Raw genomic sequence first — 215,571 nt, 5'->3', positions numbered from 1 at the left:
CGGCTGGTCGAAGGGGTTGATGCCCAGCAGGCGGCCGGCAACGGCCGTGGCGAACTCCCACACCATCATCTGCGCGCCGAGGCTGCCGGAAATGGCAACTTCGTTCTCGGCGAGCTCGATGTCGGCGTCCTCGGAGACCAGACGGACCACCAGAACATCGGCGGCACCGGAGGTGGTCTCGGGGGAGTTGGGGGCGGCCACGACGGGCAGAACGCCCGTGCCCAGCTTGCCCGTGGACTCGGCAATGAGCTGCTCGGCCCAGTCGGCAAAGCCGACAATGCCCGAACCCTCATCGACGATGACGATCTTGTTGCGCAGCGGGTGCGTGCCACCGAGGACGGCGGCCAGGTGCAGGCCGATGTTCTCGCGGGCATCCTCGCGGAGGATCTCGCTGGCCAGATCGGCGTCGTCGAGCAGTCCGGCGACATCGGCGCCGGCCAGGCCCGAGGGCACCAGGCCAAACGCCGTCAGCGCTGAGTAGCGCCCGCCCACATTGGGATCCGCATTGAAGATCCGGCGGTAGCCGGCCTCACGCGATGCGGCATCCAGCGGGGAGCCGGGATCGGTGACGATGATGATGCGCGACGCGGCATCGATCCCCGCGGCGGTGAACTCCGCCTCGAAGATGCGGCGCTGCGAGTCCGTTTCCAGCGTCGAGCCGGACTTGGAGGACACCACGACGGCGGTGCGCTCCAGGCGGTCCGACACAGCGGCGCGGACCTGGGTGGGATCGGTGCTGTCCAGCACGGTCAGCTCCACGCCGGCGGTGGCCGTAATGACCTCCGGTGCCAGCGAGGAGCCGCCCATGCCGCACAACACAATGTGGTCGATGCCGTCGGCGGCGAGCTCTGCCTTCAGCGCTGCAATCTCCTCCGGGAGGTCCTCGGAGACCTCTGCGGCCTCCACCCAACCCAGACGAATGGCCGATTCAGCTTCAGCCTCCGGACCCCACAGGGTGGCGTCCTTGGCGAACAGGCGCGAAGCGACGGAATCCGCCACCAGCGCGTCAACGTGCTTCTCTACGGCGGCGAGGGCAGCGCCCGTCGCCACAAACGACATCGATGCCATGGACTAGGCCTTCGCAGCCACGGCGTTAAGGGCGTCCTGGACGTGGTCCAGGAGTTCCTGCCAGCTTGCCACGAACTTCTCCAGGCCCTCGGACTCGAGCTTGGCGACGACGTCGTTGTAGGAGACGCCCAGGCCTTCCAGCTCGTTCAGAACGGCGTTGGACTCGTCGTAGGTGCCGGTGATGGTGTCACCGGTGACCACGCCGTGGTCGAAGGTGGCATCCAGGGTCTTCTCCGGCATGGTGTTGACCACGTTGGCGGCAACGAGGCCCGTGACGTACAGGGTGTCCGGCAGGGCCGGGTCCTTCACGCCGGTGGAGGCCCACAGGGCACGCTGCGGCAGGGCGCCGGCCTCGGCCAGCACGGCCCAGCGCTCGTTGGAGAACTGCTCCTCGAAGACCTGGTAGGCCAGACGGGCGTTGGCCAGACCGGCCTTGCCCTTCAGGGCCAGGGCGGCATCCGTGCCCAGGGCGTTCAGGCGGGCATCGATCTCGGAATCCACGCGGGAGACGAAGAAGGAGGCCACGGAGTGGATGGTGGAGAGGTCGTGGCCGTTGGCCTTGGCCTGCTCCAGACCGGTCTGGAACGCGTTGATGACTGCGCGGTAGCGCTCCAGCGAGAAGATCAGCGTGACGTTGACGCTGATGCCGGCGGCGATGGTGGCCGTGATGGCCTCCAGGCCTTCCAGGGTGGCCGGGATCTTGATGTAGACGTTCTTGCGGTCAACCTTCGCGTAGAGGCGCTTGGCCTCGGCGATGGTGCCCTCGGTGTCCCAGGCCTTGCGGGGGTCCACCTCGATGGAGACGCGGCCGTCGACACCCTTGGAGGACTCGGAGATGGCGGCGAACAGGTCGCAGCCATCTGCCACATCGGCGGTGGTGATCTCGAAGACGGCGGTCTCGGCGTTGGCGCCGGCGGCTGCCAGTTCCGTCAGCTGACCCTTGTAGGACTCGCCCTTGGTGATGGCGGCCTCGAAGATGGACGGGTTGGTGGTGACGCCAACAACGTTCTTCGTGTCGATCAGGTTCTGCAGGCTGCCACTGGTGAGGCGGTCCCGGGAGAGATCGTCAAGCCAGATGGAAACGCCGGCGGCAGAGAGCTGCGCGGTGGGGGTTGAACTAGTCATTGCTCTTTTTTCCTTTGTGTCGAAGCTGTCGAAGGAGCCGCGGCTAGGCCGTGGCAGCGGAGAGGGAATCCTTGGCCGCGGCCGTGACGGCCTCGGTGGTGATGCCGAACTCCTGGAAGAGGCGCTTGTAGTCTGCCGAGGCGCCGAAGTGCTCCAGGGAGATGGAACGGCCGGCGTCGCCGACGAACTCGCGCCAGCCCAGGGCCAGGCCGGCCTCAACGGAGACGCGGGCCTTGACGGCGGCCGGGAGGACGGATTCCTTGTACTCGGCGGACTGGGCGTTGAACCACTCCACGCACGGCATCGAGATGACGCGGGTGGCGATGCCCTCGGCCTGCAGTGCCTCGCGGGCGTCAACGGCCAGCTGGACCTCGGAGCCGGTGGCGATCAGCAGCACCTGCGGGGCGACAACGGCGCCGTCGGCGGTGGACTCGGCTAGCACGTAGCCGCCCTTGGCCACACCGGTGGCGGAACCGAAGAGCTCCGCCGTGGCAGCACCCTCGGCACGGTCGTACGTGGGGATGTTCTGGCGGGTCAGCACGATGCCGGCCGGGTTGGAGGTGTTCTCCAGGATGGACTTCCAGGCCTGGGAAACCTCATTGGCATCGCCGGGGCGGACCACGTCCAGGCCCGGGATGGCACGCAGCGAGGAGAGCTGCTCCACCGGCTGGTGGGTGGGGCCGTCTTCGCCCAGACCGATGGAGTCGTGGGTCCACACGTAGATGGAGGGAACGCCCATCAGGGCGCCCAGGCGGATGGCCGGGCGCTGGTAGTCCGAGAAGATCAGGAACGTGCCCGAGAAGGCGCGCGTCGGGCCGGCCAGGTGGATGCCGTTCACGATGGACGCGGCAGCGTGCTCGCGGATGCCGAAGTGCAGCACACGGCCGTAGGGGCCGCCGGACCAGGAGTCGGTCTGCTTGGAGGCCGGGATGAACGACGGCGAACCCTCGATCGTGGTGTTGTTCGACTCCGCGAGGTCGCAGGAGCCGCCCCACAGTTCCGGCAGCACCGGACCGATGGCGTTGAGGACCTTGCCGGAGGCGGCACGGGTGGAGACATCCTTGCCGGCGGCGAAGGCGGGCAGTGCCTCGTCCCAACCGGCGGGCAGCTCGCGGGCCTCGATGCGCTCCAGCAGGGCAGCGGCGTCGGCGTTGGCGGACTTCCAGGCCTCGAAGCCGGTGTTCCAGTCGCTGTGGGCGGCGGCGCCGCGCTCAACTACCTCGCGGGCGTGGGCCAGCACGGCCGGGTCAACCTCGAAGGACTGCTCCGGGTCGAAGCCGAGTGCGGTCTTCAGTGCTGCCACCTCGGCACCGCCCAGGGCGGAACCGTGGATCTTGCCGGTGTTCTGCTTGGTGGGCGACGGGAAGCCGATCACGGTGCGCAGGGAGATGATGGACGGCTTGGAGGTCTCGGCCTTGGCCTTCAGCAGCGCCGTGTACAGCTCTGCAATGTCCTCGACGTACTCGCCGGTCTTGGTCCAGTCAACGCGCTGGACGTCCCAGCCGTAGGCCTCGTAGCGCTTGAGGACGTCTTCGGAGTAGGAGATGTTGGTGTCATCTTCGATGGAGATGTGGTTCTGGTCGTACAGGACCACCATGTTGCCCAGCTCCTGGTGGCCGGCCAGCGAGCAGGCCTCGGAGGTGACACCCTCCTGGAGGTCGCCGTCGGAGGCGATGACCCAGATGGTGTGGTCGAACGGGCTGGTGCCTGCGGCGGCGTCGGCGTCCAGAAGGCCGCGCAGGCGGCGCTGGGAGTAGGCGAAGCCCACGGAGGACGCCAGGCCCTGGCCGAGCGGGCCGGTGGTGATCTCGACACCCTTGGTGTGCTTGTACTCCGGGTGGCCGGGGGTCAGCGAGCCCCAGGTGCGCAGGGCCTGCAGGTCGCCCAGCTCCAGGCCGTAGCCGGAGAGGAAGAGCTGCACGTACAGCGTCAGCGAGGTGTGGCCGGGGGAAAGGATGAAACGGTCGCGGCCGATCCAGTGGGGATCGGACGGGTCATGGCGCATCAGCTTCTGGAAGAGAAGGTAGGCGGCTGGAGCCAGGGACATCGCGGTGCCGGGGTGGCCGTTGCCAACTTTTTCGACTGCATCTGCGGCCAGAACTCGTGCGGTGTCCACCGCACGCTGGTCGGCAGTAGTCCAGGACAATTCTTGTGATTCCAGATGTGACACTTACCGGGCCCTCTCAATTGGGTAAGGCGGGCGGCAAAAATGGGCGCACGTTTATAGAACGTCCAAAGGGCGTAATGTGCCCTCGGATTCTGCCGCTCACCGTTGAAACAAAACTTGCGTCCCAGCTTAGTCCCATAGGCAACCGGCTGCACCAAATCGTACGGGTGTCAATGGGGTTGCAATAGGTGTTTTTTTGTAACAACCGGCCGGTCGGAAAGCAATATGTTCAAATGCACGCCGAGGCACGGCGGCATGGTGGCCCCCGGCGGACGGGTATGATAGAAGAGCGGATTTGGTTCCGCGCGCACGTGCCACACCGGCCGCCCTTGCGGGCCGCCGCCGGGATGGGGACCGTGCCGGCAGGCAAACTTCAAGTACGGAACATGGTGACACTTACGTGAGCGCAACTCATAAGCCGGCAGCCCCGGTGGAAGCGGGAAGCCGGCTCGGCTTTTCCGGCAAGGCCAAGGCCTATGTGGCATTGACCAAACCCCGGGTCATTGAACTTCTGCTGGTCACCACGCTGCCGACCATGTTTTTTGCGGCCCGCGCCATTCCGGACATTTGGCTGATGGTGGCCACCATGGTTGGCGGTGCTTTGGCCGCCGGCAGTGCCGGAGCCTTCAACTGCTACATCGACCGCGACATCGACAAGGTGATGCACCGGACGGAAAACCGCCCGCTGGTCACCGGTGCCGTGACGCCGCGCGAGGCCCTCGTCTTTGCCTGGATCCTGGCCGTAGTCTCCGTGGCGGTGCTTTGGTTCGGCGCCAACCCGCTCTCCGGCATCCTGGGCGTCGTCGCAATCTTCCTCTATGTGGTGGTCTACTCGCTGATCCTCAAGCGCCGCACCTCGCAGAACATCGTCTGGGGCGGGGCCGCGGGCTGCATGCCCGTGCTCATCGCCTGGGCCGCCGTGACCAACACCGTCGAGTGGCCGGCCATCATCCTCTTCATGATCATCTTCCTGTGGACGCCGCCGCACTACTGGCCGCTGTCGATGCGCTACAGCGACGACTACAACGCGGCCAAGGTGCCGATGCTCGGCGCCGTCGCCGGTTCACGCATCGTTGCCGTCCAGGTGGTCCTGTACACCTGGGCCATGGTGGCCTGCTCGCTGCTGCTGATCCCGCTGGGCAACGCCGGGATCGTCTACACGGTGGTGGCCGCGGCCTCCGGCGTGTGGTTCCTCTTCGAGGCGCACAAGCTGTACAACAGCGCCAAGGAGAACGAGATCACGAAGAAGGGTGCGATGAAGGTCTTCCATGGCTCGATCAGCTACCTGACGCTGATCTTCCTGGCCCTGGCCGTGGACCCCTTCGTTGGATCCCCACTGATGGGCTGATGCCCGGCGTACTCTGGGCCTGTGCAACTCTTCCTCACGGCCCTCAGCGGCCTCGCCTGGACCATTGTGTACATCGAGGCCATCCGTCTGGGCTTCCGCCAGCGGACCTATGCCATCCCCGCCGCGGCCCTCGGGCTCAACTTTGCCTGGGAATGGATCTACTCCATTCATGACCTTGCCTCGGCAAACCCCGGCCTGCAGGGGTACATCAACCTCATCTGGGCGTTGGCCGACGTCGTCGTAATCTTTACGTTCCTGCGGTTTGGCCGGGCGGAGCTGCCCCGGTTTATTCCAGCCTGGCTTTTCGCCCTCTGGGGGATCGGACTCGTGGGCGCTTCCTTCGCCGTCCAATGGCTGTTCCTTGCCGAGTTCGGCCCAGCCGCCTCGGCGAAGTACTCGGCGTTCCTGCAGAACCTGCTGATGTCCGGGCTGTTCATTGCCATGTTCGTGGCGCGCCAGGGGCCGCGCGGCCAGTCGCTGCTCATTGCGGTGGCCAAGTGGTTGGGAACGCTGGCGCCGACGCTGCTGTTCGGCGTGTACGCGGACTCGCCGTTCATCCTGGGCATTGGATTGCTCTGCAGCCTCTTCGACCTGGCCTACATTGCCCTGCTGCTCTGGGCCAGGGCGCGGCCGGCCGCCTTTGGGTCCGCCCCCGACCCTTCACTGGCGGTGCGCTGAGCCCCACGCTTCGCACGCACGAGGGGCGCCCACCGTGTGGTGGACGCCCCTCAAAGGTGCAGCGGTGGATCAGGCCTTGCGGCGGAAGACCAGATCGGCCAGATTGGTGCCGGCGGCCAGCAGCAGGGCCGAGCCGAGCATGTGCAGGCCCACCAGCAGCGGCGGAAGCCCGGTGAAGTGCTGGGCGTAGCCAATGGCGCCCTGGAAGACGACGGCGCCAACCAACAGCATCGCTCCGGCGCGCAGCGCGTCCCCGGACCCGCGGCGCCACAGCAGGACCAGCACGATGACGGAGCTGATGACCAGCAGGTACACCGGCAGAACATGGACGCGCGTGATGAGGTCCGGATCCAACCCGTTGCGCGGGGCATCGGCGTCGCCGGCGTGGGGGCCGGAGCCGGTGACCACGGTTCCCAGAATGACGGCGAGGCCGCTGCAGGCAGCGGCGACGGCTGTCAGCTGGCGGACGGTCTTGGAGACGACCGGTCCGGTGGCCGTGGAAGCCAGGCCGGTGCGGCCGAAGGTCCTATTGACCAGCAGCATGGAGAAGACCACCAGTGCGGCGGAGACCAGGAAGTGCAGGCTGACCACCCACGGGTTCAGCCCGGTCAGCACGGACAGGCCGCCGATGACGGCCTGGACCGGGATGCTGGCCAGCAGGCCGAAGGCCAGCCAGAACAGATCCTTGCGTTCCTTGCGCAGATTCCACAGGAACACCAGCATCAGGCCGGCCACCAGGGCCAGCGCAAACGTCAGCGTGCGGTTGCCGAACTCGATGATGCCGTGGATGCCCATTTCCGGCGTGTTGACCAGCGAACCGTCGGTGCACTTGGGCCAGGTGGGGCAGCCCAGGCCCGAGGCGGTGAGCCGGACGGCGGCACCTGTGACGATCAGCACCGACTGGCCGATCAGCGACGCCACGGAGAGCTTGCGGATGGTGCCGTTCACGCTCGTGGGGAGCTTGCTCGTGAACCGCGACAGGGCGGTGGGGGAAGGATGGGTATCGCTCACGGATTTCAACTCCACTTGAACCAACGGATGGCAGCCAGGGAAGCCAGCAGCGACCAGCCCAGCAGAATGACAATTGCAAAAACATCCACCTGGCCGAAGACCAGTGCCTCGCGCATGGCACCGCCCAGGGCGCCGGAGGGCAGCCAGCCCACGGTGTCCTCCAGCCAGGCCGGAAGCCGGCTGGCCGGCAGGACGATGCCGCCCAGCGCGCCAAAGAGGATCCACACGAGGTTGGTGATGGCCAGGGTGGCCTCGGGGCGGACGGTGCCGGCGATGAGCAGGCCCAGCGCGGTAAAGGAAATGGCGCCCAGCACCAGCACGCCGGCGCCGAGGGCCAGGCCCGCCGGTTCCGGGCTCCAGCCCAGGAACAGCGCCGCCACCGACACGATGGCGGCCTGGATGACCAGTACGGCCAGCACGGCCAGCACCTTGCCGGCAATCAGCCCGGCCTTGCCCAGCGGTGTGGTGGACAGGAAGCGCAGCACCCCGTAGCGGCGGTCGAAGCCGGTGGCGATGCCCTGGCCGGTGAAGGCCGTGGACATGGCGCACAGGGCCAGCACGCCGGGGGTGGCCAGATCCACCCGGCTCGCGCCCATGTCGTCCAGCAGCGGCAGCGCAGAAAGGGCCACCAAGGCCATCAGCGGCAGCACAATCGCCAGGATCAACTGCTCGCCGTTGCGGAGCATGGTCAGGGTTTCATAGCGGCCCTGGCGCAGGATCCGCCGGCCGAGGGTGGCCGGCGTCGACGTCGGCATGGTGGGGGCGCTCATCGCAGCTCCGTTCCGGATACGGCCAGGAAGACGTCCTCCAGCGAACGCGAGGCCAGGTGGAGGGAGGTGGGCATGATGCCCTCCGCAGCCCACCACGTGCTGAGGGCAAGCAGATCCGCTGGCTCCAGGGGGCCCGTGACCGTGTAGCTGCCCGGGCGGGTTTCCACCAGAAGCAGCTCGCTGCGCAGGGCGGGCGAGGGCAGCAGCCCGGCGGGCCCTTCGAAGACGAGCGAGCGGTGGGCCTGTGTGGTGCTGGCCTCGCTCAGCAGCTCCGCGACGGTGCCCGACGCCACGGTTTCCCCGGCGTCGATGATGTAGACGTAGTCAGCCAGCTTCTGGGCATCGTCCAGCAGGTGGGTGGTCAGGATGATCGCCAGGCCCTGGCTGCGCAGTTCACGGATCAGCTCGAAGACCATCAGGCGCGATTGCGGATCCAGCCCGGCGCTGGGCTCGTCGAGGAACAGGACCTCTGGGTTGCCCACCAGCGCCGCCGCAAGTGCCACGCGCTGCTTCTGGCCGCCGGAGAGCCGGCGGATGGTGGTGTCGGCGAAGGCGGAAATGCCCAGCCGCTCCACCAGTGCATCAACCGAACGCGGGTTCTCGTACATGCTGGCCACATGGCGCAGCAGCGGGACGGGGCGGGCCGACGGCGGCAGGCCGCCGTCCTGGAGCATGACGCCGACACGGGCGCGCAGCGCGGCCCCTGCGGTCTGCGGATCCTCGCCGAGCAGGGTGATGTTCCCGCCGGTGCGGTGCTGCAGACCCTGGGCGCATTCGATGGTGGTGGTCTTGCCGGCACCGTTGGCGCCGAGGAGGGCTGTGACGTGGCCGCGGCGGGCGGTCAGGCTGACGCCGGCGACGACGCGCTTCATGCGCCCATCCAGTGCGGCGACGGGGCCAACGTCTTTGATGAGGCCGTCAATGATGAGGGCGGGGGATTCTGGCACAGTCGTATTCTACGCGAGGTAGTACACGCTGGTGCCGTGGTGCATTTCGGCCTTGGTGCCGGCGGCCAACATAATGGACCATGGGGAAAATCAAATCGCTGGCCACCGCCTTGTCCGTTGTTGTCTTTGCCGCCGCGCTGACGGGGTGCGACGACGGCGCTGCAGGTGCCAGAACCGCCGCGGACTCGCTGGCCACCGGATTGTCCACGCTCAATGTCGACTCGATCGGCTTCACCGATGGGGAGCCACAGGCCAAGACCGCCGCGCTGGCCGCCGCCACCAAGGGAGCCTCCGGGATCAAGCCGACCGTCGACGTCGAATCCGTCGCCGTGAAGGACAACGCCGGTACGGCCAATCTGGAGGTGGCCTGGCCGTTCGGCGCCGATAGCTGGAAGTACTCCACCACCGCACACCTGGAGCGCCGCGACGGTGCCTGGCACGTGGCCTGGCGGGCGGATCTGCTGCTTCCCGGCTTCGCTGACGGCGATGTCCTGTCCGTCCGGCGCAATACGCCCAAGCGCGGGGACATTCTGGGGGATGGCGGCGAGGTGCTCGTCACCAACCGCCCGGTGGTCCATGTGGGCATCGACAAGTCCCACGTGGATGCCGCCACCGCGCCAGCTTCCGCCAAGGCGCTGGCGGCCCTTCTCGAGCTGGACTCCGATGCCTACGCCGCGCAGGTCGCTGCCGCCGGGCCTGCAGCCTTTGTCGAGGCCCTGGTGATGCGCGATGATGCCTCCCGCACCGTCACCGATGGCGCCGTCAAGGCGATCCCCGGCGGGGCGGCGCTGCCGGGCACCCTGCCGCTGGCCCCCACGCGCACCTTTGCCCGGCCCATCCTGGGCACGGTGGGGGAGGCGACGGCGGAGCTTGTCGAGTCCTCCGGCGGCGCCCTCGGCGCCGGCGATGAAACCGGCCTGTCCGGCCTGCAGCGCGAATACGACAAGCAACTGCGCGGAATGGACGGCGCGGCCGTTTACAAGAAGGCCGCCGACGGCACCACCGTCCCCTTGTTCACCAGCGCGCCCGTGGGCGGAACTGCGCTGGCCACCACTCTGAACGCGAAGCTGCAGACGCTGGCCGAGGACACCCTCAAGGACGAGGCCTCGGCGGCGGCCATCGTGGCCATCCGGCCCTCCACCGGCGCCGTGGTGGCCGCTGCCAGTTCACCGGGCAGCAACGGCTACAACACGGCACTTCTGGGCCAGTACGCTCCGGGGTCCACCTTCAAGGTCGCCACGTCGCTGGCCATGCTGCGCAAGGGATCCACCCCGGACAGCATCGTCCAGTGCCCCGCGGAGCTGAACGTTGACGGAAAAATCTTCAAGAACGCCGGCACCTATCCGGCCGCCCACCTGGGTGCCATACCGCTCCGCGACGGGTTTGCGCACTCGTGCAACACGGTCTTCATCGGCGCCCGAGACACCGTGGCGCAGTCGGATCTGGCCTCGGCCGCGTCTTCGCTCGGGCTCGGTGTTGAGTCCCCGCTGGGAACTGCTGCGTTCTTCGGTGCGGTGCCCACCAGCGCCACGGGCCCGGCACACGCCGCGGCCATGATCGGCCAGGGCGAAGTCCTGGTGTCACCGCTGGCCATTGCCACAGTTGCGGCCTCCGTGGCCAAGGGATCCCTGGTCTCGCCCACTCTCGTGGCACTGGGTGCCGCCAAGCCGTCGGCCGCCGCCCCCACGGGAACGGCCGCCGCCTCCACGGCGGTTGCCGCGGGCCCGGCGCTGTCCGCGGCCGAGGCCGCACAGCTGCAGGACATGATGCGGGCCGTGGTCACCAGCGGGCACATTGGAATCCTGGCCGATCTGCCCGGCGCCCCGGTGCTGGCGAAGACGGGGACGGCGGAATACGGCAACGACACACCCTTGAAGACCCATGCCTGGATCATCGCCGCCAAGGGCGACCTCGCCGTCGCCGTCTTTGTCGAAGATGGTGGCTTTGGCTCGGTCACCGGAGGGCCGCTGATGAAGGCCTTCCTCGCGGGCGCGGGGGGCTAGCACGGTGGCGTTCCCAGTGGAAAGGCTCACCTTACTGGTTAAGGGGAGTAAATTACGTCATAATTGTGTTGTTTATTGTAATTGCACTACCACTGCGCCACCGAGGAGGTGTTCATGAGCGAAACACATGCAGCCGACGCTGCCACGATGCCGCCCGTTGACGCCGACGAACGCACCCGCGACCGCGTCCGCAGCGCCGTGCTGGAGCACGGCCCGATCAGCGCCGCGCAGCTGGGCAAGCTGCTGGGTTTGACCCCGGCCGCCGTCCGCCGCCACCTTGACACCCTGGACCGCAATGGCGTGATCGAGGTCAAGCTGGTCGGCAATGCACGTTCCGGCGCCGGCCGCCCGGCCCGCCGCTACGTCCTCTCGCGCCGCGGCCAGTCGGCCATGGGCAACGACTACCTCGACATCGCCCGCACCGCCCTCACGCAGCTGGCCGAGACCGGCGGCGAGGCGGCCATCACGGCCTTTGCCGAGCAGCGCTTCGCCAAGATGGAAGAGGACTACCGGCCCATCGTGGATGCCGCCGGCGATGACATCACGGCACGGTCCAAGGCCCTCGCCACAGCCCTGAGCGGCGATGGCTTCGTGGCCTCTTCGGCCAGCTTCAGCTTCACCGCCACCCTGGCCGCCGAACAACTGTGCCAGGCCCACTGCCCCGTGCAGGAACTGGCCACCAGCTTTCCGCAGTTCTGCGACGCCGAGACGGCCGTTTTCTCCCGGCTGCTGGGCACCGATGTGCGCCGGCTTTCCACCCTGGCCAGCGGCGGGCATGTGTGCACCACGCACATCCCCACCGGCAGGTCCGGCAGCAAGACAACAAACCCTGATACTTCGACGACTTCCAACCATTCACAAGAAAGGCCGTGATGACGGATCAACTAGCGCAGGATGTAGGCGCGGGGACGGCTGTCCAGGACACCATCAACCACGACATCCTCGAACGAAACCCTGAGCTGGAGGGCCTAGGCAACTATGCTTTCGGCTGGTCGGACAAGAACGAGGCGAGCGACAACGCCCGCCGCGGTCTGAGCGAAGAGGTCGTCCGCGACATCTCGGCCAAGAAGAACGAGCCCCAGTGGATGCTTGACCTGCGTCTGAAGGGTCTGAAGTACTTCGACCGCAAGCCCATGCCCACCTGGGGTGCAGACCTCTCCGGCATCGACTTCGACAACATCAAGTACTTTGTGCGTTCCACGGAGAAGCAGGCCGCGTCCTGGGAGGAGCTGCCCGAGGACATCCGCAACACGTACGAGAAGCTGGGCATCCCGGAAGCCGAGCGCAACCGCCTCGTCTCCGGCGTCGCCGCCCAGTACGAGTCCGAGGTTGTCTACCACCAGATCCGTGAGGATCTGGAAGCCCAGGGCGTCATCTTCCTGGACACCGACACCGCGCTGCGCGAACACCCGGAGCTCTTCCAGGAGTACTTCGGCACCATCATTCCGGTGGGCGACAACAAGTTCGCCTCGCTGAACACGGCCACCTGGTCCGGCGGATCCTTCGTCTACGTCCCCAAGGGCGTCCACGTGGACATCCCGCTGCAGGCCTACTTCCGCATCAACACGGAGAACATGGGCCAGTTTGAGCGCACGCTCATCATCGCCGACGAGGACAGCTACGTCCACTACATCGAAGGCTGCACGGCTCCGATCTACACCTCGGACTCCCTGCACTCCGCCGTCGTGGAGATCGTGGTGAAGAAGAACGCCCGCGTTCGCTACACCACCATCCAGAACTGGTCCAACAACGTGTACAACCTGGTCACCAAGCGTGCCATTGCACACGAGGGCGCCACCATGGAGTGGGTCGATGGCAACATCGGGTCCAAGGTCACCATGAAGTACCCGGCCGTCTACCTCGTGGGCGAGCACGCCAAGGGTGAGACGTTGTCCGTCGCCTTCGCTGGCGAGGGCCAGCACCAGGACACCGGTTCCAAGATGGTCCACATCGCCCCGAACACGAAGTCCTCCATCATCTCCAAGTCCGTTGCCCGTGGCGGCGGACGCGCGGCCTACCGCGGTCTGGTGCAGATCCGCGAGGGTGCCACGCACTCGGCCAACACCGTGCGCTGCGACGCCCTGCTGGTGGACAACATCTCCCGCTCCGACACGTACCCGTACGTCGACGTCCGCGAGGACGACGTCTCGATGGGCCACGAGGCCACCGTCTCGCGCGTCTCCGAGGAGCAGCTGTTCTACCTGATGTCCCGCGGCATGCCCGAGGACGAGGCCATGGCCATGATCGTGCGCGGCTTCATTGAGCCGATCGCCCGCGAGCTGCCCATGGAGTACGCCCTTGAGCTCAACCGCCTGATCGAACTCCAGATGGAAGGGGCCGTCGGTTAATGACTGAGCTCACCGAAGAAAAAGCCCGCATTGGCGCGCCCAGCGCAGCCAGTGACGTCCGCCGCATTGCCGGAATGAACGAGGAGGGCGAGCAGCTCTCCGAGATCAACCCCGCCAGCTCCCCGCTGGCAGGCGAAGCCACCAAGTCGCACAGCCACGGCGGCGGAGTCGGCATTCCGGACAGCTCGCGCGCCGGCCGCCTGACTTCGTACAACGTCGCCGACTTCCCGGCCATCACCGGCCGTGAAGAGGACTGGCGCTTCACCCCGCTGAAGCGTCTGCGCGGCCTGGACCGCGTGGCGCTCGACGGCGCTGCACCGCAGATCACCGTGGAGAAGTCCGAGGCCATCACCGTTGAGACGGTGGCCCGCACCGATGCCCGCATCGGCACCGCCGGCATCCCGGAGGACCGCGTGTCCGCTGCCGCCTGGGGCGCCTTTGCCGAGGCCACGGTTGTCACCATCCCGGCCGAACACGTTCCGGCTGACGAGAACGACGTCACCACGCTGACCATCACCGGTGTGGATTCCACTCCGGCGGCCAGCCACATCCTGGTGCACGCCAAGAAGTTCTCCACCGCCGTCGTCGTCCTCGACCACCGCGGTTCCGCAGTGGTGAGCGAGAACGTCGAAATGATCGTCGAAGACGGTGCTGCGCTGACGGTTGTCAGCATCCAGGACTGGGACGACGACGCCGTGCACGCTTCCTCGCAGCAGGTCAAGGTGGGCCGCGACGCCAAGTTCAAGCACATCGTGGTCAACCTCGGTGGCGACCTGGTCCGCATCACCCCCTCCGCCCGCTACGCAGGCACCGGCGGCGACGTGGAAATGTACGGCCTGTACTTCGCCGATGCCGGCCAGCACTTCGAGCAGCGCCTGTTCGTCGACCACTCGGCGGCCAAGTGCAAGTCCCGCGTCACCTACAAGGGTGCACTGCAGGGCGACGGCGCCCACACGGTCTGGGTTGGCGATGTGCTGATCCGCAAGGAGGCCGAGGGCACCGACACGTACGAGATGAACCGGAACCTGATCCTGACCCAGGGTGCACGCGCGGATTCCGTGCCGAACCTGGAGATCGAGACGGGTCTGATCGAGGGTGCCGGCCACGCCAGCGCCACCGGCCGGTTCGACGACGAGCAGCTCTTCTACCTGCAGTCCCGTGGCATGCAGGAGGATGTGGCCCGCCGTCTGGTGGTCCGCGGCTTCCTGAACGAGGTCATCCAGCAGATCAAGGTCCCCGCCCTGGAGGAGCGTCTGCGCGAGGCTGTGGAACGGGAATTGTCGGCAGGCGTCCTCTGATGAGCGCAGCCCCCCAGGCAACGCCGGCAGGCGAGGTGGTCTGCCAGAGTTCTGATGTGAGCGTCAAGAGCGCAATCCGCGTGGAGATCGGTGACGTTCCGGTCGCCGTGGTGCGGGATTCCGAAGGGGACCTGCACGCCATCGCGGACATCTGCTCGCACGCGGAGATTTCACTCAGCGAAGGCGATGTTGAAGGGTGCACCATCGAGTGCTGGGCACATGGCAGTTCCTTTGATCTGCGCAGCGGGGAACCGCTGACGCTGCCGGCCTACGAGCCGGTGGCCGTGTACGCGCTCACAGTCCAAGGCGAGGACGTCTTCGTGGACGTCACCAACATTCTTAACGGAGTCGGCGCCCCCTAGGGGATGCCGCCCGGAACGTATATTTCAAGGAGAAATGAAGAGTATGTCTACTCTGGAAATCAAGGATCTGTTCGTCAGCATCGACACCGAGCAGGGCAACAAGCCCATCCTCAAGGGTGTCAGCCTGACCATCAACACCGGTGAGACGCACGCCATCATGGGCCCCAACGGCTCCGGCAAGTCCACCCTGGCCTCCACCATAGCCGGCCACCCGCGCTACACCGTGGACAGCGGCTCCATCACGCTCGACGGCGAAGATGTCCTCGCGATGAGCGTGGACGAGCGCGCCCGCGCGGGCTTGTTCCTGGCCATGCAGTACCCGGTGGAAATCCCCGGCGTCACCATGACCAACTTCCTGCGCACCGCCAAGACCGCCATTGACGGCGAAGCCCCGGCACTGCGCACGTGGACCAAGGACGTCAAGGCCGCCATGGCGCAGCTGCGCATCGAGCCCGAGTTCGCCCAGCGCAACGTCAACGAAGGCTTCTCCGGTGGCGAGAAGAAGCGCCACGAGATCCTCCAGCTGGAGCTCTTCAAGCCGAAGTTCGCCGTGCTGGACGAGACCGACTCCGGCCTGGACGTTGATGCACTGAAGGTTGTCTCCGAGGGCGTCAACCGCGCCGCCGAGGAGAGCGAGCTGGGCACTCTGCTCATCACGCACTACACCCGCATCCTGCGCTACATCAAGCCGGACTTCGTCCACGTGTTCGTGGACGGCCGCATCGCCGAGGAGGGCGGCCCCGAGCTCGCCGACCGCCTCGAAGATGAGGGCTACGACCGCTACCTGGCCGCAGACGCAGCCCAGGCCTAGGAATCCGAGAAGGAATCATGACCGAGACCAGCCAGACGGAGTCCGTGGAGCCTGGCGCTGCACAGACCAACCTTGAAGACATCGAGGAAGCGCTCCGGGACGTCATCGACCCCGAGCTGGGCGTCAACGTCGTAGACCTGGGCCTGCTGTACGGCCTGCGCTACGCCGAAGACGGTGCCCTGCTGCTTGATATGACCCTGACGACGGCGGCGTGCCCGCTGCAGGATGTCATCGAAGAGCAGGTTGAGCAGGCGATTGGTTCCCTCGTGGACGAATGGCGCATCAACTGGATCTGGATGCCGCCGTGGGGGCCGGAGAAGATCACGGACGACGGCCGTGACCAGATGCGGGCCCTCGGCTTCAACATCTAGTCGACGCCCTTCGACACACTGCAAGACGCCTGTTTTTAGGGGGAGCCCGCCCGTCCCCAGCCATACCCGGATCTCGCAAGCTCGATCTGGGACCCTATGGCCGGGGGGCCCGTCGCGGAAGCCCGAAGCCGCTCCCGGCTCCCCCTAAAAACTAGGCGTCTTTGCGTTTATGCCACGAAACTACGGGGTCTTGACGGCGAAGGTGTCGCAGGATTGCAGATCGGCCGTCTGGTAGCCGGTGTAGAGCCATTTCTGCCGCTGGGCGGAGGAGCCGTGGGTCCAGGTTTCGGGGTTGGTCGATCCGGTGGCGGCCTGTTGGATCCTGTCATCGCCCACGGAGGACGCCGCGGAGAGTGCGTCGTTGAGGTCCTTTTGCGTGATCTTCTCCAGGAACGGCTGACCCGTGGCCGGGTCCGGCTGGCTTGAGGCGTAGCGGATCCAGATGCCCGCATAGCAGTCTGCCTGCAGTTCCGTGCGGACCGAGGCCGAGGCGGCACCCTGCGGGTCCTGCTGCGCGCGGCCGATGGTCCCCAGCAGGTCCTGGATGTGGTGCCCGAACTCGTGCGCCACCACGTATTCCTGGGCCAGCGGGCCGCCGGAGGAGCCGAAGCGCGTCTCCAGTTCCTGGAAAAACGCCGGATCGAAGTAGGCCTTCCCATCGCCGGGGCAGTAGAACGGGCCGACGTCGGTGGTGGCCGGTCCGCAGGCGGTGTTGGTGCCATTGGAGAAGATCACTGTGGTGGGCACCGTATAGTCCACGCCATAGGGTTTCAGATAGGCCGGCCAGAAGTCGTTCAGCGAGTTGGCCGTGCCGACGATTCGGCAGTCCAGCCGCTCGTTCGCCTGGGCGCCGGTCTTGCACGCGGCTATGCCCTGCGTTCCGGTGGCGGCCGGCTCCTGCCCCGTGCCGGCACCCGTCAGCCCCTCGAGCAGGCTGGGGTTGATGCCCAGCAGGGCCCCGATCAGCAGCACCAGCCCGCCGCCCAGACCGATGCCGACCTTCTTGCCCGTCCCCATGCCGCCACGGCGGTCCTCGGCCTGTGAGGGATCCAGCTGGGCGCCGTCGTTGAAACTCATGGCATCACAATAGTCCGCGCAGCCGTCCAACGGGTCCTCAAATGGGCAGCCAATTGCGCCGCTGCCCTAGGATGGAGCCGATGCCATACCTCAACTCCCTGCAGCGCTGGGCCCGCGACCGCGGCGCCCGGACCGCCGTCGCCGTCGGCAGCGACAGCCTTGGCTACGCCGAGCTCCTGGAGCGTGCCAGTGCACTCCTGCCGAGCACCGGCCCCGTGTCGGCCCTCTGCCAGCCCAACTCCCTGGACCTCGTGGCCCGCTTCACTGCGGGCATCGCCGGGCTGCGGGCCGCTGCCGTCCTCGACCCGGCCTGGCCGGAGCCGGTCCGCGGCGCCGTGCTGGCCCGGATCGCCGTGCTTGGCGCCGCCGACCTCCCGTCGCTGGCGCTGGAGCCGGGGGTGCAGCTGGTGGACGGCCCGCCGGAATCATCATTCCTGATTGGCCTGACCTCCGGCACCACCTCGACGCCGAAGGGGTTCCACCGCAGCCGTGCGTCCTGGCGGCTCTCCTTCGACGCGGGCATTGACTACTTTGGCCTGGCCGACGACGACGTCACACTGGCGCCGGGGCCGCTGGCCTTCAGCCTCAACCTGTATACGATGGCGGAATGCCTGTACGCGGGCAGCGAGTTCCGCACCCTGGCCGAGCCGACGGCGGCAGCGGCCGTCCAGGCGGTGGCCGACCACGGCGTCACGCGGTTGGTGCTGGTCCCCACCATGGCGGCCCTGATGGCCACCCACGCCCTCGCGGCCGGCAGCACTGCACCGGGCCTGCGCAGCATCATCTGCGCCGGCTCCGCACTGGACCCGGCGACGGTTGACCTGCTGCGGCGCTGGGCGCCTGCGGCCCAAGTGCACCAGTACTACGGGGCCTCGGAACTGGGCTTCATCGCCGCCGGCACGCCGGTTGCCGGCAATCCTCAGGACGGCGGCCCGGCTGCGTGTGCCGCGCCCGATCCGGCCCAGGGCGCCGCCGTCGGTCTGCCGTTTCCCGGCGTCGAAGTTGCCATCCGCGGCGACGACGGCGCAGTGCTGGGGCCGGGGGAGGCCGGGACCATCCACGTCCGCAGCCCACTCATCAGCAGCGGCTACCTCTGGGGCGACGACGGCCGGGCCTTCACCAGTTCCGCCGGCTGGTCCACCGTGCGGGACAAGGGGTTCCTGGACGACGCCGGCACGCTCCATGTGCTGGGCCGGGACTCGGACATGGTCATCAGCAGCGGCCACAACATCTACCCGCATGAGGTGGAGGCCGTGCTGTCCCGCTGCCCCGGGGTGGCCCGTGTGGTCGCCACCGGGGTGCGCGATGCCGTGCGTGGGCAGCGGCTGGTGGCCGCCGTCGCCGCCGAGCCCGGCACCGCAGTGGATGCCGCTGTCCTGCGTGCCGCGGCTGTGGCGGCGCTGCCGGCGCACAAGCGGCCGGGGCGATACTACAGCCTCGAGGCGCTGCCCCTGACGGCCGCCGGCAAGATCAGCCGGGCCATGCTCCAAGCCTGGATCGAGGAGGGGCACGAGGGTGCACACAGGATCTTCTAGCGGCACATTTTCCGACAACGCCGTGGTCATTGCCGCCCGGCGCACGCCGATCGGGCGGGCCGGCGGCGCCCTGAAGGGCGTCCCCGCGCAGGACCTCGCCGCACCCGTGCTGCGCACCCTGCTGGCCGACGCCGGCGGCACTGTCGGCCTCGGCGGCCTGCACCCGGCCGACGTCGTGCTGGGCAACGCCACGGGCGGCGGCGGCAACATTGCCCGGCTGGCCGCCCTCACTGCAGGGCTGGACGCGGCCATTCCGGGGTTGAGCGTGGACAGGCAGTGCGGCTCGGGGCTGGAAGCCGTCAATCTGGCGGCCCGCCTCGTCGGATCCGGTGCCGGGGAACTGTACCTGGCCGGGGGAGTCGAGAGCATCAGCACCGCTCCGGCCCGGGCGCACCGGCTCCCCGATGGCAGCCTGGACTTCTTTGACCGTGCCCGGTTCTCTCCCGATGAATTGGGTGATCCGGACATGGGCGTCGCCGCAGAGAACGTGGCGGCGCACTACGGCATCACGCGTGGGCGGCAGGACGCCTTTGCGCTGCGCAGCCACACGCTGGCCCTGCGCTCCGCGGCGGCAGGAGCCTTCGACGCCGAGCTGGTGCCGGTGGCCGGGCTGGCGGCGGACCAGGGGCCGCGGGCGAGCGTCACGGCGGCGCTGCTGGCTCGCTTCCCGGCAGCCTTTGTGCCCGGCGGCACCGTCACGGCCGGCAATTCCTGCCCGTACAGCGACGGCGCGGCCGCAGTCGTGGTGACCACCGAGGCCCGGGCCAGGGAGCTGGGGGCAACGGGCTGGCTGCGCTTCGTGGACAGCACCGTGAACGGCAACGAACCCACGTTGACCGGCGCCGGTGCGGCGCATTCGACGCGGGCACTGCTTGGGCGCCCGGCGGTGCTGGCCGCCCTCGGCGCCCAGGCTCCGGTTGGCGCGGCCTCTCTCCTGGATGGCGTGGAGTTGATGGAGTTCAACGAAGCCTTCGCCGCGCAGGTGCTGGCCGTGGCCGATGAGCTTGGCATCGACCCGGAGCGGCTGAACCGGCAGGGCGGAGCCTTGGCCCTGGGCCACCCCTACGGCGCGTCCGGCGCCGTCTCGGTGGTGCGGCTCTTTGCCCAGGCACGGGCACGGAACGTCGACGGCGACCTGGCCCTGGCGATGATCAGCATCGCCGGCGGCATGGGCATTTCCACCCTGTTCCGCTGGGAACGGGCCTAGTCCTCCGGGTCGCCCAGTCCGCGGGCGGCCAGTGCGTCGCCCGTGGCCCGGGCGTAGGCCACCGTGCCGATCACCACGGGAAGCGTCCTGGCCCGGATGTTCCGCTCCAGGCCGCGGGCCCGCGCCGCGTCGCGCACGTCGTCGAAGGCGCCGATCACAAACGGAATGCTGCGCAGCATCAGCTGCACGGTGAGCCCAAAGCGCTCAGGATCCGCACCGAAGCGGGCCAGCGGGCGGACGGCGGCGGAGAGGCCGTCCAGCAGCGCCGCCACGGTGGTGGTGGAGGTCAGGATGTTGGACGCGATGACCGTGGCAATGATCGCGGCCACCACAGTCCACGCCGTTCCGGGCCCGTTCTGCCACCACTGGAAGGCGGCAATCAGGACCAGGAACGGTGCCATCATGCGCACCGCCCGCCAGATCCGCCGGGCAGGCAGGCCGGCAGCAAAGTGGAGCCCGACGACGACGGCGAGCACCGCCGTCGTCGCTCCAACCGTCGGGAAACCGAAGCAGGCCACGGCAACGAGCGCCAGCAGGATCCCCTTCAGCCACAGGGGCGTGCGGTGCACGATGGAGCTGCCGGGATGGTAGTTGCCGATCAGGTGGGCGTGGCCGCGCATCAGGCCGCCATGGCCCGGTAGTGCGCCACGGCATCCTCGGGGGCGCCGTCGAAGACCACTGCAGCGTTGTCCACCACCAGCGCCCGATCGCAATCCAGCGCGAAGTCCAGATCGTGGGTGGAGATCACCAGCTGCTGGGGGAGTGCAGCCAGTGTGGACCGCAGCAGGCGCGTGTTGCGCAGGTCCAGCAGGGTAGAGGGCTCGTCCAGCACCAGCACATCGGGATCCACGGCGAGCACGGCGGCCAGAGCCACCAGCTGCCGCTCGCCACCGGAGAGCTCGTAGATGCTGTTCTCGGCCACCTTCGCCAGACCAAACCCCTCCAGCGCGGCGAGGGCCGCGGCACGGCGCTGGGCCGCCGGCAGTTTCAGGCGCCGCAGCGAAAGTTCGATGTCCTCCACCGGCGTGGGCATCACCAACTGCGAGAGTGGATCAGTGAACACAAAGCCCACGCTGCGGCGCACGGCACTGCCATGGGTCCGGGTGTCCAGACCATTGATCCGCACCGATCCAGAGTCGGGCAGCAGCAGGCCGTTGAGCAGGCGCAGCAGGGTGGATTTGCCCGACCCGTTGGCGCCGATCACGGCGATGCGCTGCTCGGACAATGCCAGGGTGGTGGAGGACAGAATGGTGCGGTGGCCGCCGTCGGCCAGCTCCACGCTGGCCCCGGCGGCCTCAAGTTCAATCAGGCTCACTTGCGGCGGCGCACCAGAATATCGGGGAACGCGCGGTGCAGGCTCAGGGCGATGGACACTGCCACCACGTTCTTGAGGATGTCGCCCGGGAGGAAGACGACATCTGCCGCCAGGGCCGCGGTGAGCCCCATGCCCTTCAGGGCCAGTCCGGCGATGCCGAAGGCGTGGATGACCACCATGCCCGCGATCGCGGCACCGAAGAGGCCCAGCCACTTGCGGCGGGTCCGCACTGCGATGGCGGCCAGGGCGCCCGTGACGGCCACGCCGCCCAGGAAACCGATGATGTAGCCGGCGGAGGGGCTGGCCAGCACGGCAACGCCGGAGCGGAAGCCGCTGAAGATCGGCAGGCCAACGAGGCCCAGCAGGATGTAGAGTCCGACGGCGGCCAGGCCCCGGCCAAAGCCCAGCACCAGGCCGCACAGGGCGACGACGAGCGTCTGCAGCGTGATGGGGACGCCCAGGCCGCCCACGGGGATGCCCGGAATGCTGATCGAGGCGGCCAACAGGGCCGCGAAGACGGCAATCAGGGCCAGGTCGCCGGAGCGCCAGCGGCGCCTGCCGGCAATGGACGGCGCGGAGGAGGCCGTCGTCCCAGCGGCCGGTTCACCCTGCGGCAGGGAATCGGAGGAGGGCTTGAGTGCCGGATCAGTCATGGTTCTGCTTTCTTTTGGCCCGCAGCGCATGGTTTTAACCACAACGGACGCATATCAAGAGGAGACGGAGCATCTTTGCTCCGCGGCTCGGTAGAATGGAAAGGCTGTGCTTTGCAAGGATGGAACCCTCGGGTTCCGCCAGGCGGCCGCTGCACCTCTTATTCGTTCTGTGAAAGGTTACTACCTTGATTATCGTCCAAGACCTTGAGTTACGCGCCGGTGCGCGTTTGCTCATGGACGAAGTGTCCTTCCGGATCGACAAGGGCGACAAGGTGGGGCTGGTGGGCCGCAACGGCGCCGGCAAGACCACGCTGACCAAGGTTTTGGCCGGCGAGACCCTGCCCGCCGGCGGCAAGGTCAGCCGCAGTGGCGAAATCGGCTACCTGCCGCAGGACCCCCGCACGCCCGACATGGAGCAGCTGGCCCGCGACCGCATCCTCTCCGCCCGCGACCTGGACGTGGTCATCACGAAGCTGCGCGCCACCGAGATGGACATGGCCAGCGAGGACGCATCCGTCCGCGACAAGGCGATGCGCCGCTACGACCGCCTGGAGCACGAGTTCCTGAGCAACGGTGGCTACGCCGCCGAGGCCGAGGCGGCGGCGATCTCCTCCAACCTGGCCCTGCCCGAGCGCATTCTGAACCAGCCGCTGAAGACCCTCTCCGGTGGCCAGCGCCGCCGTGTGGAGCTGGCCCGCATCCTGTTCTCCGGTGCCGAGACGATGCTGCTCGATGAGCCCACCAACCACCTTGACGCGGATTCCGTGGCCTGGCTGCGCGACTTCCTCAAGAGCCACCAGGGCGGGCTGATCGTGATCAGCCACGACACCGAGCTGCTCGAGGCCACGATCAACAAGGTCTACCACCTGGATGCCAACCGGGCCACAATCGACCAGTACAACCTGGGCTGGAAGAAGTACCTGGAGCAGCGCGAGACGGACGAGCGTGCCCGCAAGCGCGAGCGTGCCAACGCCGAGAAGAAGGCCGGCGTCCTGATGGACCAGGCCAACAAGATGCGCGCCAAGGCCTCCAAGGCCGTCGCCGCGCAGAACATGGCCAAGCGCGCCGAGCGCCTGATGGCGGGCCTGGCGGAGGTGCGGGCCAGCGACAAGGTGGCAGCCCTGCGCTTCCCGGAGCCGTCCCCCTGTGGCAAGACGCCGCTCATGGCCGAGGGCCTGAGCAAGTCCTATGGCTCGCTGGAAATCTTCACCGACGTTGATCTAGCCATCGACCGCGGCTCCAAGGTGGTCATCCTGGGCCTCAACGGTGCCGGAAAGACCACGCTGCTGCGCATGCTGGCGGGCGTGGACAAGCCGGACACCGGCGAGGTCATCCCGGGCCACGGCCTGAAGATCGGCTACTACGCCCAGGAGCACGACACGCTGGACACCAGCCGTTCGGTGCTGGAGAACATGCGCAGCGCTGCCGGTGACATGAACGACGCCGAGGTGCGCAACATCCTGGGCTCGTTCCTGTTCTCGGGCGACGACGTCAACAAGCCCGCGGGCGTGCTCTCCGGTGGTGAGAAGACCCGTCTGGCCCTGGCCACGATCGTAGCCTCCTCCGCCAACGTGCTGCTGCTCGATGAGCCCACCAACAACCTGGACCCGGCCAGCCGCGCCGAGATCCTGCAGGCGCTGAAGAACTACAGCGGCGCCGTCGTGCTGGTCAGCCACGATGAGGGTGCCGTCGAGGCGCTGGACCCGGAGCGCGTTGTGCTGCTCCCGGACGGCGTCGAGGACATCTGGAACCAGGACTACCTGGACCTGATCACCCTGGCCTAGCACTTCCGGCTGCTGCCCCGCAGTTGCTGCCCCCCTTGAATGCTCCCGAGCTTTCAAGCCGGCAGCAACTGCGGGGCAGTTTGCGTTGGGGGGAGGATGGTCGTGGGGGACAAGTGTTCTAATGGGATCGTCTGTGGAGGGATAGGCGGGCCGGGCGTGGCCCTACATTGGCCGGCCTTGAGGCAACTTTATAGAAGGTATATTCGAGTACAGTCTAGCATACTAGAATCTGGAAGTGTACAATAGCGACTAGACGTTCACACCCGTGGACGGAGCATTCAGTCAGTTCAGCGTCAATTGAGACGGGGACCATGGTGGACGGTTATGCGGGAGCTGTTGCCAGCCGCTTTGCCCTGCACGCCGATGGCTCGGAATCGACAGGCCCTCGTACGACGGCGGGCCCGGTGCCGGAGGCCTTGGACGTCGCCGCATGGGTGGCCGCCCTGGCCGCACCGATGGCGCCTGCCACCAAGAGTTCTTCGCAGTTGGCGGACCCTGCCGGTTGCCCTGGAACCAATGACGCGCCCTTGGCCTTGGCCGGAGGAATCGACGGACTGTCTTCGCCAGCGCGGTCCGCCGCACGCATTCCGCAGGCAAGTTCAGTGCTGATCGACCAGATCCGCGCGCTGGAGGAGCTCAAGGGCGCCGCGGCCGGGCGGCAGGCGGTCCTCGCTGCAGCCTTTGATGCCCTGCAGCGCCGAGACCAGGAATCCCGCGGAGTGCCCGTGAAGGATATGGGCAAGGGGGTGGGCGCACAGATAGCTCTGGCCCGGCGGGACCCACCTGCCAAGGGCGCACGGCACCTCGGATTGGCCAAGGCACTCGTCCGGGAAATGCCGCACACTCTCCGCGCGCTTCAGCGGGGCAGAATTTCCGAATGGCGGGCCACCTTGCTGGTGCGCGAGACGGCGTGCCTGTCGTTGGAAGACAGGATGGCTGTCGACGAGGACCTTGCCGGCAACCTGGAATCCCTCGAAGCCTTGAACGACAAGGCCATCGTGGCCCGTGCAAAGCAGGCCGCCTACAGATTGGACGCCGCCGCCTTCGTAAAGCTCCGCGAACGCTCCGAGACGGAACGCAACGTCACCTGCCGACCGGCACCCGGCGGCATGGTCTTCCTCTCGGGGCTGCTGACACTGAAGGGCGGGGTTTCTGCGCTGGCGGCGCTTGACAGCGAGGCCACGCTGCTGCGAGCCCGGGGGGATTCCAGAAGCCGGGGCCAAATCATGGCAGATGCCATGATTGAACGACTCACCGGAGCGGTGGATGCACGCAATGCATCTGTCGAGATCCAACTGGTTATGACGGATCGTGCGCTCTTCGACAATGGCGCGGAGCCCGCCTACCTTCCGGGCTACGGGGTGATCCCAGCCCCCGATGCCCGCGCCCTCGCAACGTCCGACCAACACGGGCTGGAAGCAAAGGACCGCGTTCGGATCCGGCGGCTCTTTACGTACCCCGGCACGGGTGAACTCGTTGGCATGGAGGCGCGTTCACGGTTGTTCCCCGAGTCCCTGCAGCGGCTCGTCCGCGCCCGGGACCAGGTCTGCCGAACACCGTGGTGCGGCGCGCCCATCAGGCACGCCGACCATGTGAAATCGTGGGCCTCAGGTGGGCCAACGAGTGCCGCCAATGCGCAGGGCCTGTGCGAACGCTGCAACCAGACCAAGGAACTTGCCGGTTGGTCGTCCGAGACCGTGTCCGGTCTGCGGCACACGGTTGAGACAACCACGCCGACGGGCCACGTCTACCTGGGCATGGCACCGCCACTGCCCGGCACCTCGGATGGAGATGCCGCATTAGACGGAGGCCTGCGCGCGGAAACGGATGTGGCATATCCGATGCCGCGGGAGCACGCACGGGCTCTGACAGTCCGTTTGCCGGCCGAAGCCGCCATTGCGGAGGAATCACCAAAGGGCCCAACAGCAACCACCGATGCTGTCGACGCCATATCAGCGGGATCATGGCTTCTGGCCACGACGGGGCGTGCGGCAGGCCGGCCACTTCGACGGCACTACGTCAATGATTGGGCTGCCCGCCATGGGCCTGGCCTGCAGAGCCGGCCACCCGGCGCCATGATGAGTGCTGGGTCCACAAGAAGGCCTGGTCCCAGTGCGCGTGCCAGCCCGGCGTCCGGCAGTGAAGACAGCGCCAGACAGTGATGGCAGCGTCAGCGCACCTGCGTCGGGGTGGCTCCGGAAATGCGGGCCAGTTCGCCATAGTTGATGGAGAACATGGCGCTGTGGTGCCCGGCGCCCGCCCACAGGATCGGATATTCCGCGAGGCTCTGATCCAGCAGTGTCTTGATGGGCTGCGGATGCCCCACCGGAGCCACTCCGCCCACCTCCTGGCCGGTGTGTTCCAGAACGAAGTCCGGCGAGGCGCGCTTGATGGGCGGCAGCCCGTTCAACCGTGCGGTAAGCCGTACATCCACCCGGGCGGCACCGCTGGCCAGAATCAACAAGGGCTCTCCACCACAGACAAAGACGAGGCTGTTCGCAATGGCACCCACCTCACAGCCCAGGGCGGCAGCCGCGGCCTCTGCCGTTGGCACGCTGTCGTCGAAGATGGCAACAGTGTCCGCTGCGCCGGCGGCCAGCAGTGCTTGGCGGACGGCGTTTACGGCTGCAGGGTCAAGGGTGGCGGAGGGCTCGTGGGTCATGGAGCCATTTTAGCCGCCGGGCGCCTGCCCCCATCGGTCCCCTTGTCGCAGCCACGTCGTAGGCTACCGCCATGGATATTATTCTGGTTCCCGGTTTTTGGTTGGATGCGTCCTCGTGGTCGGAGGTGGCACCGCCGCTGGCTGCCGCCGGCCACCGGCTCCACCCTCTCACGCTGCCGGGCCTTGAGTCCGTCGATGCTCCGAGGGCCGGCATTGGGCTGAAGGACCACATCGATGCCGTCACGGCCGTCGTCGACTCCCTTGAGGGGAAGGTGGTTCTCGTGGGGCATTCCGGCGGTGGCGCCATCATCCACGGTGTTGTTGACGCACGCCCGGACCGGGTGCTCCGCGCCGTCTACGTGGACAGCGGGCCCCTCGGCGAAGGCGGCGTGATCAACGATGAGCTGCCGGTGGAGGGCGACGAGATCCCCCTCCCGGCATGGGAAGTCTTCGACGATGAGGACCTGGTGGATCTCGACGACGACCTCAAGGCGGTGTTCCGGGCCCGGGCCATTCCGCAGCCGCGCGCCGTGGCCCAGGACCAGCAGCACCTGCACGATGAACGGCGCTACGACGTTCCGGCCACCGTGATTGCCTGCGAATTCCCCTCCGCCATGCTCACCAAGATGATCGCCGACGGCCACCCCTATGTGGCGGAACTGGGACGGATCAAGGACGTGGAGTACATCGACCTGCCCACCGGGCACTGGCCGCAGTTTACCCGCGCGGCGGAGCTGGGAGAGGCCATTCTGGCCGCCGTGGACCGCTAGAAGCCCTGGGCGTCCAGGAGTGCGTCCTCTTCTTCCTCGGCGGTCGGTTTTGCACCGGCCTTGCGGGTCTTGGGCCGCTTGGCCACGAACGCCGAGCCGCGGCCCAGCAATTCCTCGGGATCGATGCCGTTGGCAGCCTCCTCGGCGGCGAACGCATCGTTGAGGGCCTGCTGGCGGGCTGCGTAGCCAAAGCCGACAAAGATCAGCAGCCCAAAGCAGAACCACTGCATCGAGTAGCTTAGGTGCGAGCCCTCATCCACGGAAGGCATGGGGAATGCGACGGGCGTTGTGGCCGCCGAGGGGGACTCCGAGGCCAGCTGTCCATAGGCGCCCGTCAGCACCGGGTAGGGGAGAGTCTGCGCATAGCTGGCCAGGTCAATCGAGGCCAACTGCCCCTCGGGGGCGCCGCGCTGCAGCTTCGGCTCGGCGGGCTTGAGCCGGACGACGGCGGTGACGGGGCCCGGGACGGGCTCCGGGATGGAATCCGGGTAGCCGGCCTCTTTGTTGCCGATGGGCAGCCAGCCGCGGTCCACGATGACGGTTTCGCCGCTGTCCAGGCGGAAAGGAACCACCACCTCATAGCCGGGTTGGCCATTGAGCGGGCGGTTGCGGACAATGCGCTGGCCGGCGAGGTCGTAGCTGCCGTGCAGCGTCACCTGGCTCCACTCGCGTGAAGAATCCAGGGACTCAAACTGATCCTTGGCCACGGCAAAGTCCACGGGCGCGGCGGAGTAGTTGGTGGTGATGGTGTTGATGTTGGCCACGACGGCCGTGCGGCGGTCCATCTGCCACAGGCCCAGCGAGGCGCACACGGCGGCGAAGAAGCAAGCGAGCACAAAGTAGCCCAGCCATTTGCTGGTCAATAGGAACTTGTAGCGGGCCATCAGAGGGCGTCCCGCACATTGCCGGCAACGGCGCCGTCGTCAGCGCTGGCAGCCTCGGACAGCGGCCGGGTTTCACGCCACAGGTCGCGGCTGCGCAGGTAGTCCTCGAGCCACTGAGCATGTTCATCACAGGCGAGCCAGGTCTTGCGGCGCTCCGGCGTGTGGATCTTGGGGTTGTTCCACAGCAATGCCGTGGTGGCCGCCGTGCGGCAGCCTTTGCGCGAGCACACCGTCTCGACCGGGACGTCCTGCCCGGAGAGCATGTCGATCAGATTCACTTACGCTTCCTCGTCATCAATGATTTCGCCCTGCAGCACCACGGGGCCCTCGTCGTCCCCGGCAGCGCCGTCGTCCGATCCCTCCAACTCCGCCAGCGGAGCCTCATCCAGCAGCGCCGTCGAGTGCATCTGTACTGTGTCGCTGCCACCATTGGCGATGACCACGGCTATCCATGGCAGCAGCACGGCCCCGACCACGGGGATCAGTTTGAACCAGCCGTCAAAGACGAAGATCAGCACCAGGCAGACCATGCGGATGCCCATGGCCGTGGCGTATTTGATCATCCGCGAACGCATCTCGTCACTGTGCCCGGTGCGGGCATCGGTGATGTTGTGGACATCCGCCACGGGCGCGTGAGAGGACCCAGCATCGTGCGGCGCATCGCCGGCCGGGCCGGTTGGCTGCGGTGCAATATTGTGTTTCATCACGCTCCAAAGGACCCTCCCATTCTCCCACTGGAGGAGGGAAGCTCCAAAAGCAAACTGTGTGCCGCGCGCCGCTACACCGTAGGATTCAAACCGAGATATCTCCCTTGAGCCGTGATATCCCCCGCTTTAAGCAGCGGTGTCACGGACAGAAAGCAATTGAGGAACTTATGAGTGAAGCAACACCTGCGCCGTCCACCGGACGCAGCGTCCTGATCACGGGCGGAAACCGCGGGATCGGTTTGGCCATTGCAAAGGCCTTCCTAGCCAACGGCGACAAGGTTGCTGTCACCTACCGCAGCGAGTCGGAACTGCCCGACGGCGTTCTGGGCGTCCAGGCCGACGTCACCGACCAGGCATCTGTCGACGCCGCGTTCACCGCGGTTGAAGCCGCACACGGTCCCGTGGAGGTTCTGGTGGCCAACGCCGGCATCACCAAGGACACGCTGCTGATGCGCATGAGCGAAGACGATTTCACCTCGGTGATCGACACCAACCTCACCGGCGCGTTCCGCGTCATCAAACGCGCGTCCAAGGGCATGATCCGCCTGCGCAAGGGCCGCGTCGTCTTGATCTCCTCGGTCTCGGGCCTTTACGGCGCCCCCGGGCAGGTCAACTACTCCGCCTCCAAGGCCGGCATGGTGGGCATCGCCCGCTCGCTGACCCGTGAGCTGGGCTCCCGCGGCATCACCGCCAATGTGGTGGCCCCGGGGTTCATCACCACCGACATGACTGCCGAGCTCCCCGCGGAGACGCAGAAGCAGTACCTGGCTTCCGTGCCTGCCGCCCGCTTTGGCTCGGCCGATGAAGTGGCCAAGGTGGTCCGCTGGATCTCCAGCGACGAGGCCGGCTACATCTCCGGCGCCGTCATCCCCGTGGATGGCGGATTGGGCATGGGCCACTAGTTCCCAGCAGCATCCGGGCCGCCCGCTGGGCGGCCCGTCCTTGAACCGTAAGTAGAACCGACACCATGGAGGTATGTAATGGGTCAGCTTGAAGGCAAGACAGCAATTGTGACGGGGTCCTCCCGCGGCATCGGCGCGGAGGTGGCCAAGAACCTGGCCGCCGAGGGCGCTGCCATCGTCGTCAACTACCGCCAGAAGGCGCCGCGCGCCAACAAGGTGGTGGCCGAGATCGAGGCCGCCGGCGGCCGCGCCGTGGCCGTGGGCGCCGATCTGACCACCCAGGAGGGTGTGCAGTCGCTGGTCAGCGCCGCGATGGAGAATTTCGGTTCCCTCGACGTGCTGGTGCTCAACGCTTCCGGCGGCATGGAGTCCGGCATGGAGGAGGACTACGCGCTCAAGCTCAACCGCGACGCGCAGGTCAACATGCTCAACTCCGCACTGCCGCTGATGCCCGAGGGCTCGCGCGTGGTGTTCGTCACCAGCCACCAGGCCCACTTCGTCGACACGGCGGAGACCATGGCGGAGTACCTGCCCGTGGCCAAGAGCAAGCGTGCCGGCGAGGACGCGCTGCGTGCGCTCATCCCGAACCTGGCCGACCACGGCATCAAGCTGGTTGTCGTCTCCGGTGACATGATCGAGGGCACCGTTACGGCGACCCTGCTGGACCGCGCCAACCCGGGCGCCATCGAGGCCCGCCGCGCCGAGGCCGGCAAGCTGTACTCCGTGGTGGAGTTCGGCGCCGAGGTGGCCGCCATGGCCACCGCCGACGTCGAGAGCGGCCACACCGAGTACGTGGGCGGCGCAGAGACGTTCAAGAGCTAGCCACCTGCGCAGCAGTATTCCTGCAATGAACAGGAAGGGCCCGTCCGGTGGACGGGCCCTTCCTGTCTTTTGTTCGATGCAGGTTAGATGCCGGCCAGGGCCAGCGCCACATCGAGCTGCGGCAGGTTGATCTGCGCATCGGCGGCGGCGCGCACGGCGGGCTTGGCGTTGAACGCCACGCCCAGGGCGGCCACGGCCATCATGTCCAGATCGTTGGCGCCGTCGCCGATGGCGATCGTGTGGGCCAGATCGATGCCGGACTCGCCGGCCCAGCGGCGCAGCGCCGTGGCCTTGGCGGCGCGGTCGACGACGTCGCCGACCACCTTGCCGGTGAGCACGCCGTCGACGATCTCCAGATCGTTGGCCAGCGCAAAATCCAGCTGCAGCTCGGCGGCGAGAGGTGCCAGGATCTGGCTGAACCCGCCCGAGACGGCGGCGACGACGTGGCCCGCGGCCTTGGCTTCGCGCACGAGGCGCTCGGCCCCGAGGGAGAGCTTCACCTTGGCACCGACCTCGGCCAGTACGCTTTCGGGCAGGCCGGCCAGCGTGGCCACGCGGGAGTGCAGGCTCTGGGCGAAGTCCAGTTCACCCCGCATGGCCGCGGCGGTCACCTCGGCCACCAGGGCCTCGGTGCCGGCATGGGCTGCCAGCAGCTCGATGACCTCCTGCTGGATCAGTGTGGAGTCAACATCCATGATGATGAGCTTCCGCTCGGCGCCGCGCAGGGGGGCCGGCACCACTGCCGTGTCCACGCCGTCGACGGCGGCGGCGGCCAGGGCGGCCCGCACCCGGCCCAGCGCAGTGTCGTCGCCGGCACCAGTTGAGGCGGCATCGCCGTCGAGCTCCACGTCCATCACGTAGGCCTCAAAGGCAGGATCCTGCCGCCGGTGTTCGGAGAGCACGCGGGCTCCGCCGTCGGCGAGCACGGTGCGCAGCTGCTCAAGGATTTCCGGGGACAGGGAGCGGCCATAGCTGACCGCGGCAAAGGTGGAAGGCATGGCCCCATTCTAGCCAAACGGCACCGTGTCCAGGCCCACAGGCGCCGCCCGCCGCCACAGTTCGCATTAGCCCGCCCGCGTGCCCTAGTGTCTTTGTCTATGAGTGAAGTTCTTGGCTTGGCCGGCGTCAGCGTAGTCCGCGGCACAAAGACCCTGTTGGATTCCGTCGACTGGGAAGTCAAGGAAGGCGAGCGTTGGGTGGTTCTTGGCCCCAACGGTGCCGGAAAGACCACTCTGCTGCAGATTGCCGGCGCCCGGATGCACCCCACACGCGGCGTGGCAGGCATCCTGGACGAGGTCATGGGCGCCGTTGACGTCTTTGAACTGCGCCCCCGCATCGGCCTGGCCTCCGCATCCCTGGCCAACCAGATCCCCGAGCACGAGAAAGTGCTCAACGTGGTGGTCACCGCCGCCTATGGCTTCACCGGCCGCTGGCGCGAGGCCTACGACCGCGCCGACGAGCGCCGTGCCTTCAATCTGCTTGAGGACTGGGGCATGTCCACTTTCATGAACCGTTCCTTTGCCTCGCTCAGCGAGGGGGAGCGCAAGCGCGTCCAGATTGCCCGCGCCCTGATGAGCGACCCGGAGCTGCTGCTGCTCGATGAGCCCGGCGCCGGCCTGGATCTGGGCGGCCGCGAGGACCTGGTCCGCCGCCTGAGCGAGCTGGCCCAGGACGAGGACGCCCCCGCCATGGTGCTCGTCACCCACCACCTCGAAGAGGTCCCTCCGGGATTCACCCACGCCCTCCTGCTGCGCGACGGTGCCGTCGTCGCCAAGGGCCCGGTGGAGGAGGTCCTCACCGAGGAACACCTCAGCGCCACCTTCGGCCTGCCGCTGTCCGTGAGCACCAACGCGGGCCGCTTCACCGCCACAGCCCGGCACTAGTCCGGAGCGCCGACGCCATGGAGCCGTTGCACGCCGTTTTCATTCTCCTGGGCGGGCTCTGGGCCGGCACCATCAACTCTGTGGTGGGGTCGGGGACGCTTGTCACCTTCCCCATCCTGATCGCGCTGGGCTACGCCCCAGTGATGGCCACCATCTCCAATGCCATGGGTCTGATCGCCGGCGGCGTGTCGGGCGTCTGGGGCTACCGGCGCGAGCTGGTGGGCATGCGTGCCAATCTGGTGCGTCTGCTGCCGGCGTCCGTGCTTGGCGGCATCACCGGCGCCTGGCTGCTGCTCCACCTGCCCGAGAAGGTCTTCGGCCAGGTGGCGCCGGTGCTGATTGTGCTGGCCCTGCTGATGGTCGTCCTGCAGCCGCGGCTGCAGCGGGCCCTCAAGGCCCGGGCCGCGGCGAACGACGGCGTCCCGCACCCCTCGCACAACATCGTGATGGTGCTGCTGGTGTTCCTGGCCGGCGTCTACGGCGGCTACTTTGTGGCAGCCCAGGGCATCCTGCTGGTGGGCATCCTGGGCATCTTCATGTCCGGAACTCTGCAGAACGCCAATGCCGTCAAGAACGTGCTCTCGCTGGCCGTCAACTGTGTGGCGGCGGTGTCCTATCTGCTCTTCGCCGGCGACAAGATCATCTGGGCCGTGGTGGGCCTCATCGCCGTCAGTTCACTGGTGGGCGGAGTGGTTGGCTCGAAGATCGGCCGGCGCCTCTCTCCGGTGGTGCTGCGTACGGTGATCGTCCTCCTCGGCTTGGTGGCCCTGTACTTCATGGTGGCGAAATTGGTGGCCGCAGCGTGATCATCGAACTGACGGATGCCGCCGACCCCCGGGTGGCCGACTACACCCAGCTGACAGACGTCCAGCTCCGCCGGGTCCGTGAGCCCGCCGAGGGCCTCTACATCGCCGAAAGCTCGCGGGTGCTCCGCCGGGCTCTGGAGGCCGGCCACCGGCCGCGCTCCTTCTTCCTGGCCGCCAAATGGCTGGACGATCTGGCAGATGTGCTGGCAGATTACCCCGACGTGCCCGCCTTTGTGGGCAGTCCCGGCATCCTGGAAGAGATCACCGGCTTCCACCTGCACCGCGGCGCCATGGCCGCCATGCACCGCCCGGAGCCCGTCCCCGTGGCGGAGCTGCTGGCCGGCGCCCGGCGTATCGCCGTGCTGGAGGACATTGTCGACCACACCAATCTGGGTGCCATCTTCCGCTCTGCCGCCGCATTGGACGTCGACGCCGTGCTGGTCACCCCGCGCTGCGGGGACCCGCTGTACCGCCGCAGCATCCGCGTCAGCATGGGCACCGTGTTCCAGATCCCCTGGGCGCGGCTGGAGGACTGGCCGGCGGACATGGAGCTGCTCCACGCGGCCGGCTTCACCACGGCGGCACTGGCCCTGACGGATGACTCGCTCACCATCGATGGGCTGGCCGCCCGCAAGGATGACAAGCTGGCGCTGATCCTGGGCACCGAGGGGGAGGGGCTGAGCGATGCGACGCTTCAGGCCGCCCGCTGCACGGTGAAGATCCCCATGCGCCGCGGCGTCGACTCGCTCAATGTGGCGGCCGCCAGCGCCGTCGCGTTCTGGGCCTGCCGCGCCCCGGAGTAGGCTCCAGTCATGGACATTGGCGATCAGGTGAAGGACTTCGAGCTGCCGGACCAGCACGGCGTGCGGCGTTCGCTCGTTGCTGCGCTGGCCTCCGGTCCGGTGGTGCTGTTCTTCTACCCCGTGGCAGGCACCCCCGGCTGCACACAGCAGGCCTGCCGTTTCCGCGACCTTGGCGCAGAGTTCGCCGCCGCCGGCGCCACGATTCTGGGCATCAGCGCGGACACCGTGGACCGCCAGCTGGCCTTCGCCCAGGCCAACCGGCTGGGCTACCCGCTGCTCAGCGACCTCGACGGCGCCGTCGCCGATGCCTTTGGCGTGCGCCGGCGGCTCCTGGCCAAGAAACTGCCGCCTCGCCGGGCCACCTTTGTCATCGGCACGGACGGCATCGTGCGGGAGATCATCGCCAACGAACTGGACATGGCGGCCCACGCCGACGGCGCCCTGGCGGCCCTCCGCACGATGTAGGTTCCGTCCGAACCATGCTCCGCGCATCATGTCAAGAGGTCTGTGTGGATTCCCGTTGACAGTGTCAGGAAGCGGGAATACCCTCGGTTTAACGGGGCCTTCGTGTGGTTCCCAACGAATCTCCCCGCGCGCCGAAGGCGCAAGGCGCCTCGGCGAGGCCGCCAGCTAGGAGAATCTCATGTCGTGGGAAATGTCTGGTACGTATGTAGCAAATTGCAGCTGTGCACTGCTCTGCCCGTGTCCGGTTGATGGTCCGCCCAACGGACCCGATGGCGAGTGCCGCGGCGTCGCCGTCTTCCACATCGAGAACGGCCGGCTCGACGGCACGGATCTGTCGGGCGTCGATTTCGCCTTCTGCAATGTGTTCCCCGCCAACCTGACTGCGGGCAATTGGAAGGTCGGTGCCGTCGTCGACGATGGAGCCTCGGACGGCCAGGCGGACGCCGTGGGGCGCATCCTCCATGGCGATGAAGGCGGCCCGTTCGCCGATTTTGCAGCGCTGTACGGCGAATGGCTCGGTGTCGAGCGCGCCCGTGTTGCCATCACGAATGGCGGGAATCCCACCGCCGTGGCCGGTGACGGCGTCAACTACACCTTTGAGCCCGCCCTGGGCGCCGACGGCGGACCCACCACCGTCAAGAACGCCATGTTCGCCTTTGGCCCCGAATACATGGTGGGGAGGGCATCCGGCCACCAGATGCTGATGGGCATCGAGTTCGACGGCATCTACGCCGAAAGCGCGGACTTCTCCTATGCGAGCGAAATGGCCGAGACCGCCCCCAAGGGGCGCGCATGACCGGCGGCGGATCGTGGCCCGGCCGCGGCTGACTACCAGTGGAGGCCCGCGGCCGCGGGCCACACTGGCTGGGGTTGATCTGCGCGAGGCCACCCTGGTGGTGGTCCTGCTGGTCCTTGCCGCCATCAGTTGGTTGTTCACGGCGGCGCGGATGGACGGCATGGACATGGGGAGCTGGACGGATCCGGGGTCGTTGGGGTTCTTCACGACAACGTGGGTGGTGATGCTGGCGGCCATGATGTTTCCCTCTGTTGCCCCCATGGTCATTGCCTACGCACGGATCCACCGGCACCGCCGGGAAACTGGACGTGAGGCGAGGCCGGGAAGCACGGCCGTTTTTGTGGCCGGCTATCTGGCCACATGGACTGCCTTCGGGCTGTTGTCCTACGGCCTGTACGTGGCGGCGGCAGGACTCTTTCCCACGGCACTGTCCCCGGGCGAGGGCGGCCGCTACGTGGCAGCCGGCGTGATCCTGGCTGCTGCCCTGTACCAGCTCACCTCAGCCAAGGACGTCTGCCTGTCGAAGTGCCGGACGCCGATGGACTTCATCCTGCACCGCCTGCGCAGCGGCTACGGCGGGGCGCTGCGCATGGGGGTGGAGCACGGTGCGTGGTGTGTCGGATGCTGCTGGGCGCTCATGGCGGCGCTGTTCGCCCTTGGGGTGATGAGTGTGGGGTGGATGGCCGTCGTCGGCGCATTCATTGCCGTTGAAAAGATGCTCCCGTGGAAGCGGCTGGCGAACCGCTCGGTTGCGGTGGCACTGGCCGTCATAGCGGTGGTTGTTGCCCTCTCGCCCGCGGTGATGCCGGCCATGGCCCTCTGACCCGGCTGGGGAGGCTCGTGGACGGGGCGCCGTCTGCGGCCACATCCAGTGGCCGATGCGGGATCGATGAGGCGAGGGCAAGGACAACCACGAACGACGAGACCAGAAGTGCCACCCAGGCGCCGCGCGGTTCCGTCAGGGCGAGCATTGGGCCGCCGATGGCGGGGCCGGTCAAGGCAAGTGCCGTGAGGAGGGCTGCACTGGTGATGCCACAGGCCAGCCTGCTCCAGAGCGGGCCCCGGTGCGACAGGGCGTAGCCGCCGCCCATCGCCATCAGGGGGACGGCGATGGCTCCTCCGCCGAGGCCCGTGGTGAGCAGAGCGGGGACCGCCCCGGGCAGGAACATCGGAGCGGCGGCGAAGGCCAGGGGCGCCAGTGCAAGCAAGCGCCAGTGCCGGCGGCCGCCGCTGCGCCGCAGAGCTTCCGCCCACCCCAGGAGTCCGCCCGCAACGGCGCCAGGCAGGATGAGCCCGGCAAACGTCCTCCACCAATCGACAGTGGATGACGGGCCGGCGAGCTCCACCATGTAGCCGCGGAAGCCTGCGGCCCAAGCAATCCCGCACGTCGCGCCCACCGCTGCCAGAGTGGCACTTCGAGTGCCAAAGAAGTGCGCGTTCACGATACGCTCCTAGCTCATGAATTTCACTAGAGCTACACTCTAGTGTCATACTCTAAATATGAACCCGGAGACACCACCCGTCAAGGGCATCCGCAGGAAGAAGGCGGACGCCACCAGGCGCAGGATCATTCAAGCTGCACACGAGGAATTCATCGCCCGGGGATTCCACGGGGCCACCATGGCGGGCATTGGGGTCCGTGCGGGAGTGGCTTCGCAGACGGTGTATTTCGTGTTCCACACCAAACCAGAGCTCATCAGTGCCGTGATTGATGTGGCAGTCCTGGGCGAAGAGCATCCCCGTCCGCCGCAGGCCCAGCCGTGGTGGACAGTCATGATGGCAGAGCCCGATGCTGCAGAGGCCTTGCGAATCTTCATCCGCGGCGCGGGCGGCGTCTTTGCGCGCGCGGCGGCCATCTCCGAAGTTCTCCGAGCAGCTGCCCTGACTGATGACGAAGTACGCCGGACGCACCGGTACCACGAGAATCTTCGCCGGGACGGGTTCGGCCAGGTCCTGAAGATGCTGGCGGAGAAGGGGCCGCTCCGGGCTGGCCAGACAGTCGATGAGCTCACCGATGCTTTCATGACTGTCTACGGTGACAGCACCTACAACCTCCTCGCTGTTGAGCGGGGCTGGAGCCATGACCGCATCATGGAATGGCTCTGCGGCATCCTTCCCGAAATGCTGCTGGCCCGCCCGCGAGCCGATGGACGTTGAGGCCCACTGTCCGAATCCCGCCTGTGTTGGGAGAATGGCACAATCCACGCTAGGATTGACAGCTGGCCCACGTGGCCATTTGAACCCGTCCGTCTGGCAAAATCCAGGCGATTACAAAAGAGGTATTACCGTGAAGAGCAACACCCACCCGAAGTACGAAGCCGTTGTCTTCAACGACCTGGCCTCCGACACGAAGTTCCTGACCCGTTCCACGGCGACCTCGAACAAGACCATCGAGTGGGAAGACGGCAACACCTACCCGGTCATCGATGTCGAAATCTCCTCCGAGTCGCACCCGTTCTACACGGGCAAGCAGCGCATCATGGACTCCGCCGGCCGCGTCGAGCGCTTCAACGCCCGCTTCGCTGGCTTCGGCAAGAAGTAATACACTTCTTTCCTTTGCTTTTGCAGGAATGCCCGCACCGATTGGTGCGGGCATTCCGCGTTTAAGACCACCTTAGGATGGAATCATGGCAGAAAATGATTTCCCGGCGGCGCTTCACGGCGAGTACAAGGTCCACGGCGGCAAGCTGGTGGTGGCCGATCTGAGTGTGGTGGAGGGCCGGCTGGCGCAGGTCTCCATCAGCGGCGATTTCTTCCTTGAACCCGATGAGGCTCTGGCGGACATCAACGCGGCCCTTGAGGGGCAGCCAGCCGAGGCTCCGGCCGCAGAGCTCGCCGCGGCCATCGACGCCGCCCTGCCGGCCGGCGTAGTCCTCTTTGGCTTCTCGGCCCAGGCTGTGGCCGTCGCTGTCCGGCGGGCGCTGGCCAAGGCAACGAGCTGGAGCGACCACCAGTGGGACATCATCGGCCCCACAGTGCTGCCGACCCACATGAACGTCGCCCTGGACGAGGTGCTGACCGAGGAGGTGGGGGCCGGCCGGCGGAATCCGACACTGCGCTTCTGGGACTGGCAGGAGCCCTCCGTAGTGATCGGCAGCTTCCAATCGGTTCGCAATGAGCTGGACCCCGAGGGTGTGGCACGGCACGGCATCACCGTGGTGCGGCGGATCAGCGGGGGAGGTGCGATGTTCATGGAGGCGGGCAACTGCATCACTTACTCGCTCTACCTGCCCCAGTCGCTGGTGGACGGGCTGAGCTTTGCCGATTCCTATTCCTTCCTTGACGGGTGGGTGATGGCGGCGCTGGAATCCATCGGCGTGTCGGCCTTCTATGTGCCGCTGAACGACATTGCCACCGACCAGGGCAAGATCGGCGGCGCCGCCCAGAAGCGACTGGGCAATGGCGGCATGCTCCACCACGTCACCATGTCCTACGACATTGACGCCGAGAAGATGGTCCAGGTGCTGCGCATCGGCAAGGAGAAGCTTTCCGACAAGGGCACCACCTCCGCCAAGAAGCGGGTGGACCCGCTGCGCCGGCAGACCGGGCTGTCCCGGGCGGAGATTCTGGCGGTCATGGCCACGACGTTCAAGGACCGCTACGGGGCCACCGAGTCGGTGCTTACCGAGGATGAACTGGCCGAGGCCGCCCGCCGTGTGGAGGGGAAGTTCGCCACCGGGGAGTGGCTGGACCGCATCCCCTGATGCGGTCCAGCCACCTGGCCGGAGGTGGTTAGGGAAGAACCTTGTAGAGGTCGACGACGGTCTCCGCCGGCGGTGCCGTGAACCCGCCGTCAATGCCCGCCTGCATCCGGGGCATCAGGATCTCGTCCCGGAACTTCTCCCAGCTCTCCTTCGACTCGTGGACGGCCATGATGGTCCAGCCGCCCTCCGAGGCGCCTCCGGCGTGGAAGATCTGGCCCTCGGGCAACAGGCCGTCGCCCGGGTGGACGGCGGCAATGGATGCATCGTATTGCTCCTGGGTCCCCCCGGCAAAGAAGTGCACAACTCCGTATGGCTTCGCGCCCATGACTGCTCCTTGGATGGCAGGAAAGTGCCTGACAGCTCCAGTAGAGGCCCGGCCGGAAGGCAAGTCAAGACATGGGGCGCGGGTCAGGCGGGCTGCGCCATTTCCTCCGGAAAAGCGACCACATCCACCGCTGCTCCGGACCGCAGTACGGTGATCGGCAGCGGCGCTCCGATGGCGCCGTCGACCAGGAGTTTTTGCAGGCTTTGGGCGCTGGCAACGGGCTGGCGTCCGGCGGTGAGCACCACGTCCCCGGCCTTCAACCCGGCCCGGTCCGCGGGGGAGCCGGCAATCACATCCACCACGCGCAGTGCCTGCCGCTGGCCGGTGCTGCGGGCCAGGACCGGGTTCAGCACCATGGGTGTGCTGACCACGCCCAGATAGGCACGCCTGAAGCGGCCATCGTTCAGCAGCGCGGCGATGATGCGGCGCGAGGTGGCATTGATCGGCACCGCCAGACCCAGACCCACGCCGGCGACGGCGGTGCTGATGCCCACCACCTGTGCCCGGCTGTCGGCGAGGGCGCCGCCGGAGCTGCCCGGGTTCAGGGCGGCGTCGGTTTGGATGACGTCGTCAATGACGCGCCCCGCGTGCCCGGCCCGGGTGGGGATGGACCGCCCCAGACCGCTGACGACGCCGGCGGAGACTGAGCCGGCCAGCCCGAGGGGGTTGCCCACGGCGATGACCAGCTGGCCCACGCGCAGCGACCCGGCGTCGCCGAGGACGGCCGGGGCCGGGGCCGCCGTGCGGGCGCGGACCACTGCCAGATCCGAAAGGACGTCGGAGCCGATGATGTCGATCTCTGTGGCCGTGCCGTCGGCAAAGATGGCACGGCCGGCATAGGCGCCGGCCACCACATGCGCGTTGGTGAGCATGTAGCCGTCCTCGGTGAAGACGACGGCGGAGCCGCTGCCCGCGATGCGCCGGCCATCGGGGCTGGTGCCCGAGGTTTCAATGGCCGCCACATGCGGGATGACGGCCTCGGCCACGCGGATGACCGTCTGTGAATAGGAGTCCAGTGGATCCCGGGCACTGTCCTGCCCGGCCAGGTCGTGTTCTGCTGCGCTGTCCATGGCGCACCTCCCCGGGCCGGCGTCGCCCTCTAAAGCACCTGTCTATGAAACGACGCCGGCCTCCGGGCTAATCCACGTCCCGGTACGCCCTCAGTGAACCGCCACAGTGCCTTCGTTTGCGGTCTGCTGGGCCATGCCAAATTCCTGGGCCAGCAGCGCACGCAGCAGGTGTTCGCGCTGCTCCAGGACGATGCGGCGCAGCCCGGCGGGGGCCTGGGCATGGCCAGCCAGCCACTCGTCGGTGCGGACCACCACGGGGTGTCCGGCGGGGTCCTGCCCAGGTGCCAAGTCTGCCGTGGCCGGGTAGAGGCCGCGCACCAGGCGGCTGGCAATCTCGATGCTCCGCCCGGCCCAGATGCCGTCCAGGGCGTCGAAGTACGAGCCAACGTAGGGGGCCAGCAGATCGCTGCCGCCCAGCATGAATCCCTCGATGGTGGCGCCCAGCAACTCGTTGGACAACGCGGTGCCCACCACTGCCATCTCCCACGCGCGTTCCTTCACCTGGGCCAGCGGCCGTGCCGTGGACGCGACGGTGTGCCCGGCACGGGCCGAGGCCGTGTTGTCCGCGGCCAACGCCGCGTCGAGCTCGGCAAGTTCTGCCTGTCCCCGGCTGGCCAGCGCCTGCAGGAGCTGCCAGCGCAGGGCGGAATCCACCACCAGCCCGGCCGGCACCGCCGTGGCATCGACCAGCGCGCGGATCCGTGCCAAGGAGGCATCGGTGCGCCGGCCCAGCTGGGCCAGGGCGCGTGCCCAGACCAGCTGCGTGTCCGAGCCGGCCTCGGCCGCGTCCACAAATCCGGCGAAGGCTTCGGCGGCGGCGGCGGCCAGAGCTTCACGCTGTGTGGCCGGGCAGAAGTGCTCGACGGCGTACAGGGCGTTGTCCACCAGCGTTTGCAGCAGCACCAGATCGGTCTCCGCCGGCGCCAGCCGCAGCACGGCCTCAACGTAGTCCGAGGCAGGCAGCAGCGCGTCCCGGACGGCACCCCACAGCGCGGAGAACACCAGGCCACGGGCCAGCGGATCGGCGAGCTTGTCCAGGCCGGCCAGGGCTGTGGCCTGGCTGCGTCCATCGAGGCGGATCTTGGCGTAGGTCAGATCCTCATCGTTGACCAGCAGCAGATCCGGCACCGGCTGTCCGGCCAGGCCATCGATCTCCGTGAGGACGCCTGTGACATCCGTCGTGGCCTGCCCGGTGCGCACCAGGGCGCCGTCGTCGTCGAAAGAATACAGGCCCACCTTCAACCGGTGCGGGCGCAGCGCGGACAGTCCGGTGACAGGGTCCACGGCGTCCTGGCGGAGAAGAACAGTGGTGATCACGCCGTCGGCCTCCTGGACCTCGGGCGTCAGCGTCGACGGGCCGGAGGTCTGCAGCCAGGCCTGCGCCCAGGCGCCCAGATCGCGGCCCGAGGCGGCGCCCAGTGGCGCGAGCAGATCGGCCAGGGAGGTGTTGGAGTACTCGTGCGTGCGGAAGTACTCGCGGGTGCCGGCCGTGAACGCCTCAAAGCCCACATAGGCCACCAGCTGCTTGAGCACGGAGGCGCCCTTGGCATAGGTGATGCCGTCGAAGTTGCCCTTCGCGGCCTCGAGGTCCTTGATGTCCGCCACGATCGGGTGCGTGGTGGGCAGCTGGTCCTGGACGTAGGCCCAGCTCTTGCGGCGCGCGGCAAACAGCGTCCAAGACTTCGCGCCCCATTCGGTGGCCTCGGCAACGCCCAGGTGGCCCATGTAGTCCGCGAAGGATTCCTTCAGCCACAGATCGTCCCACCAGGTCATGGTGACCAGATCGCCAAACCACATGTGGGCCATTTCGTGCAGGATGGTGTTGGCCCGGCCCTGGAACTGGCTGTCCGTGGCGCGGGAGGTGAACACATAGTTCTCGGTGAACGTCACCAGTCCGGGGTTTTCCATGGCGCCCAGGTTGTACTCCGGCACGAACGCCTGGTCGTACTTGCCCCAGGGGTAGGGGTAGTCGAAGAGCTCATTGAAGTAGTCCAGCCCGTCCTTGGTGACGGTGAAGATGGCGTCCGCGTCGAAGTGGCCGGCGATGGAGGCGCGGCAGTAGGCGGCCAGCGGCACATCCAGATCGTAGCCGTCGTGGTGGTAGTGGTCCGTGGCCTTGAAGTACGGGCCGGCCAGGATGGTGGTGATGTAGGTGGACATCGGCAAGGTGGCGGCGAAGTCCCAGCGTGTGCCGCCCGGTGCGGGCGTGCTGGACGCGGTGACGGCGTTGGAAGCCACCTCCCAGCCGGAGGGTGCCGTGACGTGGAAGGTGAAGGGGGCCTTCAGATCCGGCTGTTCAAAGTTGGCAAAGACGCGGCGGGAATCGGCGGGTTCATACTGCGTGTAGAGGTAGGTCTTGCCGTCGGCGGGGTCTACAAAACGGTGCAGGCCTTCTCCGCTGCGCGAATAGGCTGCGGCCGCTGCGACCACCACCGTGTTCTCGAGCTGGAGCCCGGACAGCTGGATCCGGGCACCGTCAACGACGTCGGTGGGATCCAGGGCGCGGCCGTTGAGCTCGACGCCGAGCACGGCGGGGCCGATGAAGTCCAGGAAGGTGCTGCTGCCCGCCTCGGCGGCGGCGAAGCGGATCTCGCTGCGGCTGGCGAAGGTGGCGGCCTGCGGATCTTGTGCGTTGGTGACATCAACGCTGACGTCGTAGCTGTGGACGGTGACCAGGGCGGCGCGGGCGGCGGCTTCGCCGCGGCGCAGATTCTCATTTGACACCACAACATTCAATCATGTGTGCGGGGCCACGTTGGCCTGCCGCCAGCGGATCTGGATCAACGCACCCGGTCCCGTGGGACCAGGGCGCGCAGCCGGTGCCGGGCCGGTTCTTCGACATATCTGTACAGCAGATGCGTGGCCACGGCAATGCCGGCCAGACACGCCGCCGCCAGCAGATTCGCGGCCAGCGGACCGGCGCCCTGCAGCCAATCCCTGTCCAGCCAGTAGAAGAGGTAGATGAAAAACATGTGGACCAAGTACAGGCTGTAGGAGCTGCGCCCGCCGTACTGCAGCCAGCGTGCGCCCAGTGCCGCGCGGACCCGTCCGCGGGCCAGGCTGAGCAGGACGATCAGCAGCGGGAAGGCCAGCACGGCCAGCCGTCCCGGGCCCGGTTTCCCGGCCGCGGCCAGGAAGGCCGCGACGGCGGCTCCGGCCAGCACAGCACCCGGCCCGGCCAGGGCTGTGTTGATGTTCATGCGGTCCGCGTTCTGCGCCGCGATGCATGCGAAAGCGCCGGCCGTGAAGCAGCAGGCGATCCGCAGCAGCCACTCATACGGCTGGGGCCCGCCGGTGGCGATGGGCAGGTCCAGACCCCAGGCTGCCGTCGGCAGCAGGACCAGCACCGAGGCGGCCAGCGCCGCCAGCGGATGCAGCCGGCGCAGCCGGAACAGGACCAGCGCCAGGAGTGGAAATGCCAGGTAGGCCAGCCATTCGGCGCTGACCGTCCAGCCAGGGCCGAACCAGCTGGCGCCGTCGGTGCCGGGCTGGAACCAGAGATGGACCATCAGCAGCTGTTTGGCCAGCCCCCACGGCGATAGGTCCGGCGCCTGGGTCTGCAGCGACCAGGCTTGGACAGATTCCTGTCCAGCCCCGTAGGCGAACCACAGGCCCAGCACCCCCACCACCAGCGCGAACGCGGGCCACATCCGGGCGAACCGGGCCCAGACAAAGTCCCCGGCGGCACGCCAGCGGAACCGGGGGCCCAACCGGTCCAAATAGGTGTAGGTGATGATGAAGCCGCTGAGCACAAAGAACACGTCCACGCCCAGGTCACCGTTGGCAATGACCGGCCGGAACAGCCCATAGAGCGGGGCCAGGAAGGTGTGCTGCATGGCCTGGAGGTGGAAGAGCACCACCCACAGGGCCGCAACGAACCGCAGTGCGGTGAGCGTCCCAATGTCGGGCCGGGACCGCTGCAGCTCCGTCGCGGCACTTCCTGCGATCGAATTCCCGGAGGCCGCTCGACGCGGAGGCGAGATGATGGAAACCATTCGATCCACCGTACCCACGGTTTCTGACCGAAGTCCGGGAGAAGGCTGGGCGGCCGGTGGGTGGATGGGGACGTGCCGAGGGCGCTGCCGGAGCGTCAGGCCATCAGGTGCACGGCGGCCAGACCCAGCGCCGCAATAAGCGCCCACGCGCACAGGGCCATGACGCTGGCCCGGGCGCCGGTGTGCAGCAGCACCCGGATGTGCACCGAGGAACCCAGCCCGAAGAGCGCGGCGCCCAGGGCAACATCCTGCAGGGTGTTGCCCACCTCGAGGATCTCCGGCGTCGTCCAGCCCAGGGTGCGCACGCCGATCATGGCCAGGAAGCCCAGCACAAAGAGCGGCACAATCGGCGGGAACCTGGCCGCGGCCTCGGTGGCCCCGGGCCCACCGGCGGCCGCGGCCGCGCGGCGGCGGTGCCGCCGTCGTTCCTGCACGCCCACGGCGGCAACCATCGGTGCCAGCAGCACCACACGGGTCAGCTTGATGACGATGGCGGCGGCCAGCGCCGTGGCCCCGGCGGTCTGGGCCGTTGCCACCACCTGCCCCACGTCGTGCACGGAGGCGCCCACCCATTGGCCGAACATCAGCGGGGACAGGCCCAGCGGATGCATCAGCAGCGGGAGCACGCCAATGGCCAGCGTTCCGCACAGCGTCACCAGGGCCACCGGCAGCACCGTCTCCTGGTGCTTGGTCCCCTTCACGGCGGCCATCGCCCCGATCGCCGAGGCGCCGCAGATGGAGAAGCCGGTGGCGATCAGCAGCGGCGCATCCCCGGGCAGTTTGAACAGGCGCCCAAGCAGATACGTCCCGGCAAAGGACAGCAGGACGACGCTCACGACCAGGGCGGCCGCGCGCCAGCCGAGGGCGGCAATGTCGCCCAGGCTGAGCTTGAGCCCGAGCAGCACAATGCCAACGCGCATCAAATGCTTGCCAGCAAAATTCAGCCCCGGCCGCCAGCTGCCTACCGACAGCCGCGAGGCCACCGGCAGGTTGGCCGCCAGGATCCCGAGCACGACGGCGGCCGTCATGGCCGGCAGGGCCGGCACCAGGGCATGGACCGCCAGCGCCAGGGCCACAGCCACGGCACAGGCGGCAAGGCCGGGGGACAGGATGCGCAGCCGCGCCAGAAAGGGAGGCACGGGTCTACCAGGGGCTGGGCTTGTAGTCCTTCAGGAACACGCCGAACTGGTCCTCGCCGGACTCGCCCATCACGATGGGGTCGTACACGCGGGCCGCACCGTCCACCAGGTCCAGCGGGGCGTGGAAGCCCTCCTCGGCCAGGCGGATCTTGGTGTAGTGCGGGCGCTCATCGGTGATCCAGCCGGTGTCCACGGCCGTCATCAGGATGCCATCGGCGTCGAGCATTTCCTTGGCGCTGGTGCGGGTCATCATGTTCAGCGCGGCCTTGGCCATATTGGTGTGCGGGTGTCCCGGGCCCTTGTAGGCGCGGCTGAACTGGCCCTCCATCGCGGAGACATTGACGATGTACTTGCGCCGGGCGTCGGAGCGGCGCATGGCCTCGCGCAGCCGGGAGACCAGCAGGAAGGGGGCCGTGACGTTGCACAGCTGCACCTCCAGCATTTCCAGCGGATCCACCTGGTCCACCACCTGGGTCCAGCTGTTCACGGAGGCCACATCTGGCACCAGGCCGCCGGCGTCGATGGCGGTGCCCGCCTCGATGCGCTCCAGCGAGGCGGAACCCATGGACAAGGCCAGGGCGGCGATCTCGTCGCCGGCCATCCGCGGGTGCTCCATCATCTGGCTGGCCAGGGCCAGGGGGTGCTTGTCGTGGGCGTGGCCGAAGGTGACGAGCTCGGGCATGGGCACATCGCTGGGCAGCGGCTCCAGCTCGGCGTCGACCAGCGGCTTGTAGGCGTTGCCGGAGCGGCGCACGGTCTGCGCGGCGTTGTTGATGATGATGTCCAGCGGGCCGGCCTCGTCCAGGGAGTCCGTCAGGGCCATCACCTGCGCCGGATCGCGCAGGTCGATGCCCACAATCCGCAGCCGGTGCAGCCATTCGGCGCTGTCCTCCATCGCGGCGTAGCGCCGTGCCGCATCCTTGGGGAAGCGGGTGGTGATGGTGGTGTGGGCACCGTCGCGCAGCAGGCGCAGCGCGATGTACATGCCGATCTTGGCACGCCCGCCCGTCAGGAGCGCGCGCCGACCGGTGAGGTCGGTGCGCGCATCCCGCTTGCTGTGGTTGAATGCTGCGCATTCCGGGCAGAGCTGGTGGTAGAAGGCATCCACCTGCGTGTAGTGCTGCTTGCAGATGTAGCAGGGGCGCGAACGGATCAACGTACCGGCAATCTCACCGGTGCTGGAGGAGGCAAGCTTGTTGCCCCGCGTCTCGTCGTCGATCCGGTCCGGCGCCGCCGTCGCGGTCTGGGCCAGCACGGCCTTGTCGGCCTCGTTGATGGCGTCCCGCTTGGACGTGCGCCGGAAGCGCTTGACTGCCTTGAACATCTTCCCCGTGGCGCGCCGGACGGCAACGTAGTCCGGATCTTCTTCGTCGTAGACGTGGATGGTGTCCAGAACCTTCAGGCAGGTCTGGATTTCCTCGGGGGTCAGTTCTTGGTCAGTCACCCGGCAATTTTACGGCACTACGGCACGGCGCCGCGCGTCGGTGGCGTCCACCGTCTTCGCGGCCAGCTTCGCCATGATGTCCCGGCTTTCCTCGCAATCGCCGACGGCGGCCTGGACGGCCTCCGGCAGGACTCCGACGATGGACTGGGACAGCTCCAGCTCCGCCGCATCCGGCTCCGGGACGACCTGTCCCTTGCTGAGCACGGTGATGCCCGATTCGGTGACGGTGTAGCCGCGGCTGCGGTCCAGGTCAAGGTCGACGCCGATGGTGGCGCCGGCGGGGACGCGGACATTCTTGTCCAGGATGGCCCGGCGCACCACGGCCCCGCTGCCGATGGTCACATAGTCCATGATGACCGAATCCATGACGCGGGCGCCGGTGCCAACGAACACATCGTGGGAAATGATCGAGTTCTCCACCACGCCGCCGGAGACCACGACACCGCTGGAGACGATGGAGTCCAGGGCCGTGCCCACGGTGTTCATCTCGCCGCGCACAAACTTGGCCGGCGGGGCCGTGTTGTGGCGGGTGAACATGGGCCATGCCGAGTTGTACAGGTTGAACACCGGCATCGGGGAGATGAGGTCCATCTGCGCCTCGTAGTAGGAATCGATGGTCCCTACATCGCGCCAGTAGTTGCGGTCGCGGTCCGTGGCGCCGGGGATGTCGTTGGTGGTGAAGTCGTAGACGTACGCCTCATCGCGTCCCACGAAGTAGGGGATGATGTCCCCGCCCATGTCGTGCTGGGTGTCCAGCCGCTCGGCGTCGTTCTTCAGTGCCTCCACCAGCGCATCGGTGTCAAACACGTAGTTGCCCATCGACGCCAGGAAGGAGCCAGGGTCCTCGGCCAGGCCGGGGGTGGATGCCGGCTTCTCCACGAAGGCGGCAATCTTGTGCGCGCCCACGGCCGGGGACTCGACGTTGGTGTCCACCTCGATGACACCGAACTGGTCGGCCAGGGACAGTGGCTGCCGGACCGCCGCGACGGTGGCCTTGGCGCCGGAGGCGATGTGGCTCTCGACCATCTGTGCGAAGTCCATGCGGTAGACGTGGTCCGCGCCGACCACGACGACAATGTCGGGCTGGGCATCGTTGATCAAGTTCAGGGACTGGTATATCGCGTTGGCGCTGCCCAGGAACCAGCTCTTGCCCATGCGCTGCTGCGCGGGCACCGAGGCAACGTAGTTGCCCAGCTGGGTGGACATCCGCCAGGTCTCCGATATATGTCGGTCAAGGCTGTGGGACTTGTACTGGGTCAGCACGACCATTTTCAAGTAGCCGGAATTGGCCAGATTCGACAGCGCAAAGTCCACCAGACGGTATCCGCCGGCGAACGGCACTGCAGGTTTGGCCCGGTCCGCCGTGAGGGGCATCAGACGCTTGCCCTCTCCGCCCGCCAACACAATTGCCAGAACCTTCTTGAATGCCATCTCCACGTACCCCTTGCTTATATTGATGCAGGCTGGCCACTCCGGGTGGCCCCGTCTGCTTCACACTAGATCAGATACGCCGCCACCAGCTACCTTGAGATCGTGCGTATTGACATTGTGACTAAAGAATTCCCGCCGGAGATCTATGGAGGGGCCGGCGTGCATGTCGCCGAGCTCAGCCGCGTCCTGGCCCACCAGGTTGATTTGAGGGTTCGCGCCTTCGGAGAACCGCGACCGGAGGACTTCCACGGGGCCACCGTGTCCTCGTACAAAACCCTAGATGCGCTGGCCTCGGCCAACCCGGCGCTGCAGACGCTGGGTGTGGATTTGTCCATCGTGCCGGACATCGCCGGAGCCGACCTGGTGCACTCCCACACCTGGTACGCGAACATGGCCGGACACCTCGCCTCGATGCTGCACGGGATCCCCCATGTGCTCAGCGCCCACTCCCTGGAGCCGCTGCGTCCGTGGAAGGCGGAGCAGCTCGGCGGCGGCTACGCGCTGTCCTCCTGGGCCGAGAAGACCTCCTACGAGGCGGCCGCGGCAATCATCGCCGTCTCGGACGGCATGCGCCAGGACATCCTGCGCAGCTACCCCAACGTGGATCCGGCGAAGGTCAAGGTGGTCCACAACGGCATCGATGCCGCCATGTGGCAGCAGGACTCCAACGACGACGTCGTCCGCAGCCTGGGCATCGACCCCACCCGCCCCAGCGTGGTCTGGGTGGGCCGGGTGACCCGGCAGAAGGGTGTGCCCTATCTGCTCAAGGCAGCGGCACTGCTTCCCCCGGAGGTCCAGCTGGTGCTCTGCGCCGGTGCGGCGGACACCCCGGAGCTGGGTGCCGAGGTCAACGCGCTCATTGACGGGCTCAAGGCCCAGCGCAGCGGCGTCGTCGTCATCGAACGGATGCTCCCGCGTGCCGAGCTCATCCAGGTGCTCAGCCATGCCACCGTCTTCGCCTGCCCCTCCATCTACGAGCCACTGGGCATCGTGAACCTGGAGGCCATGGCCTGCGGGGCGGCCGTTGTCGCCAGCGCCACCGGCGGCATCCCCGAGGTGGTCGAGGACGGCGTGACGGGCCTGCTGGTTCCGCTGGCCCAGGTTTCGGACGGCACCGGGACGCCGCTGGATCCGGACAAGTTCGTCCACGACTTCGCCCACGCGCTCACCGCCGTCGTCAGCGACCCGGCCCGAGCCAAGGCCATGGGCGAGGCCGGCCGTGTCCGCGCCACCGAGCACTTCTCCTGGGAGTCCATCGCCGCCCAGACACTGGACGTATACCGCTCGGTGCTGTAGCCGGTCCGCTGGTCGAGCCCTTTGCGGCTCGACCAGCGGCCGCTAGTCCTTCTTTGCTGCGGCCTTGGCCCGGTGCAGCAGCACCTTCTCATCGATCGGACCGTGGGCGCTGGCACGCAGGATGCGGAAGTACTCCGCGGCCTCGTCCTGGCGCTCCCGCTCAATGCCGCTGGCGATGGTGGCGCGCAGGTGCTCGGGGCCGTAGCCGAAGGCGTCCACCAGGTCCAGTGCGTGTGGGCGCAGCTTGGCCAGCAGGCGGTTGATGTATCCGCCCACCGTCCGGGCGCGCTGCATGGAGATGCGGCCGTTCATCAGATACCAGGACAGGTGCTTCTCGATCAGGCCCAGGCCGAAGAGGTCGCGCAGCCACGTCAGGACCTTCTTTGTTCCGGCATCCTCCACCGTGGCCAGAGCCTCGGTGAATGCCTCCCACTGCAGCAGCTCGGCGTGGGCCGTGGCGGCCTCGATGAGCTCGTTCTGGTGCGAGTTGAACAGCGCGGCGGCCTGGTGCTTGGGCAGCCGGCCCGCCTCCTTCAGCGCCCCGCCCACCTCTGCCACCATGGCTTGGACGCGCTCGGTGAGCAGGGCCCGCTGGCCGTCCTCGCCGCGCACGGCCAGCACCGATTTCTGCACCGATCCCGTGTCGGCCACAAACTGGGCCACCTGGCGCAGCCCGGTCTTGTGCAGGGTCAGGTCCGCGGCCTGGTTGACGGCGAAGCGGGCCAGCACGCCAAAGCCCATGGTGCGGAACTCCTTGGCGTAGTCCGCCAGCAGGCGCTTGGCCACCAGCTGCAGGAGCACCGTGTTGTCACCCTCGAAGGTGGCGTAGACGTCCAAATCCGCCCGCAGCGAGGTGAAGCGGTTCTCTGCCATAAAGCCGGAGCCGCCGCAGGCTTCGCGGCACTCCTGCAGGGTGTCCAGCGCGTGCCAGGTGGAGAGCGACTTCAGCGCCGCAGCCAGCGTCTCCAGGTCCTCGCGGTCCGCATCGCTGTCCAGCTCGCCGGAGAACACGCCGTCGAACTTCTTCAACAGCTGCTCATGGGCAAAGGAGGCGGCGTAGGTGGTGGCCAGGCGCGGCAGCAGCCGGCGCTGGTGGCGCTGGTAGTCCAGCAGCACCATTTCCTCGGTGTCCGAGGGGCCGTTGAACTGGCGGCGCTCGGTGGCGTACTGGATGGCGATCTTCAACGCCACCTTGGAGGCGGCGACGGCGGCGCCGTCGAGCGAGACGCGGCCCTGCACCAGCGTGCCCAGCATGGTGAAGAAGCGCCGGCCGGGGCTGGCGATGGGGGAGGAGTAGCTGCCGTCGACGGCGACATCGCCATAGCGGTTGAGCAGGTTCGTCCGGGGGATCCGCACCTGGGTGAAGTGCAGGCGTCCGTTGTCGATGCCGTTCAGGCCACCCTTGACGCCGTCGTCCAGGCCGCCGATGCCGGGCAGGAACTCCTTGGTGGCCGGGTCGCGCAGCTCCACGTAGAAGGCGTGCACGCCGTGGTTGACGCCCTTGGTGATGAGCTGCGCGAAGACGACGGCGGCCAGCCCGTCGACCGCCGCGTTGCCGATGAACTCCTTCCAGGCCGCACGGAACGGCGTGTGGATGGTGAACTCTTCGGTGGCCGGATCGTAGGTGGCGGTGGTGGCAATCGAGGCCACATCGGAGCCATGGCCGACCTCCGTCATGGCAAAGCAGCCGGGGATCGCCAGGCTCATGATGCCCGGCAGCCACTTGTCCTGGTGCTCTTCGTTGCCCAGATGCATCACCGCGGAGCCGAAGAGGCCCCACTGCACGCCGGCCTTGATCTGCACCGACGGGTCCGCCGTGACGAGTTCCTCGAAGCCGGCCACATTGCCGCCATGGTCGTCCGAGCCGCCCAACCGTGCCGGGAAGGCGCGGTGCACACCGTTGTTCTCCACCAGCAGGCCGAGCTGGCCGAAGGCGCGCTTGCGGTGCTCGGTGTGGGTCAGCCCCTCGATCTTGTGCATTTCGGGCAGGGCGGCCAGGGCACGGGCGTGGCGGCGGGCCTGGGCCCATCGGCCGAGCAGGAGCTCGCCGAGCGCGGCGACGTCAACCTGCACGGCATCATTGCCGGTGGCCGCTGTGGGTGCAAGTACATCAGTCATGTGGTTCCTTCGGGTCGGTGGTGGATAGAGCCAGGGTCAGGTGGCCTGCGGGCCGACGTCGGCGGCGATGCCGCTGAAGAGCCAGGTGGTGAGCTGCTCCGCCAACTCGCCGTGGTCGGGTTTGCCGGGGCTGGCCGGAGCCATGAGCCAGAGCTCCCCGGCGTTGCGCACCAGGCCCAGTGCCGCCGTCGGCCAATAGGCCAGCAGCGGGGAGCCGGCGCCGCGGGCATGGGTGCGGATGGTGTCGGCCATCATGGCCACCACCTCGTCGAAGAAGTGGCCCAGCGGTCCGGCGGCGGAGGGGTGGCCGGTGGTGGCGAAGGCGTACACATTGGGGGAGGTCTGGGCCATCTGCAGATAGGCGGAGACCATGTTGCAGAGCCCCTGCCGGGGTGTGGCGGCGGCCTGCGCGGCCGCCAGGACCTTTTGCTGCATGAGCGTGATGGCCAGTTCGCCCACGGCCTGCTGCAGACCGGCCTTGTCGCCAAAGTACCTGTAGAACACGGACTTCGAGGTCCCCGCGGCGGTGGCGATGTCCTCCATCGACGCGTCCGGCCCCAGCTCGTGGACGGCACGCCGCGCCGCGCGGATGAGTTCCCTGCGGCGCTCCCCGCGGTGGGCCTCCCAGCGTGCGGAGCGGCCATCGACGGCGGCCGGCGCGGCGCTGTCTGCCGAGGGGGCCGTGCCGGCGTCGGCGGGGGCTGTGCCGGAGGCCGTGGCGGCGGGCCGGGGGAGGGGGTCGAGCGTGTTCACGATACCCAGCGTATCAGGTACGCTAGGTATCAGTAACGTCTGTCACATCCTAGGAGCCCCAGCATGACTGCCAGCAACGAGCAGAGCCCCGCCCTGACACCGCGCACCATCCGACCCGCCGTCGTCGTCGGCGGCAACAGGATTCCGTTCTCCCGTGCGGGCGGCGCCTACGCGAAGGCCTCCAACCAGGACATGCTCACGGCGGCCCTGGACGGGCTGGTGGCCCGCTTCGGCCTGGCCGACGAACTCATCGGCGAGGTGGCAGCCGGCGCGGTGCTCAAGCACTCGCGGGACTTCAATCTCACCCGCGAGGCGGTGCTGGGCTCCGCCCTGGCCCCCCAGACGCCTGCCTACGACCTCCAGCAGGCCTGCGCCACAGGACTGGAAACGGTCATCGGACTGGCCAACAAGATCAAGCTGGGGCAGATCGACTCCGCCATCGCCGGCGGCGTGGATTCCGCCTCCGATGCGCCGATCGCCGTCAGCGAGGGCCTGCGGGAGATCCTGCTGGACCTCAACCGGGCCAAGACGATCGGCCAAAAGCTCTCCATTCTGGCGCGCATCCGCCCCAAGGATCTGGCCCCCGATGCGCCCTCCACCGGCGAGCCCCGCACCGGGCTCTCCATGGGCGAGCACCAGGCGCTGACGACCGCGCAGTGGAAGATCAGCCGCGAGGCCCAGGACAAGCTGGCCCTGGCCAGCCACCAGAACCTTGCCGCTGCCTACGGCCGGGGCTTCTTCGACGACCTTATGACGCCGTACCGCGGCCTGGCCAAGGACTCCAACCTGCGGGCCGACACCTCGCTGGAGAAGCTGGCCTCGCTGGCTCCGGTCTTCGGCAAGCGCCTCGGTGCCGAGGCCACCATGACGGCGGGCAACTCCACGCCGCTGACCGACGGCGCCTCCACGGTGCTGCTGGCCTCCGAGGAATGGGCCGCGGCCCACGACCTGCCCATGCTGGCCAACGTCATCGACGGTGAGGCCGCCGCTGTGGACTTCGTCCATGGCAAGGACGGGCTGCTGATGGCCCCCGTGTTCGCCGTCCCGCGCCTGCTGGCCCGCAACGGGCTCACCCTTGGGGACTTCGACTTCTTCGAGATCCACGAGGCCTTCGCCGGCACCGTGCTCTCCACTCTCGCCGCCTGGGAGGACGAGGAGTTTGGCCGCGCCCGCCTGGGCCTGGACGGCGCCTTCGGCAGCATTGACCGCAGCAAGCTGAACGTCAACGGTTCCTCGCTGGCCGCCGGGCACCCCTTCGCCGCCACCGGCGGACGTTTGGTGGCCACGCTGGCCAAGATGCTGCATGAGAAGGGGAGCACCAACGACCGTCCGGCCCGCGGCCTGATCTCCGTCTGCGCCGCCGGCGGCCAGGGCGTCGTCGCGATCCTGGAAGGACGCTAGCCCCATGGGAGCATCTGCACACGCCTCCACCGACAAGTACACGCAGTTTGTCAGCCGCGGCCTCGGCAAGGACCTGGCCAAGAAGCTGGGGCTGCCGCAGCCGGCCATCCTGCGCCGCTACGAACCCACGGCTGCGCTGCTGACCGGGCCCGTCCTCGTGGAGGGCTCCAGCCACGGGGCCGAGGAGCTGGCCGCGAAGCTGCTGGGCTGGGGGCTGGATGTCCGCCGCCATGCCACGCCCAAGGAAAAGCTCGGCGCCATCATCATCGTGCTGGACGAACTGGCCCACCCGGACGAGCTCTCCGCCCCCGTCCGCTCCGTGGGCGCATCGCTGCGGGATCTGCTGCCCAGCGGACGCATCGTCACCATCTCGCGCCCCGCCGTCGACGGGCTGGAGCCTGCCGTGGCCGCGGCCCGGCACGGTGTGGACGGCATCGTCCGCTCCGTGGCCAAGGAACTGCGCGCCGGCGCCACCGCCAACGGCATCCTGCTGGGCGGGGGCGTCGAGCCCGCCTCGGCCAGTGCCATGGCGGCCCTGCGGTTCTTCCTCTCCGGCCGCTCGGCCTTTGTGGACGGCCAGTTCCTGACGGCCGGCACGCCGGGCACCTTGGATGCGGTTGACTGGGAGCGCCCCCTGGCCGGAACGGTGGCGGTGGTGACGGGTGCGGCCCGCGGCATCGGCGCCGCCATTGCCCGCACCCTGGCCCGCGATGGCGCCCAGGTGGTCGCCGTTGACGTGCCCGCCGCCGGCGACCATCTGGCCGCCGTCGCCAACGAGATCCACGGCACAGCCCTGCAGCTGGACATCACCGCCGTGGACGCCGGCCAGCGGATCCTGGACCTCGGCTTCTCCCGGTACGGCCGGCTGGACATCGTGGTGCACAACGCCGGAATCACCCGCGACAAATTGCTGGCCAACATGGACGCCGCCCGCTGGGACTCCGTCATCGCCGTCAACATCGCCTCGCAGCTGCGCATGAACGCAGCGTTCCTGGCCGATGGGCGCTTTGCCAAGGGGCCCCGGATCGTTTCGGTGGCCTCCACCAGCGGCATCGCCGGCAACCGCGGCCAGAGCAACTACGCCGCCTCCAAGGCCGGGGTGATCGGCATGGTCCATGCCACGGCGCCGCTGCTGGCACCGTCCGGCGGCGCCATCAACGCCGTCGCGCCCGGCTTCATTGAGACCGAGATGACGGCCAAGATCCCCTTCGCCACCCGCGAGGTGGCGCGCCGGCTCAACAGCCTCTCCCAGGGCGGGCGCCCGGAGGACGTCGCCGAGGCGATCGCCTTCTTCGCCTCCGAGGCGGCCGCCGGGATCAACGGCAATGTGCTGCGCGTCTGTGGACAGAATCTGGTGGGCCAGTGACCCGGGACGACTACCAACTGGCGGAGATGCCCTCCCTGGCCAAGCTGTACCTGAACGCTGCGGCCACCGCCGCCCGCACCCGCGTGCTGGGCAGCACGCCGTCGGTGGACCTGCCGCCGCGGGCCACGGAGGTCCACGGCGTCCTGGCGGACATCGCGAAGATGACCGAATACCAGCACCTGGTGGGCAAGGCCGCCCGGGACATCATTCCCTCCGGGTACCTGCATTCCATGGCGTTTCCGGTGGCCATGAGCGTCATGGTGCGCGAGGACTTCCCGCTGCCGCTGCTGGGCATGATCCACCTGCGCAACCAGGTGGAGCACCTTGCACCGGTGCAGTTCAGCATGCCGCTGTCCATCAGGTCGTGGGCGCGCAACCTGGCCGGCCACCGCGCGGGCACGCAGGTGGAGCTGGTGGTGGAAATCCGGGGCGACGGCGGCACCGACGTGCTGTGGCGCGGCGTCTCCACCTACCTGGCCAAGGGCGTCTACCTGCCCGGCCTGGACAAGCCGGCGTCGGCCCCGGACATCCGGGAGGACTTCCAGGCCCCCAACCCCACCGGCATCTGGTCCCTGGGCGTCGATGCCGGCCGGGCCTACGCCGCCGTCTCCGGCGACTTCAACCCCATCCACCTGAGCGTCTTCACCGCCAAGGCGCTGGGCATGCGGCGCTCGATCGCGCACGGCATGTACCTGGCCGCGCGCGTGCTGGCCGATGTGGGCTCGCCCAAGCCGGAGGGGTTCAGCTGGGACATCAGCTTTGCCGCCCCGGTGTTTCTGCCGGGGACGGTGGCGGTGCGGATTGCGGACACCACCGCTGCGGACGGGTCCTGGGCGTCGTCGACCTTTGCCGGGTGGAATGCCCGCACGGGCCGCAAGCACTTTTCGGGGAGTGTGGCCACGCTGGTTTCCTAGCGTTTTCTGGTGGGCCGCGGCGCGTAGGATGTGCTCATGACGGCCCACCATGAAAACCCTTCAACACCGCTCACCCTTGATTTCGCCCGGGAATTGGACCTGGCCGATCCACTGGCGGCCCACCGCAGCGCCTTCATCGGCAGTGACGATCCGGGTGTCCGCGCATACCTGGACGGCAACTCCCTGGGCCGGCCGCTGGCCGCCAGCGCCGCGCGGATCGCGGAGTTCATCACGGAGCAGTGGGGCGGCCGGCTGATCCGCGGCTGGGACGAGGGCTGGCTGGAGATGCCCGCGGCCATTGGGGACGAGCTGGGCCGGGTGGCCGTGGGCGCGGCCCCGGGGCAGACGACCATTGGCGACTCAACCACCGTGCTGCTCTACAAACTCTGCCGCGCCGCCGTGGCAGGTGCCGTGTCTGCGGATGCTGCCCGCACCGAGATCGTGGTGGACACCGAGAACTTCCCGACGGACCGCTTCGTCCTGGAGGGCATCGCGGACGAGTGCGGCATGACCCTGCGCTGGATCACGCCGGACCCGGCGGCCGGCGTCACCGTGGATGATCTGGCCGCCGTGCTGGGCCCCAAGACTGCGCTGGTGGTGCTCTCGCATGTGGCCTACCGCTCCGGCTACCTGGCCGACATGCCCGCCCTGACCGCCGCCGCGCACGACGCCGGCGCGCTGATTCTGTGGGACCTGTGCCATTCCGCGGGCTCGGTGCCGGTGGAACTGGACGCCAGCGGGGCGGACCTGGCCGTGGGCTGCACCTACAAGTACCTCAATGGCGGCCCTGGATCGCCGGCCTTCGCCTACGTCCGTGCCGAGCACCAGCCGCACCTGCGCCAGCCCATCCAGGGTTGGCTGGGCACCGCCGATCCCTTCGGCATGGGTGAGGGCTACCAGCCGGCCGCCGGCATCCGCTCCTTCACCAGCGGCACGCCGCCGATCCTGGGCATGCTGGCCCTGCAGGACATGATCGCCCTCATCGGCGAGGCCTCGATCGAGGCCGTCCGGGCCAAGTCGGTGGCCCTGACCGACTACGCCGTGGCCCTGTACGACGGCGTGCTGGCCCCGCTCGGCGTCGAACTTTCCTCACCCCGCGACGCGGCCTGGCGCGGCGGGCACATCACCATCGACCACCCCTCCTTCCGCGAGGCCACGGCCAAGCTGTGGGGCGAGGGCGTCATCCCGGACTTCCGCAATCCCAACGGGATCCGGCTGGGCCTCTCGCCGCTGTCCACCTCCTTCTCCGAAGTGTGGCTGGGCATCGACGCCATCCGCGCGGAGCTGCCCAACTGAGTGACACTTATCGCACATTTTCGGCCGGATTCTGTGAGATAACTGTCACCTAGTTGGGGTGGGGGAGGAAGTACTGGACGGGCGGCGGCGGGAGGTCCATACTGTCGCTTGAGGCATGCCCAGGGCTGGGGGAGGGGTCCGTGGCGTGCGGCAGCAGCGCCGGGGTCTGGGCAATGCGGCGCGGGGCGGTGCGCCCCCGAACGGAAGCCTAGTGCCATGCCACGAATCCTGCGGTCCCTCCTCGCAACAGCCGTCGCCGTCGTCTTTGCCGCGGCCGGTTCATCGGCCGCCACGGCGGCCGTTCCCCTTCCGCCGCCCGGCGATTCCACCTACGTTATTGGCGGGGAGCGGGCGGACCGCACCAGTTGGGCCGTGCAGCTGATCTTCGCCCAGCACGGGGCGCTCTACGCCTGCACGGGCGTGGCCATCGACGATGCGTGGATTCTGACGGCCCAGCACTGCGTTGCCGAAATCACCGCCATGGATGTCTACTACAGCAACAGCACGCTGGAGCGGGGCACGGCCGAGCCGGCGGACCATGTCTATGGATCGCCTGCCGGGGATGTGGGGCTGGTACACCTTGCGGCCCCCCACGGTCTGCGGTCCTATCCGGATCTGGCCGAGGGCTATGAGCCAAGCCGCCACGACAACGGCACCATCATGGGCTACGGGCTGCGGGCCGACCAACGCGGCGCGAAGGGCCTGTACCAGGCCGACGTCGCCGTCGTCGGTTCCTCCATCGACGCCTACGGCGGCGCTGCCGTCCACATCCGCGGCATCAACGGTGCCGCAAACCACGGCGATTCGGGCGGGCCCCTGATCATCGACGATGAAATCGTCGCTGTCTGCTCCACGGGCGACGACTCCGACCCTGGAGCCAACATCAACGCCGGCTCCAACTACGCCAACCTCACCGCGAGCCGGGAGTGGATCCGCGCCACCACGGGCATCTGAGCTCTTCCTTCCAAGAACAAGCATGTGGGGACGGCGTCCGACGAGGGGACTGCCCCCACATGCTCGTTCGCGGAGTGCTTGGCGGGCGGAGGGTGACACGCGACACTGGCTTATTTAGTTGTCCTAACCAACCATTTGATTTATAGTTGTTTGAGGCAACCAAAGAAAGGCCGTCATGTCCGTCGCCCCCAACACTGCGTCAGAGCTGGTGCACAGTATCTTCGACCTCAACCGCGCCATCCGCGTGGTCGTCGCCAACGCTGACTCCACCGCCGACCTCGGCATCGCCGTCGAAGGCGTGCTGCGCCTGGTGGGGGAGAAGAGCGAATGCCGGGCCACAGACATCGCCTGCTCGCTGGGCATTGGCGCCTCCGCCCTGAGCCGCCACGTGGCGGATCTGGCGGAGCTGGGCATGATCGAGCGCCGGCCCGACCCGGCGGACGGGCGCGCCCAGCTGCTGGCCCTCAGCCAGGCGGGGCAGGACTATCTCGCCGCCACCGGCCGGCGCCGTGCTGCGACGCTTGAGCGCATGCTCGCCGGTTGGAGCGAGGCGGAGGCCGCCGCTGCAACGGCCATCATCGCCAAGCTCTCCACAGTTTTCCGCACCACCCCGGCAGCACAGCCGGGCACCACCATCACCACCACCCTGGACACCGCAGTGTCCGCAGGAGCCGCCTCGTGACATCCACCAAAACAACGCCGGCAGCAGCGCCGCCCCACGCTGCACCGTCGGTGATGACCCACCGCCAGATCCTGGAGGCCCTCACCGGCCTGCTGGCGGCCTTCTTCACCGCCATCCTTTCCAGCACCATTGTGGCCAACGCACTGCCGACCATCATGAGTGATCTGCACGGTTCCCAGACGGACTTTGCCTGGGTCATCACTGCCGCCCTGCTGGCCAATGCCGCCACCACCCCCATCTGGGGAAAGCTCGCGGACCTTTTTGACAAGAAGCTGCTGGTCCAACTGAGCATCGTGATCTTCGTGGCCGGCTCGGTGCTGGCCGGTCTGTCCGAGAACATGCCCACCCTGTTGACCGCACGCGTCATCCAGGGCATCGCGATGGGTGGCCTCACCGCCCTGGCCCAGGCCATCATCGGCACCATCATCCCGCCCCGCGACCGCGGCAAGTACTCCGGCTACATGGGCGCCGTCATGGCCGTCGGCACCGCCGGCGGGCCGCTGCTGGGCGGCTTCATCGTGGACAGCCCGCTGGGCTGGCGCTGGACCTTCTACATCTGCGTGCCGCTGGCCATTGTGTCCCTGATCCTGCTCCAGATCACCCTGAAGCTGCCGCATGTCCGCCGCCCCGCCAAGGTGGACTGGGCCGGCTCCGTACTGCTCACCGCCGGCGTCTCCCTGCTGCTGATCTGGGTCTCCTTTGCCGGCAAGGCCGGCTACTACGACTGGATCTCCGGCGTTTCGGCCCTGATGGTCGGCGGCTCGGTACTGCTTCTGGCCGCCCTGATCTGGGTGGAGACCAAGGTGTCCGACCCGATCATCCCGCTGAAGATCATCAGCCAGCGCACCACGGCACTGGCCATCGTGGCTTCGGTCGCCGTCGGCATCGCCATGTTTGCCTCCTCCACCTTCCTGGGCCAGTACTACCAGGTGGCCCGTGGGGCCACGCCCACCGAGGCCGGTCTGCTGACCCTGCCCATGATCGTCGGAAACCTGCTCGGTTCTGTGGTCTCCGGCCTGCTCGTCAGCCGCTACGGCAAGTGGAAGCGGTTCCTGGTGGGCGGCGCCATCTTGCTGATTGCCGGCCTCGGGTTTGCCGGCACCATGGACCACCAGACCTCCTTCGTCCTGGTGGGCATCTACACCTTCGTCTTTGGCCTGGGTCTGGGCATGATGATGCAGAACCTGGTGCTGGCCGTCCAGAACACCGTGGCCGCCAAGGACATCGGCTCCGCCAGCGGTTCCGTCGCCTTCTTCCGCACCGTCGGCGGCGCGGCCGGTGTGTCAGTGCTGGGCGCCATCATGGGCTCGCATGTCACGCAGCTGATCACCGACGGCCTGGCCGCCGCCGGGGTCCCCGTGGCCGGTGGCAACAGCGCCGGCACGCTGGACATCGCCTCGATGCCCGCACCGATCGCGATGATCGTCCGGGCTGCCTACGGCGACGGCGCGGCCATGATCTTCATGGTCTCTGCCGTCATCTCGGTGGTGGCGTTGATCGCAGTGCTCTTCATCAAGGAGATCCCGCTGCGCCGCACCATCGACGTCGTGCAGACGGCCCCGGTGCCGGCCAAGGCGTAGCGGAATCAGCGGCCGGTCGCCCCGTAGCGGTGCTCGGGGCGGCCGGTGCTGCCGTAGCGCAGATTGATTTCGACGGCGCCGTCGTCGGCCAGCGCCGACAGGTACCGCTGCGCAGTCGCACGCGACACGCCCACCACCTGGGCTACATCGGCCGCCGACTGCGGCCCGGCTCCGGCCAGGGCGGCCAGCACCGCCGCCTCGGTGGCGCTGCGGGTCCGCCCCGCCGAGGCGCCCTCCACCGGATGCAGGGCTGCGAGCGCGCGCTCGACCACCTCCTGGGTCACGGTGGTGGTGCCGGTGAGCAGCCTTCGGTAGCGTGCATAGGCCTTGAGGCGGGCGGCGAGCGCCTCGGGTCCGAAGGGTTTGATCAGATAGCCGATGGCGCCGCGGCGCACGGCACGCCGGATGGAGGCCGCATCGGCGGCGGCCGTCAGCATCATGACGTCCACATCCAGGCTGCGCAGCAGGTCAAGCCCCAGTGCATCGGGGAGGAACACGTCCAGCAGCACCAGGTCCGGGGACTGGCTGTGCACCGCCCGCATGGCCAGGGCGGCCGACCCCACCGGCGGCAGCGCCTTGAAGCCGGGCACTTGGTCCACATAGCTGGCGTGCAATCGCCCCACGTGGAAGTCGTCGTCAACGATGAGCACCGTGAGGTCATTGGCCACGGTTGTCCTCCTGGGGGTTCGCGTCTTCTGTGGTCCGGTCGTCGGTGGTCCGGGCCTCGCCGCTGAGGGGTTCGACGACGCCGGGGAGCCTGGCGCAGACGACGGCGCCGGGGCCGCCGCGGGTGCCGGTCTCGGCAATCCATACGTCTCCGCCGCGGCGCCGGGCCACCGAGCGCACCAGGGGCAGGCCGAATCCGCCGCCGTGGACCGGACCCGCCGGACCGCCGTCGCCGTCAACGGGGCCATCATCGTTGGCGGCGGTCTCCACAGCACCGGCATCCATGCCGTCGCCGGAGTCCGCCACCACCACGTGCAGGGTCCCCACGCCGTCGGCGTAGTCATCCAACAATTCGATCTCCACCCAGCGCGGCTCGGCGCTGCCCTGCACGGCCGCGCGGACGGCGTTGTCCAGCAGGTTGCCGATCACGGTGGTGGCGTCCTGCGGGTCGGTGATGCGCCCGCGCAGCAGGGTTTCGGGGCCGATCCGCACGCTGACGCCCCGCTCCTGGGCCTGGACGCTCTTGGCCCCCACGAACGCCTGCAGGTAGGGATCCTGAAGCAGCGTGGCACCTTCGGCCGGATAGCGCAGCGGCCCCTGGTCGATGAGTGTGTGCACATAGCCGGTGGCCTCGCTGTAGTCGCCCAGAGCCAGCAGCCCCGAGACGGTGTGCAGGCGGTTGGCGAACTCGTGCCGCTGGGCCCGCAGGGCCGTGGAGAGGGCGCCGACGGCGTCCAGCTGGCGGGTCAGGGAGGCCAGCTCGGTGCGGTCGCGCAGCATCACGACCCAGCCGAGCTTGCGGTTCAGGTCCGTGCCCGGGCGCCGGCTGGGCTGTACAGCCCGGGCGGAGACGATCAGCATCCTCGAGCCCACCAGCGTTTCCACCGGGCCGGATGCGGGCGTGGCCTCGGCCAGCAGCGACGGCAGCAGGGCGGCCAAGGAATCCGACAGGGGTGCCGACTCCAGTTCGGTGCCCACCATTTCCGTGGCGGCATCGAGCCCCAGCAGCCGCTTGGCCTCGCGGTTGAACACGGTGATCCGCTGCCCGGCGGAGACGCCGATGACGCCCTCGTCCACACCGCGGAGCACCGCCTCCTGGTCCTGGGCCAGCGCCGCCATCTCCTCGGGCTCCAGCCCCAGGGTGAGCGACTTCAGCCGCCGCCCCAGCAGGTAGGAGGCCAGGGCGCCCAGGCCCAGGGCCAGTGCGGCCGCGCCCACGATCGGCAGCACGCTCCCGGCCAGGCTGTCGAGCACATCCTCGCTCGAGATGCCCACGCTGACCTCGCCCACCACCGTGGCCGTTCCGGGGGCGAAGACGGGCACCTTGGCCCGCGCCGAGTGGCCCAGGGTGCCCTGCTCCTGGGCAGTGGTTTCGCGCCCGGCCAGAGCCTCGCTGGGATCGGTGCTGACCATTTTGCCCAGCAGGGCGGGATTGGGGTGGGCCAGGCGCAGGCCCTGCTCGTCGGTGACGACCACAAAGAGGGCGTCGGTGCGCACCCGGACCTCTTCGGCCGTGCGTTGGAGGGGCCCTGCGGCAAGGTTTGCTTCGGTGAGCTGCTCCAGCGGGGCGGCGGCCAGCTGCGCAGCCTCCGCGCGCACATCGTCCAAGGCTGCCACGGTCCGTGCAACGGCGAGCGCCTTTTGCTCGGCCTCCACACCGAGGCGCTGGTAGGCGAGGTTGGTGAAGACCGCGGCGCAGAGGACCACCACCACGGTCAGGACGGCCAGCTGGGCCAGCAGAATGCGGGCGCTGAAGCTGATCCGGGGCGTTGCACGCCGTGGGGCCACCGTCGCCCTCCAGAGCTGTGAGTTTTATGCGCAAAAGCTGCGCAATAAGCAGTATGCACCTCAAGCGCCCCAAAGTGCCAGCAGTGATCCGGGCCACTATAGGTTCTGTTGTGTCGGTCACAATGACGGGCCGTCACAGAAGAAGGAGAAACTCGTGCTGGTAGTCCTCGGATTTGCCATGATCGCGGTGTTCATGGCCCTGATCATGACCAAGAAGCTCACCCCGGTCCTGGCCTTGATCATCGTCCCCACAGTCTTCGGACTCTTTGCCGGCGCGGGCCTCGGACTGGGCGACATGGTCATGGATTCCATGAAGTCGCTCACCTCCACGGCGGCCCTGCTGATGTTCGCCATCATTTTCTTTGGGTTGATGATCGACGTCGGCCTGTTCGACCCGCTGGTGAAGTTCATCCTGCGCACCCTGGGCAACGACCCCGCCAAGGTGGTGCTGGGCACCGCCGTGCTGGCCGCCGTCGTCTCCCTGGACGGGGACGGCTCCACCACCTTCATCCTGACCACGGCCGCCATGCTGCCCATCTACCTGCGCCTGGGCCTGAGTCCGGTGGTGCTGACCTGTGTGGCCGGGCTGGCCAATGGCACCATGAACATCGTGCCCTGGGGCGGCCCCACTGCCCGTGCCGCGGCCGCGCTGAAGGTGTCGCCCACCGAGGTCTTTGTCCCGATGATCCCCTCGCTGCTGGCCGGCATGGCCACCGTGCTGGTGTTCGCCTGGTTCCTGGGCCTGCGTGAGCGCCGCCGCCTCTCCGGTGGACTGGACGCCAAGTTCTGGGGAAGCGCCGACGGCGGTGCGCCGGCGGGGCGCAAGGGTTCCGGCCCCCGCGGCGGCAAGGGTTCCGCCGTGCAGGGTTCCGCGCCGAAGGGTGGCGGAGGCGTGGCCCTGCTGGAGGCGCCGGTTCTGGTCCATGAGACCGCGGACGATAAGGACGGCCTGATGGCCGGGGCCCTGGATCCGAACCGCTCCACCCTGCGCCCGAAGCTGTTCTGGTTCAACCTGGTCCTGACCGTTGCCGTGATGGTGGTCCTGGTGCTGGACATCCTGCCCCTGGCCTATGTCTTCATGGTCGGCTCAGCCATCGCACTGGTGGCCAACTTCCCCCGTTTGAAGGACCAGGCCAAGGCCCTCACGGCGCACGCGCCCTCGATTGTCGCTGTGGTCTCCATGGTGATGGCGGCCGGCGTGTTGACCGGCGTGCTCAGCGGCACCGGCATGGTCGATGCCATGTCCGCCTGGCTGGTCAGCATCATCCCCGCCAGCATGGGCCCGTTCATGGCCGTCATCACTGGACTGCTCAGCATCCCCATGACCTTCTTCATGAGCAACGATGCGTTCTACTTCGGTGTCTTGCCCGTGCTCAGCGAAACTGCGGGCCACTACGGCATCAGCGCCGCCGAGATGGCCCGCGCCTCGATCGCCGGCCAGCCGGTGCACATGCAAAGCCCGCTGGTGCCGGCCATCCTGCTGCTGGTCTCCCTCGCCAAGGTGGAGCTGGGCGACCACCACAAGAAGGTGCTGTGGCGGGCCCTGGTGGTCTCGCTGGTGATGCTGGCCGTAGGCATCATTCTGGGCGCCATTCCCTGGGCCTAGACTCCGCAAAAGACCAATATTCGAATATATGTTCGAAAACTGAAAAACAGCATCTGACAGCGGTGCCCAGGGCACCCTCCGGGTTAGGATCGGCACACACGCCGGACCAACCTCCTGGGGGACCCATGGGCACCGCTGATCTGTTTGCACCCGCCATCCACCACAGAACCACGGGGACGAAGCTGGGCATTGTGGGGGCCGGCAGCGTCGGCACCTCGCTGGCCTATGCCGCCCTCGTCCGCGGCTCCGCGGACCATATCGCCATCTACGACCTCAATGCGGCCAAGGCCGGGGCCGAGGTGCTGGATCTGGCGCATGGCACCCAGTTCACCGCATCGTCGGCCATCACCGGCGGCGGGGACATCGAGGCTTTGGCCGGTTCCGACGTCGTCGTCATCACCGCCGGGGCCAAGCAGGATCCCGGGCAGACCCGGCTGGACCTCGCCGGCACCAACATCCGCATCCTGGAGAATCTGATGCCGGCGCTGCTCAAGGTGGCTCCGGATGCCGTGTTCGTTCTGGTGACCAACCCCTGTGATGTGCTGACCGTGGCCGCCCAGCAGATCACCGGACTGCCCACTGGGCGCATCCTCTCCTCCGGCACCGTGCTGGACACCTCGAGGCTGCGCTGGCTGCTGGCCCGTGAGGCGGGGGTGTCCACCGACAGTGTGCACGCCGCCATGATCGGCGAGCACGGGGACACGGAGTTTCCCGTGTGGTCCCAGGCCTCCATCGGCCCGGTGCCCATCCGAGAGTGGACGGTGCAGGGGCGGCGCATCTTCACCGGCGAACATCTGGCCCAGCTGGCGCACAGCGTGGTGACGGCCGCCTACACGGTGATCGAGGGCAAGGGCGCCACCAACTACGCCATCGGACTGGCCGGCGCCCGCATCGTGGAGGCCCTGCTGCACCACGAACACGCCGTGCTGCCGGTGTCCACGGTGCTCAACGGCCAGCACGGACTCACGGGCGTGGCCCTGTCCCTGCCCAGTGTCATCGGGGCAGGGGGTGTCGGCCGGGTGCTTGAGCAGCCCCTGGACGACGGCGAGCGCGCGCTGCTGGACCACTCGGCCCAGACCCTGTTGGCCGCCCAAACCCAGCTGGGCCTCTGAGATGGACGCTTCCAGTGGGGGATTTGCCGGACGTTTCGCCGGAACAACTGTGGTGGTGACGGGCTCGGGCAGCGGCATCGGCGCACAGACGGTGCGCCGGTTCGCCGCCGAGGGCGCCGTCGTCGTCGTCGCAGACATCAACCTCGCCGCGGCACAGCACGTCGCCGCCGGGATCCCCGGCGCACTGGCCCGCCATGTGGACGTGACCCGGCGGGCGAGCCTGCGCGCGCTCGCCGACGCGGTGGCGGCGGAGCATGGCGGCATTGACGTGCTGGTCAACAACGCGCTCTCCTGCAGTCTGCCGCCCTTCCTGGAGCTGAGCGACGCCCAGATCCAGGCGGACTTCGCGGTGAATGCCATCGGCCCGTTCATGGCCTGCCAGGAGGTCATCCCGTCCATGCTGGCCCGCGGCGGCGGAGTCATCCTGAACGTGGCCTCGGTCAACGCGCTGTCCACCTACGGCAATCCGGCGTATTCGGCGGCCAAGGCGGCGCTCATCAGCCTCACGCGCTCGCTGGCATTCGAGTTCGGCGGCCGGGGCATCAGATGCAACGCCGTCGCCCCCGGAACGATCGACACCGAACATTGGGCACCCCGCCTGGCCCTGGAGCCGGATCTCTTCGAACGCGCCGCCCGCTGGTATCCCACCGGCCGGGTGGGCAGCACCGACGACGTCGCCAGCGCCCTGCTGTTCCTGGCCTCCCATGAGGCGGCGTGGATCAATGGCATCACCCTGCCTGTGGAGGGCGGACTGCTCAGCGGGGACCTGGGCCTGACCCGCGAGCTGGCGCCGGATCCGGATGGGAAATCCACAAAGGGGTGAACCAGGGCCAGTCCTGTCTCGTCTTGGAAGTGTGGACTGCTTCCGCAGCCCCGCTGCTTTGGACAGTTGAAAAAGACAGTCGAACCAGATGCAAAGGACACGCTCATGTACAAGCACAGCTGGCCCACCCTCGCGGTGGTCGTCCTCGCCGCGGCAGCCCTCGGCGGCTGCTCCTCGACAACGCCGGGCACTGGGGGCACCAGTTCCGCAGCACCCAGCACCTCGCAGGCCACCACTGCCGCACCCGCCACCACCAGCCCGGGCGGATCAACCACCGAACCCATGGCCGGGTCCGCGGTGCTGAAGACCGCCACCTCCTCGCTGGGCAGCATCGTGGTGGACGCCGCCGGCAAGACCGTCTACTACTTCGACAAGGACACTGCCGGCTCAGGGGCCAGCGCCTGCAACGGCGCCTGCCTGGCCGCCTGGCCCGCCGTCGTGGCACCCTCCGATGCCCCGGCCGTGGACGGAGTCACCGCCACGGTGGGCACCATCACCCGCAACGACGGCACCAAGCAGGTGACACTGAACGGACTGCCCATCTACACCTACACCCCCGATGCCAACGCCGGTGACGTGAAGGGCCAGGGCTTCGGCGGCATCTGGTGGGTCATCGCCCCCGACGGCGACAAGGTCACAGGCACCTCCTCCGGGTACTAGCAGCCTCCCCCTGGGGAACACCCGCTGGGCGGTTCCCTAGGGTGTGGCACGCAGGAGCGTGGGTGAATCCAGGCTCCTGCGGATGTCCACAGAGGCAATGGCACCCAAGGCCAGGGACGTGGTGGCGCCGGGGGACACCACGCTCCCGGCAGAGGCGCTCCAACTCGCCACCTGGATCTGCTCGCCCTCATGGGAGACCACCACCAGCACATAGCCCCAGGATGCACCCGGCACCACATAGTCGCCGGGACCGGCGGCATAGCTGCACTCCCACGAAATGTCAGTGCCCCACGCCCTGGGCACCAAAGCGCCTGTGGCAACAATGCCCGCCGGCCCCTGGGCGGCAAAGGACAGGGGGACGGCACCGGGGAGGTCCGTGGCAGCCTGGACCGCCGACGGCGGGGAGGAACCAACCACGGAGGCCGTCACTGCCGCCGTACCACCGGCCAGAACCACAGCGGCCGCAGCCGCCGCAGCAACCCACGCCACCCGCCGCCGTCGAACCCGCCCCACCAGGGAGGCAACGGCGGTCTCAGAGTCACCAGGCACAGGGGAAGACACAGACCCGTCCTCCCCGGCAGGGACCAGCGACAACAACGGTCCAATGCCGGCCAGCTCAGCCACCTGGGCGCTGCAGCGCTCGCAGCCGGACAGATGCGCCTCATACTCGCGCCGCTCCGCCGGCACCAGGGACCCCAGCACATAGGAGGCATCCCACAAGGCATAGGGACATGGGGTAGGAGACATCACCGCACCACACCCCTCTCCTGCAAGGCCAACCGTAGGGCACGAAGCCCATAATGCAGCCGAGACTTCACAGTCCCCGGCGGAATCCCCAACGCCGCAGCCATCGACGCGGTATCGGCACCCGAGTAGTACGCCAAACGGATCACCTCACGATGCTCCACCGAGAGGGTCTCCAAGGCATCCGCCACCAACCAGCCATCCAACAACCTGTCAGTTGCATCCACACCCCCCGACTGGGACAACACGTCGGGCACCACCTCGGCGCCCACCTCAAACCGATGCCTGGCACTGCGCCAATCATCAATCACCAAATTCCGGGCCACGGTGAACAACCACGCCCGCACGGCAGGCTCCCCACGCTCCAACACCTCAGGGTGGCGCCACGCCCGCAACAACGTCTCCTGCACCACATCCTCGGCAAACGCACTATCACTGGTCAACCGGGTGGCAAAACGCCACAACGCCGCAGCATGCTCAGCATGCAGAGCACGCAACGCCTCCTGCTCCAAGGGCCGCATCACCACCTCCTAGGCCTTAGACGACACACAAGCCGGTATGGTTCACCAAGAATGAACCCAACGCGGCCCGGCTCCGTCATACAACCAACAGCACCATCGTGGCACCACCACCCGGAGGACAACATGGACTACGCCATCAACGGACTACCACTGCACATACTGCTCGTCCACGCAGTAGTGGTCTTCGTACCCATCACAGCCCTCTGCACAGCGCTCGCAGTCCTCTGGCCCGCCGCACGACGCCGCCTGGGCCTGCTCACACCCATCCTGGGACTGTTCTCCCTCATCGTGGTCTACATCGCCCAACTGGCCGGCGAATGGCTCCTCCTGCGGGTAGGCCAGACACCAGCCATCGCCCACCACGCCGCCCTCGGCCTCGGACTGCTCCCCTGGGCCTGGGCGCTCGCCGCCGCAGCCATCGCACCCTGGCTCTGGCACCGGTTCTCCATCGGCACAGCGCTCGCCGCACGCATCGGCACCACCGGCACCAAAGTGGCCACAGCGCTCGCGGTCCTTGCTGTGCTGTTCGTCTGCGGAGCAGCCGTGGTGGAGGTGGTCCTGATCGGCGACGCCGGCTCCCGGGCCGTGTGGGAGGGCGTCTTCAGCCCGACGCCGGTGGCCCGCTGACGTTTTGCGGTTTCTAGCCTTGATGGGCCTCCTGGTCGATGGCTGACATGTCGCCGGTCGCGGGGGTGCCCTCTGCAAGCTCGTAGCGTTGAAACACTGCACCGCTCGGTGAGGCGACGACCGGCTCGATGAGCCGCAGGTTGGCCGGGACCACGCCGTCGGCGAAGACCTTCTTTCCACTGCCCAAGAGGATCGGGTACACCCAGAGTGTGAGCTGGTCAAAGAGCCGCTGGGCGAACAGGGTCTGCACGAAGTCCAGGCTGCCGATCACGTGGGTGTGCTCGTGCCGCTCGCGCAGCCTCTGTACAGCGTCGGCAATGTCGGGGCCCAGCAGTGTGGAATTGGCCCACTCGAGGGCGGGCGTTTGGTGCGAGGCCACGTACTTCGGGACGCGGTTGAACAGCTCCGCGATGTCTCCCTTCGCGGTTGGCCAGTACGAGGCAAAAATATCGTAGGTCCGCCTCCCCAGCAGCAGCGCGTCCAGATCCGCCATCCCGGACTCGATCTGCGCGTCGACAACCTCGTCCCAGAGCGGCGCCTGCCAGCCGCCGAAGGCGAAACCATCCGAGGAGTCCTCCTCTGGCCCGCCGGGCGCCTGGGCGACGCCGTCGAGGGTGGTGAACAGGTCGATGTGGATCAGTCCCATGCCGTGCTCCTTGTGTCAGCGCCCACCGCCGCCCCGGCGGCAGGACTACTTCGAGGCTGGCACCAATTCCGCGGCGGGGCAACAGTTTTCAATGGCCCGGTGGGGGCACCAGGCATCGACGCGGGCCATGCCCTAGTTTGACGTCGACGCCTCACCGGCATGGCCGTCAACCACCGCACGCACGCGGGCCAGCGCCGCCTCGTCCAGCGTTGAGGGGGAGACGCCGTTGAACGCATCCACTGCCACATTGCCGTAGTTGTGGCCATGGCCGGCCGGCACTGCCTCACCCATCACCATGTCCACGGCCACCTGCAGATAGGTCACCAGGGGGAGCCACACCATGGCATCGCTGACACCAGGGGAGCGGCCGCCCGTCGAGGACGGCCCGGAGAGCCATTCGGGCCGCTGCAGTATCAAGTCGGTGCTCAGCCAGGTGACGGGATCGGTGGCATGCTGCAGATAGGCCACCCGGGTGGCCTCCCACGGCGCCTTCGGCTCGGCCAGGCCGCCCGGATTGGATATCCAGCGGATGTGGCGGCCGCCGTTGAGCACGGGCAGCCACACCGGTGTCCCGGGGGGGCGCTCCGCCACCAGGGAGTGCCAGGGCTGGGAGGCGTTGGGCGGGCCCGCAAAGACGGCGCCTTCGGTGCCGGACAGCAGGTCTGCAGCCGTGGGGAAGGCAGACTGCATGCCCAGTGCACCCAGGCTAAGGCCGTAGGCCAGCAGAGTGGGTCTGGAATCGGCCGGCAGCGCCAGCCAATGTGAGCGCACGGCCGCGTACAGGGCGCGCCCCGCCTCCCGGGGCAGCTCCTGGTCGAAGACGAAGGACACCCAGCTGGGTTGGTAGGAGTACTGCAGGGAGGCAATGGCGGTGTCTCCGCAATGCAGGTACTCGACGGCGTCCATGGCCTGCGGTTCCAGCCATCCGGATCCGGTGGGCGTGGCCACCACCAGGGTGCCACGGGAGAAACCCCCGGTGCGTTCCAACTCGCCAACGGCCAATTCGGCGCGCTCGGCCAGGGTCGCGCCCTGGCCCAGACCCACATACACGTGCACCGGCTCCATGGCGGGGGAGCCGGTCACTGCCGAAATCTGGGCGGAGCTGGGGCCGCCGCCCACAAAGGCCCTGCCCTGCATGCCCAGGGCCTCCCACTCCACGGCCGACCCCACTCCTGCGGAACGGTGGGTGGACACCGGCTCGGTGGCTCCCTCCGGGGTCTCGGCATTGAGGGGGGCATAGACCCTGTCCACGCCCACCACGCCGGCGCCGACGACGAGCGCCAGGCCCACCAGCAGGGCCGTGAAACCGGCGGCGGCCCCAACGGCGCGGCTTTCCACCCTGCCCAGGCCGCGCCGTCGGGCCAGCATCCCAGCGCGCCGGCCCACAATCCTCAGGCCCCATGCGGCCACCAGGACGACGGCGGCCATTGCCGCGGCCGTGGCGAGGAAAACGCCGCCCTTGGCGCCGTCGATCGGAGGCATGTCCACCAGGGCCCGCACCTCATTCTGCCACCGTGTGGCCAGCGCGCCCATAGTGCAGCCTTCAGCCCAGCGTCAGCTGTTCAGGCCACTATGCTCCGGTTGGCCTCCTCGCGGTCCACCCCTGGCGCCGCGCGCGCCGCTAGCCTAGGGGGATGGAGATACTTCGATACACAGCGTTCACCTCGGACCCGGCCGGCGGCAACCCGGCCGGCGTCGTGCTCCCCGCCGATGGCCTCAGTGACACCCGGATGCAGGAGATCGCCGCAGAGCTCGGATTCTCGGAGACGGCCTTCGTCTCGGAGCTCACGGATCGGCGGGCCTCGGTGCGCTACTTTGCCCCCGCCGCCGAGGTGCCGTTCTGCGGCCACGCCACCATCGCCACGGGTGTTGCCCTGGCCGAACGCCATGGGGCCGGTGCCTATGTCTTCGCCACGCCCGTGGGGGACATCGCCGTGGACACCGAGGCCACGTCCCAGGGGTTTAGGGCGACGCTGACCTCCGTGGAGCCCCAGATCCGCGGCCTGGAGGCCGCCGTGCGCACCGAATTGCTGGCTATTCTGAACCTGGCCGAGGCTGACCTTGATCCGGAGCTGCCCACGCTGCTGGCCTTCGCCGGCAACTGGCACCCCATCATCCCGGTGGCCACGGTCGATGTCCTCGATGGCTTCGACTACGACTACGAGGCGCTGCGCACCCTCATGGCCGAGCAGGGCTGGCAGGCGACGGTGGACGTGGTGCTCCGCACCGGCGCGGCCAGCTTTGAGGCCCGCAATCCGTTCCCGCCCGGTGGCATGCGGGAGGATTCGGCCACCGGCTCCGCCGCCGCGTCGCTGGGGGCCTATCTGCGCCACCTGCGCATCGTCGAGGTCCCGGCCACCGTGATGGTGGCCCAGGGCCGGCATATGGGCCGCCCATCGACCATCGAGGTGCACATCCCCGAACACGGCGGAATCCTCGTCACGGGCTCAGCCGTGGAGCTGGGCGCATGAGCGGCGCGCTCTTCCCCTCGCGGGATGACATCGAAGCGGCCGCGGCGCTGATCGGCGGCCGGGTGCGGCAGACGCCCGTCATCGACGTCGAGTACGCCCCCGGGCGCACCGTCACCCTCAAACTTGAGCAGCTCCAGCACACCGGCTCCTTCAAGCCGCGGGGTGCGTTCAATTCCGTGCTCTCGGCCGCCCAGCGTCCGGAGCTGCTGATCGCCGCCTCCGGTGGCAACCACGGTCTCGCCGTCGCCCACGTCGGAGCGGCCCTGGGCATTCCCACAGAGATCTTTGTCCCGGAAACCGCGCCACAGGTGAAGGTCGACGGCATCCGCAGCCGGGGCGCCACCGTCACCCTGGTGGGCGCCACCTTTGCCGAGGCGCACCAGGCCAGCATGGCCCGCGCCGCAGAGACCGGGGGCTTCCAGATCCACGCCTATGACGGTCTGCCCACGCTGACGGGCCAGGGCACCCTGGGCCGGGAGATTGAGCAGCAGGTCCCGGATGCGGACGCCATCGTAGTGGCCGTCGGCGGCGGCGGACTCATGGGCGGCATCGCGTCCTGGTGGGCCGGCCGGGCTGACATCATCGCCGTCGAGCCCGTGGGCTGCCCCACGCTGCACTCCGCCCTGGCGGCGGGGGAGCCGGTGGACATTGCCGTGTCCGGCCTGGCCGCGGACTCGCTTGGCGCCAAGCGGATTGGCACCGGCGGTTTCGCCGCGGCCGTCAACGCTGCGGCCACCTCCGTGCTGGTCACCCCGGAGGACATCCTTGCCGCGCGGAAGTTCCTCTGGGACCAGCTGCGCATTGTGGCCGAACCGGGCGGTGCGGCGGCCTTGGCGGCCGTGCTCAGCGGCGTCTACGTGCCGCAGCCGGGCTCAAAGACGGTTGTCGTGGTGTGCGGGGCCAACACGGATCCCTCGGATCTGGTGCGGTAGGCGGCACTCTCAACAACACGCAGAGAAAATACTGTGGCCCGGTCCAACTTGGACCGGGCCACATTAGGTTCTTTTCGGAATTCTTGGGGGGCTACCGCTCGGCGGGCTTGCTCAGTGCCGCGATGCCCTTCTCGATCTGCCGCAGCGCCCGGGCCTTGGCCAGCGTGGACACGGTGACGGTGACACCCTTGGATGGCAGCGCAACCTCGTAGCTGCGATCGTGGTCCGTTCCATTGGCACTAGCCGGCTTGGGCTTCGTCTTCAGATGGTTCGCCATCATCGCCACCTCCTTCTTCTCCAGTTTCCCCGTTGGCATCTTCGGTGTCCAGTACAGCGTCCCGCGCTGACACGAGAACCTGCAGCAGCAGCGCCCTGTCGTCGGCCATGCAGAGATCGCTTTCGGCCAGATGCACCAGAATGGCCGCTCCCACCACCTGGCGCTCATTGTCCTCGGCGTCCATGGAGGCGTCGATGGCCCACTGGGCCCGCTTCCACCATTGGTCGCGCCTATCCGCCGTCCTGCGCTGGCTGTACGTTGCCCACGCCAGCGAACCGGCCACGAGGGCGGCCATGGACGCGGCAGCCGGCGCCAGGGCTTGGATCCACAGGACCCATTCGGGGAGGAAATTCACGTTGCCACTCTAAGGGAGGCCACCGACAAGGCGAGCGGCCATGCCGCCAGCGGGCCACGTGCCCATTGCCGGCCGGGATCAGATGGCTAGGAAATCCCCAACCTCAGGACGGGATCAGGAATCGGGCTGCGAGGTAGAACGCAAGATCGGCGGCACCAATGATGATGCCCGCAATGGCGAGACCACGGCCGCGCAATCCTTGCTCCTTGATCCTCCGGAGACCGATGCCCGAGATGGCGGCCCCGAGTGGGCCTAGCATCGCAAAGACAAAAAGTCCGATGCAGCTGATGGTGAACCCTGCGATGGCGGCCTTGCTGAATGCCGGGCGCGCTTTGACGGATGCCTCCAGATCAAACATCTGCGGTGTGTCGGAGGTCCAGGGGTTCTCGGGCCGAGGGGGAACACTTGTCATGTCGTCTGCTCCTTCTCCTGTGAGGGGTACTGGGGCGAGCCTACGACACGCTGCCTCAGATTGTCTGCCGGCAGGGGGAAGGCAAAGAGGGCGCAAAAAAGCCCTCCGGACGTTTTTCAACATCCGAAGGGCCTCATTTGTGCGCGGAGGGGGACTTGAACCCCCACCCCGTTTCCAGGACTAGCACCTCAAGCTAGCGCGTCTGCCATTCCGCCACCCGCGCAGAGTGGGCATTCGAACACCGAGGAACTCGCCTTTCGGTTTGTTTCTCTAGCGGCCGAAGCAGCGAGAAAGACTCTAGCACGACTTTTGCGGCAAACACCAATCGGCGGAATCACGGGCCCAAATGGCTGCGATGTAGGCTGAAGAAACACCGCAGCATTGATGAAGGAGCACCCGTGGAATCCCTCCGGCCGGAAGATGAAGTTGTCCGCATTTGCCAGGACCTCATCCGCATCGACACCACCAATTTTGGCGACAACGAGGGGCCGGGGGAGCGCAAGGCCGCGGAGTACACGGCGGCGCTGATCGAAGACGTCGGCCTGGAGGCAACCTTGTTCGAATCGGCTCCGGGCCGGGCGAACGTCGTCGCCCGCATGGAGGGTGAGGATTCCTCCCTCGGCGCGCTGGTGGTGCACGGCCACCTCGACGTCGTTCCCGCCCTCAAGCACGAGTGGAGCGTCGACCCGTTCGGTGCCGAGGAGAAGGACGGCCTGATCTGGGGCCGCGGCGCCGTGGACATGAAGGATATGGACGCCATGATCCTTTCCGTGCTGCGTGGCATGGCCCGAGAGGGCCGCAAGCCCAAGCGCGACATCATCTTTGCCATGTTTGCCGATGAGGAGGCCGGCGGCACCTATGGCGCCTCCTGGGCCGTGGACAACAGGCCCGAGCTCTTTGCCGGTGCCACCGAGTCCATCTCGGAGGTGGGCGGCTTCTCCGCAGAGATCGGCGGCAAGCGTGCCTACCTGCTGCAGACGGCCGAGAAGGGCATTGCCTGGCTGCGGCTGACGGCCCACGGCCGGGCCGGCCACGGTTCGCAGATCAACACGGACAACGCCGTCACCCGGCTGGCCCGCGCCGTCACCCGCATCGGCGAGTACCAGTGGCCCATCGAGTACACGGCCACCACCCGCCAGTTCCTGGAGGGCGTCTCCGAGCTCACCGGCGTCGAATTTGACGAGTCGAACCCGCAGACCCTGCTGGACCAGCTGGGCACCGTGGCCCGCTTTGTCGGCGCCACGCTGCAGAACACCTCCAACCCCACCTTCGTCAAGGGTGGGTACAAGGCCAATGTGATCCCGGCCGAGGCCGAGGCCTACGTGGACGTCCGCACGCTGCCGGGCCAGCACGAGCAGGTGCTGGAGATCATCCGCGACCTGGCCGGTGCCGGCGTGGACGTCAGCACCATCCACAACGATGTATCGCTGGAGACGCCGTTCTCCGGCAATCTGGTGGATTCCATGATCGATGCCCTGCATGCGGAGGATCCCGGCGCCGCGGTGCTGCCGTACACGCTCTCCGGCGGCACGGACAACAAGTCGCTCAGCCGCCTGGGCATCACCGGCTACGGCTTCGCCCCGCTGCAACTGCCGCCGGAGCTGGACTTCACCGGCATGTTCCACGGCGTCGACGAGCGCGTCCCCACGGAATCGTTGAAGTTCGGTGCGCGAGTGCTGGACCGCCTGCTCAGCAGTTACTAGGAGCCGGCCGTGAGTGCACGCACCATTGAGGACATCCTGCCGGACGAGCTGCTGGAGCGCTTCCGCTCCCGCGCCGGAGGCTACGACGAGCGCAATGGGTTCTTTTTCGAGGATCTGGCCGAGCTGAAGGCGCAGGGCTACCTGGGCCTGTTCGCGTCCATCGACGACGGCGGGGCCGGCTTTGGGCTGGAACAGGTTGCCGCCGCGCAGCGCCGGCTGGCCACGGCCGCCCCGGCCACCGCGCTGGCGATCAATATGCACCTGGTCTGGACCGGCGTCGCGCATGTCCTGTCGGAGCGTGGCGACGATTCCCTGCACTACGTCTTGACCGAGGCCGTGGCGGGGGAGGTTTTTGCCTTTGGAAATTCCGAGGCCGGCAACGACCAGGTGCTCTTCGATTCCTTCACCGAGGCCGCACCGCAGGGCGACGGCTCCTACGCGTTCACCGGCACCAAGATCTTCACCAGCCTGAGCCCGGCGTGGACACGGCTGGGGATCTTCGGCAAGGACGGCACAGGGGAGGAGCCGCGGCTCATCCACGGGTTCATCACCCGCGACACCCCTGGCTACCGGATCAAGGATGATTGGAACACCGTGGGCATGCGGGCCAGCCAGTCCTGCACCACCGTGCTGGAGGGCGCGATTGCCCCGGCCGAGCGCATCTTCCGCAACCTTCCGGTGGGGCCGAATGCGGACCCGTTGATCTTCGCGATCTTTGCCTGCTTTGAAACGCTGCTGGCGGCCGTCTACACCGGCATCGGCGAACGCGCCGTCCAGCTGGCCGTGGAGAATGCCAAGCGCCGCACGTCCAAGAAGTTCGAGGGCAGGACCTACGCGCAGGATCCGGACATCCGCTGGAAGGTGGCCGACGCCGCCATGGCCATGGACGGGCTGTACCCGCAGCTGGATGCCGTGGCCCGGGACGTCGACGCCCTGGTCAACCACGGGCCGATGTGGTTCCCGAAGCTGGTGGGGCTGAAGATCCGAGCCACCGAAACCGCCCGCGAGGTGGTGGACCTGGCCATCCGCTGCTCCGGCGGCGGCAGCTACTTTGCCGGCAATGAACTCGGGCGCCTCTACCGCGATGTCCTGGCGGGCATCTTCCACCCCTCCGACGGCGAATCGGCGCACAGCACCATCGCCAACGCCTGGCTGGGGCCGATCGAGTAGGCCCCACGTGCAGTAGGGTGAATTCGATCTCTTGCCGAGGCCTTTCCCGAGCAGGGCCAGCTGGCATGCTTTGGCTTCGATTGGTTGGGGCGCCAGCTTGCGCTCAGCCCCCGCCACGGGCCGCTGGAGGATCCCCAAGTCCTGATGTTGAACCCCGGAACCGGAGAGGTTACCCTCTTCCGCGTGTCCTTCTCGGATTTCCATGACCTGGGTCTGCCCGACAATGCCGACCTTTGTCTGGACTTGCCCCGCTTCTCCGAGTGGATTTCCGCTGCCGGCACTGGGCCGGCGTTCCGCGAGTGTGTGGGGTTCAAGATCCTACTGTTCCAGGGTGGCGAGGACAGCGTGGCAAACCTTGAGCTGAGCGACCTGGAAGTCTATTGGCCCCTGATGGGGCAGCTGAGGATGGCCACGAAGGACCTGCACGTTGGCACACCGATTTCAGGTGTTTCGATCCAAGAGGAGTGCGTGGGTGTTCGGCGTTTCCTGGCCAAGTTCAAACGCGGGAGCCACGCCGGCAGGCAGGCCTAACAGAAGCGGCAGGCCTGCGCTGGGCGCGTCTGCCGCCCTAAACGGTGCGCTCCACGCGGAACACCCGCCGGCGGAGCCAATACTGCCGTCCGCCGCCCATGTAGAGGCGGCTGCGCTCCAATTCCCACTTGCCGTACTCGGCGTGCTCACGCAGCCGCTGGTGGGCCAGGGGCAGTGATTCCGTGGGGCTGACCGTCAGGACGAGGTACTCGTACTGACGGGCAAAGTCGCGTTGCCGGAAGCCGGGCGCTGATGTCATTGATTCCTTCATTGCCCTCCATTGTGCACCGTTTCCGCCGTCGGGCAACCACCCCGGCGCCTTCTCTTCATCCGCTCCCGAGTGGCCAACGAGTGGTGAAACAGTCGGGAAAGAGGTGGGGTTACGCATTGCCCGGCACGCTGGTAGCTTCTAAACATGAGCATTGATCCGCGTGCCGCATTGCAGTCCCTTACATCCGCTCTCGAGGAACATCTGGCAGCGGCCGCAAGCCGCCGTGGGGACGATGATCCGGCCGTGGAGAACGCCTACCTGGCGGTCGTGGACGCCTTTGAGGTCTACGAAGAGGCCCTCTTTGACAGTTTCAACGAGGTGACGCCCCTTGTCATCTACGAGAGCGATGAAGACGAAGAGGATGAGGACCTGGACGAGCTCGACGACGCCGAGGATGACCTGGAGCCGATCGACGACTAACGCCTGGTGGCCGAAACTTCCTCAAGCACTTCGGCAATCTGCTCAGGCAATGGTTCCAGTGACGAGGCGAGGATCTGTTCCAGCTGCTCGATGGTGCGCGGCCCGACGATGGCGCCTGCGACGTTGTTCTGGGCCAACAGCCAGCTCAAGGCGACATCCAGCGGCTGCCGGTCCAGGCCCTTGGCTGCCGTTGCCAGCGCCTCGGTGATGCTGGCTGCGGAGGCGCCCAGATAAGGCTCTACGTAGCCCGCCATGGTCTTGCTGGCGCCGCGGGAATCGGTTGGCACCGAACGGCGGTACTTTCCGGTCAGCACGCCGCGGCCCAGCGGTGCCCAGGCCAGCAGGCCGGAGCCCATGTGCTCTGCCGCGGGGACCACTTCATGTTCGACGCCGCGCTGCAGCAGGGAGTATTCCACCTGGTTTGCGACGAGGGCGGCGTCGCACAGTGTCGCGGCCCGTGCCAGCTGCCAGCCGTTGTAGTTGGACACACCGGCGTAGCGCACACGCCCGGTGGTGACGGCCAATTCGAGGGCGCTGAGGGTTTCATCCAGCGGCACGTTGTCGTCCCAGACGTGGGTCAGCCACAGGTCAAGATGGTCGGTCCGCAGCCTGGCCAGCGTCGCGTCCAACCCCGCCAGCATCGCGCGCCGGGATGTATCCACCATGCGCCGTCCGCGCCGGTGGCTGATGCCGGCCTTGGAGACCAGCACCACTTCGCTGCGCGCCACGACGTCTCCGATCATGGAACCCAGGATCGCCTCGCTGCGGCCCTCGCCGTAGCTGACGGCGGTGTCCACGGTGGTGCCGCCGGCATCCAGGAAGGCACCGAGCTGGGCGCGGGCGGTGTCTGCATCCGTCTCCACCCCCCATCCCATGGTGCCCAAAGCCAGCGCTGAGACGCGCAATCCACTGGTTCCGACGAATCGTTGCTGCATTGTGCCAGTTTACGTGCCACGTGGCACACCACTGGAACGGACCGGTTCCTGCGATGCCATAGGCTCAATGGGTGAACTGGTTTGAAGCTGCCCTGCTTGGTCTGATCCAAGGATTGACCGAATTCCTGCCCATCTCCTCTAGCGCCCACCTCTTTGTGGTGGGCAAGTTTCTGCCCAGTGGTGCGGACCCCGGTGCCGCCTTTACCGCTGTGACGCAGCTTGGCACGGAGACCGCCGTCATCGTCTATTTCTGGCGGGACATCGTGCGGATCATCACGGCCTGGTTTGGCTCGCTGCGCGGCCGCCTGCCCAAGAATGACCCCGACGTCCGGATGGGCTGGCTGGTGATTCTGGGCAGCCTGCCCATTGTGGCCCTGGGAGTGCTGTTCCAGCATGCCATTGAGAACACATTGCGTAACTTGTGGATCGTTGCGACAACGCTGATTGTCTTCGGCCTGATCCTGGCCGTGGCCGACGCCGTCGGCAAGCACCAGCGCGAACTCAAGGACCTGAGCTACAAGCACGGCATTCTCTATGGCTTCGCCCAGGCCCTGGCGCTCATCCCCGGCGTGTCCCGCTCCGGGGGCACCATCACCGCGGGTCTACTGATGGGCTACACCCGCCAGGCCGCGGCCCGGTATTCATTCCTGCTGGCCATCCCCGCCGTCTTCGGTGCCGGCCTTTATGAGCTGTACAAGATCTTTGCCCAGCACGAGGGGGCGCAGGGTCCCTTCGGCATCCCGGAGACCATCCTGGCCACGGTGGTGGCGTTCGTGGTCGGCTACCTGATCATCGGCTGGTTCTTGAAGTACATCTCGTCCAAGAGCTACAGCATCTTTGTCTGGTACCGGATTGCCTTGGGTCTGCTGCTGTTCCTGCTGCTTGGATTCAACGTCATTACCCCCGGACAGTAGGCTAGAGACGTGAAAAGTTGGAAGTCCCGTCCCGTGCCCGAGCTCCCCGGCACCATGCCTGCCCTGCAATTGTTTGAGACCGGAGCGGGCAAAGTGGTTCCGCTTCCCGTCCAGGATGCCGCGAGCCTCTACGTCTGCGGCATTACCCCGTATGACGCCACCCACATGGGCCACGCTGCCACCTATGTTGGCTTCGACCTGCTCAACCGCGCCTGGCGCGACGCAGGGGCCACGGTGTCCTATGTGCAGAACGTCACCGACGTCGACGATCCGCTGCTGGAGCGGGCCATCCGCGACGGCGTGGACTGGCGCGAGCTGGCCCTGGAGCAGACGGCCCTCTTCCGCTCCGACATGGAGGCGTTGAACGTCGTCGGGCCCGAGCGCTACATCGGCGCCGTCGAGGCCATCGAGTGGATTGTGCCGGAGATTGAAAAGCTCATGGCCAAGGGCCTTGCCTATGCAGTTGCCGGCGCCGCCGGCGATGCTGGCAAATCCGGAGAGCCCGACGGCGACATCTACTTCAGCGTCGAGGCCGCCTCGGCCTCGGCCCACGGCGAAGGCTACGAGGGTCCGTGGTGGCTGGGGCAGATCTCCGGACTGACCGAAGAGGAAATGCTCCCGGTGTTCGCCGAGCGCGGCGGAGACCCGCAGCGCCCCGGCAAGCGGCACCCGCTGGACGCCCTGCTGTGGCGTGTGGCCCGCGAGGGCGAGCCCAGCTGGGAGGGCGGCAGCCTTGGCGCCGGCCGGCCCGGCTGGCACATCGAATGCACGGTGATCGCCCAGCGCTTCCTGCCGGAGCCCTTCACCGTCCAGGGCGGGGGATCGGACCTGGTCTTCCCGCACCACGAGATGGGTGCCGGCCACGCCTTTGCCCTCGCCGAGGTGCAGATGGCCCAGCACTACACGCACACCGGCATGGTGGGCCTGGACGGCGAGAAGATGAGCAAGTCCAAGGGAAACCTGGTGCTCGTCTCCAAGCTGCGCGCCGACGGCGTCGACCCGGCGGCCATCCGTCTGGCCATCCTCGCCAACCACTACCGCAGTGATTGGTTCTGGACGGGCGAACTGCTGGAGCAGGCCCAGACCCGTCTGGCCCGCTGGCGTGAGCGCATGCCCACGCTGCCGGGTGGTTCGGCGATGCTGGTGCTTGGCGACATCCGTGCGGCGATCGCCGCGGACTTGGACGCGCCGCGCGCCCTCGCCGCCATCGATGCCTGGCTGGACGCGACGGCACCGGCCGACACGCCGTCGGAGCTCGATGCGGCCATCTTCGCCGACACCGTGGAATCCCTCCTCGGCGTCGTTCTCTAGCAAAACGCAAAACTGGGGCGCAGCAACTGCACGAAAACACGATGTTTTCGACAGTTGCTGCGCCCCAGTTGCTCCCGCGGCTCGCAGGCTCGCCGTGGGGGCCTCGCAACCGTGGGCCCACCCAGTTGCTTAATGCCTACGGCAGGTCGCGGCCGCGGCGCTTGAGGTAGCGCTCGAATTCCTTGGCGATGGACTCGCCGCTGGCCTCCGGCAGGTCGGCCGTGTCCTTGGCTTCCTCGAGCTGGTGCACATAGGCGGCAATCTCGGCGTCCTCGGTGGCGAGTTCATCCACGCCGCGTTCCCAGGCCTGGGCGTCCTCGGCAAGGTCGTCGACGTCCAGCGGCACCTGGAGCAGATCCTCGATCTGGTGCAGCAGCGCCAGCTGGGCCTTCGGCGAGGGGGCCTGGGCCACATAGTGCGGCACCGCCGCCCACAGGGATACGGTGGGCAGGCCGGCCAGCAGGGCCAGTTCGCCCAGCACGCCGACAATGCCGATGGGGCCCTCGTATTGGGAGGCCTCCAGGTTCAGCCGCTCACGCAGTTCGTCGTCATCGCTCGTGGTGGTCACCGGGATGGGGCGGCTGTGCGGAACATCCGCCAGCAGGGCACCCACCAGCACCACATAGTTCACGTTCAGTGCGGCGGCGTGGGCCAGCAGCTCGGCGGTGTAGGTCCGCCACTTGTAGGACGGCTCGATGCCGTGGACAAAGATGACGTCGATCGAGGTGCCGGGGATGGAGGCCTTGGCAATCTTCGTGGCGGGCCATTTGATCCGGCGTCCACCGTCGGCCGTCCGGCGCACCGTGGGACGCGTGAACTGGAAGTCGTAGTACTCATCGGGGTCGATGGTGGCCAGCTTCTTGGCATCCCAGAGCCTGTGCAGATACTTCAGGGCGTCGCTGGCCGCCTCGCCGGCGTCGTTCCAGCCCTCAAAGGCCGCCAACATCACAGTGGCGCGCCGGTTTGGCTCCACCGGCTCAATCAGCCGTGGCTGCGGGGTCTGCTCACCTTCGTTGAAGCTCATCACCTCTCCACCCTACGACGCCGAGCCCGGTGCCGATATCCTCTTCGCCCACGGCGTGGCTCCGGCGGCGCGCCGGGCGGCACCAACCCGCCCCAGGACGCCCGCTGGGGCCCCGGACCCGCGGGGGAGGCGTGAAAGGGCTGTCCGCTTGGCCACGTAGACTGGCCGTATGCATTCCACCGCCGCGCCCGATCATCCGTCCGCCCTGCCCGTGGCCGCCTCCGCCGCCGGCACCGCATCCGGTGCCATCCCCGCGAAGGGGCAGCTCAAGGCCGCCCTGTGGGACATGGACGGCACCCTGGTGGATACGGAACCGTATTGGATCCAAGCCGAAAAGGACCTGGTCAAGGCCCACGGCGGCACGTGGACGGACGAGCACGCCATGACCTTGGTCGGTCAGGCCCTGGGGACCTCCGCCGGAATCCTCCAAGAGGCCGGCGTCGACCTCTCCGTCCGCGAGATCATCGATTTCCTCTCCGGCCAGGTCATGGACCGCGTCCGGCAGGACGTGCCCTGGCGCCCGGGCGCGCGGGAGCTGCTGCACGATCTGTGGCAGAACGATGTCCGCTGCGCCCTGGTGACGATGAGCGAGGGCCCGATGGCCCGCGAAATCGTCGACGCACTGGACCACCCCTACTTTGAATTCCTGATCACCGGCGACATGGTGGCCAACGGCAAACCCCATCCGGAGCCGTACCTGGCCGCCGTCGAACGGCTCCAGGCGACGGACCCGGACCTTGGCATCTCCAACTGTGTGGCCCTTGAGGATTCCGTCCCCGGCGTCGCCAGCGCCATGGCCTCCGGGGTGGCGACGATTGCCATCCCGCACGCTGTTCCGATGGCTCCCGCCGCAGGCCGCGCCACGTGGACCACGCTGGCCGGACGCGGCGCGTTGGATCTGCGGCTGGTGGTGGCACAGCACGCCGACGGCGGTCTCGCGTGAGCTCGGCCCCCAACGGCACCAAGACGCGCCGGGAAGGCATACCCCTGGGCCGCATTGCCGGCATCCCGATCATCCTGGCCTACTCGTGGTTCATCATTGCCGCCTTCACCGTGCTGGTCTTCGGCCCACAACTGGGCAGCGTGTACCGCGGGCTGGGCAATTGGTCCTATGTTGTGGCGTTCGTCTACGCCCTGCTGCTGCTCTTCTCCGTGCTGGTGCACGAGCTGGCGCATGCGCTGGCCGCCAAGGTCTACAAGTGGCCCACCGAAAAGATCGTGCTCAACCTCTGGGGCGGGCACACCCAATTTGAAAACTTCACGGCGACGCCGGGCCGCTCCCTCGTGGTGGCCTTCGCCGGGCCGGTGGCCAACTTTGTGCTGGCCGGTGCCGCCTGGGTCCTGCTGCTCGCCGCCCCTGAGCCCAGCACGATGGAAGCGGCGGTGCTGACCACGCTGGCCAACATCTTTGTCTGGGCCAATTTCCTCATCGGGGCCTTCAACATCCTGCCGGGCCTGCCGCTGGACGGCGGACGCCTGGTGGAGACCATCGTCTGGAAGGTCACGGGCAGCCAGGAGAAGGGCACCGTTGCCGCAGGCTGGGCCGGGCGCGTCGTCGTCGTTCTGCTGGTGGTCGCCGGCATCGGGCTGCCGCTGGTGCAGGGCAGCGAGCCCAGCACCACCACCATTCTGCTGACCCTGTTCATCGCCGGCTTCCTGTGGCTGGGGGCCAGCGCCGCCATCACCAACGCCAGGATGCGCCTGCGCCTGCCGGCCATCAGCGCCGGAGCCCTGGCCTCGCCGGCCATCGGTGTGCCGGCCGCCTCCACCGTCGCCAGCCTGTGGACCCTGCGTGCCAGCCACCCGGTGGAGGTTCTGGTGTTGTGCAGCCCCGAGGGCCGGCCGGTGGCAGTGGTGGATGAGCAAGTGCTCGCCAGCGTGCCTCCCGCCGCAGCCACGACGACGCCGGCAACGGCCGTGGCGCGCAATCTGGCGCCCGGAGCCTATGTGCCCCAAAGCGCCGCCGGAACGGAACTGGTACAGTATCTTGCCCAGCTCGGCGGCGGCGAATATGTGGTGATCGACCTCCGCGGCCAGGTGACGGGCATCCTCAGCCAGGAAGTGGTGGTCGCTGCCATCACCGGAAGGCCGGACCCGAGAAAACCGCGCTGAGCGCACCCCGCACGGGCCCGGCCCGCGCACCCCACGCTTGAATCACCGGCCCCCACGGCCGCTACGCAATGACCCAACGCCAGGAACGGATCCAACAGTTATGAGCCAGAACACCCCCACGACCCCTCCCGTGCAGGGGCCGGAACCTCATGGCGCCGCAGTGAGGCGGGGTCCCTTCCGGGCGGGCGAACGCGTGCAGTTGACCGACGAGCGCGGCCGCATGAACACCATCACCCTGACCCCGGGTACGGCGTACCACACGCACAAGGGCTTCCTGAACCACGATGAGCTGATCGGCAAGCCCGAGGGCTCCATGGTGGAGAGCAACGTTGGCCAGATCTACCAGGCCCTGCGCCCGCTGCTGAGCGACTTCGTCCTCTCCATGCCCCGCGGTGCCGCCGTCGTCTACCCCAAGGATGCCGGCCAGATTGTCACCATGGCGGACATCTACCCCGGCGCCCGCGTGGTTGAGGCCGGCGTGGGCTCCGGCGCCCTGTCCATCTCGCTGCTGCGTGCAGTGGGCGACGGCGGCTACCTGCACTCCTTCGAACGCCGTGAGGAGTTCGCCGACATCGCCCGCGGCAACGTGGAAACCATCTTCGGCGGTCCGCACCCGGCGTGGAAGATCTCCCTGGGCGACTTCCAGGACGAAGTGGTGGCCCAGGAGGCCCCCGGCAGCGTGGACCGCGTGGTCCTGGACATGCTGGCACCCTGGGAGTGCATCGACGCTGTAGCCACCGTGCTTGCCCCCGGCGGCGTGTGGATCAACTACGTTGCCACCGTCACCCAGCTGTCCCGCACCGCCGAGGCCATCCGCGCCGACGGCCGCTTCACCGAGCCCGACGCCTGGGAATCCATGGTCCGCGGCTGGCACCTGGAGGGCCTGGCCGTGCGCCCGGACCACCGCATGGTGGCCCACACCGGCTTCCTGATGGTCACCCGCCGCCTCGCCGACGGCGTCACCGGCCTGAACCTGAAGAAGAAGGTCAAGGCCGAGTTCAGCGAAGAGGATCTGAACGCCTGGACCCCCGAGGCCGTGGGGGAGCGTGCCGTCTCGGACCGCAAGCTCCGCCGCGCCGCCCGCGACGCCGCCTCCACGGTGCAGACCAAGCGGACGCAGCGAAACACTCGCGGCGAAGAAAGCGTTGAAGCTGTAAAAGAGGACTAATGCGGGCCAAGAGGACTATGGTCTAGAGCAACGGCGGCGGTCTTCTTGACCGCCGGCCGTTGTGCCGCAGGGCGCTAAGCGGGAAGGACACCAGGATCATGAGCGAACCGACAACCGGACACTCCCCAGAGGATGCCATGGGCATCGAGGAGACCACACCGCAGGCGCCTGTGCCCTTGGGGCCAGCACCATCGGGTCCCGTCTATCCGACGGGCCCGGCCCAACAGGCCGCGGCGGAGCGGGCGCTGAATGTGCTCCGCGACAAGCTGCGCAATCTGGACCGCCAATTGGCCGCCGCCACCGGGAACAACACCCGGCTGGTCAGCATGCTCGAGACGGCCAAATCAGAGATCCTCAAGCTCCGCACGGCACTGGAGAACGACGGCCAGGCGCCGTACAGCTTCGGCACCCTGATGCAGATCAATCCCCGCCGCCACCCCTCGGCGGGTGCATCGGGGATGGCCGCCACCGAGGAAAGCGTTGACGTCTTCACCTCCGGCCGCAAGATGCGCGTGGGGCTCAGCCCGCTGGTGAACATCCGCCAGGTCAGCGTGGGCCAGGAGGTGCTGCTGAACGAATCCTTCACGGTGGTGGCCGCCCTGGGCTTCGACCGGGTGGGTGAACTTGTCACGGTCAAGGAGCTGCTGGGCTCGGACCGTGCGCTGGTCACCGGCCGTGCCGATGAGGAGAAGGTCATCCGCCTCTCCGGTGCGCTGCAGGCCATCAAGCTGCGCGTGGGCGATGCCCTCAGCGTCGACACGCGCACCGGCTACGGGCTGGAGAAGATTCCGCGCTCCGAGGTGGAGAATCTGATCCTGGAGGAAGTGCCCGACATTTCCTACGCCGACATCGGTGGACTGGGCCCGCAGATCGAACAGATCCGCGACGCCGTCGAACTTCCCTTCCTGCACCCGGACCTCTACCGCGAGCACGGGCTCAAGCCGCCCAAGGGCATCCTGCTCTACGGCCCGCCCGGCTGTGGCAAGACCCTTATCGCCAAGGCCGTGGCCAACTCCCTCGCGGCCCGGGCCGCCGAGCGCTCCGGCGTGCGCGACCAGAAGAGCTACTTCCTGAACATCAAGGGCCCGGAGCTGCTGGACAAGTACGTGGGCGAGACGGAGCGCCAGATCCGGCTGATCTTCTCCCGCGCCCGGGAGAAGGCCGCGGACGGCAGCGCCGTCGTCGTCTTCTTCGACGAGATGGACTCGCTGTTCCGCACCCGCGGCACAGGCATCTCCTCGGATGTGGAAACCACCATCGTGCCCCAGCTGCTGAGCGAGATCGACGGCGTGGAGCGGCTGGACAACGTGATTGTCATCGGTGCCTCCAACCGCGAGGACATGATCGACCCGGCCATCCTGCGCCCGGGCCGGTTGGATGTGAAGGTCAAGATCCAGCGCCCCGACGCCGAGGCCGCAGCTGACATTTTCGCCAAGTACATCAGCACGGATCTGCCCTTCCACGCCGACGACATTGCCGCCAACGGCGGGGATGCGATGGCGACCGTGGCTGCGATGATCCAGCGCACGGTGGAGGCCATGTACTCCACGGAGAAGTCCAATGAGTACCTGGAGGTCACCTACGCCAACGGCGACACGGAGATGCTCTACTTCAAGGACTTCAACTCCGGTGCCGTGATCCAGAATGTGGTCGACAGGGCCAAGAAGTATGCCATCAAGGATCTGCTGACGCTGGGGGAGAAGGGCATCCGGATCGACCACCTGCTCCGCGCAGTGGTGGATGAATTCCGCGAACACGAGGACATGCCCAACACCACCAATCCCGACGATTGGGCGCGCATCTCCGGCAAGAAGGGCGAGCGGATCACCTACATCCGCACCATCGTGCAGGGCAAGGCCGGACAGGAGCCGGGCAAGACGCTGGAGACCATGTCCAACACGGGGCAGTACCTGTGACCGCCGTGCGCGTGATGGGCTCGGAGACCGAGTACGGGATCCATGCCCCCTCGGCCCCGGGCAGCAACGCCACCTGGCTGTCCACCCAGGTGGTGCACGCCTATGCTCTGGTCAGCGGCGACCGTGCCGCCGGGGGCAGCGAGGCGCGCTGGGACTACACGGACGAGGATCCCCTCGCAGATGCCCGCGGCTGGACGGTGCCGCGCCACACGGCCCACCCGTCCCAGCTCACCGACGTTCCGCCGGAGCTGACGGCCGCCCAGATCGCCCTGGAGGGCGGCGAACTGGACGACGACGGCAGCACCGGTCCGCTGATGATGAACATGGTGCTTGGCAATGGTGCGCGGCTCTATGTGGACCACGCCCATCCGGAGTATTCCTCCCCGGAGGTCACCAACCCGTACGACGCCGTCCGTTGGGACGCCGCCGGGGACCAGGTGGCGCTGGCGGCCGTGCGCCAGATCGCGGCCAATCCGGCGCTGCCGGAGGTGAACCTCTACAAGAACAACACGGACAACAAGGCCGTGTCCTATGGCAGCCACGAGAACTACCTGATGCCGCGCTCGGTGCCGTTCTCGCACATTGTGCGCGGGCTGACGCCGTTCTTCACCACCCGTGCCCTGATCTGCGGGGCGGGACGCGTGGGCAAGGGGCAGGACGGCTCCGTGCCGGGCTTCCAACTCAGCCAGCGGGCGGACTTCTTCGAGGCCGAGGTGGGGCTGGAAACCACCATCCGCCGGCCCATCATCAACACCCGCGACGAGCCCCACGCGACGGCGGAGAAGTACCGCCGGCTGCACGTGATCATCGGCGACGCGAATTTCAGCCACGTCTCCAACTACCTCAAATTCGGCACCACCTCCCTGGTGCTGGATCTCATCGAGAACGGCGAAGCACCCCAGGTGGAGGTCCAGGGCCCCGTGGAGGCGCTGCGGGCCGTCAGCCACGACACGACGCTGCGCGGGCTGCACCGGCTGGCCGACGGCCGCCGGGCGACGGCGCTGGACATCCAGTGGATGTACCTGGAGGCCGCAGCCAAACGGGCCGCCGCCACAGGGGCCTCGGATTCGGTGACCGGCGACGGACACACCTCCCAGGTGCTGGCCCGCTGGGAGCAGGTCCTGACCGGCTTGGCCGGCGGACCCGAGGCAGTGGCCGGCCAGGTGGAATGGGCCGCCAAGCTGGGTCTGCTGGAGCAGTACCGCCAGCGGGATTCGCTCGGCTGGGACAACCCGCGGCTTGGCCTGATCGATCTGCAGTGGAGCGACGTGCGCCCGGAAAAGGGACTCTACCACCGCCTGCTGGCCCACGGCCGGATGGAGCGACTCGTCAGCGATGCTGACATCGCCGCGGCGGTGCGGCAGCCGCCGTCCGACACGCGGGCGTACTTCCGCGGCCAGTGCATCCAGCGCTACGGTGCCAGCATCGTGGGGGCCAGCTGGGACTCGGTGATCTTCGAACTGCCCGGCCAGCGCAGGCTGCGGCGGGTGCCCACACGGGAACCGCTGCGGGGCACCCAGGCTCTCACGGGGCGGCTTTTCGCCGCCCATCCGGACGCAGAATCATTCCTGGCGGAGCTGTTGGATTTGCCAGCACTCAAAGGCCAGTGATCCTGCCCGCTCGTGGCAGGATGGGACCAGAAGCCGAATATCAGGCTTGTCGGAAGGGAAGTATCATGGCCGCTCAAGAGCAACACAACGCACCCCAACGGGCCGAGGAAACGGAAGCCCCCGACGCTGCGGCGCCGGCACCCGCCGCCCCCAGCGGCCAGTCCCAGGCGGCCACCGCCGGGCTGGATGATCTGCTGGATGAGATCGACGGCGTGCTGGAGTCCAACGCGGAGGAGTTTGTCCGCGGCTTCATCCAAAAGGGCGGACAGTAGGTCCAGCCATGGGGGAGCACAGGCATGTGGACACGCCGGCGGCCGTAGCCGCCGCCGCAACGGCTTCCTTCAGCGAGCATCTGGCCCAGCAGCGGCCGGATCTGCTGCCCTACGGACGCGCTCTCCCTGTCGGGGGCGCCATGCCGGAGGTTCCCCATGCCACCACCATCGTGGCGGTGACCTTTGCCGGCGGCGTGCTGATGGCCGGCGACAGGCGCGCCACGATGGGCACCATGATTGCCAGCCGGCACATCGAAAAGGTGTTCCCGGCGGACCAGTACTCGGTGCTGGGCATTGCCGGCACGGCCGGCATCGCCCTGGACATCACCAAACTGTTCCAGGTCGAGCTGGAGCACTACGAGAAGATCGAGGGCACCCTCCTCAGCCTTGACGGCAAGGCCAACCGGCTCGGCGCCATGGTGCGCGGCAATCTGCCCATGGCCCTGCAGGGCCTGGCGGTGGTGCCGCTCTTCGCCGGCTTCGACACTGTTCGGTCGGTGGGCCGGGTGTTTTCCTACGACGTCACCGGCGGGCGATACGAGGAGCTGGAGCACCACACCGTGGGGTCCGGTTCCGTCTTCGCCCGCGGGGCGCTGAAAAAGCTGTGGAAGCCAAACCTCACGGAGGATGCGGCACTGGCCGTGGCCGTGGAATCACTCTTCGACGCCTCCGACGACGACTCCGCGACGGGTGGGCCGGACATGGTCCGCCGCCTGTGGCCGGTGGTCTACTCGGTGACACGCGTTGGAGCCCGGAAGGTCAGCGAACGCGAGCTGGCCGCCGTCGTCGAAGCAGTGGTGGCCCAACGCGCCATCCTGGCACGGGAGGCCTGAGATGACCCAGCAGTTCTACGTCTCGCCCGAACAGGTCATGAAGGACCGCGCGGACTTTGCGCGCAAGGGCATTGCCCGCGGCCGTTCGGTGGTGGTCATCAGTGCCGCCGACGGCATCGCCCTGGTGGCCGAGAACCCCTCCCCATCGCTGCACAAGATCGGTGAGATCTACGACAAGATCGCCTTCGCCGCGGTGGGCAAGTACAACGAATTCGAGAGCCTGCGCCAGGCCGGCGTGCGCTACGCCGACGTCCGCGGCTACTCCTACGACCGTGAGGACGTCACGGCCCGCGGTCTGGCCAGCGTCTACGCCCAGAGCCTGGGCGCCGTCTTCACGGCCGAGCAGAAGCCCTTCGAGGTGGAGCTGGCCGTCGCCGAGGTGGCTCCGCACCAGGACGGCGACCACATCTACCGCCTCACCTTTGATGGCTCCATTGCCGACGAACCCGGATTCATCGCCATGGGCGGCCAGGCCGAAGCCGTCCAGGACACCGTGGCGGCCGGCTGGGCGGCCGGTGCCACCTTCGCCCAGAGCGTCCGTCTCGCCGTCGCGGCCCTGGCCGCAGGACGGGCTGTGGCCCCCCGCGGAGGAGACGGCGTCTTGGCCGCTGCCAACCTCGAGGTGGCCCTGCTGGAGCGCAATTCGGAGACCAACAGGGGCATCGCACGGGCCTTCCGCCGGCTCAGCGATCCGGAAGTCGACGAGATCCTCACAACCCGGGAAGGGGATTGAGCATGGACCGCAGAATCTTTGGCATCGAAACCGAATTCGGCATCGCGTACTCCAGCCCGGCGTCGCGCCCGTTGTCGCCGGAGGAGGTGGCCCGCTACCTGTTCCGCAAGGTGGTCAGCTGGGGCCGTTCCTCCAATGTGTTCCTCACCAACGGTTCCCGGCTGTATCTGGACGTGGGCTCGCACCCGGAGTATGCCACGGCCGAGTGCGACGGCATCGCCCAGCTCATCGCGCACGACCGGGCCGGCGAGCTGATCCTCAATGACCTGGTCCAGGAGGCCGAGACGCGCCTGCACCAGGAGGGTTTCGACGGCCGGGTCTACCTGTTCAAAAACAACACGGACTCCGCCGGCAACTCCTACGGCAGCCACGAGAACTACCTGATCCCGCGGAGGGGCGAGTTCACCCGGCTGGCCGAGATCCTCATCCCATTCCTGGTGACCCGGCAGATGATTGCCGGCGCCGGCAAGGTGCAGCCGGCGGCCCAGGGCGCCGGCTACTCGTTTTCCCAGCGGGCCGACCACATCTGGGAGGGCGTGTCCTCGGCGACGACCCGGTCGCGGCCGATCATCAACACCCGCGACGAGCCGCACGCCGACGCCGAGTACTTCCGCCGCCTGCATGTGATTGTGGGCGATTCCAACATGTCCGAGACCACCACCATGCTCAAGGTCGGCACCGTGGACCTCATCCTGCGGATGGTGGAGTCCGGGGCCATCATGCGCGACATGCGCATGGAGAACCCCATCCGGACCATCCGCGAGGTCTCCCACGACCTCACCGGCCGGTGCCTGGTGAAAATGGCCAACGGGCGCACCATGACGGCGTTGGAGATCCAGCGCGAGTACCTGGAGAAGGCCACGGCCTTCGTGGCGCGCGAGGGTGCACACAACGATCTGGTCCCCAGGATCCTGGATCTGTGGGCGCGGACGCTGGATGCGATCGAGAGCCAGGACATCTCCGGCATCGACACGGAGATCGACTGGGCCATCAAGAAGAAGCTGCTGGACGGCTATGCCGCCCGGAACGGGCTGGACTACGGCAGCGCCAGGATCGCCCAGCTGGATTTGACCTACCACGACATCTCCCCGGCGCGGGGCCTGTTCAACCTGCTGGAGATGCGCGGCTCGACGGCGCGGGTCAGCACCGACGTCGACATCAAGGCCGCCGTGGATATGCCGCCGCAGAGCACCCGGGCCAAGCTGCGCGGCGACTTTGTGCGCCGCGCCCAGGAGGCCGGCCGGGACTACACCGTGGACTGGGTGCACCTGAAGCTCAACGACAGATCGCACCAGACCATTCTGTGCAAGGATCCCTTCGCCAACGAGGATGAGCGCGTGGATGCCCTCATCCGCTCAATCGAGTAGCGATTCGACCTGGCTAGCAATTCGGCCTGAATATTGGTCACGGTCACTCACAAACAGGCAACTTTCAGGTTCCATGGCTAAGCTGGACGCGGCCCTGCGCACTTCGCTGCCGGCACGGCCACTCCATCTTCGCCAACGAAAGTGTCACTGTGCGCCGCATTCTTGCCATCGTTCTTCCCGCGCTGCTGTTGCTCACCGCCTGCAGCGGCTCTCCGGACGCCGCGTCGTCCTCGTCCACCGCCAGCCTGCCGTCCGCCCACGCCGAGGTCTTCGACTCGGTCAAGGCCACCCCCGGCGAGGCCGGCAAGGCTCCGGCAGTTGACTTCGACAAGCCGCTGGCCATCGAGGCGGAGTCGATCAAGGTCCTCACCAGCGGCGACGGCGACGTCGTCAAGGACGGGCAGTCCGTCGTGCTGCGCCAGATCGCGGTGCAGGCCGACGACGGCACCGCCCTGGGTGAGAACTTCACTGCCGCGGCCGGCCAGACCCTGATTTTCAACGCCGACTTCAAGAGCCAGTACCCGCTGGTCTACGGCACGTTCGTGGGTGCCAAGGTTGGCTCCTACGTTGGCTACGCCACCCCCGGCAGCCCCGCCGTCGAGGGCAGCACCGCCGCTCCGAGCCAGGCCGCCCAGCCCGGCACCCTGAGCGTCTTCTACATCGAGTCCGCCAAGGACATCGCCGCCCCGCTGACCAAGCCCGAGGGCGACGTCGTCACCCCGCCGGCCGGCCTGCCGACCGTCAAGGAAGATGACAAGGGCGTTCCGGTCATCACCATTGGCGACGCAGCAGCCCCCACCGCCCTGGTGTCCCAGGACCTGATCAAGGGCAAGGGCGAAGCGCTGAAGACCAGCGATTCCATCGTCGCCAACTACGTGGGCGTGAACTTCGTGGGCGGGGAGATCTTCGACTCCAGCTTTGCTTCCGGCAAGCCGGCCACCTTCCCGCTGACGGGTGTCATCAAGGGCTGGACCCAGGGCCTGGAGGGCAAGACCGTCGGTTCCCGCGTCCTGCTGGTCATCCCCAAGGACCTGGCCTACGGCGACGCCGGCAGCGGCAAGGCCTCCGGCGACCTGGTCTTCGTGGTTGATATCCTCGGTATCCAGTAGCACCCGCTTTTTCAACAGCATCTGCACGACCAGCACAATCCAGCACTAAGGAGCAACATGTCTTTCGGAGCACGTGAATACGACCGCCAGAAGCCGGAGATCGAATTCCCCAGCCACGGCGTCCCGACCGAACTGGTCATCGAGGACCTCATCGAGGGCACCGGCGCCGAGGCCCAGCCCGGCAACACCGTGTCCACCCACTACGTGGGCGTTGCCTTCTCCACCGGTGAAGAATTCGACTCCTCCTGGGGCCGCGGCGCGCCGCTGGACTTCCGCGTGGGCGTCGGCCAGGTCATCCAAGGCTGGGACCAGGGCCTGCTGGGCATGAAGGTTGGCGGCCGCCGCCGCCTGGAGATCCCCTCCGAGCTGGCCTACGGCCCGCGCGGTGCCGGTGGAGCCATCGGCCCCAACGAGGCACTGATCTTCGTCGTTGACCTGGTGGGCGTGCGCGCCTAGCGCCATTGAACCACCAGCAAGGGCGCCCCGGACCATGGTCCGGGGCGCCCTTGCGTCTTAATGCACCGCCTCTAGTACGCTGGCCAAGTGTCTGCCAATACGACTACCGAGCGGTATTTGAATCTGGTCCTTGCCCTGCTGGGCACCCGCCGCGGCCGGGACAGGGACTACCTGCGTGAAAACATCCGCGGCTACGATGCCAACGCCTCCAACGAGGCCTTCGGCCGCATGTTTGAGCGCGACAAGGTCTACCTGAAGAAGCTTGGCATCCCCATCAGCTCGGCCCCGGATCCGCTGGCCGATGATGTGAATTCCTGGCTCTACCGCATCGACCCCAAGGAATACCGGCTGCCGGAGATCCGGTTGGATGCCGCCGGGCTCGCCGTCGTCCAGCTGGCCGCCCAGGTCTGGGAGCAGGCCTCCCTGGGCTCTGCCGCCGTCCGCGCGCTGCGCAAGCTGGAGACCGTCAGCGGCGGCCTCCCGGCCGGCGACGGCGGGGCCGTCCAATCCCGCATCCGCACCGAGGAGCCGGCCTTTGACGGCTTGTGGGAGGCCCTGCGCGGCCAGCATCCGGTCCGCTTCAACTACCGCGGCCCGCACCGCAGCGAGGACTCGGCCCGCCACGTCCAGCCGTGGGGCCTGGGCAACAAGTACGGCCAGTGGTACCTGAGCGGCCGCGACATCCCCACGGGCGGCCAGCGCCTCTTCCGCCTCTCGCGGATCACCAGCGACGTCGAGGTCGACGCCAAGACCACCTTTGCCCGCCCCGAGGACTTTGACATTGCCACGGTCCTTGACGCGCTGGGCACCGGCACCGAATCCACGGCCATCGTGGACGTTGCCGAGGGCACCGCCGCACGGCTTCGTGAAGACGCCGTTGTGGCGCCCGCCCCGGCGCCGGGCTGGGACCGGTTGACACTGCACTACCGCGAGCCGGAGCTGATGGCAGCGACCCTCGCCGCGTTGGGGCCGGCCGCCGTCGTCGTCGCGCCGGAACAGCTCCGCAGCGATGTTCTGGACCGGCTCACGGGCGCGGCCGAGGCCGCAGCAGGTGCGCTGGTGGACTTCGCGTTTCCCGGCAAGCCGGCGCCGGCCAGATCCCGGGCGAGCACCGAGGACCGCCTGCGCAGACTGCTGGACATGGTCCCGTACTTGCTGCAGAACCCGGGCATCGAGGCCGCTTCCGTGGCCACCGAATTCGGCATCACCGCCGCGGAGCTGGAGGCGGACCTCGGCCTGCTCTCGGTCTGCGGGCTGCCCGGCGGCTACCACGGCGATCTGATCGACGTCGGCTGGGAGGACGGGGTGGTCTTCATCCTCGACCCCCAGGAACTGACGCGGCCGCTGCGGCTCACCCAGGAGGAAGCGTGCGCGGTGCTGGTGGGGCTGGCGGCCCTGCGGTCCCTGCCCAGCGCCGACGGCGGCGCCGTGCTGGACAAGGTGCAGGCGGACGTCCTGGCGATAGCCGGCGACCAGGCCTGGCTGGCCAACGCCGTTGAGGCCCGGATCACCGCGGATGCGCCGCTGGAGACCATCACCACGCTGCAGGAGCTGGTGCGCACGCACGGCTGCGCCCACATCACCTACGTGAAGGACGACGGCGCGGCGCCCACCGAGCGCACCATCGAGCCGCTGCGGGTGTTCTCCGTGGACTCGCGCTGGTACGTCCAGGCCTGGTGCCGCCTGGCCGAGGGCCAGCGGACCTTCCGGCTCAGCGGCATCACGGCGCTGGCGGCCACGGGGGAGCAGGCACCGGACCGCGGTGTGGCCCTGGACGGCCCGGTGCCCTCGCGGCTGTTCACGCCCTCCAGCGACGATGTCGAGGTGGTGTTGGTCCTGGCCCGGCGCGCAGCCTGGGTGGCCGACGCCTATTCGGCGGACGCCGTCGCGCCGTTGGCCGGCGGCGGCACGGCCGTGCGCATCCGCACCTCGCGTCCGCCCGTGATAGCCGCCCTCGTGGCCCAGCTCGGCGGCGGCGGCCGTGTGGCCTCTCCGCCGGCCGTCGTGGATGCGGTGGACGCGTGGCTTGGGGAAGCGCTTGCCGGCTACGCCGCGCGGCCACTGGATGCCGGCACAGAGGGCACGGCGGGCCAGGACGCCGCACCAGGAACCGGCAGTTAGACTGTCACAATGCCTTGGTGGTCGTGGATAGTCATTTGGATAGCACTCACAGCGCTGTCCCTGGTCTACATCGCCCTGCTGGGGCTCTGGCTGTGGCGGCGCATGATGCGCACACTCTCGGCGTTCGAGGACGCTGGTGCGCAATTGGGCGCCTATCAACGGGCCAGGGCAGGGGAACTTGAAGCCCTGCGGCGTGCGGCGGAGAAAACCGCTGCCGAACATGGCGGGACACCGTCACCTGGCTCGGCGGTTTTTGCGTCGCCTGAGCAAATGAAGGATGATTACGTTGCTGCCAAGGACGCCCGGATCTCCGCGCGACGGCTTCGGCGCGTCGCCCGCAGGAGTGAGCGTGGACAGCTCCAATCCTTGCGCGACATCAATGCTTTAAAAGACGTAGGATGAACCAAAAGGAAAGGACTTATCGTGGGTCGTGTATTTGAGAACCCCTGGGTGCTCTTGATCATTATCATTGTGGTCGTTTTGCTGTTCGCAGCCCCCAAACTCCCCGGAATGGCGCGCAGCCTGGGCCAGTCCATGCGCATCATCAAGTCCGAGGTGAAGGAAATGAAGAACGACGGCAAGACGCCGGACGCTCCGACCGCCTCCACCGAGGCCCCCGTAGAGGGCAAGATCGTCAACAACCCGCCGCAGGCCGGTACCAGCAACCCCGGTGAAGGTACCACCAACGGCACGAACAACCCCGCCTAGGCACAGTGAGCACTTCGAAGGGCCGCAAAGCCAACCCTGAGGGTCGGATGGCCCTCAAGGACCACCTGATTGAGCTGCGCAACAGGCTCTTCAAATGTGCCATCGCCTTGGTGCTCGGCGCCGTCGCAGGCTGGATCATGTATGACCGCCTGTTCACCGACGTCGCCGAGCCCATCATGGCCATCAGCAGGGACCGCGGCGTTGTCGCCTCCCTGAACTTTGATGGCGTCTCCACCTCGTTCGATCTGAAGATCCAGGCCTCCATCTTCCTGGGTGCCATCTTCTCCTCGCCCGTGTGGATCTACCAGCTGTGGGCGTTCATCACCCCCGGTCTGACCAAGAAGGAACGCGGCTACACGCTGGCGTACATGTTCGCCGCCATCCCGCTCTTTGCCGCAGGCATCTGGACCGGTTGGCTGATCATGCCCAACATCGTGCATGCCCTGACCTCCTTCACCCCCACCGGCGGCTCCAACATCATCCACGCCACGGACTACATGCAGTTCGTGATGCAGCTGATGCTGTTCATGGGCATCTCGTTCCTGGTGCCCGTGGTGCTGGTTGGCGTCAACGCCATGGGGCTGGTCCGCGGACGGACCATGCTCAAGGCCTGGCGCATCACCATCCTGGCCGTCACCCTTGTCTCGGCCATGGCCGCACCGGGCGCCGATGCCTTCTCGATGTTCTTCCTGGCGGCACCGCTGCTGGCACTGTATTTCGGCGCCATTGGGCTGTGCATGCTCAATGACAAGCGCCGCGATCGGAAGATCGCCAAGACGGCCGAGGAGACGGGCGCCACAGCCGACCACGCAACACCGTTGACGGAACTTGGGCAGCTCTAGCTAACGTAGGCTTGGAGCATGTCTGAGCCCGCACAGCCCTCACCATCTGACCGCTACCGTGCGGCAAAGACCCGCAGCGCCGAGGCCCGGACGCGCTATGGCGCGTTCAAGGAAACCTTCGGTTTCGAGTTGGATGATTTCCAGGCCCGCGCCTGTGCCTCGCTGGAGGCCGGGCGCGGAGTTCTGGTGGCCGCTCCCACGGGGGCAGGGAAAACCATCGTTGGCGAGTTTGCCGTCTATCTGGCCCTTGCCAAGGGACGCAAGGCGTTCTACACCACCCCCATCAAGGCCCTGAGCAATCAGAAGTATGCCGAATTGGCGGACAAGTACGGCCACGAGAATGTCGGCCTGCTGACCGGCGACACCAACATCAACGGCGATGCCTCCATCGTGGTCATGACCACCGAGGTCCTGCGGAACATGCTCTACGCGGACTCTGAGGCCCTGGACGACCTCGCCTTCGTAGTGATGGACGAGGTCCACTACCTTGCGGACAGGTTCCGCGGCGCCGTCTGGGAAGAGGTCATCATCCACCTGCCCAGCGAGGTGCAGCTGGCCTCCCTGAGCGCCACAGTCTCCAACGCCGAGGAATTTGGTGCGTGGCTGGACACCGTCCGCGGCGACACGGATGTGATCGTCTCGGAGCACCGCCCTGTGCCGCTGTGGCAGCATGTGATGGTTTCGCGCGACATCGTGGACCTCTTCGCCTCGGACACGTCCTTCGACCAGCTCCCGCTGGCGCAGGACCGCGCAGCCACGGATGCCGCGGGGGAGCCTGCACAGGATGCCGCGCCGTTTGAAGCCGTGCCGTCAGGGCGCGAATGGGACGTCAACCCCGAGCTGCTGCGCCTGGCCCGCTCCGAGTCCACCTCCAACTACCGCGGCCGCTACGGCCACGGTGGACGCCAGGTGCGCCGGGACAAGGCCTCCCGCAACTCCCGCAACGACGCGCCCGCGCAGAACCGCAGCGTGGTCCGCAAGGCCACCCGCGCCCAGGTCATCACCGCCCTGGAACGGGCGGATCTGCTGCCGGCCATCACCTTCATCTTTTCCCGCGCCGGCTGCGATGCCGCCGTGAAGCAGTGCGCCGACGCCGGCCTGTGGCTGACCACCGACGATGAGCAGCACGAGATTGCGCGCCGGGTGGACGAGGCCTGCGCCGATCTGCCCGTGGACGACCGCGAGGTGCTGGGCTATTGGGGCTGGCGCGACGGACTGCTGCGCGGCCTGGCCGCCCACCACGCCGGCATGCTGCCCACGTTCAAGGAAGTGGTGGAGAAGCTCTTTGCCGACGGTCTGGTCCGTGCCGTCTTCGCCACCGAAACCCTGGCCCTGGGCGTCAACATGCCGGCCCGCTCGGTGGTGCTGGAAAAGCTGGAGAAGTACAATGGCGAGGCCCACGTGGACATCACGGCGGGGGAGTACACCCAGTTGACGGGACGTGCGGGACGGCGCGGCATCGACGTCGAGGGCCACGCCGTCGTCCTGTGGCAGCCCGGCACGGATCCGGCCGCCGTCGCCGGCCTGGCCTCGCGCCGGACCTACCCGCTGAATTCCAGCTTCCGGCCCACCTACAACATGAGCATCAACCTCATGGCGCAGTTCGGCCGCGCCCGCTCCCGCGACATCCTTGAATCCTCCTTTGCCCAGTTCCAGGCGGACCGCTCCGTGGTGGGGCTGGCCAGGCAGGTGCGCTCCCGTGAGGAATCCCTGGCCGGCTACGAGAAGTCGATGACCTGCCACCTGGGGGACTTCACCGAATACGCCAATCTGCGGCGCAGCATCAGCGACCTGGAGGACGCCGCCTCGCGGCAGAAGTCCCGCCAGCTCCGCTCCGCCGTGGAGGACTCGCTGGCCAGCCTGCGCCCCGGCGACGTCGTCGACGTCCCCGCCGGGCGTGCGCCAGGCCACGCCGTGGTGCTGGCCGCGGATGAGTACGCCCACGAGCCGCGGCCCACCATCCTGACCATGGACAAGCAGGTCCGCCGGCTGAGCATCCACGACCTCGACGGCCCGGTGTCGACGCTGGTCAAGGTCCGGGTCCCCAAGGCCTTCAACGCCAAGGTTGCCAAGGACCGCCGGGATCTGCTGGCTGCGGTGGTGCATGCGCTGCGCGCCGAGCCTGGCGAGCGGGCCGGCGCCAAGCGGACCGGCGGCTTCGTGCTGCGCACGTCCACGGCCGAGCAGGAAGAGGCCATCGCCGCTCTCCGGCGCGAGCTGCGGTCCCACCCCTGCCACGGCTGCAGCGACAGGGAGAACCACGCCCGTTGGTCGGAGCGCTGGTGGAAGCTGCGCCGGGAGACGGACGCCCTGGTGCGGCAGATCCAGGGCCGCACCAACACCATTGCCAAGACGTTCGACCGCGTGTGCGAGGTGCTCTCCTCCTTCGGGTTTGCCGAAATGGACGACGCCGGGTCGCTGCGGCCCAGCGCCGACGGCCAGCGGCTGCGGCGCGTGTACGGCGAGAAGGATCTGCTGGTGGCCCTGTGCCTGCGCGAGGGCGCCTTTGACGACCTCGACGCCGTTGAACTTGCCTGCGCCGCCGCCACCCTGGTCTACCAGGCCAAGCGCGAGGAACGCGGTCTGCGCCCCCGGATGCCCAGTGTCTCACTGGAGACCGCCGTGGACACGGTGGTCCGCCAATGGTCGGTGCTGCAGGACGTCGAGGAGGCGCACAAGCTGCCCCTGACAGGCGAGCCGGAGCTGGGCCTGGTCTGGCCGATGTACAAGTGGGCCCGCGGCAAGCACCTCCAGCAGGTTCTGGAGGGCACCGATCTGGCCGCGGGCGACTTTGTGCGCTGGGCCAAGCAGGTGATCGACCTGCTGGACCAGCTGGCGAAGGTCCCCGGCATGGCCCCGGGCTTCGGCCGGCTCTGCGTGCAGGCCATCGACACAGTGCGCCGCGGCGTGGTGGCCTACTCCTCCGTGGGCGAATAGCCAGGCCTTCAGGCCAGCCCCAGATTTTCAGCATGTGAAAGGACAGCACCACCATGTCATTGACCCTTTACCGCAACGGTTCCGTCTACAGCGCGGCCGACCCCCTCGCCACCGCCATGCTGGTGGATGGGGACACTGTGGCGTGGGTGGGCGGCGAGCACGCCGCCACCTCGCTGGCAGATTCGCGCATGCAGATCATCGATCTCGCCGGCGCCCTGATCACGCCCGGTTTCGTTGACTCCCACGTCCATGTCACCGAAACCGGGCTGGCCCTGGAATCGCTTGACCTCTCCGTCACCAGCACCCTCGCCCAGGCGTTGGACCTGGTGGCCGCGGCTGCCGACGTCGATGCCGGCATCATCCTTGGCCACGGCTGGGACGAGTCGACCTGGCCCGAGGGCCGCCCGCCGACGTCCGCGGAGCTGGAGCGTGCCGCACCCGGACGCGCCGTCTACCTGGCCCGGGTGGATGTGCACTCCGCCGTCGTCTCGGGAACCCTCGCCGAGCAGGGCGGCCTGGCGGCCCTGGACGGCTGGCTGGGGGACGGGCTGGTGGTCCGGGAGGCCCACCACGCCGCCCGCGCCCAGGCCCGCCGCCTCGACCCGGCAGAGCGCAGCCGCGTGCAGCGCCGCGCCCTCGATGCCGCGGCCGCAGCAGGCTACGTGGCGCTGGCCGAGATGGCCGCCCCGCATGTGGGTTCCGCAGCGGATCTGGCATCGCTGGCCGCCATTTCCTCCTCAACGGAGCATGCGAGCGTTGAGGTGCTGCCCTATTGGGGGCAGGCCGTCCGCAGCACCGACGAGGCCCGCACGCTGCTGGCCGAGCTCGGCACGCCCGTTCTTGGGCTGGCCGGCGATCTGAACATTGACGGCTCCATCGGCTCCCGTTCGGCCCTGCTGCGCAGCCCGTACGCCGACGCGCCCGGTGTGCACGGCACCGCCTACCTGGACCTGGACGCCGTCGCCGACCACTTGGCGGCCACCTCCGAGCTGGGTCTGCAGGCAGGCTTCCACGTCATCGGCGACGCCGCCATGGACGTCGTTGTCCGCGGCCTGGAGTTGGCGGCGGCCCGGGTTGGCCTGGACAAGGTGCGGGCTGCCGGCCACCGGATCGAACACGCCGAGATGGCCGATGCCGGCGCCATTGCGGCCCTCGCGGCGCACTCCGTCACCGTCTCCGTCCAGCCCATGTTCGACGCGCTTTGGGGCGGCCCCGGTGCCCTCTACGAGCGCCGTCTGGGTGCCGAACGCGCCCAGGCCCTGAACCCCATCGCGTCCTACTTCGCGGCCGGCGTCCCCATCTGCTTCGGCTCCGATGCCCCGGTGACGCCGCTGAACCCTTGGGCCAGCGTGCGTGCGGCCCTGATGCACCACAACGGTGCCCAGCGCATCTCGGCCCGTGCCGCCTTCATCGGACACACCAGAGCAGGGTGGCGGGCCGCGCGTGAACGCAACCCCATGATGGGCCAGCTGGCCCCGGGGGCGCCGGCGAGCTTCGCCGTGTGGGAGGTGGAGGAGCTCATGGTGCAGGTTGCCGATGAGCGCGTGCAGTCCTGGAGCACCGATCCGCGCGCCCGGACGCCGCTGCTGCCTGCCCTGGACACGGAGAACGACCCGCGGGCACTGGCCACCGTGCACCGGGGCCGGAGCCTCTTCGCCACCGAGGGCTACACTGTGCGCGACGCCGTGGGCGGGGCCGCAGCGGAGACCGGCAGCAAATAGTTACGCAAAATTCTGCCGGCACCACCTGGCCGCTGACCTGCGCCAATGCACATCGCCGCAGGTCAGGGGCTCGTTGACAGCACCACGCCGGAGCGGCAGGATCGTACTTCAACGGGCTCGGATGGATGAACCAATCCCCGGACCCGGCCAGAGCAGGCACCGCCTTCCCCGCCCGCCCGCACCAGTGCGGCCAGCGGACCACCATGGACGTGGGGGAGTTGTGCTGGGCCCAGCCTGGCACCTGGATTGGTTCACGCGTCAGTAGAAAACAGCCGCGGCCGCCCACTGGGCGTCCGCGGGTGGCCCGAAGGCGCGTGAACCCGTCCCCCCATTCCCCGTATAATGGTTCCTTGGCCCGTGCCGCACTCCAGCGATGCGCCGTAGACCGTGCAACAGTCCTCACGTGGCTGGCCAAGCCGCCACGTCACCAGCAATGAAAGGCACCCATACGTGCGTGTCCTCACCATCATCCCCACCTACAACGAGCTCGAGTCGCTGCCCAAGACCTTGGCCCGGCTGCGTGCAGCAGTCCCCGATTCGGACGTCTTGATCGCAGATGACAACAGCCCGGACGGCACCGGGGCCCTGGCCGACGAGTTTGCCGCCTCGGACCCCAACGTCCACGTCCTGCACCGCAAGGGCAAGGAAGGCCTCGGCGCCGCCTATCTGGCCGGCTTCGCGTGGGGTCTGGACGCGGGCTACGACGTACTCGTTGAGATGGATGCCGACGGCTCACACAAGCCCGAGCAGCTGCCCCTTCTGCTGGACGCCATCGAGCAGGGCGCCGATTTGGTGCTCGGCTCCCGCTGGGTTCCGGGCGGCAAGGTGGTCAACTGGCCGCTGCACCGCAAGGTGCTCTCCCGCGGCGGCAGCCTGTACTCCCGCATTCTGCTGGGCGTCAGCGTCCGCGACATCACCGGTGGCTACCGAGCCTTCCGCCGCAGCACCCTTGAGGCTCTGGACCTGGCCAAGGTGGACTCCGTTGGCTACGGCTTCCAGGTGGACATGCTCTGGCGCGTCGCCCAGCTGGGCCTGCGCATCGTGGAGGTGCCGATCACCTTTGTGGAGCGCGAGTTCGGTGCGTCGAAGATGAGCGGCAACATCGTCCAGGAAGCCATCGTCAACGTCACCAAGTGGGGTCTGACGGCGCGCTGGAACAAGCTCTTCGGCAAGAAGTCCGCGTAGCACTCCGGCAGGATAAGGCCTTGAACGAAGGAAGGGCCCGGGAACCATGTGGTTCCCGGGCCCTTCCTTCGTTCAATGACCTAGGCCTTGGCGGCCTGGCCGCGGCGTTCGCGCAGAATCGTCAGCCGATCCGCGAGGATCTGCTCCAGCTCGGGCACGCTGCGGCGTTCCAGCAGCATGTCCCAGTGCGTACGCACCGGCTTCTCGTTGGAGTCCACCGGCTTTTCGCCGTTGACCAGGAGGGCTTCCTTGCCGGTCTTGGATACCCAGACCGGGGGGATCTCGGCCTCGGACGAGAACGTGACAAAGACCTGCTCGCCGTCGGCGCAGCGGTACTCGACCCGCTGGCGGGGCGCCGGCTCAACGCCGGATTCGGTCTCCATGCTCTGGGCGCCCAAACGCATACCCCGAAGGCTGCGATCGCTCATGACTTCTCCCTCTTTCATTCGCAGCGTCCGCGGATGCGGCCGCTGCAGTGACGGCCCCGGGGCGGCGGTTGTCCGCCCCTGGAGCCACTAACGTCAATTGGTTCAACGCATGTCTGCGTCGCCTTGTTCCTGAACTCTTTGCGCGGCCAGCCGGGCCGGCCTCTGGGGCCGGCAACCGTTCAATGGGCGCGGTTATCCATTATACGACGCCCGGCCCGCAGGACAGCCCAGCGGACGGCCTTGGTGGCCGTCCGCTGGGCTGTTCGGGGCTGCTACTGTCCGGGTTCGACCGGGGGAGCCTGCGGGTAGTCCGGCGCTGCAGCCGGCTTGCCCAGAGTGGGTTCCGACGACGGTTCCGCCGGCGCCGCGGCGTCTTCCCCCGGGGTGAACGGAGCGTCCGCGGTCGCCGTGCCCAGCACGGAGCCGATGCCCTTCAAGGCTTCGCCAACCTCGGAGGGGATGATCCAGAGCTTGTTGGCCGTTCCATTGGCGATCTTCGGCAGCGTCTGCAGATACTGGTAGGCCAGCAGCTTCTGCGTCGGATTGCCCTTGTGGATGGCACCGAAGACCTTTTGGATGGCCTGGGATTCGCCGTCGGCCCGCAGGATCGCAGCCTTGGCATCACCCTCGGCCTTGAGGATCGCGGACTGGCGCTCACCCTCGGCGGTCAGAATGGCGGACTGCTTGGTGCCTTCGGCCGTGAGGATCGCGGCGCGGCGGTCGCGCTCGGCACGCATCTGCTTCTCCATGGAATCCTGGATGGACAGGGGCGGGTCAATGGCCTTCAGCTCCACGCGGCTGACACGGATGCCCCAGCGGCCCGTGGCCTCGTCAAGCACGCCGCGCAGCTGGCCGTTGATCTGGTCGCGGGAGGTCAGTGCCTCTTCGAGGTTCAGGCCACCGACCACGTTGCGCAGGGTGGTGGTGGTGAGCTGCTCGACGGCCTGGATGTAGTTGGCGATTTCATAGGTGGCCGCCCGCGGATCCGTGACCTGGAAGTACACCACCGTATCGATGGAGACCACCAGGTTGTCCTCAGTGATCACCGGCTGCGGCGGAAAGGACACCACCTGTTCGCGCAGATCCAACAGCGGCAGCAGCCGGTCCACGAAGGGGATCAGCACCGTCAACCCGGGGCTGAGCGTGCGCTGGTACTTGCCCAGCCGCTCCACCACGCCGGCCCGCGCCTGCGGAATGATCCGCACGGATCTGACAAGAACGATCACCACAAAGATGACCAGGACCAGCAGCACTATGGTCAGTGCCACGCCCCCTGCGTTGGGGTCCATATTTCGCCTCGTTTCCTAGAGTTGGAGCTACGCGCGGGCGGGTTCCGCCGGCACAAGTCGTAAAGGGTGGTGCCCCGATGGCCACTGCCGCCGGATGGTCCGCGGCGGCGGAGGCTAGTGGCCGGCGGCTGTTGCGGAGGAGTCCGGCGATGCGGAGGTGCCGCGCAGCACAACGATCGCCGTCGCGCCCTCGATGGCAGCCACCTCCACGTCCTGGCCCACGGGCAGGAGTTCGCCGGTGCGGATCCGTGCCGTCCAGGTGTCGCCGCCGATCTTGACCAGACCGCCGTCGGCGCTCACGGGGGAGACGACGACGGCGCTGTGCCCGATCAGCCTGTCGATGTTGGTGCGCTGCTCACGCGGGCCCTTGCGCAGGTGGGCTATCGCAACCGGGCGCACGAAGATGGTCATCGCGATGGCCACGACGGAGAAGACGACGATCTGCAACCAGAAAGGGGCGCCAAGCAGGAAGGCGATGGCAGCGGCAAGTGCGCCGGCGGACATCAGAATGAAGTACAGATCCAACGTCAGCATCTCGATCACTGCCAGCAGCAGGAAGAGCGAGAGCCAGAGGATCCACGCGTTCTGAACCAACCATTCGTACATTGTTCCCCCTAGAAACTGAATGTGCTTTCAGCCTACTACGCATCCCCGCCGGTGCCTCAGATAACGGCCTGGAGAGGCATCCGCAGGGGACTGGAGCCCACTCTGGTGGCCACGTCGGCCAGGATCTGGACACCCTCGGCCAACTGGTCGCTCTGATAGGCAAAGGGCAGCCGCAGGTAGCGTTCAAAGGCGCCGTCCAGGCCAAACCGGGGGCCGGGGACGATTGCCAGGCCCTCCGCCCGCGCCGCCAGGGCAAGGGCCGACGTCGAGACGGTGCCGGTGTTGATCCACAGCGACAGCCCGCCATCGGGCACGTGCACCTCCCACTGCGGGATGTGTTCGGCCAACAGGCCCACCAGCGTGTCCCGGCCCCGGCGCAGGCCCAGGGCGCGGTTGGCCATCATGGCAGGCAGGTCCCGCATCAGGATGGTCGCCACCAGCTGCTCGAACAAGGGTGTGCCCAGATCCATGGACGGGCGGTTGCGCAGCACGCGGGCCAGGAGCTCCCGCGGGGCCCGGATCCAGCCGATGCGCAGTCCTCCCCAGGCCAGCTTGCCCAAGGAGCCGAGGGTGACCACCTGTCCCGAGAATGAAGCCAACGGCGGGAGCGGGCCGCGGTCGATGTCCAGCCACGCGGTGGTCTCATCGGCCACCAGCACCGTCCCCTCGCGCTGGGCGGCGGCGGTGAGCCGGGCCCTGTCCTCGACGTCCAGCGACAAACCCGTGGGGTTGTGGAAGTCCGGCATCAGAAACGCCATGCTCGGGGCGGAGCGGCGGATCTGCAATTGCGCAGCCGCCATGTCCCAGCCGGATTCGGCGCTGACCGGCAGCGCCAGCAGCCGGGCCCCGGCGGCCGAGAAGGTGTCGAGGGCGTGCGGGTAGGTGGGCTGCTCCACCAGAATCCGCTCACCGGGGGAGTACAGCGTGGCCGTCAACAGCGACAGTGCATGCTGGGCGCCAATGGTGACCATGATCTGGTCCGGGGAGGTCCGCAGTCCGCGGGCGTCATAGCTGGCAGCGATGGCCTCGCGCAGCTCCGGCAGCCCCGTCATGTCGAAGCCGTCGTGGCCCAGATAGCGCGGCAGCTGCTCGGCGGCCTGTTGGTAGGCGGCGGCCAGCCCCGGGTAGGCGGGGGCCGTGGCCTTGGTGAAATCCAGCGCCAGCCCGGTCTCCAGCGGTTGGCTGCCGCGTTGGCCGCCGGGCAGGGCCAGCGTGCTGCCGGAACCGCGCACACTGAGCAGATAGCCATCGTCGCGGAGTTTGGCATAGGCCGCGGCCACAGTGGTGCGGCTGACGCCCAGCGCCTGGCTCAGCTCCCGTTCAGCCGGGAGGCGGTGCCCACTGGAGAGCCGGCCGTCCATCAACAGCACGCGGACCCTGTCTGCGAGGGTGCGGTAGGCGGGCCCCGCGGTGCGCCACTCGCCGAGGTCGCGGGCCAATCGTCGGGCAGTCACCAAGGAACTCATAAGGCCACATTAGGCGAATTGGCACTATCAGGGAAGGCCAGTTTGGGTAAAACTGGAATCATGCCAAACCTCCTGACCTCCAGAAACCTCGCACTGCGCACCACTCGGCTTCTCGTCGGCCTCTTTGCCTACGGCATCGCCATCGCCCTGATGATCCGCGCCAACATTGGCGCCTCGCCGTGGGATGTCTTCAGCCAGGGACTGGCCCACACCACCGGTCTGAGCTTCGGGATCTGCACCACCATCATCAGTGTGGGCGTCCTGCTGCTGTGGATTCCACTGCGCCAGCGCCCCGGCATGGGCACCGTGGCCAACACGCTGCTGATTGGCGTGTTCGCCGACATCGGATTGGCCCTGCTGCCCGAGGCCACTTTCTGGGTGGGCCAGGGGGCCATGTTTGCCGCAGGTCTGGTGCTGCTGGCCTTTGCGACGGCGCTGTACATCGGTGCCGGCATGGGCCCCGGCCCCCGCGATGGGCTCATGACGGGCCTGGTCCGGGCCACGGGACGGCCGGTCTGGATGATCCGCACCGGCATCGAACTGACGGTGGTGATTGCCGGATTCCTGCTCGGCGGCGTGGTGGGGATCGGCACCGCAGTCTTCGCCGCCGGCGTCGGCCCCCTGACCCAGCTGACACTGCGCTGGCTGCACGTGGACCTGCACGGCAAGCAGGCCCAGGCCGTGGAGCCTAGCCCTTCACCCATTCCTGCGGCGGGAGCAGTTCAAACTCGCTGATCCTGAAGGCGGCCTCCACCTCGGAGGCCGCCGGCAGTTCCGCCACCTTGTGGGCCACGGCATCGGCGTCGAGGTGGTGTCCGGCCGGCCCCATCAGGGCCACCCGCGCCACATCGGCGCGGTCCAATTCCACTTGGTACTCCAGGGTGTGGACCGGCCCGGGCCGGAACCAGCCGGACATGGCCGCCACCAGCGCCTCCTCCTTGTCCGGCTGCACACCCAGCATGCCCGTGGCGGAGGCCACCGCAGCGAGGTGTCCCGGCAGCGGCGTCACCACCACCACCGTGCCGCCCGGGCGGAGGATCCGGGCAAATTCCGCTGCATTGCGCGGGGCGAACACCACCATGACGGCGTCGGCGCAGCCGGCAGCGAGGGGCAGCGGCTTCCAGAGGTCCCAAACGACATTTGCCGCCGCAGGATTGGCGCGGGCAGCGCGGCGCAGGGCGAACTTGGAGATGTCCATGGCCACGGCGCGCAGATCCAGGCCCCTGGCCGCGGACTGCGCTGCCAGCTCGTGCAGGTAGTAGCCCGTGCCGGTGCCGGCATCCACCACCAGGGGATCGTGGCCGGGCCCGGTCTTCTCCAGCCGCGCCACAACGACGTCGGACAGCTTGGCCGCGAGGGGCGCATAGTGGCCCGCCGCCAGGAACTCGTCCCGCGCTGCGACCATGGCCGCCGTGTCCGGAAGGAAGTGTGTGCCAGCCCCGCTGAGCAGATTGACATAGCCCTGGCGGGCCACGTCAAAGGAGTGGCCGTCCCCACAAACCAGGGCCGAGCCACCAACGGCGGGCGGGGCAAATTCCTCCGCGCAGACGGGGCAAATGAGGGCGGCAACGGCGGCTGGTTCCATCCATCCATCCTAGGCTCCACTTCCGCACTCCACTTCCGCACTCCTCTTCCGGTGCCGCAGCGTCCACCTGCGCGGCGCGTTGTGACAGCGGCCACGCCGCACTAGGCTCGCGGGGTGAAGATTGAACACCTACCCCTGCTTCCATCCGTATCCAAACCCACCGTCCATCCCTCGGCCCACCGTGCCGTGGTGGCGGTGTCCCGCGCCGACTTCGACGCCGATGGCTATGTCGGCCAATTGTGGAACATTCCCCTGAAGGGCGGCGGTGCCGGTTCGCCCAGGCGCATCACCCGCGGCTTCCGCGACGCGGCGCCGAGTTTTTCCCCCGACGGCACCGTGCTGGCCTTCCTGCGCTCGGAGCCCGCCGGTCGTCCGCAGTTGTGCATCGTCGACGCCGGCGGCGGCGAGCCCACCGTTCTCACCAACCAGCCCCTGGGCGTGGCCTCCTTTGCCTGGTCGCCGGATTCCGCCAGCATCGCCTTCGCGGCCCGCGTGCCGCAGCCGGGGCGCTACGGGACAGTGGACGGCGTCGGGCCCGGTGCCGAAGATGCCCGCCTCATCGACTCCTACCAGTACCGCGGCAACGGCCTGGGCTACACCGAGGACAAGCCCAAGCAGCTCTTCCTGCTCACGGTGCCCGCCGTGGATGCCGAGCCCGCCGTTGAACCCGTGGGCAGGGCCAAGGCCGCCGCTGCGCAGCAGCAGCCCGGTGGAGCGGCCGCATCGCCGGCCGGCATGCCCGTGGCCACCCAGCTGACCGAGGCGCCGGTGGACCATGGCTCGCCGGTGTTCAGCCCGGACGGCTCCCGCATCCTCTTCAGTGCAGCCCTGCACGAGGGCGCCGACGCGGACCTGTGCCAGGACATCTACGCCATCGGCACCGATGGCAGCGGCCTGAAAAGGGTTGGCCAGCCTGGCGGCGGCGAACGGCTGTCCGCCCATTCACCCGTGGTGTCCAACGACGGCTGCTGGCTGTACTTCCTTGCCTCGGACATGGGTTCCACAGGCACCGACTTCGTCGCCGCCCACGAGGGTGTCTATGTGGCACCGTTCGACGCCGCTTCGGGGGCGGGGGAGGCACTGCGCCTCACCGACGCCGCCACCGTGGACTTCGGCGACGCCGGCGCGGACCTCGTGGCGTTCGGCGCTGACTCGGTGCTGGGCCTGGTGCGCAGCCGCGGCGCCTCCCACGTCCACAAGGTCGGTCCCGACGGCAGCATCGAGGCACTGTCCACCGGCCACCACGTGGTGGCGGGCATCGGCACCGCCGGCACCACCGCCGTCGTCAGCTACACCGATCCAACCACCGCCGGCGATGTGGCAGTACTGGGCGGCGATGGGACTCTGGCCGCGCTGACCGATTTCTCCGCCGGCTTCCGGGCGGCGGCCGGCGTGGTGCCGCTGCACGAGGTGGAGTACGACGGCGCCGACGGCTATCCCGTGCACGGCTGGCTGCTGCTCCCCGAGGGTGAGGGACCCCATCCGGTGCTGTTGAACATCCACGGCGGGCCCTTCAGCCAGTACGGCTGGGGGCTCTTCGATGAGGCCCAGGTCTACGCGGCGGCCGGCTACGCCGTCCTGATGTGCAACCCGCGGGGCTCGGCGAGCTATGGCTTCGAGCACGGCCGCGCGATCAAGGATGCCATGGGCACCGTGGACATGTCCGATGTACTGGCGTTCCTCGACGGCGTCCTGGCTGCCAACCCGGCATTGGATGCGGAGCGCGTGGGCATCATGGGCGGCTCCTACGGCGGCTACCTCACTGCGTGGACCATCGCCCAGGACCACCGGTTCGCGGCGGCCATCGTGGAGCGCGGCTTCCTGGATCCGGCCAGCTTTGCCGGCTCCAGCGACATCGGCTGGTTCTTTGGCGGGGAATACACCGGAACGGATCCGGACGCCGTGGCGGCGCAGAGCCCCATGGCGCAGATCGGCTCCGTCCGGACGCCCACGCTGGTGGTCCACTCCGAGGAGGATCTGCGCTGCCCGGTGGAACAGGCGCAGCGCTACTACACGGCTCTGAAGATGCAGGGCGTCCCCACGCAGCTGCTGCTGTTCCCCGGGGAGAACCACGAGTTGTCCCGCAGCGGCAGGCCGCACCACCGGCGGCAGCGCTTTGAACACATCCTGGCGTGGTGGGCCCAGCACCTGCCCACCGCGGCGAACGCGCCGCGCTAGAAGCGCAGACCCTGCTGGGCCAGCTCGATTCCGGGCTGCGCCCAGCGGGCGGCGTATTCGGCGCCGTCAGCCAGCGAGCGGGTGTGGGCCTTGTCGATGTACAGGATGCCGCCCAAATGGTCGGTTTCATGCTGGACGATCCGTGCCTGCCAGCCCGCGTACTGGGCGGCGCGGGCCGAACCGGCGGCGTCGGTGTAGTCCAGCTGCACCCGTGCCGGGCGTTCCACCACTGCCTGCCATCCCGTCATCGACAGGCAGCCCTCATAGAAAGCGGCGGTCTCCGAGCCCAGGGCTGTGTAGCGCGGGTTGATGATGGCCAGGAACTCCAGCGGCTCCCGGCTTCTGATGTCGGCGACGGTTTCGGCCACCGGGTAGAGGTCCTCCAGAACCGCCAGCTGCAGGCCGATCCCGAGCTGCGGTGCAGCCAGTCCCACCCCGGGCGCCGCATGCATCACTTTCTGCATCACTTCGATCAGCACGGCCAGCTCCGCGTCTGCCAGCTGGCCGGTGAACTCCGCAGCCTCGGCGCGGAGCACCGGGTGGCCGGCCTGGACGATGGGCGGCAGAACACCCGTGCCGACGATGGCCATCACGGCGTCAACCTGGTCCTGGATCTGTGCACTGCTGAAAGTCATGGGCCAAGTTTATGGCCTGGCTAGTCTTCGCCGTCGTACTCCATGGCATGCGGAAGATCGCGCATCGGGCGCAGGGGTGAGGTGAGCGAGATGATGGCGGCGGTAGCGGCCAGAGCGGCCGAAAGCCACAGGCCCGGCACATTGCCCAGCCAGCCGGCGACGGCGCCGCCCAACAGCGCGCCGAGCGGAATGGCGCCCAGACTGACAAAGCGGCTGGCCGAGGCCACCCGGCCCATCATCCGGGCCGGTGTGATCTTGGCCCGGATGCCCGAGGAGCTCACGGTGCCCACCACAATGATGACGCCGAAGAGGAACTCGCTGCCCGCGATCGCGACCACTGGAGGGATCGGCACCACCGTCACCAGCGGCAGCAGTGCAAAGGCCGCCGGCAGAGTGACGTTGGCTGTGACAACGGTGCGCACCTCTCCCAGCACGTCTTTGATCTTCAGGCCCACCAGCGATCCGACAATGCCTCCCACGGCGCCGATCGCGATGAGCAGGCCGTAGGTTTCCGGCGCTACGCCCAATTGCCGCAGCACGAAGATCGGGACGATTGCCGTGAGCACGCCGGCGCCCAGATTGTTTGCCGCTGCCGTCAGCATGAAGGTGCGCAGCACGGGGTGCTCCAGCACAAACCGCCAACCCGTGGCGAGCGAGGTGCCAAAGGGTTCCCTGTCGGACTTTGGGACCGGCACCTCCCGTACGGGCATCAGCGCCAGCAGGGCGGCGGAGAGCAGATGGGCGGCGGCGGTGAACAGGAACAGCACCGGGCCGGCCATGACCCGGAGCAGTTGGCCGGCCAGCCCGGGCCCGACAATCGACAAGGTGGTGGTGGAGGTTTGCAGCCTGGCATTGGCTTCCGACACCCTGTCCCTGCCCACCAGCACAGGGAGGACGCTGGTGTGGGCGGTGTCAAAGAACACGCCGGCTGTGCCCGTAATGGCCGCAACCACCATGATCTGCCAAATGCTGAGGGCACCCAGCAGCCACGTGGCGGGAATGCTGGCCACCGCCACGAAGCGGACGAGTTCGGCGGACACCAGTACTGACTTCTTCTGCCAGCGGTCCACCCAGACGCCGACGGGGATGCCGAGGATGAGGTTGCCGGCATTTCCCAGGGCGGTGATGACGCCAATTTGGAACGGTGTGGCGTGCAGCAGCAGCACGGCTGTGACACTTAGCGCCAGGGCGGAGAATTGCTGACCCAGACCGCTGCCGACATTGGCCAGCCACAAGCTCAGATAGCCGCGGTCGCGGAAGATGCTGGGCGCTCGTTCCGGCTTGTCTGCGGCTGCTGTGGCCTCAGTCGTCATGGCCGTCCCCAGTGGCGGCACGACTAGTGGAGCCATTTCCCATAGTTTTCCAGTCCCCACCCTCTACGCCAGCTTCTACCACCCCGCCAGCATGACTGTGCCGTGGATCACTCTCGATACTTTACCCTTCAATTCATCCACTGGGTGGCTGTTTGACAGAATCGTCGATCTGGAATGGCGGAAAAGTCGTGAATGTCAGCATCTAGTCACAAACTCCGCCCGGTTGCCTCGGCCCCGGGGATGGCACTTGTCCGGGATCACAGGCCGGTACGCCGCAGCCGCGGCCCTTGGCCGTGGTGGAGGCGATAAATTGGATGGGTGCCAAATGCCCAGCCTGTGACAGTTTCCATCGCTCGAACCGTTCTGCCGGGCTACCACCGCCAATTTGCGGCATGGGCGCACGCCGGACAGGAACTTGCCCGCGAATGGCCCGGCTACCTCGGTTCCGGCTGGGTGCGGACCGGGCCGGATTCCCCCGAATGGCACATGCTCTACCGTTTCGCCGACGCCGAGTCCTTGCATGCGTGGGATGAATCGCCCGAGCGCCGCTGGTGGATTGAAAGCGCCGCGGAGCTGATGGAAATCACCCGCGTGGAGCACCGGACCGGCATTGAGGGCTGGTTTGAACAACCGGGGGATGTGAACGTCAGCGTCCCGGAGACAGTGGTGCCGCCTCGGTGGAAGCAGGCCGTGAGCATCTTCCTGCCGTTCTTCCCGCTGAGCCTGCTGGCCAACTTCCTGCTGCACCCGCTCACCAGCAACTGGCCGCTGCCGCTGGCCGTGCTCCTCAACGTCTGCCTGCTGACACCCCTGATGACGTACATCTTCCTTCCGGCCAGCACCCGGCTACTGCGGCCCTGGCTGCAGGCATCGCGGAAGCCCCGGCGCCGCTAGATTTCCGCCACTGGCGGCAGGTCAACCGAGTCCCTACCACACCGGGATCCCTCATGCTCGGCTTCTTGTTAAATTTACAAAGGTCCTTTGCAAAATTAAATTCAGCCCCATAGTCTGTTCGCGAGCCGGGTCCAAAGTTTGTGCTCCGGCTCACAGCGAGGAGGCTGTATGAACCACCCACGAGCGATTCCGATCGCCACAACCATTCTTTTGACCGCCGGACTGCTGGGCAGTGCCGTCACACCTGCAACGGCCGCGCCAACGGCGGCAATGGCCCAGCAAGGCACCTTTGGAGCCCAGCTGAAAGCCAACACCGGTGCCACGGCGGTTTCCGAGAGCACCTTCACCAACGGAGGCTTTGAGTCGGCAGGAGCGGGCTGGACCTTTGCAGGCAATGGCGGCATAGCATCGAATTCTCCCCACTCCGGGGCAAAGCTGGCCTACCTTGACGGCGGCGCGTCCAACTCGCTCACGCAGCGGTACACCGTCAATGCCGCGGGGAACTTTGCCGCCGCAGCGTGGATCGCCAGTGAACGTGCCGGAGGCACCTTTGGAATCCGCACCAGCGGGGGAGAGATGCTCGCCCAGGTCGACATTCCGGCCAACGGCTCGTACAAGCGCTACTCCCTTGCACCCGTCCGCATCGACGCCAACACCCAGCTCGAAGTGTTCTTCACCGGCGGCGCCGGATGGCTCAACATCGACGACGTCGAGATGGCGCGCGCCCGCACGGTGGCGGACTTCGCCATCGCTGGCCAGCAGGGTGATGCCGTCCTGGACGAAAACGACCACACCATTGCGCTGCAAATGCCCTACGAGACCGACCTCTCCGCCCTGTCGGCCGCGGCAACACTGCCCCCAGGGAGCAGCATCAGCCCCGATCCCGCGCAGCCGCGCGACTACAGGGCCCCCGTCTCCTTCACCGTCACGGACGCCGCCGGATCCGCCGTCGTCTGGACCGCCGCGGTAGCCACCGAACCCAAATCCATCACCATCGACAGCTCCTACGCACCGCTGGTCGAAGCCTTCAACTGGTCAAAGGCCAAGGCTCGCAGCTACGTCCAGACGGGCAAGAACGGTCCCATCAACGTCAACGGCGGCACAGCCGGCCCCGAACGGGTTGACTACGTTCCCTCCTACTGGGCCGGCTATGCGCACCGCACCGCGTTCTATTCACGGGACTTCGTCCACCAGGCCAATGGTGCCCACCTCGCGGGGCTCGACGCCGAGAACAAGTCCATGATCAAACTGTTTGCCGGCACGGCCAACGAGTCGCGCAAGTGGTATCCCCTCTGGGCGCTGAACTTCGACGGCAGCACCTACACCATCGACTACAAGAGCGACACGAACTTCGTCCGCGAGGTCCCCGCCGTGTTCGAACTGGTGTCGAAGGCCAACGAACAGTACCGCTGGACCGGCGACGCCGACTATCTGAACGACCCGGTCCTGTGGCAGTACTACACCAAGGCCGTGACGGACTTCATCGCCCTTCACGACTCGGTCATCCCCAACGGGGTTGCCGAGGGAACCGGAAAGGGCATCTTCCAGGGATCCGCAAGCTACGACGAGCGCGGCGGCGAGGTGGTGGTCGAATCCGGCGACAGCATCGGCTCCCAGTACCAAGCGTTCCTTGCGTACGCTGACATGGCCCAGGCCAAGGGCGACACGGCAATAGCCCAGCAATTCGCCCAGAAGGCGAAGGATCTCCAGAAACTCTTCTCCACCAGCTGGGGAGTGGAGCATGGGGTGTCGGAGTACATCCGCGGCCGCAACCCAGACAACAAGGCGTTCACCGGTTTCGGCCGCGAACCCTCGGTGTTCCTGGCACTGAAGGAACTGCCGGACCCCAATTCCAAGAAGACCTACGACTTCCTCGACTACCTCAACGAGATGTACAAGGTGGACGGTCCTCCCAACGTTGAGTCTCTGTCCTACGTCCCCGATGCTCTGTTCAACTACGGTGAAAACGAGGAGGCATGGGGCTGGATGAAGCAGATCATCGAGACGCGCAACGAACCGCACGAAGTGCGCGCCCAAGGCCTCAACGGGGACTACCCGGAGGTCAGCTATACCTTGCTGTCCCAGACCGTCGAGGGGTTGGCTGGAGTCAGCCCCAACGCGGCCAAGCACGAGGTGTCCACACTGTCCCACCTTCCCCGTGAGATTGGCTCGCTGTCCCTTAACCACATCCAGATGGGCCAGCACGAGCTGGGCGTATCGCACGAGGGAACCACCCGCACCGTGGTGCGCCATGAAACCGGCCCGCAGCCGCTGACGTGGAAGGTGCAGTTCGACGGCGGATTCCCGATGGTCAAGGTCGACAACAAGCCCGTCAAGCCAACTTATGAATACGTCAATGGCCGCGCCGTCACCCAGGTCGAGATCACTGTGCCCGTGGGCGCCGCCATGACCGTGGAGACCCTGGGGAAGGACAATCCCAACATCCACGGTGACACCATCCTCACCCACCCGGAGGACTTCACGTTGAAGAGCCCGGCTGAGGCGGCCGTGGGAGTCGACACCCAGCAGGCGAAGTTCACCTGGTCCAAGTCGACCAACGCCTCGGAGTATGAACTGGTGGTGGCGAAGAGCCCCGCCATGGTTGATGTTGTGTCTCGGACAACCGTCAGTGGCTTGAAGGCCACCGTTTCCGGCCTGGATCCGGCACGTGACTACTACTGGGAAGTCACGGCCGTCAACACGTCCACCGGGCAGCGCCTCGTGGTTCCCGGCGGGACGCAGCGCTTCCACACCAGCTCTACAGCCGTTCCCACCGCACCGCAGAATGTGCACGCCTACCGCAACGGGGCGCAGGTGGGGCTGTCGTGGAAAACGTCGTCGGAGACCATCACCTCCACCGTCTACCGGGCGCCGGCCGGCACCCAGGACTTCACGCTGCTCGCGGGCGGACTCACCTCCGGCATGTACCTGGACAAGACGGCCGCTGGGGGACCGTTCACCTACCGCGTGACATCGAGCAACGAACGAGGCGAAAGTTCAGCCACCACCGTCACCGAGGAAGCAATCCCCGACGGCGGCGAGGAAGTGTTCCTCAGCGATCGGGACTGGGTCAGCGCAGTCTCCGGCTGGCAGTCCGTGGTGAAGGACCGTGCCGTCTCCGGTGGCGCGCTGAGGATCAACGGCACCACCTACGCCAAGGGACTGGGCGCGCACGCCAATTCCGAGATCGTCTATGCGCTCAAGCCCACGGACCGCACTTTCAAGGCAACAGTTGGCATCGATGACGCGCAGCGCACCTCACAGTACTCTTCGATCACCTTCCAGGTGATCGGCGACGGCCAGGTGCTCTTTGACAGTGGCGTGATGCGGGCGGCGCCCTATTCCACACCCCAGGACGTGTCCGTGGACGTCTTCGGAGTTGAAAAGCTCGTTCTCCGGGTGACCGACGCCGGCGACGGAAACAACAGCGACCACGCTGACTGGGCCAACGCACGGATCCTGCAGCTGCCCCAAGGCTAGCCCGGGACACCCAATGGGAGGGTTGAGGGGTGGAGGCGCAGGCTTCCACCCCTCAACTGTGGGGTTCAGTGGATTCCCGTGGCACGGGACCATCGCGCCAGCTGCCGTTCGCGGATTTGATGCGCCGTTTGCAGCACTTGGAGGCGCTCCGCGAGGTCTTCGACGTCGAACAGCTGCGGATAGTCTGCTTCCAGCCGACGGCGCAGCCGCATATGGAAACCGGCCGGCTGTCCCGCGGCCCCTTCTTCCGCAGCGGCTTCGTCGATGCGGTCGAGTTCAACGCAGGCCGGCGCGAATCTGCACCATTCAAAATCCAACAGTCCAACAACTCTGCCGCCGTCAAACCATAGGTTTGACGCAGTGAAATCGCCGTGCACAACAGGGGAGCCGGGGGAGTCAAAGCCGGAGACCAGACCGGCGCGCCCGCTGAGAAACAGCCGTTCCCTCGCAAAGCCGGCGGCATTGGACGGATCCGCTTCCGCCGCGGCCGCCAGGAGCGCCAGCGCCCGGTCCAGTGGCAGCGGCAGGATCGAGGCTCCGGCGATGCCGGCGTCGTTCTCCCGGGGCCGTGCAATGGAGGCGATCATTGCGGAAGCGGCATCCGACGGCCGCCAAGCATGGAGCGACTTGAGCAGGGCGACGGCATCCTCCAGGCACGTCTGTTGTACGGCCTCGGGCAGCCCTGGCCATGCCATCCCAAGCGATTGTCCGGGCAGCCGGTGGCAGACCATCTAGGTCAGACCCGCAGGGGCGGGAACGGCGCCGGCGGCCAGCACCTCAGGGTAGCCAACCACCCTGGACAGCTCACGACCAACGGCGGCTTCGCGAAGCATCCGCTGCCTGTCGCCCCGCCAGCAGATCCGGAGAACGACGGTGCCGCGGTCGGGGTCCGTGATGGCCCAAACGTCATTGGAGTTGCTCTCAAGTAGTACAGAATCGTCTGCAAGGGACAAACCCGCCGCGGGCAGCACGTCTTCCAGGCGTTGGCGGGCTGTGGACATGGAACGAGGCTGCCAACCTCGGCGCGGCTCCACATTCAATGGCTATTGAATTGTCTCTGAATTGTCGGAATTGGATTTCAATTCATGAATACCGGGGGAGTGGCGGCCCTTTCGGCCCCCCTGCAGAGTCTCTTCTGGAGTGGCGGCCCGCACTTCAGATTGGAATCGTCGACGCCGGCTGCTCCGACGGTTGTCCGGGCTGGTCCACCGGCATCCTGGCCGTTGTCGTTGTTACAAGTGATACAGCGGCAACTGGCCAACACGGCTTTACGGCTTGTCAAAGACTGTAATTGTCCGCACCGATAAACTTCCATAAACTTTGGTCAAAGTTTATGGTTTCGGCGAGTTTATGTGACCAGATGGAGAGTTTATACGCAGGCATAAACTTCGGCAAAAACGAGACATATGTCTGAGATTTTGGCCGGATTTTCGGTTTGAAGGCAGTTTGGCCCCAGTCGGTCGGCCGGGCGCGAACTTGGGAACGGGGTGGCCGAGCCAGGAATTGAGGTCCAGAACCGCCAAATCGACGTACAGATGACAGGCTGGAAATCAGCATTATTCCAGACCCTGATATCGCGCCGATAATCTACATTATGTCAAGTAAAGCCCGGAAGGGGCTCCTCAACGGCTGATCTGGCAGGTTTGGGTACTTGCGGCCCGCAGCCCCGTTTGAGAACCCTCTGCGGCTCCGGCGCCCGGCAGCCCCCAAAGGGCAACGCAATTTTGCCTGCCTCCGGTGGTGCGCCACGAACCAGCGCCACGCCGGCTTCGAATCCTGGTGCGAACGCGACAATTTGATGCAGCTGGACTGCGTCCCAGCGACACCGGGACCGCGTCCCACGCCTTCCCGGTCGCATTGTCCGCCTCACTCCCCCAGCGTTCACATGTGCTGGACATCTTCCTTGAGTGGATCAGTGATGACGTCACCGAAGGATGGCAGCCCAACGGAGGCTTCGACCCATTCCGAAAGCACCAGCACCCGGGACTCGGATCCCTGTTCCACATACAGTCCTGCACCGGACATTTTCGCAGGCGGGTTTTAGGGGAATCATGTGGCCGTGGCAACGTGCTGATTTCCAAATCCGGGAATTCCAGTGGGGCTCGCGCTGCGTAGAACCGGTTATTGGGCCGTGTTTCCGGCCGCTCGGCTCTTCGCGAGGATCTCGTCGACGACATGTGTGAGTGGGGCGGTGGCATCGATGATGATGCCATGGGGTGGAACGTCCTCTTTGGTGCGATGGAGCTGGAGTATGAGGTCTCGTTCTGCCTGTCGCCCACCCCACTCGTCCTCCGGACGCTCGTGAAGCCGCCGGGCCAGGGTCTCGAGGTCGACCTGGAGCACGAAGACGCCGTCGAACAGGTCCACGAACTTTCCGAAATTGCGGGAGCCTCCGCAGAAGAAGGTCACCTCCTCGCGCTGATCCTCGATGAGCGTCCTGACCTCGTCAATGCGCCAAATGTGATGGTCGTGGACCGCGAGCCCCGTGACGTTGACGGGCTCACCCGTGTTCGGGTCGCCCTGGTAGGCCAGTTCCCGGTCGCCGTGGATGGCGTGGTAGCCGCGCCGCGCCAACTCCTCGCACACCGACGTCTTCCCGGTTCCGGAACCGCCCTCGATGAGGAAGTTTCTGCTGCCCATGCTGAATTATAGGCAGGGGGTGCACGAAGTGAGCTGTCGCGGATCGGCTTGTGAACGAACCTGCAGGACTACTTCGACCGTTTTGCGCCAGCCCGTTGCCGTGATTGGATAGCTCAAACTGACAGGAGTCCCCATGAATTGGTACGAAACCAACAGCGGCTTCGCTCCCAGCCGGGACGACTTGGGCTGGCTCATTTCCCGGAACGGAGACGACCTCCGCGGCTTCACAGGGATAGACGCCTCAGGGTGGGAGGACAGTACCTGGATCCTCAACGCCTTCTACGAACTCCCGTCGAAAGGACCAGTTCCGACGCACGATGAGTTGCATAAGTCCCGCATCGGATCCGGAGATGAAGAACCCCTGATCATCAACGGGGTCAACCTTGATGAGATGACAACTGCTACAGGCGGCGGGCTTGGCTACGAAAAAAGGCCACCAGTGGATTGGCAGCGACGCACCTGGGCGGAGATGCTGGTCCGGTTCCCTCACCCCCGCCCAGCGGACGGACCCCCGCCCTGCTACCGCTGGTTCCCCGCAACAGACTTCCCCGCGAACATCGAACTGCCCACTGAAGGTTCCATGTCTGAAGAAGACTTCACCGAACTTATCAACGTCCTCTCCCGCCGCACACCCGCAGCTGCCTGCTCCATGTACTTCGCTGGCCTGACCAGCACTTTCCCTGACTCACCCGAAAATCCGGTATACGACGCGAGCCTGCTGAATCTCCCGCCGCTTCTGAGAGAGGCCAGCGAAGATGGCCAAGTCTTCACGCCCTCGAACATTTGGCCATCCGATAGATCATGGCTCGTCTATACCGACTACGACCTCTGGGCGACAAAAGTCAGCGGCAGCACCGAGCTCATCAACGAACTTCGGATGAACCCACTCCTTGAAACTTTCGACTGGGCACCCGCTGGATCCGCAAACCGCACCACCTAGATGTGGGCTGAAGCATGTCCATCGGGTTTCGGATTCACCCGCAGCGAGGGAACCAGGCTCGCCCGGGATCTAGACAGAGAAGACCATGCCGGCGTCCGGTAAAGGATCCCTCACCGGAACCCCCAACTTTCTCGGCTCTATTCGAAAGGCACCGTCGGCGAGCCGTCCGGGAATAGGAGGACCCCAACCTTCCGGCCAAGCGAGCAGGTTCGTTGCGATCCCCGGGAGTCCTCCTTGCAAATCCACGCAGCGGCATTCTCCGAGTGACAGCAGCTCGCGCACGTGAAAATATCGAGCATAAAGCACCTCTCATATTCAGGAGGAACCATGTCAACGCTGGCCCCCATCGAGGGATCCCCCACGCTTCGCCGCTACTACGGCATCCTCACTGCAGGTGCCCAGTCGTACGAGGACGGCCGCGGCCTTCTCCCCCTGCTGACAGACGACTTCGTGTTCGACGGTCCGATCGCCGGCCGGATTGCGGGCGGGACCCGGTTCACCCACGGCGTACGAGGTTTCATCGAAACGGTTCGCGACATCACGATCCTTCAGGCCGTTGTCACATCAGCCGGAGCGGCAGTGCTGTACGACGCAGAGCTCCCCCATGGAACAGTCCGATTCTCCGAATTCTTCCAGCTTGACGGCGACAAAATTCGAGAACTCCGCATCCACTACGCCCCGGCCGACTACCTGGCAAGCGGTGGACGCTAGGCAGGTCCGTTCGGGTGCCCGTGCAGCTTGCCCACGCGCTTCTTCCCTCGCTGCTTGCGACGCGCGGCGGCTTCCTCAACAACCTGGCCCGCATGTCCGCCTATCAACCCACACCACGCACGGCCGTCGATGGTGCCTCAACACTGGAGATAGTCGGTCCGCCTTGGTAGCTTCAACGCATGGCCATCAAACTTGAGAATGTCGGCATCGCCGTCCGCGACCTCGAAGCAGCAATCGCCTTTTTCACTGACCTAGGTCTGACGGTCATGGGTCGTGACACGGTCAGTGGCGAGTGGACCGACACCGCCGTCGGACTCGATGGAAACCACGCCAACATCGCGATGCTCCAAACCCCAGACGGTCAGGGCCGGCTTGAGCTATTCGAGTACATCCATCCCACAGCGATCGAGACGAACCCAACCCAACCGAACGACATCGGTATGCACCGCGTGGCTTTCTCCGTGGACGACATCGACAAGGCCCTTGAGATAGCCGCAAAGCACGGGTGCCATCCACTACGCGGCGTGGCGACCTACTCCGACGTCTACAAACTCACCTACCTCCGCGGCCCCAGCGGAATCCTCGTGATGCTCGCCCAGGAACTGAAGAAGGGCTGACGCCCGAATCATCCCCATATGGCCTGCAATGCCAACCCACAGGGTCCACGGCTGCACCGCAAGGCGTGCTTGCGGGGCAGCCGATGGCAGTCAGCCAGGTCATGACACCTACGGCGTAGCAACCACGTCCCATGGAGGAATCGGGCGCCGGGACCGGTGGCACTGGCTATGGCCCGAAGCTTTCTGTGTCGCTGATTTACGAGGCCATCGACACGAGAAGTGCGAACCCCAGTCCCGCGAACGCGAATCCGACTACGAGTGCGACAACTGCCCTGAACGCGTGGTTGGGTGCCCAAGGCACGAGGAAGACGGGTAGTCCAATCAGAAAAGGTATTGGCGCAAGGTTGCCGATTGTGCCGCCGAGATTCCGGCTGATTCCGTATCCGGCACCTGTGCTCCCGTTGATTCCGCAGAATTCCCAGAGCGCGCTGACCAGCAGCACCAAACCCACAATCACTGGAATCGGAAGTGCCCAGAGCAGGTGGAGCCAGGGGCGCTGCATCGGAACAATTCCGGGCACGTAGGACACGCCCCTTTCCATCGGCGAATCCGTGGCGCGGCCAGCAGTCGCAGCCTGTACACGATCGCGCACGCAACTCGACCCGTCCTAGAGCAACGCTGCTGCCTCGATTATCCACCGACGTTGGCGGTGGGTCTCGACGGCGCGTGGGTGGTAGTTCCTGCGCACCCACGCTGCGGCGTCGGAGGCTGGAATTCCTGACATGACCGCCATCAGGGCAAGAGCGGTGCCCGTCCGCCCAACGCCGCCATTGCAGGAGATCTCAACCCGCTCCGCCGTCGATCTCTCGAACGCCTCCCGCAGCACCCCAACTGCTTCAGGGGTGGAAGCCGGCAGGCCGAAATCCCGCCACTTGACCCAGCGGTGCTCCCACGGCTGGTCCCCCGGGGCGCGGCCAAGGAGGTAGACGGCGAAATCGGGCGGCTCGGCAGTTCCACGGGAACGACGGCGTCCGGTCCCCCGGACCCGCCGCCCATCGGGGAACATCACGACCCCTGTTTGGTTGCCCCACTCCTCCATTCATCCAAGGTAGTTCGGTTCGCTGAATCCGTCCCGCCAATTGCCCACAAACACCCATCGATAGTCACTGGCAGTGAATGCCGAGCCGAGGATGGGTAGTCTGGACGAATGCTGCTGCTCGTGGATTTGGACAACACGTTGGTTGATAGAGCATCGGCATTCAACCTATGGGCCACCACTTTTGTGCGGTCACTCGGGGGTTCCGATCTGGACGACGAGTGGCTCATTGCTGCCGACCGCGATGGCTACGAACCGCGGGAATCTCTGGCGCGTGCCATCAAGGATCGATTCGACACCGGTCTGGGCATTGAGGATCTCGCTCATGCACTTCTCTTGGAGCACGTGGACTTGCTGACCATAGACCCTGGGACAATCTCTGCTCTCCGCCGTGCCCGCAGCAGCGGTTGGAAAATTGGCGTCGTGACCAATGGATCGACGGCGCAACAAACGCTGAAGATCCAGGTGGCCGGCCTGGAGCCGTATGTGGATGCCGTTGTCATTTCCGAGGCCGAGCAGGTAAAGAAGCCCGACCCCGGGATCTTCGCAATTGCCGCGAAGCGCCTCCTTGCCGATCCTGCCGACGGTTGGATGGTCGGTGACCACCCAACCGCAGACATCGCCGGCGGCCGTGCGGCAGGTCTGAGGACAGGCTGGGTATCGCGCGGCAAGGAATGGCCCAGCGGGATGGCTGCCCCAGACCTCTCGGCGCCTACAGCGGCCGAGGTGATCAACGCCGTCGTTCGGTCCGACGCCCAGAGTCGCTGACCTTCGGGTCGATTGGGAGCGCGTCAGTCCATGGGGGAAACGCGGATGAGGTTTCCGTCGGGATCGGCGACCACGAAGGTGCGTCCGAAGACCTCCTCGTACGGTTCTTCGATCACGGTGACTCCCTTGGCCACCCAGATGGTGAAGCAGTCGTCCACGGCCGCCGTCGAGCCCGGGAGCATGAGCCCGACCTCGCTGGTTCGGTGTGTGGCCGCCGTGGCCGCGTCGGCGCGACCGGACCACAGGGCGAACAGCACACCCGGGGCGACCTCGAACGGGACGTAGCGGGGTGTGGTGACGACGGGTTCCATCCCAAACAAATCGCTGTAGAAAGCAGTGGCGCGCTCGACGTCTGTGACGTAGATGAGAAAGAGGTTCGGTGTAGTCATTTCAAAGCTCCTGCGTAGTGGTTTTCTGGCCACAGCCAGCCTGACAGCAATACATGACAGTTCTTGTCTGGTATGGATCGATAATGGGGAAATGAAGTCCCAACGCCTGCTCTCGATGATGTTGCTGCTCCAGACGCGGCACCGCATGACCGCCCCTGAATTGGCTGAAGAGTTGCAGGTATCGGTCCGGACGGTTCTGCGGGACGTGGCGACCCTGACCGACGCCGACGTGCCGGTTTTTGCTGAACGAGGCCGCTACGGAGGCGTCGTTCTGCTGCCAGGCTCGCAACTTGATGTATCCCGACTCAGCCCCGCCGAGATCGATGCCCTGCAGCTTCTGGGTCTGGACCCTGGGCAAGCGCGGCAGCTCGGCGTTGAAGCACCAACGCGCACAGCCCACCGGAAGCTGGCTTCGCGCCATCCCGTGCCCGGCCACTCCCTGCTGCCGTTGTCCGGGCTGGTCGTCATCGACAATATGCCCTGGTTCAGCCCCGGGACACCCGGGGCCGACGTCGCTGATCTCGCCAAAGACCTCCAAACGGGCCGGCGATTGCGGATCCACTACCGCAGCAGTGCCGAGAAGGATGCGTCTTGGCGCACCGTTGACCCGTATGGACTCCTCGCGAAGGCAGGCCGTTGGTACCTGGTGGCAGACATCAACACCACGCCGCGGCTGTATTCGCTGGAAAGGCTCCTGCGCTGGGAGACCCTGCCAACTGCCCGATCCCTGCGCCGGGGTGAGTCGCTGGCCAGCGTGAGCCGGCAACTCAGCACATCTGTCGGGAGCCGCAATGGAATCACTGTCACTGCAACGCTTGCGGCGGACAGGCTTGACCTCGCACGACGAATCCTGGGATCACGGCTCACCAGCAGCAATCCTCTTGACCCCGACCGTGCAGAGATCACCATCGTCTATGACCGGGCGGAGGCCGCGCGTCAGCTCCTACAATTCGGCACCCACCTCCGCGTCACTGGGCCACCCGAGGTGCAAGCCGTGATGCGCGAAGTTGCCACCGCCACGGCTGCACTGTACGAACGCTAGGCAGGGAGACTATCGGTCCGTCCGCGACCGCGATGCGGAACCTCGCCGCTTATTTCACGATGGCGTAGCGCAGAAGCACCACACCGTTGTCGAATGGGGTGGCCTCAAGCAGCTGCAGGTCCTGCTGGCCCTCGAAGATGCGCGTTCCCCTGCCGCGCGACGCCGGGCAGACGAGCAGCCGGATCTCGTCGACGAGACCGGGTCTGGGGAAGAAGCGCCCGGAAATTCACGCTAAGGAGTCAGAGGCCTGTTGAATGGGTTCCGTGGCGGTCGATTTTCTAAGTGATGAGCAGGCCGCAGGGTTCGGCGGATTCCCCGACGAGGTATCGACGGAGGACCTGGAACGTTTCTGTTGGTTGGACGATGCAGACCTGTCGGTAGTTGGTCGCCGTCGGGGAATGCACAACCGCCTGGGATTCGCTGTCCAACTGATCACGGTGCGGGTGGCAGGGCGGTTCCTGACGGATCCATTGGCTGTTCCGTGGCCGTTGGTGGAATCCCTGGCCGGGCAGTTGGGTATTGCGGATGCTTCCGTGCTCAAGCTGTACGCGCAGCGGGGACAGACCGGTTATGAGCACGCCGCGGAAATCTCCACCGTTTACGGGTATGCGGATTTCTCTGATCCGGCCCGGTACGAAGAGCTGAGGCTGTTTCTGGAGGCCCGGGCCTGGACGTCGTCGGAGGGACCGGTGCGTCTGTTTGAACGGGCGGTGCTCTGGCTGCGTGAGCGCAAGGTCCTTCTCCCCGGCGTCTCTACGTTGACACGACTGGTTATAGAGGTCTGTGCCGGAGCAAATGACCGCCTCCATTCCATGCTGGTTGACGCTGCCGGCCCCGCCTTGATTCTGGAATTGGAAGGTCTGCTTCGCGTTGGGGAGGGGTCACGGCTGACCGCGTGGGAAAGACTGCGGACCGGGCCCTCGCGGGTGTCGGTGCCGGAGTAGTTGCGGCAGTTGGAGCGGCTGGGCCGCTTGCGGGCGCTGGGTGCCGAGTCCATCGACGTGGAGATGATCCCCGAGGGCCGGATGAATGCCTTGGCCCGCTACGGGTTGGCGGGCAAGGCCTCATCGCTTCGAGGACTATCGGGCCGGCGCCGGGGTGCGACATTGCTTTGTGCCGTGCGCGCCTTGACGTCGGAGATTGCCGATGATTTGTGTGATGCTCTGGATGCCATTGTCACCGAACGCGTTCTGCGCAAGGCGGCCAGGGAATCCAGTGCGGCCCGGTTGAAGTCCCTGCCCCGCTTGTCCAAGGCCTCACTGCAATTGGCGAAGGCCGCGAAAACACTGGTCGAGGTCCTGTGCAATACGGAATATTCCGGCGCAGGGGCCGCCTCGGTGCTGGCCGATCAGGTGTCCTTGCCCGAGCTGCGCGCCGCGCTGGAGGTGGTGAACGAAGTGGTGAATCCCGACGGAGCCGAGGCTGACACCGCAGCCGAGATGATGCGGCGGTTCGCCACCGTGCGCTCGTTCCTGCCGGCGTTGGCCGCGGCGGCACCCTTCGGGGCCACCGCGTGCGGAGCACCAACGTTGGCGGCGCTGACGGCGCTGCCGGAGGTTCTGGACGGCCTTAAGAAGGACCCGGCCGAGGTTGATCTGTCCGTGCTCTCGCCGGCTTGGCAGCGCCTGGTCACGGTTGCGGAGGAGATCGATCGCAAGGCCTACACGGTGGCCGTGATGGAGGCCGTCCATAAGGCGCTGCGGCGTAGGGACATTTTCGTGGTGGGTGGGCGTCGCTGGGGAGATCCCCGGGCGCGGTTGCTCACCGATCCGGCGTGGCAGAAAACCAAGACTGAGACCTTGAGGGCGCTCCAGCTGCCGGAAGAGCCAGCGGACCACCTGGCCGATGTTCGCCACCGCCTTGATGCCCGTTATCTTGCGGCGGCCGAGCAACTGGCCGACAATCCCGCGGTACGCATTGATGATTCCGGCAAGGTCCACCTTTCACCCTTGGAGGCCAAGACGGTCCCTGAGTCCTTGACGCAGTTGCGGGGGTTGGTCTCCGGGATGCTGCCGCGGGTGGATCTGCCCGATGTGCTGCTGGAAGTGCATTCCTGGACGGGGTTCCTCTCGGAATTTAGCCACGTCTCGGAGGCCTCCGCAAGGATGGGCCAGCTCGGTGTTTCGGTCGCCGCTATCCTGGTTGCCGAGGCATGCAACGTCGGCCTGACACCGGTGGTCAAGGACGGCCACCCCGCCCTGACGCGTGGACGCCTGACGCACGTCGACCAGAACTATGTACGCGCCGATACGCTTCGAGCGGCCAACGCCCGTCTAATCCAGGCCCAGTCCGGTCTTGGACTCGCGCAACGCTGGGGCACAGGCTTGTTGGCGTCCGTCGATGGAATGCGGTTCGTGGTGCCGGTGGCCACCGTCAATTCCGGGGCAAATCCCCGGTACTTTGGCCACGGTCGTGGATTGACCTGGCTGAACTATCTCAACGACCAAGACTCCGGGCTGGGTGCCGTCGTGGTTCCGGGGACGGTCCGCGATTCCCTGCATATTTTGGATGGGCTGTTCGATCTTGATGGCGGCCAACGCCCCGAAATGGTCGCCAGCGATACGGCCTCCTACTCGGACCAGGTCTTCGGGCTTTTCACCCTGCTCGGATACCGGTTCTCGCCCCGTCTGGCCGGGTTGCCGGACCAACGGTTCTGGCGCATCGACGCCACGGCGGACTATGGGAAGCTGAACGCGGTGGCCGGCCGCAACCGAATCAATATGGAGCTCATTACGGCGAGCTGGCCGGACATGCTTCGCTTTGCTGGGTCCTTGATTGCCGGGACCGTGCGCGCCTCGGAAATCCTGCGGGTTACCCAGGGCGGTGGGACACCAAGCCTGCTCGGAAAGGCGTTGGCGGAGTACGGCAGAATAGCCAAGACCGAGCATCTGCTGGATTTCATCGATGTTGACGAGGGATACCGCCGGCAGATTCATACCCAGCTGACTGTGCAGGAATCCAGACATGCGCTGGCCAGACTCGTCTTTCATGGCAGGAGAGGCCAGATACGCCAGTCCTACCGGGAGGGCCAGGAAGACCAGCTCGGAGCCCTTGGCCTGGTCCTGAACGCGGTCATCCTGTGGAACACCCGCTACCTGGACGACCCGCTGACTGGGCTGCGGGACCGGGGTGTCAACATTGCCGACGAGGACATGCAACGCCTGTCTCCGCTGGTTTCGGAACACATCAACATGCTGGGCCGCTACTCTTTCACGACCGGTGCCACAGGCACGGAACTTCGGCCATTGAGGAACCCCGACGAGGACCTGGAGACCTAAATGTGGCAACGTTGCCCTGAGCATATCCCCGCCCGCAAGCGGAACCTCCTGCGGGACGGCCCCACATTGCAGTGCCGACAAGCCAGTTAAATTCGGGGCCGTCCGCAGCTGGCCGAACAGAACGGTCTAGGTAGCCGGTGGTCAGTCTGGATACTGCTTCCTGTCCGGGATCGGACACAGTCTGCCTCTCATCGAGATCACCGTGGCAAGCTTGGGAATACAAACGAGAATTTGTATCGAAACGTGGGGATCAGACGAACGGCATATCCAACCAGCAGCTCGATGTTTGTCTACGTTTCGGAGCTGAACCCTTGGCTAGTCCTGCGGACATGAAAGTCGGGATTTCCCGGAATGTTCAAGACGGCGTAGTGCCGATCAACGGCCTGCGACATGCTCCGGTGGGAGATACGACGAGTTGGTACATCTGGGCAGGGGAGGAACTATCAGAAGACAGCGACTTCTTTGTTCCCTTGCACGTCTCCCACTTGGTGAATTGGTGTCCGCAAGTGATTGACTACCTGGCCCTGCCTCCGGGTTCACGGTTTCTGCTTGCACCTGACTATGAAGACATTTGGTTCGATGCAGCGATCGTCCACGATTGACCCAGCGATCCGTCGGCGATCGGCAGAACACCTAATACTCCGAGACGTTAAAGATGTGCGGCCGAGCGTCAGACAGGGAACCTTCAGTGGGACGGCTCATGTCCCTACCTGGCTAGCTAGAAAGACGTGGATACCTGCAAGCACTGGTTGATTCTTCAGAGCTGCGAACCGTGGCCAGCAGTCAGTGTGCTGGCAGGCGTCAATTCATACTCACGTCGGGAATCGTTAGTAACTCCTGCCGACAATCGCCATGAGGTCGGAGTCGAGGTCACCGCTGCTTGGCACTGTTCCTTCGCGGGTTTGCAGGCAGCGGACGCTAACAGCCTCGCGGTTGAGTGCTTCCTCGCCTTCCTCGCCGAGTTGATCCCATGGGATTCGGGCAAATCCTGTCTTGGCCGCTTCGAGGGCCTCAACCACGGACGCAGCCTCCACCGTGCGGTCCGTCAGTCGCTGGCGGGCGGCTGCGATCATCTCGGTGTGCATACCCTCCAGGAGAGCGACAATGGTTGTGCTGATCGTGTCGAGCGTGATCGATTCCTTAGTGCCCGTGTCGCGTCTCACGATCGTTGCTTGGCGCGACTCGAGATCTCGGGGACCAACCTCCAGGCGGACCGGGACGCCCTTAAGCTCCCACTCTGTGGCACGCCGGCCGAAGCTCTGTGTTGTCCGATTGTCGAGCCGGGCACGCACTCCTGCCGCGATCAGTTCGTCGACGAGCGAAGAGGCAGTCGTCATGGTCCGTTCATCGTCTTTCACCGCGAGGACCACGACCTGCACTGGCGCGATGCGGGGCGGTATGCGGATTCCTTGGTTATCACCGTGCGCCATGATCAGCCCACCGACCATCCGCGTGCTTGAGCCCCATGACGTGGTCCAGCACGTTTCGACCTGTCCTGAGCTGCTGGCAAAGGTGATGTCGAATGCCTTCGCGAAGTTCTGCCCCAACTCATGACTGGTAGCCATCTGGAGTGCCTTGCCATCGCCCATCATGGCCTCGCAGGTCATCGTGTTGATTGCACCCGCGAATCGCTCGCGCCGGGATTTGACGCCTACAAGTACAGGAATTGCGAGAACGTTTTGCAAGAAATCGCGATACACGTCCAGGTGGATTCGCAGCGCGTAAGCGTTCGCATCTTCACGGGTGGCATGCGCGGTATGGCCTTCCTGCCAGAGGAACTCCGACGTACGCAGGAACAGGCGAGGCCGCATTTCCCACCGCACAACATTGGCCCATTGGTTCAGCAGCATGGGCAGGTCTCGATGCGACTGGATCCACTTGGACATCAATTCGCCGAACAAGGTTTCGCTCGTTGGCCTAACAATGACAGGCTCCGGCAACTCTTTGCCACCCGCGTGCGTGACTACGGCAAGCTCGGGGCTGAAACCTTCGACATGCTCGGCTTCTCGTTCGAGGTATGACTGTGGAATGAACATGGGCAGATAGACGTTTTCAGCGCCGGTCGCCTTAATGCGCCCGTCGACCTCTGCCTGCATCCGCTCCCAGAGACTGTAAGCATACGGTCGGATCACCATCGTGCCGCGCACCGGACCATTCTCGGCCAGCTCGGCCTTCTCCAAGACGTCCTGATACCAGCGGGGAAAATCATCCTGCTGGGAAGTGAGAACACTCATCCGGCTGCTCTTTACCATTGGGCCACGATACCAGCAGCGCAAAATTCAGAGCTGGATCGCAGCTGGTGAGCTGGCTCTTTGGCTCGACAGGGCCTGAGAGCGATAGCCGCATTCACTGATGCCGCCATTTAGCGCCCAAAGAGAGCCGCCGCGGATCGTCAAAAGTCACAGCCTCCTAAATACCTCGCCAGACTTGATGCCCGATGAAGGGTCCACCACCGGAGCGAGTGCAGACGACTTGGTCACGTCCCGCGGAGTGGTGGAGTTTCTCGACACCGTGCAGGTCAGTTGTTCTAGTTTAGGCGGCGGTGAGTTCCGGAAGGGGCACGATCTCTTCGATGGCCTCGACGGGGTTGTTCATCGTGGTCAGCTCGAGCATGGAGGCCTCGGATGAGTAGCGTCGGTCCGCCGCCTCCCATTCGTCGTGCTGTTCGATCAGGACGGCCCCGGCCAGGCGCAGGAGCGCCGCAGCGTTGGGGAACACGCCGACGACGTCTGTTCGGCGTTTGATTTCCTGGTTGAGGCGCTCCAGCGGGTTCGTGGACTAACTCTGGTGCCAGTGGCGCTGTGGGAAATCGGCAAAGGCGAGCAGGTCAGATTGGGCGTTGGTGAGCATTTCGGCGACCCATGGATGCGACCGGCCAAGCATGGTGGTGACTTCACCGAATTGCTTCACGATGTGGTCACTGTCGGGGTGGGCGAAGATTGTGCGGATGATCGAGGCCACCATTTCCTGCGATCCTTTGGGCACGGTGGAGAGCACGTTGCGCATGAAATGCACCCGGCATCTTTGCCAGCCGGCACCCTGGAAAACGGTGCCGATCGCCTTCTTCAGCCCGGTGTGGGCGTTGGACATCACGAGGTTTACCCCGTCCAGGCCGCGGGTTTTCAGCGGCCTGGGGAACGAGGTCCAGAACCCCTCGTTCTCGCTGTCTCCGACGTCGAACCCGAGGACCTCCCGGCGCCCGTCCGCAGCCACCCCGACGGCGACGACCATGGCCTGGGAGACGATGCGGTGCCCGACACGGGCCTTGCAGTAGGTCGCGTCGAGGAACACATAGGGGTAATGCTGGCTGTCCAGGGTGCGGTCGCGGAACTGGGCGACTTCGGCATCCAGACCGGTGCAGATGCGGGACACTTCGGACTTTGATTTCCCGGTGTCGGCGCCGAGCGCTTTGACGAGATCGTCGACTTTCCGGGTCGAGACGCCGTGCACGTACGCTTCCATCACGACCGCGAACAACGCCTGGTCCACGCGGCGCCGCGGCTCCAGCAACGCCGGGAAGAAGGACCCCTGACGCAGCTTTGGGATCCTCAGATGATGGTCACCGGCCGTCGTGGTCAGGGTTCGGGGCCTCGTCCCGTTGCGGTCGCCGGTGCGGTCGAACGGAGCGGCGCCGATCAACGCGGTCGCTTCCGCATCGATCAGTTCCTGCTACAGCGACTCGGTCGCGGACCGGACGCGGTCGGTGACATCGGTCAGCTTCAGTTGAGCGATGAGGTCGAGCAGGGCAGACTGGTCAAGAGCCATCGTGTGGTGTCCTTTGTGAGTTCTTTAGTCGGTACTCACTGACCATCGCACGGTGGCTCACTACGTTGCCCGGGGCAACGCGCAGCCAGGGAGGAACTACACCACTCCACGGGACGTAACCCTCCGAGGTCACCGCGAAGTCTCGCGACGGCAGGTTGGGGACGGCTCGATCGACTATGGACCAACGTTAGCGGCGCAGTGGTGGCGAAGCATATGCCCACTGTTCCCAGCAAAGCTCGTCGGGGGCTCCCGAGCTGGCGCAACACACCTCGGTCGAGCGTCGTTTCCGCTGGACCTGCCATCTAGGCTGGCTTGGAGCGGAGGGCCAGGGTCAATGGGCTGGGTCTGACAAGCGAATCCCAGCACCAGCGCCGACCTTTCAACCTACAGAATTGGACCATTTGCTTGGCAGCCTACGACCCTGACCGCCACCTCATTGCAGGTCCCACCGCCTTTACCCTCCGGCTGTGGCGTATCAGATGCACAACCGTCGCTGTAGTGATTTGCTTCGGTACCTTTGTGCTTAGCGTTTCGGGTGTGCCACAGTCGTGGCTGACAAATTCCATGGTGATTGCAATGTTCATTAGTGTGATGTTCGTATCAACGCTTATCGGCCGGGTTGCATCGAAAGAGTGGGCGGAAACCAGGACTGGCTACACCACCTTGCTGCACGGAGACCGGACATTGGAGCAGCGGGATCCCTACCTTGGAAAGGCAATCCGCCGCCCCGGCGAGAACTACCTCTCACGGGAAGAGTTTCTGGAAGTCCTCCGAGCCGCCAAGAACGACGCCGATAAGCGCGCACACGAACGGGCCGACATAAGAAAAAGGAAGGAGGATGTTTCATGGAATCGGTGAGGATTGGCAACTCAGGCTCGCTCATCTTTGAACACCCCGAACGAAGTCCAGCCGGGATGGTCGAGAGCATATTGGTGACTGTAGATCTCCTGGGGTTGCGTGCAAGCCGGCGTGTAGTAACTATCAATGGATTCGACGATCTGCTGCGATTCTTCAATGATCTGTCCCTCAATTGGCGCGGCTGGTCAAATACCAAAACATACGAATCCCTTGAAGACGATCTGCGGTTAACTGCAAAGCATGACGGCCATGTCAGGTTCTCAATCGAGCTTCTGCAAGCATCGGAGCGGCAAGGATGGAGCCTAACCGGCGAACTTGTCATTGACCCCGGCGAAGAGCTAACTAATGCCGCACAGGCTATTGAATCAATGCTGACCGCCCGAGACTAAGCATCTGCGTTTTAGGAATGCCGCAATCGTGGCTTACGAATCCAGCGGTGGCCGCCGTGGTCCTTAGCGCAATGGTCGTTGTCGTGTTGATGGGACGGTCAGATTTTCGAGAGCGGGCGGAAAGTAAGGCCGGCTACACCACCTTGCTGCGTGGTGACAGGGAGCTGGAGCAACGGGATCCCTACCTTGGCAGGGTCATCCGCCGATGGGGAGCGCACTACCTCGAACGAGGACAGTTCAGAGCCATCCTTCCGTCCAGCCCACGCTTGCCCCGGGCCCCAAACACAGGAAGACCCCCGGCAATCCCGGGGATCTTCCTGTCCCAGCCGACGCGGCTTCCCAGCCAGGTGCTGCCGTCAGACAGTGGGGGCGATGTTCTGGTTCAACCGGAACAGATTGGTTGGATCATATTCGTTCTTCAGTTCCACGAGCCTCCGGTAGGTGTCGTCCGGGTACGACGCCCGGACCAGCGCCGCGTCCGATTCGCCGGTGAAATTCACGTAGACCCCGGCGTCCGGACCGAGCGCGGACGTCACACCGCGGGCCCATTCGACGGCATCCGCGAAGCCTTCCGCCGCTGGCGTGCGCGCAATGACGTTGACGATGAAGTCCCGGTCGCGGACCGCGAAGGCCGTTGCGTCGGCCGGAACCCGGGCCACGGCACCGCCAAGGTGGTGCACGTGGATCTCCGACATGGCATTGGGGAATGCGGCAAACGAGTCCAGCAGTACGCGCACGGATGCGTCGTCAGCGGTGCGCAGAAAGGCCGAGCGGAAGTAGTTGTGCATGCCCCTTGGGTACAGCGGATCGAGTGCCTGCTGCCACCCTGCATACGGGTTGGCACCGAACACATCGGCGATGACCGTCCCCAATGACCGGAACGGCGCCGTGGCGGCCTCGCCGGCATCGGAATCTCCGGACCAGCACCCTCCCACGGCGATGACAGGCTTGCCGTGCACGGATTCCGGCAGGAACGGGACGGGCGGGGCTGTGGTCATGTTGACCAGCGTCGTCAGCTCATCGGGTGCCTCAGCGCAGGCCGCACGGAATCCGCGCAACACCTGCTCGGCCTCTTCTGCGGGGTAGAACACCAGACCGGAGAAAACGGTGGGCCCCACCTCGTGCAGTTGGTACTCGAAGGACGTCACCACACCGAAATTGCCGCCGCCGCCGCGCAGCCCCCAGAACAGATCAGCGTGCTCCTCGGCGCTGGCGTGGACAAACTGCCCGTCGGCGGTGACGACGTCGGCTCCGATCAGGTTGTCGCTGGCCAGCCCGTGCTTGCGGACGAGCCAGCCGATGCCACCGCCGGTGGTGAAGCCGGCAAGGCCGGTTGACGACACCAGGCCGCCGGTCACGGCAAGCCCAAATTGCTGGGTCTCCGCATCCACGTCCTTCCAGGTGCATCCGGCCTGCGCCAACACGCGGCGGCGGGCAGGGTCCACCTGGACGCCCTTCATCAGCGAAAGGTCCAGCACAATGCCGTCGTCGACGGTGGAAAACCCGGGGATCGAGTGGCCACCGCCGCGGACGGCCAACGGCAGCCCCTCGCTGCGTGCGAGATCGACAGTGCGGACCACATCGGCCACGCCCGCACAGCGTGCGATGAGCAGCGGGCGGCGGTCGTGGGCCCCATTCCAGATGCTGCGTTCCTGATCGTAGTCAGCGTCGCCCGGCCGGACGACCGTGCCGCGCAGGCCAGCGGCGAACTCGGCGATGGTGGGCTCCCCAATGCGGGTCTGCCCTGTCTGCGTAGTTGTCATGATGCGATGCTCCTGATTGCTGTTTGTCTTGTCTGATCCATTTGTCGGATCCAAAAGCAACGCTAATGACCGGTCCTCAACGAGAACTCAACAGGATTCCGCCATCTCCGCCTGGGTACTGACTGCGCAGCACGGCCAACCGCTGGGAGGCGATGACGCACCTGGTTTGGTCGAAAATCGCCGCGGCCTTCTCCATCTCGCGCCCTGCCCGCTGCCGGTCTCCGAGGTCGTTGGACAGCTCCGCCACCATCAACCGTTGCCAGCCGGCATGCCGGCGCCACGGGTCGACCCTTTCCGCTGCCCGCCTGTACATTTCCCGGGCAGCGCGGACCTCCCCGGACATCAGCTCGATGGCCCCCAGAATGGTCAAGGTGGCACCCACCCCCACCTGGTCCCCCGCGGAGTCGAACCCGGAAAGGCAGCGCCGCGCGTCGGCCAGGCCGCTGTAGATCTCACCATCCATGGCGTGAAGCAGGGCGGTGTTGATCTCCGTCAGCAGCTCCCCCCGACGATCCCCCAAACCGTGCCGGAGCTCCCAGGCCTGGGACAGGGCCTGCGCGGCCGCGCTGTTCTCGCCGGTGTCGCGCAGGATGCAGCCAAGCTGGTGGAGAGTCTGCGCCCTGGCCAGATCGTCCCCCAACTCCGCGAAGAGTTCGGCCGCATCCTCAATGAGCGCAAGTGCAGACGTCGGGTCTGCCGACAAGCGGGCCGCATAACCGAGCGCGGACAGTACATAGCCTGTGGCTTGGATGGCACCGACCCGCCGGCCCAACAACAAGGTCTCCTCGAGGCAGGGGACCAAACGTCCCACGATCGGAACCAGTTGCAGGCTCGGTGTGATCACCGGGAGGAATGGCGGAGCGCTGGTGTCTGACTGGCCGAGTTCGCGCAGGCAGGTCTCGAGGTGGCCGGCGGCACGGGGTCCGTCCTCCCGGGACAGCGCGCACTGCCCGAGCAGCCAGCTGCTGGCAGCGGCATATTCGGCCCTGCCCGCATCGACGGCTTCGGTGTGCACATCGACCGCCAGCTGTTCGGCCTCGTCCAGGTCGAAAGTGCTCCAGGCGAGCGAGGTCTCAACGAGGCGGGCCATCACCACCTCATGGGGTTCGCCGATCTGCCGCACGATCTCCAAGGCCTCAGCACCCAGCGCCCGGTGCCGATCACTGCGACCTTGCCTGCTGTACAGCCCGGTCAGACCAATGAGGGCAGCCGCGCGCGGCCGGGTCGGGCCAGATGCCACGGCCAAGGCCCGCTCGACCCAGCGTGCGCCTTCGACAGCATGGCCGCGGACGAACCAGTAGCGCCACAGGCTGGCGGCGAGCCGCAGTGCGGTATCGGGCTCGTGGGCACACGACCAGCGCAGTGCCGCCCGCAGATTGTCGTGCTCACGGTCAAGCAGCGTCGGCTGCTCTATGACAATTCCGATGGCCCGCTCGGGGTTGTGGGCGACGGCGAAGGCAAGGAAATGGGCACAATGCGCCTGAGCCAACTGTGATGTTTCGCCTGCACGGTCGAGATTCTCCTGGCAAAACAGGCGGACCGTTTCCAATTGCCGGTATCTCGTCCCGGCCGCCGTTCTTTCGGTGACCACCAAGGACTTGTCCACCAGCTTGGCCAACAGGTCGAAAAGCTCAGTTTCGTTCAGGGTTGCGGCAGGACAGACGGCCTCGACGGCGTCGAGGGTGAAGCCACCCGCGAACACCGACAATCGGCGCAGCAAAACCTGCTCGTGTTCGGCGAGCAGGTCGTGGCTCCATTCCAGAGTGCCCCGCAGGGTCTGTCGCCGCGTGGCAACGTTGCTTCCACCACTGAGCATGGACAAGGCATCGTCCAACCGCTGGACGATCTCACCGGGCTCAAGAACGGCGGTTCTGGCCGCTGCCAATTCCAGAGCCAGAGGCATCCCGTCGAGGCGGCGGCACAACTCGACCACCTCCTGCGCATTGCCGGCGTCGAGGGTGAAGCCCGGACGAACCTGGGCCGACCGCTCCACGAAAAGCCGGACGGATGGCAAGAGGCCAATCTCGGCCAGATCGGGGGCATCGGCGCCAACGGGCGATGGCAGGGGCAGTGACGGCACCCGGAAGGTGTACTCCCCGTCGACATGGAGCGGCTCCCGGCTGGTGGCCAGGACTTTGACATCCGGGGCTCCGGCCAGCAGCGCGACGACGAGCTGCGCGCAGGCCGACAGGAGGTGTTCGCAGTTGTCCAGCACCAGGAGCAGCGAGTGCCGCCGCAGTTGGTCCACCAGTGCGCGCATGCGGTTTGGCGCCGCCCCGGAATCCAAGTCCAGGGCCTCGGCTACAGCGTCAGCGACCAGCAGCGGCTCCCCCACGCCCGCGAGGTCGACGAACCAGACTCCGTCCACGTATCCGGGGCGGGCTCGCTTCGCGGCTTCCAGCGCGAGCCTGGTCTTGCCGCTGCCGCCGGCACCGGTAAGGGTGAGCAGGCGGGCACGGCTGATCAACCGTTCGACGTCAACGAGCTCACGCTCGCGCCCGATGAAGCTCGTCAATGGGGATGGGAGATGGCCGACGACGTCGTCGATGCCGGCCACGCCGTCGGGCCGGCGGCGGCGTTCTTCGGGCGGCGATCCCGTCAACAACTCCCGGAAGAGTCCGGCAGTCCGGGGGTCCGGGTCGGTCCCGAACGTATCGAGGAGGTCATCAACCAGGCGCTCATAGCGGGCCAGGGCCTCCGAACGCCGGCCCAGTGCGGCCAGCGCCGTCATCTGGGCCCGCACGGCGCCCTCATGGACGGGGTCGGATTCGAGGGCACGGGTGAGGATGGCCAAGGCTTCCTCCGGTGCGCGCTGCGCCACCACGGACGCCAGTTTCACCAGGACCTCGCGATGGGTCTCCCGGAGTTCGCCGCGGCGCATCGTGAGCCACTCCGCATCCGGCAGATCTGGCAGAAGATCGCCGCTGTACAAGCCTGCCGCTTCGCGCAGGCTTGCCTCGGCACCGGCAGCCAACGCTGCCGCGGCCGAGCGCTCAAACTGCAGCACATCAACTGCGACAGGTCCCGTGTCATCGAGGACGACGACATCACCGCGGATGGCAAGCAGCCCGGTGCTCCCGGTTCCAGAACCGGCGAGAGTGCGGCGGGCGACGTACAGGGTCTGATGCAGATTCCGTGCGGCGGCCACTGGCTCCAAGTCGGGCCACAGGCGGTCCAGCACCTGGTCGCGGCGGCCGCGCTGTCCAGACGCCAAGGCCAGCATCGCGACCACGGCCCTTGCCTTTTGCAGCCGCCAGTGGCTGTTCTCGACAGCGGTGCCGTTGACGTACACGACAAACGAGCCGAGGAGCTGAATGCGCAGCCCACTGTGGGAAGGCTTCATGATTCTTCAGTATCCGCCCGCCATCCAACGTTGTCGAACAAAGCAGATCGCCACACCGTGCCTACCTCTGCCTAAGGGCTGGCCGGCACCGGGCAATAGCCAATATGGTGGCGAGTAGGATCGACCAGCCAGTGGAAGGTAAGGCGCAATGAGCCTGCGAGGATTCAGCACCATCAGCTTCTGGGCCACGGATGTTCAGGCTGCCGCCGATTGGTATGCGAAGTTCCTGGGCTTTGAACCCTATTTCATTCGGTCCGGGCCGGACGGGAAGCTGGCCTATGCCGAGTTTCGCATCGGTGACCACCAGCACGAGCTGGGCATCATCGACGGCCGGTACAGTCCGTCTCAGACCGCTGCCGACCCGGCTGGACTGGCAGCGATCAAGCCCGCCGGCGCGGTGATGTACTGGCATGTTGATGATCTGGCCGAAACCGTGGAGCGGCTGTTGTCGATGGGCGCAACGGAGTACCAGCCCATCACGGCGCGCGGCGACTCCGGTTTCGTCACCGCCTCGGTGGTCGATCCCTTCGGCAACGTGCTGGGGGTCATGACGAACCCGCACTATCTGGATGTGCTCGGATCAGCAAAGGACGCTTAGGCGTGGAGGCCATGGATTTCATCGAGGCGGCCGCCTGGGAGGCCTGGCTGGCCGACCACCACGAGACCCAGTCCGAAGCCTGGCTGAGGATCGGGAAGCGGAACTCCAATGCCGCCCTGATCACGATTGCCGAGGCGGGAGATGTGGCCCTGTGCTTCGGGTGGATCGACGGTCTGCGCAAGGCCTGCGATGCGGAGTCCTTCCTTCAGCGGTACTCCCGCCGCAGGCCAAGGAGCCCGTGGTCGAAGATCAATGTGGCACGGGCAGAATCACTGATCGCGGCCGGACGCATGCGGCCGGCCGCGATCAAGGAGGTCGACGACGCCAAGGCGGACGGGCGGTGGTCGGCTGCGTACGAATCCCAACGCACAGCGGACGTCCCCTCCGAGCTGGCGGCGGCGCTGGCGGACCACCCGCCCGCCCGTACTGCCTTCGAGCGTCTCGGTCGAACCGAACGGTACGCGCTCATCCTGCCTCTGCTCAAGGCCCACACCCCAGTGACGCATGCCAAAGCTCTTGCCGGCATTCTCACGCAGCTGGATAAACAGGCGTAGACGCCTCCTGATTGACGTCAGCCGGCCCTGGTGATGCGGTAGAGAACCACCTGGTCGGGGTGGATTCTGGGGGAAGCGACACCGACAGTTGCCAGCACACCGCCGGGAAAGTTGGCGCCCGGAAAGACCACGCCGTCCTGTGCCGTGCCGCGCAGGGACGTGCTTTCGACGGTCTGGCCCGCGGCTGTCGGTTGGCCCCACCATGCGGGTGGCAGCAGCCCGGAGGGTGTGGCCCCGGGGAAGACGGGTTCCACCCGGTACGTTGCCTCCGGATCGAGTCCGCGGAGCTTCAGGCGGCCGGCAGGATCGGGGTAGAGACTGTCCAGCGCCGCGGCGGCGAAAATCGCCCCCGAACGGTCCCCGCTGACGACGCCGTGGACCAAGACGTTGGAATCGTGCCCGTCCATTCGGACGACGTCGCCGGTGAGCAGCAGGCATCGTTCCTGCTTGTAGAACGCGATCCACCGGTGCAGGGCCGAGATGTCCTCGGCGGGGGCCTTGGCCAGGTCCCACTCGACGCCGAGATGCCCGAAGACGGCGGTGCCGGCCCGGAATGCCAGGCCGTGCTGGCGGCCGGTGGTGTGGGAGCGTCCAGAGGCGATGTGGGAGCCCAGGTATTCGGGCGGCAGCAGCTGCGTGGTCCAGCGCAGCATGTTCTGCCGGTCATGCGGGTCGATGTTGTCCGATACCCAGACCCGGTCGGTGTGTTCCAGGACGCCCAGATCAATGCGGGCGCCGCCTGAAGAGCACGATTCAACTTCCAGTCCCGGGTGCAGCGACCGGATCTCCCCCAGCATGGCGTAGAACGCGAGGGTCTGTTCGTGGACGCCGGGGCGTCCGCCGTCGAGCTGGTTCCCGGCCTCGATGAGGTCGCGGTTGTGGTCCCATTTGATGTAGTCGATCCGGTACTCCGCCAGAAGTGCGAGGATCTGCTCTTTCACGTGTTCGTAGGCCTCGGGGATGCCCAGGTTGAGAACCTGCTGGTGGCGCGACTCCACGGGCAAATCGGTGCGGGCGGCCATGATCCATTCGGGGTGCGCACGGGCGACGTCGCTGTCGGGGTTGACCATCTCGGGTTCGAACCAAAGGCCGAATTGCATGCCGAGAGCGTGGACACGGTCCACCAGGGGGTGGAGCCCTGTCGGCCACACGTCCGCAGAGACCACCCAATCGCCCAGCCCGGAGGTGTCGTCGCGGCGCGAACCGAACCACCCGTCGTCGAGCACGTACCGCTCAACACCGACGGCGGCAGCCCGCTCGGCCAGATCGATGAGTTTGTCCGCGTCGTGCTCGAAATAGACGGCTTCCCAGACATTGAGGGTCACCGGCCGGTCTGCGGAGAGCCGTGGGCTGCGGCTGCGCACATGGGCATGGAAGCGGTGTGCAACCTCATCCAGCCCGGCCCCGAAGGAGGCGTAGATCCAGGGGCTTGAATAGCTGTCATGGCGTCCCAGGAGGACTTCACCGGGCAGGAGCAGCTCACCACCGCCGAGGAGCTGCTCGCCGGTGAAGACATGCTCGGCGTAGTGCTGGTGGTTTCCGCTCCAGGCGGTGTGGACGGCCCAGACGTCGCCATGGCCGAATCCGAATCCGGGGGTTCCTGCGTGCAGGATGTATGCGCTGTCGGCACCGGTCCGGCCCTTGCGGTTCTCACGCAGATGCGTGCCGGTCCGCAGCGTGCCGCGCTGGGGAACCCGTTCGTAGTTGTGGTTGCCGGCGAAGTCGAGCAATTCCGAAGCCTCAGCAGGAATCGGGAAGGACAAGGCCAGATCTTCGACGGCGTACGCCATGTCGCACAGGTTGGTCAACCGTGCCCGGCTCCGCAGAAGGCCGCCCGGGAGCAGCTCCAGAACCAAGTCCAGCCGCAACCGTTCAGCGTCGTCGACGGCGCTGAACTCAAGAACACCGGCGCCGGAAGAGATGAATCCCGTGGCGGGGGTGCCGTTGAGGGCCAGGGTGCGGGTGCGGAACTTAGGCGACCATCCGATGCCGTTGAAGGAACCGCGCAATCCTGGCCGGCCTGTCCAGCCACTGTGCTGCCCGGGAAGCAGGCTGGGCCGGGGTGGCAGGTCGACGGTGTTGGAACCGGCCACCGGGACGCTGGCCTGGACCATCGTCTGGGCTTGGTCGGCGGTCAAAGCCGGAATTTCGGGCCCCCAGTGGATGATCGCGGGCAGCTGGCCATCCGTGGCGTCTATGAGCACGGTGACTCCGGCTGCGGTCAGCTGCAGGACTGCGCCCTGGTTGTCGGTTGGCATGGGACTCCTCATGCGTTGGTGGGTGGTGCCACGGTGGCCAGGCTGCGGCGCTCTGGGTCCCAGTGGACGGGCAATGGATCCGATATGATGCCGTCGAACGAACCGTCGCTGTTGGCGTCATGGCAGGCCATCAACATCCATTGACCGGCCCGGTCCTGGATGAGGCGCCCGCTGTAGAGGGGCGACGTGGTGACGACCGCCGCTGATGAGACATTGTAGGGTCCGTTGGTTTGGCCGGTTTCCAGGCTCCAGATCCCGCCGCCGCCGAATCCTGCTGCCTTCTGGGCTGAGAGCGTGTCCACCCCGCAGGAGAACAACAGGACGGTGCTGTCCCCCATGACCGCGGTTTGGGGAACTTCGAGGTGCCCGAAGCCGGATCCGGGCTGGCTCAGGGGCGGCCCTACCTCCCAGGTTTCCAGGTCCGGCGACACCGCGTGGCCGATGACGCCGCGGTTGTCGGTGTCTCCGGTGTTGGCTCTGGCGGTGATCAGCATGTGCCACCCGTCACCGGCCGGGTCGGCAAACACCCAGGGGTCCCGCCAGGCCTCTTCGGGCCAGGTCGAATCGCCGTATTTTTCATACCAGCGACCGTCGGCTTCAATCACGAGGGCCGGGTGCTTGGTCCACGTGTGGAGGTCCGGGGACGTTGCGAGGCCGATGGCTTCAATGTTGTGTGATTCGTAGAATCGGGCCCCCGTGTAGAACATCCGCCAGATTCCGTCCGGGCCTTGGAGGACGCTGCCGGTCCAGGTCGAGGTTGCGTCAAAAGCGTCCGGGTCATCGGGCTGAAGGACGACGCCGTGGGCGACCCAGCTGCTCAGGTCCTGCGAGGTGGCATGCCCGATCCGGGCATTGCGGTGCCGGAGCGCAGGGTCACCCAGGCTTTTTGGTGCGTGGAGAAAATACATGTGGAACGTGGAGCCGTCGTCGGCAAGCCAGAAGTCCCACACCCAGGAGTCCTTGAGACTGAAAACCAATTGAAAACACCCATCTTCTAGTACGGGCCGTCCGCTCGCGCGGGGCCGGATCGGTAAGTGCTAGCCCTTTACCGCGGAGCTGCTGATGCTGGCGACAAACCAGCGCTGGAAAACCAGGAAGACGGCCAGGACCGGGACGATGAACATCGTGCCGAAGGCCAACACCTGGCCCCACTCCGGTGGCTGCTGGTTCTGGAAGATGCTAATAGCCAACGGGAGCGGCCGGACGGTGGGGTCCGAGACCATGAGGACCGGCCATAGGTACGATCCCCACTGGGCCAGGAAGGTCAGGATGGCGACGGTGGCGAACGCCGGCTTGGTGATGGGCACAACGATCTGGAAGAAGGTCCGGAATGGCCCGGCACCGTCCAGCCGCGCTGCCTCTTCGATCTCGCCCGGAACGTCGAGAAAGAAGGTGTAGAACAGGAAGATCGAGAACGCATTGGCGATGAACGGAATTGCCTGGATGTAGATGGTGTCCCGCTGGCCGGAGAACATGTAGTACAACGGCAGGGCAACGGCTTCAAACGGGATGATGGTCAGGACAATGACCAGCAGGAAGAGGACCTTCTTCCCGCGCCATTGCATTCTGGCGAAGGAGTAGGCCGCCATTGAGTTCACCACCAGGCTGCCCGCGACGACCACCGTGGTGACCAGGATTGAGACGGCCGCGAACTGTCCGAAGTATCCGGTGGCGTCAGAACTGAGGTGGTCGAAGACGCCGGTGTAGTTGTCGAAGGAAAGGTTCGTGGGGACGAAGCCGCTGATGCCACTGAGAACCTCGTCGGTGGGGCGGAAGCTGCCGACGATGAGGTAGTAGACGGGCAGGAAGAAGAACAGTGAGACCACGCCCAGCAGCAGGTAGTGGGCGCCGGATTGCCAGCGTCGGGTGCGTTTCATGCTTCCACCCCTCCGGTGTGGGGTCACGGTCTTTGACATCAACATCAGATGCCTCCTCGCTGGCGCGCCGCGGCGCGTTGAATGATTGCGATCACTGTGATGATCAGCATGAAAATGACTGTCATGGCGGCGGCCTGGCCCACGTTGTTGTTGTCGAACCCGATGTTGATGATTTGGGTCATCACGGTCTCTGTCGACTCCCTGTCGACGCTGCCGGAACGGCTCAGCAGATACACCTGGTCGAAGAGCCTGAAGGAGAAGATGGTGGTGATGAGGGCGACGAAGATCAGCGTGTTTCTGATGCCGGGCACCGTGACGTGGATGAACTGGGCCCACTTGCTGGCACGGTCCAGTGATGCCGCCTCATAGAGTTCGGTCGGTACGCTTTGCAGCGCCGCGAGAACGATGATCATCTGGAAGCTCACGCTCTGCCAGATCGACATGACAATGATTGATCCGAGGGCCGTGGAGGGGGCGCCGAGCCAGTCGTGGCTGGTGAACGCGCCGCCACTGAAGAACCCGAGAATCGCGTTGAGGAGTCCTTGGTCGCCCCTGGAGTAGATGAGCCGCCAGATGACAGCCGTCAGGGCAAGCGGGAAGACCAGAGGCATGAAGATGAAGGTCCGGAAGATAACCATGCCGCGCAGTTTGCGATTGACGAGTGTGGCCAAGGCAAGGGCGAGCACCGTCTGCACGGGAACGACGATGAGGGCGAAGGTGAAGTTGTTCAGCAGTGCATGGCCAAAGGCGGCGGAGAGATCGGGATCGGTGAACAATCGGGTGTACTGCTCGAAGCCGACGAACCGCGCCGGACGCGGGCTATTGAGTTGCACGCGGTAGAAGGACAGCACGAGGGCGAGCACGAATGGTGCGACAAGGAAGATGGCGAGTCCGAGCAGGGCCGGGCTGGCAAAGAGCGGGCCCGCGAAACGATGTCCGGAAAGGCCGGCGGTCGACCGGCGCCTTGAGGGCACCTTGGTGGTCTTGGTCTGTTGCATGTGGGTGGTCATGATGGACAAGCTCTACTTCTTGTATCCGTCGTTGTCGGCGAAGTTCTGGTCGATGGCGCGGGCAGCGGCGCTGAGGGCTTCCTTGGCGTCCTTGCCTGCGTAGATGGCTGCCTCGGCTTTGCCGACCTGGTCCGTGACGATGGGGTAGCCCGCCGTCACCGGCCTGGTGACGCTGACGCAACTGTCGGTGATCTTGTCCTCGGTGCCGCAGGCCTTGCCCAGCTGATCTCCGAGAAGTGCCAACTGCTTCCCCGGCCCGTAAAGGCTGGATGAGGCCAGTGCCGTCTTGGTGGCGGGCGGGGCGCCGTTGGCGTCGGTGTACGTGTGAACGCTTTGGTCAGTCATCAGGAAGTCCAGGAACTTCCCGGCGGCCGAGCCGTTCTTCGACTTGGCGCCCATGCCCCAGGCAAAGGTGCCGGAGGCAGTCTTGGTTCCCTTGCCGAAGTTCGGCAGCGGGATCGATACCAGATCAGCACCCAGGGCCTTGTATGTCGGGTAGGTCCAGTGCCCCACCCAGCTCAGCGCGACGCGTCCGTTCGTGAATGCCAGCCCATCTGCGTTTGGATCGGCGTATTTCTTCCAACTGGCAAACGTCGTCAGAGCCTTCACGTTGGCCTCGGAGTCCAATGCCCCGGAGGCCTTGTTGTCCTTGAGCATGGTGCCGCCGCCGGACCAGATGACCGGACCTGCCGAGCAGCAGGTCCCCCATTCGCCGGCAAAGCCGTACTGTTCGGACAGATCCAGCGGCTTGCCGCCCGGGACCACGGCGGCAAGCTTGTCCAGGACGCCTGTGAACTCATCTGCCGTCCAGGCCTTCTCCGGCGTGGTCGGGTAGGCGACGCCTGCGGCATCAAGGAGGTGCTTGTTGCCCCAGAGCGCAAGTCCGGCATTCATCATGCCCACGCCATAGACGGCATTATCAACTGTGTTCTGCGCCTTGATGGAGTCCGTCTGGTTCGACAGCGTCTCCTCGGACACGAAGCCTTCCAATGGGGCCATCTTGCCGTTGTAGACAAAGCTGGCCAAGGTCGGCCCGTCAAAATCAAGAACGTCGGGCAAGTCACCCGGCGCGGCTGAGTTCACGGCCTTGGTGTACTGATCGGAGGGAAAGAGTTTGAGATCCACTTTGATCTTGCTCTGCGAACTCTCGAAGTTCGAGATGATCTTCTGCAGCGCGTCGTTCTCGGCCGCCTGGCCGTCAACGGCCCAGACATTAATGGTGCCCTCGCCGGACCCCGCTTCAACGGCGGTGTCGGTGCCGCCCGTTCCCGAGCCCCCGCAGCCGGTGAGTGCCAGGGCTGCGACGGAAAGGGCGGCAGCCGCGGTGAGGATCCGCGCCGTGCCACGGGTCTTTGGAATGGTCATCATCATTGATCCCTTCGGAGAATCTGAAGTGTTCTGGAAAGTGTTCAGGTTGCCTGGATATCAGCAGGAGAAGAACGTGAGGAGGGTCACTGCTCGGCGGTTCTGGAAAGAGTCTACGCGGGTAGACTCGTTCCCGCAAGCAGTTGATCGGTACAAGAAATTGCTCCACGAGTTCCCGTTTCACGCGTTCCACCCGGGTAGAGTGGTGTGAACCAGTGAATGGAAGGTTGGTCGTCATGGCAAGTCTGCAGATACAGTCCGGATCCGGAAAGGTCACGCGGACCGATGTTGCCCGCTACGCCGGGGTCAGCACGGCAGTCGTCAGCTACGTCATCAACGGCGGCCCCAAGCCGGTCGCCGCAGCGACTGCGGCGCGGGTGCGTGACGCCATCAAGGCGCTGCAGTACCAGCCCAATGCCACGGCCCGGGCGTTGACGATGGGATCTGCGCGGCTGTTGGGCATGATCGTCCCCGACAGCACCAATCCCTACTTCGCCGAACTCACGGACTCCATGGCTCTGGCCGCCGCCGCCCGGGGGTATGCCCTCCTCGCCGCCAACTCCCGCACGGATGCAGACACCGAGCGGAAGAACACCCTCAATCTCGTGTCACGACAGGTTGACGCGATTATCCTCGCTACAGTGCTCAGTCCAAGCGAGGTGGCCGCCATGCCGGTCCAGGGGATTCCCCGCGTGCTCATCGACCAGTCCGGTAGCGTGCACGGCGTTCCTACGGTCAGCACCGACTATGAACAGGGTGCCGTCACGGGGGTGGAGCACCTTATCGGCCACGGCCACCGCGATATTGCCCTGCTGGTCGGCAAAGACATTGACCCCTCCCGCGTGGATCCCCGGCACAATGGCTGGAGGAAGGCACTCCACGAGGCGGGCCTGGCCGAGGGGCCCGTGGAATACACCGACTTCAGCAGACAGGGCGGGTATGAAGCGGCCCTTCGCCTGCTGCAACGGCCAAAGCCCCCGACGGCCCTCTTTGCCAGCTCCGACCTGCTGGCCGTGGGCGCCCTCCGCGCCATCCACGAAGCCAAGCTATCCATCCCCGACGACATTGCTGTCGTCTCCTTCGACGGAACCTCCGAATCGGAATTCAGCTGGCCGCAGCTCACCACCGTGCGGCAGCCCATCAGCCAGATCGCCGAAGCAGCGGTTGAGGCAGCCCTCTCCCCCGCCGAGCCGGACGGCAGGGTCCAACTCCTGGCAACAGAACTCATCATCCGCCGGTCCTGCGGCTGCTGAAGAGGCCGCCGGGAACCGCCCCCTCGGCAACCAGCGCTGGACAGTCCACCTTCGGCCCGTCCAGCGATCTGCACCACCGCCGGAACAAATATGCGGGAACGTATTGCCTCAGGTCTGCCGATCACCCACACTGAGTATGGATCCGCGAGACGTACAACACTCCCCGATCCAATGCGCCGGACACAACCGCCGGCCCGCCCCATCACAGCATGCCGGGCACACCAATGAGCCACAGACTCCCCCATAGACACTGCGCGCCCCAACAGGGCACCCGTCACCCAACCCCATTTCGACGCCGGCACATCCGGCAGCACGCCACCAATGGAGACCCCGATGATCAAACACCATTCCGACCTGGTTCTGGAAATCACCGCCCACGATCCGGACACCCTCGAAAATGACCTCAACGCGGCCGAGGCAATCGCCCGCACGCGTGCCATGCAGGACCGCCAATACGGCATCCTAGTCACCCGGCACGGCACCACCACGTACACCGTCACCGTCAGCCGCGACGTCCCCTATGGCGAGACCCACGAGCGGCGCGACACCGCACCCGCCGCATAGCCGGACGCACCAATTGCCGGCTTCGCTTGGCCGACACCCGGCATGCGACCGCCATTCACGAGTCCTCCGTTGACATTCAATTATGAGCGCACTCATAATTGAATGTACTCAAAGATGCGCAAGTGCCATCTCACCGAGCAGGAGGCTCCCATGAAGGCGTTCGTGATCAACCGGTACAAGGGACCGCTGGAGCAAGTGGACGTACCCGAGCCCGTCGTTGGAGAGCGCGACGTGCTCGTGCAGGTACGGGCCGCTGGACTCAATCAACTAGACGAGAAGATCAGGGCCGGCGAGTTCAGGCAGATACTGCCCTACAAACTGCCGTTGATCCTCGGCAACGATTTTGCCGGCGTCGTGGTCCGCGTCGGCGCAAGAGTGCAGGCGTTCAAGCCTGGCGACGAGGTATACGGCCGGCCGGACAAGGACCGCATCGGGACGTTTGCAGAGCGTATCGCGGTCGCCGAGGCCGATCTGGCACTCAAGCCGGCATCAATCAGCTTCGAGGAAGCGGGCTCGCTGCCGCTGGTGGCCTTGACCGCATGGCAGGCGCTCGTCGAACGGGGCAATTTGCGGCCGGGGCGCAAGGTCCTCATCCACGCCGGCGCCGGCGGGGTGGGGTCGATAGCGATCCAGCTGGCCAAGCACCTCGGGGCGCGCGTTGCCACCACGGCCAGCGCATCCAACGCAGACTTCGTGCGCGAGCTCGGCGCCGACACCATCATCGACTACCGCAGCCAGGACTTCGAGCAGGTGCTCTCCGGTTACGACCTGGTGCTTGACAGCCTCGGGGGCGAGAACCTCCAGAAGTCCCTGCGTGTACTCAAGCCTGGCGGCAAGGCCATCGGGATCGCCGGGCCACCGGACCCGGCCTTCGCCCGCGAGATTGGCCTGAATCCGGTGCTGCGTCTGGGGATCACCGCGCTCAGTGCCGGCATCCGACGTCGGGCCAAGAAGCTTGGCGTCAGCTATGAGTTCCTGTTCATGCGCGCCAACGGCGACCAGCTGCGCCAGATCACCTCCCTCATCGACGGCGGTGCGCTGCGTCCGATCGTTGGACGAATCCTCCCCTTCGATCAGACCGTCCAGGCTCTCCAGGAACTGGAGAAGGGTGGCCTTCGCGGCAAGGCGGTCATCAGCAACGCCTGACCACGGGTCCGTCGTCCCAGGCGGGGCACCGCTGGTGTGCAGTTGATTGACCAGCGGTGCCCCAGATTCGCCGCTAGACGGTGACACCGCCCAGTTGCGGGTAGACCGCTTCCAGGGGTGCGCTGAGCCCGGCCTTGAGCTGCACCGATGTCGCATCGGCCAGGACCTCGTACTGGCCGGTCTGGACGGCATCGAACACGGCGCTCACGAGGTCCGCGGGGTCCGTCTTCGGGCCGGTGGCGTGCTCAGCCATGGGTGTGTCGACGTACCCTACATGCACACCAACGACATGGACGCCGTCGGGGGCAAGCTCAAGGCGCAGCGAGTTTGTGGCCGACCACAGCGCTGCCTTGGTGGCACTGTAGATTCCGGCGACCGCGTACCAGCTCAGTGCTGAGTGGATGTCAATGAGCACCGACTCGTCCTTCGCGGACAGGATTGGTGCGAACGCACGGGCCAGGAAGAGCGGGCCCAGGAAATTGGTTTCCACATTGGTCCGGATTTCCTCGTCCGTGTGGCTGAGGATGCCGGCGCTGGGCACGGAGGCGCCGGCGTTGTTGATCAACACCGTCACATCCGAGGCGGCTTCCACCGCCTTTTGGATCGCAGCGGGATCGGTGACGTCGAGGGCCAGGGGCACGATGCGATCGTCGTCCCAGGTGCGGGGGGTGCGTGCGCTTGCATAGACCTTGCTCGCACCACGGGCCAGAGCCTCGTGGACGAAATGGGTTCCGATGCCACCGTTTGCTCCGGTGACGAGGACAACTGCTCCATTGAGTGTGGGCATTTCCATGATCCTTCTTGTGTTGACTGGCTGCACCATTCGGTGCGTTCGGGAGGGGTGGCCCAGGGGCGCACGATCAGGCGCGTGCCAGGACGGGGTAGTCGATGTACCCTGCGTTGCCGCCGCCGTAGATGGTCGCCGGGTCCATCTCATTCAGCGGGGCCTCGGTGCGCAGGCGTTCGACGACGTCTGGATTGGCCAGTGCGAACCGGCCCAGCGGCGCGATGTCGGCAAGGCCCGCGTCGATGTCGTCGGCGATCTGCTCGCGGGTCCGGCCGTCGCGGACCACCAACACCGCGGTCGGCCACAACTGGCGGAGGGTGCGCAGCAATTCGTCGTTGCCGACGTGGTGCAGGTGCAGGTAGGCGAGGTTGAGGCTCGCAAGCTCACCCACCAGATGCAGGTACTGCTCGCGCACGCTCACGGCGCCACCCTCGTCGATTCCGCCCAACGGCATGGCGGGCGAGAGGCGAATGCCAACCCGGTCCGCTCCAATCTCGTCGGCGACGGCCCGCGCCACCTCGAAAACGAACCGTGACCGATTTTCCACCGACCCGCCGTAGGAGTCGGTGCGGTGGTTGGAGTTGGGGGAAAGGAACTGGTGCAGCAGGTACCCGTTCGCACCATGGATCTCGACTCCGTCTGCGCCTGCGGCGATCGCCGATGCTGCGGCATGGCGAAAGTCGGCGATCGTGGTCTCGATGTCCTCTGGGCTGAGTTCGCGCGGCACCGGCGTCTTTTGGGGGCCGGCCGCGGTGGCTATGTCCTGAATGGCGGAGACCGCCGACGGCGCCACCGGCTGGCGCTGGTGTGGCGTGTTGTCCGGGTGTGACATCCGGCCGGCATGCATCAACTGGATGAAGAGCAGCCCGCCGCCGGCATGCACCGCGTCGGCGACTTTCCGCCAACCTTCGACGTGCTCGGGTGCATAGATCCCGGGGGTGTTGGGGTACCCCTGCCCGTCCGCCGAAGGCTGGGTGCCTTCGGTGATGATCAAGCCGAGGGATGCCCGCTGCCCGTAGTACGTCGCGGCACGGTCGCCAGGGGTGCCATCCGGATTGGCGCGGTTGCGGGTCATCGGGGCCAATGCGAGCCGGTGCGGAAGTTCCACGCCGCCAAGGGTGAACGGCTGCCAAAGAGAAGACAAAGTCATGGGGAGATTGGTCCTTCATGTCGGTCGGTCATGAACGCCGGGACTGCGGGGGGCGGAGCTGGACGCTCCGGACCTTCGTGGGAGAATGAACACACACATATCCGAGCCCACACAGTACCGACTATCGTCATAACTGAGTGCAGTCAGACATTATTCCCGGAGGGAACGTTATGCCAGCAGCTCCTCAACCGGCCGGACGGCGTGAGCGGAACAAGCAGGCCAAACTCGACCGCATCATGGCGGCCGCACACGAGCTCTTTGCGGAGCATGGTGTCGACGACGTCACCACCCAGCAAATCGCCGACAAGGCCGACATTGGCACCGGCACCCTGTTCCTCTACGCCAAGACCAAGGGCGAGCTGCTCCTGCTGGTGCAGAACTCCAGCTATGCCGATGCACTCGCCAGGGGCAGGGCTGCCGCTGAGGCAATTCCCGACGTGCTCGACGCTGTGATGGCACTTGTCCGTCAAGTGGTGGAGTGCAACCGAACCCAGATCGACAATGGCAGGACCTACCTGCGTGAAATGGTCTTCGGCGACCCCGGGGAACCCCACCACCGCGATGCGCTCGGCCTCGCCTTTCAGACGGAGGAGGCCATCGCCGTCGTGCTGCGGCGGGACCAGCGCATCGAGTCAGGCGGTGCCGCCACGCTCGCGCACATCGTCTCCGCGATCATGTTCCTGAGCATGGCTGCCACGATCAACATCGCCAGCACCGTCGATGAAGTAACGCAGGACATCAGGAACCAGGTCCGCGTCCTGCTGCCGGAGTGAACACACCGGCGGGCTGGCAGCCGCGGCGGCAGGCCAGATTGCCACCGCGTTGTCGTCGTGACTTCCTGGTCCCGTTCCTCCATCGCCGCCCGTTCCCCGGCGCTGTCTGATGGTGACCATCCAAATGTTGGGAAGTGGCTGTGGCATCGGCTTCCCAAGGACTGCTCCATCCGCCCAGACGCTGGCACGAGCAGGAGTGGCAATCGATCAAGAAACTTTAGGCAGCTAAACAATTATTAGCGGTCTATGACTGGGTGAGCTGCTCTCCCCCGTGCATATCGTGCATGTGGGCCCGTTCGCCGTCGTGGTCGAAGATGGTGAGGATTTCCACCGGCCCGTTGTGGGCTCCGATCACGTGCGGAACCATGGTGGAGAATTCCGCAGCGTCCCCCGCCTGGACGAGGATGGTCCGCTCCCCCAACTGGAGGCGGGCGGTGCCGGATAGGACGGCGAACCACTCGCGGCCGGGGTGCACGCGCCGATGCTCCGGGCCGGCCGGCCACTCGGCGGTGATCCGCATCTTTGCCACCGTCGCACCATGGAGGGTCTCCTCACGGGACAACAGCCAGGTTGTCTGCCCCGGCGCATGCTGCGCCTGTGGGCGGATGACGACGTCCTGGTCCTCGGCGGCTTCGACGAGCTGGTCCAGCGTGGTGCCCAGGGCTCGCGCTATGGGCACCAGCTGGTCGAGGGCGATGCGGCGGTGGCCCGTTTCAATGCGGCTCATGGTGGAGGGACTGATGGAGCAGCGGGCGGCCAGCGAATCCAGTGACCAGCCGCGGGCCAGCCGCAGGGCGCGGATGCGTCCACGGATGAGGGCATCCAATTCGAGTTCTTGCGTCATGCGCAAGACTCTATGCCATTGGCGCAGAATGTGGTTAGCCTTGAAGACATGACACATGAATCCCACACCGGCCACCACCACGGCCAAGGACAACGCCACGGACACGACCACGCCTCGGGTCTGCCCGAGCAGCTGGACTTGGATGCCGCCGTCTTCGGCTCCTATCTGGCGGACGTCACAGCATGGGCGCGGCGGCTTGTGCCGGCGTCGCCGCGAACCATCGTGGATCTCGGCGCCGGCACCGGCACCGGGTCCTTGGCGCTGGCCGAAGCGTTCCCGACGGCCCATGTGGTGGCCGTCGACAAATCCACCGTGATGCTCGAGCGCGTCAGAGCCGCTGCCGGCGCGGCGGGGCTGGGCGACCGCGTCGCCACGGTGCAGGCAGACGTCGACGAGGCCTGGCCCGCCCTTGGCGCCGTCGACGTCATCTGGGCATCGTCCTCCCTGCACGAAGTCGCCGACCCCCAGCGGGTGTTGCGCGATGCCTGCTCCGCCCTGGTGCCGGGCGGACTGATGCTGGCCGTGGAGATGGATGCGCTGCCGCGCTTTCTTCCCGACGACGTCGGGCTGGGCCGGCCCGGGCTTGAGGCGCGCTGCCACGAGGCCCTGGCGCAGGCCGGCTGGAACGGCTATGAGGACTGGAGCCTCCCGATGGAACGGGCCGGGTTCGACGGTGTCGAACGCCGCAGCTTTCCCATCCGGGTGAATCCGGAGCCGACGATTGCAGTGCGGTACGCCCAGGGCTTCCTGGGCCGCATTCGCTCAGCCCTTGATGGGCGGCTTTCCGCTGAAGACGCCGGCGCCCTCGACAGCCTCCTCGCGGGCAAGGATCCCCGCCAACTGCTGGTCCGCGGGGACCTTCACGTGGTCGGCAGCCGGACAGCCTGGGCCGCCCGCCGCCGCTAGCGGAATCGTGCGGCGGGTCGGCGGGCCGTACCCACCTTGCATCCCTAGAATCATGGCGTCAATACACGTTGGGGGTTGTGTTGGTCCCATGCCGCGCCCCGAGGCTTCGAACATAAAGGGGAACCCTTGGCATCCACAGCACCCGCCCATGACCTGCTGCCACCTGTCACTGTATTCGCGGCACTGAATCCTGAGGCAAGGATCGCAGACACCATGGTGGCAGAGCACCTGAACATCGGATTGACGGCAGCCGAGGCTGCTGGTTCCGACGTCGCGGTCCGGGACGACGGCGGCTGGAACTGGGGCACCACGACCGCCGTTGGCCTGTTCATTCTCATTCCCGTGGGCAATTTCGCGGCGTCGAAAGTCTCGCCCGGACTGGTGGACAAGATCCCCCTTTGGGTTGGATTCGCCTACATCTTCGGGCTTGTCCCCGCGTTCGGCATCTCCGGCATGGTCCTGGCTCGAATCCGAGGCGGGCGCTATCGCCGCGCGCTGGAGCGGGCCCGGAAGCTGGCTTCGACCCATCCCGGGAAGTTGCTCTATTGCGGGAACATGGGGGCCGAGGACGCGGAATTGGCCGCTGGACTGGTGGGCCGGATTGAACGGGCCCGCGAGGTCTTGATGACGCAGCACCGGCCCAGCGACGCCCGGGCTGCGGGAAACCTCATGCTGGCCGCCTTGTCGGTCCTCGGCAGCTTCCTCGCACATGCGGTCCCTGCATCTCTGCCGGCCACCCTTGGAATGCTCGACAGCGAGGTTGAGAGGCTGGCCGACGAGCACCATAAGGCGTTGGACTCTCTGCAGAATTCTTACGCTATGGCCCTGAGTGCTATCCAGGAGCTTGAAGCTGCCGCGGGAATTGGCGCGGAGGCCAGCCGTTCTGCGGCTGCGCGGTAGCGCTTTCATGCAGGCGTGACGCCTGTGGGGACTATTGGTCCCGGGACATCCATGGTGGCTTGCCGTGGCCGAATGCTAATCTGGAGGCACTAAAATATAGGCACACCTAAAAGTAAGGGAATGGCATGCCGAAAATACTGCCTGAGAAGCTTCCGAGCAGGCGGTCCATGCTGTCCGGGGCGGCTGTCCTCGCCGCCGTCCCGTTCGCTTCGGTGCTGGCGCCGCAGCCCTTGGACGGCAGCGGCCACCACGGGGGCACCGGCTCATCGGACGGCGGGCTGCCGTCCGCACCCCTGGCGACCTCCAACAACGCCGGCGCGGCAGGCATGGACGCCGCCGGCCACGATGCCATGGGCAGCCACGCCGGGCACGCGGGATTTGCCGGTGGCTCCGTCCCGCCGGAGCGCGCGGGCATCGACCCCACGGCCATCCTGCGCGATTTCGACCGCGGTCGCACCAGTACCTTGCCGGATGGACGGACGCTGCGCGAGTGGGACATCGTCGCGGTCGACAAGGATTTCGAGATCGCTCCGGGCGTCATCTTCAAAGGATGGAGCTACAACGGGCGGATCCCCGGTCCCACGATCTGGGCGCAGGAGGGCGACGCGCTGCGCATCCACTTCACCAACGCCGGCTCGCACCCGCACACCATCCACTTCCACGGCATCCACCGGGCCACCATGGACGGCACCGCCGGCATCGGCCCCGGGTCGATTGGCCCCGGCCAGAGCTTCACCTACGAATTCGATGCGGCACCATTTGGCACGCATCTGTACCACTGCCACCAGTCGCCGCTGGCACCGCACATCGCCAAGGGCCTCTACGGAGCCTTCATCATCGAGCCCAGGGAGGGCCGGCCCAAGGCCGACGACGAAATGGTGATGGTGATGAACGGTTACAACACCGACGGCGGGGACGACAACGAGTTCTACTCGGTCAATGGACTGCCGTTCCACTACATGGATTTCCCCGTCCAGGTGAAGCAGAACGCGCTGGTGCGGATCCACCTGATCAACATCCTTGAGTATGATCCGATCAACTCCTTCCATGTGCATGGAAACTTCTTCCACTACTACCCCACCGGCACCATGCTGACCCCCAGCGAGTACACCGACACCATCTCCCAGGTCCAGGGGCAGCGGGGCATCGTGGAGCTGCGCTTCCCCTATCCGGGCAAGTACATGTTCCATGCCCACAAGACCGAGTTCGCCGAGCTGGGCTGGATGGGATTCTTCGAGGTGAGCGCAGCATGAGCATCCATGAAGACACGCACGCGGACACCTCCGCGGCGCCGCGTCCGCACCGGCCGCTGGCGCCGCGGTGGCTGCTGGGCCTGGGTCCCCTGGTGCTCATCGCCGTCGTGCTGGGCCTGTTTTGGCTGGTCAACGCCCCGGGTCTGGCCACGCTCTCCGAAGGCGTCCCGCCCAAGGAAGAGGTGGCCATTGAGAACATCCGCCTCACGCCCGGCCAGATCGACATCACCGTCCGCAACGAGGGGCCGGACCCGGTGTCGATCGCCCAGGTGAACGTCTCGGACTACTACGCCACGTTCACCCAGACGCGGGCCACAATGGGACCGCTGGAATCCTCCACGCTGAGCATCTACTACATGTGGGTGGACGGGGACCCCTACGAGGTGGCACTCGTGACCTCTGCGGGGGCCAAGATCCCCGCCGACATTGAGGCGGCGGCGCTGAGTCCGGAGCGCGGGCACCAGTTCTTTGGGCTGATGACATTGATGGGCATCTACGTGGGCGTCATTCCGGTGGCGCTGGGCATGCTGTGGATGCCGTTCATCCGCCGTTCCTCGGCGGCATGGATCCGCGTGCTGCTCGGCGTCACCGTGGGCCTGCTCGCGTTCCTGGCGATGGACGCGATCATGGAAGCTGTCGACGTCCTGGGCGGCAGCGGGGCCTTCGGCGGTCCGCTGGTGGTCTTCCTGGGCGCGGGTGCCGCGTACCTCATTTTGGAGGGAACGGATGCATGGATGCGCCGCAACGACGACGGCGGCGGCCTGGGGCGTGCCCCTGTGCTCCCGCCGCGGCGGCTGGCGCTGCTGATTGCCATCGGCATCGGGCTCCACAACCTCGGCGAGGGGCTGGCCATCGGCTCCGCCTATGCCGTGGGCTCGCTGGCGCTGGGCGCGTCGCTGATTGTCGGCTTTGCCATCCACAACACCACCGAGGGGCTGGCGATTGTCACGCCGCTGGCCAAGGAACCGCCCAGGCTGGGCTGGCTGGCCGCGCTCGGTCTCATCGCCGGTGCGCCGGCGGTGCTCGGCGCCCTGGTGGGTGCCACCGTCTACCAGCCGGCGCTCTCGGCCTTCCTGCTGGGGGTCGGGGCCGGGGCCGTGGCCCAGGTCGCCGTCAAACTCGTCCCCATGCTCAAGGATTCCTCGGGCAGGACGTTGACGCCGTTGACCATCGCCGGCATCATCGCCGGGCTTGCCGTGATGTTTGGGACCGGCCTGCTGGTGCAGGCCTAGGCAAGCGCCTGGGTCTGTACTGCTAGGCGAACCCGAACAGGGGCGGGAAGAGCAGAACGACGGCGGCGGCCCAGACGCCGTAGACCGGAAGGTACCGTGTCTGCCAGCGTTCGACGGCGGTGAACGGGCGCCGGCCGCGCAGGAACCCTATGGCGAGCCAGGCGGCCCCGAGCAGGTGGACCAGAAGGACCACGTTGAGGCCAAGTGCGGCGATCTTGTTGGGGCTGGAGCCGAACTCGGCGATGCGCGTCAGCATCGCCGTCAACATCAGGGCATCGACGGCAAGGGCCGCGGCCACCAGGACCAGCTGCAGGGCATCAAACAGCCCGGGAGGCGCGAGTGCATCGCGGGCTGAAATCGAGTACAGCAGCAGGCACAGCACGAGGATGAGGATTGCGTCCATGAGGATGAGCAGGTTCCTGTCGATGCCGGCGAGGCCGCCCGCGGTGGCCAGCACGGGCAAAAGCACGAGCAGCATGGCAATCGTCAGAGGCGTGAACACGCGTGTAAGGACCGGAGCGATGTTTTCGACGACCTGCTGCTTGGCTTCGACGAGCCAGGCCGCGACAACAAGGGCTCCGGGCACGGCGAACGGCAGGATCCACTCCTCCAGGACCGGCTCGAAGTCGATGCCAATGGTCCGGAGGGTGGCGGCTGTGAGCGCGATCAGGACGGCTCCCCCGAGCGCCAGCAGGGTGAAGTAGATTGCGAGCTCACCGGTAAAGCGGACGAAGTCCATGCGCCGCCTGTCGGAGCGCCACCGCCCTCCGGCGTAGGCCACTCCCACCAGCAGCCAGAGGACCACCAGGGCGTGGAGGGCGGCGAGCATCCCCGTGGAACCGCCTGCCATGAACGGGTACAGGTTTAGGGTGGCCGCCAGAACGGCGAAGGGGACGATGAGCCCCACCGCCACCGGCACGGAAACCCGGCGCTTGAACGCGAAGTACCCGGCCAGGAAGGGGAAGACAAGCAGGCCGGCGTTGCGCACCAGCGCGTCGCCGTCGTTGATCCAGGCAAGGCCAGCCTTGACCGCCACACCCGCTCCGACAGCCAGGGCAAGGACGACCGCCAGTTCGCGCCAGGGCGGCGCGCCGGCGTCGTCGGAACCTTCCGGAACCAGGACGAGCTGCTTCCACAGTCGGTCGGAGTGTTCGCGGGCAAACTCGTGGGAGACGGCATCCAGGTTGCCGAGGCGCTTGATGGCGACGAGGAAGGCCTCTTCATCATCCAGGCCCGTCGCCTGCCGGTCGGAAATCTGCCCGCGCAGGTGGTCCTCCAGCTCGTCAACGTCCGCAGCGGAGATCGCCTGGTGACGCTGCACATATCCGCGCCACCTCTCGATCTGGGCCTCCAGTCCAGCGTGCGGTTCCATTACGCCAACCCCTGAATGGCATCAGGGAACCGCGGCGCACTCTGCCACACCTGGCGCAGCGCGTCGGCGACGACCGTCCACTGCTCCTGCCTCTCGGCCAGTGCCTCCCGGCCCGCCGGCGTGATGGCGTAGTGCTTGCGCTTGCGCCCGGCGTCTGAGGTGCCCCACGACGACGATACGTAGCCGAGCCGCTCGAGCCGGTGCAGCAGCGGGTAGAGCATCCCGTCGGTCCACTGCATGCCACCGCCGGAAAGCTCACCAACCCGTTTGAGGATGGCATAGCCGTACAACTCCCCCTCCGTCAGGATGCCCAGCACCAGCGGGGTGGCCGAGGCGGCCACCAGGTCCTTGTCAATGCGCATTGCGCCTCCCATACCTAGAGCTGAAGGGTATTAAACATAGCAGATCTAGGTATGGGAGGCGCAGGAGCTAGGCGATGGCCACCTCGCCGGCGGACTGGACATCCTCCGCGCTGGTGCCGACCAGCACCTGGAAGCGGCCCGGCTCAACCTGCCAGCCGCCGTCGTAGTGGGCGAAGGAGCGGGCCGGAATCCGCGCCTCGAGCGTGGTGGCGCCGCCCTCGGCCAGATGGGCCGTGGCGTAGCCGGCCAGCCAGCGCACGGGGCGTTCGACGGCGGACTCGGCGCGGGCCAGATAGACCTGCACCACCTGGCGCCCGGCCCGGGACCCGGTGTTGGCCACGGGGACATGGACGACGACGTCGCTGCCAGAGCGGACGGAGACCGGCAGGTGGGCCGTGCCGAGGCTGAATGTGGTGTAGCCCAGCCCGTGGCCAAAGGGATAGGCCGGGGCCGCGCCACCGGTGGCGGACTGCTTCAGCCAGGCGCGGTAGCCGATGTTGATTCCCTCGGCGTAGACCAGCTTCCCGTCCACCGGCGTCGTGTTGAGCACCGGAACGTCGGCCAGCACGGACGGCCAGGAGGTGGGCAGGCGCCCGCCCGGCTCCTGGACGCCCAGGAGGATGTCCGCCAGCGCGGCGCCAAATTCCTGACCGCCAAACCACCCCACCAGAATCGCATCCACGGAATTCCGCCACGGCATCACCACGGGCGAGCCCGAGTTGACCACCACGATGGTGCGCGGATTGGCCGCGGCCACGGCGGCGACCAGGGCATCCTGGTGGCCGGGCAGGTCCAGATCCGTCCTGTCGAAGCCCTCCGACTCGATGGCCGAGCTGGTGCCCACCACGACGACGGCGACGTCGGCGGCGCGGGCTGCCTCGACGGCTGCGGCGATCTCCGCCTCGGCGTCGTCCACCACCACCTCTTCGCCCAGCAGGATGGCCGTCAGCGGGATGGCCAGGGACTGCGGCATGGTGTACTCGGCCTCGATCCGAAAGACCTGGCCCGCGGTGGCCGTGATCGGGTGGATGGTCTGCGGCGGCGAGAAGAGCGCCGCACCCAGCACGTCCGTGTCATCGACCAGTTCATCGTTGAAGACTTCGACGCCGTCGATGGACAGGGAGGCCCGGCCCACGGTGCCAATGCCCACGTGGTGCACGCCGGCCGTGCGGGCCGTCCAGTCGGCGGTGGTGCGGATGGATGCCGTGCCCTCCGGGATGCCGGCACCGAACCAGATCAGGTGGGAGGACCAGCGGTCCTCGGCGGAGATCTGTGCACCGGCGGCGTCGAAGAAGGCCACGTTCATGCCGGGCACGCCGGAGACGGGGTTGGCGAGGTCGGAGCGGCGGAATTCCTGCAGCCCCTCGGCCACCTTGGCGCCGCGGGCGTAGTCCACGGCCACCGATGCCGGCAGTGCCGAGCGCAGCCCGTCCAGCGGCGAGACGGTGTACTTCGGCATCACCGTGGCACTGCCGCCGCCCTGGATGCGGGCCTCGGCGGCGTTGTGGCCGATCACCGCCACGCGCTTCAGCGCGGCGGCCTGCAGTGGGAGCAGCTTGTTCTCATTGCGCAGCAGCACGGCACTGCGCACGGCCACCTCGCGGGCCACGGCAGCACCGTCGAGCTCCACCGGAAGCTCGGCCACGGCGGGCTCGAAACCATCCAGCACGCCCACGCGGGCGGCCAGGCGCAGAATGCGGATGACCTTCTCCAGGATGGCCGCCCGGGAGACCCGGCCGCCCTCGACGGCGGCCAGCAGGGCAGCGCCCCAGTGGCCCACCGGGCCGGGCATTTCCAGGTCCTGGTGTGCGTTGGCGGCCTCCACCGAGCGGACGCCTGTCCAGTCGGAGACGACGACGCCGTCGAAGCCCCATTCGGTGGACAGCGGGGTCTCCAGCAGCGGGTTCTCACTGGCCGTGGTGCCATTGATCGAGTTGTAGGCGCTCATCACCAGCCAGGCCTTGGCCTCGGTGACGGCGTCCTCGAAGGCCGCCAGGTACAGCTCGCGCAGCGGGCGCTCGGCCACCACGGAATCGGCGGTGAACCGGTCCGTCTCGGCGTCGTTGGCCACAAAGTGCTTCGGGGTGGCACCGACGCCCATGGACTGGACGCCGTCTACATAGGCTGCCGCGAGGGTGGCGGTCAGCCGGGGGTCCTCGCTCATGCACTCGAAGTGGCGCCCGCCCAGCGGTGAACGGTGCAGGTTGATGGTGGGTCCGAGCACCACGTGGACACCCTTGCGGCGTGCCTCCTGGCCCAGCACCATGCCATAGCGCCGGGCAAGTTCCGGGCTCCAGGTGGCGGCCAGGGCCGAGCCCGAGGGCAGGGAGATGGAGTCGTGGCGCTCGTCGAAGTCCTCACCGCGGACGCCTGCCGGACCGTCGGAGAGCACGATGCGGCCCAGGCCGATCTCCTCGATGGCGTGCGTGGACCAGACGTCCGCGCCGGTGAGGAGCTGCACCTGCTGTTCGAGGGGAAGCTGCTGGGCCAGGTCGCGGATCCGGGCGTCGACATCGATATCGGCAACGCTAGCTGTGGTTTGACTGGTAGTGGTCATCTACTTAACTCCTTTGATGCGGGTGACAAGTGCGGCACCGATGAGGCCGATGACGGCCCCGCCGATGAAGAGTGCGGGGTAGCCGCCGAGGGCAATCACCGGGAAGGCCAGGGCGGGCACCAGGGACTGCGGCAGCGCCTGGGCGATGTTGAAGACGCCGAAGGTCTTGGCGTTCTCGCCCGCGCCGGCGGGCAGCAGGTCGGTGATCAGGGCGACGTCGACGGCGGTGAAGCAGCCCAGCCCGATGCCCACGATGGCCTGGCCCAGCAGCACCTGGCCGGTGTCGGCGCTGGTGGCGATCACGATCAGGCCGGCCATCATGATCATGGCGGAGGCGATGACCAGCGCCTTGCGGCGGCCGATCCGATCGCTGATCCAGCCACCCAGCAGGCTGGAGGCCACGGTGCCAAAGGCGCTGATGAGCGTGGCGCGGAAGACCAGATTGGGTACATCCGCGGTGGGGACCTGGAGGTGGTCGGTGAAGAAATAGGGCAGGTACAGCAGGGCGGCGCAGTAGCCGATGTAGACCATGAACTTGGTCAGCCAGGCCCAGCCCAGCCCGGGAAGCTCGCGGGGGTTGAAGTAGAAGGACCCCAGGATCTCCTTCAGGTCCAGCGGTGCGGGCTTGGCGTCCAGCACGCGGTCCTTGAAGGTGAAGACGAAGCCCAGAGCCACCGCTACGCCGACGACGCCGGGCACCACGGCCATCATCATCGCGCTGTCAAAGAGCTGGGCGAAGAAGGTGGCGGCGACCAGGCCGACGGGAAGGGTCATGCCGATCAGCCCCGACAGGCGGCCGCGTTCCTGCGGTCCGGCCTGGTCGGGAAGCGTGGCCACCAGGGCCGAGAGGGCGGCGTTGAAGCCGAGCTGGGCGAGGATCCACCCCACCAGGACGCCGGGGACGCCTGTCGCCGAGCCAAGGATGAACAGGGCACCGAGGCCGACCAGCGATCCGCCGACGATCCACGGCTTGCGCATGCCCAGGCGGGAGGTGGTGCGGTCGCTCAACCGGCCGAACAGCGGGTTGGCGAGCAGTGCGATGACGGCGCCGACGCCGGCCACGAGGCTGAGCGCCCCGGCACGCGTTTCCGGCGTCGTGATCTCCGAGACCTTGATGGCCAAAACCACGATGGCCGGCGCCAGCACCGCCATCCAGAGTCCGGCACTGGCGATGGGCATGCCGATGACATAGCTGCGCGGTGCCCGCTGCGGGGCGTCCATGCCGGGGTGGGACAGTGCCGTCCCGGTGAATTCCTTGGTACTGCTCATTGAAGTGGCCACATTGCCTCCTGGGAAAGGGACCCTCCTTTGGGCCTCGGAGAAGATCCTATAGTCAAAAACCAAGTCTGACTAGGTTTTTGTGTGAAGATGACGGAACCCGGCCTCGTCAAGCTGGCCTAGACTGTTCCCCATGCCACCTGCCAAGACCCGCGGCCCCTACACCAAGGGCACCGAACGCCGTGAACAAATCATCAAGACGGCCACCGATGTCTTCGCCACCGAAGGCTTCGAGGGCACGGCGCTCAAGCGTGTGGCGGAACTGGTTGGTGTCAAGGAAGCGACGCTGTTCCACTACTTCCGCGGCAAGCAGGAACTCCTCACCGCTGTACTGGCCGAACGCGACAAGCGTGGCTTGGAAATGGCGAGTGAGGACCAGCCGAAACTGGAACACCTGCACCAGGTGGCCGATCAAAACCGGACCCAGCCCGGCCTGACCACGCTGTACGCCGTCGCGTCTGCCACGGCCAACTCCCCCGGCCACGACTCCCATGAGTATTTCCGCGACCGCTACGCCTGGCTGGTGGAGGTCCTTGGTGTGGACATCGCCGCCCACCAGGCGGCGGGCACTGTGCGGACGGATCTCTCGGCCGAAGCGTTGGCGCGCCTCGTCATCGCCACCTTTGACGGGATCCAGATGCAGTGGCTCTACGACAAGACTGTGGACATGGCGCAGTCGCTGCGCGACCTTGTCGACGTGCTGCTCGCGCCGCGCTGACGGCGCATGGGTCCGGCCCGGGCGTAAGCTCATCGCATGGCACGATACTTTGACGTACACCCGCAGGATCCCCAGCCGCGCGCGATAGGCCAGGCCGTGGCGATCATCCGCGACGGCGGCCTGATCGCCTACCCGACCGACTCCTGCTACGCGCTGGGCGCCCAGCTCGGCAACAAGGATGCTCTGGACCGGATCCGCACCATCCGCAAACTGGACGACAAGCACCACTTCACGCTGGTCTGCAAGGACTTCGCCCAGCTGGGGCAGTTCGTGAACATTGGCAACGATGTGTTCCGCAGCCTCAAGGCAGTCACGCCCGGCCCGTACACCTTCATCCTGCCCGCCACCAAGGAGGTGCCGCGCCGGCTGCTGCACCCCAAGAAGAAGACGGTGGGTGTTCGCATCCCGGACAACGCGGTGGTGCAGGCACTGCTGGCGGAGCTGGGCGAGCCGCTGCTCTCCAGCACGCTGCTGCTGCCCGACCAGGAGGATCCGCTGACCCAGGGCTGGGAAATCAAGGAACGCCTGGAGCACGAGGTGGACGCCGTGATCGACTCCGGCGACTGCGGCGCCGAGCCCACCACGGTTGTTGACTTCTCCTCCGGCGCGGCCGAGGTGGTCCGCCGCGGCATGGGCGATCCGTCCCGCTTCGAATAGGTCCGCACACAACGCAGGGGGACGCGATGAGCGAGAACACCACCACCGTGTCAGTCCGGGCCACAGTGTCCGGCGGGGTCCTGGAGGGGGTGGCGGAGGACGGCGTGCAGCGCTTCCTCGGCGTCCCCTACGCGGCCGCACCTTTCGGCGCGCACCGCTTCGCCCGGCCGGCGCCGGCGCCGTCGTGGGAGGGCCCCAGGGACGCGACGCGCCATGGGCCCACCTCCCCGCAAAGCCCCTATCCGGGCCGGTTGGGCGAGTTGATGCCCTCGATCAGCATCCCCGGGGAGGAGATCCTCAATGTGGCCATCTGGGCGCCCGTCAAAGCGGCCGCACCGCTTCCGGTGATGGTTTGGTTCCACGGCGGGTCGCTGTCCCGCGGCGCCAACGCCCTGCCCGTCTACGATGGCACGGCCTTTGCCCGCGACGGCGTGGTACTGGTCGCCGTGAACTACCGGCTGGGGGCCGAGGGGTTCTCCGTGCTCGACGGCGCCCCGCTGAACCTGGGTTTATTGGACCAGATCGCCGCTCTGGAATGGGTCCAGCGCGAAATTGCCGCCTTTGGCGGCGACCCGGCACAGGTGGTGATCTTCGGCGAGTCCGCTGGCGGCAACACCGTCGCCGCCCTGCTGGGTGCACCGGCCGCCCAAGGGCTGTTTGCCCGGGCCATTATCCAGAGCGGTCCGCTGGTGGCCGCACCCCCGGCCGCCGCGGCCCGGATCACGGCGTCCATCGCCAAACACCTGGGCATTCCCGCCACCCGCGAGGCCTTCGCCGCCGTCGAGCCGGCGGCCCTGGTGGCGGCGCAGGACACTGTCACGGCCGGCACCACCCCCATCACCGGGGGGCTGGGCTACTCCCTGGCCATAGACGGCGGCACTATTCCCCAGGCACCGCTGGACGCGCTCACCCAGGGGGCGGCGGCCGGCGTCCCGCTGCTGATCGGCACCACCACCGAGGAGTACCGGCTTTGGTTCCTGCCTTCGGGCCTGGTCAACAAGCTGGGCAGGCTGCATCTGGCCATCGGCCGCCGCAAGGCGGGGGTGTCCGGGGCCGCCGTGCGGGTTTTCAAACGAAACCGGCCGGGAGCCTCCCCCGGCATCCTGCTGGGGGCCATCGCCACCGACCTGCTGCTGCGCGAGCCGGCCAACCGGGTGGCGGACGCCCGCCTGGGGCAGGCTGCACCCACCTACCTCTACGAGTTTGGCTGGCGCAGCCCGGTGGACGATCTCGGCGCGGCCCACGCCCTGGAGCTTGGCTTCGTCTTCGACACCGTGGACACCCCGGATGCCCGTTCGCTGGCCGGCCCCAACACGGGGTCTTGGTAGTAATGGGGACGGATTGAGCGCTAAGCCGATTGGGTCGTACGTGGGGTGGGGCGTCGTCCGATGCTTGCTTTGTTGAGGTGGCCGTAGATCGTGGAGCGCTGGACCTGGAGCAGGTCGGCGATGCGTTGGACTGTGTGGTTCCCTGCGTCGTAGAGCTCTTGGGCATGGCGCGCCTGGTCCGGGGTGAGTTTCGGGCGTCTTCCTCCGGTTCGACCGCGGGCGCGGGCAGCCGCGAGGCCGTCACGGGTGTTGGCGATGATGAGTTCGCGTTGGAATTCAGCGAGGACGGAGAGCATTCCGAACATTGCCCGTCCTTCCGCGGTTGTGGTGTCGATGCCTTGCTCCAGGACGCGCAGTCCCACACCACGTTCCCGGAGGTCTGCGCCGAGGATGACGAGGTGCAGGACTGAGCGCCCGAGTCTGTCGAGGCGGGTGATGACGAGCTGGTCACCGGCCCGATTGGCGGAGGCGAGAGCCTTGTCGAGCTCGGGCCTGCTGGCCTTGGCGCCGCTGGCGTGGTCGAGGTAGATGTTGGCCGGGTCGACGCCAGCGCGGACGAGGGCATCCATCTGGTGGTCGGGGTTCTGGTCGGCGGTGGAGACTCGCGCATATCCGATCAACATATGTCGACAATACCTTGAAGCCAAGGTTTGCCGACATTGATTTCCGGCACGGGTTTTCGACAAGGTTTTCGCGGCGTGTCGCGGCCGGGTTCGAGGTGTCGGCAAATGATCGTTTGACGACATGTCGAATGTCCGGCTTCAGTCGGTTACCTACACGTGTGGTCACGTCCCCTGTGGCGTAACCACTAACTTCGTTTGGCGGCTTTTTCGAAGGTTCGGTTGGCGGTTCCGCCGGTCATCAACGTGCCCGACGGCACGCTCCCGCACTACAGGCGTTGTTCCATCAGGATCGTGTCCCGCCAGGTTCCGGCGTGGGGGCCGTAGCCCATGTGGGCGATGCGTTCGCGGCGGCCGATCCGCCGGAATCCGGCCTTCGCATGCAGGGCCAGGCTGGGGAGGTTCTCGGGGAAGATCGATGACTGGATGGTCCAATAGCCGAGGTCCCGCGCCCGCCCGGCCAGGCCGTGCAGCAGTAGGAGGCCGAGGCCTTGGCCAGCGGCGGCGGGGTCGACGTAGACGGAATGCTCGATGACGCCCCGGTACACCTCGCGGGAGGAGGTGGGCGTTGCTGCCGCCCAGCCCTGTACCGCACCGCCATCATCGGTGGCGACGAGGCTCAGCCCCGGAATCCGGGAGACGAAGAACTCCTCCATTGTGGGCGGTGCGTCGGCGAAGGTGGCGTTGCCGCCGGCAATCCCGGCGGCGTAGATCCGCTCCACGGCTGCCCAGTCGGCGGGCACCATGTCCCGGAGGCCGGCGTTCACAGGGCCAGGATGCTCTCGGAGGCGGCCTCCAACGCGCCGGGCACCAGGGAGTAGTACGCCCAGGTGCCGCGCTTCTCCCGCGACAGCAGCCCGGCGTCCACGAGGATCTTCAGGTGGTGGGAGACGGTGGGCTGGCCCAGGTCCAGGGGCTCGGTGAGGTCGCAGACGCAGGCCTCGCCGCCGTCACCGGACTTGACGATGGAGAGCAGCCGCAGCCGGTTCGGGTCCGAGAGCGCCTTGAGGATCCGCGCCCTGTCCTGGGCATCCTCGGCGCCAAGCAGAGGGCGGGCCGCCGGTGCGCAGCAGGCATCGGCGGTGGCTGTTTCGAGGGCTTGCACGGCGTTCATCTACCCATTATGCCCGAATATTGACCATCATCAATGAATCCCCAAGGCCGAGCCTGGACGGCCCCTGGTGCGGGCACAGGCTAGGGGTTGGTGGCCTCGATGCTGTGCGGGAGGACGACATCGTCCGCGGCACGCGCCGCGGACGGGAACAGCAGGACAAGGAGGCCCAGCCCCACCGCCGCGCCGACCACCTGCGCGAGCACGTAGGGAGGGACGGAGGTCGGCGCGATGCCGGCGAACGTGTCGCTGAAGATGCGGCCGACCGTCACGGCGGGGTTCGCGAACGATGTCGAGGACGTGAACCAGTACGCGGCTCCGATGTAGGCACCCACGGCCGGGGCCGCGAGGACGCCCCGCTTGGTGGCGGCCAGGGCGAAGATCAGCACGATGAGCCCCGCGGTGGCGACGACCTCGCCCAGCAGGTGCCCACCGCTGGCGCGGTCCTTGCCCGAGATGGAGGTGCCCACCTCGAACATGGCATTCGCGAGCACGCTGCCGCCGACCGCGCCCACGGTCTGTGCCGCCACATAGGTGCCCAGCTCGGGCAGGCTCAGCCCGGATCCGGTGCGCCGGCCCAGGATCCAGTCCACGGCCGAGACCACCGGGTTGAAGTGCGCGCCGCTCACGGGTCCGAAGACGAGGATCAGCACCGCCAGGCCAAGCACCGTTGCGGTGCTGTTCTCCAGCAGCGCCAGGCCGACGTCGTGGGGGGAGAGCTGCTGTGCGGCGATTCCTGAGCCGACGACGATGGAAACAAGCAGGGCGGTGCCGATCAGTTCTGCGACGGCGCGGCGCCACAACGGCGGCTGGTGTGAAGTCATGGGAACCAGCTTGACGGATGAAATTGCTTCAGTCAAAATTGAACCAATGAATATTGAGCAAACTGACGACTTTCAGGCGCGGGTCGCCAAGCATGCCGCCCTCGCTGATCCTGCACGGCTGCGCATCGTGGACCTGCTGACCCTCGGGGATCTGTCCCCGACGGAGCTGCAGTCCGAACTCGGCATGCCCTCCAACCTGCTCTCCCACCATCTGCGCACGCTCGAAGATGCCGGGCTGGCGACCCGGCACCGCTCGGAAGCCGACAGGCGCCGAAGCTACTTCCGGCTCGCCCCCGGCGCACTGGACGGATTGGTGCCCGGGCACGAGCACGGGGCGCGCCGCATCCTGTTCGTCTGCACGCGCAACAGCGCCCGGTCGCAACTGGCCGCGGCACTCTGGCAGCGGGCCAGCGACATCCCGGCATCGTCGGCGGGGACGCACCCCGCGCCGCGCATCGCCCAAGGCGCCATCGACGTCGCCCGCCGCCACGGACTCGAACTGGCCGAACTGGCACCCCGCCAGCTGGACCGGGAGGCCGCGGGCGAAGACCTCGTCGTCACCGTGTGCGACAACGCCCACGAGGAACTCCCGGGCCTCCGAGGCATCCACTGGTCCATCCCGGACCCCCTCCGCCTGAACACCCAGGAGGCCTTCGAGGACGCCTTCATCGACATCTCCCACCGCATCAACGACCTCGCGCCCCGCCTCCACGCCGCCTGACGCCGCCCGCACCGGCAGGTGCTCCACCGGGCCGCGGACCCGCCCGCGTAAATATTGACAACCATCAATGAATTGATCGATACTCCATATATCGACAACCATCAATATCAAGGCTGTGCGGCAAGGGCGCGGACACGATCACCCCAACCAGACCGAATCCCACCACTTAACCGATTCCAGGAGAACCCCGTGAGTACCGAAACCGCCAAGAAGCCCTCCGTCCTGTTCGTCTGCGTCCACAACGCCGGCCGCTCCCAGATGGCCGCCGCCTACCTCACCGCCCTCTCCGGCGGCGCGATCGAGGTCCGCTCCGCCGGCTCCGCCCCGGCCGATTCGGTCAACCCCGCCGCCGTGGCTGCCATGGCGGAAGAGGGCATCGACATGTCCGCCGAGATCCCCAAGGTCCTCACCGTTGAGGCTGTCAAGGAGTCCGACGTCGTCATCACCATGGGCTGCGGAGACACCTGCCCGATCTTCCCGGGCAAGCGGTACGAGGACTGGGAACTCGAAGACCCCGCCGGGCAGGGCGTGGACTCCGTGCGTCCGATCCGCGACGAGATCAAGGCCCGCATCCAGGCCCTGATCGCCGGCCTGGTCCCGGCCACCAACTAGCCCCACCGGCGAAGGAAAACCACCATGACTGAACAGCTCATCATCATCGGTTCCGGCCCCGCCGGCTACACCGCCGCGATCTACGCCGCCCGTGCCGGCCTGGCCCCGCTCGTCATCGCCGGAGCCGTCACCGCCGGGGGTGCGCTGATGAACACCACCGAGGTGGAGAACTTCCCCGGCTTCCCCGCCGGCATCCAGGGCCCGGACCTGATGGAAGGGCTGCAGGAGCAGGCCGAGAAGTTCGGCGCCACGGTCATCTTCGACGACGTCGTATCGGCCCAACTGACGGGGCACATCAAGTCCGTGGTGACAGGGGCCGGGGACCGGCACGAAGCCCCCGCCGTCATTCTGGCCACCGGCTCCGCCTATAAGGAACTGGGCTTGGCCGAGGAGAAGAAGTTCAGCGGCCACGGGGTCTCCTGGTGCGCGACCTGTGACGGGTTCTTCTTCCGCGAGCAGGACATCATCGTCGTCGGCGGCGGGGACTCGGCCATGGAGGAAGCCACCTTCCTGACCCGATTCGCCAAGTCCGTCACCGTGATCGTGCGCCGTGGCGAGCTGCGCGCCTCCAAGATCATGGCCCAGCGGGCCAAGGACAACCCCAAGATCCGCTTTGCCTGGAATTCGGCGATCAGCGCCATCCACGGCGACACCAAAGTCACCGGCGTCACGCTGACCGACACCGCCACCGGTGCCACCAGGGAGCTGGAGGCCACCGGGATCTTCGTCGCCATCGGACATGTGCCCCGCACCGATCTCGTCGCCGGCCAGGTCGACCTCGACGGGGAAGGCTACATCCGGGTCGAGGCCCCGACCACGGTGACCAACCTGACCGGGGTCTTTGCCTGTGGGGATGCGGTGGACCACCGCTACCGGCAGGCGATCACCGCCGCCGGCACCGGCTGCGCCGCGGCCCTGGACGCCGAACGGTACCTTGCCGCCCTTGAAGATGCGGACAGCATTGCCACCGCTTTACTGGAAGAACCCAGCCACGCCTGACCCACCACGGTGGAGGGAGGTGAATGCCATGGAGGAGAACTGCTGCACCGGACACACCGGCGACGGACAGGACTGCGGATGCGGCTGCTGCTAACCCCACGATTGCCCTGCCGGGCCACCACCCGGCAGGGCACCCAAGCACCCGACACCCACCAGGTGTTGAACGACCCGAAGGAGAACCCCAGGACATGACGGACACAGCCATGACGGACCGAAACATGACCGAAGAGCGCAACGATCTCCCGGTCGCCATCATCGGGGCCGGCCCCGTCGGTCTGGCCACTGCCGCGCACCTGATCGAACGCGGCATCACACCTCTCATCTTCGAGCAGGGCCAAGAAGTGGGTGCGGCCATCCGAAAGTGGGGGCACATCCGCCTGTTCTCCCCGTGGCGGCACAACATCGACCCCGCCGCCCGCCGCCTGCTCGAACCCACCGGTTGGGCCGAGCCGCGCCTGACCTCCCTGCCCTACGGGTCCGAGCTCGTGGAGGCGTACCTGGAACCCCTGGCCGCCGTCCCGGCCATCGCGGCGGCCCTGCACACCTCCACCACCGTGACCGCGGTCAGCCGGGCCGGGATGGACAAGACCCACTCCAGAGGAAGGGACGAGCGCCCCTTCCTGGTCCGCGTCGAAATCACCGGCGGCACCACCACTAACCACCACGTGCGGGCCGTCATCGATGCCTCCGGCACCTGGGCCCAGCCCAACCCGCTCGGCCAGGCCGGCCTCCCCGCCCCCGGCGAAGCCGACGCCATCGCCGCCGGGTTCATCACCGAACCGCTGCCCGATGTCACCGGGGCGGACCGGGACCGGTTCGCCGGCAAGCACGTCCTGGTCATCGGCGCCGGGCACTCCGCCGCCAACACGCTGCTCTCCTTGGGACAGCTGGCCAAGAACGAGCCCGGAACCCGGATCAGCTGGGCCGTCAGGGGCGCCGACACCACCCGCCTCTACGGCGGCGGCGACCTTGACGGCCTGCCGGCCCGCGGCCAGCTCGGCACCCGGCTGCGCCGGCTCGTCGAGGACGGGCACATCGAGCTGCACACCTCCTTCACCACCACCTCCTTCACCACCGCTGCGTCCACTACCGGCGGGGCACTGCTGGTTACCGGCTCCACCCCGGACGGGCCCGTGACCCTGGAGGTGGATCTGCTGATCCCGGCCACCGGGTTCCGCCCCGACCTGGACATCCTGCGCGAACTCCGCCTCGACCTCGACCCGGCCGTGGAGGCGCCACGGGAGCTGGGGCCCCTGATCGATCCGGAGTTCCACTCCTGCGGCACCGTCCCGCCCCACGGAGCCAAGCTGCTCGCCCACCCGGAGAAGGACTTCTACATCGCCGGAATGAAGTCCTACGGCCGCGCCCCAACCTTCCTGCTGGCCACCGGCTACGAGCAGGTCCGCTCCATCGCCGCCGCCCTGGCCGGAGACCACGAGGCGGCCAACACCGTCCACCTCGAATTGCCCGAAACCGGTGTCTGCTCCACGGACCTGGGCGGAAGCTGCGACACCCCGGCAACCCAGGCAGCAGAGTCCGATGAAACCGCCGAATCCTGCTGCGCCGCCCCGGCAGCAGTGGAGGAAACATCCTGCTGCGCGGCACCGGAACCGGTGCTGATCGGCTTCCCCACCGGCCTGGCCCACGGCCGTACCGCCACCCTCACCGACTAAACCTCCACGACCACCGAGCACGAGGAGAACCCGCCATGACCGAGCACCGCGACACCGTGCTGACCGGGCTGGACGACGACACCGCCGTCCTGCACCGCATCAGCGAAGACCTCACCACCAAGTTCACCGGCATCTTCGCCGCCGAAACCGTCGAACGCTACGTCTTCGAGTCCTACACCGCCCTGGCCCGCACCTCCCGGATCCACACCTACCTGGCCGCCACCACGGCCCGGTTCGCCGCCGACCGGCTCAAGGCCCTGGCCCAGGCCAAGGGCGCCATCGCCCACGACGTGCCCGAAGTCCTCTTCGTCTGCGTCCACAACGCCGGCCGCTCCCAACTGGCCGCGGCCCTGCTGGCCAAACATGCCCGCGGTGCCGTGAATGTCCGTTCCGCCGGCTCCCAACCCGCCTCCGAACTGGAACCCTCCATCGTGGCGGCACTGGCCGAGGCCGGCGTGGACCTCTCCTTGGAGTTCCCCAAGCCCCTCACCGATGACGTCGTCCGCGCCGCGGACGTGGTGGTCACGATGGGATGCGGGGATTCCTGCCCGATCTACCCCGGCAAGCAGTATCTTGACTGGACGATCCAGGACCCGGCAGGAGCGGACCTGGCCGGGGCCCGGAAGATCCGCGACGACATCGACCTGCTCGTCCGCGAACTCCTCACCGAACTCACCGCCACCCAGCCGGAAAACCAGTAGGGGCCACCATGGACGGTTCCGAAGCCAGCACACCCTTCACCGGTGCCCCGATCATTGCCGGGGTCATCCCGGGACAGGACCCGGCCGTGTGGGAACGGGCGTTGGAACTGGCGGCCGGGTTGTCGGTGCCGCTGATCGCAGCGTTCGTGGACCCGGCCAGCTACCTGATCGAATGGACCCCCGGCCATGACGTCCTGCCCGCCTCGCTGGCCCCAGACCTTGACCCGGACGATGAAACCGTCGACGCCGCGGCCGAGCTGAAAGTCGACCTCGCAGAGGCCGCCGCCGGATACGCCACCTCCTGGTCGTTCCGGGTGGTCGGCGGCGACCCGGCCCTGGCCCTGGGCCGCCTCGCCACTGCCGTCGGCGCCTCCATGATCGTTGTCGGGACCCGCCACCACGGGTTTCTGGCCAAGGTCGACGAACTCGTCTCCGGCTCCCTGGTCCACCGCCTCCTCACCACACAGCACACCCCCGTGCTCGGGGTCCCCTCTCGGGACACCCACCCCCGTTTCCACTCCCACGGCTGAAAGAGAAACCACAGAGATGACCACCACACCAGGTGTCCTGTTCGTCTGCGTCAAGAACGGCGGCAAATCCCAGATGGCCGGCGGCCTCATGCGCCACCGCGCCGGAGATGCCGTCACCGTCCACACGGCCGGCACCCAACCCGGCAAGGACCTCAACGCCCAATCCGTCGAGTCGTTGGCTGAGCTGGGCATCGACATCAGCACCGAACACACCAAACCCATCACCGCGGCCCTGCTCGCCGACGTCTCCCTGATCATCACCCTGGGCAAGGAGGCCGTCGTCGACCCGGTCCCGGGGGTCGAGATCCGCAACTGGGACACCGATGAACCCTCCGAACGCGGGATCAACGGGATGGAGCGGATGCGCCTGGTCCGCGACGACATCCAGAACCGGGTCCAGGCCCTGGCGGCCGAACTCGGGGCACCCAAAATCTAGAGGCACGGATTCCGGGCGCCGGGGGCAGAATGGGGGCATGGACCTCGAGCTGCGCACCATTCCCGACTGCCCCCACGCAACCTCCGCCGGTGAGCTGTTCACCCGCGCCCTCGACCTGGAAGGCCTCGACCCTGCAGCGCTGGCCGTCAGGGAAATCAGCACCGACGCCGACGCCGAGGCCCTGGGCTTCCACGGCTCACCCACGTTCACCATCGATGGGGCGGACCTGTTCCCTGCGGACACCGACCCTGCCCTGACGTGGCGTGTGTACCCGACACCGCAGGGCCTGGCCGGGCAGCCGGCCCGGGAATCCCTGCGCGCCGCCGTCCGGGCCGCGCTGGCACGCAGCGGCCGCACGGCCTGAACCGGCAGGAAGGCATCTGGTGGATGCACAGCGGGAGGGGATCATCGCCGGCTACGGGCGCGCCTGCAGTCAGCTGGACGGCTATTTGGCCAATGCCACGACCGCCCAGCTGCGGGGCCGCAGCGCCGGCACGAAATGGACCAACGAGGAACTGCTCTTCCACATGGTCTTCGGCTACATGGTCGTCCGGGCGCTGCTGCCCCTGGTCCGAATCATGAGCCGGCTCCCACGGTCCTGGGGCCGAGCCTTTGCGCGTGGGCTGGACGCTGCGACGGGGCCGTTCGATGTCGTGAACTATTGGGGCTCCCGGGCCGCCGCCCTGGTCTTCAACCGGCACAGGATGGACCGAAAACTCGAGAAGACAACCCATGCCCTGGCCAGACGCCTGGCCCGGGAGACGCCGGCGTCGTTGGAACGGGCGATGGACTTCCCCACCCGCTGGGACCCCTTCTTTGCCCAGCGCATGTCCCTGGCGGACGTCTACGCCTACCCCACGCGCCACTTCGACTTCCACACCCGCCAACTCACCCTCGACCGCCCCTGACACCCTCCCTCCCCTGATCCGTTTCCACCAGCCCAACAAGAGGATCAGCGTCAGTGATCATCGCGAACTGCACGCAGGGGGCGGAGCCCGGTCGGGGTGGTTGTGGTGAAGGCGTAGCGGCCGAGCATGTTAATGTGTTGGTCACCGAGCGGGGACAGCCGGGCGATATCGGTGTCGCGAACCTGGTGGCCGGCCTCCCGCAGAGCGGTGACGGCGGCGTCGGTGTAGCGGGTGTTCCAGAGCACGACGGCGTTCAGGACAAGGCCGAGTGCACCGAGCTGGTCTTCCTGGCCTTCGCGGTAGCGCTGGTGGATTTGTCCGCGCCGGCCGTGGAAGATCGTGCGGGCCAGCCGGTGGCGGGATTCCTGGACGGTCAGCTGCGTGTTGGTCGTTCGACGGTAGGTCTCGTCGGCAGGGTTGATGAGAGCGAGCAGGTGGATGGTCTTGTCGATGCGCCCGTATTCGGTGATCGCCGCACCGAGCGGGGAAGGGTTGCCGTCACGGGAAAGCATGCGCAGCAGGTCGTAGGCGCGCACGGTCCCGGTCGCCAGGGACGCGGCGACGCGGGTCATGTCCTCCCAGTGCGTGGTGATCCTGGACGGGTTGATCCGGTTACGGGCAACCTCGTTCAGCGGCCCGTAGTCGTTCTCCGCGGCGCCGGGCAGCGCTGCACGCCAGAGGCGTTGGTCGGACAGGGCCGCGATCCGTGGTGAGAACCGGTAGCCGAGCAGGGCGAAGATCCCGAAGACCATGTCGGAGTAGGAAGCCGTGTCCGAGGTGATCATTTCCGGTCTGGGACCGCCGTCGAGGTTCAGTATCGTATCCAGCACATAGAGCGAGTCCCGCACGGTGCCGGGCACGACGGTCGCACCGATGCCGGCGACCTGGTCGTTGACCGCGTTGAACCATGTCAGCCCATGCTTTTGGCCGAAGTATTTCGGGTTCGGGGCCGCGTTGATCGTGCGCACGGGAACAACGAAACGCAGCCCGTCAACAGATGCCAGCAGCCCGCCGCCCCACACCTGGGCGACCGGGATCCCGCCTTGGGCCTGGATCAGGGTCGCATTCGCAGCCGCGTGGGTCTCGGTGCGCAGGTAGTTGGCGTCCACATGCCCGAGCCTGTCCCGGGTCAGCGCCGGGTGCCCCTCGGCAATCACCGGTGTCAGGCCGACATTGCAGGCCTCAGCGACCAGCAACGCCGCAACCGAGCGCGGCAGGTCTTCCATGCGGGCCTTTGACTGCCCGATATGGGTATAGGCATCCAGGAACCCGGTCCAGGAATGGACCTCCAACAGCAGCTCGGGCAGGTCCACCCTCGGCAGCATCCCGGCAACCTGCTCACGCAGTTCCCGCAGCGAATCCGGAATATCCAAAGCGTCCAAACGGTCAACGGCCAGACGTATGCGCCCGTCCTTGCCGGACGGTTCCAGCCGCACAGGCCCTTCAGACCCGGATTCCTCGAGCTCCACGGCCAAGGCCCGCCAGGCCGTGTCCAGCATCTCAAGACGACTAGACAGGTGTTCAGCAACCGGCCCTTCCAGGCCAAGGCCGGTCAAGGCCCGATCACGTACCTGTTGCCATTGCTCGCCGTCCAGGAGCTGGGCCCGTGGGTCGCACCACCGGGACGAGGGCGAGGCGAACACGTCCCGGCGGCGCAGGTAAATGCGCAGCTGCTCCAGCACGCATAAAACCCAGGCCTCCCGGTCAACCTCCACCCCGTCACGGCCAAACACCGCGGCCTGCCACGCGGCGGAGACCAGAGCCTCGTTCACGTCCTCGCGCCGAAGTTGCCGTCGACCGCGTAGGTCCGCGAGCCCGGCCAGGGCATCAAGCACAGGCTGTCCTGCCGTCGTTGCCCGCAGCGGCAAGGCAGTAGCCAGGAGTCCAAGGAACGGGGCAACCGTCCGGTAGCGGCGGGCTACCTGCACGCGCATGGCACCTTCCAGCCCCGAAGCGTCCGGGACAAGCTCTCCGACCTTCTCGGCGTACCGGGTGATCTGCTCGCGTGCGGCGATTCTCTCCAACCGGGCCCACACCGTCTCCACATCGACCTGGGTGCCGGATTCTTCCAGCAGGCACACCAGTTCGTGCCCGACACGGGCAAGAACGGTCGAGGCCTTCTCCAACTCCGGCAGGGTCTCCAACCGGGCCATGGCAGCTGCCCGCTTCGAAGGCCCCAACACCCGCGAAGCCATCAGCGCGTCGAACAAGTCCAAAGCGTCATCGACCGCGGCCGCAGACAACTCGTCCACCGTTGCGATCAAGGTGGCTGTGCGGCGAGGCTCCGCCAACCGGCGCAGCGATTGCGCCTTGGCCTCCAACCCATACCGGGCCAGCGCCCGCAACCGGGCCGCCGGAACGCCCGACGTGTCAACCGCGCCAACACCCAGAGCGTGAACCTGCCCGACACGGGCCAGGGCCTTGTTCATTGCCGGACCAGAGAGCCGCACCGGCCCGGCACGCAGCAACTCCAGCCTGGACTCGCGGGCTCCCTCATCAACCGACAGCAACCCACGCAAACGGCCCGGCAACAGTGGATCGGTGGCCTTTGCTGCCCCCGTCAGCCGCTCGTGCAAATCCGACGCTGCACGTTCACGGGCACCCTGAACAGTCTTCGACAGCCGCGTCACGCCAGGTAGCAGGATCCGTCTCCGACGTAACCAGGCCACGGCATGCTCGAACAACGCGGTCGGTCCCTCACCATGTGTCCAGGCCCGCGAGTAGATGAACACATCCAAATCATCGACCGCACCACCGGTAAAGTCCCGGTAGCCGTAGAACCGGCGGATCTCGCGCGCGTGAGTGTTCGACGTCGCGACGCGCTCCGCGTACTGCTTGATGACTGTCGGATCAGCGACGCCGAGCTGCGCGGCCAAATAGTCCACAACAACCCACGGCACGTCAAGCGGATCCGACAGGAACGCCCCCAAAAACCGCGCTGTCCCTAACTGGAGCGCAAACCCGAGCCGATTGTGCTCACCACGATGCTCAGCAATCCTCTCCAGATCAGCTGCATCAAGGTAGAAGAACTGGTCCAGCTCCGCACGCGATGGATCGCCCACGAACCGCCCGAACGCCCCCGCTTGGTCCTCAGTCAAAAAGTGATCGGCCGGCACGCCACCACACTACCCTGCAGCTTCGTAGGGCTTAGCGCTCAATCCGTCCCCATTACTACCAAGACCCCAACACCCCGCAGCCGCTGGCGGATGCCATGCATGCCGCCTGGGTGGCCTTCGCCAGGACAGGGGATCCCGGCTGGGAGGCCTGGACGCCGCAGCGGCCGGTGAGGCTGTTCGACGGCGCGGCCAACGCCGTCGTCCATGCACCCCGCGAGGACGAACGGGCGGCGCTGGCCCCGCGCCCCTGATGCCGCCGGCTACCGCGGCAGGTAGCTGCGAAGCGTTTGGCCCTGCGCCAGCAGGGCGCGCATGCCGGACCGGGTGGCCGGGGCCGAACCCGCCGCCCGCGCCTGGATGAGGACGTTCCCCAGCGCGGTCGCCTCCACCGGGCCGGCGAGGACCTCCAGACCGGTGGCATCTGCCGTCAACTGGCACAGCAGCGCATTCTGCGAACCGCCGCCGACAATGTGCACCCGCTCCACCGCCGCCCCGGACAGCCGAACGGCATCGCCAAGGGTGCGTGCGTAGGCCGCCGCCAGACTGTCCAGAATGCAGCGGACGACGGCGGACGGCTCCGGCGGGAGGTGGCCGCCCGCGGCCGCCACGGCGGCCCGGATCCGCTCCGGCATGCCGCCGGGCGCGATGAAGTCCGGCGAATCCGGATCGATGACAGGGCCGCCGGCGGGCAGCTCCGCGGCGCCGGCCAGCAGCTCCTCCAACACCCGTTCCAGACCGGCGTCGGCCCAGCTGCGCAGAGACTCGCTGAGCAGCCAGAGCCCGCCCACATTGCGCAGGTACCTGATGCTGGAGTCCACACCGCGTTCATTGGTGAAGTTCGCCGCACGGCTGGCTTCGGTGAGCACGGGGTGCTCCAGTTCCAACCCCACCAGCGACCAGGTGCCCGAGGAGATGTAGGCGAAATCCGCCGAGGTGGCGGGGACGGCCAGCACCGCCGAAGCGGTGTCGTGCGAGCCCACCGCCACCACTGTCGTGTCCGCCGGCAGGCCGGTGCGGTCCGCCACGGCGGGCAGCAGTGTGCCCACCGCGGCGCCGGGTTCCACCAGCGGCGGGAACAGCCCCGCCGGCAGGCCCAGGGACGTGAAGAATTCGGTGGCCCACTCCCCCGCCACGGCGTCGTAGAGGCCGGTGGTGGAGGCGTTGGTGGACTCGGTCCGCTGCACGCCCGTCAGCCAGTAGGCCAGCAGATCCGGAATCAGCAGGGCGGTTCTGCCCGCCAGGTCCGGCTCGGTGGCGAGCTGGTAGATGGTGTTGAACGGCAGGAACTGCAGCCCGGTGGTGCCGTAGAGCTCGGCCTCGCCCACGGCCGCGTGGACCTGGGGAACGGCCGTGGCACCGCGCGGATCCCGGTAGCTGTGTGGCAGCGCGACCAGCTCTCCGGCGGCATCGAGCAATCCGTAGTCCACGGCCCAGGTGTCGATCCCAATGCTCGTGATCCGTTCGCCGGTCCCGCCGGCCAGGGCGGCCGCCTGCGCCAGGCCGCCGAGCACCTCCTCGAAGAGGGCCGGGACGTCCCAGCGCAGCGCGCCGTCGATCTCCCGGACGCCGTTGGGGAAGCGGTGGACCACCTCAAGGTCCGCGCCATCGGCGCCCACCCGGCCCAGGATCACCCGGCCGGAGGAGGCGCCAATGTCCACGGCAATGAACGCCTCCCCACCGCGGGCAGCTGCGGGGAGGCGTTCGGTCTGTTGGGCGGTGGTCATCGCAGGAATGCCGCCGCCACACCCGCATCCACCGGCACGTGCAGTCCGGTGGTGTGGGAGAGCTCCGCACTGGTCAGCACGGCCGCGGCGTTGGCCACGTTTTCCGGCAGGACCTCGCGCTTGAGCAGGGTGCGCTGGGCGTAGTACTCGCCCAGCTTCTCCTCATCCACCCCGTATACGGCGGCGCGCTTGGCACCCCAGCCGCCAGCGAAGATGCCGGAGCCGCGGACCACGCCGTCGGGGTTGATGCCGTTGACCCGCACGCCGTACTCCCCCAGCTCGGCGGCCAGCAGGCGCACCTGGTGCGCCTGGTCGGCCTTCGTGGCGGAGTAGGCGATGTTGTTGGGGCCGGCAAAGACGGAGTTCTTGGAGGAGATGTACAGGATGTCCCCACCCATGCCCTGGGCGATCAGCACGCGGGCCGCGGCCTGGGACACCAGGAAGGAGCCCTTGGCCATCACATCGTGCTGCAGGTCCCAATCCTTCTCGGTGGTCTCCAGCAGCGGCTTGGAGATGGACAGCCCGGCGTTGTTGACCACCAGGTCCAGCCCGCCAAAGGCCAGCACTGCCGCGTCGACGGCTGCTGCCACGGCCGCGGCGTCGGTCACGTCCGCCTGGACGCCGACGGCGACGTCGCCACCGCCCAGTTCCGCGGCCACGGCCTGGGCGTTGGCCAGGTCCAGATCCGCGATGACTACGCAGGCGCCCTCGGCGGCCAGCTTGGTGGCGATCGCCTTGCCGATGCCCGACGCCGCACCCGTCACCAGGGCGATGCGGGTGGCATGGGACTTGGGCTTGGGCAGGCGGGCCAGTTTGGCCTCCTCCAGCGCCCAGTACTCGATCCGGAACTTCTCGCTCTCCTCGATGGGGGCATAGGTGGAGAGCGCCTCGGCACCGCGCATGACGTTGATGGCATTCAGGTAGAACTCCCCGGCCACGCGGGCGGTGGCCTTGGTGGCGCCGTAGGAGAACATGCCCACGCCCGGCACCAGCACGATGGCCGGATCCGCGCCGCGCATCGCCGGCGACTCCGAGACCGCGTGGCGGTTGTAGTAGGCCGCGTAGTCCTCGCGGTAGCCGGCGTGCAGTTCCTTCAACCGGTCGATGGACTCCCCGATGGAGGCGCCGGCCGGCAGGTCCAGGACGAGCGGTTTCACCTTGGTGCGCAGGAAGTGGTCCGGGCAGCTGGTGCCCAGCGCGCCCAGGCGGGGGTGTTCGGCGGAGGCCAGGAACTCCAGCACGGCGGCGTCGTCGCTGAAGTGGCCCACCATCGGCTTGTCCGTGGAGGCCAGGCCGCGGAGAACGGGGGCCAGCGCGGCGGCCTTGGCCCGGCGCTCGGCCCCGGGCAGGGCGGCGTAGCCATCCAGTGCGGGTCCGAAGGGTTCCGGGCGGCCGTTCTCGGCGATGAACTGCTCGGCGGTGTCGATGATCCAGCGTGAGTTGGCCTCGGCCTCCTCGCTGGTGGCGCCCCAGGCGGTGATGCCGTGGCCGCCCAGGATGGTGCCGACGGCCTCGGGGTTGGCGTCCTTGATGGCGGCGATGTCCAGGCCGAGCTGGAAGCCGGGGCGCCGCCACGGCACCCAGGCCACCTTGGAGCCGAAGATCTTCGCGGTCAGGGCCTCGCCGTCCGCGGCAGTGGCGATGGCGATGCCGGAGTCCGGGTGCAGGTGGTCCACGTGGGCAGCGTCCACGAGTCCGTGCATGGCGGTGTCGATCGACGGGGCGGCGCCGCCGCGCCCGTGCAGGCAGTAATCGAACGCTGCCACCATCTCGTCCTCGCGCTCCACTCCGGGGTAGACGTTCTTCAGGGCGCGCAACCTGTCCAGGCGGAGCACGGCCAGGCCGTCCTCGGACAGAGTGCCCAGGTCGCCGCCGGAGCCCTTGACCCAGAGCAGCTCCACGTCCTCCCCGGTGGCCGGGTCCGTGGCGGTGCCCTTGGCGGAGGTGTTGCCGCCGGCGTAGTTGGTGTTGCGCTTGTCCGCGCCGAGGCGGTTGGAGCGGGAAACCAGGTCCGCCACGGCTGTGGTGCCGGTGGTGGTTGTCGTGTCGATGCTCATGGCGGTTATGCTCCCCATCCGGACTGGGTACCGCCGGCGCGGTCCTCGTTGATCTTCTTCTGGTAGCCGCTGGCCTTGTAGGCGGCCATCGGGTCCCCGGGCAGCCCGCGGGATTCGCGCCACGCGGCCAGGGCAGGGCGGACGTCGGTGTAGAAGGCATCGTTGAAGATGCCGTTGGCGCCTAGCACATCGCCGGCGCGCTGGGCCTCGGCCAGTGCCGCGGTGTCCAGCAGCAAGGCTCGCGCCGTCATCTCCTGCACGTTCAGCACGGAGCGGATCTGGCCCGGAATCTTCTCCTCCAGGTTGTGGCACTGGTCCAGCATCAGCGCGACGCCGGACTCCTTGCCATAGCCGCCGCCGCGGATCACTTCGTGCATGATGCGGAACAGCTGGAACGGGTCCGCCGCGCCCACGATCAGATCGTCGTCGGCGTAGAAGCGGGAATTGAAGTCGAAGGACCCCAGCTTGCCCAGGCGCAGCAGCTGGGCCACGATGAACTCGATGTTGGTGCCCGGGGCGTGGTGGCCGGTGTCCAGGCAGACCATCGCCTTCTCCCCCAGGGCCAGCGTCTGGGCGTAGGCGGTGCCCCAGTCCGGCACATCGGTGTGGTAGAAGGCCGGCTCGAAGAACTTGTACTCCAGCACCAGCCGGTGCTCCGCACCCAGGCCGGCGTAGATCTCCTGCAGGGATTCGGCGAGCCGGTCCTGCCGTCCCCGGATGTCGTCCTGGCCCGGGTAGTTGGTGCCGTCGGCCAGCCAGATCTTCAGATCCTTGGAGCCGGTGGCATCCATGATCTCGATGCATTCGAGGTGGTGGTTGATGGCACGGCGGCGGACGGCCTCGTTGGAGGAGGTCAGCGAGCCGAACTTGTACTCATCGTCCTGGAAGGTGTTGGAGTTGATGGTGCCCAGGCCCACGCCCAGATCGGCAGCGTGGCTGCGCAGCGCGGCGTAGTCATCGACCTTGTCCCACGGGATGTGCAGGGCCACCGTCGGGGCCAGCCCCGTCAGCTCGTTCACCTTGGCGGCGTCGGCCAGCTTCTCCTGGATGGTCCGCGGTGTGCCCGGGGTGCCAAACACCTTGAAGCGCGTACCGGAATTCCCATAGGCCCACGAGGGAACCTCAATGGCCAGCTCATCGAGCCGGTCCAGCGCCATAGCCATGTCAGTCATGTTCGGATCCTTCTAGTTGCTGCCGGCCGCGCGGGCCAGCTGGTCTTCGAGGGTGGAAACTTCTTCGAGTACGACAAACCCCTCGTCGGGGTATTGTTCCGAGGTGGGGAACAGGATGGCCGTTTCCGCCGGCCAAGGTGCGGCGTGGCGCCGCCGGTGCCCATCAACCAGCCCGGGCCGGACCGATGACCGAAAACACAGTTTCATCCTGCGCCACTCTCGAGTTGAATCGTTTCATTGTGTCGATTCAAAGTACCCTTGGGAGCGAAGCAGTGTCAAGATCAAACTGAAATCCCCCGGTCCTCCTGCCGGGGAGACGGGAGCCTGCGGTGGTCCGCGCGGCAAGCATTAAGGATGTGGCCAACCAGGCCGGGGTGGCCGTCGGCACGGTGTCGAATGTGCTGAACTATCCCGACCGGGTTTCCTCGACAACGCGGGACCGCGTTCTGGCAGCCATCGCCGAGCTGGGGTTTGTCCGCAATGACGCGGCCCGCCAGCTGCGCGCCGGACGCAGCAGAACCATGGGCATGATTGTGCTGGATGCCGGCAACCCCTTCTTCAGCTCGGTGGCACGCGCCGCCGAGGAGGCCGCAGCCCGGGCCGGCAGCGCCGTCCTGCTGGGCAACAGCAGCCACGATCCCAGACGCGAACGGCACTACATCGAGCTGTTCGAGGAGCAGCGGATGCAGGGCATCCTCATCTCCCCCACGGGTGACGTCTCCGCCAGGCTGGCGGCAGCCGAGGCCGCGGGGTTGAAGATTGTCCTGGTCGACGCCCCATCCGACGGGCAGCGGTTCAGCTCAGTGGCCGTGGACAATGCCGCCGGAGGCTACGTGGCGGTGCGCCATCTGCTCGACGCCGGCCGACGCCGGATAGCATTCGTGGGCGGCAATGCCACACTCCGCCAGGTCCAGGACAGGTTGGCGGGTGCCCGCCGGGCTGTGGCGGAGGTGCCCGGTGCCACTCTGGAGGTTCTGACCGCCGCCGACCTGACCGTGCTGGGCGGCCGCGGGGTCGGTGACGACCTGCGCAGGCGGACACCCGGCACCGCTCCGGACGCCCTGTTCTGCGCCAATGACCTGCTGGCGCTGGGCGTCATCCAGTCACTGGCCATGCTCGGCGGCCTGCGGATTCCAGAGGACATCGCCCTGATTGGCTACGACGACATCGACTTCGCCGCCTCCGCGGTGGTCCCGCTGTCCTCCATCCGCCAGCCCGCCGAGCTGATCGGCCGCACCGCCGTCGAACTTCTCCTCGAACAGACGGCGGACGAGCCGCCAGCGCCCCGCTCGGTGGTCTTCACCCCCGAACTGGTGGCCAGGGCCAGCACGGGACATTAATCGCACAGGTGCCGATTCGCCCTAGCTGGCCAGCCCCATCCGCGGGGCCAGCCAGTCCAGGGCGGGCCCCATCGCCGCAATGGGCACGGCCCATGCATGCCCGGCGCCGGCCACGAGCTGGGTGCGCACCTTCATGCCGGCGGTGGATGCCGCGGCTGAAACTATGGCCATATTCGCGCCGAATTCGGAGTCTTGGGCTCCGGCGGCGAAGTAGGCCCAGCTGTCGCTGTACTGCCCTTTCGCGAGGACATTCAACGGGGTGAGGGCATCGAAGGCCGCCGTGTCGCCGCCAAAGGCTGTCTTGACTGTCGTGGCGCGGTCAGCGCTCAGGGCCGGCTCCTTCTCGCCACTGAAGTCCAAGGCATTGGGGTAGATGTCCGGGTGCAGCGCTGCCATTTGGATGGAACAGGTGCCGCCAAAGGAGAACCCGCCCATGGCCCAGCGCTGCGGATTGGCATCCACCATCAGGGACGCCTTGATCCACGCGGGGACGTCCTGGGTCAGGTAGGTGTCCGCCTTGGCCAGGTTTGAGTCCATGCACATGGTGTTGCCGTCGGTTGATCCGTTGGCATCGACCACAACCACCACAGGGGCCAGCCCCCGGTGGGCACCTGCGTAGGAGTCCATCAACGTTGACAGTTGTCCGCCGCCGAGCCAGTCCTGCGGGGAGCCGGGCTGCCCGGCGATGAGCACCAGCACCGGCAGCCGTGGACCGTTGGCGGCGTTGTAGGCCGGCGGCAGGTAGACGTACCCCGTGCGGGGGCTGAAGCCCGACACCGTCCCCGGAATGTCCACCGAGTACACGCTGCCGCGCCCCGGCATCTGCGCCGGCGGCTCCCAGCCGGATGCCGCCCCACCGCCGGCGCTGGTTCCAACGTCGGGCGACGCGGGTTTGGCCGACGTCGGCAGGGGCGCGATGCCCGAGGCGGCGGCGCCGGTGATGTCGTCAATCGTGCGGTATTGGCCGAAGTAGGCGTTGATCTGCAGCGCCGCGCAGAGGATCACCACCAGCATGGCCACCGGGGCCAGCAGCCGCCGGCGCCACGTGGCACCCACCAGATTGAGCACCGCCAGCACCAGGCCAAGGACGGCGACGGCGCACCAGCCCTGCACGGCCAGCGGCAGATCGTAGGCACTGAGCTGCGCAGCGTGCACGGCCCACCAATTGATGCCGACGGCAGCAATGGCCGATGCGAGCACGGCGCCCGCCACCCACAGCAGCCACCGGCGGCGGTTGCGGGCCAGCAGGTAGATGCCCGCCAAACAGGCCAGCGCGCCCACGACCAGTGGCACCGGCCCCGCCAGCAGGTCAAGGGAGGTGATGCCCGCCAGCACGGACCACCACCTCTCGCCCCAGACTTCCGACCATGGACCACGCATCCCTTCACAGCTTGCCAAAGACCATTCTGGGCCCATAAGGCTGGGAAGTTCCTGAAAGGTGCCTCGGTGCCGCGTGCCGGGGCGAATCAAAGGTCTTTCACAGCAAGACGTTGCACACTGGACTCTGGCATGCCGCCGCGGCCGGCCGGAAGGGAGTGTGTCATGAAGTCCACCGTGCTGGTCCTGGCTGCGGCGGGGGCTCTGGTGCTGGCCGGATGCAGCAGCTCCGCTTCGACGGTTTCGCCTGGTGGGCTGCCCGTCGGGCCGTCGCCGGGCCCGGCCGCCGCCCCCTCCGCCGATTCCTTGCTGAGCACAGTTGTCGTGCTGGGCGATTCGCTGTCCACCGGGTACGGCACCAGCCCCGAGTTGGCGTGGCCGGCGCTGCTGCAGGATGATTTCGACACCCGCGGTGCAGCGGTGCAGATCATCAACGCCGCACGGAACGGCAGCGGCTACGTCAGCATCGGCGACGATGATGAGACGTTCGTGGACGAGGCGGCGGAGATCCCCTCCGACACGTCATTGGTGGTGGTGTTCGGATCGGAAAACGACATGGGGTACGACGACGGTGAGCTGCGGGAAGCTGCCGCCCAAACCTATGCCGGCATCAAGGCCGCGGCGCCAACGGCCGCCGTCGTCGTCGTTGGCCCGCCCTCCTACACCGACGATCCCGAGCCTGAGCGACTGCAGGTCCGGGACGCGGTGGCATCCGAGGCCCAGGCTGCCGGAGTGGCCTTTGTCGATCCCATTGCCGAGCACTGGATCATGGGACGCGCCGATGAGCTGATCGGGCCCGACGGGGACCATCCCAGCGAGGCCGGGCAGTACTACCTCGCGGGTCTTTTCGACTCGATGGTCTCGGCCAGGCTGCCGGCTCCAGTGGCAGGCTAGGCCGGCCGCTTGGCCTCGGCAACCTCGATGAGCCGGTTGGTTCCGTTGTTCCAATTGGCGCTCAGCGCTGCCACAGCGGCCGGGACATCGCCGGCCAGCAGGGCCGTGGCGATCGCCTCATGTTCGGAGGCGGAGCGCTCAATCAGATCCGTGCTGGAGACCAGCAGCCGCTCATAGCGGCGCAGGGCCAGCTTCATGGACGCGATGCTTTCCGCCAGGCGCCGGTTGGGATTGCCGGAGAGCAGCAGCTCATGGAACTGGTCGTCGTGGAGGTCCAGCTCCGCCGAGGAGCCGATCGAATCCGTGAATCCGCGGGCCTGGGCCAGCAGCTCGGGCGCGATCTTGGCCAATGCCTCCGGCGCGGTGAGGGAGACGGCCAGGGATTCCAGGGCCGCGATGATCTGCACCATCTCCGCGAAATCCGCCGCGCTGACAGGTGCCCAACGGAACCCCTTGCCGGATTCTCGGTCTATGACACCCTGCTGCGTGAGGGATATCAGGGCCTCGCGCAGCGGCGTGCGGCTGACGCCCAGCTCCACGGACAGGGCCACCTCATTGATGGCCGATCCCATGTCGAAATCACCCGCGCCCACACGTTCCATGATTTCGGTTTCGATCTGCTCGCGCAGGGTTTGACGCTGTATTGACATGCCGTTCTCCTCACTCTGCGGTCCAGTCCCCCACCGCAGACTGTTCATCGCATCCTAGCTGAAGCAATCTCTTGCCCGCGTTCTACATGCAGTATACTGTATACAGGAGAAAGGGGTCCCATGCCACAGCCATTTGTTGTAGGACTGATCGTCAATCCCGTTGCCGGCCTCGGCGGCCCGTGCGCCCACAAGGGCAGCGACGCTCCCGACATCCGCGAGCTCGCCCGGGCAGCAGGAGTGGAACCCCAATCGGCGCTGCGGACCCGGCGCGCCCTCCGGCAGCTGGTCGACAGGCTGGCCCACCAGGGCCGCGACGTCGTTGTGCTCACCGGGCCCGGCGAACTCGGCGAAGACGCCGCGGCAGGCCTGTGCAGCGTGCGGCTGGCCTCCCCCTGGGCCGAGCCAGATGGCGCGCAGTCCGCGTCACATGGGGCAACAACGGCCGCCAGCACGCGCACCCTTGCGCTGGCCCTCCGGGACTCCGGTGTGGACCTGCTGCTCTTTGCCGGCGGCGACGGCACCGCCCGCGACATTCTCGACGCCGTCGACGGCGCCCTGCCCGTGCTGGGCATTCCGGCCGGCGTCAAGATCTATTCCGCGGCCTTTGCGCTGACGCCCGTTGCGGCCGGGTCCGCGGCGGCGGCATGGCTGCTCTCCCCCGCCCGCGCCACCACCGAACGCGATGTGGTGGACATTGACGAGGACGCGCTGCGGGCCGGTGCGGCCTCCCCCGCGTACTACGGGTCCCTTCGGGTGCCCGTCGACCCCACCCGGCTCCAGGACCGCAAGACCCCCACCCCCGCCTCCGACGCCACGGCCGTCGGCGCATTGGCCGATGCCTTTGCCGCGTCAATGCGGGCAGGCCACGCCTATGTGCTCGGCCCCGGCGGCACCACCCTCGCCGTCGGCTGCTCCCTCGGCCTGAAGCTGACCAGGCTGGGTGTGGATGTGGTGCGCGACGGCGTGCTGCTGGCCAAGGATGCCACGGCCGCAGAGCTGGAAGAATTGTTGTCCGGCGTCACGGCTACCATCGTGGTCACGCCCCTGGGCGGCCAGGGCTTCATTGTGGGCCGTGGAAACCAGCAGCTCACCGCAGAACTCGTTAGGGGCACTGAACTGCTGGTGATCGCGACGCCGGCGAAGCTGGCCTCGCTGGGAACCCGCGCCCTGCGCGTGGACACCGGCAGTGCAGAGGCCGACGCCGCCCTGAGCGGCTACACCAAGGTTTTCACCGGCCCCGGCACTGAAACCGTCTACCCCGTCGGCACTTTGGACTAGGCGCCCCTAACAACTTTCCACCAGCATTTCCCCCCGACCCATCGATCATCACCCACTCAAGGAAGCGACACCCGATATGGAGAACACCATGCGTTTGCAGGATAAGAAGGCCCTTGTCACCGGCGGCGGTTCCGGCATCGGCCGGGCCACGGCCTTGGCCATGGCTGCGGCAGGCGCCGACGTCGCCGTCGTCGACATCAACCACGCAGCGGCCGAGGCCGTGGCGGCGGAGATCCAGGCACTGGGCGTCAACGCCGTCGCCATTGCCGCCGACGTCGCCGACGAGACCTCCGTGAAAGCGGCGGTGGAGCAGGCTGTGGCCGCCCTGGGCACCATCAACGTCCTCTTCAACAACGCCGGCATCATCCGCCGCGCCAACGTCATCGACACCACCACCGCCGAGTGGGACCAGGTCATGGCCGTCAACGTCCGCGGCGTGTTCCTGATGTGCAAGTTTGTGGTGCCGCTGATGATCGCCAATGGCGGCGGCGCGATCGTGAACACCGGCTCCGGCTGGGGACTGAAGGGCGGCGGCACCGCGCTGTCCTACTGCGCCTCCAAGGCGGCGGTGGTCAACATGACCCGCGCCCTGGCGATCGACCACGGCCCGGACAACATCCGCGTCAACTCCGTCAACCCGGGCGACACGAACACACCGATGCTGCGCGAGGAGGCCCGCCAGCTCTCCCAGGAAGAGCAGAGCTTCCTGGACGAGTCCAACGACCGCCCGCTCAAGCGCATGGGCACCCCTGACGAAATCGCCGAGGCAGTGGTGTGGCTGGCCAGCGACGCCAGCTCCTACGTCACCGGCGCTGCGCTGGTGGTCGACGGCGGCGGCATCGCCTAAGCGCCTAATGGCATGAGGCCCGTCCCGGATTCCGGGGCGGGCCTCTGCCGTGCCGCACCCTTGACTCGCCTTCAAAAGGTGTCCAAACTCGCGGTAGGTGCAAACAGTTTTCGCTGGACCACCGCGGACGTGGCCTGCGTCGCCAGGGAAAGGTCAGGGAGAATAGCCCATGGACGCCGACCACGCAGAAGGGCCAAAGGAAGAGCCACCGGAGGAACGCATCGCCGTTTTGTTCATCCAAGGGATGGGCGAACAGCTCCCCATGGATACTCTCAGGGACTTCGTGGCTGCGGTCACCATGCCAGCGGATGACGAGACTCCGCCACCCAGTCTGTTTAACAAACCGGACAGGCTCTCGGATGGAACAGATCTGCGCAGGCTGACACTCCCCGGGAAACGCCCTAGGCCTACCGCCGATTTCCTTGACTTCTACTGGACACCGGAGTTCACGCCAGGCCGCACCCTTGGCGTCGTGCGGTGGACGGTCAAGTATGCCGCGAGGCCCTTCTTCCTGTACAAGAACCACACCACACGGACCATGATCATGTGGTTTCAAATACTGACGGTACTAGCTGCAGCGATTCTCTATTTTCTTGGTTGGTTATTTCACCAATGGAATCTGGACACCATGCCGATCGTCTGGATTCCCCTTCTGGCGGTGGCTCTGTCCGCCGCCGTGTGGGCGTGGTACTTCATGGGACATTTCCTATCGGATGTTTTACGCTATTTCTCGCCTTTGCCACGCGATATTCCCGCCCGCGATCGAATTCGCCGGCGTGGGGTGGAGCTCATAAAGAAGCTTCACAGTGGGGACGAGTACACGCGGATCATTGTCGTGGGCCACAGCCTGGGGTCCGCCATTGGCTACGATATTCTGCGGATTGCGTGGGACGCGCTGCGGCTGCCTGATGATGATTCTGGATCTCCCATTAAGCAGTCCAGTGCAGAACAGCTGGAGTCCACCGGAACGACCAGTGTCCACCTGTTTCAACAACAGCAATACCGGCTGCACAGGGAGAACGCCACTGCAGGGATTCCATGGAAAGTCAGTGACTTTGTAACCTTGGGGTCGCCGCTCACTCATGCCGAAACCATTCTGTCCAACAAACGGCATGTCCTTGCAAAAAAGTTCGCAGAGCTGGAACTGCCAACGTGTCCACCATCGTTCGCACCTGGGGACAAAGGCGCTTTCTACGAATACAAACGGCCGGAGAACCCCCGTCGCTCCTATCTCGTGGGAAATTCCTCGGCCGTATTTGGACCTACGCGGTGGACAAATCTCTATTTCCCCAGCCGAAGGCTCCTGGAGGGCGACCCTGCAGGAGGGCCGCTTGCTCCCGTGTTCGGATCAGGCGTCAGGGACGTGCCTGTGCGGCTGAGCTACCGGCCAGGCCGGGCCAGGGTCATGAAACGCGTTCCCTTCTGGTCGCATTCCTGCTATTGGTCTAGGCAGGCCGACACTCGCGACGGGAAGTCAAAGGACCGGGAGCCGATGGATGACTTTACCTCGACAAAGGATGCAGTTCCCGCGTTGAAGTCGGTAATCCAGTTGTGATGCCAACTTCCCAGCAAAAGTAGACCGCCCCGGCATCCGGGACGGGCAACTTCTGGTGGAACCAGGAATCGACCTTGCAGTTGTGGCGGCTTCCGCGGCACGGACCCCGCCACAACTGCAACCTCGATTCAGGCGGGTGCCGGAACTGGGTCAGCGTCCGGCGTCGGAGGCGGCGAGCCAGACGGCCAGGTCCAGAAAAAGCGCCGCGGACCAGCCAAAGCCGGTGGTAGCGCCGACCGCACGGGTGCCCGTGAGCGGGTTCCAGTACTCGTGCAGCCCCCCGCTGGCGACGACCATCGCCACGGTCTGCTCGGCCAGGGCGGCAGCGTCGGCCTCCAGCCCGCTGCGGAGCAGGCCCTGGACGATCAGCCAGTTGACGTTCAGCCACACCGGGCCGCGCCACATGCGGTCCTGGTTGAACTCGGGCTCGGACAGGCCCACCGTGGGCAGACCGTACGGTGCCCCCAATAGTGTGGGGTCCGCCAGCTGGGCCGTCAGCGCGGCCTTCACGGGAGCCGGGAGCCGGCCGGTCAGCAGCGGCATCAGGCCAAAGGGCGTCACAGTCCCCCGCCGTCCTGCCGGGGTCAGTGCCACAAATCGCCCCACCTCGGAATCGAAGCGACGCTCCACCAAGGCTGCAGCCGTCGACTCCGCGAGGGCACGGTGCCGTGCGGCGGTCTCGGGGTCGCCGGATTCCTCGGCCAGATCCGCCATGGCATCCAACGCGACCACCAGGTAGCTGGGCAGGTCCGGCGCGAACACCGGGCCACCGTCGTCGAACAGCGGCGAATCATCCAGTCCGGAGGAGTAGACGTGTTCGTAGCCCGGCAGGCCGTCCGGCGTGGGCCGGGCAAACCACCAGGCGTGCAGCCGGTCCAGCCCGTCCCGCAGCTCGCTTTGGAGTTGGGTTCCGGCCACGGCGTCGACGGCGCGCGCCGCCCAGGCGGCCAGCGGCGGTTTGGTGATGGGCATGTCGCCCTGGGTGACCATCGGAGAATCCGCCCCGTGGATCCGGGCCAGGGTGGCCAGATCCCCGGGCGGCATGTCCCCGACGCAGGCCAGCGTGCCGTGGTCGTGGACGACGTCCGGAAGGCCGCCGTCGGGCGCCTGCTCGGCGAAGAACAGCCGCAGCTGGTCCCCCGCCAGCTCGGCGTCGCCGTGGCGCAGACCTATGCTGATGAAGTAGGAATCCCACTGCCAGGCCGCAACGTAGCCCTGCTTTGAGGGCACGACGGCGTCAATGCCGGGGTGTGTGTCCAGCTGGACGATGTTGCTCGCCAGGATCCACCAGGCGTAGCGCACGAGCTCCAGATTGGTGGCGCGGACGGCGGGAAGCCGGGCGAACCACTCGCTCCACCGCGCCGAGGCCGACGCCGCAACCTCGGCATGGCTGTCCGGTTCCGGAGCCTCGTCCACGGGCTGCCCGATCCGCACCAGCACACTGGCGCCGGGTTCAAGCCATAGGCGGACGACGCCGTCATCGCCGGCGGAGGGGACGGATCCGGCTGTGGCGGACCAGTGGATCCCGGTTCCCTCCACCTCGGACACCGGCTGCCCCTCGGCACCGATACCGAAGGGCTCCAGCACCACAGACACCGGCTGCCCCAGGGCGCCGATGCTCAGGGCATCCGCGCCCACGAGGACCAGCGAGGCCTCCGAGGTGCCGAAGGTGATACCTTCGGGTTCCACAACTGTGACATCCAGCGGCCGGCCAGCACCGTCGAACACGGCGATCCGGCGCAGATGCGTGGACTTCTGTGGGCTGCGCTCGTAGATGGCGCCGGCAACCCGCAGGCCGCCCGCGGCCGCCCCCTCGGTTCCGGGCCCGCCGTCGTTCCTGAACACCAGCAGCCGCGATCCGCGGTCCGTCAGTGGCACCTCGCACAGGTCCAGAAACTCCCCTGCACCGGCCCATGAACCCATCAGGAGCCGCCCATGCCGGACATGGCCATGGAGTTGAGGATCTTGCGGTTGCCGATCAGGAAGGCGATCAGCATCGGCACGATGGAGATGGCCGAGGCGGCCATGACCAACGAGTAGTTGATGCCGCCATACTGGCCGGTGAACTGGGAAAGCAGCAGGGGCACAGTGAACTGTTCCTCGCTGTTGAGCACGATGAGCGGCAGGAAGAAGTTGTTCCAGGCGCTCAGTGCCACCACGATCGACAGCGCGGCCAGCCCGGGCTTGATGTTCGGCAGCACCACGCTGAACAGGATGCGCCAACGTCCGGCACCGTCCAGCCGTGCCGCCTCTTCCAGCTCAACGGGCAGCGAGCGGATGAACTGGCGGACCAGGAACACGGCAAACGGGTTGCAGAGCACGGCCGGAATGATCAGGGCCAGATGCGTATCCACCCAGCCCAGGGCGGAGAAGATCATGTACAGCGGCACAATGGTCACCTGCTGGGGCACCATCTGCGTGGCCAGGAACAGCACGAAGAGGAACTTGCTGCCCTTGAAATCAATCCGGGCAAAGGCGTAGGCCGCCATGGAGGCCGTCAGAATGGTGCCGGCCACGGTGAGCACGCAGATGTAGATGCTGTTCCAATAGGCCAGCCCAAACGGCGCCGCATTCCAGGCATCCGCGTAGTTGGCGAAGTTCCACGGCGCTGGGAACAGGCCCAGCGGATCCGCAATGATCTGCGGCAGGGATTTGAAGGAGGTCAGCAGCATCCACAGGAACGGCGCCACCATCAGGAAGCCGCCGACGCCCAGGAACACGTGCAGCAGCACCCGGGAGGCGCGGCTGCCGGTGGCGTGCCGGCGCGCCGGACGCCCGGCGGCGCGCACCCGGACCTTCGAATCTTGGATCAGAGTTGTTGCCACGGTGGTCAGCTTTCGTAGTGGACAAACCGGCGCTGCAGCATCAGCTGCACGGCCGTGACGAGGAGGGTGAGGAGCAGCAGGATGATCGAGGCGGCGCTTGCCATGCCGAACTCGAAGTTCTTGAAGCCGTCCTCATAGATCTGGTACACGATGGTCCGTGCGGAATCGTCCGGCCCGCCGCCCTTGGTGAGGATGAAGACGACGTCGAATGTCTGGAAGGAGCTGATGACGGCCACCACGGTGGAGAAGAACACCACCGGGGACAGCAGCGGCAGCCGGATCCGCAGCATGGTCCGCAGCGGGCCTGCGCCGTCGACCTTGGCGGCCTCCAGAATCGAGGGCGAGATGCCCTGCAGGCCGGCCAGGAAGATGATCACGTTCAGCCCCAGCGAGGACCAGATGGTCACGATGCACACGGCCGGCAGCACAAAGCGCGGATCCCCCAGCCAATCCGGCCCCGGGATGCCGAACACCTTGGCGAAGGAGGAGTTCAACGGGCCGTCCGCCCGCAGGATCTGCTGCCACACCAGGGAAATGGCGATGGAGCTGGTCATTACGGGGGCGAAGTACATGATCAGGTAGCCCGTGCGCGCCCGCAGCCTGTCCAGGCCGACGGCGATCAGCAGGGACAGTGCCAGGCCGATCGGCACGGTGATGAGGGCGATCGCCACGGTGTTGATGATGGCCCGCAGGAATTCCGGGTTGGCCATCTGGGCGGCGAAGTTGTCGGTGCCCACCCATTCCAGGGCCGTGAGGCCGTCCCACTTGGCAAAGGCCAGGACCATGCCGACGGCGAACGGCAGCAGGACGAAGACGCACATGCCCAGCAGCTGCGGACCGACGAACACCAGGCCCATCCATCGGTCGCGCCGCCGCCAGCCGGCCTCCCTGCGCTCCACGATGGCTGTGCCGCTGCCATTTTGGGCCCCGCCGTCCGGGCGGCCGCCGGAGCGGCCACCCGGGTTGCCGCTCCGGCGGCTGCCATGCAAGGTAGTTGCCACGGCGTTAGGCCGCCTTGGCCATCATGGTGGACAGCTGCGCCACCACGTCGTCGGCGCTGGTCTTGCCCTCGTACAGGGAGAGCATGAGTTCGCTGACGTCCGAGGACAGCCCCGGGACCTTTGCCTCCTTGGCGTAGTCGGAGAAACCGGCATCACGCAGGTCAAGGAACGTCTGGGCGTGGGCCGGGTAGGAACCGTCCAGGACGACGGCGTCGGCCCCCTTGATCGACGGAACGGCGTTGCCGCCGTCGGCCAGGCGCAGGGTCTGGCCATTGGCGCTGAGGAACTCCGTCAGGAAGGTAGTGGCCGCCTCGGGCGCCTTCGTCTTGGCATTGATCACCAGGTAGGACGCGGCGACGCCGCTGGCATCGGGCTTGCCGGAGGCGGAGGGCCACGGCGCGATGTCGTAGTCGTCCTTGCTGCCTGACTGCTCCGCCGTCGCGATGCCGTAGCGGCCCTGGACGTAGAAGCCGGCCTTGTGGGAGGCGAAGAGGCTGTCGCCGCCCGAGCCCTCCGGGAGGGTGTCGGCCACGGTGAAAAGCTTCTGCTGGAAGGCGTCGCCCAACTGCTTCAGGGCGGCCTTGCCAGCGGCGTCGTTGGGGAGCACAAAGGTGCCTGCCGCATCGAAGACCTTGCCTCCGTTGGCAGCAACCCAGCTCCAGTGCGTGGCCCAGTAGTTCCAGAACAGCGCACCGTGCATGCCGGCGCCGGCCAGCTTGCGGCACATGTCCAGGAAGGTGTCCACGGTCCACTTGCCCGCCGCGGCGAGCTCGGCCGGGTTCTCGGTGATGCCGGCTGCGGCCAGCGACTTCTTGTCGAACCACATCACGTCCGGGTTGCAGTCGTTTGGCAGGGCAAAGAGGCCCTTGTCCGTCTTGGCCGCACCGAAGAGCGCCTCGTTGAAGTCGGAGGCCTTCAAGCCGCCGCCATTGACCACCGAGTCCAGGTTCATCAGCACACCGGCATCGACAAACTTGCCCATGTAGTCATCGCCCACATAGAACACATCAGGTGCCGTGCCGCTGGTCAGCTGGGTGAGCAGCTTGGAGTGGTACTCCGAGTAGGAGGGCACCATCTGCAGCGTGGCGGCGATGGAGGCATGGTCCTTCTTGAACTGCTCGTTGAACTTCTTGAAGCGCTGGCCTTCCTCCGGAGTGCCCCAGGTGGACCAGGTAATCTTGGCGTCCTTGCCGCCGCTGGCTGCGCCGCCGCCGCAGGCGGAGATGGCCAGCAGTGCGGCCGCCCCCAGCGAACCGGCAAAGAAGGTGCGTCGGGTGAAAAGGGAGTTCGTCATTGATTTCTCCTAAGCAGTGTCTGTAACAGTGTCTGTGGGGCGGTGTGTCAGCGGACGGCCGGATCGGCGACGGCGGCCGGGGTGGCCTCCGATGCCGGGACGGCCCCGAAGTACTTGCGCTGGTAGGCGCGCCAGGTGATGGCCCAGCGCTCGGGCGCATCGAAGTCATCGTGGTGGATGTGGTGCACCGTCTGGTTGTGCGGGGCGGTGCGCACCGTCTCCGGCTCCTCGCGGCATTCGCGGACCACTTCGGCCAGGGCCGCGACGTACTCGTCGATCTCCGTCTTGGAGTAGGACTCGGTGGGCTCCAGGGTGAACGGCTGGGCCACCAGATACGGGTGGTGGCTGGTCCAGTAGTGCATCCCGAAGTCGGAGAGGCGGATGCCGATCTCCTCCGAGGAGATGCCCGTTTCCTCGAACAATTCCTCCCAGGAGTAGCGGACCTGTTCGATGCGGCGCTTGCCCTCGGCGTAGGGGGCGCTGGCGCCGGGGATGGCCAGCACCTGGCTGAGCAGGTAGTTGTTGTTCAGTACCGCGATCTCGGCCACCTGGCGCAGACCCTCGGCGCCGAGCGCCATGATCCAGGCGTAGGCGCGGATGATGTTCGGGGTCACACCGTAGAACGGGGCGATCTTGCCGACCGACTGCGGGTGGTCGCCATTGATCACGAACCTGTCCCCCACCTTGTCGATGGTGGGGCCGGGCAGGAACGGGACCAGCTTCGCCGAGACGGCGCTGGCACCGGCACCCGGGCCGCCGCTGGCGTGCGGGGTGCTGAAGGTCTTGTGCAGGTTGAAGTGGCACAGGTCGAAGCCGGCCTCGCGGGCCCGGGTGATGCCCAGGATGCCGTTGGCGTTGGCCTGGTCGTAGGCTGCCAGGCCGCCGACTCCGTGCACCAGATCGACAAACTCGCGGATCCTGGCGTTGTAGATGCCGGTGTCCTCCGGGTTGGTGATCATCAGTGCTGCGGTGCGCGGGGAGACGGCTGCCTTGAGGGCCTCGATGTCCGGGTAGCCATCGGCGTCGGGCATCAGGGTGATCACCTTGTAGCCGGCGGCCTTGGCGCAGGCGGCGTTGGAGGGGTGGGAGAAGATCGTGGTGATGACCTCATCGCGGCTTTCGCCCTCGCCATTGGACTCGTGGTAGGCGCGGATCATGGCGATGTTGGACCAGATTGCGGCGGAACCGCCCTGGGTCTGCAGGCTCACGCGCTCCAGGCCGGAGATCTCCGCCAGCAGCTGCTCGGTCCGCCAGAAGATCTCCAGGATGCCTTGGACCTTGGATTCATCCTGCAGCGGGTGCAGATCCATGGCCTTGGTGGTGCGCAGGAGGGCCTCGTTGATCTTGGGGCTGTACTTCATGGTGCAGGTGCCCTGGCCGATGTCCACGTTGAAATCGGCGCCCAGGTTCTCCTGGCTCAGGCGCAGGAAGTGGCGCACCACGCGCATCTGGGCCAGCTCGGGCAGAGCCGGGGCGGTGCTGCGGCGGACGGCGGCCACCTGGCCGGCGCGGCGCGAGAGGGCCTCGGACTCCACAGCTGCGGGGCGCTGGACCAGCACGCCGCGCTCCCCCGGGGTGCTCAGCTCGAAGATGATCGGCTCATCCCAGCTGGCCTGGTGGAAACGCCGCAGGGCCGGCTTGGGTGCTACGGGAAGGCTCATCTCAGTTCTCCTGGAAGGTCGTGGCCAGTGCGGCGGCCAGTGTGTCGATGTCGGCGGTGTTGGTCAGTTCGGTGACGCACACCAGCAGGCGGTGCTCGCCGGCCACCACGCCGGCGTCGATGTTCTTCGAGCGCATCAGTTCAACCAGGCGCCGGGCCGTCATCCCGGTGCCGGCGACGTCGATGGTGAACTCGCGCAGGTGCAGTGCCGTGTCGGTGAGCTCGACGCCGTCCAAGGCCGCCAGCGTCTGGCGGGCGTAGGCGGTGCGGGCCAGCAGGGTCTCGCCCAGCTCGGCCATGCCGGCCGGCCCCATCACGGAGAGGTACACGCCGGCGGCAATGCCCCAGAGTGCTGCGGCCGTGCCCACCCATTCCTTGCCCTCTTCGCGCAGGGCGAAGGAGGTGCGGTCCCAGGCCACGTCGCCGAAGCCGTATTCGCCCTCCACGGTGGTGCTTTCGATGCCGAACAGCCGCGAGGGCATTTCCAGCACAAAGGCCGGGTCGTCGTGGACGGAGATGAAGCCGCCGCGTCCGCCGCCAAACCACTGGCGCACGCCCAGGGACTGGATGTCGCCGCAGACAATGTCGGCTCCCCAGTCGGCCGGCGGGGCCAGCACACCACAGCCGATGGGATCGGTGCCGACCACCAGCAGGGCGCCGCGGTCATGCGCCGTGGCGGCCAGCTCGGCGCCGGCGGCCTCCAGGGCACCGAAGTAGCTCGGGGTCTCCAGCCAGACGGCGGCAGTCTCGTCGGTGACCAGGCTGCGGACGGCGGCCAGATCGGCCACACCGTCGACGGTGGGGACCACCACGAGGTCCAGGAAGGGGCGCACGTAGTCGCGGACCTTGGACATCTTGTCCGGGTGCACGTCGGAGGCCACAATCACCGTGCGGCGGCCGGTGATGCGCCCGGCCATGGCCAGCGACGTCGCGGTGGCCTGGTAGCCGTCGTAGGTGGGGACGTTCACGACGTCCATGTTCAGCAGCTCGGCCATCAGCGACTGATACTCGAACAGGGCCTGGAAGCGGCCGTGGTCCTCGTAGGGCTCTCCGGCGTAGGCGGTGAGGAACTCGCTGCGGCCAATGACGTCCTCGACAACCGCGGGGACGTAGTGGTTGTAGACGCCGGCGCCCAGGAAGGTGAGGTATTCGCGGGTGCTGGTGTTCTTCGCCAGCAGCGAGCTGACGTGCCGCTCGAGGTCCGCCTCGGCCGTGAAGGGCTCTGGCAGGTTGAGCAGGCCCTTGACGCGCAGCTCGGCGGGGATGTCCGCGTAGAACTCCTCGATGCTTGCCGCGCCGGTGGCTGCCAGCATGGCGGCCCGGGAATCGGGGGCGGTGTTGGGGATGTACGGGTGGACGGCTTGTTCCGTCATGGGGTCACCTCTGCTGTTGGAGTGGAAAGGGGGGTCGAAAAGTCTGTTGCTGCGCCGGGCTCCGCCGCGAGAACGACGGCGTCGGCGTGGTCGTGCTGGACCACCAGCACGCCGCGGGGCGGCACGGTGGAGGCAGCGCTGCCGCCCACCAGAACCGTCGCACTGGAGGGAAGGTCCACGGGGACGTGGTCCGTGCCGCGGTTGAGCACAAAGCTGAAGGAGGAGTCGGGTCCGCGGCGCACCACGAGTTCGACGGCGTCGCCGGCCTCCGCGCTGGCGGGCAGCGGGCGCCGGGCCACGCCGGCCTCGTCCAGGATCTCCGCCATCAGCACCGACATGCCGTCCTCGGCCAGTGCGGCGCTGAGGTACCAGGCGCTGCCGGCGCCGTGCTCGCGCACCGTCACAGCCGCCCGCCCGTCCAGCTCGCCGCCGCTGTAGCGGGCCACGATCCGGGCATCCACGGCATCGATCCATTCGGTGATGGTGTGCACTCCGCGCGGCTCCCCGGCCAGCAGGATCTCCCCCGCGGTGCCGTCGGGCAGCGGCCACACCTCGTCAACCTCCACCCCCAGCAGCGGGCGCAGCGGGCCCGGGGCGCCGCCGTCGTGCATGTGGTCGTTGGCGTCGACAACGCCGGAGAACGGCCCGACGACGACAGTGCCGCCGGCAGCCGCGAAGGCCTCAAGCTGCGCCGCCAGCTCCGGCTGGACCAGGTAGAGGTTGGGGAGCAGCAGCACCTTGTAGCTGGTGAGGTCTGCCCCGGCCCGGACCAGGTCCACCGTGGCGCCCAGCCCGAAGGTGGCGCGGTGCCAGGCCCGGGCGGCCTTGATCCAGGGCAGGCGGTCGGTCGGCAGCGAATCCGGGGCGGCGAGGGCCCAATTGGAATCCCAATCGCAGAGCATGGCCACCTGGGCCACCACCCGGCTGCCCTTCACGGCGGCGAGTCCCGCCAGTTCAGCGCCCAGGACGCTGCATTCGGCGAAGGTGCGGCTGCGCTCCCCGCGGTGCCCCAGGATGGCGGCGTGGAACTTCTCCGGGCCGAACTTGGCCGCGCGCCACTGGAAGTACATGATGCCGTCCGCGCCGTGGGCCATGGCCTGGTAGCTGTCCAGACGCATGACGCCGGGCGCCTTGGGCACGTTGACCTCGCGCCAGCTGACGGCGCTGGCGGACTGCTCCAGCAGCAGCCACGGGGCTCCGCCCTTGGCGCCGCGCATCAGCGCGTAGTTCAGCGCCGCATCCACATGGGAGCGGGGGTCGGCCGGGTCCGGATAGGCGTCGTCGGTGACGATGTCCTCGGCGTCTGCGAACTTGAAGTAGTCCAGCTCGTGCAGGATGGACATGAAGTTGGTGGTCACCGGCAGCTCCGGCGTCACCTCGCGGAGCACCTGGACCTCCGCGGTGAAAAGCTCCAGCATGGCGTCGGAGGAGAAGCGTTCAAAGTCCAGCCGCTGGGTGGAGTTGATGGGGCCTGTGGCCGTGCGCGGCGGCTCGATGGCCTCGAAGTCCAGGTAGTGCTGCCCCCAGCAGCTGGTCCCCCAGGCCTCGTTCAGCGCCTCGATGCTGGAGTACTTGGACTTCAGCCAGCCGCGGAAGTGCATCCCGGAGGCATCGCACCAGCAGCGGGCCACATGGTCGCCGTACTCGTTGGAGACGTGCCACAGCCGCACTGCCGGGTGGTTGCCGTAGCGTTCGGCCATGGCCCGGGTGAGCTTGAGGGCGTAGGCCCGAAACACCGGGGAACTGAAGCAGTAGGCCTGGCGGGAGCCGAAGGCCAGCCGCACGCCGTCGGCCGTCACCGGCAGAACCTCGGGGTGCTTGCGGATCAGCCAGGCCGGCGGGGTGGCCGTTGCCGTGGCGAGGTCGACGGCGATCCCGGCGCTGTGGAGCAGTTCGATGACTTCATCCAGCCAGCCGAAGTCGAAGCGGCCCTCCTCCGGTTCCAGCAGCGGCCAGGAGAACACCGAGACGGTGATGAAGTTGACACCGGCCTTCTGCATGAGGCGCACGTCCTCCTGCCACACCTCGCGCGGCCACTGCTCGGGGTTGTAGTCGCCCCCAAACGCAATGCCGTTGAGCCTTACAGTGCGGGTCATCCTCGACCGACCTTCCATGTTTCCGGCGTGTGTCTGCTGTATACAGTACACACCGTACAGTATGAATTGTGATCTTGAACACCCCCGCATGGAATTGCCGAAAAATGTCGTCCGGCATGCAAGACACCCCCTGGAGGTCCGTCGTCATCGGACCTCCAGGGGGTGCATTTCCAGGCTTCAGCGCGGCTGGATGCTGCCCCGGATGATGACCTCCGGCGGCAGCAGCGAGCCTGCCGCGGCCGGCTCTCCGCCGTGGACCTGCGCCAGCAGCCTGGCCACCAGTTCCTGGGCAATGGCGGGCAGCGGCATCCGCACGGAGGCCAGCTGTGGGGCCAGCAATCCGGACAGCGGCAGGTCGTTGAACCCCACGACGGCGATGTCCGCACCAACGGTGAGTCCCTCGGCGCGGATGGCATCGTAGGCCGCCAGCGCCAGTGGATCGGCGGAGGCGACCAGGGCGCTGGGACGCTGGGGTGAGCGCAGCAGCAACTGGATCGCCATCGTGAGCCCGCCGCGGGATTCCCCGGCTGCACCGGCCGCCCGCGGCTCAAGGACCGTGGCAACGTCCAGTCCATGCTCCGCGGCCCCGCGGGTGAACCCGCTGTACCGTTGCGCGAACCATGGCACGTTGGTGGCGGATTCGATGTACCCCACCCGCCGGTGGCCCCTGGCCGCCAGCAGGGCGGCGACGTCGTGCATCCCCCGCGCATTGTCCACATCCACCCAATCCTGCGGCCGGCCAGGACCCGTCTGTCCAAAGGCGACAAAGGGGAACCCCAGTCCACCCAGGTGGTCCACCCGTGGGTCATCGGCCAGGACGTCGGAAAGGATGAACCCATCCACCTGACGCGCGGCAATGAGATCCTCGTAGGCCGCACGCGGATCCGAGGCGCCCGGCCTGGGCCGGAACAACAGCAGCCGGTACCCCGAGGCGGCTGCGGCATCGCACAGGGCCGTCAGGAACCCGCCCATCACCGGATTCGGGTTGAAGGGATCGTCATCCGGCGCCTGGTAGCCGATGGTGTACCGCAGCCCGGTCTTGAGGCTGCGCGCTGACTGGTCCGGCCGGTAGCCCAGTTCCTCGATGACCGTCTTGACCCTCTCCAGGGTCTCTCCGCGAACCCGGTGCGGCGCATTGAGGGCATTGGACACGGTCTGCCGCGAAACGCCGGCACCCCTGGCCACGTCCTCGATCGTCACTCCGCGCTGGGGCCGCCCCCGGTGCTCAGGCCGCGTGGGCATGGCGGGCCAGTACGCCGGCCAGGGCATCGGCAATCTGTGCGTCGGTGGAGGCATGCGGGGCGAGCCGGTGCCAGCCGTCGCGCATCGTGGTGGTCACCCCGGCCTGGGCCAGGGCCGCGTTCAGGGCCACCGGGTCGGCGCCGGGCATGGTGAAGGAGCCGATGCCACCACCCGGCCGCGGATAGCGCAGCTGCGCTCCCTGCCCTGCGGCAGCATCCAGCAACGCCGCCAGCGTCTCGGTGATCCGTCCGTGGATCTGCCGCAGGCCCACCTGCAGCACGAGGCCGGCGGCGACGCCGTAGGCGGCCACCGCTGCCGGGTCCGGGTTGGTCAGAGTATGGGCGGCGGCACCGCGCAGGGGCTCGTGCGGATGGGGTTCACCATTCAACGGATTCTGCACGCCGGACCAGCCGCCCAGACCGGGTTCGAGCATGTCAGCCACGCGGTCCCTGACGAGCAGGGCGGCGGCGCCCCAACCGGCACGGAGCCACTTCTGCCCGCCCGAGGCCAGCACGTCGGCGGCGTCGACATCGAACTCCACGGCTCCGAAGGCCTGCACCGCGTCGACCACCAGCACCCGCTGGGAGCCGATGAGTTCCTTGATCGCCGCCAGCGGTGCCAGTGCTCCGGTGAAGGAATCGACGGCGCTGACCGCCACAGCCTTCACGGTGTCGTCCAGCAGCGGGCGAATGGAGTCGGGTGTCACAGGACCGTCCATCCACCGCACCTGCAGGCCCCCGCGTTCGGCAGCCCGCAGCCACGGGTAGACGTTGGAGGGAAAGTCGTTCCGCGGCACCAGGATGACGCCGGATCTGCGGCTCAGCGCCTGGGCTGCCGCAAAGAGTCCATGGCTGGTGGAGCCGACGAACGCCACCTCGTGCTCTTCGGCGGCCAGCAGCCGGGCGGCAGCAGCACGGGACGGCACATGCAGGCCCTCCAGGGTGGCCAGGCCCCTGCCGCCCTCGCTGTGCACCATGCGGGCCGAAAGGGCCATCCGCTCGGAGACTGCAGCCGACACGGGACCGAAGCGGGCAAAGTCCAGATAGCCCTCGGGCTCGGCGAACTGCCCGAGGTAGGCGTCCATCGACAGGGCTGGATTGGCAATATGAACGTTCAAATTTCTACCACTTCGAATCGGTGCTGCACGGGAGGGTGGATATGAACGTTCAATTTACCAGCCCATGACCGCCGTCACAACCGATGGGCCCCGGCCGGGTGGCGCCGCCCGCTGCGCCACCCATGCCCGGCACCCGGACTCAGGCGGTGACGCGTCCGGCCTGGAGCACTGTCCGCGGCCGGGACTCGTCCCACAGCACGGCCGGGTCCTCGAAGGGGTTCCCGTCCAGCAGTACGGCGTCGCCGACGGCGCCCGCCCGCAGGCTGCCCAGGCTGGGGTTCTGCAGCAGCTCGGCGTTGACGCTGGTCATGGACCGCAGCGTCTCCAGCACGCCAACGGCCTCGATCTGCAACCTGACCCCCTGCAGCTGGTCGTCCTCCAGCTCCCCCATCAGGTCCGAGCCGAAGCCCACGCGGACGCCGGCACGCAGGGCCATGCCGATGGCATCCTTGCCCGCGGAGAGCACCTCGGCGTTCTTGGCCTGGGATACGGGGTTCAGTCCCGCGGCCTCGCCGCGGCGGTTCATGGCGTCGTAGGCGGCAAGGGTCGGCACCAGGAACGCCCCATGCTCGGCCATCAGCTCCGCCGTCGCCTCGTCGAGCAGATTGCCGTGCTCGATGGACCTGACGCCGTTTTCCACGGAGTGCCGGATCGCCTCGGGAGAGTAGGCATGGGCGGCCACGTAGCTGCCGCGGCGCGTGGCCTCGTCCACCACTGCGCGGATCTCCTCGCCCGAGTACTGCGGGACGCGGATGGGGTCGGTCAGGGACACCACTCCCCCGGAGGTCATGATCTTGATTGCGTGGCTGCCGGTGCGGAAACGTTCCCGCACCGCCTGGCGCAGCTGGTCCACGCCGTCCACCACCGCGCACATGTGGCCATGGCTGAAGCAAACATCGACGTCGGCGGCCCGCGGGTCCCCGTGTCCACCCGTCTGGCTGAAAGCCGGGCCGGTGTAGTAGTAGCGCGGTGAGGCGAACAGCCCCTTCTCGATCGCCTTGGACAGTCCGATGTCACCGCCGGCGACGTCGCGGACTGTGGTGAATCCCCGGCCCAGGGCCAGGCCCAGTCGCTGTGCGCCCACCAGGGCGGAGTAGCTCAGCGGACTGCGTTCCACCTCCATGCCGCCCAGGCCCACGGCATAGGCGTGGAAATGCGCATCAATGAGTCCGGGAACCACCACCTTGCCGGCGGCGTCCACCACCTGACCCTGGGGTTCAACATCCCCCACCTCGGCCACCAGACCACCGTTGAAGACGATGGATCCTTCGACCAGATCGGCCGATGTTCCGTCGAAGATCAGGGCATTGGTGATGGTCAGCGGCGCTGTCGGTTCTGTAGTCATGGCATCCATGGTGCCATGGCAACGGCCATGGACCGTTCAGTTCTTCTCGTGGCGCCGCTCCCAGCGGGCACGGGCCGCGGCATGTGCCGTGCGGAGGAGCCCTCTGACGGTTTCGATCGTCGCGTCTGCCGGATTGACGACGGCGATCCACCCGAGCGGGCCGTACACAGGGTGCGGCATCACGACATCGGCAGCCGCGTAGTTCCACATCTGGTGGATGGTGCGCGGGGCATCGCCCGTCAGCTGCAGAAACGTGGCTGGGTCGACATGGATGTTCAGCCGCCAACGACCGTCAGGATCGAGGCCGGATGTGGTGTCGTCCGGGTAGTTCTTCGTGACGATCGTTGCGTAGGGCTGGACATTCGCCGGCATCTGCCCGTCCGGGGCGTAGTAGAAGAACGAGTCGCCCCAGGCAATGGCCGGCGCGTTGCCGCCCGGGCCCGGGGCCACTACGAGCACCCCTTCGAAGCCTTGTGCCAACTCTATGATCTCTTCCATACTCATACCTCAACCATGGCATTCAAGTGCTTGTGTGGGGTTGATGGACAGGAAGGCAGGGATGGCGCATGACCGGTCTCAACCCACCTGTTCTGCGCACCATCGATGTTGCCCGCGCAACGGGGTACTCGGTCCAGCACATCCGCGATCTTGAGCGGCTGGGCGTCATACCGCCGGGTCTACGAAGCGCCACCGGATATCGCTCGTTTGCCCCGATCCACGTGCACGCCGTCCGCGCCTACCGCGGCCTGGCGGGAGCTGCCGGCCCCGTGGCAGCGCGCCGACTGCTCCCCCAGCTTCTGGCGGGGTCCGTCGAGTCTGCCGCAGCAGCCATCTGTGAGGTGTACGTTGGCCTCGCGCAAGAGCGCAGCGACGTCCTGTACGCCCAAGACGCACTCCACGCCATCGCATCGGAGGCCACGGATCTAGAGGAGGACACGGAATCCGATGCGATGACCATTTCCGGGCTTGCCTCAGCACTTGGAGTTCGGCCGTCAACGCTGCGGTACTGGGAAGCCGAGGGACTCGCCGTGCCGGAGCGTGTAACAGCCCTCCATGCCCGCTCCTACGTGCCCGCAGTGGTCAGAGAGGCACGCATCGTCGTGGCGCTGCGCGGCGCCGGGTACGGAATTCCGGCGGTTCGAGACGTCATGAACGCCCTGCGCCGGTTTGAGGGCATCGGTGGTGTCCAGCAGATTCTGCAGGGACTCCTCGACACCATTTCCTCAGGGACAGTGTCCCTGCTTCGGGCCGGCTCTGACCTCGCCGCCGTCATCGAAGCTGCGTTCCGGCCTCCGCAGTAGCCCTTCAGCGACACCTGGTTGGAACCTTGAACGCCCGGCCGACGTCACCAGCCGGCGTTACCAGCCGAGGGGGCTCCGGCGGTTGGGCGGGGTGCCCCCGCGCCTCGACAGCGCGGGGTTTCCCTTGACTGCTATCGACCACCCACCTAGCGCCAGCGCACCGGCCATTAAAGCGTCAAAGAGGACTTGGGTCGCACCGGCACCAGTTGCCGCGTGGAGAACCCCGATGACGAGAAAAGCAGCAGCCGCGGCCGCCACGCACAGGGAGAGTACGGCCGCCCACCGGGGAATGTTTCGAAGTTCTTTCACTGCCACCAACTCCTCGAGTCCAACGCGAAGGGGCCACTGATCCACAACCTACACTCGTCGGCTGGATTCAGATAGGGCGGCTGCCGCGGACCGGTCGTCCAGCCTCGAGACCCAACCGCTGGCCGGTCACGGCGTCTCGACAGGCACTCGACGAACGGCTGTGCTGATTGAGCCTGTCGAAATCAAGCAGCCGGGGCCGCCCGACTGGTGTCGGACGGCCCCGGCTGCTTGCCACTCTGCGGTGCCCACCGGCGCCATGCGCCGGTGGCGGCGGGTGCTGCTATCCCAGCCCAGCCTTGCCGAGCCATTCCTTGGCGATGTCGGACAGGTTGGTGCCCGTGGCCGCCTTGGTGTTCATCTCGATCAGATCCTCGGTGGTGAGCTTGGCCGAGACGGCGTCGAGTGTGGTCTTGATGGTGTCCGACGACTTGGATGTCTTGACCACCGGCACCACGTTCTCGGCGGCAAACAGGGACTTGTCATCAGTCAGTGCCACCAGGTTGTTGGTCTTCAGGCCGGGGTCCGTACTGAAGAGGTCCCCGGCCTGGATCTGGCCGGACGTCAGCGCCGTCATGGTCAGCGGTCCGCCGGCATCCAACGTGACGAAGTCCTTGAAGGTGATTCCGTAGAGATCCTTCAGGCCCAGCACGCCGTTGACGCGGGTCTTCCACTCCGGCGGACCGCCCAGGGTGATCTCGCCGCCCACGGCCGCCAGGTCGCCGATGGACTTCAGGTTGTACTTCTCAGCCGTCGCCTTGGTTACGGCCAGGACATCCTTGTCCTCGGCCGGCGAGGCGGCCAGCAGGCTGAGATCGGAGGGCAGCTTGGCGGTGAGCTCCTTGGTGACGTCCGCCGTCGTACTGGCCGTGGACGCCTGGTCAAGGTACTTCAACAGGGCTCCGGAGTACTCCGGCACAACGTCCACCGAGCCGTCCTTCAGGGCCGCCATGTAAACCTCGCGGCTGCCAATGTTGAACTGTTCCTTGACGCTGACGCCGGCCTTCTGCAGGGCCTGGGAGTAGATGCTGGCAACCAACTGGCTTTCGGCGAAATCCGCCGAGCCAATGATCACTGATCCACTGGCGCCGCCGGTATTGCCGCCGTCGGAGCTGCTGAGCGGGCTGCCACCGCAGGCGCTGAGGGCCAGGGCGGAGGCTGCGGCCACGGCCGCGAAGAGTGCTGCTTTTTTCATGGTTGTCTCCCAGAGGGTGGAGGTGGGGTGGGCTGAAGGGATTTGTACGTGGTGCTAAGTGGCGGAGGAGGCAAGCACCTGCGCCGGGGCCGGGGGCTGTGGCTGCGGTGGCGCCGGGGTTTTCCGGCTGCGGCGGGTGGTCCGCTGCAGACCGGGTGAGATCACGAGCCGCCCAATGGCAATGAAGGCCAGTTCTAGGACCAGGGCCAGCAGGGCCACCAGGATGGCACCTGCGGCCATCTTGGAGTAGTCGCCCTGGGCGCGGCCGTCGATGATGAACCGGCCCAGTCCGCCCAGGCCCACGTACGCCGCCACGGTGGCCGTGGAGACGATCTGCAGGGTGGCCCCGCGGATGCCCGAGAGCAGCAGCGGCAGGGCGCAGGGCAGTTGGATGTGCCAGAGGATCTGGGCCTTGGTGTAGCCCATCCCCCGGGCGGCACCGACGGCGTCGGGGTCCGCGGCCTGGATGCCGGAGTAGGTGCCGGTCAAGATCGGCGGCACCGCCAGCAGCACCAGGACCACGATGGTGGGGAGGACAAAGGCCAGGGACGAGCCGAAGACCGGGGCAAGGATCATGACCACCAGGATCAGCAGGCCCAGCGTCGGCAGGGCGCGCAGGGCATTTGCCAGACCAGCCACCACCGCCTCGCCGCGGCCGGTGTAGCCCACATAGACGCCCAGCGGCACGGCGATCGCGAGGGCAATCAGCAAGGAGATGCCGGAGTACATCAGGTGGAGGCCGATGGCGCCGGGGATGCCCTCGGAGCCGACCCAGTTGGCGGGTTGTGTGAAGAAGTCAAAGATGTTCATGACGTCACCGTCTTCTGTCGCCACGGAGTGAGTGCCCGGTTGAGCCACACCAGAAGGAGGTCCAGCAGCACGGCCAGCACCAGGCAGAGCACGATGCCGGTGATGATCGGCACGAAGAGCCGCAGCTGGAACCCCTGGGTGAAGAGGGAGCCCAGCTGGGGAATGCCCAGCAGGGCCGCCATCGTCACGATGCTGACGTTGGCCACCACGGCCACGCGCATGCCCGAAGCGATCACCGGAACCGCCACCGGCAGTTCCACCAGCCACAGGCGCTGCCAACCGCGGTAGCCCATGGCCGTTGCGGCCTGGACCGTCTCAATCGGCACCGAGGAGAGGCCATCGGCCACCACGCGGACCAGCAGGGCCACCGTGTAGACGGTCAGGGCCACCACCACATTGAGCGGATCAAGGATCTTGGTGCCCAGCACCTGCGGCAGCAGGACGAAGAGGGCCAATGAAGGGATGGTGTAGAGCAGTCCGGCCGCTCCGACGATCACCGGGTAGGCACCGCGGCGGCGGTGGGCCCACCAGCCCAGCGGCAGGGCCACGATCAGGCCCAGCAGGGTGGGCACGAGGGTGAGGAAGATGTGCGAGGCTGTCAGCTCGCTGATCCGCCCAATGTTGGCGAAGATCCAATCAATGGTCATGACGCCAGCACCTCCTGTTTGGCCGTCCGGATGGCGGCGACGATGGCTTCGGCACTGACGGTGCCCACCAGCACACCGCGCTCGTCCACCACCACACCCCGGCCGCTGGGGCTGGAGAGTGCGGAGTTGAGCATGTCGCGCAGATTGCCGAACTCCTTGGCCACGGTGCCGCTGATGTTGATGTCCGATTCGGTGATCTGTGCCCCATTGAGGCGGCCCAGCTGCACCCAGCCCTGGGGGATGTTGGATTCATCGACGGCCAGGGCCCAGCCGTCGGCACCCACGGTGGCGGTGGCGGCGTCGTCGCCCACCCGGACCGTCGGCTCGCGGTCGACACCGAGCGTTCCGTCGGCCGTGACAAAACCGAGCGCACGGTAGCCGCGCGCCGTGCCGACGAAGTCGGCCACGAAGGCATCGGCGGGGTGCGCCAGCAGATGGGCCGGCGAGGCCACCTGGGCCAGGTGCCCGCCCTCGCGCAGCACAGCGACCTGGTCGCCCAGCTTCAGGGCCTCGTCGATGTCATGGGTGACCATCACAATGGTCTTGCCGATCTCGCGCTGCAGCCGCAGGAACTCCTCCTGCAGCTGCGCCCGGACAATCGGGTCCACGGCGCTGAACGGCTCATCCATCAGCAGGAAGGGCGGGTCCGTGGCCAGCGCGCGGGCCACACCCACGCGCTGCTGCTGGCCGCCGGAGAGCTGCCAGGGGTAGCGGTTGGCAAACTTTTCATTCAGCCCCACGCGCTCCAGCAGCTCCATGGCGTTGGCCCGCGCCTCGCGTTTGGGGGTGCCGAGCAGGCGCGGCATGGCGGCGACGTTGTCCACGATGGTGCGGTGCGGGAACAGTCCGGCGTTCTGGATGACGTAGCCAATGCGGCGGCGCAGGTCCACCCGGTTGAGGCTCTGCGTGTCGGTCCCATCCAGGGAGATGACCCCCGAGGACGGCTCGATCAGGCGGTTGATCATCCGCATCGAGGTGGTCTTGCCGCAGCCGGAGGGGCCGATGAGGATGGTGAGCTTCCCGGTGGGCGCCTGGAGCGTCAGACCGTCGACGGCGACAGTGCCGTCGGGGTAGACCTTTGAAACATTGTCGAAGTTGATCATGGGGCGGGTCTCCTGTTTAGGCCGAAATGGTCGAGCGACCAAGTCCGGATGAAACGACCTCGGCGGCCAGGGCGAGCTGGTGGCCGTAGCGGTCAATATCGTGTTCGGCCACCCGATAGCTCGGGATGACCAGGCTGAGGGCAGCCACAACCTTGGTTTCGGAGCGGATGGGTGCGGCGATGGCCGTCACATCCGCTTCAATGCCGCGTTCGACGACGACGTACCCGGCAGCCGGAACGTCGTTGTGCAGCACGCGGCCGGCCGCCGACTCGGAGAGCGGGATGGTCCGCCCCACCCAATTGGTGTGCCGGACCGAGTGGGTTCCCTCGATCATGGCGATATAGATGGCAGTGCCGCCGTGGCCCTCAACGCTGAGGTACACGGATTCACCTGTCTCGGCCACCAGGGCCTCCATGGACTCGCGCGACAGCGACACGAGTGATTCATTGCTCAGCGACTGCGCACCGAGCTGGATGATGCGGCTGCCGGGGCGGTAGTTGCCGTCGTCGTCCTTGCGGACAAACCCGCTGCCCTCCAGCGTGCGCAGCAGCCGCAGCGCGGTGCTGGCCGGAAGATCGGCAGCACGGGCGCAGTGTCCCAGCGTGGCACTGCCCTGGTCGCAGACAATCGCCAGCAGTGACAGCGCACGTTCAACGGTGCGGGTCGAAGATTCAGCCATGGTGGGTTTCCCGTCCCTGGATGGTGGTGGCATGTGGTGCAAAACACATCTTGCGTTCCATTCAGTAAAATACGTATTTCACTAGATGGCAAGAGTTTTTGGACAGCAATGTTCCACAGGCTCTTGCTTTCTGGGTCAAAAGATGGCTTCACCAGCCGGGCGCGGAGGTCCACGTGGGGCAGAATGGTCCCTATGCCGGATGCCGTTCGGCGGCGGAAAGGGGTTTGGCATGGGTTTGCATCGAAGCAGTGCCGCGGCGCGGGCACTGTCGGCGGCGGTTGGTGCAGTTCTGCTGGTTTCCGCCTGCGGCTCTGCCCCACAGGCGGCACCGTCAGCGTCAGTGTCAGCTTCAGCAACCGCCACTGCCCCGGACCCCGCCCAGGCGCTGGTGGTGGGCGATTCGATCAGCACGGGCTACAGGGCCAATCCCGAGGTCGGCTGGCCGGCGCTGGTGCAGCAAGAGAATCCCGGACCCGTCGGAGGCCTGGACGTCACGAGCCTGGCGGATGTCGGCAGCGGCTACCTCAGTGTCGGTGTCCGCGGGGAGACCTTCGGATCGCAGCTTGCCGCCGGCGCCACGGCCGCCACGGATCTTGTGGTCATCTTCGGCTCGGAGAACGACAGGGGCGCCGATGATGCGGCGCTGGTGCGGGCCGCCGCAGAGGTCTATGCCCAGGCCAGACGGGCGGCCCCCGGTGCGGCCGTCGTCGTCGTCGGCCCCACGCCGAACTCGCTGGCACCGGAGCCAGCCAGGCTGGCCGTGCGCGATGCACTGGAATCCGCTGCGGCCGCTGCCGGGCTGGAGTTTGTCGACCCGATTGCACAGCGCTGGTTCATGGACGATCTGGGCGGCTTCATTGGCGAGGACGGCGCCCACCCCACGGCCGCCGGCCAGCGCTATCTGGCACAGAAGTTCGGTGTCCTCATTTCCGCAGCCCTTGATCGGCATCCACAAGGGTGACGGTGCCGGCGTCGCCGTCCACCACCACCAACTGGCCGCTCTTCAACTGCGACGTCGCTACGCCGGTGCCCAGCACCGCCGGAATGCGGTACTCCCGGGCCACGATGGAGCTGTGGCTCAGCGGGCCGCCCACATCCGTGACGACGGCGGCGGCCATCACGAACAGCGACGTCCAGGCCGGCGTCGTCATCCGCGCCACCAGCACCTCGCCCGGGCGCATCAGGTGGAAGTCCTCCGGCCCGTTCAGCACCCGCACCGGCGCCGTGGCCTTGCCACCGCTCGCGCCAATGCCCGTGATGGTGCCGCCGGTCTGGCGCTGGTTGCCCGCGGGCATCATGGCGCCGAAAATCTTCTCGGCCCAGCCGGTCTCGGGCAGCAGCTGTGGTGCCGTGGCCAGCCGCTGCCCGCGCCAGGTCATCCTGCGGTCCTCGACGGCGGCGGCCAGCACCGGATGCGGCACCCCGGTGATGGCCACCGGGGCCGTCCGGTGCGCCCCGGCGGCAGGCTCGGCCAGGCCAAAGTCCACGGCGCTGCGCGCTTCGCTGAGGCGGAGCCAGAAAACGTCCTCCGCCGCTGCCAGCAGGCCCGATGTGGCGAGCCGCCGGCCCAGTTCGAGCAGCATCCGCCGCATCAGGGGCCAGGCCAGGCCGATGTCCGCCAGGGCGTCCTCGCGGATGGGCGCAGCCTGCTGGGCCCACTCCAGCAGCCGGGTGAAGGTCTTCCGGCGCACCGGATCGAGCCGGGCAACCACGGCCTCGGTCGCTGCTGCCCGCCTGTCCGACGAGGTCTTCTGCCGCAGCGCCGGATCGACGCCCTCCCCATGCAGGTAGTACTTCAGGGTTCCCAGCAGCGGCATGGGGTCGTCGGCAGGCACCGGGCTGAGGAAATCCAGGTTGTAGACGGCATGCCCAAAGTCGTCCAGATGCTGCTGGAACCGCCCACGCCACTGGTCCCACTCGCCCGCATCGGCGCCGGCCAGGGGAGAACCATTGGCCACGGCTGCCGCCACATCGGCGGCGTCGGCGCTGAGGATCGCCGCGGACAGTTGCGGACGTTCCCGCGTCCACGCCGCGAGGTCGTAAAGGGATTGCTCCGCCCGGATGGGCGCGCTCTCAAAACCCAGCAGGAAGTCCAGTGCCGGCGGGTCCCCGGCCCGGCGCACCGCCTTGTCATAGAACGCCTGGAACGACAGCTCGCTGGAGGCCGCGATGGGGACCACCGACTGTACGGCGGTGTAGTACTGGGTGCCGCCATCCAGCAGGGCGGAGATGCCGTCCAGCAGGGCCGCACCGCTGCGTACGGCCACGGGCTCGCGTCCCCACTCTTGAACCAACTGGACATAGCGGGGGTGCGAATAGTCCCGCCAGCCCTTGATCCCCATATGGGACTTGCCGGTCGCCAGTGCCCGCAGTCCCCCGAGCGATTTGCCCATCAGGCGCCACAATCCTGCCGTGCGGTAGTAGTAGTACGCGTAGCCGTTGATGGTGGGCAGGCCCAGATCCCCCTCGTGCAGGGTTGAGGTGCCGAAGGCCTGCTCCAGCAAGGCGTTCAGCGACCTCGTCACCGAACCGTCGATCAGGTCCGCAAAGAGCGGCGACAATGGATCCGGCAACTGCTCCACGATGCTGGCCCTGAAGTACATTCCCTTGGGCCGCGGCACGGGCCACTGCGTGGGGATCTCCCCCGTGGGCTCCGGCAGCGCCGTGATGGGCCGGGCCTGGACGATGAAGAAGCTGCCACCGGCCATGGCCCATTCGATGTCCTGCGGCGACCCAAAGTGGCCGGCAATCTGCGTCCCCAGGGCCGCCAGCCTGGCGGCGGCACCGTCGTCGAGCACGCGCTGCCAACGCTTGGCGCCGGCCACCGCCACCTCCTCGGTTCCGGTGGCCGCGTAGACGGTCATCACCGTCTTGTCGCCCGTCCGGCGGGACAGGACGTTCCCGCTCTCGGCCTCGACGACGACGTCGTCGGTGCTGACGGTGCCGCCCACCACCGACTCCCCCAGCCCCCAGGCCGCGGAGACCACCAGCTCATTGCGCCGGCCGTTGGCGGGGTTGGCGGTGAACATCACCCCGGAGGCTTCTGCCGCCACCATTTTCTGGACCACCACGGCCAGACGCACCGTGGCCGGGTCCAGGCCCTCGCGGGAACGATAGGCCATCGCCCGTCCAGTCCACAGCGACGCCCAGCAGTCCACCACCGCCTCGAGCAGGGCGTGGGCGCCGGCAATGTTGAGGTAGGTATCCTGCTGGCCAGCAAAACTGGCCGATGCCAGGTCCTCGGCCGTGGCGGAGGACCGCACGGCCACCGCCACATCGCCGCCGCCGTCGGCGTCGCACAAGTTCTGATAGGCAGCGCGCAGTTCCAGGGCCACAACCCCCGGCAGCTCGCCTGCGGCGAAGAGCGCACGGATCTGCGCCGACGCCGCGTCAAACACCTCGGGCCCGGCTGCAGGATCGACGGCGGCAGCCTCGAGGATGGCCTCGCCAAGGCCATTGGCCTCCACGAATTCCGTGTAGGCGGCCGTGGTGAGCACAAACCCCGGCGGCACCGGCAGCCCCGCCTGCACCAGGTCGCCCAAGTTGGCGCCCTTGCCACCCGCCAGCTCCACATCCGAGCGGGAGATGTCCCCAAATTCCCTGATGAACGCCATGCCGGCACACCCTTCCAGCCATCGGCTCCCGGGCCCGCCCAACCTCTGGAGCCGGCCCACACGTGGCTCCAGTTTTGCACTGTTGCGGGCCCGTGGGAACCGGCTTTGGGGCAGCCCGTTCCAGGCCCCCCTTGCCCCATGCCGCACCCCGGCCTAGCGTGGAACCCATAGGATTCCGCAAACACCATTGGAGTTGTCATGGCCGGATTTGTGCAGATCATTGAGTTCCAGACATCCCGCATTGACGAGGTTCTGGCCATGGGCAGGCCCACCGCACCCGAGGGAGGTCCTGCCCCCACGTTCCGCTACATCCAGGTGACTGCGGACAGGGACAGGCCCAACACCTACCTGACCCTCGTCTCCTTTGATTCCTTCGACTCGGCCATGGAGAACTCGAACCGTCCGGAGACGGGCGAGTTTGCCGCGGCCATGGCGGCCCTGTGCGACGGCCCGCCCATCTTCCGCAATCTGGATGTGCTGCGCGAGGAGTCCCCGGAAGGCTAGCTGGCAGCCTTACGCGATGAGGTCCAGCACCGCCATCACGATGCTGTCGGTGTCGATCCCGTGGTGGCGGTAGGTCTCCTCCAGTGATCCCGTCTGCCCAAAGCGGCTGACTCCCAGGGTGGCGCTGGGCACCTGGTTGATCCCGGCCAGGAAGGCCAGCGTATGCGGGTGCCCATCGAGCACCGTCACCATCGGTGCCGAACGGTCGGCCGGGAACACCTGGTCCAGGATCCAGCTCTCGCCGCCACCCCGGCCCGCCCGGGCCTGCATCGCCTCAAAAAGCAGCCCCGGGCTGGTCACGCAG

At 67.1% G+C, this 215,571-nt stretch carries 200 protein-coding genes, 1 tRNA gene and 3 pseudogenes (1 of these 204 running past the window's edge); 108 read left to right on the top strand and 96 right to left on the bottom strand.

All coding sequences use genetic code 11. The features are described from left to right. From K254_RS0107435 to tkt, 3 genes are all read right to left on the bottom strand, one after another. A partial coding sequence (locus tag K254_RS0107435) for a glucose-6-phosphate isomerase (protein WP_026554831.1) occupies window positions 1-1,068 on the bottom strand: 1,068 nt, incomplete at its 3' end. A 3-nt stretch (window positions 1,069-1,071) separates the two neighbouring features. Continuing rightward, window positions 1,072-2,193 carry a transaldolase gene (gene tal / locus K254_RS0107430; RefSeq protein ID WP_026554830.1) on the bottom strand — a complete coding sequence of 374 codons (1,122 nt, stop codon included), beginning with the start codon at window positions 2,191-2,193 and terminating at the stop codon, window positions 1,072-1,074. 43 nt (window positions 2,194-2,236) lie between these two features. Beyond that, entirely contained in the window at window positions 2,237-4,354 is a 2,118-nt protein-coding gene (gene tkt, locus K254_RS0107425; RefSeq protein ID WP_026554829.1) for a transketolase, read from the bottom strand. Window positions 4,355-4,760: 406 nt separating this feature from the next. Here tkt and K254_RS0107420 point away from each other — a divergent pair, with 406 nt between their 5' ends. Further along, window positions 4,761-5,708 carry a heme o synthase gene (locus K254_RS0107420; RefSeq protein WP_051388958.1) on the top strand — a complete coding sequence of 316 codons (948 nt, stop codon included), beginning with the start codon at window positions 4,761-4,763 and terminating at the stop codon, window positions 5,706-5,708. 21 nt (window positions 5,709-5,729) lie between these two features. Further along, a complete protein-coding gene (locus K254_RS0107415; RefSeq protein ID WP_026554827.1) occupies window positions 5,730-6,386 on the top strand; it encodes a transmembrane-type terpene cyclase in 657 nt (218 codons plus the stop codon). A 69-nt stretch (window positions 6,387-6,455) separates the two neighbouring features. Here K254_RS0107415 and K254_RS0107410 read toward each other — a convergent pair whose 3' ends face one another. The 3 genes from K254_RS0107410 to K254_RS0107400 are packed head-to-tail and all read right to left on the bottom strand — an operon-like array spanning window position 6,456 to window position 9,114. Beyond that, on the bottom strand, window positions 6,456-7,397 hold the full coding sequence (locus K254_RS0107410) for a COX15/CtaA family protein (protein WP_051388957.1): 942 nt from the start codon (window positions 7,395-7,397) through the stop codon (window positions 6,456-6,458). Window positions 7,398-7,402: 5 nt separating this feature from the next. Continuing rightward, window positions 7,403-8,167: an ABC transporter permease gene (locus K254_RS0107405; protein ID WP_026554825.1), complete on the bottom strand. Its 765-nt coding sequence runs from the start codon at window positions 8,165-8,167 to the stop codon at window positions 7,403-7,405. Then, entirely contained in the window at window positions 8,164-9,114 is a 951-nt protein-coding gene (locus K254_RS0107400; protein ID WP_026554824.1) for an ABC transporter ATP-binding protein, read from the bottom strand. The genes K254_RS0107405 and K254_RS0107400 overlap by 4 nt, the downstream gene beginning before the upstream one ends. Window positions 9,115-9,194: 80 nt before the next feature. Between K254_RS0107400 and K254_RS0107395 the strand changes: the two genes are divergently transcribed. From K254_RS0107395 to K254_RS0107365, 7 genes are all read left to right on the top strand, one after another. Beyond that, window positions 9,195-11,117 (top strand): penicillin-binding transpeptidase domain-containing protein, encoded by a 1,923-nt coding sequence (locus K254_RS0107395; RefSeq protein WP_026554823.1) that lies wholly within the window; start codon window positions 9,195-9,197, stop codon window positions 11,115-11,117. Between the two features lie 114 nt (window positions 11,118-11,231). Beyond that, window positions 11,232-11,990, top strand: a complete 759-nt coding sequence (locus K254_RS0107390) for a helix-turn-helix transcriptional regulator (protein ID WP_026554822.1) — start codon at window positions 11,232-11,234, stop codon at window positions 11,988-11,990. Further along, complete coding sequence (gene sufB, locus K254_RS0107385; RefSeq protein WP_026554821.1) at window positions 11,990-13,465, top strand: Fe-S cluster assembly protein SufB; 1,476 nt, start codon at window positions 11,990-11,992, stop codon at window positions 13,463-13,465. The genes K254_RS0107390 and sufB overlap by 1 nt, the downstream gene beginning before the upstream one ends. After that, window positions 13,465-14,763 carry a Fe-S cluster assembly protein SufD gene (sufD, locus tag K254_RS0107380; protein WP_026554820.1) on the top strand — a complete coding sequence of 433 codons (1,299 nt, stop codon included), beginning with the start codon at window positions 13,465-13,467 and terminating at the stop codon, window positions 14,761-14,763. The genes sufB and sufD overlap by 1 nt, the downstream gene beginning before the upstream one ends. Continuing rightward, the gene (locus tag K254_RS0107375; RefSeq protein ID WP_035749099.1) at window positions 14,763-15,125 is read left to right on the top strand and encodes a non-heme iron oxygenase ferredoxin subunit; all 363 of its coding nucleotides are present in this window, start codon (window positions 14,763-14,765) and stop codon (window positions 15,123-15,125) included. The genes sufD and K254_RS0107375 overlap by 1 nt, the downstream gene beginning before the upstream one ends. 43 nt (window positions 15,126-15,168) lie before the next feature. Further along, window positions 15,169-15,936, top strand: coding sequence for a Fe-S cluster assembly ATPase SufC (gene sufC, locus K254_RS0107370; RefSeq protein WP_026554819.1), 768 nt, complete (start codon window positions 15,169-15,171; stop codon window positions 15,934-15,936). A gap of 17 nt (window positions 15,937-15,953) precedes the next feature. Next, a complete protein-coding gene (locus K254_RS0107365; RefSeq protein WP_051388956.1) occupies window positions 15,954-16,307 on the top strand; it encodes a metal-sulfur cluster assembly factor in 354 nt (117 codons plus the stop codon). Window positions 16,308-16,487: 180 nt separating this feature from the next. Here the strand turns inward: K254_RS0107365 and ypfJ are convergent, their stop codons facing one another. Beyond that, complete coding sequence (gene ypfJ / locus K254_RS0107360) at window positions 16,488-17,384, bottom strand: KPN_02809 family neutral zinc metallopeptidase (protein ID WP_026554817.1); 897 nt, start codon at window positions 17,382-17,384, stop codon at window positions 16,488-16,490. 80 nt (window positions 17,385-17,464) lie between these two features. On the opposite strand from ypfJ, the gene K254_RS0107355 reads away from it, so the two are divergent. Together K254_RS0107355 and K254_RS0107350 are read left to right on the top strand one after the other, a co-directional pair. Continuing rightward, window positions 17,465-18,919, top strand: coding sequence for a class I adenylate-forming enzyme family protein (locus K254_RS0107355; protein ID WP_026554816.1), 1,455 nt, complete (start codon window positions 17,465-17,467; stop codon window positions 18,917-18,919). After that, entirely contained in the window at window positions 18,900-20,126 is a 1,227-nt protein-coding gene (locus K254_RS0107350) for a thiolase family protein (RefSeq protein ID WP_231391778.1), read from the top strand. The genes K254_RS0107355 and K254_RS0107350 overlap by 20 nt, the downstream gene beginning before the upstream one ends. Here K254_RS0107350 and K254_RS0107345 read toward each other — a convergent pair. From K254_RS0107345 to K254_RS0107335, 3 genes are read right to left on the bottom strand one after another with little or no spacing between them, the layout of a single operon-like run. Continuing rightward, a complete protein-coding gene (locus K254_RS0107345) occupies window positions 20,123-20,746 on the bottom strand; it encodes an energy-coupling factor transporter transmembrane component T family protein (protein WP_026554814.1) in 624 nt (207 codons plus the stop codon). The genes K254_RS0107350 and K254_RS0107345 overlap by 4 nt on opposite strands. After that, on the bottom strand, window positions 20,746-21,441 hold the full coding sequence (locus K254_RS0107340) for an energy-coupling factor ABC transporter ATP-binding protein (protein ID WP_026554813.1): 696 nt from the start codon (window positions 21,439-21,441) through the stop codon (window positions 20,746-20,748). Before K254_RS0107340 ends, K254_RS0107345 begins: the two co-directional genes overlap by 1 nt. Next, complete coding sequence (locus tag K254_RS0107335; RefSeq protein ID WP_081709952.1) at window positions 21,438-22,094, bottom strand: biotin transporter BioY; 657 nt, start codon at window positions 22,092-22,094, stop codon at window positions 21,438-21,440. The genes K254_RS0107340 and K254_RS0107335 overlap by 4 nt, the downstream gene beginning before the upstream one ends. Window positions 22,095-22,279: 185 nt before the next feature. Here K254_RS0107335 and K254_RS0107330 point away from each other — a divergent pair, with 185 nt between their 5' ends. Both K254_RS0107330 and K254_RS25280 read left to right on the top strand, forming a co-directional pair. Further along, the gene (locus K254_RS0107330; protein ID WP_026554811.1) at window positions 22,280-23,878 is read left to right on the top strand and encodes an ABC-F family ATP-binding cassette domain-containing protein; all 1,599 of its coding nucleotides are present in this window, start codon (window positions 22,280-22,282) and stop codon (window positions 23,876-23,878) included. 311 nt (window positions 23,879-24,189) lie between these two features. After that, window positions 24,190-26,040 carry an HNH endonuclease gene (locus tag K254_RS25280; RefSeq protein ID WP_081709951.1) on the top strand — a complete coding sequence of 617 codons (1,851 nt, stop codon included), beginning with the start codon at window positions 24,190-24,192 and terminating at the stop codon, window positions 26,038-26,040. Window positions 26,041-26,048: 8 nt separating this feature from the next. Here K254_RS25280 and K254_RS0107320 read toward each other — a convergent pair whose 3' ends face one another. Further along, window positions 26,049-26,540: a YbaK/EbsC family protein gene (locus K254_RS0107320; protein WP_026554810.1), complete on the bottom strand. Its 492-nt coding sequence runs from the start codon at window positions 26,538-26,540 to the stop codon at window positions 26,049-26,051. Between the two features lie 71 nt (window positions 26,541-26,611). Here K254_RS0107320 and K254_RS0107315 point away from each other — a divergent pair, with 71 nt between their 5' ends. Continuing rightward, entirely contained in the window at window positions 26,612-27,310 is a 699-nt protein-coding gene (locus K254_RS0107315) for an alpha/beta fold hydrolase (protein ID WP_026554809.1), read from the top strand. Here K254_RS0107315 and K254_RS0107310 read toward each other — a convergent pair. Genes K254_RS0107310 through K254_RS0107300 form a run of 3 tightly spaced genes read right to left on the bottom strand, consistent with a single transcriptional unit; the run spans window position 27,307 to window position 28,898 of the window. Next, the gene (locus K254_RS0107310; protein WP_035749097.1) at window positions 27,307-28,194 is read right to left on the bottom strand and encodes an SURF1 family cytochrome oxidase biogenesis protein; all 888 of its coding nucleotides are present in this window, start codon (window positions 28,192-28,194) and stop codon (window positions 27,307-27,309) included. The genes K254_RS0107315 and K254_RS0107310 overlap by 4 nt on opposite strands. Next, window positions 28,194-28,472, bottom strand: a complete 279-nt coding sequence (locus K254_RS0107305) for a hypothetical protein (protein ID WP_026554807.1) — start codon at window positions 28,470-28,472, stop codon at window positions 28,194-28,196. The genes K254_RS0107310 and K254_RS0107305 overlap by 1 nt, the downstream gene beginning before the upstream one ends. Further along, window positions 28,473-28,898: a DUF3099 domain-containing protein gene (locus tag K254_RS0107300; protein ID WP_051388955.1), complete on the bottom strand. Its 426-nt coding sequence runs from the start codon at window positions 28,896-28,898 to the stop codon at window positions 28,473-28,475. It lies immediately after the preceding gene. 170 nt (window positions 28,899-29,068) lie between these two features. On the opposite strand from K254_RS0107300, the gene K254_RS0107295 reads away from it, so the two are divergent. Together K254_RS0107295 and K254_RS0107290 are read left to right on the top strand one after the other, a co-directional pair. Next, complete coding sequence (locus K254_RS0107295; RefSeq protein WP_026554805.1) at window positions 29,069-29,803, top strand: beta-ketoacyl-ACP reductase; 735 nt, start codon at window positions 29,069-29,071, stop codon at window positions 29,801-29,803. 78 nt (window positions 29,804-29,881) lie between these two features. Beyond that, window positions 29,882-30,625 carry an SDR family oxidoreductase gene (locus K254_RS0107290; RefSeq protein ID WP_026554804.1) on the top strand — a complete coding sequence of 248 codons (744 nt, stop codon included), beginning with the start codon at window positions 29,882-29,884 and terminating at the stop codon, window positions 30,623-30,625. Window positions 30,626-30,708: 83 nt separating this feature from the next. On the opposite strand, the gene serB is transcribed toward K254_RS0107290, so the two are convergent. Next, entirely contained in the window at window positions 30,709-31,623 is a 915-nt protein-coding gene (serB, locus tag K254_RS0107285; protein WP_026554803.1) for a phosphoserine phosphatase SerB, read from the bottom strand. A 99-nt stretch (window positions 31,624-31,722) separates the two neighbouring features. Here serB and K254_RS0107280 point away from each other — a divergent pair, with 99 nt between their 5' ends. From K254_RS0107280 to K254_RS0107255, 6 genes are all read left to right on the top strand, one after another. Continuing rightward, a complete protein-coding gene (locus K254_RS0107280; protein WP_026554802.1) occupies window positions 31,723-32,508 on the top strand; it encodes an ABC transporter ATP-binding protein in 786 nt (261 codons plus the stop codon). 17 nt (window positions 32,509-32,525) lie between these two features. Continuing rightward, entirely contained in the window at window positions 32,526-33,314 is a 789-nt protein-coding gene (locus K254_RS0107275; RefSeq protein WP_026554801.1) for a sulfite exporter TauE/SafE family protein, read from the top strand. Continuing rightward, window positions 33,311-34,117 (top strand): TrmH family RNA methyltransferase, encoded by an 807-nt coding sequence (locus K254_RS0107270; protein ID WP_026554800.1) that lies wholly within the window; start codon window positions 33,311-33,313, stop codon window positions 34,115-34,117. Before K254_RS0107275 ends, K254_RS0107270 begins: the two co-directional genes overlap by 4 nt. A 9-nt stretch (window positions 34,118-34,126) precedes the next feature. Then, window positions 34,127-34,582: a peroxiredoxin gene (locus K254_RS0107265; protein WP_026554799.1), complete on the top strand. Its 456-nt coding sequence runs from the start codon at window positions 34,127-34,129 to the stop codon at window positions 34,580-34,582. Between the two features lie 178 nt (window positions 34,583-34,760). Continuing rightward, the gene (locus K254_RS0107260) at window positions 34,761-35,378 is read left to right on the top strand and encodes a DUF1326 domain-containing protein (protein WP_026554798.1); all 618 of its coding nucleotides are present in this window, start codon (window positions 34,761-34,763) and stop codon (window positions 35,376-35,378) included. A 13-nt stretch (window positions 35,379-35,391) separates the two neighbouring features. Then, on the top strand, window positions 35,392-36,201 hold the full coding sequence (locus tag K254_RS0107255; protein ID WP_026554797.1) for a DUF2182 domain-containing protein: 810 nt from the start codon (window positions 35,392-35,394) through the stop codon (window positions 36,199-36,201). Here K254_RS0107255 and K254_RS0107250 read toward each other — a convergent pair. Then, window positions 36,146-36,820, bottom strand: coding sequence for a hypothetical protein (locus tag K254_RS0107250; protein WP_026554796.1), 675 nt, complete (start codon window positions 36,818-36,820; stop codon window positions 36,146-36,148). The two genes, K254_RS0107255 and K254_RS0107250, sit on opposite strands and share 56 nt — an antisense overlap. A gap of 58 nt (window positions 36,821-36,878) precedes the next feature. On the opposite strand from K254_RS0107250, the gene K254_RS0107245 reads away from it, so the two are divergent. From K254_RS0107245 to K254_RS0107235, 3 genes are all read left to right on the top strand, one after another. Then, window positions 36,879-37,535: a TetR/AcrR family transcriptional regulator gene (locus K254_RS0107245; RefSeq protein ID WP_026554795.1), complete on the top strand. Its 657-nt coding sequence runs from the start codon at window positions 36,879-36,881 to the stop codon at window positions 37,533-37,535. Window positions 37,536-37,665: 130 nt separating this feature from the next. Then, complete coding sequence (locus K254_RS0107240; protein ID WP_026554794.1) at window positions 37,666-37,920, top strand: type B 50S ribosomal protein L31; 255 nt, start codon at window positions 37,666-37,668, stop codon at window positions 37,918-37,920. An 85-nt stretch (window positions 37,921-38,005) separates the two neighbouring features. Further along, the gene (locus tag K254_RS0107235; protein ID WP_035749095.1) at window positions 38,006-39,082 is read left to right on the top strand and encodes a lipoate--protein ligase family protein; all 1,077 of its coding nucleotides are present in this window, start codon (window positions 38,006-38,008) and stop codon (window positions 39,080-39,082) included. Between the two features lie 28 nt (window positions 39,083-39,110). On the opposite strand, the gene K254_RS0107230 is transcribed toward K254_RS0107235, so the two are convergent. From K254_RS0107230 to glgC, 7 genes are all read right to left on the bottom strand, one after another. Continuing rightward, on the bottom strand, window positions 39,111-39,407 hold the full coding sequence (locus K254_RS0107230; protein ID WP_026554792.1) for a hypothetical protein: 297 nt from the start codon (window positions 39,405-39,407) through the stop codon (window positions 39,111-39,113). Between the two features lie 83 nt (window positions 39,408-39,490). Continuing rightward, window positions 39,491-40,477, bottom strand: coding sequence for a S1C family serine protease (locus K254_RS0107225; protein ID WP_051388954.1), 987 nt, complete (start codon window positions 40,475-40,477; stop codon window positions 39,491-39,493). A gap of 90 nt (window positions 40,478-40,567) precedes the next feature. After that, entirely contained in the window at window positions 40,568-43,201 is a 2,634-nt protein-coding gene (gene pepN, locus K254_RS22285; protein ID WP_035749740.1) for an aminopeptidase N, read from the bottom strand. A 56-nt stretch (window positions 43,202-43,257) separates the two neighbouring features. Next, the gene (locus K254_RS0107215) at window positions 43,258-44,472 is read right to left on the bottom strand and encodes an acyltransferase family protein (protein ID WP_026554790.1); all 1,215 of its coding nucleotides are present in this window, start codon (window positions 44,470-44,472) and stop codon (window positions 43,258-43,260) included. Window positions 44,473-44,567: 95 nt separating this feature from the next. Then, complete coding sequence (locus K254_RS0107210; RefSeq protein ID WP_026554789.1) at window positions 44,568-45,611, bottom strand: putative sulfate exporter family transporter; 1,044 nt, start codon at window positions 45,609-45,611, stop codon at window positions 44,568-44,570. 4 nt (window positions 45,612-45,615) lie between these two features. Then, window positions 45,616-47,055, bottom strand: a complete 1,440-nt coding sequence (locus K254_RS0107205) for an SDR family oxidoreductase (RefSeq protein WP_026554788.1) — start codon at window positions 47,053-47,055, stop codon at window positions 45,616-45,618. A gap of 9 nt (window positions 47,056-47,064) precedes the next feature. Beyond that, the gene (glgC, locus tag K254_RS0107200) at window positions 47,065-48,492 is read right to left on the bottom strand and encodes a glucose-1-phosphate adenylyltransferase (protein WP_026554787.1); all 1,428 of its coding nucleotides are present in this window, start codon (window positions 48,490-48,492) and stop codon (window positions 47,065-47,067) included. 96 nt (window positions 48,493-48,588) lie between these two features. Between glgC and glgA the strand changes: the two genes are divergently transcribed. After that, entirely contained in the window at window positions 48,589-49,782 is a 1,194-nt protein-coding gene (gene glgA / locus K254_RS0107195; protein ID WP_035749091.1) for a glycogen synthase, read from the top strand. A 42-nt stretch (window positions 49,783-49,824) separates the two neighbouring features. Here the strand turns inward: glgA and K254_RS0107190 are convergent, their stop codons facing one another. Further along, the gene (locus K254_RS0107190; RefSeq protein ID WP_026554785.1) at window positions 49,825-51,900 is read right to left on the bottom strand and encodes an acyl-CoA dehydrogenase family protein; all 2,076 of its coding nucleotides are present in this window, start codon (window positions 51,898-51,900) and stop codon (window positions 49,825-49,827) included. Between the two features lie 36 nt (window positions 51,901-51,936). Further along, a complete protein-coding gene (locus K254_RS0107185) occupies window positions 51,937-52,653 on the bottom strand; it encodes a TetR/AcrR family transcriptional regulator (RefSeq protein WP_081709949.1) in 717 nt (238 codons plus the stop codon). A gap of 63 nt (window positions 52,654-52,716) precedes the next feature. Between K254_RS0107185 and K254_RS0107180 the strand changes: the two genes are divergently transcribed. The 7 genes from K254_RS0107180 (at window position 52,717) to K254_RS22275 (ending at window position 60,846) form a co-directional block, all read left to right on the top strand. Then, window positions 52,717-54,054, top strand: coding sequence for an acetyl-CoA C-acetyltransferase (locus tag K254_RS0107180; RefSeq protein ID WP_026554783.1), 1,338 nt, complete (start codon window positions 52,717-52,719; stop codon window positions 54,052-54,054). Between the two features lie 4 nt (window positions 54,055-54,058). Further along, on the top strand, window positions 54,059-55,420 hold the full coding sequence (locus K254_RS0107175) for a 3-oxoacyl-ACP reductase (protein ID WP_026554782.1): 1,362 nt from the start codon (window positions 54,059-54,061) through the stop codon (window positions 55,418-55,420). A gap of 26 nt (window positions 55,421-55,446) precedes the next feature. After that, window positions 55,447-56,334, top strand: coding sequence for a MaoC family dehydratase (locus K254_RS0107170; RefSeq protein ID WP_035749739.1), 888 nt, complete (start codon window positions 55,447-55,449; stop codon window positions 56,332-56,334). A gap of 36 nt (window positions 56,335-56,370) precedes the next feature. Then, window positions 56,371-57,630 (top strand): kynureninase, encoded by a 1,260-nt coding sequence (locus tag K254_RS22280; RefSeq protein WP_035749088.1) that lies wholly within the window; start codon window positions 56,371-56,373, stop codon window positions 57,628-57,630. A gap of 216 nt (window positions 57,631-57,846) precedes the next feature. Further along, window positions 57,847-58,584 carry a S1 family peptidase gene (locus tag K254_RS0107160; protein ID WP_026554780.1) on the top strand — a complete coding sequence of 246 codons (738 nt, stop codon included), beginning with the start codon at window positions 57,847-57,849 and terminating at the stop codon, window positions 58,582-58,584. A 175-nt stretch (window positions 58,585-58,759) separates the two neighbouring features. After that, window positions 58,760-59,266 carry a MarR family winged helix-turn-helix transcriptional regulator gene (locus K254_RS0107155; RefSeq protein WP_026554779.1) on the top strand — a complete coding sequence of 169 codons (507 nt, stop codon included), beginning with the start codon at window positions 58,760-58,762 and terminating at the stop codon, window positions 59,264-59,266. Window positions 59,267-59,319: 53 nt separating this feature from the next. After that, complete coding sequence (locus K254_RS22275; RefSeq protein WP_081710079.1) at window positions 59,320-60,846, top strand: MFS transporter; 1,527 nt, start codon at window positions 59,320-59,322, stop codon at window positions 60,844-60,846. 5 nt (window positions 60,847-60,851) lie between these two features. Here the strand turns inward: K254_RS22275 and K254_RS0107145 are convergent, their stop codons facing one another. Next, window positions 60,852-61,514, bottom strand: a complete 663-nt coding sequence (locus tag K254_RS0107145; RefSeq protein WP_026554778.1) for a response regulator — start codon at window positions 61,512-61,514, stop codon at window positions 60,852-60,854. After that, a complete protein-coding gene (locus K254_RS22270) occupies window positions 61,504-63,300 on the bottom strand; it encodes a sensor histidine kinase (RefSeq protein WP_035749084.1) in 1,797 nt (598 codons plus the stop codon). Before K254_RS22270 ends, K254_RS0107145 begins: the two co-directional genes overlap by 11 nt. Before the next feature lie 154 nt (window positions 63,301-63,454). Here K254_RS22270 and K254_RS0107135 point away from each other — a divergent pair, with 154 nt between their 5' ends. The 4 genes from K254_RS0107135 to K254_RS0107120 all read left to right on the top strand — a co-directional run bounded on the left by K254_RS0107135 (window position 63,455) and on the right by K254_RS0107120 (window position 67,501). Continuing rightward, window positions 63,455-64,906 (top strand): CitMHS family transporter, encoded by a 1,452-nt coding sequence (locus K254_RS0107135; protein WP_026554777.1) that lies wholly within the window; start codon window positions 63,455-63,457, stop codon window positions 64,904-64,906. A 125-nt stretch (window positions 64,907-65,031) separates the two neighbouring features. After that, window positions 65,032-66,018: an L-lactate dehydrogenase gene (locus K254_RS0107130; protein ID WP_051388953.1), complete on the top strand. Its 987-nt coding sequence runs from the start codon at window positions 65,032-65,034 to the stop codon at window positions 66,016-66,018. A 1-nt stretch (window position 66,019) separates the two neighbouring features. Then, entirely contained in the window at window positions 66,020-66,841 is an 822-nt protein-coding gene (locus tag K254_RS0107125) for an SDR family NAD(P)-dependent oxidoreductase (protein ID WP_026554775.1), read from the top strand. A gap of 105 nt (window positions 66,842-66,946) precedes the next feature. After that, entirely contained in the window at window positions 66,947-67,501 is a 555-nt protein-coding gene (locus K254_RS0107120; RefSeq protein WP_026554774.1) for a COG4315 family predicted lipoprotein, read from the top strand. A gap of 36 nt (window positions 67,502-67,537) precedes the next feature. Here K254_RS0107120 and K254_RS22265 read toward each other — a convergent pair whose 3' ends face one another. Both K254_RS22265 and K254_RS0107110 read right to left on the bottom strand, forming a co-directional pair. Further along, the gene (locus tag K254_RS22265; protein WP_155848472.1) at window positions 67,538-68,248 is read right to left on the bottom strand and encodes an anti-sigma factor family protein; all 711 of its coding nucleotides are present in this window, start codon (window positions 68,246-68,248) and stop codon (window positions 67,538-67,540) included. Next, on the bottom strand, window positions 68,248-68,766 hold the full coding sequence (locus tag K254_RS0107110; protein WP_026554773.1) for a sigma-70 family RNA polymerase sigma factor: 519 nt from the start codon (window positions 68,764-68,766) through the stop codon (window positions 68,248-68,250). Before K254_RS0107110 ends, K254_RS22265 begins: the two co-directional genes overlap by 1 nt. Window positions 68,767-68,889: 123 nt before the next feature. Here K254_RS0107110 and K254_RS0107105 point away from each other — a divergent pair, with 123 nt between their 5' ends. After that, window positions 68,890-69,393 (top strand): hypothetical protein, encoded by a 504-nt coding sequence (locus K254_RS0107105; protein WP_026554772.1) that lies wholly within the window; start codon window positions 68,890-68,892, stop codon window positions 69,391-69,393. A 13-nt stretch (window positions 69,394-69,406) separates the two neighbouring features. On the opposite strand, the gene K254_RS0107100 is transcribed toward K254_RS0107105, so the two are convergent. Further along, window positions 69,407-70,039 carry a dihydrofolate reductase family protein gene (locus K254_RS0107100; protein ID WP_026554771.1) on the bottom strand — a complete coding sequence of 211 codons (633 nt, stop codon included), beginning with the start codon at window positions 70,037-70,039 and terminating at the stop codon, window positions 69,407-69,409. 132 nt (window positions 70,040-70,171) lie between these two features. Then, on the bottom strand, window positions 70,172-71,572 hold the full coding sequence (locus K254_RS22260) for an alpha/beta-hydrolase family protein (RefSeq protein WP_051388950.1): 1,401 nt from the start codon (window positions 71,570-71,572) through the stop codon (window positions 70,172-70,174). A 101-nt stretch (window positions 71,573-71,673) separates the two neighbouring features. Between K254_RS22260 and K254_RS0107090 the strand changes: the two genes are divergently transcribed. Together K254_RS0107090 and K254_RS0107085 are read left to right on the top strand one after the other, a co-directional pair. Continuing rightward, window positions 71,674-72,510 carry a PhzF family phenazine biosynthesis protein gene (locus tag K254_RS0107090; protein ID WP_026554770.1) on the top strand — a complete coding sequence of 279 codons (837 nt, stop codon included), beginning with the start codon at window positions 71,674-71,676 and terminating at the stop codon, window positions 72,508-72,510. Then, on the top strand, window positions 72,507-73,442 hold the full coding sequence (locus K254_RS0107085) for a threonine/serine dehydratase (RefSeq protein ID WP_026554769.1): 936 nt from the start codon (window positions 72,507-72,509) through the stop codon (window positions 73,440-73,442). Before K254_RS0107090 ends, K254_RS0107085 begins: the two co-directional genes overlap by 4 nt. Before the next feature lie 91 nt (window positions 73,443-73,533). Here K254_RS0107085 and K254_RS0107080 read toward each other — a convergent pair whose 3' ends face one another. The 4 genes from K254_RS0107080 to K254_RS0107065 form a co-directional block, all read right to left on the bottom strand. Continuing rightward, window positions 73,534-73,722 (bottom strand): hypothetical protein, encoded by a 189-nt coding sequence (locus K254_RS0107080; RefSeq protein WP_026554768.1) that lies wholly within the window; start codon window positions 73,720-73,722, stop codon window positions 73,534-73,536. Next, window positions 73,682-74,074 (bottom strand): hypothetical protein, encoded by a 393-nt coding sequence (locus tag K254_RS22255; RefSeq protein WP_035749082.1) that lies wholly within the window; start codon window positions 74,072-74,074, stop codon window positions 73,682-73,684. Before K254_RS22255 ends, K254_RS0107080 begins: the two co-directional genes overlap by 41 nt. A 103-nt stretch (window positions 74,075-74,177) precedes the next feature. Next, complete coding sequence (locus K254_RS22250; RefSeq protein ID WP_051388949.1) at window positions 74,178-74,432, bottom strand: DUF4190 domain-containing protein; 255 nt, start codon at window positions 74,430-74,432, stop codon at window positions 74,178-74,180. Between the two features lie 194 nt (window positions 74,433-74,626). Next, window positions 74,627-74,709: transfer RNA gene (locus tag K254_RS0107065), tRNA-Leu, on the bottom strand. A gap of 175 nt (window positions 74,710-74,884) precedes the next feature. On the opposite strand from K254_RS0107065, the gene K254_RS0107060 reads away from it, so the two are divergent. The 3 genes from K254_RS0107060 to K254_RS22245 all read left to right on the top strand — a co-directional run bounded on the left by K254_RS0107060 (window position 74,885) and on the right by K254_RS22245 (window position 77,890). Continuing rightward, on the top strand, window positions 74,885-76,189 hold the full coding sequence (locus tag K254_RS0107060; protein WP_051388948.1) for a M20/M25/M40 family metallo-hydrolase: 1,305 nt from the start codon (window positions 74,885-74,887) through the stop codon (window positions 76,187-76,189). A gap of 9 nt (window positions 76,190-76,198) precedes the next feature. Then, window positions 76,199-77,359: an acyl-CoA dehydrogenase family protein gene (locus K254_RS0107055; RefSeq protein WP_026554766.1), complete on the top strand. Its 1,161-nt coding sequence runs from the start codon at window positions 76,199-76,201 to the stop codon at window positions 77,357-77,359. 144 nt (window positions 77,360-77,503) lie between these two features. Next, window positions 77,504-77,890 carry a T6SS immunity protein Tdi1 domain-containing protein gene (locus tag K254_RS22245; RefSeq protein ID WP_051388947.1) on the top strand — a complete coding sequence of 129 codons (387 nt, stop codon included), beginning with the start codon at window positions 77,504-77,506 and terminating at the stop codon, window positions 77,888-77,890. Between the two features lie 37 nt (window positions 77,891-77,927). Here K254_RS22245 and K254_RS0107045 read toward each other — a convergent pair whose 3' ends face one another. Further along, on the bottom strand, window positions 77,928-78,161 hold the full coding sequence (locus tag K254_RS0107045) for a DUF5703 family protein (protein WP_026554765.1): 234 nt from the start codon (window positions 78,159-78,161) through the stop codon (window positions 77,928-77,930). A gap of 144 nt (window positions 78,162-78,305) precedes the next feature. On the opposite strand from K254_RS0107045, the gene K254_RS0107040 reads away from it, so the two are divergent. Further along, window positions 78,306-78,581, top strand: a complete 276-nt coding sequence (locus K254_RS0107040; protein WP_026554764.1) for a hypothetical protein — start codon at window positions 78,306-78,308, stop codon at window positions 78,579-78,581. Here the strand turns inward: K254_RS0107040 and K254_RS0107035 are convergent. Next, window positions 78,578-79,516 carry an aldo/keto reductase gene (locus tag K254_RS0107035; RefSeq protein WP_026554763.1) on the bottom strand — a complete coding sequence of 313 codons (939 nt, stop codon included), beginning with the start codon at window positions 79,514-79,516 and terminating at the stop codon, window positions 78,578-78,580. The genes K254_RS0107040 and K254_RS0107035 overlap by 4 nt on opposite strands. 71 nt (window positions 79,517-79,587) lie before the next feature. Here K254_RS0107035 and K254_RS0107030 point away from each other — a divergent pair, with 71 nt between their 5' ends. Continuing rightward, complete coding sequence (locus tag K254_RS0107030) at window positions 79,588-80,430, top strand: undecaprenyl-diphosphate phosphatase (protein WP_026554762.1); 843 nt, start codon at window positions 79,588-79,590, stop codon at window positions 80,428-80,430. 9 nt (window positions 80,431-80,439) lie between these two features. Then, window positions 80,440-81,741: a cysteine--1-D-myo-inosityl 2-amino-2-deoxy-alpha-D-glucopyranoside ligase gene (gene mshC / locus K254_RS0107025; protein WP_026554761.1), complete on the top strand. Its 1,302-nt coding sequence runs from the start codon at window positions 80,440-80,442 to the stop codon at window positions 81,739-81,741. 136 nt (window positions 81,742-81,877) lie between these two features. Here the strand turns inward: mshC and K254_RS0107020 are convergent, their stop codons facing one another. Continuing rightward, complete coding sequence (locus tag K254_RS0107020; RefSeq protein WP_026554760.1) at window positions 81,878-82,765, bottom strand: PAC2 family protein; 888 nt, start codon at window positions 82,763-82,765, stop codon at window positions 81,878-81,880. A 286-nt stretch (window positions 82,766-83,051) separates the two neighbouring features. On the opposite strand from K254_RS0107020, the gene K254_RS0107015 reads away from it, so the two are divergent. From K254_RS0107015 to K254_RS0106930, 18 genes and pseudogenes are all read left to right on the top strand, one after another. Beyond that, window positions 83,052-83,708 carry an HAD family hydrolase gene (locus K254_RS0107015; RefSeq protein WP_026554759.1) on the top strand — a complete coding sequence of 219 codons (657 nt, stop codon included), beginning with the start codon at window positions 83,052-83,054 and terminating at the stop codon, window positions 83,706-83,708. Next, window positions 83,705-84,877: a site-2 protease family protein gene (locus tag K254_RS0107010; protein WP_026554758.1), complete on the top strand. Its 1,173-nt coding sequence runs from the start codon at window positions 83,705-83,707 to the stop codon at window positions 84,875-84,877. The genes K254_RS0107015 and K254_RS0107010 overlap by 4 nt, the downstream gene beginning before the upstream one ends. A gap of 100 nt (window positions 84,878-84,977) precedes the next feature. Further along, window positions 84,978-86,045, top strand: a complete 1,068-nt coding sequence (locus K254_RS0107005) for a tRNA (adenine-N1)-methyltransferase (RefSeq protein WP_051388946.1) — start codon at window positions 84,978-84,980, stop codon at window positions 86,043-86,045. Window positions 86,046-86,275: 230 nt separating this feature from the next. After that, window positions 86,276-87,961: pseudogene (arc, locus tag K254_RS0107000) on the top strand (proteasome ATPase); the annotation flags it as partial. Between the two features lie 14 nt (window positions 87,962-87,975). Then, window positions 87,976-89,571 carry a depupylase/deamidase Dop gene (gene dop / locus K254_RS0106995; protein ID WP_051389151.1) on the top strand — a complete coding sequence of 532 codons (1,596 nt, stop codon included), beginning with the start codon at window positions 87,976-87,978 and terminating at the stop codon, window positions 89,569-89,571. Window positions 89,572-89,636: 65 nt separating this feature from the next. Continuing rightward, window positions 89,637-89,843 (top strand): ubiquitin-like protein Pup, encoded by a 207-nt coding sequence (locus K254_RS0106990; protein WP_026554754.1) that lies wholly within the window; start codon window positions 89,637-89,639, stop codon window positions 89,841-89,843. A gap of 8 nt (window positions 89,844-89,851) precedes the next feature. Next, the gene (prcB, locus tag K254_RS0106985; RefSeq protein WP_051388945.1) at window positions 89,852-90,676 is read left to right on the top strand and encodes a proteasome subunit beta; all 825 of its coding nucleotides are present in this window, start codon (window positions 89,852-89,854) and stop codon (window positions 90,674-90,676) included. Window position 90,677: 1 nt separating this feature from the next. Further along, window positions 90,678-91,409 carry a proteasome subunit alpha gene (gene prcA / locus K254_RS0106980; protein ID WP_026554752.1) on the top strand — a complete coding sequence of 244 codons (732 nt, stop codon included), beginning with the start codon at window positions 90,678-90,680 and terminating at the stop codon, window positions 91,407-91,409. Between the two features lie 2 nt (window positions 91,410-91,411). Further along, on the top strand, window positions 91,412-92,776 hold the full coding sequence (gene pafA / locus K254_RS0106975; protein WP_026554751.1) for a Pup--protein ligase: 1,365 nt from the start codon (window positions 91,412-91,414) through the stop codon (window positions 92,774-92,776). Between the two features lie 149 nt (window positions 92,777-92,925). Then, window positions 92,926-93,885 (top strand): FKBP-type peptidyl-prolyl cis-trans isomerase, encoded by a 960-nt coding sequence (locus K254_RS0106970; protein WP_026554750.1) that lies wholly within the window; start codon window positions 92,926-92,928, stop codon window positions 93,883-93,885. Between the two features lie 57 nt (window positions 93,886-93,942). Next, window positions 93,943-94,341 carry an FKBP-type peptidyl-prolyl cis-trans isomerase gene (locus tag K254_RS0106965; protein WP_026554749.1) on the top strand — a complete coding sequence of 133 codons (399 nt, stop codon included), beginning with the start codon at window positions 93,943-93,945 and terminating at the stop codon, window positions 94,339-94,341. 87 nt (window positions 94,342-94,428) lie between these two features. After that, window positions 94,429-96,462, top strand: a complete 2,034-nt coding sequence (locus K254_RS0106960; protein WP_026554748.1) for a helix-turn-helix transcriptional regulator — start codon at window positions 94,429-94,431, stop codon at window positions 96,460-96,462. Window positions 96,463-96,471: 9 nt separating this feature from the next. After that, on the top strand, window positions 96,472-96,864 hold the full coding sequence (locus tag K254_RS0106955; RefSeq protein ID WP_026554747.1) for a hypothetical protein: 393 nt from the start codon (window positions 96,472-96,474) through the stop codon (window positions 96,862-96,864). A 21-nt stretch (window positions 96,865-96,885) separates the two neighbouring features. Continuing rightward, on the top strand, window positions 96,886-97,170 hold the full coding sequence (gene tatA / locus K254_RS0106950; protein WP_026554746.1) for a Sec-independent protein translocase subunit TatA: 285 nt from the start codon (window positions 96,886-96,888) through the stop codon (window positions 97,168-97,170). 47 nt (window positions 97,171-97,217) lie between these two features. Further along, window positions 97,218-98,012, top strand: a complete 795-nt coding sequence (gene tatC, locus K254_RS0106945) for a twin-arginine translocase subunit TatC (RefSeq protein WP_026554745.1) — start codon at window positions 97,218-97,220, stop codon at window positions 98,010-98,012. A gap of 18 nt (window positions 98,013-98,030) precedes the next feature. Beyond that, window positions 98,031-100,949: a DEAD/DEAH box helicase gene (locus K254_RS0106940; protein ID WP_026554744.1), complete on the top strand. Its 2,919-nt coding sequence runs from the start codon at window positions 98,031-98,033 to the stop codon at window positions 100,947-100,949. Window positions 100,950-101,002: 53 nt separating this feature from the next. Continuing rightward, complete coding sequence (locus K254_RS22240; protein ID WP_051388943.1) at window positions 101,003-102,670, top strand: amidohydrolase; 1,668 nt, start codon at window positions 101,003-101,005, stop codon at window positions 102,668-102,670. Between the two features lie 450 nt (window positions 102,671-103,120). Further along, window positions 103,121-103,855: a polyprenol monophosphomannose synthase gene (locus tag K254_RS0106930; protein ID WP_026554743.1), complete on the top strand. Its 735-nt coding sequence runs from the start codon at window positions 103,121-103,123 to the stop codon at window positions 103,853-103,855. A gap of 80 nt (window positions 103,856-103,935) precedes the next feature. Here K254_RS0106930 and K254_RS0106925 read toward each other — a convergent pair whose 3' ends face one another. The 4 genes from K254_RS0106925 to yczR all read right to left on the bottom strand — a co-directional run bounded on the left by K254_RS0106925 (window position 103,936) and on the right by yczR (window position 107,632). After that, window positions 103,936-104,283, bottom strand: coding sequence for an RNA polymerase-binding protein RbpA (locus K254_RS0106925; RefSeq protein WP_026554742.1), 348 nt, complete (start codon window positions 104,281-104,283; stop codon window positions 103,936-103,938). A 272-nt stretch (window positions 104,284-104,555) separates the two neighbouring features. Further along, window positions 104,556-105,572, bottom strand: a complete 1,017-nt coding sequence (locus K254_RS22235; protein ID WP_081709948.1) for an SPFH domain-containing protein — start codon at window positions 105,570-105,572, stop codon at window positions 104,556-104,558. Window positions 105,573-105,686: 114 nt separating this feature from the next. Beyond that, window positions 105,687-106,178: an NfeD family protein gene (locus K254_RS0106915; RefSeq protein ID WP_026554741.1), complete on the bottom strand. Its 492-nt coding sequence runs from the start codon at window positions 106,176-106,178 to the stop codon at window positions 105,687-105,689. Between the two features lie 56 nt (window positions 106,179-106,234). Next, a complete protein-coding gene (yczR, locus tag K254_RS0106910) occupies window positions 106,235-107,632 on the bottom strand; it encodes a MocR-like transcription factor YczR (RefSeq protein ID WP_231391775.1) in 1,398 nt (465 codons plus the stop codon). 72 nt (window positions 107,633-107,704) lie between these two features. Between yczR and yczE the strand changes: the two genes are divergently transcribed. Next, window positions 107,705-108,379, top strand: a complete 675-nt coding sequence (gene yczE / locus K254_RS22230) for a membrane protein YczE (RefSeq protein ID WP_081709947.1) — start codon at window positions 107,705-107,707, stop codon at window positions 108,377-108,379. Here yczE and K254_RS0106900 read toward each other — a convergent pair. Further along, window positions 108,333-109,229: a putative RNA methyltransferase gene (locus tag K254_RS0106900; protein WP_026554739.1), complete on the bottom strand. Its 897-nt coding sequence runs from the start codon at window positions 109,227-109,229 to the stop codon at window positions 108,333-108,335. The genes yczE and K254_RS0106900 overlap by 47 nt on opposite strands. 114 nt (window positions 109,230-109,343) lie before the next feature. Between K254_RS0106900 and K254_RS0106895 the strand changes: the two genes are divergently transcribed. Then, entirely contained in the window at window positions 109,344-111,407 is a 2,064-nt protein-coding gene (locus K254_RS0106895) for a S9 family peptidase (protein ID WP_026554738.1), read from the top strand. Here K254_RS0106895 and K254_RS0106890 read toward each other — a convergent pair. Beyond that, complete coding sequence (locus tag K254_RS0106890) at window positions 111,404-112,042, bottom strand: peptide deformylase (RefSeq protein WP_026554737.1); 639 nt, start codon at window positions 112,040-112,042, stop codon at window positions 111,404-111,406. The two genes, K254_RS0106895 and K254_RS0106890, sit on opposite strands and share 4 nt — an antisense overlap. A gap of 20 nt (window positions 112,043-112,062) precedes the next feature. Further along, window positions 112,063-113,391 (bottom strand): MFS transporter, encoded by a 1,329-nt coding sequence (locus tag K254_RS0106885; RefSeq protein WP_081709946.1) that lies wholly within the window; start codon window positions 113,389-113,391, stop codon window positions 112,063-112,065. Between the two features lie 282 nt (window positions 113,392-113,673). Here K254_RS0106885 and K254_RS0106880 point away from each other — a divergent pair, with 282 nt between their 5' ends. Continuing rightward, window positions 113,674-114,249: an antibiotic biosynthesis monooxygenase gene (locus K254_RS0106880; RefSeq protein ID WP_026554735.1), complete on the top strand. Its 576-nt coding sequence runs from the start codon at window positions 113,674-113,676 to the stop codon at window positions 114,247-114,249. A 168-nt stretch (window positions 114,250-114,417) separates the two neighbouring features. Continuing rightward, on the top strand, window positions 114,418-117,729 hold the full coding sequence (locus tag K254_RS24780) for an NPCBM/NEW2 domain-containing protein (RefSeq protein ID WP_051388942.1): 3,312 nt from the start codon (window positions 114,418-114,420) through the stop codon (window positions 117,727-117,729). A gap of 65 nt (window positions 117,730-117,794) precedes the next feature. On the opposite strand, the gene K254_RS0106870 is transcribed toward K254_RS24780, so the two are convergent. From K254_RS0106870 to K254_RS0106855, 4 genes are all read right to left on the bottom strand, one after another. Next, complete coding sequence (locus K254_RS0106870; RefSeq protein ID WP_081709945.1) at window positions 117,795-118,460, bottom strand: phosphotransferase; 666 nt, start codon at window positions 118,458-118,460, stop codon at window positions 117,795-117,797. Further along, window positions 118,461-118,730: a hypothetical protein gene (locus K254_RS0106865; protein ID WP_026554733.1), complete on the bottom strand. Its 270-nt coding sequence runs from the start codon at window positions 118,728-118,730 to the stop codon at window positions 118,461-118,463. A gap of 880 nt (window positions 118,731-119,610) precedes the next feature. Further along, window positions 119,611-119,733: a hypothetical protein gene (locus K254_RS26310; RefSeq protein ID WP_269209005.1), complete on the bottom strand. Its 123-nt coding sequence runs from the start codon at window positions 119,731-119,733 to the stop codon at window positions 119,611-119,613. Window positions 119,734-119,850: 117 nt separating this feature from the next. After that, complete coding sequence (locus K254_RS0106855; RefSeq protein WP_026554732.1) at window positions 119,851-120,369, bottom strand: AAA family ATPase; 519 nt, start codon at window positions 120,367-120,369, stop codon at window positions 119,851-119,853. 133 nt (window positions 120,370-120,502) lie between these two features. Between K254_RS0106855 and K254_RS0106850 the strand changes: the two genes are divergently transcribed. From K254_RS0106850 to K254_RS0106840, 3 genes are all read left to right on the top strand, one after another. Then, window positions 120,503-121,309, top strand: a complete 807-nt coding sequence (locus K254_RS0106850) for a hypothetical protein (RefSeq protein WP_026554731.1) — start codon at window positions 120,503-120,505, stop codon at window positions 121,307-121,309. A 327-nt stretch (window positions 121,310-121,636) separates the two neighbouring features. Beyond that, entirely contained in the window at window positions 121,637-122,020 is a 384-nt protein-coding gene (locus K254_RS0106845) for a nuclear transport factor 2 family protein (RefSeq protein WP_026554730.1), read from the top strand. A 179-nt stretch (window positions 122,021-122,199) separates the two neighbouring features. After that, a complete protein-coding gene (locus K254_RS0106840; protein ID WP_026554729.1) occupies window positions 122,200-122,637 on the top strand; it encodes a VOC family protein in 438 nt (145 codons plus the stop codon). Window positions 122,638-123,244: 607 nt separating this feature from the next. Here K254_RS0106840 and K254_RS0106830 read toward each other — a convergent pair. After that, complete coding sequence (locus K254_RS0106830) at window positions 123,245-123,643, bottom strand: protein-tyrosine phosphatase family protein (RefSeq protein WP_231391853.1); 399 nt, start codon at window positions 123,641-123,643, stop codon at window positions 123,245-123,247. Window positions 123,644-123,784: 141 nt separating this feature from the next. Between K254_RS0106830 and K254_RS22220 the strand changes: the two genes are divergently transcribed. Continuing rightward, complete coding sequence (locus tag K254_RS22220; protein WP_035749077.1) at window positions 123,785-124,441, top strand: HAD family hydrolase; 657 nt, start codon at window positions 123,785-123,787, stop codon at window positions 124,439-124,441. A gap of 23 nt (window positions 124,442-124,464) precedes the next feature. Here K254_RS22220 and K254_RS0106820 read toward each other — a convergent pair whose 3' ends face one another. Further along, window positions 124,465-124,830, bottom strand: coding sequence for a VOC family protein (locus K254_RS0106820; RefSeq protein WP_026554726.1), 366 nt, complete (start codon window positions 124,828-124,830; stop codon window positions 124,465-124,467). A gap of 91 nt (window positions 124,831-124,921) precedes the next feature. Between K254_RS0106820 and K254_RS0106815 the strand changes: the two genes are divergently transcribed. The 3 genes and pseudogenes from K254_RS0106815 to K254_RS26445 all read left to right on the top strand — a co-directional run bounded on the left by K254_RS0106815 (window position 124,922) and on the right by K254_RS26445 (window position 129,752). After that, window positions 124,922-125,872, top strand: a complete 951-nt coding sequence (locus K254_RS0106815; protein ID WP_026554725.1) for a helix-turn-helix transcriptional regulator — start codon at window positions 124,922-124,924, stop codon at window positions 125,870-125,872. A gap of 263 nt (window positions 125,873-126,135) precedes the next feature. Beyond that, window positions 126,136-129,150 (top strand): annotated as a pseudogene (locus K254_RS22215) (Tn3 family transposase). A 137-nt stretch (window positions 129,151-129,287) separates the two neighbouring features. Then, the gene (locus K254_RS26445; RefSeq protein ID WP_442853043.1) at window positions 129,288-129,752 is read left to right on the top strand and encodes an immunity protein Imm33 domain-containing protein; all 465 of its coding nucleotides are present in this window, start codon (window positions 129,288-129,290) and stop codon (window positions 129,750-129,752) included. A gap of 225 nt (window positions 129,753-129,977) precedes the next feature. On the opposite strand, the gene proS is transcribed toward K254_RS26445, so the two are convergent. After that, complete coding sequence (proS, locus tag K254_RS0106805) at window positions 129,978-131,384, bottom strand: proline--tRNA ligase (protein ID WP_026554724.1); 1,407 nt, start codon at window positions 131,382-131,384, stop codon at window positions 129,978-129,980. 298 nt (window positions 131,385-131,682) lie between these two features. Then, window positions 131,683-132,915 (bottom strand): annotated as a pseudogene (locus K254_RS22210) (IS256 family transposase). Between the two features lie 405 nt (window positions 132,916-133,320). Between K254_RS22210 and K254_RS25650 the strand changes: the two are divergent. Both K254_RS25650 and K254_RS25645 read left to right on the top strand, forming a co-directional pair. After that, a complete protein-coding gene (locus K254_RS25650; RefSeq protein WP_155848470.1) occupies window positions 133,321-133,773 on the top strand; it encodes a hypothetical protein in 453 nt (150 codons plus the stop codon). Next, window positions 133,761-134,162 carry a DUF6228 family protein gene (locus tag K254_RS25645; protein ID WP_155848469.1) on the top strand — a complete coding sequence of 134 codons (402 nt, stop codon included), beginning with the start codon at window positions 133,761-133,763 and terminating at the stop codon, window positions 134,160-134,162. Before K254_RS25650 ends, K254_RS25645 begins: the two co-directional genes overlap by 13 nt. A 356-nt stretch (window positions 134,163-134,518) precedes the next feature. Here the strand turns inward: K254_RS25645 and K254_RS0106790 are convergent, their stop codons facing one another. Then, complete coding sequence (locus tag K254_RS0106790; RefSeq protein ID WP_026554722.1) at window positions 134,519-135,925, bottom strand: FAD-binding oxidoreductase; 1,407 nt, start codon at window positions 135,923-135,925, stop codon at window positions 134,519-134,521. 76 nt (window positions 135,926-136,001) lie between these two features. Then, complete coding sequence (locus K254_RS24775; protein ID WP_026554721.1) at window positions 136,002-139,268, bottom strand: AfsR/SARP family transcriptional regulator; 3,267 nt, start codon at window positions 139,266-139,268, stop codon at window positions 136,002-136,004. Window positions 139,269-139,416: 148 nt separating this feature from the next. Here K254_RS24775 and K254_RS0106780 point away from each other — a divergent pair, with 148 nt between their 5' ends. After that, window positions 139,417-139,866: a VOC family protein gene (locus K254_RS0106780; protein WP_026554720.1), complete on the top strand. Its 450-nt coding sequence runs from the start codon at window positions 139,417-139,419 to the stop codon at window positions 139,864-139,866. 11 nt (window positions 139,867-139,877) lie between these two features. Further along, window positions 139,878-140,420 (top strand): YdeI/OmpD-associated family protein, encoded by a 543-nt coding sequence (locus K254_RS0106775; protein ID WP_035749715.1) that lies wholly within the window; start codon window positions 139,878-139,880, stop codon window positions 140,418-140,420. 17 nt (window positions 140,421-140,437) lie between these two features. Here K254_RS0106775 and K254_RS0106770 read toward each other — a convergent pair whose 3' ends face one another. From K254_RS0106770 to K254_RS0106750, 5 genes are read right to left on the bottom strand one after another with little or no spacing between them, the layout of a single operon-like run. Further along, entirely contained in the window at window positions 140,438-142,678 is a 2,241-nt protein-coding gene (locus K254_RS0106770; RefSeq protein WP_026554718.1) for an alpha-galactosidase, read from the bottom strand. 8 nt (window positions 142,679-142,686) lie between these two features. Then, window positions 142,687-143,655, bottom strand: coding sequence for a glycoside hydrolase family 68 protein (locus tag K254_RS0106765; protein ID WP_026554717.1), 969 nt, complete (start codon window positions 143,653-143,655; stop codon window positions 142,687-142,689). A 60-nt stretch (window positions 143,656-143,715) separates the two neighbouring features. Then, entirely contained in the window at window positions 143,716-144,555 is an 840-nt protein-coding gene (locus tag K254_RS0106760) for a carbohydrate ABC transporter permease (RefSeq protein WP_231391774.1), read from the bottom strand. Between the two features lie 44 nt (window positions 144,556-144,599). Beyond that, entirely contained in the window at window positions 144,600-145,565 is a 966-nt protein-coding gene (locus K254_RS0106755) for a carbohydrate ABC transporter permease (protein WP_231391852.1), read from the bottom strand. 12 nt (window positions 145,566-145,577) lie between these two features. Beyond that, entirely contained in the window at window positions 145,578-146,933 is a 1,356-nt protein-coding gene (locus tag K254_RS0106750; RefSeq protein ID WP_035749073.1) for an extracellular solute-binding protein, read from the bottom strand. A gap of 233 nt (window positions 146,934-147,166) precedes the next feature. Between K254_RS0106750 and K254_RS0106740 the strand changes: the two genes are divergently transcribed. The 3 genes from K254_RS0106740 to K254_RS0106730 all read left to right on the top strand — a co-directional run bounded on the left by K254_RS0106740 (window position 147,167) and on the right by K254_RS0106730 (window position 149,893). After that, a complete protein-coding gene (locus K254_RS0106740) occupies window positions 147,167-148,183 on the top strand; it encodes a LacI family DNA-binding transcriptional regulator (RefSeq protein WP_026554712.1) in 1,017 nt (338 codons plus the stop codon). 333 nt (window positions 148,184-148,516) lie between these two features. Next, window positions 148,517-148,747: a hypothetical protein gene (locus K254_RS0106735; RefSeq protein ID WP_035749072.1), complete on the top strand. Its 231-nt coding sequence runs from the start codon at window positions 148,517-148,519 to the stop codon at window positions 148,745-148,747. A gap of 150 nt (window positions 148,748-148,897) precedes the next feature. Continuing rightward, window positions 148,898-149,893, top strand: a complete 996-nt coding sequence (locus tag K254_RS0106730; RefSeq protein ID WP_026554710.1) for an NADP-dependent oxidoreductase — start codon at window positions 148,898-148,900, stop codon at window positions 149,891-149,893. A gap of 73 nt (window positions 149,894-149,966) precedes the next feature. Here K254_RS0106730 and K254_RS0106725 read toward each other — a convergent pair whose 3' ends face one another. Next, window positions 149,967-150,680, bottom strand: a complete 714-nt coding sequence (locus K254_RS0106725) for an SDR family oxidoreductase (protein WP_035749070.1) — start codon at window positions 150,678-150,680, stop codon at window positions 149,967-149,969. Between the two features lie 73 nt (window positions 150,681-150,753). Then, the gene (locus K254_RS0106720; protein WP_026554708.1) at window positions 150,754-151,830 is read right to left on the bottom strand and encodes an alkene reductase; all 1,077 of its coding nucleotides are present in this window, start codon (window positions 151,828-151,830) and stop codon (window positions 150,754-150,756) included. A 170-nt stretch (window positions 151,831-152,000) separates the two neighbouring features. Between K254_RS0106720 and K254_RS0106715 the strand changes: the two genes are divergently transcribed. After that, the gene (locus tag K254_RS0106715; protein WP_026554707.1) at window positions 152,001-152,603 is read left to right on the top strand and encodes a TetR/AcrR family transcriptional regulator; all 603 of its coding nucleotides are present in this window, start codon (window positions 152,001-152,003) and stop codon (window positions 152,601-152,603) included. Between the two features lie 244 nt (window positions 152,604-152,847). Here K254_RS0106715 and K254_RS0106710 read toward each other — a convergent pair whose 3' ends face one another. Continuing rightward, a complete protein-coding gene (locus tag K254_RS0106710; RefSeq protein ID WP_026554706.1) occupies window positions 152,848-153,447 on the bottom strand; it encodes a helix-turn-helix transcriptional regulator in 600 nt (199 codons plus the stop codon). Between the two features lie 48 nt (window positions 153,448-153,495). Here K254_RS0106710 and K254_RS0106705 point away from each other — a divergent pair, with 48 nt between their 5' ends. The 4 genes from K254_RS0106705 to K254_RS0106690 all read left to right on the top strand — a co-directional run bounded on the left by K254_RS0106705 (window position 153,496) and on the right by K254_RS0106690 (window position 157,738). Beyond that, window positions 153,496-154,353, top strand: coding sequence for a class I SAM-dependent methyltransferase (locus tag K254_RS0106705; protein WP_026554705.1), 858 nt, complete (start codon window positions 153,496-153,498; stop codon window positions 154,351-154,353). Between the two features lie 126 nt (window positions 154,354-154,479). Continuing rightward, window positions 154,480-155,253 carry a hypothetical protein gene (locus K254_RS0106700; RefSeq protein WP_231391773.1) on the top strand — a complete coding sequence of 258 codons (774 nt, stop codon included), beginning with the start codon at window positions 154,480-154,482 and terminating at the stop codon, window positions 155,251-155,253. Window positions 155,254-155,378: 125 nt separating this feature from the next. Continuing rightward, window positions 155,379-156,506 carry a multicopper oxidase domain-containing protein gene (locus K254_RS0106695; RefSeq protein WP_026554703.1) on the top strand — a complete coding sequence of 376 codons (1,128 nt, stop codon included), beginning with the start codon at window positions 155,379-155,381 and terminating at the stop codon, window positions 156,504-156,506. Further along, window positions 156,503-157,738 (top strand): ZIP family metal transporter, encoded by a 1,236-nt coding sequence (locus tag K254_RS0106690; RefSeq protein ID WP_026554702.1) that lies wholly within the window; start codon window positions 156,503-156,505, stop codon window positions 157,736-157,738. Before K254_RS0106695 ends, K254_RS0106690 begins: the two co-directional genes overlap by 4 nt. Before the next feature lie 22 nt (window positions 157,739-157,760). On the opposite strand, the gene K254_RS0106685 is transcribed toward K254_RS0106690, so the two are convergent. The 4 genes from K254_RS0106685 to K254_RS0106670 form a co-directional block, all read right to left on the bottom strand. Then, complete coding sequence (locus tag K254_RS0106685) at window positions 157,761-159,110, bottom strand: permease prefix domain 1-containing protein (protein WP_026554701.1); 1,350 nt, start codon at window positions 159,108-159,110, stop codon at window positions 157,761-157,763. Continuing rightward, complete coding sequence (locus tag K254_RS0106680) at window positions 159,110-159,472, bottom strand: PadR family transcriptional regulator (protein ID WP_026554700.1); 363 nt, start codon at window positions 159,470-159,472, stop codon at window positions 159,110-159,112. Before K254_RS0106680 ends, K254_RS0106685 begins: the two co-directional genes overlap by 1 nt. A 67-nt stretch (window positions 159,473-159,539) precedes the next feature. Then, the gene (locus K254_RS0106675) at window positions 159,540-162,029 is read right to left on the bottom strand and encodes a beta-glucosidase (protein WP_026554699.1); all 2,490 of its coding nucleotides are present in this window, start codon (window positions 162,027-162,029) and stop codon (window positions 159,540-159,542) included. After that, window positions 162,030-163,298: an MFS transporter gene (locus K254_RS0106670; RefSeq protein WP_081709943.1), complete on the bottom strand. Its 1,269-nt coding sequence runs from the start codon at window positions 163,296-163,298 to the stop codon at window positions 162,030-162,032. A gap of 142 nt (window positions 163,299-163,440) precedes the next feature. On the opposite strand from K254_RS0106670, the gene K254_RS0106665 reads away from it, so the two are divergent. The 3 genes from K254_RS0106665 to K254_RS22200 are packed head-to-tail and all read left to right on the top strand — an operon-like array spanning window position 163,441 to window position 166,010. Further along, the gene (locus K254_RS0106665) at window positions 163,441-164,025 is read left to right on the top strand and encodes a TetR/AcrR family transcriptional regulator (RefSeq protein WP_026554697.1); all 585 of its coding nucleotides are present in this window, start codon (window positions 163,441-163,443) and stop codon (window positions 164,023-164,025) included. Window positions 164,026-164,061: 36 nt separating this feature from the next. After that, window positions 164,062-164,682 (top strand): L-threonylcarbamoyladenylate synthase, encoded by a 621-nt coding sequence (locus K254_RS0106660; RefSeq protein ID WP_026554696.1) that lies wholly within the window; start codon window positions 164,062-164,064, stop codon window positions 164,680-164,682. A gap of 26 nt (window positions 164,683-164,708) precedes the next feature. After that, complete coding sequence (locus tag K254_RS22200; RefSeq protein WP_051388941.1) at window positions 164,709-166,010, top strand: carboxylesterase/lipase family protein; 1,302 nt, start codon at window positions 164,709-164,711, stop codon at window positions 166,008-166,010. A 20-nt stretch (window positions 166,011-166,030) separates the two neighbouring features. Here K254_RS22200 and K254_RS0106650 read toward each other — a convergent pair whose 3' ends face one another. The 4 genes from K254_RS0106650 to K254_RS0106635 all read right to left on the bottom strand — a co-directional run bounded on the left by K254_RS0106650 (window position 166,031) and on the right by K254_RS0106635 (window position 168,565). Next, window positions 166,031-166,633, bottom strand: coding sequence for a recombinase family protein (locus K254_RS0106650; protein WP_026554695.1), 603 nt, complete (start codon window positions 166,631-166,633; stop codon window positions 166,031-166,033). A gap of 266 nt (window positions 166,634-166,899) precedes the next feature. Then, window positions 166,900-167,397, bottom strand: a complete 498-nt coding sequence (locus K254_RS0106645) for a GNAT family N-acetyltransferase (RefSeq protein WP_331271230.1) — start codon at window positions 167,395-167,397, stop codon at window positions 166,900-166,902. Further along, on the bottom strand, window positions 167,394-167,744 hold the full coding sequence (locus K254_RS0106640) for an ArsR/SmtB family transcription factor (RefSeq protein WP_026554693.1): 351 nt from the start codon (window positions 167,742-167,744) through the stop codon (window positions 167,394-167,396). The genes K254_RS0106645 and K254_RS0106640 overlap by 4 nt, the downstream gene beginning before the upstream one ends. An 80-nt stretch (window positions 167,745-167,824) precedes the next feature. Next, window positions 167,825-168,565, bottom strand: a complete 741-nt coding sequence (locus K254_RS0106635) for an aquaporin (protein WP_026554692.1) — start codon at window positions 168,563-168,565, stop codon at window positions 167,825-167,827. A gap of 46 nt (window positions 168,566-168,611) precedes the next feature. Here K254_RS0106635 and K254_RS0106630 point away from each other — a divergent pair, with 46 nt between their 5' ends. The 9 genes from K254_RS0106630 (at window position 168,612) to K254_RS0106590 (ending at window position 175,145) form a co-directional block, all read left to right on the top strand. Beyond that, window positions 168,612-169,286 (top strand): metalloregulator ArsR/SmtB family transcription factor, encoded by a 675-nt coding sequence (locus K254_RS0106630; protein WP_026554691.1) that lies wholly within the window; start codon window positions 168,612-168,614, stop codon window positions 169,284-169,286. Window positions 169,287-169,475: 189 nt separating this feature from the next. Beyond that, on the top strand, window positions 169,476-169,898 hold the full coding sequence (locus K254_RS0106625; protein ID WP_026554690.1) for an arsenate reductase ArsC: 423 nt from the start codon (window positions 169,476-169,478) through the stop codon (window positions 169,896-169,898). 24 nt (window positions 169,899-169,922) lie between these two features. After that, a complete protein-coding gene (gene trxB, locus K254_RS0106620; protein WP_026554689.1) occupies window positions 169,923-170,897 on the top strand; it encodes a thioredoxin-disulfide reductase in 975 nt (324 codons plus the stop codon). A gap of 188 nt (window positions 170,898-171,085) precedes the next feature. Then, window positions 171,086-172,570, top strand: a complete 1,485-nt coding sequence (locus tag K254_RS0106615) for an FAD-dependent oxidoreductase (protein WP_231391772.1) — start codon at window positions 171,086-171,088, stop codon at window positions 172,568-172,570. Window positions 172,571-172,605: 35 nt separating this feature from the next. Then, window positions 172,606-173,271: an arsenate reductase/protein-tyrosine-phosphatase family protein gene (locus K254_RS0106610; RefSeq protein ID WP_026554687.1), complete on the top strand. Its 666-nt coding sequence runs from the start codon at window positions 172,606-172,608 to the stop codon at window positions 173,269-173,271. Window positions 173,272-173,279: 8 nt separating this feature from the next. Then, complete coding sequence (locus K254_RS0106605; RefSeq protein WP_026554686.1) at window positions 173,280-173,801, top strand: universal stress protein; 522 nt, start codon at window positions 173,280-173,282, stop codon at window positions 173,799-173,801. A gap of 16 nt (window positions 173,802-173,817) precedes the next feature. Continuing rightward, entirely contained in the window at window positions 173,818-174,237 is a 420-nt protein-coding gene (locus K254_RS0106600) for an arsenate-mycothiol transferase ArsC (protein WP_026554685.1), read from the top strand. Between the two features lie 37 nt (window positions 174,238-174,274). Continuing rightward, complete coding sequence (locus K254_RS0106595; RefSeq protein WP_026554684.1) at window positions 174,275-174,601, top strand: hypothetical protein; 327 nt, start codon at window positions 174,275-174,277, stop codon at window positions 174,599-174,601. A 19-nt stretch (window positions 174,602-174,620) separates the two neighbouring features. Continuing rightward, the gene (locus tag K254_RS0106590) at window positions 174,621-175,145 is read left to right on the top strand and encodes a DinB family protein (RefSeq protein ID WP_051388940.1); all 525 of its coding nucleotides are present in this window, start codon (window positions 174,621-174,623) and stop codon (window positions 175,143-175,145) included. 50 nt (window positions 175,146-175,195) lie between these two features. Here K254_RS0106590 and K254_RS0106585 read toward each other — a convergent pair whose 3' ends face one another. Further along, entirely contained in the window at window positions 175,196-178,261 is a 3,066-nt protein-coding gene (locus K254_RS0106585) for a Tn3 family transposase (RefSeq protein ID WP_026554682.1), read from the bottom strand. Window positions 178,262-178,356: 95 nt separating this feature from the next. Here K254_RS0106585 and K254_RS25640 point away from each other — a divergent pair, with 95 nt between their 5' ends. Continuing rightward, the gene (locus tag K254_RS25640; protein WP_155848468.1) at window positions 178,357-178,512 is read left to right on the top strand and encodes a hypothetical protein; all 156 of its coding nucleotides are present in this window, start codon (window positions 178,357-178,359) and stop codon (window positions 178,510-178,512) included. 9 nt (window positions 178,513-178,521) lie between these two features. Here the strand turns inward: K254_RS25640 and K254_RS0106575 are convergent, their stop codons facing one another. The 4 genes from K254_RS0106575 to K254_RS0106560 are packed head-to-tail and all read right to left on the bottom strand — an operon-like array spanning window position 178,522 to window position 183,421. Beyond that, window positions 178,522-179,985: a rhamnulokinase gene (locus K254_RS0106575; protein ID WP_026554681.1), complete on the bottom strand. Its 1,464-nt coding sequence runs from the start codon at window positions 179,983-179,985 to the stop codon at window positions 178,522-178,524. Next, window positions 179,982-182,042, bottom strand: a complete 2,061-nt coding sequence (locus tag K254_RS0106570; protein ID WP_026554680.1) for a bifunctional rhamnulose-1-phosphate aldolase/short-chain dehydrogenase — start codon at window positions 182,040-182,042, stop codon at window positions 179,982-179,984. The genes K254_RS0106575 and K254_RS0106570 overlap by 4 nt, the downstream gene beginning before the upstream one ends. Before the next feature lie 5 nt (window positions 182,043-182,047). Then, window positions 182,048-183,214, bottom strand: coding sequence for an L-rhamnose isomerase (gene rhaI, locus K254_RS0106565; RefSeq protein ID WP_026554679.1), 1,167 nt, complete (start codon window positions 183,212-183,214; stop codon window positions 182,048-182,050). 12 nt (window positions 183,215-183,226) lie between these two features. Continuing rightward, window positions 183,227-183,421, bottom strand: coding sequence for a hypothetical protein (locus K254_RS0106560; RefSeq protein ID WP_026554678.1), 195 nt, complete (start codon window positions 183,419-183,421; stop codon window positions 183,227-183,229). A 122-nt stretch (window positions 183,422-183,543) separates the two neighbouring features. Here K254_RS0106560 and K254_RS0106555 point away from each other — a divergent pair, with 122 nt between their 5' ends. After that, complete coding sequence (locus K254_RS0106555; protein WP_026554677.1) at window positions 183,544-184,554, top strand: LacI family DNA-binding transcriptional regulator; 1,011 nt, start codon at window positions 183,544-183,546, stop codon at window positions 184,552-184,554. Between the two features lie 21 nt (window positions 184,555-184,575). Here K254_RS0106555 and K254_RS0106550 read toward each other — a convergent pair whose 3' ends face one another. After that, the gene (locus K254_RS0106550) at window positions 184,576-185,889 is read right to left on the bottom strand and encodes an alpha/beta hydrolase (protein ID WP_026554676.1); all 1,314 of its coding nucleotides are present in this window, start codon (window positions 185,887-185,889) and stop codon (window positions 184,576-184,578) included. Window positions 185,890-186,096: 207 nt separating this feature from the next. On the opposite strand from K254_RS0106550, the gene K254_RS22195 reads away from it, so the two are divergent. Continuing rightward, window positions 186,097-186,825: an SGNH/GDSL hydrolase family protein gene (locus K254_RS22195; RefSeq protein ID WP_051388938.1), complete on the top strand. Its 729-nt coding sequence runs from the start codon at window positions 186,097-186,099 to the stop codon at window positions 186,823-186,825. Here the strand turns inward: K254_RS22195 and K254_RS0106540 are convergent. After that, window positions 186,822-187,475, bottom strand: coding sequence for a GntR family transcriptional regulator (locus K254_RS0106540; protein ID WP_026554675.1), 654 nt, complete (start codon window positions 187,473-187,475; stop codon window positions 186,822-186,824). The genes K254_RS22195 and K254_RS0106540 overlap by 4 nt on opposite strands. 120 nt (window positions 187,476-187,595) lie before the next feature. On the opposite strand from K254_RS0106540, the gene K254_RS0106535 reads away from it, so the two are divergent. The 3 genes from K254_RS0106535 to K254_RS0106525 all read left to right on the top strand — a co-directional run bounded on the left by K254_RS0106535 (window position 187,596) and on the right by K254_RS0106525 (window position 191,155). Continuing rightward, window positions 187,596-188,753, top strand: a complete 1,158-nt coding sequence (locus K254_RS0106535; RefSeq protein WP_026554674.1) for an ATP-NAD kinase family protein — start codon at window positions 187,596-187,598, stop codon at window positions 188,751-188,753. 88 nt (window positions 188,754-188,841) lie between these two features. Further along, window positions 188,842-189,600: an SDR family NAD(P)-dependent oxidoreductase gene (locus tag K254_RS0106530; protein WP_155848467.1), complete on the top strand. Its 759-nt coding sequence runs from the start codon at window positions 188,842-188,844 to the stop codon at window positions 189,598-189,600. Between the two features lie 169 nt (window positions 189,601-189,769). Then, window positions 189,770-191,155 (top strand): hypothetical protein, encoded by a 1,386-nt coding sequence (locus K254_RS0106525; RefSeq protein ID WP_026554672.1) that lies wholly within the window; start codon window positions 189,770-189,772, stop codon window positions 191,153-191,155. A 150-nt stretch (window positions 191,156-191,305) separates the two neighbouring features. Here K254_RS0106525 and K254_RS22190 read toward each other — a convergent pair whose 3' ends face one another. The 11 genes from K254_RS22190 to K254_RS0106470 all read right to left on the bottom strand — a co-directional run bounded on the left by K254_RS22190 (window position 191,306) and on the right by K254_RS0106470 (window position 205,606). After that, window positions 191,306-193,078 carry an amylo-alpha-1,6-glucosidase gene (locus tag K254_RS22190; protein WP_051388937.1) on the bottom strand — a complete coding sequence of 591 codons (1,773 nt, stop codon included), beginning with the start codon at window positions 193,076-193,078 and terminating at the stop codon, window positions 191,306-191,308. Further along, window positions 193,078-193,980 (bottom strand): carbohydrate ABC transporter permease, encoded by a 903-nt coding sequence (locus K254_RS0106515; protein ID WP_231391771.1) that lies wholly within the window; start codon window positions 193,978-193,980, stop codon window positions 193,078-193,080. The genes K254_RS22190 and K254_RS0106515 overlap by 1 nt, the downstream gene beginning before the upstream one ends. A 5-nt stretch (window positions 193,981-193,985) precedes the next feature. Beyond that, window positions 193,986-194,981 carry a carbohydrate ABC transporter permease gene (locus tag K254_RS0106510; RefSeq protein ID WP_231391770.1) on the bottom strand — a complete coding sequence of 332 codons (996 nt, stop codon included), beginning with the start codon at window positions 194,979-194,981 and terminating at the stop codon, window positions 193,986-193,988. Between the two features lie 4 nt (window positions 194,982-194,985). After that, complete coding sequence (locus K254_RS0106505; protein ID WP_026554669.1) at window positions 194,986-196,275, bottom strand: ABC transporter substrate-binding protein; 1,290 nt, start codon at window positions 196,273-196,275, stop codon at window positions 194,986-194,988. 47 nt (window positions 196,276-196,322) lie between these two features. Further along, on the bottom strand, window positions 196,323-197,936 hold the full coding sequence (gcvPB, locus tag K254_RS22185; protein WP_051388935.1) for an aminomethyl-transferring glycine dehydrogenase subunit GcvPB: 1,614 nt from the start codon (window positions 197,934-197,936) through the stop codon (window positions 196,323-196,325). A gap of 1 nt (window position 197,937) precedes the next feature. Continuing rightward, window positions 197,938-199,308, bottom strand: coding sequence for an aminomethyl-transferring glycine dehydrogenase subunit GcvPA (gene gcvPA, locus K254_RS0106495; RefSeq protein ID WP_026554668.1), 1,371 nt, complete (start codon window positions 199,306-199,308; stop codon window positions 197,938-197,940). Then, window positions 199,305-201,404 (bottom strand): beta-galactosidase, encoded by a 2,100-nt coding sequence (locus tag K254_RS0106490; protein WP_026554667.1) that lies wholly within the window; start codon window positions 201,402-201,404, stop codon window positions 199,305-199,307. The genes gcvPA and K254_RS0106490 overlap by 4 nt, the downstream gene beginning before the upstream one ends. A 177-nt stretch (window positions 201,405-201,581) precedes the next feature. Further along, window positions 201,582-202,646: a LacI family DNA-binding transcriptional regulator gene (locus K254_RS0106485; RefSeq protein WP_035749693.1), complete on the bottom strand. Its 1,065-nt coding sequence runs from the start codon at window positions 202,644-202,646 to the stop codon at window positions 201,582-201,584. After that, a complete protein-coding gene (locus K254_RS22180; protein ID WP_196810889.1) occupies window positions 202,630-203,763 on the bottom strand; it encodes an aminotransferase class V-fold PLP-dependent enzyme in 1,134 nt (377 codons plus the stop codon). The genes K254_RS0106485 and K254_RS22180 overlap by 17 nt, the downstream gene beginning before the upstream one ends. Window positions 203,764-203,902: 139 nt before the next feature. Next, window positions 203,903-205,108 carry a metal-dependent hydrolase family protein gene (locus tag K254_RS0106475; RefSeq protein WP_026554665.1) on the bottom strand — a complete coding sequence of 402 codons (1,206 nt, stop codon included), beginning with the start codon at window positions 205,106-205,108 and terminating at the stop codon, window positions 203,903-203,905. A gap of 36 nt (window positions 205,109-205,144) precedes the next feature. Next, window positions 205,145-205,606: a DUF6194 family protein gene (locus tag K254_RS0106470; RefSeq protein ID WP_035749067.1), complete on the bottom strand. Its 462-nt coding sequence runs from the start codon at window positions 205,604-205,606 to the stop codon at window positions 205,145-205,147. 68 nt (window positions 205,607-205,674) lie between these two features. Here K254_RS0106470 and K254_RS0106465 point away from each other — a divergent pair, with 68 nt between their 5' ends. Beyond that, complete coding sequence (locus K254_RS0106465) at window positions 205,675-206,409, top strand: MerR family transcriptional regulator (RefSeq protein ID WP_026554663.1); 735 nt, start codon at window positions 205,675-205,677, stop codon at window positions 206,407-206,409. Window positions 206,410-206,998: 589 nt separating this feature from the next. Here K254_RS0106465 and K254_RS0106460 read toward each other — a convergent pair. Genes K254_RS0106460 through K254_RS22170 form a run of 5 tightly spaced genes read right to left on the bottom strand, consistent with a single transcriptional unit; the run spans window position 206,999 to window position 211,149 of the window. Continuing rightward, window positions 206,999-207,910: an ABC transporter substrate-binding protein gene (locus K254_RS0106460; RefSeq protein ID WP_026554662.1), complete on the bottom strand. Its 912-nt coding sequence runs from the start codon at window positions 207,908-207,910 to the stop codon at window positions 206,999-207,001. 54 nt (window positions 207,911-207,964) lie between these two features. Next, the gene (locus K254_RS22175; RefSeq protein ID WP_051388932.1) at window positions 207,965-208,720 is read right to left on the bottom strand and encodes an ABC transporter permease; all 756 of its coding nucleotides are present in this window, start codon (window positions 208,718-208,720) and stop codon (window positions 207,965-207,967) included. Further along, complete coding sequence (locus K254_RS0106450) at window positions 208,717-209,367, bottom strand: ABC transporter permease (RefSeq protein WP_026554661.1); 651 nt, start codon at window positions 209,365-209,367, stop codon at window positions 208,717-208,719. Before K254_RS0106450 ends, K254_RS22175 begins: the two co-directional genes overlap by 4 nt. Beyond that, window positions 209,364-210,470, bottom strand: a complete 1,107-nt coding sequence (locus K254_RS0106445; RefSeq protein ID WP_026554660.1) for an ABC transporter ATP-binding protein — start codon at window positions 210,468-210,470, stop codon at window positions 209,364-209,366. Before K254_RS0106445 ends, K254_RS0106450 begins: the two co-directional genes overlap by 4 nt. Window positions 210,471-210,486: 16 nt before the next feature. Continuing rightward, window positions 210,487-211,149 (bottom strand): IclR family transcriptional regulator, encoded by a 663-nt coding sequence (locus K254_RS22170; protein WP_035749066.1) that lies wholly within the window; start codon window positions 211,147-211,149, stop codon window positions 210,487-210,489. Window positions 211,150-211,489: 340 nt separating this feature from the next. Between K254_RS22170 and K254_RS22165 the strand changes: the two genes are divergently transcribed. Next, window positions 211,490-212,110 (top strand): SGNH/GDSL hydrolase family protein, encoded by a 621-nt coding sequence (locus tag K254_RS22165; RefSeq protein WP_051388931.1) that lies wholly within the window; start codon window positions 211,490-211,492, stop codon window positions 212,108-212,110. Here K254_RS22165 and K254_RS0106430 read toward each other — a convergent pair. Next, entirely contained in the window at window positions 212,073-214,763 is a 2,691-nt protein-coding gene (locus K254_RS0106430) for a PEP/pyruvate-binding domain-containing protein (protein ID WP_026554659.1), read from the bottom strand. The genes K254_RS22165 and K254_RS0106430 overlap by 38 nt on opposite strands. Before the next feature lie 198 nt (window positions 214,764-214,961). Here K254_RS0106430 and K254_RS0106425 point away from each other — a divergent pair, with 198 nt between their 5' ends. Continuing rightward, window positions 214,962-215,267, top strand: a complete 306-nt coding sequence (locus tag K254_RS0106425) for a hypothetical protein (RefSeq protein WP_026554658.1) — start codon at window positions 214,962-214,964, stop codon at window positions 215,265-215,267. 9 nt (window positions 215,268-215,276) lie between these two features. Here K254_RS0106425 and K254_RS0106420 read toward each other — a convergent pair whose 3' ends face one another. Then, window positions 215,277-215,571, bottom strand: the 3' portion of a protein-coding gene (locus K254_RS0106420) for a transketolase-like TK C-terminal-containing protein (protein WP_035749065.1). It continues 2,042 nt past the right edge of the window; the window shows 295 of its 2,337 coding nt (coding positions 2,043-2,337); its start codon lies beyond the right edge, outside the window; the stop codon is at window positions 215,277-215,279.

It is taken from the genome of Arthrobacter sp. 35W (assembly GCF_000482545.1).
GTDB lineage: Bacteria > Actinomycetota > Actinomycetes > Actinomycetales > Micrococcaceae > Specibacter.
This window is presented reverse-complemented; position numbering and strand designations above follow the sequence as displayed.

Bases quoted from the DNA above. Each gene is read 5' to 3' on its own strand.
- K254_RS0106790 (WP_026554722.1), bottom strand. From the start codon at position 135,925: ATGACAACTACGCAGACAGGGCAGACCCGCATTGGGGAGCCCACCATC.
- K254_RS0107355 (WP_026554816.1), top strand. From the start codon at position 17,465: ATGCCATACCTCAACTCCCTGCAGCGCTGGGCCCGCGACCGCGGCGCC.
- K254_RS0107215 (WP_026554790.1), bottom strand. From the start codon at position 44,472: ATGGTTTCCATCATCTCGCCTCCGCGTCGAGCGGCCTCCGGGAATTCG.
- K254_RS0106610 (WP_026554687.1), top strand. From the start codon at position 172,606: ATGACCGAGCACCGCGACACCGTGCTGACCGGGCTGGACGACGACACC.
- K254_RS0106855 (WP_026554732.1), bottom strand. From the start codon at position 120,369: ATGGGCAGCAGAAACTTCCTCATCGAGGGCGGTTCCGGAACCGGGAAG.
- K254_RS0106925 (WP_026554742.1), bottom strand. From the start codon at position 104,283: ATGAGCGATCGCAGCCTTCGGGGTATGCGTTTGGGCGCCCAGAGCATG.
- K254_RS0107045 (WP_026554765.1), bottom strand. From the start codon at position 78,161: ATGAAGGAATCAATGACATCAGCGCCCGGCTTCCGGCAACGCGACTTT.
- K254_RS0106870 (WP_081709945.1), bottom strand. From the start codon at position 118,460: ATGGTCTGCCACCGGCTGCCCGGACAATCGCTTGGGATGGCATGGCCA.
- K254_RS0106665 (WP_026554697.1), top strand. From the start codon at position 163,441: ATGCCACCTGCCAAGACCCGCGGCCCCTACACCAAGGGCACCGAACGC.
- sufB (WP_026554821.1), top strand. From the start codon at position 11,990: ATGACGGATCAACTAGCGCAGGATGTAGGCGCGGGGACGGCTGTCCAG.
- K254_RS0107395 (WP_026554823.1), top strand. From the start codon at position 9,195: ATGGGGAAAATCAAATCGCTGGCCACCGCCTTGTCCGTTGTTGTCTTT.
- K254_RS0106640 (WP_026554693.1), bottom strand. From the start codon at position 167,744: ATGAACGCCGTGCAAGCCCTCGAAACAGCCACCGCCGATGCCTGCTGC.
- K254_RS0106820 (WP_026554726.1), bottom strand. From the start codon at position 124,830: ATGACTACACCGAACCTCTTTCTCATCTACGTCACAGACGTCGAGCGC.
- K254_RS0106460 (WP_026554662.1), bottom strand. From the start codon at position 207,910: ATGAAAAAAGCAGCACTCTTCGCGGCCGTGGCCGCAGCCTCCGCCCTG.
- K254_RS0107375 (WP_035749099.1), top strand. From the start codon at position 14,763: ATGAGCGCAGCCCCCCAGGCAACGCCGGCAGGCGAGGTGGTCTGCCAG.
- K254_RS0106725 (WP_035749070.1), bottom strand. From the start codon at position 150,680: ATGCCCACACTCAATGGAGCAGTTGTCCTCGTCACCGGAGCAAACGGT.
- K254_RS0106885 (WP_081709946.1), bottom strand. From the start codon at position 113,391: ATGGCTCCACTAGTCGTGCCGCCACTGGGGACGGCCATGACGACTGAG.
- K254_RS0106890 (WP_026554737.1), bottom strand. From the start codon at position 112,042: ATGACTTTCAGCAGTGCACAGATCCAGGACCAGGTTGACGCCGTGATG.
- K254_RS0106430 (WP_026554659.1), bottom strand. From the start codon at position 214,763: ATGGCGTTCATCAGGGAATTTGGGGACATCTCCCGCTCGGATGTGGAG.
- K254_RS0106780 (WP_026554720.1), top strand. From the start codon at position 139,417: ATGAGCCTGCGAGGATTCAGCACCATCAGCTTCTGGGCCACGGATGTT.
- K254_RS0107365 (WP_051388956.1), top strand. From the start codon at position 15,954: ATGACCGAGACCAGCCAGACGGAGTCCGTGGAGCCTGGCGCTGCACAG.
- sufD (WP_026554820.1), top strand. From the start codon at position 13,465: ATGACTGAGCTCACCGAAGAAAAAGCCCGCATTGGCGCGCCCAGCGCA.
- K254_RS0106570 (WP_026554680.1), bottom strand. From the start codon at position 182,042: ATGAGCATCGACACGACAACCACCACCGGCACCACAGCCGTGGCGGAC.
- K254_RS0107310 (WP_035749097.1), bottom strand. From the start codon at position 28,194: ATGGCCCGCTACAAGTTCCTATTGACCAGCAAATGGCTGGGCTACTTT.
- K254_RS0107345 (WP_026554814.1), bottom strand. From the start codon at position 20,746: ATGCGCGGCCACGCCCACCTGATCGGCAACTACCATCCCGGCAGCTCC.
- K254_RS0106735 (WP_035749072.1), top strand. From the start codon at position 148,517: ATGATCAAACACCATTCCGACCTGGTTCTGGAAATCACCGCCCACGAT.
- K254_RS0106755 (WP_231391852.1), bottom strand. From the start codon at position 145,565: ATGACCACCCACATGCAACAGACCAAGACCACCAAGGTGCCCTCAAGG.
- K254_RS0106865 (WP_026554733.1), bottom strand. From the start codon at position 118,730: ATGTCCACAGCCCGCCAACGCCTGGAAGACGTGCTGCCCGCGGCGGGT.
- K254_RS0107295 (WP_026554805.1), top strand. From the start codon at position 29,069: ATGAGTGAAGCAACACCTGCGCCGTCCACCGGACGCAGCGTCCTGATC.
- rhaI (WP_026554679.1), bottom strand. From the start codon at position 183,214: ATGACTGACATGGCTATGGCGCTGGACCGGCTCGATGAGCTGGCCATT.
- tal (WP_026554830.1), bottom strand. From the start codon at position 2,193: ATGACTAGTTCAACCCCCACCGCGCAGCTCTCTGCCGCCGGCGTTTCC.
- K254_RS0107170 (WP_035749739.1), top strand. From the start codon at position 55,447: ATGCCCTCCCTGGCCAAGCTGTACCTGAACGCTGCGGCCACCGCCGCC.
- K254_RS0107125 (WP_026554775.1), top strand. From the start codon at position 66,020: ATGGACGCTTCCAGTGGGGGATTTGCCGGACGTTTCGCCGGAACAACT.
- K254_RS0107275 (WP_026554801.1), top strand. From the start codon at position 32,526: ATGGAGCCGTTGCACGCCGTTTTCATTCTCCTGGGCGGGCTCTGGGCC.
- K254_RS0106465 (WP_026554663.1), top strand. From the start codon at position 205,675: ATGACCGGTCTCAACCCACCTGTTCTGCGCACCATCGATGTTGCCCGC.
- K254_RS24780 (WP_051388942.1), top strand. From the start codon at position 114,418: ATGAACCACCCACGAGCGATTCCGATCGCCACAACCATTCTTTTGACC.
- K254_RS0107290 (WP_026554804.1), top strand. From the start codon at position 29,882: ATGGGTCAGCTTGAAGGCAAGACAGCAATTGTGACGGGGTCCTCCCGC.
- K254_RS0107110 (WP_026554773.1), bottom strand. From the start codon at position 68,766: ATGCGGCCCTTGGAGCAGGAGGCGTTGCGTGCTCTGCATGCTGAGCAT.
- K254_RS0106705 (WP_026554705.1), top strand. From the start codon at position 153,496: ATGACACATGAATCCCACACCGGCCACCACCACGGCCAAGGACAACGC.
- K254_RS0107005 (WP_051388946.1), top strand. From the start codon at position 84,978: ATGAGCCAGAACACCCCCACGACCCCTCCCGTGCAGGGGCCGGAACCT.
- K254_RS0107015 (WP_026554759.1), top strand. From the start codon at position 83,052: ATGGACGGCACCCTGGTGGATACGGAACCGTATTGGATCCAAGCCGAA.
- K254_RS22220 (WP_035749077.1), top strand. From the start codon at position 123,785: ATGCTGCTGCTCGTGGATTTGGACAACACGTTGGTTGATAGAGCATCG.
- K254_RS0106605 (WP_026554686.1), top strand. From the start codon at position 173,280: ATGGACGGTTCCGAAGCCAGCACACCCTTCACCGGTGCCCCGATCATT.
- K254_RS0106615 (WP_231391772.1), top strand. From the start codon at position 171,086: ATGACGGACACAGCCATGACGGACCGAAACATGACCGAAGAGCGCAAC.
- K254_RS0106445 (WP_026554660.1), bottom strand. From the start codon at position 210,470: ATGATCAACTTCGACAATGTTTCAAAGGTCTACCCCGACGGCACTGTC.
- gcvPA (WP_026554668.1), bottom strand. From the start codon at position 199,308: ATGACGGAACAAGCCGTCCACCCGTACATCCCCAACACCGCCCCCGAT.
- K254_RS0106540 (WP_026554675.1), bottom strand. From the start codon at position 187,475: ATGTCAATACAGCGTCAAACCCTGCGCGAGCAGATCGAAACCGAAATC.
- K254_RS0107280 (WP_026554802.1), top strand. From the start codon at position 31,723: ATGAGTGAAGTTCTTGGCTTGGCCGGCGTCAGCGTAGTCCGCGGCACA.
- K254_RS0106475 (WP_026554665.1), bottom strand. From the start codon at position 205,108: ATGACTACAGAACCGACAGCGCCGCTGACCATCACCAATGCCCTGATC.
- K254_RS0107100 (WP_026554771.1), bottom strand. From the start codon at position 70,039: ATGGGACTGATCCACATCGACCTGTTCACCACCCTCGACGGCGTCGCC.
- K254_RS0106730 (WP_026554710.1), top strand. From the start codon at position 148,898: ATGAAGGCGTTCGTGATCAACCGGTACAAGGGACCGCTGGAGCAAGTG.
- K254_RS0106600 (WP_026554685.1), top strand. From the start codon at position 173,818: ATGACCACCACACCAGGTGTCCTGTTCGTCTGCGTCAAGAACGGCGGC.
- K254_RS0106525 (WP_026554672.1), top strand. From the start codon at position 189,770: ATGGACGCCGACCACGCAGAAGGGCCAAAGGAAGAGCCACCGGAGGAA.
- K254_RS0107160 (WP_026554780.1), top strand. From the start codon at position 57,847: ATGCCACGAATCCTGCGGTCCCTCCTCGCAACAGCCGTCGCCGTCGTC.
- K254_RS0107155 (WP_026554779.1), top strand. From the start codon at position 58,760: ATGTCCGTCGCCCCCAACACTGCGTCAGAGCTGGTGCACAGTATCTTC.
- K254_RS25640 (WP_155848468.1), top strand. From the start codon at position 178,357: ATGCATGCCGCCTGGGTGGCCTTCGCCAGGACAGGGGATCCCGGCTGG.
- K254_RS0106965 (WP_026554749.1), top strand. From the start codon at position 93,943: ATGTCTTTCGGAGCACGTGAATACGACCGCCAGAAGCCGGAGATCGAA.
- K254_RS22200 (WP_051388941.1), top strand. From the start codon at position 164,709: ATGAGCGAGAACACCACCACCGTGTCAGTCCGGGCCACAGTGTCCGGC.
- K254_RS0106530 (WP_155848467.1), top strand. From the start codon at position 188,842: ATGCGTTTGCAGGATAAGAAGGCCCTTGTCACCGGCGGCGGTTCCGGC.
- K254_RS0106840 (WP_026554729.1), top strand. From the start codon at position 122,200: ATGGCCATCAAACTTGAGAATGTCGGCATCGCCGTCCGCGACCTCGAA.
- K254_RS0106990 (WP_026554754.1), top strand. From the start codon at position 89,637: ATGGCCGCTCAAGAGCAACACAACGCACCCCAACGGGCCGAGGAAACG.
- K254_RS0107040 (WP_026554764.1), top strand. From the start codon at position 78,306: ATGAGCATTGATCCGCGTGCCGCATTGCAGTCCCTTACATCCGCTCTC.
- K254_RS0106505 (WP_026554669.1), bottom strand. From the start codon at position 196,275: ATGACGAACTCCCTTTTCACCCGACGCACCTTCTTTGCCGGTTCGCTG.
- K254_RS0106650 (WP_026554695.1), bottom strand. From the start codon at position 166,633: ATGTTGATCGGATATGCGCGAGTCTCCACCGCCGACCAGAACCCCGAC.
- K254_RS0107225 (WP_051388954.1), bottom strand. From the start codon at position 40,477: ATGGACAGCGCAGCAGAACACGACCTGGCCGGGCAGGACAGTGCCCGG.
- K254_RS0106845 (WP_026554730.1), top strand. From the start codon at position 121,637: ATGTCAACGCTGGCCCCCATCGAGGGATCCCCCACGCTTCGCCGCTAC.
- K254_RS22190 (WP_051388937.1), bottom strand. From the start codon at position 193,078: ATGGGTTCATGGGCCGGTGCAGGGGAGTTTCTGGACCTGTGCGAGGTG.
- serB (WP_026554803.1), bottom strand. From the start codon at position 31,623: ATGCCTTCCACCTTTGCCGCGGTCAGCTATGGCCGCTCCCTGTCCCCG.
- K254_RS0106535 (WP_026554674.1), top strand. From the start codon at position 187,596: ATGCCACAGCCATTTGTTGTAGGACTGATCGTCAATCCCGTTGCCGGC.
- K254_RS0106740 (WP_026554712.1), top strand. From the start codon at position 147,167: ATGGCAAGTCTGCAGATACAGTCCGGATCCGGAAAGGTCACGCGGACC.
- K254_RS0107175 (WP_026554782.1), top strand. From the start codon at position 54,059: ATGGGAGCATCTGCACACGCCTCCACCGACAAGTACACGCAGTTTGTC.
- K254_RS22235 (WP_081709948.1), bottom strand. From the start codon at position 105,572: ATGGACCCCAACGCAGGGGGCGTGGCACTGACCATAGTGCTGCTGGTC.
- trxB (WP_026554689.1), top strand. From the start codon at position 169,923: ATGACTGAACAGCTCATCATCATCGGTTCCGGCCCCGCCGGCTACACC.
- sufC (WP_026554819.1), top strand. From the start codon at position 15,169: ATGTCTACTCTGGAAATCAAGGATCTGTTCGTCAGCATCGACACCGAG.
- K254_RS0106680 (WP_026554700.1), bottom strand. From the start codon at position 159,472: ATGCGCATTGACAAGGACCTGGTGGCCGCCTCGGCCACCCCGCTGGTG.
- K254_RS0107090 (WP_026554770.1), top strand. From the start codon at position 71,674: ATGGAGATACTTCGATACACAGCGTTCACCTCGGACCCGGCCGGCGGC.
- K254_RS22260 (WP_051388950.1), bottom strand. From the start codon at position 71,572: ATGGGCGCGCTGGCCACACGGTGGCAGAATGAGGTGCGGGCCCTGGTG.
- K254_RS0106915 (WP_026554741.1), bottom strand. From the start codon at position 106,178: ATGTACGAATGGTTGGTTCAGAACGCGTGGATCCTCTGGCTCTCGCTC.
- K254_RS0106770 (WP_026554718.1), bottom strand. From the start codon at position 142,678: ATGCCAACCGACAACCAGGGCGCAGTCCTGCAGCTGACCGCAGCCGGA.
- K254_RS0107035 (WP_026554763.1), bottom strand. From the start codon at position 79,516: ATGCAGCAACGATTCGTCGGAACCAGTGGATTGCGCGTCTCAGCGCTG.
- K254_RS0107320 (WP_026554810.1), bottom strand. From the start codon at position 26,540: ATGACCCACGAGCCCTCCGCCACCCTTGACCCTGCAGCCGTAAACGCC.
- K254_RS0106685 (WP_026554701.1), bottom strand. From the start codon at position 159,110: ATGGAACCGCACGCTGGACTGGAGGCCCAGATCGAGAGGTGGCGCGGA.
- yczE (WP_081709947.1), top strand. From the start codon at position 107,705: ATGCCAAACCTCCTGACCTCCAGAAACCTCGCACTGCGCACCACTCGG.
- K254_RS0106635 (WP_026554692.1), bottom strand. From the start codon at position 168,565: ATGACTTCACACCAGCCGCCGTTGTGGCGCCGCGCCGTCGCAGAACTG.
- K254_RS0107315 (WP_026554809.1), top strand. From the start codon at position 26,612: ATGGATATTATTCTGGTTCCCGGTTTTTGGTTGGATGCGTCCTCGTGG.
- tatC (WP_026554745.1), top strand. From the start codon at position 97,218: ATGGCCCTCAAGGACCACCTGATTGAGCTGCGCAACAGGCTCTTCAAA.
- K254_RS0107130 (WP_051388953.1), top strand. From the start codon at position 65,032: ATGGGCACCGCTGATCTGTTTGCACCCGCCATCCACCACAGAACCACG.
- K254_RS0106485 (WP_035749693.1), bottom strand. From the start codon at position 202,646: ATGCCCACGCGGCCTGAGCACCGGGGGCGGCCCCAGCGCGGAGTGACG.
- K254_RS0106630 (WP_026554691.1), top strand. From the start codon at position 168,612: ATGAATATTGAGCAAACTGACGACTTTCAGGCGCGGGTCGCCAAGCAT.
- K254_RS0107180 (WP_026554783.1), top strand. From the start codon at position 52,717: ATGACTGCCAGCAACGAGCAGAGCCCCGCCCTGACACCGCGCACCATC.
- K254_RS0106595 (WP_026554684.1), top strand. From the start codon at position 174,275: ATGGACCTCGAGCTGCGCACCATTCCCGACTGCCCCCACGCAACCTCC.
- K254_RS0107245 (WP_026554795.1), top strand. From the start codon at position 36,879: ATGAACCCGGAGACACCACCCGTCAAGGGCATCCGCAGGAAGAAGGCG.
- K254_RS22240 (WP_051388943.1), top strand. From the start codon at position 101,003: ATGTCATTGACCCTTTACCGCAACGGTTCCGTCTACAGCGCGGCCGAC.
- K254_RS22195 (WP_051388938.1), top strand. From the start codon at position 186,097: ATGAAGTCCACCGTGCTGGTCCTGGCTGCGGCGGGGGCTCTGGTGCTG.
- K254_RS0106710 (WP_026554706.1), bottom strand. From the start codon at position 153,447: ATGACGCAAGAACTCGAATTGGATGCCCTCATCCGTGGACGCATCCGC.
- K254_RS22250 (WP_051388949.1), bottom strand. From the start codon at position 74,432: ATGTTTGATCTGGAGGCATCCGTCAAAGCGCGCCCGGCATTCAGCAAG.
- K254_RS0106715 (WP_026554707.1), top strand. From the start codon at position 152,001: ATGCCAGCAGCTCCTCAACCGGCCGGACGGCGTGAGCGGAACAAGCAG.
- K254_RS0106490 (WP_026554667.1), bottom strand. From the start codon at position 201,404: ATGACCCGCACTGTAAGGCTCAACGGCATTGCGTTTGGGGGCGACTAC.
- proS (WP_026554724.1), bottom strand. From the start codon at position 131,384: ATGAGTGTTCTCACTTCCCAGCAGGATGATTTTCCCCGCTGGTATCAG.
- K254_RS0107260 (WP_026554798.1), top strand. From the start codon at position 34,761: ATGTCGTGGGAAATGTCTGGTACGTATGTAGCAAATTGCAGCTGTGCA.
- K254_RS0106850 (WP_026554731.1), top strand. From the start codon at position 120,503: ATGAATTGGTACGAAACCAACAGCGGCTTCGCTCCCAGCCGGGACGAC.
- K254_RS0106955 (WP_026554747.1), top strand. From the start codon at position 96,472: ATGCCTTGGTGGTCGTGGATAGTCATTTGGATAGCACTCACAGCGCTG.
- K254_RS0107405 (WP_026554825.1), bottom strand. From the start codon at position 8,167: ATGAGCGCCCCCACCATGCCGACGTCGACGCCGGCCACCCTCGGCCGG.
- K254_RS22245 (WP_051388947.1), top strand. From the start codon at position 77,504: ATGTTGAACCCCGGAACCGGAGAGGTTACCCTCTTCCGCGTGTCCTTC.
- K254_RS22170 (WP_035749066.1), bottom strand. From the start codon at position 211,149: ATGGCTGAATCTTCGACCCGCACCGTTGAACGTGCGCTGTCACTGCTG.
- gcvPB (WP_051388935.1), bottom strand. From the start codon at position 197,936: ATGAGCCTTCCCGTAGCACCCAAGCCGGCCCTGCGGCGTTTCCACCAG.
- K254_RS0106720 (WP_026554708.1), bottom strand. From the start codon at position 151,830: ATGACTTTGTCTTCTCTTTGGCAGCCGTTCACCCTTGGCGGCGTGGAA.
- K254_RS0107105 (WP_026554772.1), top strand. From the start codon at position 68,890: ATGGACTACGCCATCAACGGACTACCACTGCACATACTGCTCGTCCAC.
- K254_RS0106760 (WP_231391774.1), bottom strand. From the start codon at position 144,555: ATGAAACGCACCCGACGCTGGCAATCCGGCGCCCACTACCTGCTGCTG.
- K254_RS0107300 (WP_051388955.1), bottom strand. From the start codon at position 28,898: ATGAAACACAATATTGCACCGCAGCCAACCGGCCCGGCCGGCGATGCG.
- K254_RS0106690 (WP_026554702.1), top strand. From the start codon at position 156,503: ATGAGCATCCATGAAGACACGCACGCGGACACCTCCGCGGCGCCGCGT.
- K254_RS0107235 (WP_035749095.1), top strand. From the start codon at position 38,006: ATGGCAGAAAATGATTTCCCGGCGGCGCTTCACGGCGAGTACAAGGTC.
- K254_RS25280 (WP_081709951.1), top strand. From the start codon at position 24,190: ATGGTGGACGGTTATGCGGGAGCTGTTGCCAGCCGCTTTGCCCTGCAC.
- K254_RS24775 (WP_026554721.1), bottom strand. From the start codon at position 139,268: ATGAAGCCTTCCCACAGTGGGCTGCGCATTCAGCTCCTCGGCTCGTTT.
- K254_RS0106425 (WP_026554658.1), top strand. From the start codon at position 214,962: ATGGCCGGATTTGTGCAGATCATTGAGTTCCAGACATCCCGCATTGAC.
- K254_RS22280 (WP_035749088.1), top strand. From the start codon at position 56,371: ATGACGGCCCACCATGAAAACCCTTCAACACCGCTCACCCTTGATTTC.
- K254_RS0106560 (WP_026554678.1), bottom strand. From the start codon at position 183,421: ATGAAACTGTGTTTTCGGTCATCGGTCCGGCCCGGGCTGGTTGATGGG.
- prcB (WP_051388945.1), top strand. From the start codon at position 89,852: ATGGGGGAGCACAGGCATGTGGACACGCCGGCGGCCGTAGCCGCCGCC.
- pafA (WP_026554751.1), top strand. From the start codon at position 91,412: ATGGACCGCAGAATCTTTGGCATCGAAACCGAATTCGGCATCGCGTAC.
- K254_RS0107230 (WP_026554792.1), bottom strand. From the start codon at position 39,407: ATGGGCGCGAAGCCATACGGAGTTGTGCACTTCTTTGCCGGGGGGACC.
- K254_RS0107080 (WP_026554768.1), bottom strand. From the start codon at position 73,722: ATGATGGCGAACCATCTGAAGACGAAGCCCAAGCCGGCTAGTGCCAAT.
- K254_RS0107085 (WP_026554769.1), top strand. From the start codon at position 72,507: ATGAGCGGCGCGCTCTTCCCCTCGCGGGATGACATCGAAGCGGCCGCG.
- K254_RS0106940 (WP_026554744.1), top strand. From the start codon at position 98,031: ATGTCTGAGCCCGCACAGCCCTCACCATCTGACCGCTACCGTGCGGCA.
- K254_RS0107120 (WP_026554774.1), top strand. From the start codon at position 66,947: ATGTACAAGCACAGCTGGCCCACCCTCGCGGTGGTCGTCCTCGCCGCG.
- K254_RS0106830 (WP_231391853.1), bottom strand. From the start codon at position 123,643: ATGTTCCCCGATGGGCGGCGGGTCCGGGGGACCGGACGCCGTCGTTCC.
- K254_RS22265 (WP_155848472.1), bottom strand. From the start codon at position 68,248: ATGTCTCCTACCCCATGTCCCTATGCCTTGTGGGATGCCTCCTATGTG.
- K254_RS0106750 (WP_035749073.1), bottom strand. From the start codon at position 146,933: ATGATGACCATTCCAAAGACCCGTGGCACGGCGCGGATCCTCACCGCG.
- K254_RS0106695 (WP_026554703.1), top strand. From the start codon at position 155,379: ATGCCGAAAATACTGCCTGAGAAGCTTCCGAGCAGGCGGTCCATGCTG.
- ypfJ (WP_026554817.1), bottom strand. From the start codon at position 17,384: ATGAGTTTCAACGACGGCGCCCAGCTGGATCCCTCACAGGCCGAGGAC.
- K254_RS0106815 (WP_026554725.1), top strand. From the start codon at position 124,922: ATGAAGTCCCAACGCCTGCTCTCGATGATGTTGCTGCTCCAGACGCGG.
- K254_RS0106450 (WP_026554661.1), bottom strand. From the start codon at position 209,367: ATGACCATTGATTGGATCTTCGCCAACATTGGGCGGATCAGCGAGCTG.
- K254_RS0106470 (WP_035749067.1), bottom strand. From the start codon at position 205,606: ATGGAAGAGATCATAGAGTTGGCACAAGGCTTCGAAGGGGTGCTCGTA.
- K254_RS0107390 (WP_026554822.1), top strand. From the start codon at position 11,232: ATGAGCGAAACACATGCAGCCGACGCTGCCACGATGCCGCCCGTTGAC.
- dop (WP_051389151.1), top strand. From the start codon at position 87,976: ATGGGCTCGGAGACCGAGTACGGGATCCATGCCCCCTCGGCCCCGGGC.
- K254_RS0106675 (WP_026554699.1), bottom strand. From the start codon at position 162,029: ATGACCACTACCAGTCAAACCACAGCTAGCGTTGCCGATATCGATGTC.
- K254_RS0107335 (WP_081709952.1), bottom strand. From the start codon at position 22,094: ATGACTGATCCGGCACTCAAGCCCTCCTCCGATTCCCTGCCGCAGGGT.
- K254_RS0106670 (WP_081709943.1), bottom strand. From the start codon at position 163,298: ATGAGCAGTACCAAGGAATTCACCGGGACGGCACTGTCCCACCCCGGC.
- K254_RS0107190 (WP_026554785.1), bottom strand. From the start codon at position 51,900: ATGACTGATGTACTTGCACCCACAGCGGCCACCGGCAATGATGCCGTG.
- prcA (WP_026554752.1), top strand. From the start codon at position 90,678: ATGACCCAGCAGTTCTACGTCTCGCCCGAACAGGTCATGAAGGACCGC.
- K254_RS0106575 (WP_026554681.1), bottom strand. From the start codon at position 179,985: ATGACCACCGCCCAACAGACCGAACGCCTCCCCGCAGCTGCCCGCGGT.
- K254_RS0106775 (WP_035749715.1), top strand. From the start codon at position 139,878: ATGGATTTCATCGAGGCGGCCGCCTGGGAGGCCTGGCTGGCCGACCAC.
- K254_RS22275 (WP_081710079.1), top strand. From the start codon at position 59,320: ATGACCCACCGCCAGATCCTGGAGGCCCTCACCGGCCTGCTGGCGGCC.
- K254_RS0107265 (WP_026554799.1), top strand. From the start codon at position 34,127: ATGGACATTGGCGATCAGGTGAAGGACTTCGAGCTGCCGGACCAGCAC.
- K254_RS0106660 (WP_026554696.1), top strand. From the start codon at position 164,062: ATGGCACGATACTTTGACGTACACCCGCAGGATCCCCAGCCGCGCGCG.
- K254_RS22175 (WP_051388932.1), bottom strand. From the start codon at position 208,720: ATGAACATCTTTGACTTCTTCACACAACCCGCCAACTGGGTCGGCTCC.
- K254_RS25645 (WP_155848469.1), top strand. From the start codon at position 133,761: ATGGAATCGGTGAGGATTGGCAACTCAGGCTCGCTCATCTTTGAACAC.
- K254_RS0106900 (WP_026554739.1), bottom strand. From the start codon at position 109,229: ATGGAACCAGCCGCCGTTGCCGCCCTCATTTGCCCCGTCTGCGCGGAG.
- K254_RS0107020 (WP_026554760.1), bottom strand. From the start codon at position 82,765: ATGAGCTTCAACGAAGGTGAGCAGACCCCGCAGCCACGGCTGATTGAG.